Origin of the sequence: Pseudomonas sp. IAC-BECa141 (assembly GCF_020544405.1) — a bacterium.
Taxonomy (GTDB): Bacteria; Pseudomonadota; Gammaproteobacteria; order Pseudomonadales; family Pseudomonadaceae; genus Aquipseudomonas.
In genome coordinates, this window is record NZ_CP065410.1 from 2,635,674 (window position 1) to 2,862,764 (window position 227,091).

Below are 227,091 nucleotides of genomic sequence, written 5' to 3' on the forward strand. Positions count from 1 at the left end.
GAACGGGCTGCCCAGGAGTGCCTGTAACGCCTGTCGGTTAACGCTTTTGAAGATGCTCCTTTGGTTGGCCGCAACCAACCAATTCTTTGCCCCGCACCTTGCGGGGCATTTTTTTTGCCCAAAAAAAATCGCCGCTTTCATCAGCTCTGCAAACGAAACGCGAGGGCTGATGAAAGCGGCGATTTATTGATTGTTCGGGCGTGAAGAAATACGCCAGGTGCACATGCAAACAGGAAAGGATCGATAACGAAAAAACGAGAGGGAACTGGAGAGGGTGAAACGAGGAAAAAATGGCAGGGGCGGCTGGATTCGAACCAACGCATGGCAGGATCAAAACCTGCTGCCTTACCGCTTGGCGACGCCCCTGTAGCTATTGGTTTCAGTCCCGGGAGGACCTCTGCAACAGTGGGCGGCACTTTACCAGCGCTCTTTCGATCTGTGAACCCCTGAAACAGATAAATTTCATGGAAAACAGCTACTTATTTCCCGGACGGCATCGCCGGTCAGGTTTTTCGGGCTTTTCAGCGAGCGCCATCAAAACTGGCGCGAGCGCTGTAGCCCGAAAACCTGGCGAAAACCTGCCTCGACGAACCGATCAGTTGCCGTCCGCAACCTTGCGTTCGATTTCGTCGACCTTGCGTTGCAACTCCTCCGCGTCCTGCTCCTTGGTGCGGGTCGATGAGGGCGTGATGACCTCATCCACGCCGCGGGTGGCGTCGTCCCGATCCTCAAGATCGCGTTTCACCACATTGACCGGTTTGCCGGACGTATCAGTAGGTGGGGCTTTGCTGTCGTTGTTCATGGTGCTGACCTCCGTTGGCTTAAACGTTGGATACAGCGCCACCGGGCGAGTTCGAGATTTTTAGCGGCAACCGGGCGAACGGCAGCCGCTGCCGTCTCAGCTCACCGAACTCGGCATTCCCGCCAGCAAACCGGTCAGCGTCTTCATGATCGCCTGCTGACGCGCCCGGTCGGTCAGGTGCCGGGCCTCGGCGGCGGCGACATCGGCGTGGCAGTGCGGGCAGATCGATTCGTGCGGGTGGATGTATTGCAGGCAGTCGCGGCACAGGGCCAGTTGCGTCGGCAGGCGTCCTTCCTCGGGGGAGGACTGGCCCTGATTGATCCAGGCGAGCTTGATCACTTGCCCGCTGTCGCTGACGCTGCTGACTTTTTCGCCGGTGTCGATGCGTTCGGTGATCAGGTCAAAACGTCCGACCGCAAACGAGCGCTGGGCGGCGTCTTCGACTTTGACGATGCGCTCGCGCAAACCCTGTTTTTGCAGTTCCAGGGTTCGGTAATGGCAGTAAGGATTGTTGCCGGGTTTGCCCAGCAGCGAATGCGACGTCCAGGTGCAGCCGCCCCGGCAGACGTCGTTGTAATAGCAGCTTCGGCAGTAACCCCACAGGTCATCGACCGAACGCAGGCGGCCGAAGTGCATGCCTTCGCTGTAGTGCCAGATGTCGTGCAGGCTCATGTTGCGCACGTTGCCGCCGGAAAACCCGACGGTCGCCAGTGACGGGCAACCTTTAACCGTGCCGTCCGCTTCCAGCGCCAGCACGGTCTGGCCGGCCGCGCAGCCGCTCCAGTGCACGCGTTCGTCGCCGAAGCCGCGCCACAGATGTTCGTAAGGGCCGTAATAACCGATGTTGTTGCCGACGTTCATCAGCAGGCCGCGATCCAGTCCTTCGCGGTACAACCGGGCGAGTAGCGGCATCACTTCCAGCAGCTTGTACGGCTGGAGCAACAGCTCAGGATGGTCGACGGCGTTGCCCATGGCCACCGTGATCTGGATCTGCCAATGGGTGGCGCCGAGCTCGATGATGGTGTCCATCAGTTCTGGCAGATCCGGCAACGTGGCCGCGCCGATCTGGGTGTTGACGCTGACGGCCAGCCCTGACGCCTTGGCCCGGCGCAGGGTATCGACAGCCTTGTCGAACGAGCCGGGTACGTTGCGCACCTTGTCGTGCAGCGGCGCGAGTCCGTCCAGGGAAATGCCGACCCCGTTGAGCCCCGCTTCGACTGCTGCCTGCATCTTCGCTGGCGTCAGATTGCGCCCGCCGGTCTGGATCGCACAGTACATGCCGTGGTCGTGGATGGCGCGGATCAGTTGCGTCCAGTCCTTGCGCAGATAGGCTTCGCCGCCGATCAGGGTGATCTCGCGGGTGCCCAGGGCGGCGAGGGAATCGATCACGTCGAGGCATTCGCGGGTGTTGAGTTCATCGGGGCGCCGATGCCCCGCGCGGGAGCCGCAATGCAGACACTTGAGGTCGCAGGCGAGGGTGATTTCCCAGACCACGTGCACCGGCACGTAGCGTTTGAGATCGGTGTCGCTGAGGTAGCGGGCAGGGCGGTTGTCTGTCATGGGAGATCCTTGCGCACGGGCCTGTGCGCGGCACGATTGGACTGACCTCGATTGGCTGGAAGACCGGGGGCGGTCACCCGTGACCGCCCCCGGGCCGTACGACTTAGCGCGCTTCCAGTCGCGCGATTTCCGCATTCAGCTGTTCAAGGGCACTGCGCAAGGCACCCTCGTGGGCCAGCTGTTGTTCGCCTTGCTGCACCGCGACTTTCAACTGCGCCAGATCACCGCTTTCCTTCGCCGTTTGCACGGCCACGGCGTACAGCGGCTGGACATGATGCTCGGGCGGAAGAGGCTCGACGCTCGGTGCCTGATGCACGGCGACGTGCCGCACGTCCTGCCACTGGCCGCCGTCGTTGTAGCGGTAATCGATAAAACCGCTGGTCCAGTCGTTCAGGATGCCCTTGAGGTGGAAGGTCTGGGCAATCTGACTCAGCGGGCCGCTCGGGCTGCCATCAAGTGTGAGAATGATGTAGGTCTCGGTGGATGGCGTCAGCCTGGCCTCGGAGTAGTCGCCCCAGACCCGGGCATGGAAATTCACCGGTGGCCAGGTGCTCTGGAACACGCTCGCGGTTCCGCTGACTTTTTGCGGACGGTATCGACCACGATATCGAGGGTCAGAACCGGTGCGCCCAGCAGTGAGTTACTGGCGATGAGGCGGGTGTGAAAAAGTCCGATCGACATGATGCTGCTCCTTGTGAAAGTAATGGTTCCATTAGCCGATCAGCGACTTTGCACGCGGCTGATTTCTTTGTTGGCGTCGTCCACCGCTTTGCGCAACAGCGGCAGTTGCTCCAGCTGCTGCCTGGCCTGCGCGGACAGGCTTTTCATCTGCGCCAGGTCTCCGCTGGCGATGGCGCCCTGAATCGGCGCGGCATACAGCGGCAGAACCGGTTTGTGCGGCTCGATCACCGGGCCGGGATTGAACGGCTGAAGCACTTTCGAAGGCACCTCCACCAGATGCGCCGGCACGTTGTTCAGTTCGTGCCAGCGCTGGCCGTCGAAGTACTCATAGTTGGCCACGCCTTCGCGCCAGTCGGTGCCAACCACCAGGTGGATCTTGAAGTTGATGATCGAGTTGGAGCCAGGTCCGCCATGGTTGCCCTGGGCGGTGATCAGGATCTTGCTGACACCGGGCTTCATCACCGTCATGTAGGTGTATTCGCCCCAGACGTCCGAGTCGATGTCGAGCGGCGGATTGGTCGCCTGAGTCACGGCGGCGTTGCCGGTGACATGCTGCTGCGGCGTGGACACCAGCAGGTTCAGCGCAAGGCTCTGCGCCCCTGGCTGACCCGTACCGATCCGGTAGCTCACCGGGAACAAGCCGACATTTTGCTGAGTAGCTGACATGTTGATTGCCTCCATTGCAATGTGGGAAATGGCCTCAGGGTTTTTCCAGTCTGGAAACTTCTTTGGCCAGGTTTTCGTACGCGGTTTGTAGCTCCTTCGCTTCCGGCTTCGTTGAATCGCGCTGCTTCAACAAAGTCTTCATCTTCTGCAGATCGCCGCCGGTGATCGCGTTCTGGATGGCGACGCCGTAGGGCGGGATGTTGTGATTTGAACCAGTCATATCGAGGCCTTCCTCGTGGGTGTTTGCCGCTCGACCCCTTGCGCAGAAGGGGCGCCTTTCCTGACAGGCAGGCGAACGACATCGGCCGCAATCACCGGCAACCGGGATTCTCGGGGACGTGACAGCCTGATCCGTCGGGATCTGATCAATCCGTAAACAGGGTTCGCGCAGGGACGGCGCCGCAACGCCGGCTCAGATCGTCAGCCAAAACCGTCAGGCCTGGCTTCGGGCGTCAATGAAGGGGGTTGCCGGTGGGGCAATCGGGGGAATCTCGCCTGTACGTTGGTCATCTTTCTGTCCTTGATAGAAAGCAACGAAACACAGGGATAGGTCGTTCACTCTTCAAGAGTGCAATACCCGCGCAAGCACAAAAACCATCCCTGATTTTTCTTCCAGTGCTGCTGATGGCACTCGTCGAGCGACGTTTGCCAAATGGCCAGCATTTTGCCAGCCACGCAACCCTAGACCCGTTTTTGCAGGGCTGCCAGAAAAAGCGCCGAACGGTCATTTCTGTTCAACGCAGGAATTCTGGCGCAGGCTCGGTCGGCCTTTCGGCGGCGCTTTCAAGCGATTGAAACAAGATCGACATGGGCGCTGAAGCGCGTTCGGAAATGAAAAATGTACGCCGATGTACATTGCGTGTACGGCGCGTGTAAAGTCCGGTCAAAGTCTCAAAGACAGGTGCATTGCAATGACGCAGGCAGGACGGACAAAAAACAAGGCTCAGGATTCAGGATGGCGCGGTTCCGTGGACGTCTGGCTGGACGCCGCGTATGAGGCTTTGAAGGAATCCGGAGTCGACGCAGTCAGGGTGATGCCGCTGGCCAAGCGCCTGAACCTGTCGCGCACCAGCTTCTACTGGTTCTACGAAGATCGAGAGCAACTGCTCGCGGCGCTGCTGGCCCGTTGGCGGGACAAGAACACGGGTGGGCTGGTGGGGCAGTGCGAGCGTTATGCCGAAAGCGTGTCCGAGGCGATCCTCAATGTTTTCGAGTGCTGGCTGAACCCCGCGTTGTTCGATTCGCAGTTTGAATTCGCAGTGCGCAGCTGGGCGTTGCAATCGGATGAAGTCGCCGCGCAAATCGCGCTGGCCGACGACGCACGAATCAATGCGCTGGCCGCGATGTTTCGCCGTTTCGGTTACGAGCCGGGGGCGGCCGATGCCCGCGCCCGGACGATCTATCTGACGCAGATCGGCTACATCTCGATGAAAACCACCGAAGACGTGATCGTGCGATTCCGGCGAATCCCGCAGTACGTCACCGTGTTCACCGGAAAGTCCCCAAAACGACGCGAACTGGATCGGTTTTTCGGTCAGTTCGGCTATGCCGAGACGGAGCCGGGGGTGTTTGTCCCTCTGGTGGAAACCTTCGAAGAGGCGCTGCCCGATGACCAATAGAACGCTGGGAATCATCGGCGGCACGGGCTGGCTGGGAAAGGCGATTGCCGAGTCGTTGCTGGCTCCGGGGTTCATCAGGCCGAGCGAGCTGCTGATCTCGAACCGCTCGGGCAGTGCTGATGTTGCACCGGGAGTGCGGGTGTTGAGTGACAACCAGTCACTGGTCGACCGCAGCGATATCGTCATGCTGTCTGTGCGGCCCGAGCAGTTTCGCGAGTTGCAGATCGATGCGCGGGGCAAACCGATGGTATCGCTGATGGCTGGCATTTCAGCGTCCGCCCTCAGCGCCGCGACAGGCGCGCGAGTGGTGGTGCGGGCCATGCCGAACGCGGCGGTGGATATCCGCCAATCCTATACACCGTGGTTCGTGGCCGGCTCCCTGGCCGATGAGGAGCGCGACTGGCTGCAGCGATTGTTCGAGTGCGTGGGCACGGCGGACGAGGTACCCGATGAAGACTGCATCGATTATCTGAGCGCGTTGTCCGGCACCGGGCCGGCGTTTCCGGCGCTGCTGTGCGCTGCACTCGCCAGTCAGGCCGAAGCGGCCGGCATTCCCGCACGGATTGCGCAGCGGGCGGCACGGGCGGTGGTGGTGGGCGGCGGTCAACTGCTGGCCGAGCGGGAGCCGCAAGCTCTGCTGGATGCCTTGATGGCTTATCGCGGCGTCACGGCGGCAGCGTTGCAGTCGATGACCGGTCAGAACATCGAAGACATTGTGGGACGAGCCATACAGGCCGGCGCCCAGGTTGCCCGGCGCGGCCTGTAGTTGGTCGATACGGCAATTTCCCTCCCGCAACAGGAGGGAAGGCCGGTTTCAGAGGTCTTTCATCAGCCGTAACGCGTCGTAAATTGCCGCATGGGTGTTGCGGGCGGCCACGGCGTCGCCAATCCTGAACAGCTGAAAACGTCCCTGCGGGTGAGTGACGATGTCCTGAGCCTTGCCGGCAATCAGGTTGTGTTGTTCCACCGCGCCGCCGTTGCTCGAATGCGCGCGCAGGTCGAAATACAGATCATCCAGCGGAATCGTGCCGTGATTGACCACTACCTGATCCACCACCCGCTGCTTGTGCACCGTACCGTAATCACTGCCGAGCGTTGCCACCAGGCGCCCGTCGCGGCGCTCGACCGAATCGACGCGATAAGTGACGGTAAAGGTGACATCCAGATCCTGCAGGCTGCGCATGTAAGGCACCAGATTCATCGCCATGACTTCCGGAGCAAAACTGCGATCGGGGGTGACGATTTCGACACTCGCACCGCTGGCGGCGATGACTTCGGCAGCCTGTAGCGCAGCGTGGTCGCCGGCATCGTCATAGATCAAGACATGCCGGCCCGGTTTGATGTCACCGGCGATGATGTCCCAGGTTGAAACCACCAGGTCGTTGCCGGCACTCAGCACGTCCGTGTGGGGCAGGCCGCCGGTGGCGACAATCACCAGATCCGGTTCATGCTGCAGCACCGTGTCGGCTTCGGCCCAGGTGTTGAAGTGAAACTTCACGCCCAGACGTTCGCACTGCGCCATGCGCCAGTCGATGATGCTGATCATCTCCCGCCGCCGTTCGCTGAGGGCGGACAGACGGATCTGCCCGCCGGGGCGATCCGCCGCTTCCAGCACCGTAACGTCATGACCGCGTTCACCCGCGACCCGCGCGGCTTCAAGTCCCGCAGGGCCGGTGCCGATCACCAGCACTTTGCGTTTGCGTGCGGCCTTGGGAATTTCGTGGGGCATGGTGGTTTCCCGGCCGGTCGCCGGGTTGTGGATGCAGTAAGCGGCGCCGCCCTGGTAGATGCGGTCCAGGCAATAGTTGGCGCCGACGCAGGGACGGATATCGTCCTCACGTTTTTCGATGATCTTGCGCACGATATGCGGATCGGTCATGTGCGCCCGGGTCATGCCGACCATATCGACCTTGCCTGAGGCGATGGCATGGCGAGCGGTGGCGACGTCAGGGATTTTCGCCGCATGGAAGGTCGGGAAACCGGTGGCCGCGCGGATTTCACCGGCAAAATCCAGGTGCGGCGAATTGCGCATGCCCTGGATCGGAATGACATCGGTCAGGCCCGCATCGGTGTCGATGTGGCCGCGTACGACATTGAGAAAATCCACGAGTCCGCTGTCTTTCAGCAGGTGGGAAATCTGCAAGCCTTCGCGGGCATCGAAGCCACCGGGCAAGCCTTCATCGCCGGTGTAGCGCACGCCCAGCAGGAAGTCCTCGCCGACCCGCTGACGAATCCCGCGCAGAATATCGAAGGTGAAGCGCATGCGGTTTTCCAGCGAGCCGCCGTACGGCCCGTCGAGTTCGTTGGTCAAGGGTGACCAGAACTGGTCCATCAGATGCCCGTAGGCTTGCAACTCCAGACCGTCCATGCCGGCAGCATGCATCCGCTCGGCGGCGTCCACATAGTCCTTGATGATGCGTTGGATATCCCAGTCTTCCATTTTCTTCGGGAAGGAACGGTGCGCCGCTTCGCGATGGTGCGACGGCGAAACCACTGGCAACCAGTCGGCCTTGTCCCAGCGGGTGCGGCGGCCCAGATGCGTCAACTGGATCATCACCGCCGCGCCATGCTCGTGGCATTCGTCGGTCAGGTCTTTGAGCCACTTCACCACCTCATCCTGGTAGGCGAGCACGTTATTGAACACCGGCGGGCTGTCCCTGGAAACGGCGGCGGAACCGGCCGTCATGGTCAGCGCGACACCAGCCTTGGCACGTTCGACGTGGTAGGCGCGATACAAATCCTTGGGCATGCCGTCTACCGGGTAGGCCGGTTCGTGAGCGGTGGTAATGATCCGGTTTCTGAGCGTCAGGTTCTTGATTTTGTAAGGCTGCAACAGGGGATCGCTGGACATGGTAATGCGCTCCGGGGTGGGCTTGATCAGGCTCGGCGACTTGAAATTAGGTCAACTGTACAGGCGTGTCAATCATGGTTGACACATGTGTACATTTTGCTTGCGCGGTGCTTCGGCCAGGCATAGGATTGCGCCAGACGCCTCAACCGCAAGGCCGTCCAGATTGAGACATACCTGCCGATCCCACCTCCAAAGGAAGACGCTTGATGAACGCTCATTCGCCTTATCGAAATACGCTTTTCGCCCTGATTCTGGCCACGTTCGCTGCACAGGCCCAGGCCGCCGAACCTGCACCCGTGCGCATTGGCTGGGTCAACTGGTCGGACACCGAAATCACCGTCAAACTCGCCAGCGCCGCGCTTCAGGATCACCTCAAACAACCGGTGAAACTGGTGATGGCCGATATCGGTATTCAGTTTCAGGCCCTGGCCAACGGCAATATCGACCTGATCCCGATGGTCTGGTTGCCAAGTACCCACAAGGCGTTCTACGACAAATACAAAGATCGCCTCGAAGACCTCGGCGTGCTGTATGAAGGGCGGATCGGCATGGCCGTCCCGACCTCGGTGCCGATCAGTGAAGTGGCCAGTGTCGAGGATCTGAACAAGCCGCAAGTAAAGGAAAAACTCGAAGGCAAGATCCTCACCTCGGAGGTGGGCAACGGCCAGTACAAGCTCACGGTCAAGGCGATCGAGGAGTACAAGCTTGATGGCTACAAACTGGTGGCGTCTTCGGAAAGCGGCATGCTCAATGAGCTGGATCGCAACCTGAAGCGGGACAAATGGTCACTGGTCAATGCCTGGAGCCCGCACTGGATGTTCTCCAAATGGTCGTTGCGCTACCTGGATGATCCGAAGCAGATTTTCGGTGGTGCCGAGCAGATCCATGCGATGGCGCGCAAGGGGTTCAGCCAGGAATATCCGCAGGTGGCGTACTTTTTCGCTCACTACTCGATCCCGCAGGCAGATCTGGAAACCTTGATGATGCAGGCACGCCAGACCTCATCGGACCAGGCGGTCGCGGCCTATTACGCGGCCAACAAATCGCGGTTCGAAGCAATGTTCGAGCCGGGCACGCAAACCGCCAGTACTCGACAACCCTGATCACGGCGCCGGGGCTCAGCCCACGCCGGGCCCCGGCTGGCGAGGCGTTGATTCGATGTTATCCTTCGCAAAATGTGTGACAAACAGCGAGGGCGACCGGCCTGTGAACACGAATCGTGACCAGTTTCCCCTGCCCGAAGACCTCAGGGTCTTCCTTACCGTCATCCGCAAGAACGGCTTTGCCAGCGCCGCCGATGAGTTGGGCTTCTCACCGGCCTATGTCAGCAAACGCATCTCGGTGCTGGAAACCACGCTGGCGAGCAAACTGCTGCACCGCACCACCCGGCGCATCGCGCTGACCGACGACGGTGAGCGGGTGCGGATTTGGGCCGAGAAACTGCTGGGAGATTTCGATCAGTTCCTCGGCGAGATTTCCCAGGCCCGGCATCAACCGGCGGGGTCACTGCACATTTGCAGCAGCTTCGGTTTCGGCCGTAATCATGTGGCGCCCGCGATCAGCCAGTTGTCTCGAACGTGCCCGAAACTCGATATCCGGCTGGACGTATTCGACCGCGTGGTCGATCTGGTGGGCGAGGGCTTTGATCTGGAAATCCTCGTCGGGGACGACGTGCCGGGTCAGCACATCGCACGCAAACTGGTCAGTAACCGGCGCGTGCTGTGCGCCACGCCCGAATACCTTGAACGCCGGGGCACGCCGCAATCCCTTGAAGACCTGAAAGACCACGATTGTCTGGTACTCAAGGAACGCAACAACGCGTTCGGTATCTGGGCCCTGAGCAAGGACGGGCAAGAGGAGACGGTGCGCGTCAATGGCCCGCTGTCCTCCAACAGTGGCGAAATCGTGCTGGAGTGGGCTTTGAGCGGCGGCGGGATTCTGTTGCGCTCGATGTGGGACGTCAAACCGATGCTCGAGCAAGGGCGGCTGGTGCAGGTGCTGGAGGAGTACACCCAAAGCGCCAACGTCTGGGCGGTCTATCCGGTGCGGCTCAGTGAGTCGGCGAAATTGCGGGTGTGCGTGGAATTTCTGGAAGAGTACTTCCGCGATTTGTCTGTGGAATGAAAACGGGCGACTCAAGTGAGTCGCCCGTTTTTTGTGTTCAGCGCAGCCAGGGACTGTTCGCCAGATGCCGCGCTTCAAAGGCGCGGATCTGCTCGGTGCGTTGCAGCGTGGTGCCAATGGCATCCAGTCCCAGCAGCAGCGATTGTTTGCGCAACTGATCGATCTCGAATTCGATCAGCGTGCCGCCAGCCAGCTCGATGGTCTGCTGCGCCAGGTTCACGCTGATCCGCGCGGTCTCCGGGACGGTGATCGCCTCGGCTACGCGCCTGAACGGCGCGTCGTCAAGCTGAATCGCCAACACGCCATTACGCTGGCAGTTGTCATAGAAAATCCCGGCAAACGTGGTGCCGATCAAGGCCCGGATGCCGACTTGCTTCAAGCCCCACACCGCGTGTTCGCGGCTGGAGCCGCAGCCGAAGTTGGGGCCGGTCACAAGAAACGCCGCGTCCTGCCAGGCCGGCTGGTTGAGCACGAATTCAGGGTTGGGTTCGCCGGAGGCGAGAAAGCGCTGATCGAAGAACAACCCGCGATCCAGCCCCCGACGATCGATGCCCTTGAGAAACTGCTTGGGCATGATCACGTCGGTGTCGATGTTGGACGCAAGAAACGGCGCGGCGCTGCCGCTGACAGTGTCGAAAGGTTGCATGGTTCAAGCCTCCAGCGCGACGCTGCGTACGTCAGTCAAATGACCGGTGATGGCCGCCGCTGCGACCATTGCCGGGCTCATCAGGTGGGTGCGCGCACCGGCGCCCTGACGGCCTTCGAAGTTGCGATTGGTGCTCGACGCACAGCGATCACCCGGCGCGAGCACGTCATCGTTCATCGCCAGGCACATCGAGCAGCCTGATTGCCGCCATTCGAAACCGGCGTCGAGAAAGATCTGCGCCAGGCCTTCGTCCTCGGCCTGATTGCGCACCAGCGTCGAGCCGGGAACGATCATCGCCCGCACGTGGGACGCCACACGCTTGCCGCGCACCACGCGGGCAACGTCACGCAAGTCTTCGATCCGCGCATTGGTGCAGGAGCCGATGAAGGCATGGCTGATCGTCACTTCGTTCAACGGCATGCCGGGTTTCAGTCCCATGTAGTCGAGGGCGCGCTGCAGGCCCTGACGCAGGATCGGATCGGGCTGCGAGGCCGGGTCCGGCACGTGTCCGCTGACCGGTGAGGCCTGATCGGGGCTGGTGCCCCAGGTCACCATCGGCTCCAGCGCGGCGACGTCGAGGCTGACTTCACGATCAAACACCGCGCCATGATCGCTGTGCAGGGTTTTCCAGCGCTCGACGGCCTGTTCCCAGATCTTGCCCTTGGGCGCACGCGGCTTCAGTTGCAGATACGCGAACACCTTGTCGTCGGGCGCCATGAACGCACCACGGGCGCCGGCTTCGACGGCCATGTTGCAGATGGTCATGCGCGCCTCGACGCTGAGGGCGCTGATGGTCGGGCCGGCGAATTCGATGGCGTAACCGGTGGCGCCGGACGCGCCGATCTTTTCGATCAGCGCCATGATGATGTCCTTGGACGTGACGCCTTCGGCCAGCTCACCGTTGACCATCACCCGCAGGGTTTTCAGGCGTTTGTAAACCAGAGTCTGTGTCGCCAGCAGGTGCTCGATTTCCGAAGTACCGATACCAAAACCGAACGCGCCCAGTGCGCCGTAAGTGGTGGTGTGGCTGTCACCGGCCGCGACCACCATGCCCGGCAAAATGAAGCCTTGTTCCGGCGCCACCACGTGTTCGATGCCCTGGCGTTTGTCCAGTACATCGAACAGTTCGATGCCGAAGTCGCGGCAGTTTTCTTCGAAGTACGACACCTGCCGCGCGCCCCCGGCGTCAGGCATGGTCGCGATGCGTTTCGGTGCGGTGGGATTCACATGATCGACCACCGCCAGTGTCGCAGCAGGTCGCCAGACATCGCGCCCGGACTCGCGCAATCCGCTGAAGGCTTGCGGGCTGGTGTATTCGTTGGCGACCTGGCGGTCGATGTAAAGCAGCACGTGGCCCTGATCGTCGAGGGTGCAGACGGTGTGACTGTCGATGTGCTTCTGATACAGGGTTCTGGGGCTGGGCATGGCGTTGGCTCTTTTCTGTCAGTGCAAAAACAACGTACGGACAGAGTCATTGATCGCCGAAACGGCATCAAGAGCGCTTTGGTGAAGCCATAGACCACGAAATGTGAGCAATAAAAAGCAATGGGGCGCTACTCGGTAGCCTCGAACGCCTCGTGATATTTCACCACGCCCACCGGCAACTCCCCGCCAAACGCCAACGCCTGAAAGTACTCCGGCGGAATCCCCGGCAACTCCAGACCGGCATGGGCCTTGAAGCCAAAACGTCCGTAATAGCCCGGATCACCCAGTACCACGCAGCCAACGCCGCCAATACGCTGCAACTCCGCCAGCGAAGCTTTCATCAGCGCCGAACCGATGCCTTGCTGCTGGCGGGTCGGGCACACGGAGATTGGGCCCAGGCCATACCAGCCTTGAGTGCCGGAGGAAATCGTCACCGGTGAAATGGCCACATGGCCGACCACCGTGTCGTTCTCCACTGCCACCAGCGAAACGCTGAGCTGGCCGGCGTGGCGCAAGGCGTTGACGATGAATTGTTCGGTGTGGCTGGAGTGTTCTTCGTGCTGGAACGCGGCCTCGGTGATTCGGGCGATGGCGTCGATGTCTTCGGGGCGTTCGTTGCGGATTGTGATGTTTGTGTTCATGCGCTCTCGGGTATCGCGGTCGATCAGGGTTCGAAGGGTTTCGAACAGCGGATCGGCATTGGTGTATTGCTTGCCGTAGGCCAGGTTGAAGCCATAGTCGAAGTCTGGCGGATTCTTCCCTTGCGTGTGTTGTAAAAGTGTTTCCAGCTTGTCGAGGGCCTTCACGGCTTTGGCTTCGGGAGAACGGGCGTTTTCGTAGTCGTCCCAGAGCGCGAGGATTTCGTTTCTCAACGCGTCGTCCAGGGAGCGGGTGAGCAGCAGCAAGTCGTTGCGCTCCTGTTCGCCCTTGTCGGGAAAACCGGCTTGATCGACCGCCGGAATGTCACCGTTGATGGCTTCGCCGAGGTCGTGGATGACGCACATTTTCAGGACTTTCAGCACATCGAGCCCGGCCAGGTCGTCGGCGAACACGATCGCCATCAGGCACAGGCGCCAGCTGTGTTCGGCGGTGCTTTCGCTGCGCCCGGAGGAAGTGTGCGCGCTTCTGAGGACGTCCTTGAGCCGTTCTGCTTCGCGCAGGAAGTCGAGGCGTCCCTTGATTTTTTCGAGGTTCATACGGTGGCCGGGATAAAGAGAGCAGGGCTCAAAGCCTAGGCCCGGCCTCGATCATCGTCCACGCATAAAATATGCGGCGGATGGCCTACAGCGTTTCCACCAGCCGTGCGGCGGTGCCGTCGGAGAGGGCGATCCGCGTCCAGCGGCAGAGGCCCGGCTGGATCGGCACGAGGGCGGAGTCATTGCTGCCCGTCAGAAATTCCAGAGCCGGCGGCGCCTGGACTTCTCGCCAACCGGCGTCATCCAGCAAGGATTTCTTGTGCCGGATTTCCACTGTCGCAAAACGCCACAGCGACTGCCCCAGCAGATCGCTCAGCGGGCTGGCGAACTGTGCGGCGCGAGCCGGCGAACAGGCCAGCAGGCGATGGGTCAGGTCGCAGACGAGGTGAACCGGGCGCGCGCTGTCCGTGACCAGTCGCGCGAGGGCCTGATCGGCGGCGCTGTCGAGTCGCGCCGCGAGCAGCCTTTCGAGCTGAAGATGGGCGTCCGGGTCCATCGCCTGCACGCCGCTTTCCCAGCGGGAAATGGTCGACTGAGTGACCTTGAACAACTCGGCGGCATGGCCCTGCTTGACGCGGTGCAGCACGCGCCAGCGGCGTAGGGCAATGCCGGGCAGACTGGGCTTCAACAAGATGTCGGGCATGGCGATGGATCGCAGAAGGAATGCGGGCCGACAGTCTGAAGACTGTCGGCCCGTGCTGCAAATCGATGCGATGTCAGGTCATTCCGGCAGTTTGGCAATCACCTTGATCTCGAATTGAAACCCGTATAGCCACGTCACGCCGACCGCTGTGATGGTCGGATGCGGCGCTTCACCCCAGAACTCCGGCACCACCTCCCAGATGGTTTCAAACGTGGATTGCGGGTCGACCATGAACACCGTCACGTCCACCACGTCGTCGAAACTGCCGCCAGCCGCGCCCAGAATGGCGTTGAGGTTGGTGAAGGCCAGTCGCACCTGTTGCTTGAGATCAGGTTCCGGCGAACCGTCCTCAAGGCTGCCGACCTGGCCGGAAACGAACAGAAATCCGTTGGAACGAACCGCCGGCGAATAGCGATTGCGTTCGTACAGGGCATGGCGTCCAGGTGGGAAAACCACGTCGCGTTTTGGTTGGGCACGGGTCATGAGGTGTCTCCTTCAATGGTTTGAAAACCTGCGATGGAGAAACTTTAGGGGCTTGCGCTGACACGATAAACGCGCAACCTTGGCGTTCACTGTTTGGGATAGCCAAACAATCGAGCCGCCATTAGAGGTTGGATATGGACCGTTTTGACGCGATGCAGGCCTTCGCCCGGGTGGTGGAGGCGGGCAGCTTCACCAAGGCCGCCGAAACCCTGCACATGAGCAAGACCACCGTGACCCATCTGGTGCAGCAACTGGAGGCGCGCCTGCGGGTCAAGTTGCTCAACCGCACCACGCGCAAGGTCAACGCCACGGCGGACGGCGCGGCCTATTACGAGCGTGTGATCAAGTTGCTGGCGGACATGGACGATGCCGAAACCAGCCTGCCTGGCGCGGCAGCGCAGCCCAAGGGGCGCTTGCGGGTCGATGTGCCAAGCCCTCTGGCCAATCTGATTCTGGTGCCGGCGCTGCCCGAGTTTTATGAGCGCTATCCGGAGATCCAGATCGACATGGGTGTCAGCGACCGGATCGTTGACATCATCGATGAAAACGTCGATTGCGTGGTGCGCGGGGGCGAGTTGCGGGATCAGTCGCTCATGGCCCGGCGGGTCGCCGATCTGCAACTGGGCGTGTATGCCGCGCCGAGTTATCTGGCCCGTGTCGGCACCCCGACGCATCCCCGAGAACTGGAAGACTCTCATCACCGGGTGGTCGGTTTCCTCTGGGCACGCACCGGCAAACCCGTGCCTTACGCCCTGCACAACGAACACGAAAACTTGCAGATCAAGGGGCGCCACGTGCTGGCGGTCGATGACGGCAATGCTTATTTGTCGGCGGGGCTCGCGGGGCTGGGTGTGTTGTGGTTGCCCAAGTACATGTCCAAGGCACATGAGGCAAGCGGCGCGCTGATCCCACTGTTCGAAGACTGGCAGCTCGATCCGATGCCGCTTTACGTCGCGTATCCGCCGAACCGCCACATCAGCCGTAAGTTGCGGGTGTTCATCGACTGGATCGCCGAGGTGATGGCCCGCCATGCACCGGTCATGGATCGCTGAGGTTCGCCAGCAACCACTCGGTGAAACATCGCGCCATCGGGTCATTCTCGCTGTCGCGATGGGTCAGCATCGCCCAGTTCGGGCCGCGAATGGTGTCGTCCACCAAGGGCTGCAACAGCCCGTCGGCCCGGGCCTTACGGCTGAGTAACTGACTGACCAGCGCAATCCCCAGACCTGAGCAAGCCGCATCCAGCAACAGGCCCGGATCAGAGAAATTCAAACCCTGATCCTGCTGGCCGACATCGATTCCCGATTCCACCGCCCAATGGCTCCAGTCCATTTCCCGCTCGCCGTGCAGCGTTGTCCGCTGCGCGCCCGGTACGCCCAGCAGGCTCGGATGACACGCCGGATAGAGCCGATCAGCGTGCAGCACCTTGAAGCTGCATTCAGCCTGGGAACTGATGTCGTCGCGCACGGCGATGTCGATGGTTTGTGTCGCCATGTCCGGCACTTCGTCGGTGCTGAAGATCCATAGATCGACCTGCGGGTGCTGTTGTCGGAAATCCGCCAGACGCGGCAGCAACCAGTGCCGGGCAAACGCCGGCGTGGTGTTGAGCACCAGTTGATTGGGCTTCTGGTATTGCCCCAGTCGCCGAATGCCCACCGACAGCTGCTGCAGCATGGCCTGAGTCGTGCTGAGCAGGTCGTGGCCGGCGTCGGTCAGGGCGACGCTGCGCCCGCGGCGGAAAAACAGTGGCTGTTCCAGATACGCCTCAAGGCTGCGGATCTGCTGGCTGATGGCCGACTGCGTGAGGCTCAGTTCCTCGGCGGCCTTGTGAAAGCTGCCCAATCTTGCAGCGGCTTCGAAGCCGCGCAATGAACTGAGGGGTGGCCAGTGTTTCAGCATGATCGATAAGTTCCTCTAATCAGTTTTCCGCTAAATCCATCGTTTGTTTGCCCTTCAGGCCGCCATTAGCATGCACGTCAACGCCGCCAAGGCTGTTTTCATTGAACACAATGGCTTAACTCAAAGGGCTTTTTACCATGCAGCAGACCAAAAACAACAATAGCGGTTGGATGATGCCGGCAGAGTGGGTGACGCACGCCGCGACCTGGATGGTCTGGCCCCACAACAAGGCCCTGTGGGAGTCGGGCTGGCGCGTGACCCTGCCGTTGGTGCAGGAAGATTTCGCCCGCGTTGCCAATGCCATCGCCCGGTTCGAACCGGTAAAAATGGTCGTCGATCCGTCGGCCATCGCCAGCGCCAGAGCCTTGTGCGGGCCGAACATCGAACTGATCCCGCTGGCGGTCAACGACAGCTGGTGCCGCGACTCCGGTCCGAGCTTCGTCGTTCATCCTGAGCAAGGTCTGGCCGGGGTGAGCTGGCGCTTCAACGCCTGGGGTGGCAAGTCGGCCCACGAGCTGGACGAAAGTCTGGCCCGTCGCGTGCTCAATCACCTGGGCGGCGAGTGCTTCGGTACGGCGCTGAGCAACGAGGGCGGCGCGATCCACGTGGACGGCGAGGGCACCTTGATCACCACCGAATCGGTGCTGCTCAATCCCAACCGCAACCCCGGCGTGAGCAAGGCCGAGATGGAGGAAATCTTCAGCCGCCTGCTTGGTGTGAAGAAAACCATCTGGCTGCCGGGCGATCCGGATTACGTCACCGGCGACATGACCGACGGCCACGTCGATGGCGTCTGCGCCTTCGCCCGTCCCGGTGTGTTGCTGGTGGACGCGACTCACGATCGCAGCTCGGTGTATGCCGAAGTCGTGCGGGAAAACCGCCGTGCACTGGAACTGGCGACCGACGCTCAGGGCCGCCAATTCGAGTTGATCGAGCTGTACGAAGCCACCGACGCGGTGGATACCGAAGCCGAAGTGTTCTGCGCCTCGTACACCAATTTCTACATTGCCAACGGCGCGATCATCATGCCGGCGTACGGCATCGAGGCCGACCATGTCGCGGCAGAAACCCTGGCCAAGGCGTTCCCTGGCCGCGAAGTGGTGCCGGTGCAGATCAATCACCTGGCCCATGGCGGCGGCGGTGTGCACTGCATCACCCAGCAACAGCCAGCCTGGCCGGTGGAGGGGTGATCGATGACGATGCTCAAAGTCGCCACCACCCAGATGCCGTGCACCTGGGATCTGAAGAGCAACCTCGACCGCGCCGAGCAGTGGGTGCGTGAAGCGGCCGCGCAGGGCGCGCAAGTGATCCTGTTGCAGGAGCTGTTCGCCACGCCGTATTTCTGCATCGAACAGAGCCACCACCATATGGCGCTGGCCGAGGAGTACCGCGACAGTCAGGTGCTGTCGCGTTTCGCCGCGCTGGCCCGTGAACTGGGCGTGGTGCTGCCGCTGAGCTGGTACGAGAAGGCCGGCAATGCCTACTTCAATTCCCTGAGCGTGGCCGATGCCGACGGGCGCCTGTTGGGCGTGTACCGCAAGACCCACATCCCCAACGCCATCGGCTATCAGGAGAAGGAATATTTCAGCCCCGGCGACACCGGTTTCAAAGTCTGGGACACCGCGTTCGGCCGTCTCGGCGTGGGCATCTGCTGGGACCAGTGGTTCCCCGAAACCGCCCGCTGCCTGGCATTGATGGGCGCAGAAGTATTGCTGTTCCCGACCGCCATTGGCTCGGAACCGGGCTGTGCGGATCTGGATTCGCGCGACCACTGGCAGATGACCATGCGCGGCCACGCGGCTGCGAATCTGTTGCCGGTGATCGCCTCCAACCGTGTTGGCCGCGAAGTGGCGGGTACCGATGCGACGCTGCAAATGAATTTCTACGGCTCGTCGTTCATCTGCAACCACAAGGGAAAAATGCTCGCCGAAGCCGACCGCGCCAGCACCGGCGTGCTGGTGCAAAGCCTGGATCTGTCGGCCATGCGCGAAGAGCGCCTGAGCTGGGGCATCTATCGCGACCGTCGCCCGGACATGTACGGCGCCTTGTTGAGCCAGGACGGCCGTCACCTTCACGCTCGCTGGAATGCTCAAGGAGTCTGATATGCACACCTCACACAAGTGGTTGCTGGGCGCACTGGGCCTCGCGCTGGCCGGTTTGATGCCGGCCGTGCACGCCGAAGACAAGACATTGCGCCTGTACAACTGGGCGGATTATTTCGCCGAAGACACGCTGACAAAGTTCACCGCCGAAACCGGGATCAAGGTGATCTACGACGTGATGGACGGCAGCGAAACCCTGGAAGCCAAGATGCTCTCCGGTGGCAGCGGCTACGACCTGATCTTCCCCGGTGACACCGTGGCTGAACGCCTGATGCGCGCCGGCAGCCTGTTACCGCTGGATCCTTCGAAAGTCGCGGCGATCAACGACATCGAACCGGGCCTGCAAAAACTGCGCAGCCATTACGAGCATTCGAACAAGGCTACGGTGCCCTACACCTGGGGCACCATCGGCCTGACCTACAACGCCGAGCAGATCAAGCAGCGCATGGCCGATGCGCCGGTCAACAGCCTCGACATGCTGTTCAAACCGGAGTTGGCGGCCAGGTTCGCCGATTGCGGAATCTCGATGATCGACTCGCCGGACGAAGTGCTGGCCGTGGTGCTCAATTATCTGGGGCGCGATCCGCGCAGCGCCAAGCCGGCGGATCTGGCAGCGGCCAGTGACTTGCTGATGAAGCTAAGGCCGTACATTCGCAAGTTCCAGTCGCAACCGGTGACCGATCTGGTCAACGGCAACCTGTGCCTGTCCCTCGGCTACAGCGGCGACATGACCCAGGCCCAGCGTACCTCGGACAGCGCCGGCAAGCAGACCCGCTTCCAGTACCGCGTTCCCCGCGAAGGCACCACGGTGTGGATGGACACCATGGCCATTCCGGTCGATGCCAGACATCCGGAATACGCCTACGCGTTCATCAACTTCGTGATGCGCCCGGAGAACATGGCTGCGATCAGCAATTCCACCGGTTACCCGACCTCCAACGCCAAGGCCCGGCCAAGCGTGGATGAGGCGATGCGCAACAACCCGGACATCTACCTCGACGATGCGACCTATGCTCGTCTGATACCGGGCAAGGATATTCCCCAGGCTGACATGCGCGCCCGCATGCGCACCTGGACCAAGTTCAAGACCGCCACTGCCAAGTGATTTTTCCGGGCCGCTTCGGTGGCCCCCTTACACATCAGGAACGTACACATGCCGACTCGTCGCGAGTTCATCAAACAGGTTTCAGTCGCCGCCGGCGTAGGCGCTGCCGTCATGGGCCTCGGCCTGTCACCGGCACGCGTGCTGGCGGCCAGCGAAGGTCGCTGGTTCATGCCCGACGAGGGCGACAAGCACGAACGCGCCTACATGGCCTTCGGCGCGCAGTACGCAATCTGGGAAGACTTCACCGAAGACGTCCAGGAAGCGCTGGGCCGGATCGCCCGTGCCATCGCTCGTTACGAACCGCTGACCATCTACTGCCGCAGCAGCGAACGCAGCCTGGCGGAAGAGATTTGCGGCACGTCCAACATCACCTACCAGTTCGCCAACCTCGACGACATCTGGATGCGCGACATCAGCGCCAATTTTGTCATCGACGACAAGAACGGCCTGGGCGCAGTGGACTTCAACTTCAGCGGCTGGGGCAACAAGCAGCAGCACTCGAAGGACGCGAAGATCGCCAAACGTGTAGCGCAAGACGCGCAAGCAACCTACATCCGCAGCGAACTGGTGGGCGAGGGCGGCGGCATTGAAGTCGACGGCCACGGCACCGCGATCATGACCGAAAGCTGCTGGGTCAACGAAAACCGCAACCCCGGCTGGAGCAAGGCTGATGTCGAGGCGGAACTGAAAGCGCGCCTCGGTTTGCGCAAGATCATCTGGCTGCCGGGCATCAAGGGCAAGGACATCACCGATGCCCACGTCGATTTCTACGCGCGCTTCGTCACGCCCGGCGTGGTGATCGCCAACCTCGACACTGACCCGCGTTCCTACGACAACAAGGTCACGCTGGCTCACCTGGAAATCCTGAAAAAGGCCACCGACGCTGACGGTCGCCCGTTGCAGATCCACACCGTATCGCCACCGCTGAAACCGCGCAGCACCAAATTCAACAAGGACAACGACGACTTCGCGGCCGGTTACATCAACTACTTCGTGATCAACGGCGCGGTGATCGCCCCGGAGTTTGGCGACAAGGACGCCGACAAGAAAGCCTTCGACCTGCTGAAAAAACTCTACCCGAACCGCGACGTGGTGCTGATCAACATCGACGCGATCGCGGCCGGCGGTGGCGGGATTCACTGCGTGACCAGTCACCAGCCGGCGTGAGGCCGTTCCTCAGCGAAACCGTTGGGGAAGCGCTTCAGCAAAGGGATAGAAGTCAAACCAGGGTCTGGCTTCGTCGATCACCTGGCTGAAAGACGGGCGCTGTACCAGTCGCTCGAAATAGGCGCCGAGGCGAGGGCGGTCGGCGCCAAACGGCACCAGCGTAATGGCGTAGAACAGCGCCGGGCTGGCCGAGCAATCGGCCATGCTGTAGTCCGGGCTGGCGATCCATTGATGGGTCGCCAACTGGTTTTCCAGCATGTCGTAGGCGGTGTTCAGCAAGGTGCGCTGGCTGCTCAGGTCGGCGTTTCTGCTGTGGATGCGGTCGGCGACGATCTGCGACATCGGCGTCATCACGTAGTTGTCGAAGAAACGGTCCCAGAGTCGAACCTGCAGCGCGGTGTCCCAAACGTCGGGGATCAAGCGGCCTGCTCCGGCGTGATAGCGGTCCACGTATTCGATGATCACGCTCGACTCCGGCACGTTGCGCTGGCGGGCGCGGTCCTGCAGCACCGGGAACTTGACCAATGGCCACAGCGCCCGCAACTCGGCCCGCTCGGCTTCGCTGGACAGGTCGATCAGGCGTTTTTCGAAGGCGATGCCGTGTTCGTACAGGGCAATCAGGGCTTTGTGGCAGTAGGACGACAACGGATGGTAGTAGAGGGTCAAGTCCATGGTTCAACGCCTCGCGGAGATAGTGAAAAACACTACACAGGTATAGCCCGCCTGCGCACTGCCACACATTTGATTTCCACCAGCAGCCCCGGATGGGCCAGTTCGCTGACGCCGATGCAGGTCCAGGCGCAGAAGCCTTTGGGGAACACGCGGTTCTTCACTTCACGAAACACCGGCATGTGCAGGCCCATATCCACGTGATAAGTGGTCATCTCCACCACGTCTTCGAAGGTGCAACCGCCGGCCTTCAACACTTCATCGAGGTTTTCCCAGGCGCGAACGAATTGCTGCTCGGGGTCTTCGATGACTTTCAGATCTGCCGTGCGGCCTACCTGACCGGCGCAGTAAAGCGTATCGCCGACCAGCACCGCCGGGGCGTAACCGGCGCGTTCGACGATGGGTTTCATGGATTCGGGGATGATGATTTTGCGATCGGGCATGCTGTTCTCCTTCAGTGACAGATCTCAGCGACCATGGGCGGCCGCTGCCAACTGCTCGGTATCGACCCGAACAAACACCGAATCACCCACCGCCGTCAGCACATCCCCGGCGTAGACCTCGCAGATCACCCGGCTCTTGCGCCCGACTTCACCGTCGACTCGGGCTTTCAGCGTCAGCGGTACGCCCATGGGCGTCGGCTTGATGAATTTGATGCCAAGGTTGCCGGTGACGCAGTTGATGCGCGGCAGGCTTTCGGCTTCACGGCCTTCGGCGCGGTAGTGGTAAGCCATCGCGGTCCAGTTGGAATGGCAGTCCACCAGCATCGCGATCAAACCGCCGTAGACCAGCTCCGGCCAGCCGCAGTATTTGGCCTCGGGCACGTGCTCGGCCATGACGTGCACGCCATCCTCGTGCCAGAAACTCTTGATGTGCAAGCCGTGCGGGTTGCTGCTGCCGCAGCCGAAACAGACGCCGTCGGGGGCGGCGGTGTCTTGCAGGGAGGTGTCGATGGAGGACATGCCGGGATCATCCTTAAACTGGTTAGCCGAACCCGGGGGATTCTAAACCTGAATCAAGAACAAGGCGTTGTCTCAAATGACGCCTTCTGCTGTTGGCGTCGATCCTCGCACGATGCTAATTGCGCTGCGCCAGGTTGCGTTGAAATTCTTCGAAGCTGCAAGGCAGGCTCGTGGCTTTGCGTTTTTTCGACTTGTCGTGCTCGTCTGGCAATTGATCGCTCAACTCCCAGACCTCAAGCATTTTCGCGTACTCGAGGGCGTGGCGCGGACTGCTCTGAATCCAGTGCTGGAAGGCCTGGCGTTCGTCAGGTGTGCAGGTTTCGTCTTGCAGACGCAGGCACCAGTGCGCTGCCTGATTGAGGATTTCATCGTCGGCGTCTTGAGGGCTTTGGAGGTTCATTGACTGCTTCCAGGATGGCCGGAGAGGGCACTTTACCCTGCCTCTTGCAAAAAAAACGTCAAAGTTCGACAGGGATTTAGCCTGCCTGACGGACAAAATGCGCGTCCGCCGGACAGATCGCGCCGGCATTTACGCTTTTCGAGGTTTTGCCATATTCAGTCACATCTCATTGTAGATAGTGGGCAGCCCAACCGGTTTCCAATGAGGCTGCATCGTGTTTCCACGTCTTCTGTGTTCGCTGTCCGTGTTGAGTCTGTCCATTGCCGCCGCCCACGCGGCCACCCTTGATACCCCGCGCCTGCAGGGCATCGACAACTTCCGCGATGTCGCCGGTATCACCACGGCCTACTCCACGACCCATGACGGCACGATGCGCGCCGGTGTGTTCTACCGCTCCAACGCGCTGACGCCGACGGCCTCGGATCTGACAGCCCTCAACGGTCTGGGGATCAAGGCCGTTTATGACCTGCGTACGCCCAGCGAAATCGCCGGTACGCCGGACACCGTGATCAGCGGCGCGACTTACCAGAACATCGACATCATCGGCGCCACCACCTCGGGCGCGAACATCACCACGGTCTCGTTCAAGAGCGCAGCCGATGCGATAGCGATGATGCAGGAGACCAACCGCGCCTTTGTCAGCGACGCCGGCATGCGCGGTCAGTTGGGCGTGCTGTTCAACGAACTGGCCAGCGCCGACGGTGCCGCGCTGTTCCATTGCACCGCCGGCAAGGACCGCACCGGCTGGACGGCCGCCGTGTTGCAAAGCATCGCCGGAGTGGACAACGCGACGATCATGAGCAACTACCTGGCGACCAACGACTACACCGCCGCCCGCGTGGCCAAGACCCTGGCGATGATGCCGCCGAGCATGGCCGCGATCTACGCGCCGCTGCTGGGCGTGGAAGCCAGTTATCTGCAAGCGGGCCTGGATCAGGTGGCCGCGCAATACGGCAGCATGGACAACTACCTCAAGCAGGGCCTGGGTCTGTCCCAGGAAACCATTTACGTGCTGCGCGGCAAAATGGTCGAGTACAACAGCCTGCCGGGTCAGGCCGGCCTGATCGGCAACGCCGCTGCCGGCGCGCAACTGTTGCAGGAGTTGCAGAACAGCAAACTGTCGGGCACCTACAGCGCCTACAACTACTACCTGCAATCGGCTATCGACGCAGGCACGCTTGGCGGTGTCGAGTCCACGGTCGGCGGTCAGGTACACGCCGATGCGGCGAGTTACCTGTTGCGTCAGAACGCGATGATCGAGCAGGCCGCCGCGCCATTCGCCAGCGGTACCGACCTCAAGACCGGCCAATACCGTTTGTGGAGCACCGCGCTCGCCGGTTATCTGGGCACCGACGGCTCGGCCCATGCGCAAAGCAGCAACGAACACAGTCAGGGCCTGATGGTTGGCGTTACTCAGCGCTTCTCCGAACAGCTCAGCGCGCGCGGCGGGATCGGTTACAGCAAAGGTTCGGTGGGTGGCGCAGGTGGCGAGGCCGATACCGATTTCACTTTCCTCGACATCGGTGCGCGTTATGGCTTCACCAGCCTTGAACGTGGCCTGTTTGCCGATGCCAACCTCAGCGCCGGTTACATCGATTACGACAGCAAGCGCGACCTCGGCGGCGGTCTCGGCTCGGCGAAGGGCGACACTCACGGCAACCTCAGCGGCGCCACGCTGGCGCTGGGTTATCGCCTGCCGATGAACGATGTGGTTCTGGAGCCGAGCCTCGGCGTGCGGGTCAGCCGTCTGGACCTGTCGGGCTTCCGGGAGACGGGCAGCGAACTGGTCCTCGACGTTGACAGTCTCCAGCAAACCCGCCGCAGCGCAATGGCCAATCTCGACGTCTCGTTCGCCCCGATGCCGATGGGCGCGTGGCAACTGGTGCCGGGCATGCGGGTCGGTTACGAGCATGTGCTGGGCGATCATCAGGTCGGCAGCGAAGGCCATTTGTTGGGGCTGGATATCGAACAGCGCGCGGCGTTCGAAAACCGCGATCAGTTCAGCGGCGGCGTCAACCTGATGGCCAACCTCGGAGCCCTGAGCCTGGGTGCCGAAATCGGCGCCAGTGGTGGAGGCGACAGCCACGGTTTCAGCGGCGGGCTCAAGGCCAGCTATCAGTTCTGATCAACCACAGGTGAAGAAAAGGACTGCCTCAGCGCAGTCCTTTTCGCATTTCTACGGGGCTCACACCGTAGGCATCCTGAAAGTACTGGCAGAACCGGCCGACGTTGCTGAATCCGTATTGCAGGGCCACGTCGGTTACGGATGACGATTGGTCTTGCTTCAACATTTCGCAGGCACGCTCCAGCCTGACCTGGCGCTGGTAAGCGACAATCGAGGTGCCGACAAAACGCCGGAAACCTTCCTGCAACGCCCGCAGGCTGACGTTCACCAGCCCCGCCAGATCCGTCCCGCTGAGCAATTGTTCGGGATGCGCCTGAATGTACTCGATGGCTTGCTTCACATGCCGTGGCGCAATCGATGCTTCGGGGCGGCGCAAGGCTTCGCTGAAATTGTGCGGCCAGGCTTCCAGCACGGCGTCCACCAGCATTTCCCGCAGGCGCGACGGCATCAGCGAACCGGCGTTCAACAACAGGTCGAATTCAGTGCCGGTGGCCAGGTCGATCAATGCGCGAATGCCCTGAAACGCCGGGCTGTTCAGATCCACCCTCGGCTCGAAATGCAGCTTGTGCACGATCGGCCGTCCTAGCAGCGACGACAGGCGTCCGGTGAGCGCGGCGCGGCTGATCGACATGCCGTGCTGGGCATGATTGTCGACGAAGCGCATCGAGCGCAGATCCGCCTTGTCGATGGCCAGCCCGATGTGCGGCAGGCCCAGGGATTCGGCGGAGTCGTTGAAGATGATCCGGCCGGCGGTGGGAATCACGAAGGTGATTTCGTCGTAGGGCTCGGGGAACGCCACCGTGAAATCGCCCCGGTAATGCATGCGCCGGAAACTGACCCCGTCGTGCCGCCCGTACACGCCACCGATGATGATGTCCTTGGGCGGTGGCGGTGTGTCGCCGTAACGATTGCCGAACATACGGGAGAACAACGTGCCGAAGTCGTCGCAGGACATATCGGCGGATCTGAGGATGATGGTCTGGCGCGTCGGGCTTGAGGACACCGGGAAGGTCACCTTGGCAGTCGGAGCAAAGAGGCGCGAGGACGTTAGCAACCAACAATGACGCCGATGTGACAACGCTCGATGCTGTGCGTGGCGCTATGCACAGCATCGAGCGGAGTCGGGTCAGGTGTGATGAATCTCCCGATCCTTGGTCTCCGGCAAGAAGAAGATGCCGAGAATCGCCGTCATCACCGCGATGACAATCGGGTACCACAAGCCGTAGTAGATATCCCCGGTGGCCGCGACCATCGCGAACGCCACGGTCGGCAGGAACCCGCCAAACCAGCCGTTGCCGATGTGGTAGGGCAGCGACATCGAGGTGTAGCGGATGCGCGCCGGGAACAGCTCGACCAGCCAGGCCGCAATCGGGCCGTAGACCATGGTCACGTAGATCACGAGGATGGTCAGCAGGAGCAAGACCATCGGGTAATTGGTCTTGGCCGGATCAGCCTTTTCCGGATACCCGGCTTCTTTCAGCGCGGTGCCGAGGCTGGCGGTGAAGGCATCGTTGCGGGTCTTGAAGTCGGCGGCCGGCAGGGCCGTGCCTTCGAAACTTTCGATGACTTTATCGCCGATGCGCACCTGAGCCACGGTACCCGGTTCCGCCACTACGTTTTCGTAAGGGATCGCCCGTTTGGCCAGGATGGTCTTGGCCAGATCGCAGGAACTGGTGAATTTGGCCTTGCCCACCGGATCGAACTGGAACGAGCACTGGTCAGGGTTGGCGATCACTTTGACCGGGTTCTTCTCCTGGGCGACGAACACGTCGGGGTTACCGTACTGGGTCAGCGCGTGGAAGATCGGGAAGTAGGTCACCGCCGCCAGAATGCACCCGGCCATGATGATGCCCTTGCGCCCGATGCGGTCGGACAGGCTGCCGAAAATCACGAAGAACGGCGTGCCGATTAACAGCGAGCCGGCAATCAGCAGGTTGGCGGTCTGCGGGTCGATCTTCAGGGTTTGCAGCAGGAAAAACAGCGCGTAGAACTGCCCGGTGTACCAGACGACCGCTTGGCCGGCGGTACCGCCGAGCAGGGCCATGATCACGATTTTCAGGTTGTCCCAACGGGCGAAAGATTCGGTCAGCGGCGCCTTGGAGTGTTTACCTTCTTCCTTCATTTTCTTGAACACCGGTGATTCGTTCAGCTGCAAACGGATGTACACCGACACTGCCAGCAGCAGGATCGACAGCAGGAACGGAATCCGCCAGCCCCAAGCCTCGAATGCCTCGGTGCCCAGCGCAGTGCGGCAGGCCAGAATCACCAGCAGCGAGAGAAACAGCCCCAGCGTCGCGGTGGTCTGAATCCACGACGTGAAATACCCGCGTTTGCCCTTCGGTGCATGCTCGGCCACATAAGTCGCCGCACCGCCGTATTCACCGCCCAGCGCCAGACCTTGCAGCAGCCGCAGGGTAATCAGAATGATCGGCGCCGCGACCCCGATGGTCGCGTAACCCGGCAGGAAACCCACAATCGCCGTCGACACGCCCATGATCACAATCGTGATCAGAAACGTGTGCTTGCGCCCGATCATGTCCCCCAATCGCCCGAACACCACCGCACCAAACGGCCGCACTGCAAAACCGGCGGCGAAGGCGAGCAGGGCGAAGATGAACGCCGTGGTCTCGTTGACCCCGGCGAAGAAGTGCTTGGCGATGATCGCGGCGAGCGAGCCGTAGAGATAGAAGTCGTACCACTCGAATACGGTGCCTAAGGATGAAGCGAAGATGACCTTGCGTTCCTCTCGGCTGACGCTGTGGTGCGGGGCACTGCCGGTGGACATGCTGTCGAGTACGGCCATGGGGGTTCTCCGTCGTGCTTGTTTTTGTAGGCCGGAGCACTTCATCAACGTCGCGTACCCGAGGCCTGTGGCGGATGCCGGATCAGGTGTTTCGTGGAGCGTGCACAGAATCACCACCCCGCGGGAGGGCGGGGTTTCTTTGAGCATAATTGGGATTGTGGGGATATCCAGTGGGGGCGGTGGATGGAGAGGGGGGACGGTTTAGTGGCGGAATGAGCTTGATGAATTTGCATTCTTGTTTTCTTATGTTTTTTCATGACTTCGATTGTTCCGAATTGGTATTAAAAACTGTTATTTCTGTCAGGTGTTGTGGCGGCTATTGTTGGAGATACTTTGTTTGCCGGGGGGCAGAAAATTGTCCCTTTTGTTTCTGTTAAAAATGGAGGTGCAAAATTTTGCAAAAAACTAATATAGATTCGTCTCCCGATATACCGGGAAAATTGCAGGATTTAGGAGGTAAAAAATATCTAACTGTATATGGTGTGGATGGACAGGTTTATGAAGGTAATAGTCCATCACTGGATTGGCGGTCTAATCACATGACAGGGAGTTTCGTTCTTACAATTAACCTGTTGTCTGGAGGTGTTAAGGTTTTTAATGATGCAGTAGCTGAGGTTCAAGCTATTACCAGGCATACTTGATTCAATTTTAATCAAAGGGGACAAATCAAAGGGGACAGATTTATTTTAGGTCAAATCAAAGGGGACCAATCAAAGGGGACAGATTTATTTTAGGTTATTTCTATCAGGTGAGATTGCGGCTATTTGTGTTGATGCTTTGCTTGTGGGGGCGCAGAAATAAATCTGTCCCCTTTGATTTTCGTCCCCTTTGATTTTCAGGCAGTAGGCATAAACTTTTATACCCAAGGCTTCCTTGAGCTCACGCAGGTCAGAAAGATAGCGTTCGTAATCGGCCGGTTCGGCGAACACAACCTGCCTGTTGTGGCCGCGCTGCACGATGTGGTGTGGGTAGTGGGGTAGCACGATGCGTCCCGTTCTGGGCATGAGTCTTCCTACGTCCTTGTTTTGACGGATGAAGTTTAGAAGGTGGCGAGGCTGAGGCAGGTTGGATGTGTCAGAGAATGTATCTGCCGAAGCTAAGCGAATGAATTAAATAAGCCAGAATTCGCGGCCTCTTATAATCGCTCAGGGTTTTGGTTGTTCTGAATCAGTATTAAAAACTGTTATTTCTATCAGGTGTGTTTGTGGGTTTTCGTGTTGATACTTTGATTGTGGGTGCGCAGAAAATAAATCTGTCCCCTTTAATGCATTAATGGATGACTTGATGGAGCAAGATAATGGGACAACAACAAGGAATCACCAGTCCAGGCACTCTGGATCCAGCTTTCAATAAAACCGGCATTCTTGAATTTCCTATTCCTGAAATTTCTGGTATCGAACCGAGCGCTGTATTGGCTCTGCCTCAAGGGAAACTGCTCACTGTCATCCCGTTGAGTGGAATCAATGCTGGCTACGCGGTGGCGCGTCTGAACGCGGACGGATCGCTGGATAAGGAGTTTGGTGCAAATAAACACGGTTTTGTGCTTGTGCCGCTCGATACCGTTCAGGATCTGAGCGTTTTCGGTATCAGCCCGGCGGTCAATGGCGGATGCCTGATTGTTGGTCAAGCTATCACAGACACCTCAGGCGGCCTGTTGATCATGCGCCATCTCCCGGATGGTCGATTGGACACGTCCTTGAATGAAACCGGCATTCTCTACATTCCCTACGAGGATTTCGGCAGCTCCGGGTACAAAGGAGTAATGGCGAAGGGGACTCCTCGCGATAATAAAGAGGCAGATGATGCCGAGCAGTCTTCTTTTGCCAGTTCAACTTCAGCGAGCGTACAGGCTGATGGCAAGATCCTGCTGCTCGGCAATGCCATAGATGAATTCGGAATACCGAAAGGCATCGTTCTGCGGCGTCACCCGGACGGCTCTCCCGATGAGACGTTCAACGGCACAGGCGCTGCGCTCATTGAACTTGAAGGCTTTGCATTCGAGTATAGTTCTAGCGATGGCATCGAATTACAGGCGGACGGGCGGATACTGGTTTGTGGGAGTTTCTATTCCAATGACGGTCAAACTGCCTATGTGACCCGTCTCACTGCCACTGGCAGGGTCGATCCCGACTTTAATGGGGGGCTTGCTGTCACCGTTTTCAGTCCGTCTTTGATTAGGTTGAGGGCTATGACGGTCCGGGAAAGTGATGGCAGAGTTATTGCGGTAGGCTCAGCAAAAATGGCGAGAGGTGAGCCTTGGAAAGGCCTGATAGTCGCTCTGAACTCTACGGGGTCCTACAACCTCCCATTTAATAACGGAAAGCCGCTATTTGCCGATTTTGTATCGGCGGGGCTCAGTTGGGAGCATTGCGTGACACAGGCCAATGGATCAATCGTCGTCTCCGGCTTTACCGGCAACGGTTTTGTCACAAAAGAGTTAAGTATCCTAACCGCGCGTTATCTTTCTGACGGTTCTCCGGATACTACGTTCAACGGTACAGGTTTTGCCGTGTTTGATGACGATTTGTTCATAGAATCTATCAGCGGCATGTCGATGAAAGGAACAGATCGTATTTTTGTGTGCGGTGCATTGTGGACGGACGCCGAATCTTGGCCATACATCAGTGGTGGTGTGCTGTTGTGTTACCGCGCCTGACGCCTTGAAGTGAATCCCGCCGTCGTTTTGCCTGAAGGCTGAAGTTGAATCAAAAGGGGACAGATTTATTTAATCGTCCCCTTTTGATGTTGTGTGATAGCAAAGAGCATCTTCGCCGCTGCGACTTACTCCGTTGGCACAACGTTATCCAACACCTGATTCACCGCCAGTTCCGCAAGCATCACGATCTGCGCGATGCCCTGTGCGGTCTTGCGGTGGGGGCCTTCGAGGAGGTCGACGAAGTTGTTGAGCATGACGTTGGCCGAACCCAGCGTTTCGACGGCGTCGGCGAGCAGGGATTCGTTGTTGCTGGCCGGGTTGGCCTGGTAGAGGCGGTTGGGGTAGTAGGGCGCGGCCATCATTTGGGCTGATATCGGGCCTAGGTGATAGTCGAGGGCGCGGTTGGCGGCTTCGTTGAATTTCTTGGAGTCAGGGCATTCGTAGGGGGAAGTCGGGTCGGTGATGCTGGCCGGTTCGGTGACCGGAGGATTTGGCGTTACTTTAAACATGGTGATGTGCCTCATTGAGGATGCAACCGTCTCGCTGCTAAACGGAAGGTGGCAGCTGTGCGCAAGTTAGCAGACCGGTCATCACCAAACCCGGCGCACCCGAAGGTGCCATGCGCACAGCCACCGCAAAATGCAGGCGAAAACCTGACAAGGTGAGATGTGCAACCGTGGTAGATGAGCCGGGCTGCTAAACCCGATCACTGCGAATCAGTGACCCGATCCAAGTTACCGGCCGACCCCAAGGCGCACAAGCCGGCGGATTCTGGCGTAGCCGTAGGCTCTGGCGCAAGGATTTGTGGGCAATTGCGCGTAACTCCAGGTGTCTTTAAACACACGCATCGAAACGTGTTTGGCGGCCCACAAAACACACTGAAACATCCGTCAGAACCCACCCCGAAAACCGCCATGGCTTCAAACCCGCCGCCGTGTCTGTAAACTGGCCGCCCGAAACGGCGCGCGATGGCGCCGCCCTCACTGCCAGCGAAGGACTTTCCCATGGCCAACCAAGACATCACCTACACCCCGGACCCGGATGCAGACTCGATCTCTTCGGACGTGACCGAATTCAACGGCATCCTGATGTCGACCCAGATTCCGACCCGCGCCGACGGCAGCCTGGAACTGGGCGACGTCACCGCGCAGAGCGAATGCACGTTGCAGGCGCTGAAAGTCGCACTGGAAAAGGCCGGGAGTTCGATGGACCGCGTGCTGCACCTGACCATTTACCTGACCGACATGGCCGATCGCGCTGCGTTCAACGAGGTGTACAAGCGCTACTTCGCCAAGCCTTGGCCGGTGCGAGCGGCGGTTGGCGTGGCGGCGCTGGCGGTTGAAGGGATGAAGGTGGAAGTGACTGCGACGGCTGCGAAGGCTTGACCCCGTAATGATCGTTCCCACGCTCCGCGTGGGAATGCCTCAAGGGACGCTCCGCGTTCCAGCTCTGGAAGGGACGCGGAGCGTCCCGGGCTGCATTCCCACGCAGAGCGTGGGAACGATCTGTGACGCCGGGCGTGGGAATGCCTCAACGGACGCTCCGCGTTCGGCTCTGGAAGGGACGCGGAGCGTCCCGGGCTGCATTCCCACGCGGAGCGTGGGAACGATCGGTGACAGTCCGCGTGGGAGCGATCTGATCGTGACGGGTTGAAAACAGCCACCCGGCAGCACAGGCGTGCCGGCCACGCGTTTCGCGGCTACAATGCGCGCCTCGACCGTGACAGCCTGACTAAAAACTATATGTCCTTGCCCAAACATCACCTGGAACTGCTCAGCCCCGCCCGTGACGTGGCCATCGCCCGCGAGGCCATTCTGCATGGCGCCGATGCGGTGTACATCGGCGGCCCGAGCTTCGGGGCGCGCCACAACGCGTGCAACGAGGTGAGCGAAATCGCCGAACTGGTGGAATTTGCCCGTCGCTATCACGCGCGCATCTTCACCACCCTCAACACCATCCTGCACGACAACGAACTGGAGCCGGCGCGCAAGCTGATCCATCAGTTGTACGACGCCGGCGTCGATGCGCTGATCGTCCAGGATCTGGGCGTGATGGAACTGGACATTCCACCCATCGAGCTGCACGCCAGCACCCAGACCGACATCCGCACCCTTGAGCGGGCGAAGTTCCTCGATCAGGCCGGTTTCTCGCAACTGGTACTGGCCCGTGAACTGAACCTCAAGGAAATCCGCGCGATCGCCGACGAAACCGAGGCCGCCATCGAGTTCTTCATTCACGGCGCGTTGTGCGTGGCGTTCTCCGGTCAGTGCAACATTTCCCACGCGCAGACCGGGCGCAGTGCCAACCGGGGCGACTGCTCCCAGGCCTGCCGTCTGCCGTACACCCTGAAAGACGAAAAGGGTGGCGTGATCGCCTACGAAAAACATCTGCTGTCGATGAAGGACAACAACCAGAGCGCCAACATCCGCGCGCTGGTCGAGGCCGGTGTGCGTTCGTTCAAGATCGAAGGTCGCTACAAGGACATGGGCTATGTGAAGAACATCACCGCCTATTACCGCCAGCGCCTCGACGACGTGCTCAACGACCGTCCGGACCTGGCCCGTGCTTCCAGCGGCCGCACCGCGCATTTCTTCCTGCCGGATCCGGAAAAGACCTTCCACCGTGGCAGCACCGACTACTTTGTCAGCGAGCGCAAGATCGACATCGGCGCGTTCGATTCGCCGACCTTCACCGGTCTGGCGGTGGGCACGGTCGAGAAAGTCGGCAAGCGTGACATGCAGGTCATCACCCACGAGCCGCTGTCCAACGGCGACGGTCTCAATGTGCTGGTCAAGCGCGAAGTGGTGGGTTTCCGCGCCAACATCGCCGAAGCCAAGGGCGAGTTCGAGGAAGAAGGCGAGAAGCGCTACCGCTACCGCGTCGAGCCGAACGAAATGCCGGAAGGCCTGTACAAGCTGCGCCCGAACCACCCGCTGAACCGCAACCTCGATCACAACTGGCAGCAGGCCTTGCTCAAGACCTCGGCCGAGCGTCGTATCGGCGTGAGCTGGCTGGCGAAGCTGCGTGAAGAGCGTCTGGAACTGACCGTGACCAGCGAAGAGGGCATCAGCGCCAGCGTCGCGCTGGACGGCCCGTTCGGCGTCGCCAACAAACCGGAACAGGCGCTGGAGACCTTGCACGATCTGCTCGGCCAGCTCGGCACCACCGAGTACCACGCGACCTCGATCAAACTGGATGCGCCGCAAGCGTTCTTCATTCCGAACTCGCAGCTCAAGTCGTTGCGCCGCGAAGTGATCGAAGCGCTGACCGCCGCCCGCGTTGCCGCCCATCCGCGCGGTTCGCGCAAGGCCGAGACCACGCCACCGCCGGTGTACCCGGAGGCGCATCTGTCGTTCCTGGCCAACGTCTACAACCAGAAGGCCCGCGACTTCTACCACCGTCACGGGGTGAAGCTGATCGACGCGGCGTACGAGGCCCACGAAGAGGCGGGCGAAGTGCCGGTGATGATCACCAAGCACTGCCTGCGATTCTCCTTCAACCTGTGCCCGAAACAGGCCAAAGGCGTGACCGGCGTGAAAACCAAAGTCGCGCCAATGCAGCTGATTCACGGTGATGAAGTGCTGACCCTCAAGTTCGACTGCAAGCCGTGCGAGATGCACGTGATCGGCAAGATGAAGGGCCACATCCTGAACATGCCGCAGCCGGGCAGTGTGGTGGGACATATCAGCCCTGAAGACCTGATGAAGACCATTCCTCGGGCTCCGCACTGATTCAGAGGCTGCTGTGCGATAAATAAAAAAACCGGTGACAAAAATCACCGGTTTTTTTATGCCTGCCAGAAACTCAACTGGCTTCGTAGCGCGATGCCGTTGGCGGCGCCGCTTCGCCACTCAACGCATCGACCATCGGCGGATGGTCCTGCGCCGCTTGACGCAAGTCTTCGGTCACCCGCAGCTCGGCGCCAGTTGGCGAGAACGTCGCTGCCGCCGCAAATGGCGCCGGGTTGGCCGGCACCGGACGCTTGCCACGGCGCCAGAAGAAGAACGTCACCATGGCCAGGTTGACCAGCGCAAAGGCCCAGAACAGCCCGGTTTCGCCGTGGGCGTTCATCGCTGGCGAGATCAGCAGCGGGCTCATCGCCGAGCCCAGCGAGTTGATCAGCAGCATGCCCTGAATCATCGGCACCAACGTTTCGACCGGCGCGCGGTCGGCCGCGTGACTGACCGCAACCGGGTACAACGCGAACACGCCGCCACCCAGCAGAAACAACATTGCCGCAAGCAGGGCCGAGGACAGCGGTACCAGCACGAACACCAGCGACAGCACGGTGCACGCGGCGCACAGCACGGTCAGCACTTGCAGGCGATCCTTGCGGTCGGACCAGCGTCCGACCGGGTATTGCAGCAGCATCGCGCCGAGGATCGTCCAGGCCATCATGCTGCCGACTTCGCCGACGTTCAGGCCGATGCGTTGCAGGTACAGCGGCAGCAGAGTGTAGATAGCCGCGATGGTCACACCGGAGCCGAAGCAGCCGACCAGACCGGTGGGCGATACGCCCAGCAGCGCCCGTGGTTTGAGCGGTTCGACCTGTTCCAGCAACGGAGAAACACGCGGCAGGATCACGATCGGCAATACCGACAGGGTCGCGAGCATGCCGGCGACCATGAATGGCGCGGTATCGCCCAGCCCGGTGATTTTTCCCAAAAACGCCTGACCCAGCACGCCGGCGCCGTAGAGGACGATCATGTACAGCGCCAGCAGACGCCCGCGAATCTTCGCGTCACCGGCCAGCAGCAGCCAGCTCTCGATCACCAGAAACACGCCGACCGTGGCCCAGCCGTTGATCAGACGCAGGACGACCCAGCCCCAGGTGTCATAAAACAGCCCTTGCAGCAGGATGGTCGCGGCGATCAGCGAGGCGAAGCTGCTGTAGGCGCGGATGTGGCCGATGCGCAGGATCAGGCGATCGTTGAAGATCGCGCCGAGGGTCAGGCCGATGAAATAGGCCGAGGACACGATGCCGATCATCGTCGCCGATTCGCCGGCCGCGCCCAGGCGCAGAGTGGTCAAGGAAGACAGAAAGCCGTTGCCCAGGGCAACAATGAATAGCCCGAGCAGGGGCGCCAGCGCCATGGCCAGCAAACGCGGTGTCATAAAAACCTCAAGTGATCGAACAGCGGAACGTGCGCCTCTGCGCATGCGAGTGCCAAGCCGAAGTGTGTTGAAGACAAACGACCGCCGAACGGGCAGGACGATTGAGCCTGGCGCACTTCGTGAAAGTGGCCGGCTGTTCAAACCTGAGGGTTGTCATGGCTGCGGGCAGGCGCCGGTCGGGCGACTGCAAGAGGAGGCGCGATTTTAAGCGTTGTCTGGCGTTTGCCAAGATGCTGGCCCTGCGACGTTGGGACGCAGCCCGGCAGGGCTGGGTGATGATCGTTCCCACGCTCCGCGTGGGAATGCAGCCCGGGACGCTCCGCGTCCCTTCCAACGGCGGACGCAGAGCGTCCATGGAGGCATTCCCACGCGGAGCGTGGGAACGATCTACCTTGTGGTGCTTGCGTCGTTTGCGAGTAATTTGCTGCGGCGCCAGTTAGCATGGCGCTACAACAATGAAACCGATGGGCCACACCTTGATCGAACGACGCCAATTCAGCGGTGGCATGAAGGGCAAGAACCTTCGCTACCTGAACGAGCCCGCCAGCGGGCCGGGACACATGACCCGCACCGGGTTCGTGTTGCTGGAGCATTTTTCCCTGCCGGCCTTCACCCAGGCGCTGGACACCCTTGTCACCGCCAATCTGCTGCGCCCCGGTCTGTTTTCCACGCGCACCTTCGGCCTGAACGACGGCGAAGTGATCAGTGATCTGGGGCTGGTGATCCGCCCTGACTCGCGTCTGGAAACCTGCGTGTTGCAGGAACTGGATCTGCTGGTGATCTGCGGCGGTTACCGCACGGAATTGAAGGCGAGCGACGAGTTCATCAACCTGCTGAAAATGGCCGCCGAGGCCGGTGTGATGCTGGCCGGGCTGTGGAACGGCGCGTGGTTCCTGGGCCGGGCAGGGGTGCTGGAAGGCTATCGCTGTGCGATTCACCCGGAGCATCGGCCGGCATTGGCGGAGATTTCCAAGGCGACCCAGGTCAGCAGCGAACCCTATGTGATCGACCGCGACCGGCTGACTGCGTCCAGTCCGTCCGGCGCGTTCCACATGGCCCTGGACTGGATCAAGGGCCTGCACGACAAGGCGCTGGTCGAAGGCATCGAAGACATTCTGGCGTTCGAGGAGTCGCGTTACCGGCGGATCAAACCGACCGAAAACATCAGTGTCAGCGCGCCGCTGCGTGAAGTGGTGAAGCTGATGGATGCCAATCTCGAAGAACCGCTGGAGCTGGAGCAACTGGCGGTGTACGCCGGGCGCTCCCGGCGTCAGTTGGAGCGCTTGTTCAAGGAACAACTGGGCACCACGCCGCAGCGTTATTACATGGAACTGCGCATCACCGAGGCCCGCCGTCTGCTGCAACACACCGAGCTGTCCCAGGTGGACGTGCTGGTGGCCTGCGGATTCGTGTCACCGAGTCATTTCAGCAAGTGCTACAGCGCTTACTTCGGTTATCGCCCGTCCAAAGAAAAACGGCTCGTCAAATGACGAGCCGTCTGGCGTGCCGCTTCAGAGGTGATCGGCGTCGATGATCGCCTGAGCGAAGGCTTTCGGGTCTTCCTGCGGCAGGTTGTGACCGATGCCGCCGTTGATCAGGCGGAACTGATATTTGCCGGTGAAGCGTTTGGCATAGTCCTCGGGGGCCGGGTGCGGCGCGCCGTTGGCATCGCCTTCCAGGGCGATGGTCGGCACGCTGATCGATGGTGCGGTGGCGAGTTTCTGTTCCAGCGCATCGTACTGGCTTTCACCCTGCACCAGGCCCAGGCGCCAACGGTAGTTGAACACGGTGATCGCGACGTGATCCGGGTTCTGCAAGGCCTTGGCGCTGCGGTCGAAGGTGGCGTCGTCGAACGTCCATTTCGGTGACGCCAGTTGCCAGATCAGCTTGGCGAAATCATGGGTGTTCCTGGTGTAGCCCGCCTCACCACGGTCGGTGGCGAAGTAGAACTGATACCACCATTGCAGTTCGGCCTTGGGCGGCAGCGGGTTCTTGCCGGCGGCCTGATTGCCGATCAGGTAACCGCTGACCGAGACCAGCGCTTTCACCCGCTCAGGCCACAGCGCCGAAACGATGTCCGCCGAACGCGCGCCCCAGTCGTAGCCGCCGAGCACGGCTTGTTTGATTTTCAGGGCATCCATGAAATCGATTACGTCACTGGCCAGCGCCGCCGGCTGACCGTTGCGCACGGTCTTGTCGGACAGGAAATGCGTGTCGCCATAACCCCGGGCGTACGGCATCAACACCCGATAACCCTTGGCCGCCAGCAGCGGCGCCACGTCATCGTAGCTGTGGATGTCGTAGGGCCAGCCGTGCAGCAGAATCACCACCGGGCCGTTGGCCGGGCCGGTTTCGGCGTAGGCCACGTCCAGCAGGCCGGCCTTCACATGTTTCAGCGGGCCGAAGGGCAGGTCGGCCTTGACGCTGGCGGCTTCGGTCTTGACCGGCTCGGGCGCTGCGGTTTGTGCCTGGGCGATCGCGCCGAACTGCAGCAGCGCGGTGGCGAGCATCGACAGGCCCAGCAGGCGGCGACGGTTTTTCCCGGTGGTGACGGTGGCGAGTGGTGCGTGCTTCATGGCAAGTCTCCTTATGATCGGCGAGGGCCGGGTTCTGGCTGAACCCTTCGAATCTGGAGTCCATTAAAGGCTGGTCGCGTATCCGGGCTGTTTCCGTTTTTGTTGGCTGATGCGCGGGCATGTATCCGGGAGGCGTTCGTACACACTGCGATACAAACCCGTGGCCAACAAAAAGCCCCGAATGTTCGGGGCTCTTGCTTGCCTTGGGCTTCAGGCCTGAGTGACGTGCTTGGGTCCGGCCAGCGCCCAGGCGATCAGCCCGAACAGTGGCACAAACACGATCAATACGATCCAGACACCTTTGTTGCTGGCTTTCCCCTCACTCTTGCGCACCCTGTTGATCGCCCACAATTCGATGAGCAAAAGAACGACGGCCAGTACGATCCACGTGGTTTCAAGTTGCATGGGCTACCTCCTGATGGTCATTGGCTTAGGCGGGGCATACCACTCAGGGTTCATTAAATTTGCTTGATGGTTTGCCTGGCGCACGTGCACAAATGTTCTAAACCCACCGGCAAAGTCGCGGTAACGTAGACGCCTTTGACGAACAACCACTGCTTTCGGAGCCTGGCGTGGACAAACGCAACTGGATCGAGCTGTCTCAGGATGCCGACACCGGTATCGAGTCGATTCGTGCCCATTTCCAGGGCCATGCCTACGATCCGCACTGGCATGACAGCTTTCTGGTGGGCGTCACCGAGCAGGGCGTGCAGCAGTTTCATTGCCGGCGCGTGCGGCATCTGAGTACGCCGGGCAAGATTTTCATGCTGGAGCCGGGGGAGATCCACGACGGGCACGCGCCGACGGAGGAGGGTTTCACCTATTCCATGCTCTACCTCGATCCACATTGGCTGGAGCGCGAATTGCGCGTGCTGTTCGAGCATGCGCCGGACAACAGCCAGCTCGGGTTCACCGATACTCTGAGCCAGGATCCGCGCCTGTCCACCGCCATCAACCAGGCCTTCAACGCCCTGCATCAGGGCGATTTGCGCATCGTGCGCCAGACCGCCATCGACACCTTGCTCGGTTCGCTGACGTCCCACCTCGACTGGCGAAAGCACCAGCCTTTCGATCCGCGCCTGCCACGAGTGGCCCAAGTGGCGCGGGACTATCTGCATGCGCACGCCTTTGAGGACATCGGGCTGGACGACGTGGCCCAGGCCTGCGGGATTGATCGCTTTCGACTGACCCGTGCGTTCAAGGCTGCTTTCGGGTTGGCGCCACATGCCTATCTGATTCAGTTGCGCCTGGCCCGCGCCCGGCAGTTGCTGGCGCGCGGCGAAACACCCGCCACCGTCGCCAGCGCCCTCGGTTTCGCCGATCAGAGCCATCTGGGGCGCTGGTTTCGCCGTGCCTATCACCTGACGCCGGCGGATTACCGCAAGCGCTGCTCAAACCTTCCAGACTGAACCCCGCGCAACCGCGACCATGACTTCCTGTTCTGATTCGGGAGTCCTGTCATGGAATCGTTGTTGCCTTTTCTGATGTTTTCCTTCGTCGCTTCAATCACCCCGGGGCCGACCAATATTCTGGTGATGAGCCACAGCTCGCGGCGCGGTCTGACGGCCACCGTGCCGATCATCTTCGGCGCATGTGTGTCGGCGGCGCTGGTGGTGTTGGTGGTCGGCCTCGGCGTGGGGGAAACCTTGCTGCGCTATCCCCGTGTGCAGCAGGCGATGGCCTGGGCCGGCGTGTTGTGGTTGAGCTGGCTGGCGTGGCAGATCTTTCGCAGCACGCCGCCGTCGCTGGACTCGGCGCCAACGGGTGATGACGGCTTCAGCGTGTTCGGCGCCGCCGGCCTGCAACTGATCAACCCCAAGGTGTGGATGATGGCGGTGGCGGTGGTGAGCGTGTTTGCCGGTGGCAGCGAGGACAGCGCCCGGATGGTGCTGTTGTCAATGGCGTTTCTGCTGGTCAGTCTGCCGTGCATGACGGCGTGGGCGCTGCTGGGCGTGGGCAGCGCACGGTTATTTGGCTCGCCACGGGCATTCAGGCGCATGAACGCCGGGCTGGCGTTTTTGTTGTTGCTGTCGGCTTGGTTGGCGGTGTTGGTGTAGCCGTCGCGATTGGTCACATAAATTTGAATTGCCAGCCGTTGCCCCCCAGAATCGCGCCCCGATCCGGCCACCAGTGCCGGGCGTTCAGAGTGAAAGGGGTTGCGGTTGAACGAACAGACATTGTCCATGCGCCTGGAGCAGGTGGCGGCACACGTGCCCGCTGGTGCGCGGCTGGCCGATATCGGCTCGGATCACGGTTACTTGCCGGTGGCCCTGATGCGCCGTGGTGCGATCGCGGCGGCGGTGGCGGGCGAGATGGCCGAGACGCCGTTCCGTTCGGCGCAACGCACCGTGCGCGAAAACGACCTTGAGCAGCAGATCACCGTTCGCCTGGCCAATGGCTTGATGGCTGTCGAGCCGGTCGACGGGATCACGGCAATCACCGTGTGCGGCATGGGTGGCGAGACCATCCGCGACATTCTCGAAGCCGGCAAGGCGCGCCTGAGCGGCCGCGAGCGCCTGATCCTGCAACCCAACGGCGGCGAACAACCGCTGCGACAATGGCTGATGGACAACGGCTACCGAATCCTCTTCGAGGAAATCCTGCGGGAGAACCGCTTCGACTACGAAATCATCGTGGCCGAGCGGGGCGGGCCGGTGAGCTACACCGCCGAGGAGTTGTTCTTCGGGCCATTGCAATTGCAGGCGCGCAGTCCGGCGTTTGTCAGCAAATGGCAGCAACGGCTGCGGCACAAGCAGCAGACGCTGGCTCATTTCGGGCGGGCACGGCATGGGGTGTGCGAGCGCAAGGTGCAGGATCTGAAGCAGCAAGTGCGCTGGATTACTGGCGTGCTGGCGTGAAGGGGTGATCAGTGCTGCGCGCTGCTTCGGGTCTCTGCGAGAATCCGCGTCGCATCCCGCGAGGGCGGCACGCCGAACACCCGTGCGTAATCGCGGCTGAATTGCGTAGCGCTTTCATAACCGACTTCGAACGCTGCGCGGGTGACGCTGCTGGCATTGGCCACCATCAGCGTCCGGGCCTGAAGCAGGCGAACACGCTTCTGATACTGCAACGGGCTCAGCGCCGTAACGGCTTTGAAATGTCGATGAAAGGCTGACACGCTCATCGACGCAAGCTGCGCCAATGCGTCCACGCGAATCGGTTCGGCAAAGTCCTGACGAATGTGCTGAATGGCCAGGTTGACGCGGGCCATGGCGCTGTCGGGGGCCGCAATGTCGCGCAGCATCCAGCCGTGGGGGCCTTGCAGGACGCGATACAGAATTTCCCGTTCGTAGACCGGCGCGAGGGCCGCGATCTCCTCCGGCCTCCCCATAAGGCGCAACATGCGCACCCACGCATCCATCAACTCAGGCGTGACAGCAGCGACCGAAAACCCGCTGTCCTGTTCATGTTGCCCGAGCGGTTTGGGCAAGTCGGCCAGCAGGGTCGTCAGCACCACCGGATCCAGCGTCAGGCTGACCGCCAGGTAAGGCTCGCCGCTCGCTGAGGGGTGAACCTGTCCCACTGCCGGCAGATCGATGGACATCACGAAGTAGGTCGCCGGGTCGTAGTGAAGCGTGCGGTCGGCGATGGTCATGGATTTGCTGCCCTGCAGAATCAGGTTGATCATCGGTTCGTAAACGGCGGCCAGCATGTGCTCGGGGATTTCACCCTGAACCATGGCGACGCGCGGGATACCCGTCTCCGTGCGGCGGTTTTCGGCGTGTTGCGCCAGGGCGCAAAGTTCTGTCAGTTGATTATTCATGCCCGGCATCTGAACCTACGCGATCACTCCCGCGCAAGCAAAAAGCAGAAACAGGCAGGTTTCGAAGAGGAACGGCTGCGCTCACCTCGAAGCCGATGGCTACTGTGGTCACTCACCACAGAGACATTGGAGCAACGCATGAGCGTTATCGTGATTACCGGTGGCAGTCGTGGCATTGGCGCAAGTACCGCCGAACACTGTGCCCGCATCGGGATGGGCGTCATCCTGACCTACAAGAGCAATGCCGATGCGGCCGCTGCTGTTGTGCAACGGATTCAGACGTCGGGCGGCACAGCCGTGGCGCTTGAGCTGGACGTTGCGGATGTCAGTCAATTCGACCGTTTCCGTGAGGCCGTGCGACATAACCTCGACAGCCTCTGGGGCGTGGCTACGCTGGCTGGACTGGTCAACAACGCGGGCCATGGCTTGTTCAATCCGCTGGCAGCCGTCACCGAGGCGCAGTTCGACGGTTTGTTGAACGTTCATCTCAAAGGCCCGTTTTTCCTCACGCAAACCTTGTTGCCGCTGATGGGCGAGGGCGCCAGCATCGTCAACCTGACCAGCGCCACCACCCGGGTCGCTACCGCCGGGGTTGCGCCGTATGCAGCGTTCAAGGGCGGGCTGGAGGTGTTGACCCGCTACATGGCCAAGGAGTTCGCGGACCGGCGCATACGGGCCAACGCTGTTTCGCCGGGAGCGATCCGAACCGAGCTGGGCGGTGGTTTGAACGACGAATTCGAGGCATTGCTCGCCTCGCAAACGGCTCTGGGCCGGGTTGGCGAACCGCAGGATGTTGCGCGCGTCATCGCCATGTTGCTGTCCGAGGAGGGCGGCTGGATCAACGCCCAATCCATTGAAGTCGCGGGCGGCTATTTCATTTGAAGGCGAGGTAACTCCATGCTTGATCACATCTTTCTGTCAGTCAGCGACATTGAGCGCTCCATTGATTTCTACACCGCCGCGCTGACCCCGCTGGGCATTACCGCCAGGCTTGATTACGACGGCAAGGACGGCCCACCCGGCCATCCGGATCTGAAAGGTTTCGGTGCCCATGGCCGGATGTTTTTCTGGTTGCGCGAAGGCGTGGTGGAAGGGCGGGCGGTGCACGTCGGGTTTGTCGCCAACAGCAAGGCCGAAGTTGACGCAGCTTACGCGGCGGCGATCAACAGTGGTGCTGTCGATAACGGCGCTCCAGGCGCACGTCTGCATTACGACCCCGATTACTACGCTGCCAATGTCCTCGATCCGGACGGTTACAGCCTCGAATTTGTCTTCAAAAAATGGCAGCACGGCCAATGAGCACACTGATGATCTACGGCGCGACCGGGTACACCGGGCGCATGGCAGCCGAACATGCCAAGGCACTGGGGCTGGACCTGGTCATCGCTGGGCGCACGGCCGAAACGCTCGAGTTGCTCGCTGCGCAACTGGATGTTCCTTTTCGGGTGTTCAAGCCCAATGAACTGACAGCTCAATCATTGGAGGGTATCGCGGTACTGCTGAATTTCGCGGGTCCGTTCGCCCAGACGGCAGACGCCTTGATGCAGGCATGCATCCAGGCCGGTGTCGACTATCTGGACATCACGGCGGAAATCAATGTCTATCGGCGTGCCGAGCAGTTGGGTGCTCAAGCAGCCAGTGCGAACGTGATGTTGTTGCCCGGCGTCGGCTGGGATGTGGTGCCGACCGATTGTCTGGCGATGCGTGTTGCTCAACGGGTGCCACAACCGCGTTCATTGAAAATCGCCTTGCAGGTCGCGGGCTCGATGTCGCGCGGCTCGGCCCTGAGTGTCGGCGAAATCATTGGTGCAGGCCTGTTGGCTCGGGTCGATGGACAACTGGTCGCAGCGCCTGACGCGCAGCCCCGTCACTTCGATTTTGGTGACGGGCCGGTGCTCTGTGCGCCCCTGTCATTCGGTGATCTGGTGACCGGCTGGCATTCCACCGGTATTCCCGATATCGCCATGTTCGTGCACATCAGCGGTGACGCGTTTCCGGAAGGCGATCTGGCGCAACTGCCAGACGGCCCAAGCGTCGAACAGCGCGAGGCACATCGCGCCCGAGCGGTGGCTGAAGTCAGCGGCGCCAACGGCAGCGTTGCATGCTCGGTGATCGAGACCGTCAACGGCTACACCTACACGCCGCTCGCAGCTGTCGAAGCCGCGCGTCGTGTGTTGAGCGGGGAGCGACGGCCGGGTTTTGAAACGCCGGCCCGGGTGTTCGGCATCGGGTTTGCCGAAAGTATCGCAGGCACAACCGTTACTGATTTCTGAAACGCGAGTCCGCTTCGGCCTAGCGCCTGGCGAAATCCTCAAGCTCACTTCACCTAAGGCTTCAAGTATGTCATCCACACAGTTGCAGGACACCGCAGACAAACTTGCGGTGGTTGAAACGCTGTACCGGTTTGCCGCTGGAATCGATCTGCGCGACGAAGCATTACTGGCGTCGGCGTTTACCGAGGATGCGATTTCCGACTTCCGGCCCGCCGCTGCAAAGGCCGGGTTCGAATACCCTGTTCTGGAGGGGCGTCAGACCATCTTGGCGTCGCTTTCAGGTTCACTTGCCGGTATCGATACAACGCACTCTGTCAGCAATCCGCGAGTCAGCGTCGTTGGCGATCGGGCGCAGGTTGATGCACTCGTGGAAGCCCAGCACGTGCCGCAAAGTGATCACTCACGGCACTACCTCATGAAAAACCGTTACGACGTAAAACTGGTGCGGGCAGGCGACGCCTGGCTGATTCAAAGCGTCACGGTTGACAATGTGTGGCGCACGGGCGACCCCGGGGTGCTCTCCGGCGTTTAACCGGATTTGCGAGCCGGTTAGCGTGAAGGCTTGATTGAGCGTGAGGTTTCGCCTGCCTCTGCGCCGGCTGATTCAGCTGTTATCATTCAAGCCTTTACAGCCGGGTAGATGACCATGAATCGCCAGAAAAAACTGCAGCAACTTTTCAAGGAAAAATCCAGAAAGGCCAACGCCAAACTGGCACCCAAGAGCAACAAGCCGAAGTACATCAGCAAGGCTGATCGGTTGAAAATGGCGGCCGAGGCCACTCCCGAAGCAGTCGACACACCTGAGTCCTGATCAGGCAGTCACAGCGCAGCGCTCCCCCTCAGCCAGCCGGCTGTGCAGGTTTGGCCAACTCAATCCCCGCCGCCCCCAGCCGCTTGAGAGTCTCGAACAACAGATCACTCTTGGTCTTGCCGACAATCCTCGGACTGTCGACGTAGCCGGTCACGGTCAACGTGATGCCATCGGGCGATAGCTTGCTGAAGCGCACGAACGGTGCCGGTTTATCGAGGATGGTTTCGTGTTCGGTGTAGGTGTCGAGCAGCAGGCTCTTGACCTGTTCGGGGTCGATGTCCAGCGGGAACATCAGCTCCAGCGTCGCCACGCCCTGGGCGCTGCCGCCGAGGGTGACGTTGCGCAGGTTCTGCGAGATCAGCTGCGAGTTGGGCACGATCACGATCGAACGGTCGCTGAGCTGGATTTCGGTGGCGCGCACGTTGATCCGGCGGATGTCGCCTTCGACGCCGCTGATGCTGATCAGGTCGCCGACCTTGACCGGGCGTTCGGTGAGCAGGATCAGCCCGGAGACAAAGTTCTTCACGATCTCCTGCAAGCCGAAGCCGATGCCCACCGACAGGGCGCTGACGATCCACGCCAGATTGGTCCATTGCACGCCCAGCGATGACAGGGTCAGCAGGATCACCACCGCATAACCGATGTTGGAAAACAGCGTGCTGAGCGAGGCGCACATGCCCGGGTCCATGTCGGTCTTGGGCAGAAACTCGTTGTCGAGCCAGCGGCGCAGGGCGCGGATCAGGTAGATGCCGATCAGCAGCGCCAGCACGGCGTTGAGCAAGTGGCCGGGGACGATGTTCAGCTTGCGCAGGCCGGCGCCGCCGAGGATCGTGCCGATGTTGTTGGCCAGTTGGCCCAGGGTGGTGCCGATCCCGCCGACAAACAGCGTGATCACCGCCAACAGCAACAGCGCAGCCCGACCAAAACCGGCCAGCAGGGTCGAGGCCTGTTCGAGACGCCGATCACCGACACCCAGCAGCTGTTTCAGCGCCTTGCCGCTGGAATGGCGGGGAGAAAAGAAGTACTCGCAGCTGTCCTTGAGCAACTGCATCAGCAGGTAAAACCCGGAAAACACGATAAACGCCCACACCAGTTCGTAGGTGATGAACCGCGCGAGCGACACATACCCGGTCAGCAGGGTGCCGAACGACAGCACCATTGCCAGGGTGGCCACGGTGTAAATCACCCCGGCAAACGTGTTGCCCGTTACCTGCGTATCGCCAGCCGCCGCCAACACTTTGCGCACCCTGCCGACGCGCATCAGCAACGTCGTGACGATGCCCAGCACCATGAGCGCAATGATGCCCCGGCCGGCAATCACGATCTGGCTGCTCATGCCAGAGGCGTTACTGACCTGCACCGACGTCACCAGCACCAGCAGCGTCGCGGCGAGGATCGGCGCGAATGGCTGCAGCGTGTCTGCGACCTCGTCGGCCACCGCCGGCAACCGCCATGACGGGTGCTCGGTGGACAGCAAGGCGCGGCTGAGCCCTGTGATCAACACGCAGGCGTAAACGACTTTCTCGAACTCATCGGAAAACGTCGCCAGCATCGGCGGCAACGGCACGTGACGGGTGCACGCGTAGTACAACAACTCCAGGGCGATGGCGGTGGTCGCAAGTGTTGCCAGTGCCGAGGCAAACGCCAGCGAACTGCGACGCAGCCGACCCTCCGGCATGCGGTGAATGCACACCCAGGCCATCCAGCGGTCAGCGAGCCGCCGTCCAAACGTCCAGACGATAAACGCCAATATCACCAGCAATGCGGTGTAAAAGCGCTGGCCTGGTCGCCACGCCTCGGCGCCGGTCTGTTGTACCTGTTCGACGAAAACCCGCAGGCGCTGGCGGTCATCTGGCGAAGGATTGAAAAGGGGCGTCCAGAAACCGGGATTCAGAATGCTGTGGGTGCTCAGCATCAGTTCGCTTTCGAGCAGCGTGCGGCGGATGCCGGCGATCTGCGTGATCAGATCCGTGGCGCTTTGCTTGAGGGTGGCGAGGTTTTTCAGCGCCGTATCGACTTTGGTTTTCTGCTCGATCAACGTTGCCCGTTGCGCGGCGATATCAGCTTGTTCGGCGGCCACCGCTTCGGTCGGCGCTGCTCCCAGCACGCCCAATTGCACGGCCAGTTGCGCCTGCTGCGGCAACAGCGACGCCGACAGTCGATCAATGTCCAGAATGAACGTCTGCACCCGATCCTGCGGGCCTTCGAGCTGGTTGTAATTGTTGGCGGACGAGATCTGCTGCTTGAGGCCGTCGAGGCGCAGTTGAAGGGCTTGCAGATCGCTTTGCGAGAAGCCGGGGAGCGGGGCGCCAGTGGTGACATCCGGTGTGCCAGGCAAGTCGGCGGCCGCCACCGCCCCCAAGCCGAACAGGATCAAGGCGATTAACATCAATGACTTCAATGCATTGCGCATGGGAACCGGTTCCGGTTGATCACACAAACATTGAGGTTAGGTGATCGGATCGGAGGGCGCGCAAAAGTTTCGGTGACCCGGGCGATGGGCCACCGTTCGCGGTGTTGCGGTTGTTCAGATCGACCGCTGATTGACCCGCTGCATCAACTCTTCTGCCGATTCCTTGCGCTCCGAGTAGCGATCCACCAGATCCGGGCGATCTCGCAGCAACAGCGTGAATTTCACCAACTCTTCCATCACGTCCACCACCCGGTCGTACAGCGCCGAAGGCTTCATGCGGTTGCTTTCATCGAATTCCAGATAAGCCTTGGGCACCGACGATTGATTGGGGATGGTGAACATGCGCATCCAGCGGCCCAGCACGCGCAGTTGATTGACCACGTTGAAGGATTGCGAACCGCCGCAGACCTGCATCACCGCCAGGGTCTTTCCTTGGGTCGGACGCACCGCGCCAAGTGCCAGCGGCACCCAGTCGATCTGCGCCTTGAACACCGCCGACATGGCGCCGTGACGTTCCGGCGAGCACCAGACCTGGCCTTCCGACCATTGCATCAGTTCGAGCAGTTCCTGGACTTTCGGGTGATCGCCCGGCGCATCGTCCGGCAGCGGCAGGCCCGAAGGGTTGAAGATTCGCGTCTCGGCACCGAAGTGCTCCAGCAGGCGGGCGGCTTCTTCGACCAGCAAACGGCTGAAGGAGCGCGGGCGAGTCGAGCCGTACAGCAACAGGATGCGCGGCTTGTGGGCGCCTTCGTCACGAGTGGTTTTCTGAACCAGTGAGGGATCGAGGTTGGGCAGGTCGGTCATGTCGGCTCCGGTTACAGCGTGCTGATGCGGTCGAGCTCGCGCTTGAGGGCATCACGGTCAAGTTGGGCGAAGGGCAGGGCGAGGAAGGCCCGGCAGCGGGTTTCGATTCGGGCGAGGGTGGCGCGGAAAGCAGCGTCGATGGTGCGCTCATCACCGCGCACGTCCGACGGATCTTCCAGCCCCCAATGGGCTTTCAGGGCCGGGCCGAAGTACACCGGACAGGCTTCACCGGCGGCCTTGTCGCAGACGGTGATGACGATGTCCGGCGGATTGTCTTCGAAGGCCTCGTTGCCCTTGCTGCTCAGCCCGGCGATGGAAATGCCGGCTGCCTGCAACGTAGTCAGACTGCGCGGCAGCACCTGGCCCTTGGGGAAACTGCCGGCGCTGACGGCTTCGAAACCGGCCGGCGCCAGGTGGTTGAACATTGCCTCCGACAGAATGCTGCGGCAGCTGTTGGCGGTGCACATGAATAGAACGCGCATGATTGATCCTCAGCAGCAGGCGGATGTATTGAGCGGGCGATCGCCCATGGCAGCCAGCCGCGCACTGTTTTCTTCCAGCCAGGCGGTGTTGGCGGCGAGCGTGGTTTCAAGCAGCGTGCGAATCCATGTCGGCAGGTCGGGGTTGAGCCGGTAGTAAACCCACTGGCCCTGACGGCGATCCAGCAACAAACCGCAGGTGCGCAGTTGTGCGAGATGGCGGGAGATTTTCGGCTGACTGTCGTCCAGCGCGCAGACCAGTTCGCAGACACACAACTCACCTTCTCGGGTGATCAGCAGCGTGGCCCGGGCGCGGGTTTCGTCGGCGAGGCATTTGAAAACGGAGGCGGGGTTGAGCATGGCGACGCCTTGAGTACATATGGTTGGCCGAATATACGGATATCCATATGTGATGGGCAAGCCTTGATTTTGGTGTAGTGGCAGGTCTCGACCGAAGGTTTGTTTAGCGTGGGCACTTCAACGCTTGCTGAACGCCAACCGCGCGGCAAACAACACGAAAATCACCCCGGTGGTGCGATCCATCCAGCGAATCACTTTCTCACGGCGCAGAAACCCGGACAGCGGCTGCGTCGCGCCAATCAACACCAGCGACCAGATCAGCCCGAGCACCACATGAATGCTCACCAGCCCGAACGTCCACGGTACCAGCGGCTGACCTTGCGCAATGAACTGTGGCAGAAACGACACGTAGAAAATCCCGATCTTCGGATTCAGCACATTCCCCAGCATGCCCTTGAAAAACCAGTTCGCCCCCGGCTTGCCGTCGGCCTCGGCCGGTGCCAGCGAACGGCGAGGGCGCAGCAGCATGTTCAACCCCAGCCACGCCAGATACGCTGCGCCGCAATACTTCAACAGGTTGTAGGCCAGCTCCGACACCGCAATCAACGCCCCCAACCCAAACGCCACCGCCGCGCCCCACAACAGGCAACCGGCGTTGATACCCAACGCTGCGCGCAAGGCCTGTTGCTTGCCTTCGACGGTGGCGGTGCGCAGCACCAGCGCGGTGTCGAGGCCGGGTGTCAGCGTCAGCAGCGTGGCGGCGAGGGTGAAGGCGAGGAGGTTGTCGGCGATGGACATTGCGCTTGGGTTCCTTGTTCCGGATGGGGAACGGTAACGGTTTCAGGCGGGGGATCCAGCCGAAAAGTCAGGCGCGGATGGATGCGGCCGGTTGCATCTTAGCAATATGAACGGTGCGCATGGCTTACCTCAATGCCGGGCTTTTGCTTTGGAAACGCCTGGCACATCCATATTTATCTTGCGCCAACACGCTTCAGAGAAACTGTAAACCGAGAAGGCAATCAGCCCCAGGGCCATCACCATCAAGACGAGCCATCCGGCGGGTAGGTTCTGGAGTGCGTCCAGCGCTTCCTTCATGCCTGGTGGGTCCATGGCTTGATAAGCGGAACCGCTCACTGCCAGCAGCAAAGCAATTTCCATAAACACGACTCCACGGGCGATCAGGCCGAATTGTGACACCGGACGGACATAGCGCATGACCTCTTCGTCGGCCTCAAAATACTTCTCGAACGAGGCCTTCCATCCCTTGATGATGTGAGCAACGCCAACGCCCAGTGGTAGGAGAGCGATCAGATACAACAATAAATTCGAGTGTTCCCACGACAGAAGGTGCGCCAGCCAATCTTTGGTCTGCTCGCCTGAATGGCTCGAATTTCGGGTGCCGCTCACGAGCAGGCCCAACGCAAAAAACGCTAGAGCACCGTTGACCAAACCTCCTGCAAACAGGCCTGCACGAATCACCAGACCCTTGAATTGCGTGCCGTGATGATCGACATCGCGTACGGCTTGCAGGACACGCCAGGCCGAAAATGCAAGCAGACCTGCTACCACAACGCCCACCAGAAAATAGCCGAACGGTTGGCTCAGCAAGGCCTCAAGGCTCTTGTGACTGTCTTTCGGTTTTGTTGAGTCATGGGCTGCCATTAACGCGAATATACCGATGATCAAATAGAGCACTCCGCGGGAGGCGTATCCACCCCGGGCGAGTATTACCAGATTGCGCTGCGCGGACATTGGAGTTCCTTGCGAGAGGTCATGAAAGAGCAGACCGTCCTTTCTGGAGGGGGTTCTATTACACGTCGTAGATCAACGGGCAACCTGTGGTCCCAAGGGCGATGTGTGCTGTTGTTGCGGGTTGAGCGATCCTGACCCATCATTTGGGTTTCATCGGTTATCGGCGTCGTTTATTGGATGTCGAATTAAAGGTATTTGGGTGGGGATGTGGAAGGCGTAGTGTTGGGCGAGAAAATTCAGCGTGAAGCGGATCGACTGCTGGCGCAGATTGTCCGGGCAGATTCGATGATCATTGCTGTCAAGGCTGGGGCGCGGGCGGATGGATTCGTGCTGGGACTGGAAACCGGCGGAGCTTTGCGTGTCGGCGATGCCGAGAGGTTGTACATCATTTTCGAGGCCGCGCTGGTGGAACGTCTGAAGGCCTTGTCGCGAGGCTGATCAGAACAGGTGACTGGATCGAAATTCATGAACCGCATTTACTTGAACTATAAGCTGACCACTCAGTCAGGATAGGTGCCGATTACTATTCTGAGGGAGTCATCCATGCGCAATTACACGATCACGTACCTGTTCAACGACCAGCCCCGTACCCATCAGCTTGAACTGAAGCAGCCTGAATTACCCATTCAGGACGCGGCCATGCACTTGTTGCAGTTACATTTCGGGGATGGCGAGAACAGCCTGATCATGCCTGATGCAGACTCCACACCCGACGAGATAATCGAGCAGGCGGGTCTGGTCGGAATCACTCGAATCGACGTGGTGGGTGCCCAAGGCGAGTAGGGCGATCTGCGCCGGCTGAGCCGATGTTCATACCGACGCCGAACACAGCGTCCTGCCATCGAGCGTCTGGAAATTGGATCTGGCCACCATCGGCGACGTGTACTCTGGCCGATCGCTGCCACAGCAGCTTCGGTCAACGTTGACTACGTCAACTCACTGCGGGCCCAAGCTTCACAACTCAATCGCCCACGTCTGACTCACCAAATCCTTGCCGAAGCTGTGAATCGGCTCTTCCTCGACCAGCTCAAACCCCGCCCGCTGATACAACCGGCGGGCATCCACCAGATTGCTGGTGGTCCACAGAATCATCTTTTTGTAGCCGACATCCCGGGCGAACCGCAGGCATTCCTCGACCAGCCGATTGCCGATCCCCAAACCCCGCGCACTGGCATCCACGTAGAGCATGCGCAGCTTCGCGGTGGTTTGGTCGTGGCGGATGACGAATACCGAACCCACCACCTTGCCGTCCTTCTCCGCGATCCAGCAGCGCTCGACCGTGGGGTCGAATTCGCGCAGGTATTTGGCGACGACCTCTGACACCAGCGCTTCGAACTCCGAATTCCAGCCGTATTCACGGCTGTAGATCGCGGTTTGCTGATGCACCACCAGTCCCATGTCACCGGGTTGCGGATCGCGCAGCAGGTAGGTCGTTGACTGGCCGCCCTCGAGTAGCGTCTGGATCTGCTTCATCGATGCGATCAGTTGCAGTTGCTGCGGTTCGGACAGGCGTTCGAGCAGAGTAATGACTTCTTGCCGCGAGGCTTGCTCCAGCGGCGCGAGGATCTCGCGGCCGAGGTCGGTGATGTGTAACTGACTGGCGCGGGCGTCGGTGGCGGAGGGGACCTTCTGGATCAGGCCTTTTTTGTCGAAACCGCTGATGAGCCGGCTCATGTAGCCCGCGTCGAGGCCGAGCATCTGGCGCAGGTCGGTGCTGGTCAGATCGCCCTGGGACGCGAGTTCGTAGAGGATGCGCAACTCGGTGAGCGAGTACTCGCTCTGCAGCAAGTGTTCCTGCAACACGCCGATCTGATGGGTGTAGAAGCGGTTGAACTGCCGGACGATGTCGGCGCGGTCGGTGATCGTGGACATGGTGGACGCTCATTTGTTTGCCTGAGGCAACTATATAGTTGCCTCAGGCAATCAAGTCAAATGAATGATCCCGCAATCGCGAACGCAAAGTCCGTCGGATCGAGCCGCTCAGACGTGTCCATTCGTATGTTTCTGAGGTTCACCGTTTCCAGGTGTGTGGCGTAGAGCGATTCGGAAAAAAAGGTGATCAACAGGGTGCGACGGCGTGCGCCAGTGGAGTTCAGGCTGCCGGCGTGGATCAGGTCGGCATCGAAGATCAGGATATCGCCCGCGCTGCCCGTCAGTTGTACGGATCGGGATTCGTCCGTGAAGTTGAACGGAAGGTCGCTGAGGGCAGGGCGGTGGCTACCGGGAACGATGCGGGTTGCACCGTTTTCCGGGCCGTAAGCGTCGAGGTACACCAGCGCATTGACGGTGTCGCCGGGGCGTTGCGCCGACAAGTCGCGGTGCAATTGCTGTTGGCCGCCATGGATAAGCGGTTCGCGGCCCTCGACCTGAGAGAGGAAGAAGCGCTCGCCGATCAACTCGCCGACCACCGCCAGCAAGGGTGGCAATCGGCACACGGCCTGAACGGTGGCGTCAGTGTCCAGTTGCGAATGGCGCCAGTCGATGCCACGGGGCACGGGCCATTCACCGGAAGGTTTCACGCCTGCATCGAAGACTGCACGCAGAGTGTCCAGCCATGTTGGCGCAATTGCCTGGCGCAGCAGCACGTAACCGTTTCGATGGAGTTGCTCGCGGTCAGCCACAGATGTCCTCGGTTTGGTTGGCTAACGCAGAGCGTAGACAAAAGCCTCAATCAATGAAGGCTATTCGATGGCTAATTTTCTCCCGGCAGTGCCACGCTGCCGGATTTGCCCAAGGATATGAAGCTGAAATCTGCCCCCCTTCGGCTGAAAATCGTCCCAGAACCCCGATGACAGGGCCGTCTCAGCATGCCTGTAAAAAAACTGACTAGAATCCACAGACACCCATCCATTCAAGGAACGACCGATGTCCGGTTTACGCACATTGATTGCGACCACGACCTGTATTGCAGTGCTGAGCAGTTCGCTGACAGCGCTGGCCGATCCTGGCAACGGAAAGGGACAGGGCAAAGGCAATCCGCATAACAGCCAGGATCATGGCAATCAGGGGAAAAAAGGCGGGGGCGGCTATCAGGGGCATGGACCGAGTATCGACCACGCCGGGGTGATCGGCATCGTGGATGGCTATCGCGGCTACTGGACTCCGGGCCCGGCGTTGCCGCCCGGCATCCAGAAAAACCTGGCCCGCGGCAAACCGCTGCCGCCCGGTATTGCGAAGAAGCTCGATGGTCGACTGGTCGGCAGACTGCCGCATTACGACGGCTACGAATGGCAGCAGGTCGGCACCGATCTGATCCTGGTCGCACTGGCCACCGGGCTGATTTATGAGGTGCTCAATGGCGCCTTTGATTGAAAAATAAATCTCTCTACATATGAAAAAGCCCGGCGGATAAGACCGGGCTTTTGTCGAGTACTGCGGTAAAACCCCGCATTCAGACGTTACGACGTTCGATCAGACGGTCAGAACCACCTTCGGCAACCGCATCACTGAACAGCGGATCTGTTTCAGTCGCGGCAACGGCGTCACTAAACAGCGGATCGGTCTGAGTCGCAGAGGCAACCGCATCGCTGAACAGCGGGTCGGTTTCAGTCGCTGCAAAAGCATTCAGGGCGAAGAGCGAGAAGGCGATACCAAAGAGGGTCTGGCGTTTCATAGTTCTGTACTCCGTGTGCAGTGGGTTCGTGTGGAGCAGATCCTACGCTTTGGACTCGATATGAGAACTTCATTGAATTAATGGTTGTTATTGATGCCGTCAATGATCGGTCTCGGTCGCCCGAATTGCTTTGAACTGCTGCGCCAAATCCAGGGCCACACGACCGCTGTCCACCGTGGGCAGCAGATGAGTGAAGGGAATGTCGATCATCCTTTTCTCGCGTACCGCCCGCAGGGTCGACAACACCGGATCCTGCCCGAGTAAGTGACGCTTGCGACTGGCCGGCGACCATTGCGCGTCGGCCAGCAGGATCACGTCCGGATCGCTGGCGAGCAGGGTTTCGCGGCTCACGGTTACCCGGTACTGGTTGATATCGGCGAACAGATTTCGCGCGCCGGCAGCAGCCAGCAGCGGGGTGACGAAACCCCGTCGACCCTCGCTGTCGAGGCCGTTGACCTCACTGTCCAGATAGAACACCGAGAGCGGTTCGTCCGAGCCGGCCAGTGCTTTCGCACGGTTCAGATCGGCGTCCAGCTTATCGCTCAGCTCGCGCGCACGCGGCTGCTTGTGCAGCAGCGCGCCAAGGGTCGAGAGGTCGTTGCGGATGTGTTCGAAGTAGTCCAGCGAATACCCGTTGCACGCTGACTCCAGCAGATAGGACGCCACACCGTTGCGCCCCAGCCCGCTGCGTGACGTCACGCCGTTGCCGAAGGCCGAGGCGAACCCGCCGATCACCAGATCCGGCTTCTGCGCGTACAACACTTCGCTCGAGGGGTAGCGGGGCGCAATGACCGGCACGCCGAAATATTCGGACTGCGGTGCGCCGGTGTCGTCCAGATAGGCGACGCCCGCCAGGGCGGGGCCTGCACCCAATGCCAGCACCAGATCGGCGGCGTGCTGATTGAGGGCGACGATCCGCGACGGTGGCGTGGCCGGCGCGTTCCAGGTCTCGCCGCAGTTGCGGTAACTGTCGCCCCAGACGGGGCACGCGCAGAGCAGGGCGCCCAAAAAAACGAGTCTTCTCATGAGCGTGCCCTGATCAACAAATCCTCGACCACTTCACCGCCCACCAGATGCCCCTCGACCAGTCGTTGGACATCCGCGTAACTGCGCACGCCGTACCAGCACATCTCCGGATACACCGTCACAATCGGCCCCAGATTGCACGGGAACTGACAATGGGTGCGGGTCAGCAGAACGCCGCCCGGCGTTTCTATGCGGTCATGCACCAGCAAGTGCCGGCGCAGGGTTTTCCATAACTGCAAGGCGCCGCGCTGGGTGCAGCGCGGGCCGGTGCAAAGGAACACATGGCGCGCATGCTCGGGCACCTGCGACCAGTCCGGATGCGAATCAATGCCGTCGGTAGTGATGATGTCAGTCATCAGAAGCGGTACGTGTAGCGGACTTCGGAGGTGAACGGCCGCCCGAGGTTGTCGACGTTGTTCGAGCGACTGGTGACGTAGTCGCGGTCGAACAGGTTCTCCACCAACAGACTCAGGCGATGCTGATGGGCGCCGTCGAGATAGCGATAAGCATCGGCGTCCACCACCGAATAATGGCCGTATTCGATCTGTTTCGAGCTGATCACGTCGCGGATATAGCGGATCGCACCGCCGGCGCCCCACATCCGGTCGACCGACTCGTAGCCAATGCGTGAGCGGGCGAAAAAGCTTGGCACATCGTTCAGCGTTACTCCCGAGCGCGACTCGGTGAGGTTGCGGGTCATGTCGGCCTGCAGGCTCCATTGCTCGTTGAGCGCCAGTCTGGCGTCCGCCTCGAAACCGCGCATCTGCACCCGGCCCTGGCCGTTGACCCACTGGATGTCGTCGAGGGTGATCAGGTCGTCGATCTTGCGTTTGAACAGGGTGACGCTGGCGCTGAACTCGCGGTCGAGCAGCAGGCCTTTGTAATCCAGACCGAGTTCGGCGTTGCGGCTTTTCTCCGGTTTCAGATTACGGTTGCCCAACTCATCACCGGGCTCGTTGACGAACAATTGCTCGGCGTTCGGCAGTTTGTAGGCCGTGCCGTACTGCCCGCGCAGGGCCCAGTTTTCGTTCAGGTCATACAGCGAAGTGAGCATGCCGACCGTGGCGCTGTCGCCACCGCCCATGGCTTCGTGACGAATGCCGATGCTCGGGTGCCAGTCGGGCAGGGCGTCAATCTGCGGGCGCAATTGGGTATACAGCGCATGGGCTTCGGCCTTGTCGTTGTCGATGATCAGCACATCGTCCTGACCTTTGAACCACTGGTTGTCCGTGCCGAACACCAGTACGTGCCCGCCGGGCAATTGCGCCTTGCCTTCGGCCTGCACGCCCCAGTCGGTGAAGCCCCAGTAGTCGTTGTGATTGATGGTTCGGGTGCCGCCATTGGCGGTGTTGTTGATGCGCGTGTAGCGGGTGTCCCAGTCGTTGATATGACCTTTGATGAAGTAGCTCAGGCGCTCGTTGAGAGTCTGTTCGAAGGTCGCCGTGGCGATCTGCTGGACGCGGTCGTTGGTGGTCTTGTGGTTGTCCACCGGGCGGGCGAAATCGACGTTGGCGTCGGCGTATTGGTAGAACAGCTCCAGTCGTTTGTCATCGCCGAAGGACTGAATCGCCTTGCCGCCGAACGTTGTGACTTCATAGGCGCGTTTCTTTTCGGAGACGTTTTTCAGGTCGCGATTACGAAACGGCTGATAGCCGTCCGAGACGTTATGGCTGATATAGGCCAGCAAGCCCAGATCGCCAAAACCGTTGCTGAAAATGTTCTCGGCCCGCGCATCACCGGTGGTGCCGCCGAAGGTGTCCAGGCCCATGTTCACTTCACCGGAGGCTTTGCGGCTGTGCGGGCTGCGGGTGACGATGTTGATCACGCCCGACACCGCTTGCGTACCGAACAACAGGCTTTGCCCACCCTTCAGCACTTCGATGCGTTCGATGGCATTGGCCGGCAAAGTGTCGAGGTACAAACCGCCGTACAGACGATTGTTCAGACGCACACCGTCGAGCAGGATCAGCGTGTCGTCGTTGCGCCCGCCCAGCAGGGAATAAGTGCCGTAGTCGAACGGGCCGTTTTTCGGCGCGACGTACAGACCGGGAATGAACATCTGCATCACGCGGCTGACATCGGCGCTGGGGCCCGCGCGCTCGATCTGCTCACGGGTGACGATCTCGACCTTGCTGCCGAACTGCGCCATGTCGGCCACCGTGGTGGACTCCACGGACGGAGCGGAAACGATTTGCTGATGGAGTTCGAGCGGCGTGTCATCCGCCAGCAACAGGGGGCTGAACAGACAGCCGAACAACAGGGATGGAGCCGGAGTGTTGAAAGGTTTGATCATCGTCTTCTCGAAAGGATCTTCGCAGAAGAGCATGCAGGAGAAGGCATCGCGCACACGCCGACACCGGCCCATGCCCGCCCACCGCAGGAGTTTGCCAAAAGCATTTCAGGCCGGTCTCCGGGCTCGCGCGTCTGGACGCTTTCACCTTCCCATGGCCGTCTGGCCACAGTGGTGTGTCGAAAGCATCACGCGCCTACCGTTGCGGGGGCAGCACCGGACTTGTTCGAAAAGAACGTACCGGTTTCCCGTTTCACCCCATGCACGGCGGCATGGGACACCTGAAACAGGGCGGCATCTGAACATTCGGGTGGGCGTGCGTCAACCTGGACGGTCGATGGATGACGTTGAAGGCGGTTTTGCAGGCTTGATCCGATTCATACGAAATCCAGCAACAGTGTTTGTCCAACCCGCCGATATTTCCTCGCCACCCCAACCCTTAGCATCGTCTCCAACCCGTGAACAAACACGGTCCTCAACGAGACGGTGAACATCATGAGCTTCAAGAAAATCGCTCTGGTTTTAATGCTTGGCAGTTTCGGTGCACACGCTTACGCCGATAACACGGACGCGGCGAATATCCCGGTCGAGACCTACAGTTCTTCGACAAATCTGGATATCGAGCACGTCATCTCCATTACCGAACCGGCCAACGAATGCGCCCCGGTGCCGGTGCAGATGACCTACGAAGATTCCCATGGCGAGCGCCACGTTCTGCAATATCAGGTGATGGGCACTGGCTGTTCCAGTTGAGTCAGGTGCAGAGGATGGAGGGTCGACACTCCATACTTGCCACGCTCAAACCGCTTTCGCTCCAACCACGTCTTCATCCGATGCCAGTAACTGCGGGATCGACTGCTTCAGAAACTCAACCCAGGTCTTGATCTTCGCATCGACGAACTTGCGCGACGGATAGATCGCAAACAGGTTCAACTCCTCCAGCCGGTATTCCGGTAGCACCCGCACCAGTGTTCCCGCCCTCAGGCCATCCACGGCCGATGCGATCGGCTGAATGCCGATGCCCATGCCTTTTCCGATCGCGATGGTCATGCCGTCGGCGGTGTTGATGTGAAAGGGCGACACGGGAATGGTGATGGTTTCCATGCCTTCGGGCCCTTCGAAAGTCCAGTTCTCCACCGGCATTACCGTGTTGACGATGCGCAGACACTCGTGCTCGCAAAGCTCACCCGGTGTTTGCGGCAATCCGCGTTTTGCCACGTAGGCGGGCGAGGCGCAGAGGATGCTGTAGGTGATGCCCAGACGTTGCGCGACGAAGCCGGAATCCGGCAGGTCGCGGGCCAGCACGATGGACATGTCGAAGCCTTCTTCGAGCAGGTCCGGGACGCGGTTGGTCAGGGTCAGGTCGAACATCACCGTGGGGTGAATTTCCCGATAGCGGGCGATGGCGTCGATCACGTAGTGGTTGCCGATGGCCGACATGGTGTGAATTTTCAAGCGGCCAACGGGCAAGGTCTGGGCGGTGCCGGCTTCTTCGTCGGCTTCGCGCACGTCATCGAGGATTTTTTCGCAGCGCTCCAGATAACGCATGCCGGCCTCGGTCAGGGCCAGACGCCGGGTGGTGCGGTTGATAAGCCGGGTGTGCAGACGCGCTTCGAGGGCGGAGATGGCTTTGGAGACGTTGGTGGTGTTGGTGTCCAGCAGCTCGGCCGCGGCAGTGAAGCTGCCGCTTTGGGCGACGGCGATGAAGAAACGCATGCTCTGGAAAACGTCCATCGGTGTCGTCTCAACAGGCAGGTGGAAAGAATATAGGGGCGACCTCACAGTAGACCGCCCCTTCGCCATGGTCACTTTTTGCGGGGAATGAAACCGGGTACGCCCGTCTCGACCACCGAGTTGAAGCGGATTCGCGTCGTGATCTCTTCCCTGATCTCGCGCATCGCCCGGTGCGGCAACGTCGCGATATCGAAGTTTTCCTGAATCCGGCTCGGGTTCGCCGAGGTCGTCAGGAACGCCGTTCCCCGCTGCACCGCCCAGGCCAGGGCCACTTGCGCCGGGGTTTTCTGTACGTGCCGGGCGATCCCGGTGAGCACCGAATCCTCAAGCACATTCGGCTCCATGCCATGGCCCAGCGGGGCGAAGGCGAGCAGGATGATGCCGTGTTCCTTGCAGAACTCCAGCATCTCCCACTCGGGCAGGTACGGATGGGATTCGATCTGCACCACCGCCGGTTTGATTCGCGCGGCGGCGACGATGTCCTTCAGCGCGTCGAGGGTGATGTCGGAAAGCCCGATGGACTTGCAGCGACCGTCATCCACCAGCGCTTCGAGGGCACGCCAGGTGTCGATCAAACGGGTCTCGCCATCGTAGATCACGTGCCCGAACACATCCCGTGGGTCCTGATCGTCGCCGGGCTGGAAGGCGAACGGCGTGTGGATCAGGTAGCAGTCGAGATAGTTGACCTGCAGCCGCTGGCAACTGGCTTCGAACGCCGGTTTGACCCGCTCGGGGCGGTGGTTGGTGTTCCACAGTTTGGTGGTGACAAACACGTCTTCGCGACGGATCTGGCCCGCCGCAAACACCTGCGCAAAGGCTTCGCCAATCTGCGTCTCGTTGCGATAGCGCTCGGCGCAGTCGAAGTGGCGAAAGCCCACTTCCAGCGCGCATTTCACTGCTTCGGTGGTGGTGCTCAAGTCGCGAAACAGCGTGCCAAACCCCACGGCCGGCATCGAACCAGCACCGTTGTTCAACGCTATGCGGGTGTCGCGAAGTTCATCGTGAAAGGCTTCGTAAGTCATGTCGTGTCTCCGGTATCTGTCGTTATAGAAGGGATGAGGTCTTGCGGGCGGCGAGTTTCTGATCAAGCACACCCACCGAGTTGCCACCCAGCGCCACGAACAGGCGCACCGAGTCGAGATAACGCGCGGTCTTCACTTGAATCTGTCCGAGCAAGGCTTGCTGATAGGCGCGTTCGGCTTCCAGCACCTGCAGCAGGCTGTTTTCGCCTTGGGCGTAGGCCTGGCGATTGAGGCGCAGGCTGGCGTCGGCGGCGCGCAGGGCATCGTCCTGCGCCAGGTTTTGCTCGGCGCCGTGGTTGAGCGCCTGCAAGGTGTCCGCAACCTGGCCGAAGGACTGAATCACCGTTTGTTGATAGCGGGCGAGCGACGCGTTGTAGCCTTCGACGGCGCCTTCGCGCTCAGCCTTGAGCGTGCCGCCGTTGAAGACCGGCGCCGTGAGCCCGGCGGCAAATCCCCAGAGCGCGGCGCCGCCATTGCCTGAGGCGGCTTGCATCAGCGAGGCCGACAGCTCGACATGCGGGTACAGATTGGCCGTCGCGACACCCACCGCCGCGCTGGCGAAGTGCAGTTCGGATTCGGCTTGCAGGATGTCCGGCCGGGTGTGGGCCATGGTCGACGGCAGGCTGACCGGAATGTTCGACGGCAGGGCGAACTCGTCGAGACTGAAGTCCGGCGCAATCCAGTCCGCCGGACCTTTGCCGGCCAGAATCGACAATGCATGACGCGCTGCATCGCGCTGCTGGGCGAGGGGCGGCAGCAACGTGCAATCCTGAGCAAGGCGGGTTTCGGCCAGCGACACGTCGATTTGCGTGGTGCTGCCGCTTGCCTGGGCTCGGCGCACCAGATCGAGGTTTTTCGCGTCGTTGGCCAGCAGGGTTTCCACGGCGTTGATCTGCGCGTTGGCCGAGGCCAGCAGCAAAGCCTGGCTGGCGACATCACCGGTCAACGTCAGCCAGGCTGCTTCGTAGCGATGCTTTTGCAGATCGGTCAGCGCTTGCTGCTGTTCGATCGTGCGTTTGTTGCCGCCAAAAACGTCCAGATCGAACACGACCCGTGGCCCGATCCCGTAGAAATTGGAAACCACCGGTTGCGGCCCGTTGTGCGTACGCTGGCGACCGGCAGAGGCGCCGAAATCGACCTGCGGATAAAGCACACCTTCCGCCGCCGCGACCGAAGCAGCGGCCTGGCGAATAGTCGCGTCAGCGGCGGCCAGTTCGAGATTGCCGTCGATGGCGCGACGCACAACCTGATCGAGTTTTGGTGAACGAAACGCCGACCACCAATCGCCGTCGAGTCGCTGGCCCATCGCGAAATGCTGTTCGGCAGCTTGATCGTAATGCAGCGACGGGCTCTCGGCAGGCCGTTGAAAATCTGGGCCGACGGTGCAAGCGGACAACATCACCAGCATCGCCAGCGGGGTGAGGCGCATAGAAGCTTTCATGGTTCAGACTCCACGTCATCAGTTGGCCGCAACGGGCTTGCGCAGGAACATCACCAGCGGACTCACCACGAGCATCGCCAGCATCAGAATCTTGAATTGGCCCATCACCGCGACGAACGCCGCCTGATGGGTGACCAGATGGTTGAGGCCTTCGAGCGCCGGCAACGACGTCGGCATGGCCACCCGATAAGGCGTGAGCTGACTGACCAGCGCCGAGTGCATCGCCTGGGTGTTGTTGAAGAAAAAGATCTGCACCACGGCCACGCCGAGGGTGCTGCCGTAGACCCGCATCAGGTTGAAGAAACCGGTGGCTTCCGGGCGCAGCTTGGGGTCAATGGTGCTGAACGCGGTCTTGCTAAGCGCCGGCATCAGAATGCCCAGCCCCACGCCCTGGATGAACCCGGTGACGGCCACCGGCGTCCAGTCCATCAGCGGCGAATAACCGAGCATCAGCCAGTTGGCGTACACCACAAGCGCGATGCCGGCGGCGACAAACAGTCGCGCGTCAATCCATGCCGGCGCTCGCATCATCAACAGAAACGCACCCACCAGCCCGATGCCACGGGGAACGGTCAGCAACCCGGTGGTGTCCGGCGGATAGCCGAGGACTTCATCGAGCATCGGCGAGGTCAGCGCCATGGTCGACAGCAACACGAAACCCAGGGCGAAGAACATCACGGTCGACAACATGAAGTTGCGGTCGCCGAACAAACCCTTGCTGAGAAAGTGGGTCTTGCGGGTCAGCGCATGGACGACGAACAGGTACAGGCCGAGGGCGCTGGCGAGCGCTTCGATCCAGATTTCCGGCGAGTCGAACCAGTCCAGCCGTTCGCCGCGATCGAGCAGCATCTGCAGGCCGATCATGCCGACCGTGAAGCTGGCGAAACCGAAGAAATCAAACGCTGGGCGCGAGTCTGCTTTCTTCTCGGCGAGCAGCAACGACACCACAATCAGGATGTAAGCGGTCAGCGGCAGGCTGAGGTAGAACATCGGGCGCCAGTCGAAATACTCGCAGATTACGCCGCCGATGCTCGGGCCGCTGACGATGCCGAACAGCACCAGCGCGGTCCATTTCGGGCCGAACGCCGGGCGGTGTTCACCAGGCAATGACTCCATAGCGATAGCCATCGACAACGGCGCAATCACGCCGCTGGCCAGGCCTTGCAGAATGCGTGCGGCGATGAACTCCAGCGGCGCGCCGGCCAGCGTGCCGAGCCACAGACCGAGGGCGAACAGCACCAGCGCTGTCTGATAAACCCGCTTCAACCCAAAGCGTCCGGCGAGCCATTGCGCGACCGGCATCGTGATCGCGCTCGCGGCCAGATAAGCGGTGAAAATCCATCCGGCCTGATCGTCGGTCATCGACAGACTGCCCTGAATCAACCGCAGCGCGGCGTTCGGCAACGGCAGGTTGGCTGACTGCATATAGGTGGCGAGCAGGGCGACAAACCGCAGTGCCCGCGCATCGGCTGTTGAGCTGTTCATCACGAATTACCCGCAGACAACAACGACTTGAGCGGATGCCACCATGGCGTGCGGTGCCCGGTATCAACCTTGACCGTGGCGCTGGTGCCGGAGAACAGCGGCAAGGCAGGATCGGCCTCGTCCAGTTCCAGACGAACCGGTACCCGCTGCACGACCTTGACCCAGTTGCCGGTGGCGTTCTCCGGCGGCAATAGCGCGAAGTCGGCACCGGCACCGGGGCTCATGCTGATCACGTGTGCCTTGAACGGGCGATCCGGGTAGGTATCGAGGGTGATGGTCGCGGTCTGGCCGGGGCGCATGTGCGTCACCTGGGTCTCGCGGAAATTCGCCTCGATCCAGATTTCCCGGTCGGAAATCAGCGCGAACGCCGGTGCGCCGTTGTTGACGTAATTGCCCACCTGCAAATCATCGACCTTGGCGACGATGCCGTCGTCCGGCGCGGTGACCGTGGCGTAGGACAGATACAACTGCGCTTCGTCGAGTTGCGCCCTGGCCTCGCGCACGGTGGGGTGATCGTCGAGGGCAATGTCCGGGTTGCCGTTCAACGCGACGACGGTGCTGGCGATCTGTTGCTCGATGGACGCGATGCGCTGGCGCGAGACTTTTAGGTCGGTTTCGGCGCGCTCGTAAAGGGCCTTCGACACGAACTCGGTGGCGATCAAGGCTTTCTTGCGGGCGAACTCCTTCTGGTCGTAATCCGTCGAAGCTTTCGCCGATTGCAGCTCGGCCTGTTGCTGGCGATAGCTGGCCTTGAGGCCGTCGATGCGCAAGCGAGCATTGGCCAGTTGCGCTTCGGCCCGGTCGACGGCGATCTGCAACGGCTTGGGATCGATGCGAAACAGCACCTGGCCTTTGCGCACGGGCTGGTTGTCGTCGACCGCGATCTCGACTACTTGCCCGGAAATCCGCGCATTTATCGAGGCCTTGGCCACGCGGGCATAGGCGTTGTCGGTGGAAACGAAGGGCTCGTTGGCAACGTACTGGCCGTAGCCAATCGCGGCGAAAAGCGCCGGAACGCCGAACATCAATACGGGGCGCAGATGCTGCTTGAGCGGCTTCTTCGGCGGCGCGTCGACGGGGTGAGCGCGGGCTTGTTCTGCGGTGAGATCTAATGGCTGATTCATGAACGGCTCTCTCCAAAGTGCTGGGCGGCGTTGAATGCGGTGCGTCATCAAGTCAGTGCGCGGTGCAGGAGGGGTTCTCTGTTGCCGCTGTTTCGTCGTCGCCAGCCTCGGTTCGAGCGCTGTTACAACAAACCTGCCGATCAAGGAATTTCTGATTCCTTAATTTTGTGCGATGGTGTAAGAATATGAGCGACTTCATTTCCCTGCAAGGAATTTGTACGACATGGCACAAAATAAACCGACAGAAGGAAAAGGCCGTGGCCGTCCACGGGCCTATGACCCGCAAACCGCTCTGCAACAGGCACTTGGCGTGTTCTGGAACACAGGCTATTCCGGCGCGTCACTGGACAGCATCGCCAGCGCCGCCGGCATGAACCGCCCCAGCCTGTACGCCGCGTTCGGTGACAAACACGCGCTTTACATCAAGGCCCTCGATCAGTATTGGGACACCGCCCACGCCGCCATGCAGGCCGCGCTGAACGACAGCAGCCTGACCCTGGAACAGGCCCTGACCGGTTTTTACGAAGGGCAACTGGCGATCTATTTTTCCGGCGACGGCCAGCCACGCGGCTGTTTCGCCATCGGCACCGCGACCACCGAAGCGGTCGAGGACCCGGAAATCCGCAACGTGCTGTCGCAGCGCTTGAGCCAGCTCGATGCCGATCTTGAAGCCCGCCTGCAACGGGCGATCGAATCCGGCGAACTGACCGGCGATGTGGATGCCGCCGCACGAGCCATGCTCGCGTCATCGCTGCTGCACAGCATCTCGATCCGCGCCCGCGCCGGTAAATCCCGCGAAGAACTGGCGGGGCAGGCGCGCGATGCGGTGAAGGTGATCTGCGGTTGAACGGGCTTGAGGACATCCTCACTCAAGGTTTGTCCGTGGTGTTCTGCGGAATCAATCCGGGGTTATTGGCCGCAGAGCAGGGCCATCACTTCGCCGGCCGCAGCAACCGCTTCTGGCGCACGTTGCACCTGGCCGGTTTCACACCCCATGAAGTGCGTTCGGAAGACGACCGCTCGATTCTGCACTTTGACTGCGGCCTGACCGCCGTGGTCGATCGGCCGACAGCGAGTGCGGATCAACTGTCTGCCGAGGAATTCACCGCAGCCGCTGCCAGCTTCGAACGCAAGATCGCCCGCTACGCGCCACGCTTCGTGGCGTTTCTCGGCAAGGCGGCGTACGCCGGTTTATCCGGCAGGAAGTCGATTGAATGGGGGCTGCAAGAGGACATGTTCGGCGGCGCTAGAGTCTGGATTCTGCCCAATCCCAGCGGCCGCAACCTGGCGTTCAATCAAGCGCAACTGGTGGCGGCGTATCAGCAGCTTCGACGGGCTTCGAGTGTCAGCACATAAGCACTGAACATGTCCGCCATACCCTCGGCGCGGGCGGTGATTTCTTCGTCGGTGCGCGGGCTGAGTGAAAAATCCTTTCCCACCGAACTGAGCGTGGCCAGGATCAGATCGCAGGCTTGCGAGCGAATGGCTTCGCTGGCCCCGGGCAGCAACTCGACCATGAATGTCGCAAAGATCCGCTTGCCCGCCGCCCGCACTTCATGGGCCTGCGGCGCATCGCGATAAAGCGGCGCCGCATCACTCAACGCGCCACGCATCTGCGCTTCCTCGCACTCCGAACGAATGAACGCATGCACCAGCGTGCGCAGGCGTTCCAGCGGCGGCGGTGTGCTGATCGGCAGCGAGTTTGAACCGTCGAAGATCGAACTGGCTCGGCATCATTTTGTTGAAGGCGGGGTGAGTGATCTGATTGAAATTCGGAGAAAAGGGGACGCGGAGAAAAGGGGACAGATTTATTTTCTGAAAAAATAAATCTGTCCCCATTTTCAGTCCATTTTCACTGAGTCCCCGTTTTTTCCTAGATTCGAGGTCGTTGCAGCTTGACCCACTCTTGCACCGTCGGGCGTTGCCATTGGCGCTGCGCGTAATCCTCCAGCTGAGCCGGCACCTTGTCCCCGTTGAGTATCAACCGGTTCAGCATCAATGCCAGATCAACATCGGCGATCGACCACTCACCAAAAAGGTAATCCGGATTGTCGGTCAGCAGCCATTGAGCGACATCAACCAACTTTTGCCTGGCAGCCTCAGCCGACGCTGACAACGGGCCGTATTTGACGCCGTAGAACACGACAAGCGTAGAGCGCTCCTGTCGGATCGGTAGAAGATCACTACGAAGCCACGCTTGAACTTGTCTCGCCGCTGCGCGTTTCTGTGGGGCCTGAGGGTAAACAGGTATTTGGGGAAACACGTCTTCCAGGTATTCCGTGATCGCCGATGACTCCGACAACGCAAAGTCGCCCCGCACGAGGGTGGGCACCCGTTGAGTCAGCGAAAGACGGGCGTAATCGCTGGCCTGGTTCTCCAGTTTGTCCAGATCCAGGGTGCTCATTTCGAACTCGATTCCCTTTTCTCGAAGGGCCACAAAGCACGACATTGCGTAGGGACTGGTGAATTGAGCATCGACGTAAAGGCGCAGGCTTGAATCATTCATAGCGTCATCTCCATATGCGGAGTGGCCACGCTAAAAGATTGGGCGCCCTAAATAAAATTCATGTTTTTTATGGGGGCATTCCTGTCAGGAATGCAGTTCCGGCACAACCCGACGAGCATCGCGCCGCACCGCTTGCGGAGGCACGCCGAAGCCTCGGATGAAGGCTTCACGCATATGCCGGCGATCACGAAACCCCGATTCGCTGGCGATGACATCGAGGGAATGCCGGCTCTGTTCAATCATCAAACGAGCGGCCTCCAATCGCAGGCCTTCGATGGCCTTGGCGGGCGACTGGCCGGTTTCCGCGCTGAAAATGCGGGTGAATTGGCGCGGGCTCAGGTGTGCTACGCCGGCCAGTTCTTCGACACTGAGCGCGCGATTCAAATGCTTTCGCGCATAGTTCAGAGCGCTCTGGATACGGTCGGACTTGGGCGCGAGGTCGAGCATTTCCGAGTGCTGCGACTGCCCGCCGGACCGGTGCTGGTGCATCACCAGTTTGTGTGCCACCGAGCGGGCGACCTCGGCCCCCAGATCCTTTTCCACCATGCCGACCGCAAGGTCCAGGCCTGCGGTCATGCCCGCTGACGTCCAGAAAGGGCCGTCGACGATATAGATGCGATCGACTTCGACGCTGATTTCGGGATGGCGCTTTTGCAGAGTCTGGGCGTAGGCCCAGTGGGTTGTCGCACGTCGGCTGCTCAACAAACCTGCCTCGGCGAGGATGAAACCGTCCGTGCAGATACCGACGGTGCGCCTGGCTTGCGTGCCAGCCTTGCGTACGAAATCGAGCACTGCCGTGGGCGTTTCGTTTTTCACGGGGTCGTTGACCCCGACAACGATCCACGTATCGGCCAGCCCGGGCGCCTGAAGCGGACGCGTTTCCAGGGCCAGCCCCAGCGAGGATCGCACCATGCCGCCGTCCGGCGAGAAATTCTCGACGGTGTAGAAGGGCTCCTCGGCGACCTGATTGGCGAACTCGAAAACTGCCTGGGTTGCCAGCGAGAGCACCTGAAAGCCGTCAGTGAGCAAATAGCCGATGCGATGCATGGTTTTATCTCGAATGTCCTGAATCACTACCTTATACGTCATTTGAGATATCGCCTAGCCGTCGCATGCTGTCGTCCAGTGCTTCCCACCACCCTGGAGACTCGACATGACTCAATCCCGCCTCGGTACTGCCCTCATCACCGGCGCCTCGTCCGGCATCGGTGCCGTTTATGCCGAACGCCTGGCCCGACGTGGCCACGACCTGATCCTGGTCGCGCGAAATCGCGAACGCCTCAATGCCCTCGCCAAACGACTGAGTGACGAAACCGGTCGCAACATAGAAGTCTTGGCCGCTGACCTGTCCGACCGTGCCGATCTGGCACGGGTCGAGGAGCGGCTGAAGACCGATGCCAGCATTTCTCTGCTGGTAAACAACGCCGGGATTGGCGCGACTCAGCCACTGCTGGAATCGAACGTCGACACACTCGAAGACTTGCTCACGCTCAACGTGAACGTGCTGATGCGACTGACCTACGCGGCTGTTCCGGGGTTTGTCACCCGTGGCGGCGGCACACTGATCAACATCGCCTCGATCGTGGGCATTGCTCCGGAGTTGTTGAACGGCGTTTACGGCGGCTCCAAGGCCTTCGTTCTGGCGTTCAGCCAATCCTTGCGTCATGAACTGGCGGACAAGAATGTGCGCGTTCAGGCAGTCCTGCCCGGCGCGACGGCCACCGAGTTCTGGGGCGCGGCCGGCACATCCCTGGAGCATCTGCCGGAAGCCATCGTGATGCGCGCGGAAGACATGGTGGACGCGGCACTGTCCGGCCTCGATCAGGGCGAGTTCGTCACCATTCCGGCGCTTCCGGACATTGCCGATCTGGATGCCTATGAGGCTGCGCGTCAGAAGCTCATGCCCAATTTGTCGTTGAGTAAGGCGGCTGCACGTTATCGCACTGAAGACTGAGGCAGGCATTAACGCAAAAAATGAGGCAGACCTTTTATCCCGCTACCGGATAACAGATCTGCCTCATTTCATTGGCGATTTTGAGGCTGGCACGATATCCCGTGCCGGCCTCAGTCGCACTTGTTCCAGTCACAATACGGACCGCGATGATTCGCTGTAGAAGTAGCCAAGGACTGCTCCTGCAGCCATCGTGAGATTACGCGGCCTCGACGTGATCCAGCGCCTGATTCACCGCCAGCTCGGCAATCATCACGACCTGCGCAATACCGATCGCCATCTTGCGATGGGACGGATCGAGCGTTGCCGCGAAATTGCTCAGCATCTCACTGGCCGCCCCAAGGTTTTCGCTGGCGTTGGCCAGCAAGCATTCGGTGTTGTACTTCGGATTGGCCAGGTACATCCGCTCGGGTTCGTTGCAGGACGACATGATCCCGGCGGCGGGGCAGAGGTAGTGATCCAGCGCGCGCTCTGCGGCGTCGTGGAGTTTTTTGGAGTTGGGGGATTCGTAGGGAGAGGTGGTGTCGGTTTCGGGTGGGTTGGGTGTTGGTTTAATCATGATGTATCTCCTGGAAAGCAATTTAGGAGCCATCACCCTTCGCTACCAAACGTGAGGTGGTGGCCATGCTCAGGTTGGTAGACCGGTCCAGGAACCCGGCGCTTCCGAAGAAGCCCTGCGCACGGCCACCATAAAAAAGCAGAGACGAGAACGATCCCTGCAAAGAGGTGGCGCTATGCGCCTGGAAATACCGGGCTACCAAACCCGATCACTGTTTTTCAGTGACCCCGGAACGATAAAAGCCGCACCCCAGACGCACAAGCCGGCGGATTCTGGCGTAGTCGTAGGCAATGACGCAAGGCGTTGTAGCCTCGAGGAAGTTACGGCGGGTTGCTTTAAACGAACCTGTTTAAGCGCTCAAAGGTGAGGGCTCATTTTCTGATAAACAGTCCGGTCACTTATTGGCTGAAAGGGAAAGGGCGAAGTTATTTGCAGGTCGGAGGAGGCGGGGGCGTGCGAGTAGTTCGCAGCAGAGAGAAACGCTTGGCACGGAACCAAGCGCTCAGGGTAGGGCGGGGCACTTACGGTCCCACCCTGACGTTTCAGCCTTTATTGGCTGCGTTCAGCTTGCGCAGTTCTTCGTAGGTCGCCGACTGGACGAACCAGAAGCCGGAAATGATGCACCAGCACAGGGTGCCGGCCACGAAGATACCCAGCGCCGGCAAGAACCCGCTGGTGAAAATCGCGACGATAGCGACCAGCCAGATGAATGCCAGGGAGAGATAGAGGACGGTGTTGTTGACGCTGATGACGAAGTCTTTCACGGGGCATATTCCTTGCGGGATGTGGAAAAATTCCCCCTCTCCGGGGGGCGGACGCATGCTATCACAGTGCCTTCACTGGCCAAGAAAATTGAGCTATTCATCCGAAAATAAATCCGTCCCCCTATCTTCCGGTCCCCTGTCTTCCGAGAAAATTCCACCTGTGGCGAACCAGACCTCCTACGTATGGTTTCTTTAATTTCGAGCTATAATTTTTTTCTATTAAATAATTTTATTATCGGGGTTGCTATGAACTATTTTGCTTACGGATCAAATATGTCACTTTCTCGGCTGAGGGTGCGGATTCCAAGCGCAATTGCTCTTGGATGTCATAGTCTTAGTTGTTACGATTTAAGGTTTCATAAGGCGAGTAAAGATGGCTCAGGAAAGTGTGATGCGTATTTCACTTCGAAAGCTGATGATGTTGTTTATGGGGTTCTCTTTGAGATTGATCAGATCGAAAAAGCAATTTTGGATAAGGTTGAAGGGCTTGGCTATGGGTACGATGAAAAAGAGATAGTTGTCACAACTCGAGATGGTGTCCTGATAAGTGCAATAACGTACGTTGCATCTAATATCGATGATGCTCGTAGGCCATACTCATGGTACGTAAATCATGTTGCTATTGGCGCGCGCGAAGCACTTTTGCCCGAAGATTATATTAGAGATAAAATTAGCAGTGTTGAGGCTGTTGAGGATGCTGATAAAGTGCGAGATGCTAAAGAGCGCGCCATTTACGATTGTTAGATAAGTGTGATGGGCCGTTTTTGTAATTTCCTTTTAGTGGCTTAATATAGAATAAATCCATGACGTTTTTTTTAAATAAGTTCAGAAATTGAATTTTCGTAGTTTATTTTTCCTCGCACTACGTATCTCGCTTCGGAGTTTAGTTTTGCGCCCCCATTGAATATGGCGTTAGTGATTAAGAAAACTCGTGGGGGGACGGATCCCATAAAAACTCTCGCTATAATGGATTCTCCGCTCTCGAAAAGCTGTTTTTCAATTTCAGCATTGAAGACTAGGCGTTCGAAGATGTTGCTGGGTCTTTGATATGCAGAATCGGTTGCCTTCAGTTCTACTTTTCTTGGTTTTTGGTTTGTTTCATTGAGCCAGATGTCGAAACCTTTGTCGCTTATGTCCTTGTCGTGAAAGCTGCACGATTCGTGTTTGAACTCGTATAGAAGATATATTTTTGCTTTGTCTTCAATTTTGCGAGTCATATCTTATTTCCTAGATTGCAAATGATGGTGGCTGATTTCATTATGTAAAAATAAAGTGATATATATTTTATTAAGATATTTGTCGTATCGTTTGGTCGTATTTGTCCTGTAGGTGTGATTCTTTGAAGGCTCCTTTAATCGCCTGTCGGAGAAATACCTCTAGGTCTTTTTGTGTGAGAACAACAATCATGCCTGATCTATTTCTATTTATAATGTTTGATATGTGGCGGTAGTAGTTTGCTCGCATGTCGTCGCCTCTGAATGCGATTATTCCGAATCTTCCAAATGTGTCGTTTAAGTAGTAGTTTATTTGATGAAAGTCATCGGCTTTGAGAACGTCGTAGTTTTTGCATTCCCATACTATTTGCGTAGAGCCATACTTCGTTCTAATGACCTCCCAAAACCCGTCAGGTGCTCTGTTGGAGACTACCCAATCTCGTATCACGGTGCCCTCGAGATCTCTCTCTCGTGGCTGTACATTCGTAAGTGATCGAAAAAAGCAGAGCTTAATGATATTGCCAACGATTTCTTCAAATTCCTTTGCTCCTGAAGGTCCTTTTGGAAGTGTTCTTAAGTTCTCAAGAGTTTCTTGAAGTGCTCCTTTGTATTCGTCGCGATTGAAAGCATCTGGTAAATCTTCAAGAATTCCCTCGCTTTTTAGTTGCGTTTCATCTCTAAGGTTTTTTAGTAGCAGTGGCTGAAGGTTCAGAGCTTCGTGATATGTAGGGTGGATATAAAAGGTGGAGCTATTGTCGAAGGACGGCTTTGCATTGGAGTCCTTGCCCGACTCCTTGTATTCAACCTCTTTCTTGCGCCGTATTCCAAGGAAGCCTATTCCGTATAGGACTTCGACGAATCTAAATGGAGTTGTGTGATCGTAAAACCAAGTATTGCAGTATTTGTTAATTGACTCTGTAACAAGTAATTTTTGTATAAAATCCTCGATTGCTACCAACGTGTACTCATTGCCTAGTCCGAAAAAATATTCCAATACTAAATTGATATTTGGGAAGTTCTCTGCATATTCGTCTCCCAAGTCCTTTAGTCTGCTGGTGCTGTATCGCTTAGAAGCTACATCCATGTCAGAGTCTTTAACTTTCTGGTTTCCATGATTAATGGCTGAGTCGATTGCATAACTTGTCAGCATCAAGATGTCTCGTGGTCGATTTTGACAGAGATTCATGACTGAGTAAGCACTTGTTTTTAGGCCGTCGGGGTCGAAGAAACATTCCCACGCTTCTCCTCCTAACTTTGGCTTGGTAGTGAAAGGTTTTACGAGTCTGCGTTCAACCAGTTCAGTTAACTTTTCGGGAGACCAATCCAGGAAAACCACAGATGTTTCTAGTCTTGAGAACTCATTGTCAAGTGAGCGAATCCGGTCATATATGTTTTCCCGAATGAATACATAAGGTTTTACATGCTTGGTTGCCGCAATCAATCTGACGGTGGCGTGCATTAGAGCCATCAAACAAATGATGGCGGAGTTTGAACCATCCCACGACTCGTCCAGGCGATCTATCAGGAGTACATAGTTTAGTGGTGCGGTTGCGGTTACCTGATTGATTTCGGTAAGTAAATTTTTGCTTCGGCTTATTTGCCTAAGCCATAACTTATCGTTGTCTTTTGTGTAGGCATCAAAGATTTCTTCGGTGACGTTAAGTACTCGTTGATCAAAGTCGCAGTCTTCGATTAAACCCCTTTCCCTTCGAATAGTGTCTGAAGCCTTATCGAAGCTAATTGCCCCCTGTGTCACCCATTCTTTAATGACTTCGTCAATCAATGCACGCTCCATTGAGTGCATCAATGATTTAAAAGGGCGCTGGCGCGTGTCTAGGAACTGTTCATGATCCAAAGGCAGTTTAAGAAGATCAAATATTTGAGGGACAATATTTAGCGTGCGAGAAAAGCGACGCTCAACCTCAAATGTTATTGCAGTTTTTCCAGCTCCTCTACGACCAACAAAAAAACAATTTGAACTATCTTGGTTAAGCGCCGAAAGGGTCGCTGGTGTTGTTACGAATAGTTCGTGATCATTTCTGATAATGTCGTACTCAGCAAACGCTTGTCCTAGTTTTATTCTCTGCAGAGCGTCCTTCGGCAGTTGAATCTTCGACATTGTCGCTATCCTTTCGGGCTGCACGCATTGGTGGCATGGGGCCATAAACAGGCTAGCTTCGATTCTGAAAGCGTCAATTTACGATATGGTGCGGGAGAAAGGTTTGGCGGTGAACCTCAATTTTTATGAGGGGTTTTCTTCACCTACTGGTTAGAACGTTCGATTCCGGTATTTTTCTGAAAGCTACCTAAGCCTTAACCCACCTCTGCCGACCCCAACCACTCAACCAATCCACCCCCCACACCAAAATCAGCATAGCCAAAATCACCGTCCCCGCCTGAGCCTCCTGAAACAAACTCAAGCTCACATACAACATCTGCCCCAACCCCCAGCCCCGACAAACCCCAGCACGCTGGCCATCCGAATATTGTTCTCCCACCGATACAAACAATACGCCAGCAACTGCGGCGCCAGGTTCGGCAGCGTGCCGTAGCAGAACGCCAAAACTGGATTCCCCCCTGCAACCGAATCGCATCCGCCGGTTCCGGCGGCGTGTTCTCCAGCGCTTCAGCAAACAGCCGCCCCAACACGCCCGTGGTGTGCAGGGCCAAGGCGAGTGTCCCGGCATTCGGCCCAAGCCCAGCCGCAAGCACCATCAACGCAGCCCACACCAGTTCCGGAATCGCGCGCAGGGCATTGAGCAACAGGCGCGCAGCACTCTGAAAAAACCAGCCAAACCGGCCAGCGGCAGGGAGCGCCAATAACAGGCCCAACACGGCAGCGAGGAGGGTGCCAAGCGCAGACATAGCCAGCGTCTCCATCGACCCGCGCAGAATGGCCGTCAGGTAGTCAGCGCTGAGGTCGGGGCTAAGGAAGCGCGCCACATACAAGCCCATCTGCTTCAGGCTGTTGGGGCTGCCAAGTTCTTCAAGGTCGAGGCCCAAATAGGCAAACGAGGCAATGACGGCCGCGACAATGGCGAGGATCAGTGCCGTGTTGATCAGGCGTTTCATGTCAGCCTCCAGCGCAGCAGGCGGCTGAGTTGGTCGGCGCCGAGGACGAGGAGGAGGAAGGTCAGGAGCATGCTGGCGACTTCGCCGCCGGCGAACATGCGGATCGACAGGTCGATCTGTTGGCCGAGGCCGCCGGCGCCGACGAAGCCCATGACCACCGAGGCGCGGATGGCGCATTCCCAGCGGTAGACGGTGTAGGAGAGCAGTTCCGCGGCGACGTTGGGCAGTACGCCGTAGGCGAAACTGGCGAGGCGGCCGCTGCCGGCCTGGAGCAGGGCGTGGGCCGGGCGTTGGTCGGTGGATTCGAAGATTTCAGCGTAGACCTTGCCGAGCATGCCGCTGTAGGTGATGGCGATGGCCAGCACGCCCGCCGCCGGGCCGAGGCCGACGGCGCGCACGAACAGCAGCGCCCAGACGATTTCCGGCACGCTGCGCAGGAAGATCAGCAGCCCGCGCACCGGCCAGCGCAGCAGTCGGCCCAACAGGCTCGGGCGGCCGCTGCGGGAGGCGGCGGTCAGTGACAAAGCGCGGCTGGCGAGCAGGCTGGCCGGCACTGCCAACAACAGAGCCAGGGCCATGCCGGCGGTGGCGATGGCCAGGGTTTGCAGGGTGGCTTTGAGCAGTATCTGCAGGAACGCTTCGTCGTGTGCCGGCGGCCAGAACATCGACACGAAGCGGCCCATTTCACTCTGGCTGTCAGCATGAAACAGCACGCCCAGATCCAGTTCGCTGAGCTGGATGCCGGGCCACAGCAAGGCAATCGCCAGCACGGTCAGCAGCAGCCGTGGCAGCGCGGCGGGGTCGCGGGTGTCGGCGCTCAGCATCGCGGAATCTGCACAATCAGTGGGGTGACGGCCGGCGCCGGGGATTGCAATTGTTCATTGGCGTAGAGGGTGTCGAGCATGTCGCGGCTGACCTGCGCGGACGGGCAGTCGAACAGGATCTGCCCCTCGCGCAGACCGACGACGCGCGGGAAGTGCGACAGCGCCAGCTCCACTGCGTGCAGGCTCGCCACCAGCGTCACGTTATGTTCCTGGGCATGGCGCGACAGAATCGACAGCGTGTGTCCGGCCAGCACCGGGTCCATCGCCGAGACCGGTTCGTCGGCCAGCAATACCTCCGGCGCCTGATACAAAACGCGAGCAATGCCGACCCGCTGCAATTGCCCGCCGGACAGTTGCTGGCACTGGCTGAAGAGTTTGTCGGCCAGATCCAGCCGCGCCAGTGCGGCGCGGGCGCCGGGCACGTCGAGCGGATGCAGCAGATTGATCAGGCTTTTGCCCAGGCTCCATTGCCCGAGTTTGCCGGCCAGCACCGCCGTGACCACCCGTTGCCGGGGCGGCAGGGGCGGCGCCTGATGCACCAGACCGATACGGGCGCGCAGGCGTTGCCGCCCACGGGCGGACAAACGCCAGGCGCGCTCGCCCAGCACTTCGATGTCGCCGCTGCTGGGCCGAATGGCGGTCGCCAGCAGATTCAGCAGGCTGGATTTGCCGGCGCCGGACGGGCCGATGATCGCCACCTGCTCGCCGGCATCAATTTGCAGATCCACACCGCGCAGCGCTGCGACGCCATTGGTGTGGTGCAAAAAAGCGTGTTTGAGACGCAGCGTCATTTCAGCAAGTCGGCGGCGCGGGCGGCTTCCTCGATGCCTTTGTAGTTGTCCGGGCTGGTTTCAATGAAACGGCTGGCGGCTTGCAGGTCGAGGATTTTCTTGTGCTCGGGGTTGGCCGGGTCGAGGTCGAGGAAGGCTTTTTTGATCTTCGCCGCCAACGCCGGGTCGAGGGTGCCGCGCACGGTCCAGTTGTAATCGAAGTAGGCCGGGGTGGTGGCGAAGACCTTGACCTTGTTGGTGTCGACCTTGCCGGCGTCCACCAGTTTTTGCCAGACGCTGGCGTTCAGCACACCGGCGTCGACCTTGCCGGCCTGCACCCAGGCGACGGTGGCGTCGTGGGCGCCGGAGTAGCCGACGCGGCTGAAATAGGTTTCCGGTTTGATGCCGTCCTTGAGCATGAAGTAGCGCGGCATCAGGCTGCCGGAGGTGGACGACACGGAGCCGAAGGCGAAGGTCTTGCCCTTGAGGTCGGCGAGGCTTTTGACGTTCGGGTCGGCGGTGATGAATTTGCTGGTGAACTGCGCGTCCTGTTCGCGCTGCACCAACGGAATCACTTTGGGATCACTTTTCAGTTGCGCCTGGACGAAGGTGAAACCGCCGAGCCACGCCATGTCGAGGCGGTTGGTGGCCAGGGCTTCAACCACTGCCGGGTAGTCGGCCACCGGCACAAACTCGACGTCCATCCCCAGCTTCTGCTTGAGATAAGCACCCAGCGGTTCGAACTTGCGCAGCAGTTCGGTCGGGGCTTCATCGGGGATTGCGCTGACCTTCAACACGTCGGCGGCTTGCGCCAGCACGGCGGTAAAGGACAGGGCCAGACCTGCGGTCAGTGCCAGGGTTCGCTTGAGCATGGAATTCTCCGTTTCGTGGGCTTCAGGAACGATGCGCCGACTGGGGCAAAGGTCATCGTGTGCACCGTCAGGTTAGCCGAAACGGGGGACTTGTTGGGGATGTCCATGAGTGTGCAGTGTTTGAACCATCGCCTTCGCGAGCAGGCTCGGTCCCACAGGAGTACGCGTTTAAGTGTAGGACCGAGCCTGCTCACGATGACGTCAGCCCGGGCAAACCCCGACCAGTGTCGGGCCCGGAACCGGCAATCACTTCAACCGTTCAACAAGCGTCTTGCCGACACCCAGTGCAGACGCCGGGTTTTGCCCGGTTATCAGTTCACGATCAACCACCACATGACTGGCCCACGCCGAAGTGTTGCTGCTGAATACACCGCCGGCTTTTTCCAGCGCGGTCTGCGGGTAGAACTTCATCGTGCCGCCGTTCAGCAGTCCTTTGGCGATCTCTTCTTCCTGATTGCTGATGACCGTGAACTTATAGCCGGCATACGTCCAGTCGTTCGCCGCTGTGGCTTTGCCGGTTTCCAGTTGCCGGGTGAATGCGGTCGGATTCGTCAGGGTCGACAGCAGCGCAATCGGGCCGTGGCAAACCAGCGCGGTGGTTTTGCCTTTTTGATGGAAGTCGTTCAGCAGTTTGCCCAGCGCCTGGCTGTGCAACAGATCCTGCATCGGTGCGTGGCCACCCGGAATGTAGACGGCATCGAAATGGTCGTATCCGACTTGCTCGACCCGCGAGAGGCTGATGACCGGCGACTCGCCGGGCGAGGTGATCTTCAGTTGGTCCAGTAGCGCTTTGTGGGTCTGCAGGGCCGCGACGTCATTGTTGAAATACATCTTGTCGTCGGAGGACCGGTCCAGCGTCGGCGCCTTGCCGGTCGGGGTGGCGAAGGTCACGGTGTGGCCCGCATCGAGCAACAGTTTGACCGGTTGCATCAGTTCGTTGAGGTAGAAACCGGTGCTGAATACCTTGCCGTCTTTCAGATCGAGATGGTCGGAATCCGACAGCACCACCAGCACATTGGCGGCTTGGGCGTTCAACGCGGCAACGGAGAGAGACAAGGCGAAAGCAAGACGAGTGAATGAGCGCATGGCGATTCCAGAACGTGAAGGAAAGTGCGGCTCACTGTATTGATGCTCATGGCGGCGATAAACTCTCGCCACAGCAAAGCATTTGTTCTCTGGAGATCAAGATGAGCCGCCGATTCGATTATCTGGCTGACGTCGAAGTGTTCGTTACGGTGGTGGAAAAGGGTTCGCTTAGCGCCGGTGCGGTGTTTCTCGCAACCACGCCGTCGGTGGTCAGCCGGGCGATTTCGCGACTTGAAGCGCGTCTGGGGGTGCAGTTGCTGCGGCGCACTACGCGGCGCTTGAGCCTGACCGATGCCGGTGTGTTGTATCTGGAACAATCGCGAGCCGCATTCGGCCTGATCGATGATGCGGAGCGCACGATCCAGGGACAGGACGGTGAACTCAGTGGCCGTGTGCGCCTGAGCGTGCCGACCACTTACGGTCACTATCGTTTGCCGGCCATGCTTGCCCGATTCACCCGGCAATATCCGCAAGTGCGCGTTGAGTTGAGTATCAGCAATCGCAACGTCGATCTGGTGGCCGAAGGGTACGACCTGGCTATTCGGTTGGGCGCGCTGCCGGACAGCGGATTGATCGGGCGCAAGCTGGAAGATGCGCGTTTGTGTGTGGTTGCCGCGCCGGATTATCTGCAACGGGCCGGGACGCCGCAAAGTGTCGACGATCTGCAGCGGCATGCGTGCCTGCCGTTCGTGATGCCCAGCACCGGCCGCGTCGGGCCGTGGCTGTTTCGTGAGCAGGACGCAGATCGCGAATGGCTGCCCAGCGCCAATATCCAGGTGTCCGACGATGTATTGGGGATTGTGTCGCTGGCGGAACAGGGGCTGGGCATCTGCCAGACCTACGACTTCATCGTCCGCGAGCGGATCGAAAGCGGGCGGCTGGTGCGATTGCTTGAACAGTCGGGCGGGCGCTCCCGACCGTTCTCGGTGATCTACCCGCCACATCGGCAGCTGTCGGCATCGGCGCGGGCGCTGATTGATTGTCTGACCCGGGAGGTCAGTCAAGGCGCAAGGGAAGGCCTCGACTGACGCGCCTCAAACGGCGGGCAGGCGCGCCACCCATTTCCCGCCACCGGCGCCGTCCTTCAAGGCGCGCAGAGCCTGGGGCAGTTCGCGGAAGTCGAACGTTTGCAGCGCCGGGCCGATCAGGCTGCCGTCGAGCAGGGCTTGCAGCAGCTGTTCGCCGTTGCGGCGCAGCGTCTGGCGATCCTGCAGGCTGGCGTGGGTGTGGTAGCTGTTCAACGCCACTTCGTGCAGCGAAATCGCAGAGCTGAACGCCGGAACCGGCGCGGTTTCCTGACGATCCTGGATGCACACCAGATGACCGTTGTAGCCCAGCATGCCGGCCATTTCCGCTGCGTGAGCGCCGCTGACCGTGTCGAACACGGCGTGCAAACGGCGTTCGCCGAGGCTGGCGGTGAGTGCGGTTTTCCAGTCCGGTTCGCGGTAATCGAATACGCCGACCGCCCCCAAGGATTTGAGTTTTGCATGATGCGCGCCGGACGCGGTCGCCCAGACCCGCCAGCCGCGTTGCACTGCCAGTTGCACCAGCAGCAGACCAACTGCGCCGCCGGCGCCGATCACCAGCACATCAGCGGCCTCGCCGGCAGGGACTTTTTCCACGGCTTGCCACGCGGTCAAACCGGGGCAGGGCAGTGATGCGGCAGCCGCATCATCGAGCGCAGCGGGCACCGACAGCACGGTGGCGGCGTCCAGCAGGCAGTACTCGCCGAAGCTGCCATCGCTCGCCAATGATTGGTGATACGCCACGCGACTGCCGGGTTGCAGCGTCACGCCGGCGCCGGCCGCGACCACTACGCCCATGCCGTCGACACCCGGCACACGCCCGGTGCTCCATGCGGGATGGCCCCACTCGATGATTTTCCAGTCCACCGGGTTCAGGGCGATGGCGCGATTGGCCACCAGCACCTGGCCGGGGCCGGGTTGCACGAGGGGTTTGCGGGTCAGTGTCAGGCCATCCAACCCTTGGCCGGACGTCCAGGCCCAGGCTGCGTAATCGGTTTGCATTGTGCGGTTCCCATGATTTCGATGGCCGTCAGTATCCCGGTCTGCGGACATGAGAAGAACCGGCCCTGGGTCAAAGGTGTTTTGCGTAAAAATCAGCAATGCGCCGCAACGCCTTAATCAACCTGCGCAAATCGCTCCACCAGCCAATCGATAAACACCCGCACCCGATTGCTCAAATGCCGGTTCGGCGGGTAGAGCACATGAAACGGATACGCCGACGGCCGCCAGTCCTCGAGGATCGGCACCAGTTCGCCACGCTCGATCGCCGTCCTCACCGTGTAGCTGAAGGTGTGGATGATCCCAAGTCCGGCGAGGCCGGCCGCCAGGTGCGCGTTGCTCTCGTTGACGCTGATCAGGCCTTTGCCTTCGATTTGATGGCGTTCGCCGTTGCGCTGGAAGTTCGACGGCAGGATGCGCCCGGTGGAGGCCGAGCGATAGGCGATCAATTGATGGCTGGCCAGTTCGAGCGGGTGGCTCGGGGTGCCGTGGCGTTGCAAATAATCGGGCGTGGCGCAGGTGGTCCAGGACACTTCGCCGAGGCGGCGCACGGCCAGGGTTTGTTCGGTCAGAGGGCCGCCGCGAATCACGCAGTCGACGCGTTCGCTGATCAGGTCCACCGGGCGATCGCTGACACCCAGATCAATCTGGATGTCCGGATAGCGTTCGAAGAATTTCGGCAGTTCGGGGATCACCAGCATCGTCGCGGTCGAGCCACCGATGTCCACGCGGATCTTGCCGCGCGGCAGGCCTTGCGCCTGGCTGAAACCCTGATCGATGTCGTCCAGTTGATGCAGCAGTTGTTGGGTCAGTTGGTAATAGGAAGCGCCGTCGGCCGTGACGGTGAGGCGGCGGGTGGTGCGTTGCAGCAGGCGCACGCCGAGGTGGTTTTCCAGTTGGCCGATCAGTTTGCTGACCGTGGTTTTCGGCAGGTTCAGCGAGTCGGCGGCTTTGGTGAACGAACCGCTTTCCACGACGCGGGCGAAGGTGCGGATCGCCATTAACTGATTCATCGGTTCGGGCTCAGTGGTGTAGATGCGCTGAGTATTGTGCATGTCTGTGTACAAACAAAACCGATTTGGCGGATTTTTCAATTCAATCGATCAGCCTAAAGTCGCTTCCAACGGCTCACCTAAGACCCGTCACCTACCTCGAAACGGTTACTGGAGATTCATCATGAGCAACAGACTTGAAGGCAAAATCGCACTGATCACTGGCGGCACCACCGGCATCGGCCTGGCGTCGGCGCAGGAATTCGTCGCCCAGGGCGCGACGGTATTCATCACCGGCCGTCGTCAGGCCGAGCTGGACAAAGCGGTCGCCGCCATCGGCCCACGGGCCATCGGCATTCAGGGCGATGTGGCAAAACTGGAGGATCTGGACCGCATCTACAGCGAGATCGCCGCGAAGGCCGGACACCTCGACATCCTGTTCGCCAACGCCGGCGGCGGAGACATGCTGCCGCTGGGCTCGATCACTGAAGAGCACTTCGACCGGATTTTCGGCGCCAATGTGAAGGGCACGCTGTTTACTGTGCAGAAAGCACTGCCGCTGCTGCGCGATGGCGCTTCGATTCTGCTGACCTCATCGACCACTTCGGTGCAGGGCACTGAGAATTTCAGCGTCTACAGCGCGAGCAAAGCGGCGGTGCGCAATTTCGCCCGGTCGTGGCTGCTGGACCTGAAACCACGGCGCATCCGCGTCAACGCCATCAGCCCTGGCCCGGTGCGCACCCCAGGTCTGGCAGGGCTGGTGCCGGCGGAACACACGCAAGGGTTGTTTGATCAACTGGCGTCGATCGTGCCGATCGGGCGTCTGGGCGAGCCGAGCGAGATTGCCAAGGCTGCGTTGTTCCTGGCTTCGGATGACAGCAGCTTCGTCAATGGCATCGAGTTATTTGTCGACGGCGGCACCGCGCAGATCTGATCAGATCTGAGTCAAGTCGCTTGATGCCCCGGCACTTGTTCAGTCGAGTGCCGGGGTTCTTCCGTTTCTTCGTCCGGCGCGTTGTCCCAGATCAAACGCGGATCGAAGCTCATCGCCGAGAGCATGGTGAACACCACCACCAGGCCGAAGAACAGAATCCCTACGCGCGGTTCGATATCCCCCAGTGCCTGGAATTTCACCAGCGCCGCCACCAGCGCAACCACCAGCACATCGAGCATCGACCAATAGCCGATCAGCTCGACGAAGCGGTACAGCTTCGAACGCTCCTTGCGCGCCCAATGGCTGTCCCGTTGCACGGTCACCAGCAGCAAAGTGAGCGCGACGAATTTCACTCCCGGCACCGCGATGCTGGCGATGAAGATAATCAGGGCGATGTCCCACGCGCCGTGATCCCAGAACTCCAGCACGCCGCTCATGATGGTGCTGTCGGCGCCGTTGCCGAGCAGGGTGGTGTTCATCACCGGCAGCAGATTGGCCGGCACGTAGAACGCCAGCGCGGCGAACATGTAGGCCCAGGTGCGCGCCAGCGAATTGCTCTTGCGCCGATGCAGCGGTGCGTCGCAACGCGGGCATTGGTGCGGTTCGCCGGCCATGTCGCAGGCCAGCCCGCAGCTGTGGCACAGGCACAGGTTGAGTTCGGTTGCCGTCGGTGGGCGTTTCACAGGATGTCCCACAGTTCACGTACGTCGCGCCCGGCGATGCGGATCAGCAACAGGCTGAGCACGGCCAGCGCAAACAGGCCGATGCCGGGAATCACGTCGAGCATCCCCGCCAGTTTGAACACCGCGACCATGGCGCCGAGCAGGCACACCTCGAGCATGCTCCATGGCCGCAGCGTTTCCAGCCAGCGCATGCACAGCTTGAACCCCGGCGAACGGCGCGAGGCGAGGGCGAAGCTCAAGACCCAAATCAACAGAACCAGCTGAAAGGCCGGGGCGATGATGATCGAGATCGCCGCAACCATCGCCATGAAGGTGATCGGCCCCTGACTCAGGGCCAACACTGAATCCCACAGAGTCGCGCTGTTTTTCAGGCCCTTCATGCTGATGCTCATTACCGGGTAGAAATTGGCGAACAGCCACAGCATCGCCGCCGTGAAACTCAGGGCCAGGCGTTGTTCCACGCTCAGGCCGTTGTAGCGCTGGAGCACGCCGCCGCAGCGCACGCAGAGAGTCTTCTGGTGCTTGGCCAGCGTGACTTTTTCGTACACGCAGTCGCAATGCTCACAGATGATCGGTAGATCGGTGCTGGCCATGGGGCGCTCGATGGAGGAGGGCTTGAACCTTTTCACTATAGAAGCGCCGGGGCATTCGGCAACCGGGGCACCACTCGTCCAAAACGGGGCACTAATCATCACGCGCTTGTTTCACACGTTCAGGTACGCATATCCCGTAGCAGAAAGGAGAGCCCCATGGAAATCGAGGAAGATGCACCCGGCAACCGCTCGCAACAGGCCGTGACCCGCACCACCGACAATGAAACCGGCCATGATCCCCGCAAGGATGAATCGCCAGTCCCATTGCCGCCGGACGATGAAGCGCCATTGGAGGAAGACATGAGCGATGTGGCCGCCACCGATTCAGTGGCGGTTGAACATCCACACGACGGCAACCGCTCAGCAAGCGCCAACGCCGACCCGCAGAGCCCCGCCAAGGATGATGAAGACAGAGAAGCGCGTGGCCTGCCGGCGAGCGACCCGGAGTCGGGCGCCTGACTGCGCGACGGAGGTCGGCAAGGTACTGCAGAATCTCCGGGCCAACGGTCAGCACCTCACCGTTGTCCAGCATCAGCGCGGCCAGATAGCCCTTCGGATTGACCTGGCGAAGATCGTGGCGTTCAGAAGCTGGCTTTCACAGGTGCTGGCCCAACCCTTTGTATGACCGTGTATCCATCTCGCCGCCATACACAATCGGGTAACAAATCCCGTCCTCAGGACACATCCCGCGTACATGCCTCGCCCAAAGTAGGTGCCAACACATCACTACTTCCAAGAGGGCAACACCATGCGCCGTACACTTCTGATGACCGCTGCCGCCGTACTTGTTTCGATGACCGGCCTTGTCCACGCGGCTGACACCCAATCCGCCGCCCCGGCGAAAAGCTGGCAGCAGGGCCTGAGCCGTACCGATCTGGTGCATCAGGACCTGGGCGCTGCGGATCGCGAGGTGATTCAGGCTCGCGTTGATTTCGAACCGGGCGTCACGTCGCCCAACCATGCGCATCCGGGTGTGGAAGTGGCTTACGTGATCAGCGGCACGTTCGAGTACCGGCTCGAAGGGCAGGCGCCGGTGACGCTCAAGGCGGGGGATTCGCTGTTCATCCCGGCGGGTGTGGCGCATATCGCCAGGAATGTCGGCAACGACAAAGGTTCGGAGCTGGCGACGTATATCGTCAAGAAGGGCGAGCCCTTGTTGATTCTCAAGCAGTAACGGTCGCCGAAACGAAAAGGCCTGCCGATCTGGCAGGCCTTTTTGCGTCCGCCGTTCAGCGTATCAGTGGGCGTGCACCGGGTAGTCGGTATAGCCACGCTGATCGCCGCCAAAGAACGTGCTCGGGTCCGGTGTGTTGAGCGCCAAGCCTTCGCGGATTCGCCGAGGCAGATCGGGGTTGGCCAGGAACGGTCGGCCGAACGCGATGATGTCGGCGCGACCGTCGGCCAGGGCCTGTTCCGCCGACTCGGGGTCGTAGCCGCCGGCGATCATCAACACGCCACCCCACGCATCACGCAACTGAGCGATGATCGCGTCCCAGCGCGGGTCGAAATTCTCGTCCTTGACGGTGCCGACCACGGCCGGCTCGACCAGATGCAGATAGGCCAGTTTCCAGCGGTTCAACGAGCGCACGATGTAGCCGAATGTGGCTTGCGGCGATTCATCGCCCATGCCCATGAAACGGCCCATGGGCGTCAGGCGCACGCCGACGCGGTCAGCGCCGACTTCGTCGACCACCGCCGCCACCACTTCCAGCAACAGACGCGCGCGGTTTTCCAGGGTGCCGCCATAACCGTCAGTGCGCTGGTTGCTGTTGCTGTTGATGAACTGGTCCAGCAGATAGCCGTTGCCGGCGTGAATTTCCACGCCATCCATCCCGGCGTTCAGCGCATTGCGTGCGGCGCGGCGGTAGTCGTTGATGATGTCGGCGATTTCCGAAACCTGCAGTGCGCGCGGCACTGGCACGTCACCCCAGACACCATTGCCCTCGGCATCGACGATGAAAGTCTTGCCCGGTACGGGCAATGCGCTGGGGCCACCGGCAGCGCGTTGTCCGGTTGAAAGCTTGGGTGCGATACCCGGCCCACATGCCACAGTTGCATGAAGATCAACCCGCCGGCCTCGTGTACCTGACGGCTGACTTCACGCCAGGCTTGCACCTGTTCATTGCTGTAGATGCCAGGCGTCCACGCATAACCCTGACCCTGACGGGAAATCTGCGTCGCCTCGGTAATGATCAGCGCGGCACTCGCTCGCTGGCGGTAGTACTCGGCGTTCATGGCTGTCGGAATATCGCCCGGCTGCCCGGCACGGGAGCGCGTCAACGGCGCCATCGCCACCCGGTGGGGAAGTGTGTAGGGGCCGAGGGCGATGGGGCGGAACAGATGCTGCGTCATGGGTGTTCTCCAGTCTTCGAAATGGGTCGGCAGGGCGGTGTCGGACATTGGCTCCGGCACCGGATGGCCCTACGTTAAGCGGCTGTCCGGCGCTTGATAATCCACCCGCGACGCCACGCTGCATTGCGTGAAATGCAACAGGGCGCGACTCAGGAAGGCTGTTGCGAGCGGGTCAGAGGGAGGTTCAACCAGCGCCGTCCGGTGGCGTTCGCCACGGCGTTGCCGATGGCTGCCGCCATGGGGCCCTGAACGATTTCGGCGGCCCCCAGAAACGGTTGTCCCGGCTGGTCGAGCAGGTGAACGTCGACCTTCCTGGGGACTTGCGAGAAGCGCAGGATCGGGTAGCCGCTCCAGTCGTAGCTGCGGATGCCGCCGGCGTCATAGGCGACCTTTTCATACAGCGTCCAACTGGTGGACTGAACGATCCCGCCCTCGACCTGGTTGCGCAGGCCATCGGGACTGACGATCTGCCCCACGTCCACCGCTGTGACGACGTGATCGATCTGCACTTCGCCGGTCTGCGGATGCACTTGCAGGCGCACGGCGATGGCGCAGTAGCCCATGATGTTTTTGTAGCGCGCGAACGCAAAGCCAATGCCCGCGCCGGGTTCGCTGCTTTTTTGTGGCCAGCCGACGGCATCGCGAACTTGCTCGACAACGGCCCTTGCCCGGGGATCGGTCAGGTGCGCCAGGCGCAGGGCAACCGGATCAACTCCTGCCTTGGCGGCCATCTCGTCGATACAGGCTTCGATGGCGAAGACGTTGATGTGCGCCCCCAGCGAGCGCATGGCAGAAGTGCGGAACGGCATCTCGGTAACGAAGTTCATGTCGATCCGCGAGGAGGCTACGGTGTACAGCGGCACGGCGTTGCGATCGCCATCGCCTTCGGGCTGAGCGATCGGCACCGAGGGTGCGGAGGTGAACGGACGGGCCAGCAGGCGTGCGGGCAGCAAGCGCCCGGCGTTGACGATGCGTTCGTTGTGCGGCGTGGTCCACAGCTCATAGTTCCAGTCTTGCAGACGGCCCTGGGCGTCGAGGCTGGCTTGCACTTCGGTGACCATCGCCGAGCTGTAGGGCTCCCAGAGGTTTTCCTGCTCGCGCATCCATTGCACCCGCACCGGCGTGCCCGGCACGCGCATGGCAATCAACGCGGCGTCAGCCGCTGCATCGTCTGCGCCGTTGTGGCCGTAACAGCCGGAACCTTCGGTGTGGATGCAGCGCACGCGCTCGGGTGGCAGCCGCAGCATTTCGGCGATCCCGGCACGCAGCGGATACACGCCCTGGGTGTGGGTCCAGACGGTGAGGGCACCGTCCTTGAACCAGGCCACGGCGCAGGACGGTCCGATGGAGCCATGCATCAGATATTGCTTGGTCACCCGGGCGCGATATTCGATGTCGGTCGCGCCCTGGGACGTACCTTCATGGCTGATCGGATAACGCCGTGATGGCAGGCGTTTGAGCAAGGTGTGGATGTCCCGCGATTCGGGAATCGCCTGTCCGCCGCTCCAGCGCGCTGAAGCGTATCCGTGGCGCATGGCTTTGATCGCTTGCCATTCGTCCCGCGCCACCACGGCCAGGTAATTGCCGTCGCGAATCACCTGCACCACGCCGGACAGCGCCTGGATCGATTCAATATCGATGGTTTCCAGCGTGCTGCCGGGACGCGGCGGGCGGATGACCCGGGCGTGGAGCATGCCCGGCAGGCGAATGTCCTGCACGAAGGCGGCGCCGCCGCTGACTTTACCCGGAATATCCAGGCGGGGCAGCGAATGGCCGATGAGCTTGAATGAGCTCGGCGGCATCGAGGGCGATTCGGATTTTGCATAGCGGTGCAGATCGACATGCTGGACCGCATCGGCGTAGGACATACGCTGCCCGGTCGGACCGAGAATGAAACCGTCCCGAGTCGTCAGCAGTGCCGGCGCAACGTTCCAGCTGCGCCCGGCCGATTCCAGCAGCATCTCGCGCACCTGTGCCGCCGCGTTGAACAACGCGGTGCCACTGTCGAAAATCGTGTGGCTGCCGGCGGTGTAGCCTTCGTTCGGTGTCAGTGCGGTGTCGGCGGTGAGCAGGTTGATTGCTGTCGGCGAGACCTCAAGGCGTTCAGCGGCAATTTGCAGCAACGCGGTTTTGACTCCGGTGCCCAGTTCGACCTTGCCGGTGTAGACGGTGATGCCGTCAGCGCCGACGCGAATCCAGGCATCGAGCCAAGGGTTGGTGCGCAGGCTGCCGGGCAGGTCCGGCGCCAGCACGACTGTGCCCAGGGTATCGACTTCGGTGTCGGCCAGGGCGCGGCGCGCGACCGGCACCAGAGCAAACGCCACCAGCAGGGCGCCCCCGCGCAGGAACGCACGGCGACTGTGATCGACCTCGTTGATTGTCGTCATAGCGCGCTCCCGTTCTGCCGGGCGACAAGGCTGATCGCCTCGATGATGCGCAAGTGTGTGCCGCAGCGGCACAGGTTGCCTGCCATGTGTTCGCGAATGGTCTGCTCGTCGGGATGCGGATTGCTTTCGAGCAGTGACTGCGCACGCATCAACATGCCGGCGATGCAGTAACCGCATTGAGCGGCCTGTTTATCGATGAACGCTTGTTGCAGAGAACCGGGGCGTTCGGCGGTTCCCAGGCTTTCGACCGTCCGAACCTTTTTGCCCTCGAGACCGGCGCAGGGTGTCAGGCAGGCAAACACCGGTTTGTCATCGACGATGACGGTGCAGGCGCCGCATTGGCCCAGGCCACACCCATACTTGGCGCCGTTCAGGCCCAGGTGATTGCGCAGCGCATAGAGCAGCGGCATGTCGGGTTCCAGCTCGAGAGCCTGGGAGGATCCGTTGACGTTGAGGGTGATCTGAGTCATTTCGTCTCCTGACGTAGCGCTTGGAGGGTGGCAGGAAGGTCGGTCCAGGGTTGCTCGGCGTTGGCTTGATGGCGCAGCCAGGTCGCCAGAACAGTGAGTTGGGCGTTGTCGAGACTGGCGGCGAACGAGGGCATCACCGGGCCCGGATGGCCGGGTTCTGCCGGGATGCCTTCGAGTACGGTTTTCAAAAAGTTGCGCGGGCTGGCGGCTTGCAACGCCGAGGTTCGATCCAGTGCCGGACGACCGTCGATTTCACGCATCGGCGCGCCTTGGGCATGGCAGCCGGCGCAGGCGCTGGCGAACAGCAGCGCGCCAGAGGAGCGATCCGCAGGTTCCGTGCTGGCGCTGACGTTCGGAATCTCGTTGATTGCAGTTTTCGCCGGCAGACTCAGCAAGTATTCGGCAATCGCCTGGGCATCTTCCGCGGGCAGGCGCGCCAGACCGAGGCTGACCGGGCGCATCGGGCCCGCCGCCGTGCCGTGTCCGTCGACCACGTCGCCCCGCAGGTAACTCACCAGTTGCTCGCTGCTCCACGGGTTTGCCCGGTGCGCCATGCCCAGCAGTGACGGCGCATCCCAGCCATCCACGCTGCCACCGGCCAGGCTTTCGCCGGACTTCTCGGCACCGATCATATTCAACGGCGAATGACAGCCCGCGCAGTGACCCGGACCTTCGACCAGGTAACGCCCGCGATTCCACGCCTGCGATTGCTGCGCTACCGGCGGCAATGGCTTCGCGTGCAGGAACAGCAGGTTCCAGAACGACACCAATGGCCGGATGTTCATCGGGAAGTTCATGCGGTTCTGTTGTGGCGGCGAGTCCACGGCGGGGCCGCTCATCAGGTACGCATAGGCGTCGGCGATGTCGTCCTGGCTCATGCGCCGGTAATGAACGTAAGGGAAGGCCGGGTACAGGAAGTGGCCGTCGCGCGAGATGCCTTCACGCATCGCCCGCTCAAAGGCCGGCAACGACCACTGGCCGATGCCGGTCTGTGGATCCGGGGTGATGTTGGTGCTGTAGAGGGTACCGAACGGTGTCACCAGCGGCAGTCCGCCGGCCAGGTATTGGCCGCCGGGCCGCGTATGACACACCGCGCAGTCGCCCGCCTCGACGACGCGCGCGCCGCGTTGCAGTTGGGCGGAGTCGAAGGTTTGCGGACGCTCGACCGGCGCGATTGCCGGACGCCACATCAGCGCCAGGGCCGCGATTGCACCGATCGACGCGAGGGCTGCCGCGCTGATCCACAGCGCTCTGGATCTCATGAAGTGGCCGTTCATGAGCATTTGCCCAAGAGGCACGCGGTGGGCGTGAAGGACGGATTCGGCATCTCGACAACTCCTTGAAAGAGCGGGAAAGGGCGCCGATGCAAAGCCCTGCGCCAAGTGCCCAAGGGTAGAGAAGGTGCATCCGTCCGAGTATTGCCAGACCGCGCAATAGCACGTTGCGCCAAGTGCAACGCCTGGGGACCGTTGCACTTGGCGCATCACTCAATTGCCCGGCAGATGGATACTCGAATGCCGGCGCAGCCCCTAGCCTTGGCGTCACTTTCCAAACTCATCGAGGTGTCATCATGCTTACGGGCAATCCGGCAGCGGCGGCCAAGGCCGAACAATCCGCTTCTCTTTCCGGCCTGATGGTCGCGTTCCTGGCATTCTGCTGCGGCGCGGTCGTGGCCAACCTTTATTACGCTCAGCCGATCGTCGAACTGATCGCGCCGCAAATCGGCCTGTCCAGTGCCCATGCCAGTCTGATCGTTTCACTCACGCAGTTCGGTTATGCATTGGGCCTGCTGTTGCTGGTGCCGCTGGCCGATCTGATGGAAAACCGTCGGTTGGTGGTGGGCTTCACCCTCGCGGCGAGTGTGACGCTGTTGTGCGCCGGTCTGACGCATTCGCCGTCGATGTTCCTTGTCCTGTCGTTGCTGATCGGCCTCACTTCGGTGGCGGTACAGATCCTGGTGCCGCTGGCCGCGCATCTGGCGCCCGAGGCGAGCCGCGGGCGGGTGGTGGGCAACATCATGAGCGGTCTGTTGCTGGGCATTCTGCTGTCGCGGCCACTGTCGAGTCTGTTGGTGGAAGTGTTCGGCTGGCGCGGGGTGTTTTTCAACGCAGCGGCGCTGATGGCCGTCATCGCCCTGGTCACGGCGATTGCCTTGCCGCGCCGCGTCCCGACTCATCAGGCGACGTATGTGGCGCTGATCGGTTCGGTGTTTGCACTGGCCCGTCGGCACGCTGTCCTGCGTCAGCGTTCGCTGTATCAGGGCTTGCTGTTCGCCAGCTTCAGCCTGTTCTGGACCCTCGCACCGATCGAGCTGATGCGGCACCACGGTTTCAGTCAGGCTCAGGTGGCGATTTTTGCACTGGTCGGCGCCGTCGGCGCGGTTGCAGCGCCGATTGCCGGGCGGTTGGCCGATGCCGGGCACGGTCGGCGCGGGACGCTCGTTGCACTGTTGTTGGCGCCAGCCTCCTTGCTGATCGCCGCGCTGCCGGGTAGCAGTTATGTCTGGCTGGTGGTTTGCGCGGTGCTGCTGGACTTCGCCGTGCAACTGAACATGGTTCTGGGTCAGCGCGAGGTGTACGCCATCGATCCGCACAGCCGGGCCCGCCTGAATGCCGTGTACATGACCAGCATCTTCGTCGGCGGCGCGCTGGGGTCGCTGGTCGCAAGTCCGCTCTACGAGCATTTCGGCTGGAACCTGTCCGCCGTGACCGTGGCGTTGCTCCCGGCGCTGGCCCTGGCGATGTTTCTGAGCCGCAAGACCGATGCCTGAGCCTCAGACACCGGTAAGTCCGATCAAGCACGGTCTTACAAGACGATTGGCGAACGGTGATGCACAATCATCACCGTTTCCTTTCGATCGGGCTCCACTTATGGACAAGTTGCTGGCACTGAAGATGTTCGTTGAAACCGTCCGTTGCGGTGGTTATTCCTCGGCGGCGCGCAAACTCGGCATCTCCACCTCTTCGGTGACACGCCAGGTGGCGGGGCTGGAAAACGAGCTGGGCGCCAGCCTGCTCAATCGCACGACACGCAATACCAGCGTGACGGTCGCCGGCCAAACCTATTTCGAGAAAGCGGTGGCCATTCTCGATGCCATCGACGAGGCCGACGCGGTTGTCGCCGACCGTGGCAGCGAGGCGCAGGGCCGGCTGCGCATCAGCGTGCCGGTCGAGTTCGGTCGCCAGATCATTGCACCGCAACTGGGGGTTTTGCTCGACCGCCATCCGGGGCTGGAAGTCAGTGTGTCGTTGAGCGATCAGGTCAGCGATCTGCTGAGCGAGCAGATCGATGTCTCGGTGCGACTGGGATCGTCGGTGGTCAGTGACGATATCGTCAGCAAGCGCGTGGGCGGCTTCCAGCGCTGGGTGGTGGCGAGTCCGGATTACCTGAATCATCACGCTGCGCCTTTGCATCCGCGCGACTTGCTCGAGCATCAATGCCTGCGCTTCGACTACGGTGGTTCGCACCAGCACTGGACATTCCAGGGCGACGAGGAAACCATCCAGCTCAATGTGCACGGCCGCCTGCAAAGCAACAACGCCGACATCCTGCGCGAAGCAGCGGTGGCGGGGCGCGGGGTGACCCTGCTGGCCGACTGGCTGGTGCGCGCCGATGTCGAGGCGGGTCGGTTGACGCGGCTGCTGGCAGGGTATGAAGTCAACCCCGGTAATGCGAGCTGCTGCATCAATGCGTTGTACCTGCCCAATCATCGGGGCTCCAGTCGTATCAATGTGTTCATCGACTTTCTGGAAGAGATTCTGGCGGCGCAGCCATCGAGTCAGCGCTAGATTGCCGTTTACTGTCGCTGCGTTGCCGGTGGGTCAGGTTTGTCGCGCCGGTCGTGGTCCATTCCCTTAACACCTTCGTTTGATTGCCGCGCGTCGGTTTTACTGCAAAGATTTTCGTTGGTTTTTCTCCCTGCCTTTCCCTCAGCTACGGTTAGCAAAGGGTGCCAAACGGCATACAGGTAACGGTGCCCCATGATCCAGCGATTACCAACGGCTGCGACGGCGATGAATGAAGGCATGCAGATGCTGTGGGACGACGCAGAACGCATTCTCCTGCGGGGCAGACGTGCTTCTGGCGGTCATGAGGTTGATGTCCTGATCGCCTCGCTCGCTACGGAGCAACCTTCGGGCGCTAGCGTCGAGCGGCTTGCCCATGAGTTTTCCCTGAAAGACCAGTTGGAGAGCGACTGGGCTGCCCGTCCCCTTGAGTTGTTGCATGACGAGGGCCGCCTGCAGCTGGTGCTCGAAGACCCGGGCGGCGTGCCGCTGGCCCGTTTGCTGACGGCACCCCTGGACGTTGCGACGTTTCTGCCGCTGGCCATCAGCGTGGCGGTTGCACTGGGCAAGTTGCATCGACGTGGCCTGATTCACAAAGACATCAAGCCCGCTCACCTTCTGGTGAACTGCCCCGATGGGCACGCCCGACTCACCGGCTTCGGCCTCGCATCGCGTCTGCCCCGGGAACGGCAGCCCGCGGAACCGCCAGAAACGTTGTCCGGGACTCTGGCCTATATGGCCCCGGAACAGACGGGCCGGATGAACCGCTTGGTGGATTCGCGCAGCGACCTCTATGCCTTCGGCGTCACGCTCTATCAAATGCTCACCGGGTCGCTGCCGTTCAGCGCTGCCGATCCGATGGAATGGCTGCATTGCCATATCGCGCGTACGCCGATGTCGCCGAATGCGCGCGTGGCGACGGTGCCCGAGATGCTGTCGCGAATCGTCATGAAGCTGCTGGCCAAGACCGCCGAGGAGCGCTATCAGTCTGCGCTTGGCGTCGAGCAGGATCTGCGCCGTTGTCTGGCAGGCTGGCACCTGCAGAATATGGACGAGTTTGCGCTGGACGAGCAGGGGACGTGCGACCGTTTGCTGATCCCCGAAAAGCTCTACGGCCGAGAGCCCGAAGTCCAGACGCTGATTGCCGCGTTCGAACGGATTGCCGTCAGCCACCGACCGGAGCTGGTGCTGGTTTGCGGCTATTCGGGCATCGGTAAATCCTCGGTGGTCCACGAGCTGCATCAAACCCTGGTGCCGGTGCGCGGGTTGTTTGCCAGCGGAAAGTTCGACCAGTACAAACGCGACGTACCTTATTCGACTCTGGCCCAAGCGTTCCAAGGGCTGGTGCGCACGCTTCTGGGCCAGAGCGATTCGCAAATGGCCGAGTGGCGCAACGCGCTGCGGCAAGCGCTGGGCGCCGAGGCGCGGCTGGTGAGCGACCTGATTCCGGAGCTGAAACTGATCATCGGCGATACGCCGCCGATAGCGGACCTGGAGCCGCCACAGGCGCAACGCCGGTTCTTGCAGGTATTGCGACGGTTTATCGGCGTGTTTGCCCGCGCCGAACATCCACTTGTGCTGTTTCTGGATGATTTGCAATGGCTGGATGTCGCGACACTCAATTGGCTGGAGGAACTGCTGACGCATTCCCACTTGCAGCACTTGATGCTGATCGGCGCTTACCGCAGCAATGAGGTGGATGCCTCGCATCCGTTGACCACCCGGTTGAGCGCCATCAAAGCGGCTGGGGGGCGGGTACATCAGATCACCCTGTTGCCGCTGGCCCGATCGCACATCGAGCAGTTGATCGCCGAGTCATCGCGCTCCGAGCCGTCGTACATCGCGCCGCTCGCGCAGCTGATTCTGGACAAGACGCAGGGCAATCCTTTCTTCGTCATTCAGTTCCTGCAAACCCTGGTCGAACAGGATCTGCTGACTTTCGATCATGACCGCCGGCAATGGGTCTGGGACGCACAGCGCATACACACCAGGGGCTACACCGACAATGTGGTCGACCTGATGCTCGACAAGATGGCACGGCTGCCCGCTGAAACGCAGCAGGCGTTGCAGCAACTGGCGTGCCTGGGCAACCTCGCCGATGTCGCCTCCCTGTCTACCGTTCTGGACTTGCCTGTCGCAGAGGTTCACGGGGTGTTGTGGCCGGCGGTTCGTCATGAATTGATCACGCGTCAGGACAGCACTTATGGGTTTGTTCACGATCGGGTCCAGGAAGCGGCGTATCTGCTGATTGATGAGGCTGCCCGTGCGCAGCATCACCTGCGGATCGGACGTTCGCTGGTGGAGAAGACGCCGGCAGACAAGCATGCAGAAAAGATTTTCGAGATGGTCGGCCAACTCAATCGAGGTGCCGCGCTGATGAATCGACAACAGGAGCGCGAACACCTGTCGCAATTGAACCTGCTGGCGGGCGAACGGGCCAGAGCGTCAACGGCCTATGCTTCGGCGCTGACGTACTTCGCCCAGGGCGCAGCGCTGCTGGGCGAGGGCGGCTGGGAACATCAGCGTGAGTTGATGTTTGCGCTGGAGTCCGGCCGGGCCTTTTGCGAATTCCTTACCCGCCAGTTGGGGAGCGCCGAAGCGCGTCTGCGGCAATTGTCACGCCGTGCGCTGACGCTGATCGAACGCACCCGGGTCGCCTGCCTGCAAGCGGATCTCTACCTGGTTCTGAATCAGAGCGACAACGCGGTGACGGTCTGCCTGGCTTTCCTGCGTTATCTGGGGATCGAGTGGTCGCCTCATCCCGATGACGACGAGGTGCGTGACGAATACCGGCAGATCGGGCAAAGGCTCGGCGAGCGTCCTATCGAAGCATTGATCGATCTGCCGCCCATGGTGGATGAAACCGCGCTTGCCACTCTTGAAGCCCTGACCAAGCTGATCGTTGCTGCGGTCCATATGGACGGCAATCTTCCGGGCCTGGCCATGTGCCGGGCGATCAATCTGAGCATTGAATACGGCAACAGCGATGCTTCGTGCGTGGCCTATGCCAACGTGTCGCGGATCGCCGGGCGGCGGTTCGCGGACTATCCGGCCGGCGTGGCGTTCGCCGAGCTGGGCTGTCGACTGGTCGAACGGCGCGATCTGGAACGCTATCAGGCACGTACGCAACTGGCGTTCTGGTTGTTTGCCAAACGCTGGGCTCAACCGATACGAACCTGCCTTGAGCCTTTGGCCCGTATATTTGAAGTGGCGAACCGCACTGGTGATCTGCCGATTGCCGCGTTCACCGGCAACAGCCGGGTCTCCAACCTGTTGGCCACCGGCGAACCCCTGGCCGAATTGCATGAGGAGGCCGAGCGCGGGTTGGCTTACGCCAGAAAAATCGGGTTCGGCGTGGTCATCGACTTCATCGAAACGCAGTTGGCGTTTATCCGGATGCTCCGGGGCCAGACGCCAACTTTCGGCAGCATCGGCCCGGGCGCATTTGCCGAGCGCCACTGCGAGGATCACCAGACCTCATTGGTTGCCATTTGCTGGCACTGGATTCGCACCTTGCAGGCCTGTTATTTCGCCGGCCACTACGAAGCAGCGGCAGAGGCCGGCGCCGCCGCTCGACAATTGCTCAGGTCATCGCACTCGTTTCTTGAGGAAGCCGAATATTGCTTCTACCAGGCCTTGACCCTCGCTGCCCTGTGCAGCACCAGGCCCGCCGGTGAACGGCAGGCGCAACTCGACGTCATCACCGCGCAACACCGGCAATTGCAGGTCTGGGCCGAACTCTGCCCGGACAATTTCGCCAGCCACGCCGCATTGCTGGCGGGTGAAATTGCCCGTCTGGAGGGCCGGCTGCCAGAGGCCGAGCATTGCTTCGAACACGCAATCGAATCAGCTCAGCGCAGCGGCTTCCTGCATATCGAAGCGCTGGCCAACGAGCTCGCCGCGCGTTTCTATGAAAACCGCGGGCTGCACAAGATTGCCCGGGTCTATCTTCAGGATGCGCGCTACGGCTATCAGCGCTGGGGCGCCGAGGGCAAAGTGCGACAACTGGAAGCCGAGCACACGTTCCTGCGGGTCGAAAAACCGCTGCCCGGTCCCACCAGTACCATCGCCACGCCGGTGGAGCACCTGGACCTTGCGACCGTGTTAAAGGTGTCGCAAGCGGCCTCCAGTGAAATCGTCCTCGAAAAGCTGATCGACATGATCATGCGCACCGCAATCGAACAGGCCGGCGCGCAGCGTGGCGTGCTGATCCTGACGGAGCAGGGCGAGCAGCGGATCGTCGCCGAGGCGATCACTCGTGACGACGCGACGCAACTGGATCTGCGCGATGCGCCGGTGGCTGCGAGGCTGTTGCCGGAGTCGGTCCTGAACCAGGTGCTGCGCACTCAGGAAAACCTGGTACTGGATGATGCCTTGGCCGAACCATCGTTCGCGGCCGACCCGTATGTTCGCCAGCATCGCGTGCGCTCGGTACTCTGCCTGCCGTTGCTCAATCAGGCGAAACTGATCGGCGTGCTGTATCTGGAAAACAACCTGACTTCGAGGGTGTTCAGCCCCTCACGGATCGCCTCGCTGAGGCTGATCGCCTCACAGGCGGCGATCTCGCTGGTCAATGCACGCCTGTACCGCGATGTCGCCGAGCGCGAGGTCAAAAGCCGCGAAAGCGAGCAGCGTTATCGCGAGATACAGGCTGAGCTGGCCCATGCCTGCCGCGTCGCGACCATGGGGCAACTCGCGGCCTCGATTGCCCATGAAGTCAGCCAGCCGCTGGCCTCGACACTCGCCAGCGCCCAGGCAGCGCTGCGCTGGTCGGGTGCGGCGCCACCGAACCTCGAAGAAACCCGCCTGTGCCTGGAGCGGATCGTCAGGGATGCCCATCGGGGCAGTGAGGTGCTGGATCGTATTCGCGGGCTGATTCGCAAGGCCCCTCAGCCAAAGGAGCCGGTCAACCTCAATGAGGTGATTGGCGAAGTCATCGAGATCACCCGGAGCCAGGCGCAGAAGGCCGGGGTTTCGGTCGAGGCGCAGATGGCGGCCAGTTTGCCACGGGTCGATGGCGACCGGGTCGAGCTGCAGCAAGTGGTGCTCAATCTGGTGATGAACGCACTGGAAGCCATGAGCGGTGCAGGTATCGTCAAAGGAGAGCTGCGCATCCGCACGCAAGCCAATGAAGCGGAGCAGGTGTGGGTGTGTGTCAGCGATTCGGGGCCGGGGTTCGGCGCGCATTCGATCGGGCAGCTGTTTACACCGTTTTACACCACCAAACCCACGGGGCTGGGCATGGGGCTGTCGATCTGCCGTTCGATCATCGAGACCCATGGCGGTCAATTGTGGATCGAGGCCAATCAGCCGTGCGGTGCCGTCGTGCAGTTTGTCTTGCCGGCCGATCCCGTTCTGCTTCCGTGAGCAGAAAAAAAGCGCCCGCCAAAAAAAACCGTGGCGGGCGCCTGGGAATGCGCGCAGCAGTAGAGAAGGGTCAAGCGTCGCGGGATCAGGCCACCGGAATCAACGGGTCGGCAGCGGCCAGTGCGGTTGCACGATCGGCGGCCGGCGGGTAGATCCAAACGGTATTGATCTGAGTCTTGAGGTCTTTGGCTTCTTGCCCGACCAGTTTCAATTGACGGTCCCAGCCCTCGGTGAACACGGCGCCCCAGGCGCCGAGGTCAAGGCAGGTCACGTACTTGGGCTGGCTGTAGGTCATCGGCGCGACACCGATCAGGTCAGCCGCCACATTGTTGCCGGCATAACGGCCCAGGCTGATCGCATGCTGGCAGGACATCGCGGCGTAGTTTCCGAGATCATCCGTGGCGGCATAAGCGACGTCGCCGGCAGCGAAGACATCCACATGCCCCAGCACTTTCAGGTTGCCGTCGACGTGCAGGCGCCCTTGCGGATCACGGCTGCCCGGCACCTGTTCGGTGAGCGGGCTGGCGCGGAAACCAACGGTCCAGACGACGGTGCTGGATTCGATACGTTGGCCGTCGGCCAGGGTCACGCCGCCGGCATCGACCGAGGCGACCGAGGCGTCGACTATCCATTCGATGCCCAGCTCCCTGGAAGCTTCCACGATGGAAGGGCGAATGCCTTCACCCAACGTCGCGGCGATTTGCGGCGAACGATCCACTACGATGACTCTGATCGGCGCATCGTCACCCAGAGCGGCACGCAGGCGGGCGGGCATTTCGGTGGCGGTTTCGATCCCGGTAAAACCACCACCGGCGACCACCACGGTATTTCGCGCAGCGCTCGACGGCTGGTTCTTCAAGGATTTGATATGGGCTTCGAGGCGGGCGGCTTCTTCTATCTGGTCGACATCGAAAGCGTGTTCGATCATGCCTTTGAGCGGTGGGCGAATCACGCGACTGCCGGCGGCCAATACCAGCCGGTCATAGCTCAGCTTGCCTTGCGCGCCGAAGGCATCGCTGTAGGTCACCTGCTTGCTTTGGGTGTCGATGTTGTCGGCGATGCCTTTGACGAATCTCACGCCGACCGCATCGAACAGCTCACCCAGCGGCGCCTTCATGTTGTGGACGTCCGGCTCGTAGAAGCGTGGGCGGATACGCAGTTCTGCCTGGGGCGCCAGGACGGTGATCTGCACGTCGTTACGATCATGCTGGTCCAGCAGTCGTGCGGCGCTCAAGGCGCTCCAGACTCCACCAAATCCTGCGCCTATCACTAAAATGTGCTGTTTCATCGGATGACTCCTGAGAAATTCTGATCGTTGAACGACTTGACTGTTCACGCGTGACCGTCTCCCGGTCTGCACGAAGCAGGTTGTTGTGAGCAACCGCAGAACCGGTTCGATTCGCTGGAGAAAATGCTATCGAGGAAGGCGCGGCGGAACACTTCTACATAGGGTCAGCGCCGACATGCTTAGGTGTGAGGCGGGTATACACAGGTATAGGAAGAGGGCATTCAAACGGTGCGATTGAACGCGCTTTCGATGCAGGTGATGAGTTCGCCGCAGGGAAAGGGTTTCGGGAAGTAGGCGAGCGGCTCGGGAAATGCTGCGTTGACCTTTGGCGGTGGGCCCTGGTAGCCAGTGATGAAAATGATCGGGATGCGCAGGCCTCGGGCGCACAGTGCGTCGTACATCTGGATGCCAGACAGTCCGGGCATCTGGATATCCGAGATGATGCAGCCGGGGCGGGGCGGTGCGGTCATCGCCAGAAAAGCCTCGGCGTTCGGGTACAGCCGCACGCTGTAGCCGTGAGAGCGCAAAAGGCTGTCCAGCGCCATGCGCACGGATTCATCATCATCGACAACCGAAACAACAGCGGTGTGGGACATTGCTTTACCAGGGCTGATCTCGGGTAGCCCGTCGAGGACGCCCGCCATTGCCGCACGATACGCCGCTCGATCCGGCGGCGTACTTATACGTGTGTATAGCGACAGTATTTGAACGCCTGCGAGCCCGATGCCCTTGCGGTGTGTGGCGTCAGCGCGAGAACCGGCTGCGGTATTCCCGAGGCGAGACCGAGAGATGACGGTAGAAGGTGTCGCGCATGCGTTCTTCGTCGCCGAACCCGCACAACTGCGCGATCTGGTCGATGTTGCGCTGGGAGTCTTCGAGCATCCGTCGCGCCGCTTCCAGGCGAAACAGCTCAAGCGCCTTCGCCGGTGTGCGACCGGTCTTGCGTTTGTAGACCCGAGCGAAATTGCGCGGGCTCATCTGTGCCTGTCGGGCCAGGGTTTCGACGTTCAGGCCCGTGTCGCCGAGGTTTTCGCTGATCCACAGGTGCAGTTCGTCGAAGCCGCCGCGGTCGTCGATCTGCGATTGCAGCAACTGGCTGAACTGCGCCTGACCGCCGGGCCGCTTGAGAAAAACCACCAGCTCCCGCGCGACCTGTAGAGCTATGGCCCTGCCGCAATCGGCTTCGACCAGTGCCAGCGCCATGTCGATTCCGGTGGTGACCCCGGCGGAAGTCCAGACCTTGCCTTGCTGGATGTAGATCGCATCAAGGTCGACATCGACACTGGGAAAACCACCCTTGAGCATGTCGCACATCCCCCAGTGGGTGGTCGCGCGCAACCCTTCCAGCAGCCCGGCCTGGGCCAGCAGAAAGGTGCCGCTGCACACCGAGGCGGTGCGTCCCGCCTTAACCGACGCCGCGCGCAACCAGTCCACCAGCGCAACGTTGTCGAGCATGGCCTGCCGGATGTTCGGTGCACCGGGCACGATCAGGGTATCTATCGCGGTTTCGTCAAAGGTGTTCAGTGGGACGGTGTTGACCGCCAGCCCTTCGGCGGTGGCGATCAATCCGCCGGCGAGGCTTGCGGTGTGCATCGCGTAGCCAGGCAGGCCGCGTTCGGCCCTGGCTTTGGACGCTGCCCAGAACACGGTCTGTGCGCCGGTCAGGTCCAGCAAGCCCATTTGCGGATAGGCCAGGAACACCAGCGTGCGCGGCTGCGCGAGCAGACAGGTGAGTGGGTCGGGGTGATGAAAAATTGAGTTCATGACGGCTTTGAGGGCTTGGTGACCGCCAGTTTTCGACGATCCGGTGTGCCCTAGTGTCCGCGTTTGCGGGCGCCAGCGCGAATATACATTGGTATGGGACGCAGCCACTTCAGCGCCGGCCGTACTCGCTCGATCCGGCGCAATCCCTATACCCGCGTATGGTATTGGTCGTCAGGGTCGCGATGCACACTCGCTTTTAAGGAGCTTTATGCCGCTCTTGCGGCATTGCTCCGAGCAATTTCGACTCAGCCAACAGGAAAGCGACCATGTCTACCTATCTGAATCACTCCCAACAAACCCACTCAGCCACCAGCCTGCCATTCACCTCGAATTTCGGCCAGGCTCAGGAGCTGGTGCCTTCGCGCTACGCACTGCAGGTCGGCGACATCGACGTGGTGGTGATCAGCGATGGCGTCCTGCCGCTGCCGACCTCGACCATGTCGACCAATGCTGACCCGCAGGCTCGCGCCGCCTGGTTCAAGGACATGTTTCTGGGGCCGGACGCGTTCGACTGGGCACTCAACGTGCTGGTGGTGCGCAGCGGCGAGCAGATCATCCTGGTCGACGCCGGACTGGGCGGGCAGTTTCCTGGCTTTCCCCGGGCCGGCCAGCTGCCGAAACGGCTGGAAGCGGCCGGCATTGATCTGGCAGCCGTGACCGACATCGTGATCACGCACATGCACATGGACCATGTCGGCGGCCTGCTGGTCGACGAAGTGAAGAGCCGGCTGCGTCCGGATGTGCGGATCCATGTTTCAGCGAAAGAAGTCGAGTTCTGGGAAACTCCGGACTTCACTCAGACCGAGATGCCGGCGCCGGTGCCTGACGTTCTGCGCGCGACAGCCAATCAGTTCATCAACGATTACCGGAGCCGGGTGCGCACTTTCGACGATGAATACGAGGTGGCGCCGGGCGTGGTGGTGAAGCTGACCGGTGGGCATACGCCGGGCCACAGCATTGTTTACGTCAACTCCGGCGGTGAACGCCTGACCTTTGCCGGCGATGCCTTGTTTCCGGTGGCCTTCGAACACCCGGAATGGCACAACGGCTTCGAGCATGACCCTGAAGAATCGGTGCGGGTGCGCGTGCGTCTGATGCGCGAGGCGGCGGCGAGCGGTGAGTGGTTTGTCGCCACGCACCTGCCGTTCCCTTCGGTGGGCCGAGTAGCGGTCGATGGTGACGCGTTCCGCTGGATTGCAGCGTTCTGGGATTACTGATCGGCTGTCGGCGGCCCGGCTGCATTCGGCCGGCCTCGCTAAAAATCAGGCCCCGCAAGTGATGAGCTTGCGGGGCCTTTTTTTGCTTTGAGGTTTATCGAACGGGCAGCGGCAGCTCTGCATCGCCTTGTTCGAGGGGGCCGCTCAACGTCGGCGCATCAGGGCCTGTTCGATGCAGGCCAGCAGTGCGTCGGTATGGAACGGTTTGGAGAAATAGCCCTCGGGCGTCTTCACACGGCTGCTGAACTCAGGGGGCAGGCCCGGCTTGCCGGTGATGAAGATAGTCGGAATGTGGATCTTCCTGGCCGCCAGCGCCTCGTACATTTCGACCCCGCACATGCCGGGCATCTGAATGTCGGAGATCAGGCACCCGGTCTGCTCTGGCGCGCTTGATTCAAGAAAAGCAAACGCGCTGGTGAACGTCTTGACTGTATAACCGCAAGACCGCAACAAGCTGTCCAGTGAAACCAGAACAAGTTCGTCATCATCGACAACTGAAATAATAGCTGAGTTGAACATGGGGAAACCTTGCGTCTTTGCGGGTGGCTGTAGCGCCCGCCATACTTGCAAGATACGCCTTCAAAAGTTGTGGAATAGTATACGTGGGTATGTTTGGTCGGTTTTTTTGTTAGTTGCGACAGTTAATTAATGTTCAGCAAACAAGTGGTTGTTGATTAACGAAAGAAAGTAACCGTTATGCCGAATGCAGGCTTCAAAAAGTTGTCGGCTGGCGTAGTCGTTATTGGCAATTGCACTGGCGCGACAGTCGCGGAACAAGGCGTCGGCGGCCCCGAGCCGGCGTATGGAGCGATCAATGCCTTTCAGGCAGTCGGCGAAACACAACGGTTCTGCCGCGTCATTGAGGCGGTATAGCGCGTCACGCTGGGCATGGCCACCCAGATCCGTGATGCCGGTGACGAGAAAGTCGGCGTATCGGGTATTGGCATTCAGCAACCTGCGCAACAGTGTCTGCACCGGTAAGAAACTGACGGTGCGCAATGTCTGCTGGCTGTGTTTGAGTCGCGCCAGAATATTCAGCGTAGCGCCAAGAGTCTGCGTCAACGCGTCGATGATCTCCACGCGCTCAGCGGTGCATAGCGATGTGTGCGTGCCGTAGCGGCTGACGCAGGGCGGGTGACTGACCAGGAGCAGTTTGTGCGGTGCGTTCATGACCACCGTCTCCAGCTAGCGCTCGAGCGCGATTGAATGTTGTGAGTGCAACAGCGGACTCCACTGTTCCTGGTTGTCCGGGCGCCGGTAGTAAACGACCATGCGCCGGGCGACCTGCATGGCCACATCACGGCCGTTGTCGGCCTCGACCAGTGCCAGTGCAAGATCGATTCCCGCGCTGACCCCGGCCGAAGTCCACACCGATGCCTGGCGAACGAAGATGGCTTCGCGATCCAGTTCGACCTTGGGAAACAGCCGCTCGAACGTGTCAGCCATCAGCCAGTGTGTCGCCACGCGCAGGCCGTCGAGCAGTCCCGCCTGAGCCAGGAAAAATGCGCCGCTGCATACCGACGTTGTACGGCTGGCCGTGGCTGACGTGACGCGCAACCAGTCCACCAGCGGCGCGTTGTCGAGCATGGCCTGGCGAATGGATGCCGAGCCCGGAACGATCAGCGTATTGATCGGCTCGCCGCTTAGCTCATCCAGCCGCCGGGTTTGCACCACCAGGCCTTCGCCGGTCTGCACCGGCCCGCCATGCAGGCTTGCGGTGTGCAAGGCGTAACCGGGCAAGCCGAGTTGCGCCAGTCTGCAGCTTGCCGCCCATAAGACGGTCTGGGCACCGGTCAGATCCAGCAGGCCCATTTGCGGATACGCCACGAAAACCACGGTTCGTTCTCGTACCGGATTTTCGGATTCAGGGTCGGGGGTTGTGCGTTGAGTAGACAATGCGAATCTCCATATCGCCTGCCGGCGACGTCAGGGGGATGACGGTCATTGATCGTGTTCGGGCGCCGCCAACGGAATTGCAAATACGAACTGCGTACCGACGCCCTCGGTACTGTTGACCCAGATGCGCCCGCCGTGGAATTCAATGATCGACCGGCAAATGGAGAGGCCCATTCCGAGGCCGGTCGGTTTGGTCGTGAAGAACGGGTCGAACAGCGAAGGCAGGATGTCTGCGGCAATGCCGACGCCGGAATCGGCGATTTCAAGCACAGCCTCGTTGTGCAAAATCGAGGTGTTGATCCGTAGCGTCCGGGCTCGTTCTTGCACGTTGGCCATGGCCTGGCAGGCGTTGATGATCAGATTGATGATGACTTGCTGCAGTTGCACACGATCGCCTTTGATCAGGGCGCCGCGAGTGCCCAGTTGTGCGTGCGGGCGAACCTCGTGAAAGCAGATGTCGTGTTGCATCAGCGTCAGCGAGTCACTGACGATCTCGTCAAACACTTCGACATTGCGCTGCACCTCGCTGTGGCGCGACAAGGCCCGGATACAGGCGATGACGTCGGAGACCCTGACCGAGTTTTGAATGATCCGGTCCAGCGAACGGCGTGCTTCTTCCAGATTGGGCTCGGGACGGTTGATCCAGCGTTTGCAGGATTCGCCGCTGGTAATGACCGCTGCCAGCGGCTGATTGATTTCGTGGGCGATGGAGGCTGCCAGTTCGCCCATGGAGGTCAGGCGTGTGACGTGGGCGAGGGTGGCTTGCGAGTGAAACAGCGCCTCTTCGGACTGTTTGCTGGCGGTGACTTCCATCAGCGCGCCGGCGTATTGCGTGCGCCCGCGATGCTTGGGCAAAGGGCTGGCGATCATCTGCACATGCTTGATCCGACCATCCGGCATGACCAGTCGATGCTCGGCTTCGATGAGCTCCTGGCGGCGCGCAAATTGGTCCAGCACCTGATCGATCACCGGTAGATCATCGGGATGGGTGCGTGACTTGACCAGGGCGAGAGTCGGAGTGACGTTCGGTGGGTACTCGAAAATGCGTGAGGATTCTTCCGACCAGGACAAGGACACGCTGACCTTTTTATCGATGATGAAACCGATGCTGCCGGTGTGGCTGAGTTTCTGTGCGCCGAGAAAGAAGGCTTCCTTGCGCCGCAACGTTTCAGTGGCGCGTTTACTGCGTAGCGCCAACAGGGAAATGGTCGTCAGCGCGATCACGCACCTGACGAATCCGGCGATGCTTCTGTGATCGCGATAGCCTTGGTCGATCAGGAAGTCGGCCGTCAGGAGCGTGAGGCAACCCAGCGCAACGGCCAGGAATACCGGAACCGGGAAGATGTTCGCGGACATGAACACCAGCGTGATATAGAACAACGTCGGCGCAACGTCCAGATCAAGGTAAGCGTTGGTGATATAGATCATGCTGCCGACTGCAATGGCGGCAAGCCAGGCGAAGGCGTCTGAGCAAAGAAGTTGTGCGCGACGTTTGATGATAGACATTTATTCTTCCAGATTTTTGCTATCGGACGGCAGGTCGTGTTCTCTCGATGAAACAGGCAAATGCTATGAAGGGCGTATTAATGAAGAGGTTGAAAAGTCTGAACTTGTTTTTCAGGCATGACCGTTGTTGGCGACTGTCTGTCATTCACCAATCGTTGTATTGATTAATATTGATTTGAATAAAGATGTTATTCGAAGAGTTATTCTCTGGCATCGCTGCATTGGGTCAATCGAAGTATGACTACGTATGAACGGGATATACCTAAGTGTTAGTTGTGCCGAGTCTTTCGATGCCTTGCCTGATGGCACAAACATGCGCCATCCCGGCCCCTTGAGCCGTCCCGTTCTGGTTCATGTGGTCACCGATTGACAGGCTGCGCCGCGATGACCTCGGCCATGCGCACCAGATCGGCAAATGAGCGCGCGCCCATCTTGCGCATGGCCTGGCCTCGGTGGATTTTCACGGTGATTTCGCTGAGGCCGATCTCCCCGGCGATCTGCTTGTTCATCAGGCCTGAGGCTGCCAGCGCCATGACCGTCTGCTCACGGGGTGTCAGCGTCCCGTGGCGCGCGCGCAGTTCATCGGCATGTCGCCCGGATTCGCGACGTTGCCTGTCTCGCGAATGTGCGGCGCAGACAGCATCGATCAGGTCCTGCTCGCGAAACGGTTTGGTCAGGAAGTCCACCGCGCCGGCTTTCATGGCGCGCACGGTCATGGCGATATCGCCGTGCCCGGTGATGAACACGATCGGCACGTTGATGCCGGTAGCGGCCAGTTCATTCTGGAAATCCAGCCCGCTGCTGCCTTGCAGGCGCACGTCGAGTACCAGACAACTGACGGTGTCGGGACGTTGATGTTTCATGAACTCGGCGACCGAACCGAACAGTTCGACTTTAAGGCCAATGGAGCGCAACAGGCTGCCGAGGGATTCACGCAGCGCTGCATCGTCGTCGACGATGAATACCACTGGCTCGCTGGGGTTATTGCTGATGGGATTGTTGTTCATTGCTTTTTTCCCAAGAGGTTGTGACGTTGTGGAGCTTGTCGTGGTATCGGCGAAGCCCCATCAAAAATATGCCTATCCCTCGGCCCGGGTACCTGTGTTTGCTCTTTCGAGTGTATGCCCGACCAAAGACACGGTCACGCCGCAGGTTTGGGCGGGGAGCAGATAAACGGTTCAGCATCGTAGAGGGGCAACACTCCGTCAGCTAGGACAAAAAACCCGAAAAAACGGCCATCGCAGCGGTCTATTCGCAGCCCGATGCAGCTATCAGGTTCAAACGGTTCATACGCAAGTATCAATTCACTCACCTAACGCATGATCTCGCTGTCCCCAAGTACCACAGACGCCCGGCAGGCACGCCCTTAACCTTTACCTGCTCTCCGTCGATCTCAATGGCCGCGTGCCGGGTGGTGAACTTCATGAACAGAAATGATCTCCGTCGTGTCGACATCCATCTGCTGGTGGTCTTCGAGACGCTGATGCATGAGCGCAATGTCAGCCGGGTCGGCGAGAAGCTGTTTCTCGGCCAACCGACCATCAGTGCGGCGCTTGGGCGTTTGCGCGTGCTTTTCGACGATCCCTTGTTCGTGCGCGCGGGAGGGTGATGGAGCCGACTGCACGGGCCGAGGAAATTTTCGCCAATCTGACGCCGGCGCTGGATGGCGTGGTCGCGGCGTTGAGCCGTTGCCAGCCGTTTGATCCGGGCACCAGCGAAGCGACCTTTCAGGTTGGCCTGTCCGACGATGTCGAATACGCGCTTCTTCCTCGACTGTTACGCCAGCTTCGTATCGAGGCGCCGAACATTGCATTGGTGGTGCTGCGGGTCAATGAGCAGCAGATGGCGCAGCGGCTGTTCAATGGCGAGATCGCTCTGGGGATCAGCCCTACGCTCGATCTGCCAGCCAACGCGCGACGCAAGAGTCTGCGATTGATCCGGCCGATGCTTTTGCGCTCGGACACTCGGCCGGGCATGCTGGCACTCGATGAATTCTGCGAGCGACCGCATGCCATCGTGTCGTCCATGGGCAAGGTCAAGGATGACACCGACCATGCCCTGGATCTGCTGGGGCGTCGGCGCAAAGTGGTGCTGGCGGTGCCGCAGTTCAGCGCCTTGCCAAGACTGTTGGCGCAAAGCGACATGCTGGTCATCGTGCCGGATTATGTGGCGAAGGCCATGGCCTCCGTGGAGGATATCAGGGCCGAACCGGCCCCTCTGTTACTGCCATCGCGGGAGCTTTCCATGGTCTGGCGCGCGGCTGCGCACAACGATTGTGCTCAACGTTGGCTGCGTTCGCGTTGCCAGGCGTTTTTTGGCACACCGCTTGAGTTGCAGGTAGTGCCCAGGTTGCGCCAGGCGTTGCCCCTCGATCAGACGTTGACGATCGCCCGGTAGGAAATGGCAATGGCTGTGTCAATCGCCCAATAAAAAAGCTCCGACTGGGTCGGAGCTTTTCTTTTTAGAGGGTCGTACGTGATTTGTCGTGAGGACGCGGCCCCGGAACATCACGCATTGATAAACGCCAGAAGGTCTGCGTTGATGGTGTCGCCGTTCGTGGTGCACATACCATGGGGCTGGCCGGGATAGGTTTTCAGCGTGCCGTGCTTGAGCAGTTTGATGGACAGATGGGCCGAATTCGCGATGGGCACGATCTGGTCATCTTCGCCGTGCAACACCAGAGTCGGCACCTCGATGTTTTTCAGGTCATCGGTGAAATCGGTTTCGGAGAACGCGCTGATGCAGTCGTACTGCGCCTTGATCCCGCCGTTCATGCCCTGACGCCACCAGTTTTCGACAATCGCTTCAGACACCTTGGCGCCGGGACGATTGAAACCGTAGAAAGGCCCGCTCGGGAAGTCACGATAAAACTGGCTGCGGTTCTGCGCGAGTGCTTTGCGCAATCCGTCAAACACATCCATCGCGAGGCCACCGGGATTTTTTGCGGTGCGCAGCATGATGGGGGGCACGGCACCGATCAGCACGGCCTTGGCCACCCGCCCGCGTCCATGACGCGCCACGTAGCGTGCCACTTCACCGCCGCCGGTGGAGTGGCCGATGTGGACGGCGTTGCGGATGTTCAGGTGCGCCATCAACTCGGCAACGTCGGCGGCGTAGGTGTCCATGTCGTTGCCACTGGCCGTCTGGGAAGATCGCCCATGGCCACGTCGGTCATGGGCGATGACGCGGAAGCCCTTGCCGAGGAAAAACAACATTTGCGCATCCCAGTCATCACTGGAAAGGGGCCAGCCGTGGTGGAACACGATCGGCTGCCCTTGACCCCAGTCCTTGTAGAAAATTTGCGTGCCATCCTTGACGGTGAACATTCCCGAGCCACTGCCGTTGCCGGCGCTTTTGCTGACCCCTGACGCGGAAGTCGGTGTCTGCTGTGTGGCCAGCGCCGGCAATGCCATCGCCAGGGTTGCGGCCATGGCCCCGGTCGTGATCAAGCCACGACGCGTGGTCCCGTTTTTCTCGTCAGTCATTTTGAACACCCATTGAGTTGTTTAAGTCGCACAGGCGGCAAGGGCTGCTGCCTTGGCCGAAGGCAATCTTTGGGCAAAGGAGAGCCGCTGAAAACCAGACATGGGTTTTCGAAATTAACGCTTTGGTATGTAGGGCGTGGCGGGAGGAATCCTGGCGGGGTTGGCGCGTCCCTGCGCCAGAACAAGTCAGAAGCTGTACTTGGCCGTCAACATCATGTTGCGCGGGGTGCCGTAGCTGTCGCCGCCGTAACTGACGGAATTGGCGATGGCGGAATAGTACTTGCGGTCGAAGATGTTGTTGGCGTTGAGTTGCAGATCGAGGTTCTCATTGACCCGGTAGCCGGCCATCAGGTCGGTCACGGCGTACGCACCTTGCTTGAGGCGGTAGTTGCCGCCATCGAGCAGTTCGATGTCGTTGTACATGCGGCTCTGCCAGGAAATGTTGCCGCCCACGCGCAGTTTTTCCAGCGGGCCCTGGAAGTCGTAGCGGGTGGTCAGTTTGAACAGGTGTTCCGGCGTGTCAGTGTCGAACTGCTTGTTCACGTTCTGCGGATTCGCTTCGTCCTTGATGGTATGCGTGCGGGCGTAGGTGTAGCCGCCGCCGATCTGCCAGTTGTCGGTAAGCGCGCCTTGCAGTTCCAGGTCGATACCCTGGCTGCGAATTTCGCCGGAGGCTTCATAGCAGGACGACTGCGGGCAGTTCGGCACGAACACCTGCACTGCGCGGTTTTCCTGATCGACCCGGAATACGGCGAGGCTGGCATTCAGCGCGCCGCCCAGGTATTCGCCCTTGATGCCGACCTCGTAGTTCTTGCCCACGATCGGTTTGACCGGGCTGCCGGAGGTGTCCTTGTTGCTTTGCGGCGTGAAGATGTCGCTGTAGCTGGCGTAGATCGAGTGATGGTCGTCCAGTTCGTAGATCAGGCCGGCATAACGGGTGACGTTGCGGGTGACCTTGTAGTCGCCGTCGCCATCACGGTTGTCGTAGTCGTACCAGTCCAGACGTCCGCCGAGGATCAGCTTCAGCGGGTCAGCCAGGCTCAGGCGGGTGGTCAGGTACACGCCGTCCTGAGTCGTGACTTCACGCGTGTTGTTGGTGTGGACGAAGTCCGGCTTGCCGGCGTTGATCGGCCAGTTGGTGTCGTACGGCGAATAGTTGTGGGTGGTCAGGTCGTAGATGCGTTTGCTGGCGCCGACCACCAATTCATGGCTACGTCCGAAGGCCTCGAACGGGCCGCTGAAGAAGGCGTCCAGACCGGCCTGGTTTTCATCGGCCCTTGACTGGTAAACCGTGCGGGCCAGGGTGTTGTTGACCCAGCGCGACTGGTACGAACCGGAGAACAGCGCGTCCTGTTCGGAGTAGTTGGCATTGACCTGCAGCTTCCAGTCATTGGCCAGTTGCTGCCGGATCTCGGCGAAGACGGTGTTGATCTCCTGATCCTTGTTCTCCCAATAGGTGCCGGGGTTGTAGGAGCGCGGCAGATCGAGGTGATGACCGTCGAGACCGATCATCGACGAGCCCCAGAAGTAGTTGGTTTTGTCTTTCTGGTTGGAGAAACCGAAGGTCAGCGTGGTGTCATCGCTCAGGTCGGCTTCGGTGACGGCGTAGAACAGGTTGTGTCGCTCGCCCACGTCATCGATAAAACTGTTGGCGTCGCAATAGGACGTGACCACCCGGCCGCGCAGGGTGCCGCTGTCATTGAGTGGGCTGGAAGCATCGAGTTCGCCGCGATAGTTGTCCCACGTCCCGGCAGCGCCGGTGAGGGTGACACGCTGCTCGGCCAATGGCCGTTTACGGACCAGGTTGATCGCTGCCGAAGGGTTGCCGGAACCGGTGACCAGACCGGTCGCGCCCCGAACGACCTCGACCCGATCAAACATCGCCAGATTCGGCTGGGAGCCGAGTTTCACGCCGTTGTAGCCGCTCGGAATGCCGTCGTACATCAGGTTGTCGATGTCGAAACCCCGGGCTTTGTAGGACTGCCGGCCGGGGCCGTCGGAGTAGTTGAGGAACAGCCCCGGCGTGGCGTTGACCACGTCATTGATGCTGGTCATCGCCTGATCGTCCATGCGCTGGCGGGTGATCACGGTGACGGCCTGCGGCGTTTCGCGCAGGGTCAACGGCAGTTTGGTGGCGGTGGCCATGGTGCCGGTGGTATAGGAGTCGGAGCCTTCGGTGGTGCTGCCCAGTTGGGTGGAAGTGATGGCGGTTGCGCCGAGTTCGAGGGTGGCGGGTGGAGCGGTGTCCTGCGTCTCGCGGGTTTCATCGGCCAGCGCCGGCGTCATGACGGCCATGCAGATGGCCATGGACAGAAGGTTGCGTGACGGGTTGAAACGATGTTGCGAGGTAGGACGCGACATGAAATTTCCCTGATTTTAAATAGCAAATAAAGAGCAGTTGAGAATCATTGCCAATAATTGTGTCAGGGTTTTTTACAGCGACAAAGCGATTCGTGAAAAAAATGTGAAATCGCGTTCGCGAAAAAACAAAACGCCCGAGGCACTGCCTCGGGCGTTTGAGGATGAAACCGGCGTGACCTGTTTCAGATCAGGCGCAGGGTGACATCGATATTGCCGTGAGTGGCCTTGGAGTAGGGGCAAGTCTGGTGCGCGGCTTCCATCAGCGCCTGGGCGACCGAAGGCTCCAGCCCCGGCAGGCTGACATTCAAACGGGCCCGCAGGAAAAACGCATCGCCGGTCTTGCCCAGATCGATTTCGGTTTCTACCGCCACATCAACCGGCAGTTTGAGCTTCAGCGAAGTGGCCGCTTTGCCCATGGCGCCGATGAAGCAGGCTGACCAACCTGCCGCCAGCAGTTGTTCCGGGTTGGTGCCGCTGCCGTGCGAACCGGGTGGTGACAGTTTGATGTCCAGATTGCCGTCCGAACTGCGCGAAGCGCCATCGCGGCCGCCGATTGTGCGGGTCTTGCCGGTGTACAGCACGGTGTCGATTTGATTGATCATGAATTGCTCTGCCTGAGTGAGTGAGGGAGTCGGAACGTCAGGTTCCGATGGCCCACACTTTTGCATCGGCATGTACCCGGGATGTGTCGTGCCAAGGGAGGTTATGTATCGTTGTGTAGCCCCAGGCCAGGCAGCCTGGGAAATGGATTTGCTGGAGTGGTTGCGGGCAGTGTTTCGAGTGCTCGCAGATCCTGGCCCTGAGCACCAGCAACTACTCGAAACCCCGGATAAAACTGCGCTCGTCGAAGCGGAGGTGTATCGATGGTACAACCTCTTTTTTCCGTGGTCGCGCGGCGTGGCTTCCCAATCGGAGGGCGCCATAAAACCTTTGTACGACGCATTGGCCATGCGCCTCGACCCGGCCTCGCCGTCGGGAATCTCGTGGATTTACGTGCATGAAAGCGAGCACGAGAGCTCCTTTGCCTAAGGTGCTCGATTACCCGGTCGCGGTGTTCAGCGCCGCGACCGGCTTGCTTGGCGTTCCCCTGCCGGGCAGCCCCGTCAACTGTCGTCGCGAACCGGGATAAGCGCGAACCCCAGCAGATTTCCTGGCTCGTCAGTTCGTGTCGTCATCACCTTGAAAAATCTCTGCGTAAAGTCGCGCGACTGTAGGGGTAAGGTTATGAGCGGAAGGAATCAGAAAGTCGGCGTGTGGGGCGAGGCGTTTTACGTAGATGACTTCGTAAATCCTGCGCACGATTCCGGGCGCTGTTTCTTCCTGATCGAGGCCAGGCATTATCCCAACGGCCTTGTAACCGGCTTGCTCCAGTGCTTGTTGCATATACGGCGTGCGGGTTGTTGCCATGCCATAGATCAGCCCCGCACCGATGAACCTGCCGATTTTTTCTCCCAGGTCCTGGGCCGCAACGGCCAGACTGGCTTGTCTATGCGGTTTGGCTACCGCGCCGACCCTCCCGAAAATAACGTCAGCACCGTCAATTTTTTCCCACGTGGCGATAGCGACAATCTCATCGTTCTGGCGGACGACTATGGCGATTATTCTTGGCTCCGGATCGTCTTCGAGCACCACGTTGTCTGCGTAGAACTGCGGATCCAGGAATGGGCTTCCCAACCCCACCGAAATGGAGGGAAACCATGCGCGGAAAAAATCTGTCGCGACATTGATCTCCTCACGTTTCAGGTAATCCCAACTGTAGCCGGAGGGTAAATCGGTGAAGCTGCGAATTTGCTCGATCGTTGGCCATTTCATGCGGTTCTGCTCGTCTGATTGCTTCGATAAGTGGCGCCGGGGTCAGGCCCACCTCATCGGTACAGCGAAACCGTTCCGCGAGCAGGTGGATGAGGGCGGCGTCGATATTGTCGATGGTTTTCCTGAATGTTGTGAGTTGACGCGCGATGTCGGAGTTTTCCATGAATGACCTCGTGGCAGGTGTTCGAAAGAGCTTCTCAATGATTCGTCTGCCGAGCGAAAACCGACCAGTCCTTGTCGCCATGCCCCCGGGCTACCGCCGACGTCATTTTCAATCGCACGGCATCCGCCGCTGGCAGTTCCAGCCCCTTTAGACGACCCGCATCGATCGCCAGATTTATATCCTTGAGGCCAAGCGACAGTTTGAAACCCGGTTCAAAATTGCTGGTGACGATGTTCCGCCCGTAGCGTTGATAACTGGGGCAGGCGAACAGGGTCTGGGTCATGAGATTGATGAAAATCGAAGGGCTCAGTCCGTGGCGTTGAACGAGTTGGCTGGCTTCGCCCAGCGACTGGATGGCTTGGGTGATCATCATGTTGCCGGCGATTTTCGCGATACAGGCCTGTTCAGGTTGGTCGCCCAGATACCAGGTGTTTTTCCCGAGCAGGTCGAACAGCGGTTGGACGGTCGAGGCCGCTGCCTGCGGTCCGGCCGCCAGGATATTCAGCTCGCCCTTGGCCGCCACGGCAGGCACCCCGAAGACCGGTGCCGCGATCAATGGCATGCCGACGGCGTCATGTTCGCGCTGCAACTCCAACATCAGCGAAGGCGACAAGGTCGACATCACGACATGCACGCAAGCTTTGTCTGCAGTTTCCAGAGCAGCGCTGGAGAGCAGCACTTGTCTGACGGCGGCATCATCGGCCAGAAGAGTGATGACCACCTCTTGCTGGAACGCCGAGGCCGGGGATTCGAGAGCGCTGATGCCTTCAAGATCCTTGATCGCCGCGTAATTGCGGTTCCATGCAGAGACGTGATGGCCAGCGCGGACGAGCAGTGGAATGATCGCTCTGCCCATGCTTCCCACTCCGATAAAACCAATCTTCATTTGCAGTCTCCGGTTGGTATTCGACGACGGTGAATGCAGACAAGTATGTCGGGCACGGGATTGCTACGGCACTGCCATTGCTGCACTCTCACTGTTCATTTTTGTACGGGGGCAGAGCATGGACTGGAGTGATGTGCGGGTCTTTCTCGCGATTGCCCGAAGCGGGTCATTGGGCGCCGCCGCCAAGCTGTTGGGGGTCAGCCATCCGACCGTGGGGCGGCGCTTGCAGGTGTTGGAACAGTCCAGTGGCCAGCCCGTTTTCCTGCGTACCAACCAGGGTCTGGTCCTGACCGAAAGCGGAGAAAAGCTGCTCAGCCTCGCGCAGGAAATGGAGCAAAGTGCGTTGGCCATCGAAAGACGCCTGGCGGGGGACAGCACGCAGCCCGAAGGTGTGTTGCGCATTTCCTGCGCGGACTGGTTCGCCTGTTATGTGCTGGCCCCGGTGCTGAGTGAACTGGTCCGGCGCTATCCGTTGATCGTGCCCGAGGTGATCGCCGGGCATCGATTGTTTGACCTGGCTCGCCGCGACGCCGACATCGCGTTTCGAATCGTTCCGTTCACCGAGCCCGATGTCGTGCATCGCAAGCTGATCTCCCTGAGCTACGGGTTATACGCAGCCGTTGGATCTGCTGACCCTGAGCCACAGGGCGACGGGCTGGGGCTGATCACCATGAGTGTTGCCCAGTCCCATTATCCCGATGTGCAGTGGCTGCAGCAGCGTTACCCTCTGGCGCGTACCGTGTTTACCAGTAGCAGCCGCACAGTCCAGGCGCAAATGTGCGCGCAGGGGCAGGGCGTCGCGGTATTGCCCCGCGCGTTGGGCGACAGGTTGACGGCGCTGCGACTGATCGATTCGGATGAACCACCCCCAGGCCGCGACATTTGGATGGGCTACCACCAGGACATGCGCCAGATGGACAGTCTGCGCGCGCTTGCCGACCTGGCCTCCGTCATGATCGGCACTCAGGCAGGCGGTTGATTCACGCTGCCGGCTGCATGACCACCGTTTGGGGCTATGCAGCAGGTTGACGTGCCAGGGTCAGGCTCAGTCCTGCGCCTGCCGCCAGACACGTAGCGATGCACAGTATGGCGACGGTGAAGGCGTGGGTGACGGCCACCGCATCCGTGTTCGTGCCCAGAAGCGTGTAAAAGATGCCACCGATGATCGCCACGCTCAGCGACGTGCTGATTTGCAAGGTGGAACTGGTGATGCCCGCAATCATGCCGGAATACGCCGGTGCCACGCGTCCCGTGATCATGCGCATTAATGTCGGAAGGGCCAGTCCTTGTCCGAAGCCGATCAGAAATAGAATCACGGCAAGGGACAGCGCAGAGGGCGTGACGGCCGCCGGTGTGCGCGCCACGAGCCAGGCCAACAGCACAAAACCCAGCACTTCGAGTGCCATTCCGAAGGGATTCACATAAGACCCCAGCAAACGCCGGAACTGATGGGTGGCGAGCGGACCCAGCAAGAAACCAGCGCCGAATGGCAGAAAGACCAGGCCTGCACTGAGTGGGCTCGTATGCAGGGCTCCCTGTAAATAAATGGAAAACAACAGGAAGAACACGCCGATCGCGTAGAAGGTCAGCGCGACCAGCAATGCGCGACCCAGCCCGGGCGCACGCAGTGCAGCAGGGCTCAGCAACGGCGCGCCTTGCGCCTGATACAACCGGGTTTCGTAGCGCCAGAACAGCCAGGCCAGCAGTGGCGCCGCTGCCAGCGACAGCCAGGCCCACAACGGCCAGCCTGCTTCACGTCCCTCGATCAGTGGAACGATCAGCGCCGCAAGCGTCACCATCGACAACAGCGTTCCTCCCAGATCCAGCTTGCTGGGCTGGAGGGCGCGGGTTTCCTTGACCACAGGGATGGCGATCAGGATGACCAGCAACGCAATCGGTAGATTCACCAGAAATATCGCCCGCCAGCCCAGGTTCATCAGATTGAGCGAAATCAGAATCCCGCCTAGCGCCTGGCCGATTACCGACGCCAAGCCAAACACCGCGCCATACAGGCTCAGCGCCAAGGCCTTTTCGGACTCCGGAAATATCGCCTGCACTGAGGCGAGTGCCTGAGGCGCCATGATGGCTGCCGTTACACCTTGCAGCGAGCGTCCGGCGATCAACACCCAGGGGGACTCGGCGACACCGCAGATCAGTGAGGCAACAGCAAAACCAATCAGGCCAACGAAGAACATTTTCATGCGACCAAAGATGTCCCCAAGGCGCCCACCGGTGATCAGTGTCACGGCATAAAGGGCTGCATACGAAGAGATGATCAACTGTTCAGCGGAGGAGGCTGTGCCCAGCGATTGCTGAATCGAGGGCAGCGCTACGTTGACGATAAAAAAATCCAGCGGCGGCAAGAATGCACCGACCAACAATATGGCGAACATCAGCCAGCGCCGCGGTTCCGCCAGAGCTACTTCTTTGTGAGGCATAAGGTCTCCTTTCTGGAACCCTTCGGTTCCGGAATATTCTCGATTGCGGGTCATGCTTTTAATCAGCTGACCTCAATCTAAACGATCATCCCTTCGCTGACGCCTCACATAAATGAACGGCCAATGTTCATTTATGGCAGTGCCGCTGCGCGCCTGACTCCTCGCAAAATGGCCGCACTTTGGTTCCAGTCGAGCCATACAACCGAGATTGAGGAGTCAGTTATGTCAGGTAAATTCGCTGATCAGGTTGCCGTCGTTACCGGCGCGTCCACCGGGATCGGGTTTGCGATTGCACTCGCACTCGGATGCTCTTTGATAATCTTGCCGCGTGTACCTTCAATGGCGAAAAAAGCGCTATCTGCTCTGATGTTATTGGCACAGGGGGACTGAATGCGTTCGCCATTGCAGTGGCTCTCTCGCCTATAACCACCACTTGGGCACCGACCGAGATTGTTCGAGCGCCACTGCGTTCGCCTGGAATAAGGGCTTTTCGCCGTCGCAATCCCTCTTCAGCCGATTAGGAGCGCACTGCTCAGAGGTGTTCCTCACATCCGTTGAAGGTGCCCATCAAGGGCACCGTTTTTCAGCTATATCCCCCCTGTGGTCATACTTGAATCAAGTCTTCAGGTCGCATCGTCAAAATGATTTTCCCGACGTTCTGTGAAGATTCCATCCGGCGGTGAGCATCGGCAGCCCTTGAGAGCGCAAACGTGCTATCGACAACCGGCTCAAGGCTTCCGGCACCCTCGAAGCGATCAAGCCAGTGCTCGCGGAAACGCTTGATCATGTCGTGCTTCTCCGGTTGCGTGCGCGACTTCATGACCGTACCGATGATTTGCAAGTGGCGGTAAAGGATGTCCTCCAGCGCCACCGTGACGTTCCCGCCACCGGCGAGAATCCCGACCTGAACCAAGCGACCGCCCCGTGCAAGGGATGCAATATTGCGGGCGAAGTAGGGTTCTCCGATAAAGTCGATGATCACATCGACGCCGCGATCCTGGGTTTTATCGGCGATCACTTCAGCGAAGTCCTGCGTCTTATAATCGATCGCCACGTCAGCGCCCAAATGCTCGACACGCGCCAACTTGCTGCCTTCGGTTGTCGCATACACCGTGGCGCCGGTGGCGTAAGCCAACTGCACAGCGGCAGAACCGACGCCGCCAGCCGCCGCGTGAATCAACACTGAATCGCCAGCCTTGAGCCGAGCCAGATGCATCATTGCTTCATGGGCCGTGACGAAGACCTCGGGAATGGCTGCCGCGTGTACATAATCAAGCTGCGCGGGGATGTGCATGGCCATGCGGTAATCGATGCGGGCCAACTCGGCGTAGGCACCGCCGCCGACCACGCCCATGACTCGATCTCCTACCTCGAACCCTGTAACCGCACTCCCTTTGCCGATCACTTCGCCGGCGATTTCCAGGCCGATGATCAGGGAGTCACCGAAGTTCGGATGGCCGTACCCACCGGTCCGGTGAGTCAGGTCCGCACGGTTCACCCCGGCGGCATAGACACGCACCAGCAGGTCGTCAGGACGGACTTCAGGATTGGCGACCTCTACTAATTCCAGGACGTCTGGCGCACCAAACTGCTTGATGTTGATGGCTTTCATTCAATTGTTCTCCGTTTCGCTGAACGTGGCGTTGGCGATCGCCGATGCGGTAATGGCGCCAGGCAAGCCCACATAGAAAGCCAGGTGCGTGATCGCTGCTTCCATTTCGTCGCGGGTCACTCCGTTGCCAGCCGCCCGGCGCAAGTGGGCAGGCAACTCTTCCGAGTGACCACCGGCTATCAAGGCCGCCACGGTGATCAGGCTACGGTCGCGCGGGGACAGCGCCGGGTCACTCCAGATCTGCGGATAAAGCGTCGAGTCGACGAATTGCGACAGCTTCGGCGTGAACGCGCGCGCTGCTTCGCGAGGGCTGCTGAAATCGAGCTTGGACATGGGCGAGTTCCTTAAACCTGGCTGATGAATTTGTGGGTGAGATAGTGCTCGATGCCTTCAATGCCGCCTTCGGAGCCGTGACCGCTTTCTTTCATGCCGCCGAACGGGAGCTCGGTTGCGACGATGCGATATTGGTTGATGCCGATCATCCCGGCCTCCAATCCGTCAGCGACATCAATGGCCGTGCGCGCGTTGGAGGTGAACGCGTAGGCCGAGAGTCCGTAGGGCAGGCGGTTGGCTTCCTGCAGCCCATCGGCCAGTTCATCGAACGGCATCAGTACGGCAATGGGGCCGAAGGGTTCTTCGTGCATGACGCGGGCGTTCATCGGCACATCTGCCAGAACCGTGGGTTGGAAGAAGTAGCCTTCGCCTGACAAGGCTTCACCACCGACCAATACCCGTGCACCTTTCTCGACGGCATCGGCGACCAGTTCTTCCATTTTTGCCAATTGCCTTGGGTTGGCCAGGGGGCCGACCTGAGTGTCCGGATGCAGGCCGTCACCGATCCTCAGGGCTTCGGTCGCCGCGACAAAATGATCGACGAAGGCTTGATAGGCGCCACGCTGGATCAGAAACCGAGTGGATGAAATGCACACCTGCCCGGTGCCGCGAAAGCGGTTGGCGACGCCTTCGATAGCGGCTTTTTCAATGTCGGCATCCTCGAACACCAGCACCGGTCCGTGCCCCCCCAGTTCAAGGGTGATGGGCTTGACGCCTTCAGCAGCTCGCGCAGACAGCAAACGACCGATGGGCACCGAACCGGTGAAGGTCACTTTGCGAATGACTGGCGAGGCGATCAGATGGCTGGACACTTGGTCCGGTACGCCAAAGACCACTTGCAACACACCCTTGGGCAATCCTGCATCGTCGAGTGCACGCGCCAGGGCCAACGCTGTGGAGGGACTTTCTTCACCAGGTTTGAGAATGACGCTGCAACCGGCGGCCAGCGCTGCCGAGAGCTTGCGTGCCGGGGTAATGGCCGGAAAATTCCACGGTGTAAATGCGGCCACTGGGCCGATAGCCTGGCGTTTGACCAGTTGCAATACGCCTGGCCGGTTGGCCGGGACCACACGGCCATCGATACGCCGTGCGCTTTCGGCGAACCATTCGAAATACTCTGCCGCGCGGGTCACTTCATCCAGGCTTTCACCCAGCGGTTTACCTTCCTCCAGGGTCATCTGCGCGGCAATCTGCGGTGCACGTTCGAGGATCAGGTCGGCGGCACGCTTGAGGATCCTGGCGCGTTGGTCAGGTACGGTCTGGCGCCACTGCTCGAAGCTCAGGCGAGTCACTTCCAAGGCGTGATCAAGATCGCCTGCGGTGGCAAGTGGGACGCGCCCGATTTCCCGGCCGGTAGCCGGGTTAACGACGGCGGCAGTATCGCGCCCGTCGGCACTGATCCATTCACCCCCGATGAAAAGATAAAGCGGATCGTAGGAAATCTTCATGATTGTGCCCTTCAGTTGGTTGTCGGAGATTCGTATCAAACCCGGCGCCTGTTCAGGCGGCCTGTGCAACCAAGTCTATGGAAGGAGCGCCCATCGATTTAGACGGGCCAGAGGGAATGATTGTTGTCGCCAGAGGTAATATCGAGCCTCAGGCCGAACGTGTAGCATCCGGAAAAAGTGCGCCTTATCACGGGTGAGCGTCAGATCTACAGGAAGGTCGCGATGGATAAGCTTTCGAACATGTCGGTGTACATAAAGGTTGTCGAGATGGGCAGTTTCACGGCCGTGGCCAATCATCTGGATTCAACGGTCGGTAACGTATCGCGTGCGGTCTCTGCGCTGGAAAACGTGCTCGATACGCGCCTGTTGCAGCGCTCGACCCGACGCCTCTCGGTCACCGATGCAGGGCGACGGTTCTACGAGCGCTGCACGAAAATTCTGGCTGACCTGGAGAGTGCCGAAGCCGAAGCCAGCAATGCCGCGCTGGAGCCTCGGGGAACACTGAGGGTACATTGCGTCCCTGGACTGGCTCGGCATCTGGTCACCGGGGCTGTACTGGAATACCGCCAGCAATTTCCTGAAGTGACAGTGGATTTATTGCTCTCGCAACGCATGCCTAACCTGTTGGAAGACCAACTGGATGTCTCGATTCTGATCGCCCGCGCGCTCCCCGATTCGGCGTATGTCAGCCAGAAGATCGGTGTCAGCCATTGTGTGCTGGTGGCGTCGCCAGATTACCTGGCACGGCATGCGGCCCCGCAGACGCCTGAAGATCTGCGCGATCACCAGTGTCTGTTGTTAAGTACCGTGGACTATGTGCGGGATGAGTGGCAGCTAAAGAGCAAAGCGGGGGACGCGACATTCGTCCCGACAGGGCCAAGTTTCAGCGTCAACGATATGGATGCGATGGCGCATGCCATTCGAGAGGGGGCGGGGATTGGCTTGCTGGCCGGGTTCACGGCCATCGACGATTTGCGTTCCGGCAAGCTCATGCGGGTTTTGCCTGACTACCATACCTATGAGCGCAACGTGTACGCCATCTATACCTCCCGGCAGTTTGTCGATGCGAAAATCACCCGGTTTATTGAAGCGCTGAAAGATCGTGTTGGCAGTCAGCTGGCAGCCACGGCCAAAGAACTTATCGATTGAAATGCCGCAGGGCAGAAAGTGATTTGCGCCTCGATGAACAACGCTTCGAGGCGCAATGATCGGCGAACAGGTTGCTTTCCTTGGCTGCGTGGCGGCACGACTGCGCATACATCTGGCACCGGGTCTTCAGAGATGACCTTACGGCCCTGTCCTCTACAGACCGCACTCTACAAGGGGCCTGCTTTGAGTTATGGAACGGACGTCGCTCACATCGCTGATCTCTGACGCGCATTTGGGCGAATGTCGCAAAACTGGAATTCCCCGATCCGGTCGGCGAGCGGCTCGTCACCTTTCTCAAGCGCTTCCAGTTTTGCTTTTTCCCGCGCCGCGTCCCGATGCTTCGAAGTCGGGCATGTCGAGCATGTCGGAGTGCTGGTACATCCCGTTTTCATCGCGCACAACCGGGGCCGGCTGAATCAGTTTTATCGTTTCCATGGGCGAGCTCGTCCTTGACGCTATAACGGCTGACTTTGAAGGAGAGGGGGATTTCTCTTTCGTATCTAACCTATAGGGTTAGTGCCATACTGATTTCATAGGAATAGCGGCTCGTAATTCCGAGCCAGCCCTAATCGGTTAGCGTGTCCTAATGAAGGCTTATGATGATTTTCGCTTCAAATCCCATCAACATCTGATCGATCTGGAAGCCACAACAAATCATCTGATGATGCTGGTCGTGTCAGATGAGATGACCGGCAAAATTTGGGAGGATGCGCTGAGCAGGCAAAAGTGTTCCTACGCAGCCTGGATCGCGTTTGCAGACAGCCTGACGTGTCCAGACGTGCCAGCCATCGACGAAGAACTTATCGATGAGTCTTCCAGCAATAATTTCTTAAACCCCACTCAGTAAGAGTTTTCGCGCTGATGAGTTCATCTTGTTCATAGGATGCGGAATGTAATGTGATGCATACTCGATCACCGAAATTGGAGATCAGAAATGCGCACACGTGGAAGCGTTTATTGGGGTTGGGCCAATCCCGAGATCCATTTTCGAAACAAGGATGAAATACTCCCGGACGGGAAGCTGGTAAACGTGCAAGTTCGCACGTCCAAAACTGGCGACGTTCAGCTGTTTCTGGGGGTATACGGGCAAGCCGGCACCATGCTCCTGGAGGAGGGTTTCGATTCCCGACCGGGCGAAACGATGACCGGTGCAATGGAGTGGGGGTTCGAGCGAGCTAAAGAGTTCATCGCAATGATGAGCCAAACCGCACCAGCACTTGGATCTGAAAGCCTTCCTCGCAGACGATCGCGTCAAGCCATTTGAACCTCTTACGTCACTGCTGCGGATGCGCCTGATTCAGGCGGCATCCCGCTGCGGTTGCTCTTGACGGAGCGCCTGCTGAAGCGCGAGGACGATTCGCCCAAGGTAGGCGTAGTCGTGGATTCGACGTCAACGTTGCCGGCAGCCTGACGCCTGAATGGCGGGTAATAGGGAAAACGTGCTGCGCTCAGGCTCGCGGCTGATGAACATCCCGAATAACAGCTTCAACCTTCGGAATATCGAAGTGAAAAACCTGTTCGACGCGTTTGGCAACATCTATGGCTGTCCGGGGGCGCCGCGAACCGTGCAAAGACGGTAATACCTACATCTTGTACCGTGCAGCGCTGGTAGACGCCTCACCTGCCGCGTTATTGCAGCAGGTGAGGCAATTTGCGCCGGCTGTAGCGGTCGCATACGCAGCACTGATTTGTGGGCGGATCTGATAAACCGCTGAGCAAGTTGCGGAAACTGGCGAAAAGATGTGGAAATGATCCTTAGACAGAGGAGAATTTTTCCTGAAAGCCAGAAACGACAAAGCCCTGAATAATCAGGGCTTTGTCGTATCAAATATGGCGGAGGCGATGGGATTCGAACTCATGGACCTGTTACAGTCGACGGTTTTCAAGACCGCTATGGAAAGCCGCTAAGTACGCGGCCTCAGACACTTTTTCGTTCCAATACTTTTGTTTTGCTGCACCTCTACAGACCGCATTCTACAAGGGGTGCCTTTCGAGTTATGGAACCCTTTTTTCGCCTATTTTGAAGGTTTCGCGATGGCGCCAACGCGCCGGTAAACCCGCTCTGTGATGTCGCCTTTCGTGTGCCCGAGAAGCAGGCTGGCATCACCCACATCGCTGATTTCAGACGCCGCCTTTGGCCGGATGTCCCGGAACTGGAATTCACCGATTCGCTTAGCCAGCAGTTCGTCTCCCTGTTCAAGCGCTTCCAGTTTTGCCTTCTCTCGCGCCATGTCCCATCGCTTCCTCAGCATTGTCGCTGTCATTCGCTTACCGCTCCGGTTGATGATCAGGTAGCTCGAAACGTGCGCAGCGTTTCGCTCTGTGATCGCAGCGATCAGAATGCCCAGACTGTTCGCTTCTCCGGCGGTCGTCATCTGAATGCGCAGCTTCTTGTGTGTCTTGTTCTGCTGAACAGTCAGATATCCGCCTTCAACATCATCCTTCCGCATTACCAGCACATCTGCCGGCCTTTGCCCGGTCAGGTAGGCCAGGTCCATCGCTTCCTTCAGCTCCTGAGCTGCCTTCATGTATACCGCCTCCCAAACCACATCATTTGCGTAGTAGTCCCTCGGCGTTTCCTTGTTCTTGCGCACGCCCTGGCAGGGGTTTTCCTTTGTTGTCAGGCCCCACTCCCGGGCAATGTTGAAAATATGGGAGAGGGTAGCGATCTCGCGGTTGGCCCGGACCTTTGCCGATCGGGCGTCACGATAGCCGGCAATTGTCGCCGGAGTGATCGAGTCAATCGGTGCGCGATCGAACATCGGCCGAAGCTGCTTGATTTCCGCCAAGTTGTCCTTCTGCGTGCGCGGCGCTTTCTTTGGCACCACATCACGAATGTACCGGTCGAAGATTCCCTTCATGGTGCGCAGGTCGAGCGGCTTTTCCTTGGTTTCCAGCTCGGCCCATTTCAACCGTGCTTTGTCGAGATCCTTGCCCAGAGGAATGTCATTGCCGCGCAGGTCGCGGTAGTAATACGCGGTCCAGGTACTACCGTTTTTGCGCTTTCGGGATCGCTTGTACATTCGAGGGGGCAGGTGCTGGTGCTCGGTCTTGCGGGGGCGCATATCAGTTCACCTGCGAATAGTCTGGCGTCCACACCGGCGCGGCCGGCGGCGGATTCGGATCGGCAATAGTGGGGCTGATCATGCCCAGCTTCATGCGGGCGTACATGCGGCCCACCAGCGGGCGCTTGCCCCGGCTTTCGACGAACACCCACTGACGATCAATCAGCCAGCGGCGCTGGTAGGCCCTGGCCTTGTAGCCTGTGAGTTCGGCCAGTTCCTCGTCGGAGAGGATTTCGTTTTCCACTTACGTGCTCCATTTCGCATATAGCGATAGACTTTGAATTGGGGTTATAGTTGAGATGGTAGGTTGTTAAGGTTGATTATAAATTTTGCAGTTTGGGTTTAGCTTTCTGCACTAATGTTTAGGTTTTGTTTGGTGGGCATTATGGAAGTCGTCGAAGGTGGGTTCTTACTAAAGTCTAGAGTTTTGTTTTTAGACTCGTGCATATATCATTCGAACAACTATCAGTTTCTATCGAAGGATTTAGAAAGCCTTGGGAGGCTTTTGAAAGCTGATCAGGTAACTCTTTTATTTACGACGATTACGGTTTTGGAAATAAAAAGACATCTAAGGGAGCAGGCAGGCCAAGCAGCTAGTGCAGTTCAGTCACTTCAACAAAAAGGCAAGGTTTTACGAAATCTACCACACTTTGCAAACTCGGTAATTTTTGATAGCGTTCAAGTCGCAGAGTTGACGAGTGAGTTGGTATTTAGGTTTGAAGAGTTTTTAGCAACGCCTAACGTCGAAGTTGTTTCTGTAGATACGGTTTCTGCGGACAAAATATTTAATAACTATTTTGAGATTCGTCCTCCGTTTTCGGTAAAAAAACCAGATGAATTTAGAGATGCATTTGTGTTGGAGGCGTTGAAGGATTATGCTCAAGAGAATAGTACTCGAATACATGTAGTAAGCGCTGATTTAGATATGAAGGAATTTTGTTCCGAAAATCCTCAACTCATTTGGTCCAGTAAGCTCGGCGAAGTGGTAAATGCTCTGATGCACTCAGCGCGCGCCGAACCCTCCGTCTTCGCGGATCAAGCCTATTCGGTGGTAGAAAATGAAGTCATTGCTATTGTCACAGAGTATTTGTCAGAGCAGGATTTCGGGGTTTTCGATGAAAGTGACAAAGGCATTCAGGGGTTTAATGCCGTAACTACTAATTTGCGTAGCGTCAACCAAAGGGTTTTCTTCGCGGATCGTACATCTGCAAGATATGGCGTTGATTTTGAATTCGATGTCGTCGCCAGTTATTTCCAGCGTGAGTCTTCTCGCCCTGCAGTAGAAACTGGGCGCGATGGTGTGGAGATTTACAGTTGTGAGAAGCGCTTCAAAAAAACTGTGGAGGTCGTTCTTGTGCTGGAGTATTACGAAGACGATATCTCAAGTGTCGAAATCAACGACTGGGATATAGATTTGCCTGGAGGGGATATACTTTGGGACGACGAGGGCGAAGAGGTGATTCGTCGAAAAGCGTTTGAGTTTTAGACTTTATAAGGTGTGCTAAGATTTGGATGGAACCATGAAAAAGACAGTTTTTTGGATTTGTTAGAAGCGGATGACGGTGTATTTATCTCAAAAAGAGAGCTTTTCGATTTGATTCGACTATCCAAGGTGGAAGGCTCGGATCATTGGCACGGAAAAGAACTTTTGATCGCTAATACTCCGCAGCAGGGAATAAATTGGGTTGGAGAATTTCCAGTTTTAGCAGGAGTAATACTGAAGGTGCGGCCTGGAAGCTATAGCGGTGACGGCTGGGTGGGGACTGATAAGGAGCGTTACAGGTATTCTCTCAAAGCTCGAAAAGGGATCGTCTCTTTGACTGAGAAAGCAAATAGGTCGCTTATTAATCAACCTCAGTATTCTTATCCTATCGTGTTGCTGTCCGATCGCAAAGCTTTTTGGAGATTTGAGGGAGTATTTGAGGTTTCAGAAATAGGTAGTGATAGTGTTGAGTTAAGAAGAAAGGCGATTGGTGGGGATACGGTTAATGAAAAGTTCGAGACTTACTTCGTTGAGGGAGGTAAGAGGTACGTTACGCACTTGATCTCAGAGCGCAGCAAAGAGGTTGTTTCGCTTTTGAAATCCAGTGAGAGATTTGAATGCGAAATTTGCAATTTGGATTTTCGAGAAAAATATAAGGTTGATTATATCGAAGCGCATCATAAAGTCCCGGTTTCGACTTTTGCTTCGGGAACTAAAGTGACTGTAGATGATTTTGCCTTGTTGTGCGCAAACTGCCATTCGGTCGTTCATGTTCATATGCGTAATAGCTCGGATGCCTATCCGGATATTAAAAGAAAAATACAAAAAGCTATAGGAAGTGACACGCCGAAATGATCCTTTCCCCTATCCACCGAATAACATGAACTGCTTTACTATTACCAATCACCTTGTACCGAGGCCCGTCGGGACAAGCACTTTCCAAGCTTCCACGCCAAGGAATCCGCGTGTAATTGTCTGGTAGGCCTTGGCAGCGCTCCCATTCAATCACGCTGGTTCGGCGTACTCCTTCGGGCTCCAGTACATATGCCTCTCGATCATCGAGAGAGCCTCCTCCTTGTGCCGTGAGAGTAGGATGAACTGCGAGCTTCTCCTTCCATCCCGGCGGCCGATCCCTGCGAGCGCCTTCTCGCTCAAAAAGTACCTCGATGGGATCGAATCCGTCTCGAGCACTTGCGACAACGAACACACGGCGGCGTCGTTGGGCCAAGCCGAAATATTGGGCGTCCAGGATCCGCCACGCGATTGTTCTTTTGGGTCCATACACACAACCAGCGTCCGGCCATTTCTTCCCTGAAGGCTGCAGCTCGCAGTCTTCCCCAGCAAGCGCGCCAAGAAAGCATCCGAAGGCGTTCCCTTTATCGCTGAGGACGCCGGGGACGTTTTCCCAGACGACAACGCAGGCGGGCTTTCGCTGGCCGGCGCGAACATAGTCAACTGCATCTGCAAGCTCCACGTATTTGATGGTGAGGGCTCCGCGTGGGTCGGTGAGTCCTTCGCGCATGCCAGCCACGCTGAACGCCTGGCACGGGGTTCCGCCGACGAGGACGTCCGGTGCGGCGATCTTGCCGGCCAGCACCAGGGCGCCGAGTTTGGTCATGTCGCCAAGGTTCGGCGTGTTCGGGTAGTGGTGGGCCAGCACCGCGCTGGGGAAGGCTTCGATCTCGGCGAACCAGGTGGAGCGCATACCGAGCGGCTGCCATGCAAGCGTTGCCGCCTCGATGCCGGAGCAGACCGAGCCGTAAGTGATTTCCATAGGAGGATCCTCGCGGTTATATTGGCGTGAATTTGCGAGCGGTTTCGGGGAATCAAGTGCAACAAAATCTATTTCATTACACTGATGCTTTGGCTATTAAATCAATCCTCGAAAATCGTGAGCTTTGGTTGAGCGATATCCGATTCTTGAATGACTCGCAGGAAATGAATGATGGCGTCAAATATATTGTTGAGGCACTAGGTTCTGATTTGCCGGATGTTGGGCTTGGTGTCGGTGGCACTCTGTACGCCAGAGATTATCTAATGGAGGCATTTGATGATCATATTTCGTACGGTATCGATAGTGAGCCGACATTTGTCTGTTCGTTTAGTGAGGCTGGAAATCAGCTAAGTCAATGGCGCGCATACGGTGGTTATGCCATTGAGTTTGATCGGGAATTGATTCAATCTGCACTAGATCTTTTTGTCTGCATTTATAATGACGAAGAAAAAAAGCATGCTGCGTCCTACATGGTGCGTGAAGCGATCCATGAGCTAGCTTCTGATATTGAGAAGCATGGCGAGGTAAGCCCAGAGGGCGTGATGTGCCTTTCTATGCTGGTGCGTACAGCATCAATATTCAAAGACCAAAGCTTTTATGAAGAAAAAGAAGTTAGATGCGCAGTTGATATTCCCTTGCCAGATTCCGAATTAAAGTTCAGATCGCGCGGTGGGCTTTTGATTCCGTATGTAACTTTGGCCTTTCCATTTGCAGCTATCAAAGCTATTCATGTTGGGCCAATGCGAGACCAAGAGCTTGCGTTCACGTCAATGAAGGCGCTTGTGTCTAATGTTACGCATGATTTCATATCTAATAGTAATGAGCCGATTTCGGAGATTAATGTTGTAATGTCAAAAATCCCATATCGAGCGCCATAATTCGGTAGACATGGACAGTTAAAATCGCAGAAGGTCTGGTTAGGCAGCGGCCAGAGCTTCCTGCTTTGGCGGCCACTCTGAGAAACCAACCTTCGGCGCCTTGGTTTTCGGATTGAGGATTGGCTTACCCTTGGCGTCAGTCAGTACCGCCTTTGCCCTGATCTTCAGATCACGACAGCGCAAAGTCTTGCGAGCCAACTCCATGAACTGCTCGGCGTACTGCGGCGCGTCGAACAATGGCGAGAGCTGACGCACTGTAGCTCCCCCATGATCTTCTCAGCACGCTTACGAACCATCTCAAGCCACTCATGCTCCGGTATTGGCTCGACGCCGCCTGGAGCCTTGAGGTTCTTGCGCGTGCCGCTCGTTTTCTTGCGCGCCTCGACGGTGGCGACATCAATGGTCATTCCAAATACAGCGAAAGTGCTCATAAGCATTCTCCAGGCATACGCCTGCCTCGCCGGCTGGCGTGATTCGTAGAAGTGGGGTATTTGTGTTCGGCCCGGCATGGAGCCGGAAAGGGGATAAAAATGGCAAAATTTCAGTATTGCTTTCCACAAACCATGCTGGCTCGATGGCGTGACGACCCGAACGAGAAGTATGAGACTCACTCTTCTGAATCGTTGTCTGGTCTTTATTTGGATTACGCAGTCGCTCAACTTGACAAGTTTTCGGCCAAGTCTTTTATTTTGAACTTTGGTCCCGATCTTAGCTTGCAGTCAGTCAGTATTAAGACAGAACAGGGCAGTGAAAATTGGACTCCGCGGAAAGACAGGGTGCAAGCCTCAAAAATTTTAGGGTATGAGCCTTCTGATGAAGAGATGGCATGTGTTTCCCAAACATATCGTGCTTTAGTAATGAATCAATACCCGAAAGGAATTTCTTTATTGACTCTTGAAGAGCCCGCAAATAGATAGGTTGCTTATCGCCTCGTCTGGCAGCGACCGCATCATGTCGATGCAGTCGCCGACCTGTTTCTGATGCTGCTGAGCCCTGATGCTCTCCAATGCAGGCACCGGCCCTCTGTGACCGGATGCGGCATGGTGGCAATTTGGTGTTGAATCGTGTCTCATAGCCTTTTACGAGCTTAAGGAGCGCTCACGTGGGTAAAAAAAGCAAAGCTAAGAGAGAGGCCAAGCAAGCACTGAAAGCTGAGCGCCAAGTGTCGCAGAGCTTCAAGTCACTAGGAGTACCTAGTTGGCTTGGGGATATGCTGGCAATGGAGAATATTTTTAACGACCTAGATACCCCGCGCGCAATAACTGAGCAAGTATCTAGGTTCTGTTCATCTATCAGCTCGGAAACGCCTTTTTACATTGATTCAGACCCCGAACCTTGGAGTCGGGACGGCTGCTGCGATTTGAACGTCATGGAATTCATGAAAGAAAATGGTGGGAGAGTTCTTTATGGCTTCCGCATTTGGTGCAATGACGTGTATATCGAGGCCGAACGGCACGCAATCTGGAATGATGGTGAATCGTTCAGAGATGTCTCGTTTGTTGCTGATGGAACTGTCAAGGTGCTTTTCCTGCCTGATGTGGCAGAGAAGCAGGTAGACCTGACGTCCAATAAGCTCAAAATTCGTAAGGCTCTCAATCCAAAGTACGAAGAATTTGTGGCCACCCGAAGCTTGATCGATGTTGATCTCCCCCCTTGTAGTCCAGAGGAAGCCTGGAATATTTCGCAGACGTATGAACAGTGGCAGGGGAGGAATCTACATAAGCACAGTGGTCGCGGGTCCGTTGTTTAATAACCGTCTTCGGCATCAACAGCCCGTTATCACTTCGTCGCCACGACCCTGCTGAATCATCAGCTGGCTATTCTGGTGAAAAGCCAGCGACACGTTTTGGGATATCTCAATAACGTGTCGCTGTAGCCTAAGCATGGGTAGGGCGCCGCCCGGACCAAGGCCGCGCAGGTGGTGAACCATCAGTGTGATCGCTTCGCTCTGTTCCTCGATGCCGCTCCAGGCCATCAGCTCAGCAAGTGCTTGGCGCGTGCCGGCCATCGCGTGGAATCTGAACTCTTCTTCGCGGCGCTCTTTCCTCGTCGACGCCGCTTTCTCTGAACCGTTCCGCATTGCTCTTGCCCTTGGCCTACCTCTTCAATTCCGCTGGCCGGCAAGTCACCGGATGTTGTATGTATTCTCCCAGCTCACACTGGCAGGAGGCCGACATGAGATTGCAAAGCGATGTAGATGCGCTAGCTGCTATTGAAGAAGACGCTAAAGCGATGCTGAAACGGATAGGACTGCCGGACGACGCAGTGAAACTGGAAGTGGTCGTGTTCATTCGGGAGGTGATCGACCTAGCCTGCTATATGGAGTCGGCGCATCGAATCGTTGAGCCGCCGAGCTTTGTCTGAGCTGGCGTATTCCCGACCGTTGCGGTATTTGTGTTCGGCCCGGCACGGAGCCGGAAGGAGAAAAGTGTGGGAAAAATTAAGATTGAGCGCCTGACAGTCAGCTCTGGCTCAAGTCTAGCAACGTACGACCGGGAGAAAAGCACTGAAGAACTTTTCTTGGAAGACACCGATGAACTCAATGTTTACAAAGTCACTCTTCGAGAAGGCACTTACGGCCACACTGGCGAAGTGCGCGCTCAGGGTGAGTTCGAGGTCGATCTGTCGATCGGCGGCAGCATGCATGGCCATGTGGTTGCACAGCTACTTGGCCGCACTCAAGATGGTGAGCCTGAAACAATCATCCTTACACTTGAGGCTGAGCGCTAGGGCTGGATAATTTCGTCCTCAGGCTCTGGCGGGTGGCCGGCGAGCGACTTCCTGCCGGCCGCCTCAATTAGTCGCGACACCTTTTCGGATATAACAAAAGGTGTCGTGACACAACGCAGCATCGTGGCCTGTGTTTCAAAATTGGCGGCGATCAGGTTGATCAGCAGCAGCTGGTAAACCTCCTGCTGGTTGTTAAAGCCGTGGGCAGCCATGACCCGCTTCAGATCAGGCTTGAACACTCCGGCCACTTCAACCGTAAACTTCTCGACGCCCAATGCAGCGTCTTTCGCTGCTGTCTTCTCGCGCTTCTTGCGCTTCTTGCGCTGCTTGATGGCTTCCGCTGTCAGCTGTGGCTCGACTGGCGCAAGTTCCTGTTCTTCGGCCATGGCCTACCTCTTCAATTCCGCTGGCCGGCAAGTCCAGCCAGGTCTGTCGGCGGCGCGTGGCCGCCCGGTTGGTGGTTCGTTTCACGCTGCAACCTTCACCTGATTCCAGGCGCCGGCGGCGTAGAACAGCTTCGCGGCTTGCGCCTCTTCCAGCGTGATCTCTGCCGGGATGGCGATCCACCCTGAAGCGAGTATGTGGTTCGGGTTGCAGCCGTTGCGCAGCTCCAGGTAGTAATGCTCGATCGCGTCAGTCAGGCGCTCGACCTTGTACATGCCCTGCGGCGAGATCTCCGTGGACTTCAGGTACTCGGTGCCCAACTCGTCGCGGCACATCGCGGCGATGTAGATCGTCCAGTGATAGGAGAAGTCGAACAGGGCGTTGGCGATCGCCAGACTCCGGATCTGCCGGCAGTTCTTCCAGTTCACCATGATCTGGCTGCCGCTCGGGTCGATGTTCACCACCGCGACGTGGTTGGTGCTGAGTAGCGCCCGGCAACTGCGTTCGGCCCGGGCGAAACCGTTTTTGGGTTTGCGTTTCGATTTCATAGTGCGTCCGCCATCTTACGCAGCGCCTTCCGGTCAGCAGCCGATATCGGCTTCGGGCGCCGCTTGAGGACCGTTTCAGGGTCTATTTTCTTTGAGCGTGGCGGTGGCAGCGGGTTGCGCGGCGGACTTTTCAATTGGTCGATCTGTCCGCCGGCGGCCAGGAACTGGGAGACCCGTTCAGAGATCGACTCAGCGTCTGGCCGGTGTTGCTCCACTAGGTTGAGGTGGTTGCTGATCATGCTGCCACCTTGACCAGCTTCACGCCGGCCATGCTGAACTTGGCGCCTTGAGCGGCCACCAGAGCATCAAGCTTTTCCCAATCCACGGTCAGCACCGAAATCGGGGCCTGGCCAACAGCGACGGCATGGATCAATGCTTCCAGATCGAACACTTCAGCCTGCAGATTCACCGGCGCCGCAGCTTTCATCGGTGTCGGGCTGGCAACTGGAGCCTGTTCGACCGGCGCCTTGGCCTTTGCCTCGTCCTCGATTCGCTTCAGCTCCTGCTGGCGGATCTGCTCCCGCTGGGCTTCGGCTCTCTGCTCCTCGGCCTTCTGATGCTCAGAGATACGCACCTTGATCAACGCGACCAGGTCGTCGTTCGCCTTCATCACCAGCTGCTGAATATCGTTGAACAGGAAAGCGTAATCGGCCGCCATCTCGGCCAAGCTGGCCAGGTTCAGGCGAATTGCGTCGGCGGCTTGGCTCGCGGCAATTTTCGCCCGTGCCAGCTCAGTATCGACAGCGTCCTGCAAGCTGGCGATCGTTCGCTTGTTCTTCATGACGCCGGCGAAGTCTGCGGCGACTGCTGGTAGGGTGACCCGGCCCAGTGTCTTGTTGATCGCCGCGACGTGATCTGCGAGCGACTGCTCTGCTTTCTGCTTGATGTTGGTCTTCACCAGCAGCTCTTGAGCTTTCACCAGCTTGTCGACCTTCAGTCGAGTCTCGCGAGCGTGAGCGCTGATCCTATCCAGCGAGGAGAACAGGTCGTCGATTGTCTGGGTTTGGGATAGTGCCTGTTTCTTCGCCGTCGCGACGGCTTCTTCAACATCGCCGCACCATTTCACGGCCTTCTTGGCATCGGCGAAGTCCTGATCTGTAGTCAGCTCGGTCTTCACCGAGTCGATGACCGCCAGTGCCGATTCCTCGAACACCTTGAGGTTGCTCGCGGTGACCATGCCGGTCAGCTCGATCCGCAGCGCTGGCAGCTCGTCCGGGGCCTTGCCGACGACAATCGACGGCGCCTCGGCCATTTCGAAGTTGGCCATATCGGCCTCGAACTGCTTCCAGCCTTCGACCAACAGCGCGGCGCGGCCGGCAACAGGTCGGTACTCCATGTGCACGAAGTTTTCGGCGGTGCCGTCGGAACAAACGAAAATCACGCGCTCGGCGCCGCTCACCAGCAGTTGCTGCTCAAGCTGCCAGTAGTAATGAGGATCAAGATCTTCGGCTCGCACCTGGGCAGCCAGCGATTCGTTCCAGAGCTTGTGTTCGAACAGAGTCTCGCCGAGCATCGTCGCGCCGTCCATGGAGGCCAGCAAGTTGCCGTCGGTACCGACCACGGGATAAAGCTCTTCGCCGATCATGACTTCAACCAGTGGCCGGGCGAGCGCTTCAGTAGCGTGACCTTTGTCGAAGATGTACTGCTGAGCCTGGGTGACTTCCGGCGCAATGCCGGTTTTCTTCAGCGTCAGCAGCTCGGAACGGGTTTGGTACTTCGAGGCGCCCATCATTGCTGGCGCCTCGGAGGCGGTGAAGTGCTGGGCGCGGAGTGCGTGCCACTCGGCGAAGCCTTGAGCTACGTTGTGAATTTTCATGCTGCGTCTCCGTCGAGGGCTTTCAGGTTCTGGATTTTTTCGATCTGCTCCGGGCTCAGCGTGTACTTGCTGCTGATGGTCGCGATCAGGTGTTCCGAGCTGGTGCGGTTGGCATCAACCAATGGCTGCCACTTGACGATGTTCTCTTTCAGAAGATCATCGGAGTAGGGCGGGAGGGCTTCAGGCTCGGGTTCTGGCTGCCTTTGCGGGCTTACATCACGCGGCGCCTCATCAAACGTCTTGCCCTCCATCTCGTCTGCTGTCGGAGCTGATCCGACCTCAGGGAAAGCCTTGCGCAGGGCCTGGGCCTCGGCGCATTTGGCGAGCTGCGCGAAGGCGCGGCGTTTCCACATGGAGTTCGGGGCAATGGTGTCCTTGCTGGCCGTGGCGTAGTTTTCAAGCCACCGCTCATTGGCAGTGAACTCGGCGACAAGGCCGTTCGACATCTGGCGTTTCACCGTCACCCGGCACCACTCCGGATAGGTGACGTCGACGCCGCCTAGCTTGGCGGTGATCGGTGGCCCGTATTCAGGGTCGCTGATTCCAGCGTATTGCCCGGTGCGCGCAGCCTGAATGCGGTACAGGCCAATGCCTGGCATCACGGTGTCCTGCATCTTTTTCGCTTTGGCGTTCCAGATCGGCACGATGTGCACGGGCTTCAGCATTGGGTCCAGGTGCGCGGCCTGGCAGTACGCCAGAACCATCACCACCGAGTTCTTTTCCGCGCCCGGGTAGAGGCTGCTGCTCAGCACTTCAACGAGTGCGGCCTCCGACATCACGGGAAGCTGGTCGTCCTGCTTCATTACTGCGCTCACGGGAGATCCTTGCCGCGCCCAGCGCAGCGATTGAATGCTTGGTTTATTGAGTGATGCGGTCGGCGAGGGCGCTGAGCAGCATCAGGAGGGTGAAGACGCCGATGGCAGAGAACGAGCCGCGCCGGATCAAAATGCGGCGGGCCAACTGCCGGGAGGTCACCGGAACACCCGGTAGGTGGTTGGCTGCGGTACTTGGCACACACCAGAGTCACTGGTGATGACTTTGTAAGCGCCTGCACTGGCAACAAGGATGACGACAAGCGCCCAGTAGAAGAGATTCATGGCCGGACCCTCGCGGCGATGCGGCCGCCTTTCATAGTCACCGACAAGCGCTGCGGCAGATCCTGCACCAGGTCCTCGCGCTTGCGGCCGATCACCTCGTTGAAGGGAAGCCCGAAACCGAGGATCGCGATACGGCGCTCGATGTCGTCGAGCTGTTCATCGATCAGCGTTTTTACCGGTGGCGTACTCATGCAGCCTCCTTGCGGCGTTGGCAGGTATCACGCAGCCGCTGGCAGTAGTGGTTGAATTCTTCGGCAGTGATGTCGCCGGCGGTGAAGTGGCGGACGATCAGGCCCTCTGTCAGGGTGTCGTCCAGATCGCGGTTGCCGGGATGCTCCAGGGCTTCCAGCGCCTGATCGATGGCAATGTGCGGGCTCACAGGTCACCGTCCACATCGTCTTCTGCTGCTTCGCGCTCGGCCTCCACAGCATCGGCGGCGTGCGGATGGAGGAAGTTGGCGGCGATCGCCTCAAGCTGTGTGACCGGGCTGTCAGTTCCCAGCAGGTGCTTGGCGTGCGTCAGCGCCTCGGACGGGCTGCCGACCACGACGGCCAGCACCAGGTTGGCGAACGAGTCGCGATCATCCAGCCCGTCGATCTGCCGCTGGTTCAGGTGATGCTGTTCGTGAAAATCGCCGATGACCCGGTTGAGGCAGCGAAGTCACTCAATGATCAGTACCACTTCCTAACAGCGTCCGTGTACTCGCAGATCGTGGCACTGAAGGAGCAGGGTGATGAGGTCGGCGCGGTAAAGCTCTTGACCGACACCTACGCAGAAGCTGTCAGGTCGCGAGCTGGCGAGATCACTCAGAACCTTGGACTGATTGAGAAGGGCTGGAAGGGTATTAAGTCTGCGGCCGCGGAAGCGCTGGATGCCACGCTTGATGTTGGTCGAACCCAGTCATTCGACGCCCAGATTGCTAACTATCAAAAGATCCTCGATGACCGAAAAACGGGCTTCTTGGCAAATCTATTCCCGGATGACCTCGGCAGCGGAAGCAGCTCCACCAAGTTCATCGAAGAACAGATTGCCGCGCTGAAAAGGCAGAAGGCAGAAGTCGAGGCGAACGCCAAAGCCGAAGGTGAGCGAAGAAAGGCTGAAGACGATGCAATAGAGGCGGGCAAGTCGCTGCACTCCAGCTACTTGGCAGGCCTCGACAAGGAGCAGAAGAAAAAGCTCGAAATAGCAGAGCTTGATCGCAATAGAGCCAAGGCATTAGGCGGCAACAACGTCGATGCTGACCGGATCAATCGCGAATATGCGGTATCCCTTCAGGCGATTAACGACAAGTTCAAGGAGCCCAAGAAGGCAGGCTCCGCTGTTGACCTAACCGGCTTCAACGATGCCAAAAACCAGATCACGGCAATTCTGGCCGAGTACAACAACGCCCAGAAGCAGCTGGATGCTGCGCAGAAGGCGGGGCTCATCTCCCAGGCTGAGTACGCTCAGAAGCAGGATGGCCTGATCGGCAATGAGCGAGATGAGATCACGGCAGCCTACGAGGCCGAGATTGCGGCGTTGGAGGCAGTGAAGAACAAGTCCAGCACCACGGGAGCTCAGCGCATCCAGCTGGACCAAAAGATTGCCGATGCTCGCACGGCGATGGTCAAGGCCCAGAAGGACGCCGACAGCCAGCTCGAAATTCTGGCCACGAACGAGACCGGCCGCCTTGATCGACAAGAGCGATCGATCACGACCTACGTTCAGGCCTTGGCTCAGCAGCAGCGGGCTTTGGAGCTGGCGGGGCAGCGCGCCGTTCTCGGCGTCGGCCAGGGCGATCGCCAGAACGCGCTCAACAACGAACTGAACAGCCAGCAAGACCGGTTCGCTCAGCAATCGCTGGAGCTCGCCAATCAGAAATCCGATCCCTCGCGGAACATGTCGGAGGAAGAGTTCGTCCGTAAGTCGCAGGCGCTCGCCGACGCGAACAAGGCGACCACCGACCAGATCCGGCAGAACTACGCGGACGTGGAGGCGGCGCAGGGGGATTGGACCAAAGGCGCAACCTCGGCCTGGGCCAATTATCTGGATTCAGCCAGCAACATTGCCGGCCAGACGAAAACCTTGTTCGGCAACGCCTTCAGTTCGATGGAAGACGCGGTCGTCAACTTCGCCATGACCGGGAAGCTGTCGTTTGCTGACTTCACCAAGTCGATTCTGGCGGACATGGCGCGGATCGCGACTCGGCAAGCCAGCTCGGCGTTGCTGAGCAGCTTGGTCGGTGCCGCAACCAGCTATTTCACTGGCAGTGGCGCAACCAATGGCTTGGCGGCGGGCTCTGCCGGTGCTGCTTCGTCGGCTGCCGGTGTATCGCAGGCCGGATATACCGGTGTCGACTTCTCTGGCTACAGAGCAACCGGCGGCTCGGTTGCACCGAACTCCTTGTACGAGGTGAACGAACTGGGACCGGAGCTCTACAACGAGGGTGGCCGGTCGTTTCTGATGACTGGTGCCAACGGCGGTAGCGTCACGCCGCTGACCACCGGTGGCGGGCCTGCACTGGCCGCGATGTCTGATGGTGGGGGTAACACGTACAACTTTCCGGTTGCGGTCTCGGTGCAGACGTCCGGGAGCGACGGAGCGGGTGTTTCGCAAGAGACAACCAACCAGCTCGGCAAGAGCATTCAACAGGCAGCAAAAACCGAGGCTGAAACTGCGATTGCCAGAGCGCTGCAGCCAGGCGGATCAATCTGGCGCCTGACAAATGGGAGGGCCTGATGGCCATCGAGAAATTCTCCTGGCCAACCGAGCGCGGGGAAACGCCCGATATCAACTATCGGGTGCGTTCCTCGAAGTTCGGCAATGGCTACGCGCAGAACGTCGGAGACGGGCCGAACAACAAAGAGGACTCCTACCCGATCACCTTTGCCGGCCAGAAGGCCAAGGTGCTGGAGATTATGGCGTTCCTCGACCGGCACGCCGGTGCGAAAGCGTTTCTCTGGACAACGCCGCTCGGGGAGCTAGGCCTGTTCACCTGCAAAAATCCCGCTCCCACACCAATGGGCGGCGGCGTCTTCAAACTCACCGCCACCTTCGAGCGTGCATTCCAACCATAAGGGGCAATCATGCCGCTGATCAGTGACATCCAGGTGCTTGAGCCTGGCAGTGAAGTGCTGCTCTTTGAATTGGACGGCACGGACTACGGGGCGGACGTGCTGCGCTTCCACGGGCACGCGATCCCGCACACGGCGGCCGAGCTGATCGCTGCCGGCGACAACGCGGACCAGATTCCGGCGAAGGCGATCTACTGGCAGGGCAACGAGTACAGCGCCTGGCCGATGCAGATTGACGGCATTGAAGCAAACGGCGACGGAACAGCTGTTCGGCCCACGCTGTCGGTCGGCAACGTCAACGGGCGCATCACGGCGCTCTGTCTGGCGTTCGAGGATCTGCTCGAGTTCAAGCTGACGATGCGTCACACGCTGGGCACGTACCTGGACGCGGTGAACTTCCCGGCCGGCAATCCAACGGCAGATCCGACCCAAGAGACGATCGAGGTCTGGTACATCGACCAGAAAACGAACGAGGACGGGGAAACGGTCAGTTGGGAGTTGGCCAGCCCGGGCGACGTCGGTAACGAGTCCATCGGCCGGCAGGCGACGACGCTGTGCCACTGGTGCCTCACCGGTGGATACCGAGGGCCGAACTGTGGCTACACAGGCCCGTACGTGACCAAGGACGGCGTCGTCACGGACAACCCTGAACTGGACGAGTGCGATGCCACGCTGGGCAAGGGATGCATCCCACGCTTCGGCGAGGGAAACCCGCTGTCATTCGGTGGGATGCCCGCTGTTTCACTGATCGCACGGAGCTGACATGCGCAAACACATTCTCAACGCGATCCAGGTGCACGCGGCGGCCGAGTACCCGAAGGAGTGCTGCGGGCTGCTGCTGGCTGTGGGCCGCAAACAGCAGTACTACCCGTGCCGCAATGTATCGACTGAGCCAAACGAAGAGTTCCGAATCGACCCAGTGGAATACGCGGCGGCCGAAGACGTAGGCGAGGTGATCGGCGTGGTGCACTCGCATCCGGACGCCACCAGCCGACCTTCTCCTCGCGACTTGGCCATGTGCGAGGCAACGGCCATGCCCTGGCACATCATCAGTTGGCCCGAGGGCGACCTGCGTACTGTCATGCCTACCGGTGAGGTGCCGCTGCTCAAGCGCCCATTCGTACACGGTGCCTGGGACTGCTGGCAAGTCTGTGCAGATTGGTACAAGCGCGAATGGGGTTTGGAGTTCGAAGTCTTCAAGCGCACCGAGGGCTGGTGGGAGAGCAAGGACAACACCAGCCTGTACGAGGCGAACTATGAGGCCGCCGGCTTCTACCGAGTCGATCAGCCTCAGCGCGGCGACATGATCGTAATGGAAGTGGGGCGGACGGCTTACCCGAACCACGCCGGGATCTTCCTCGGCGCCGATCCGGTACTGCCTGGGGAGGATGCCGCGACGTTCGGCCCTGGCCCGTTCCTGCTGCACCACCTGTACGGCAGGCCGTCCGAGGTCATCGTTTTCGGTGGGCCGTGGTTGGACAAAACACGCCTGATTCTCAGGCACAAAGACGCACAACCAATGACATGATGCGGTAGCACCGCTGGAGCAGGGAATGGAAAACGCTCAGAAATACATGCTGAACATTCGAAATTTATTTGGCACCTCCAGCGGCGTGGTATGCGGCGTGGAGGTTGTTGTCGCTCTTCTCGACGGGGGCACCGAGATCGATCGTTTGAACTTCAAGGGCAAAGTTGGTCCCGGTGGTGGCTTCAGTCTCAGCTATACCGGGAAGCCAGGGCTGAGTGCCGAAATCATCTCGGGCCCCGGATCCGTTATGCTGACGAATCTTGCTTAAGAGGACCAGACGAAGTCATCTGTACCTGGCCTGTGCGATCCGTGACGTACTAGATAGCCTTCACCAGCATCAGCTGCTACAGACTCAGCTTCCTCTTCGCTTGGGTATATGCCGAGGAAACTCCACGGCGAGTTTCTAACAACACCCCAGCCAAGCACCCACCCGGCGTTATCTGGGTCCTTCGGAAATTCTCTGCTCATTTCACTTTCCTTGCGTTATCCGCGCCGAAATTGGCGCAATCCCAGTCCTTGGGCTTGCAGGCAAAGGACTGGGAAATCCTTTGAAGAACCTTGCTATTCGTAATCAGAAAACGATCATGTCGTGCAATTCGCCGATTTGCTTTAGAAAGTCGTCACTTGATAGCTCTATCTGTTCGATGAAGTCATTAAGTTGCGCTTGCCTTGCCTCGTCGAACTTTGGGGAACCCTTTTTGAGAGGGTTCTCCAATGGCACGAAATTATCGCAGACGCTGGCGTCGTCAACATTAGTGCCGTCTAGAGCGGTTTTGACTGCTTTTCGAAGGACGGTAACCTTATCGAAGCTCGATCCTGGCGGACACATTGCGTCACGTATTACAACGGCTTTCTCCGCATTGGGGATGGGCATGATCTTCCTTGTCCGCTTCTGATAAAGGCAAGAGGCTACTATTGGCGAGAGGCGGGGCGTTACTGGGGATTCGTACAGGCGAGAAAAAGCCCGAACATAGCCGGGCTCATGAAGGAGTTACTCAGCGCGAGTCTGCATCCGTCGCGCGATCAGAGGAGGATCCTTGACTCCGTCTCCGAAGCCAACTGATGAGCGCATGTACTGGGTGAAGGATGGCTACCAGCACCCCAAGAAGCATGATGGTGAAGATGATGATCAGCGGGATGCTTTCGTGCGAGAACATGGTGGGTTACTCCTGTAGTCACTATGTCGGAACCCGCAGACTAGACGCATCGAGCGACATTTTGGATGAACGTATGTTCATCCTACAATGCCTCAGCTGTGCTACAACAAGGCCCACCATGCTTGTGCTGTCTTGAAATCGGTGAGCAACAAATCCAGCAAGATAGGCCTGTGACACCGGCCCCTCAGCTCAGCGCAAGTCTTCGCTGTCAGCATCAAAGTCTGGAGAGTCAAACAGCTTAAGAAGCATCTGGTTATGCGCCTTCTGAGTAACCGAGTAGTACATGCATCGGGCTAGAAGGATTGTCTTCATGCTGCGAGCTGAGGCCAAGTACCTGGGCTCGACGGAAATTGTCGCCGTCCTTCCGGTCCGTGTATCGGTCACTTCCAAGTGGTACCGGCCAATTAAGCCGTCGTTCCGTTTGGTGTGGCCCAGGCATTTGAGAGTGAGAGTCGATTCTGGCACGTGTCAACCAATGGCTATAGTTTGTTTAGAAGATCGGCAAAGGCCCAAAGCATGGTGCCTACCGACGCCACAGCAAACTCATGCTTTTGAATCTTTTTGGATATGACGCTACGAATAACTTCGTTAGCGAAAACTAGGCGACGGGCATGCTCTTTCTCTGAAATTTCGTTGATGTGTAGTTCGCTTGTTTCGCTGGTTACGCCATACAAATGCGCTCGCCTTTTTACCTGCATCAACACAATTTCAGCTGTGACACCTTCGGCAATGCCCATTACTTTTTTTACGTACTTTTCAAGAATGCCCGTTACCTCGAATATCATCGCCATACAAACGAGGAACGCTCCGAACCTCGCTAGCCACATCCAATCTCGCGTTGAGAAACTGAGTCCGATTCCAACAGCAAGGACGACTGTCACGAGCAGATATGCTGCCGCTAGGTAACGCTTTGGGATGTTGAATCCTTTCGCTACCACCTCATCAATGTCTCTCATGCCTCTCCTTCAAACCTCGCATCCGTTCTTGTGTGATGTGAGTCTAGCCAACCAGTTGGTTCGCTTCCTCAAGTCCGATGATATCTTGCACCCTTTCCCACAGGAGTGACCTGCATGAAATTGATCGTAGGAGCGCTGGCGGTAGCGCTATTGGCGGGGTGCTCCTCGCCCGGCGATGTGAAAAAGAACGATCCGACCATCAGTGCATCCACCAGTAAATCAGCCAAGAAGTACGCTCTGTGCGTTTTACCAAAGTGGCAGGAGCAGCGCTCGACTTCGACCATGTCTGAGAAAGAGAACGGCTATCGGCTGGTTGTTGCCACTGACATGATGACCGATGAGGTTCTCGAGATTACCAGCACCGGATCCGGGAGTAAGGTCGCCTTATACCAGCGGATGCCATGGTCCAAGATGTGGGGTCGGGGCGCGTTAGAAGCCGCCGTCCGCGAGTGTTTGTGACACGATCAAATTAATCAAACCGCCGATTGGCGGTTTTTTTTCGCCAGGAGAATAATCGTAATGCCTGCTATAGCTTCGAATTCATCGATGACTACCATCCTTTTGTCTGGCCCGCTGGCGAGATTGTTTGGTCGCGCTCATCTCCGTGAACTCAGCAGCAAATCTGTTGGTGAGGCCTTCAAGGCCTTGAAATGCACACTTGAAGGATTTGAGCAGGCGATCAAAGACCTAGACCGTCGCGGGATGCGATTCGCGATTTTTCGCAATCGGAAAAACGTCGGCGAAAAGGACTTCGGATTGGGTGGCGCTCAGGAAATCCGTATCGTTCCTGTAATTTCAGGCAGCAAACGCGCAGGCGTCCTTCAAACGATCATCGGCGTTGTTCTTATCGCGGCGTCGTTCTTTGCTGGCGGTGCTGGGCCGTCCCTGTTTTCTGCGGGCCTCGCCATGACAGCAGGCGGCGTAATCCAAATGCTCAGCCCCCAAGCCTCAGGCCTGAAGCAAAACGCATCCCCCGAAAACGCCCCGTCCTACGCCTTCGGCAGTGCCAAGAACACCACGGCCAGCGGCAACCCGGTGCCGATCTGCATCGGCGAACGCCGGTGGGGCGGAATGATCATCTCGGCGTCCATTTACGCAGAGGATAAAATGTAGCAACATTATTTTTTGAGGTTATTGGGGCAACAGTATGGATAGCGAAAATGGATTTTTAAAAAAACTCTTGAGTGCACCATATAAGTGGTTTGAATCGTTGGTGCTTCCGGGGAAGAGGATGGGGTTCGAAAGCTTTATCGTATTTTTGTTGCGGCTGTAGGTGTGATTTTTATTGTCTTTATTGCGGATGTTGTAATTGCGGTTCGGTCAAAGGATGAGTCTTTCTCATCAGGGGTTTTTGGGGATTTTTTCGGAGGAGTAACTAATCCGATACTGACATTTTTCGCTTTCATGGGACTCTTGATAACAATTACAATTCAAAGGGTGGAGTTAAAGGAGTCTCGTCTCGAGCTAGCTAAATCTGCAAATGCGCTAGATCAGCAGGTTGAGAATTTCAAAGTGCAAAATTCGGTCGCGACCTTTTATAAAATGATCGATACTCACATGGCAGCGTTGGCTGCAATAGACTTGGTTGATGATAATAATAAGGTAACAAAGGGGCGTGACTGTATAAAGATTTTCTGTAAGAGGCTTCACTCGTCTTTTGTGAAAAGTACTGCTGCGCCTGAAAATCCGTACGTTAAAGTGACCGGAACGTTGAATTTAAAACCACGTAGGGATGAGTTTAGGGGGGTTGTTGCCGCATTTGATCATTTTTGGGATAGTGATGGCGAGGAGCTTCAGCAATACTTGGCAGGTGTCGAAATAACTCTGTCATATGTTGATTCATTTTTGGAAGGTAATAAGCTGTATGTGGATATGTATAAGTCGCTTTTCTCAGATTCGGAAAAATTGTTAATTTTTTATTATGCGGTGGTTTGCGGTACTGATCATTTAAAAGAATTGTTGGTGAAGTATTCTTTCTGTGTAGGTGTGCCGCAAAATAGGCTGTTGGACAGAGCCCATGTGCTGGGATTGCCAATACTTTCACTTTGACTTTTGTCACTTTATTACCCGCTGCGGCGGGTTTTTTATTGCCTGGAGGAAAGCATGGGCGCAGCGGAACAGATCGAGATCTACGGCGAGAAGGGCGGCAGCAGCAAGCCGAAATCGCCGGTCGAAGCCAGCGACAGCCTGCGCTCGACCAACCTGGCAAAGCTGCTGATCGCCGTAGGCGAGGGTGAGTTCGACGCCGTACCGACTGAATACGACATATACCTGGACAACACGCCGATCCGCGATGCCAGCGGCAACTACAACTTCCCGAACGTGAAATGGGACTGGCGCCCGGGTTCCGTGGATCAGACCTACATTCCGGGCATTCCGTCAGTTGAGAACGAGACGTCGCTGAACATCGAGCTGCGCAGTGATGCGCCGTGGGTGCGCTCGATCACCAACACACAGTTGTCGGCCGTGCGCATGCGTCTGGCTTGGCCAGCGTTGCAGCGGGTTGATGATCAAGGCAACGTCGGCGGGTATCGCATCGAATACGCCATTGACGTGGCCACCGATGGCGGCGCGTATCAGCAGGTGCTGGTGGATGCTGTCGACGGAAAGACCACGACCCGTTATGAGCGCTCGCGCCGCATTGACTTACCGACCGCCACCACGGGCTGGCAGATCCGCGTGCGCCGCCTGACGCCGAACCAGAACAGCAACAAGATCGCCGACACCGTGCTGGTGGCCGGTTACACCGAGGTGATCGACGCCAAGTTGCGCTACCCGAATACCGCGCTGCTCTACATCGAATTCGACGCCGAGCAGTTCACCAACATCCCGGCCGTGACCGTGAAGTGCAAGGCCCGGCGCTGGATGGTGCCGAGCAACTACGACCCGATCCTGCGCACCTATACCGGTACGTGGGATGGCTCGATGAAGTCGGCCTGGACCAATAACCCGGCGTGGATCACCTACGGGATCTGCACTGAAGAACGTTTCGGCCTGGGCAAGCGAATCAAGCCGTTCATGGTCGACAAGTGGGAACTGTACCGGATTGCCCAGTACTGCGATCAGTTGGTGCCGAACGGGCTAGGCGGTCAGGAACCACGCTTTCTCTGCGACATGAACCTGCAGGGCAAGGCTGATGCCTGGTCGCTGCTGCGCGACATCTCGGCGATTTATCGTGGCATGACGTACTGGGCGCAGGGCCAGCTGGTGATGCAGGCCGACATGCCGCGCGCGCAGGACTTCGACTACGTGTTCACGCGGGCCAACGTCATCGACGGGAAATTCTCGTACGGCAGCGCCTCGGCGAAGACCCGGTACACCAGAGCCCTGGTCAGCTACGACAACCCGGCGAACAACTACGACACCGACGTCATTCCGTTCGCCGACCTGGACCTGCAACGTCGCTACGGCGACAGGCCAACCGAGCTGAGCGCGATTGGCTGCACCCGCGCCTCCGAGGCCCAGCGCCGTGGCAAGTGGGCGATCCTCAGCAACAACCAGGACCGCACCGTGTCGTTCAAGACCGGCATGGAAGGTGTGATCCCGTTGCCGGGCCACATCATCCCGGTCGCGGACTCGCTGCTGGCCGGGCGGGAGGTCGGCGGCCGGATCTCGTCGGCGGCAGGCCGTGTGTTGACGCTCGACCGGGACACTTTGGCCAAGGCTGGTGACCGGCTGATCATCAACCTGCCGGGCGGCCGCGCCGAAGGCCGTACTGTACAGAGCGTCAATGGGCGCGCCGTGACTGTCACGACCAACTATAGCGAGCCGCCGATCGCGCAACTGCAATGGGCGCTCGACGCTGATGATCTGGCAATTCCGCTTTACCGGGTGCTGCGCACCAAGCGCACCACCGAGGGTGACTTCGAGATCAGCGCGCTGCAGTTCAACCCGAGCAAGTTCGCGCACATCGACACCGGAGCGCGGCTGGAAGAACGGCCCATCAGCGTGATCCCCATTACCGTCGTGCCGGCGCCGGCGAGCGTGTCTCTGTCGTCGACTTCGTCGGTGGTGCAGGGCCTGGCCGTTGCCACCATGACCATCAGTTGGCCCGCCGTGGATGGCGCAGTTGGCTATGACGTGGAGTGGCGCAAGGACAGTGGAAACTGGATCAAGCTGCAGCGCACCGGTATGACCAACGTGGACGTGGTCGGCATTTACGCCGGCGCCTACGTGGCCCGGGTGCGTGCGGTGAGTGCGTTCGACATCACTTCGATCTGGCGCAACTCGATCCTGACCAACCTCAGCGGTAAGCAGGGACTGCCGCCGGCGCTGAGCTATCTGACGGCCACGCCGCTTCTGTTCGGCATCTACCTGAAGTGGGGTTTTCCGCCGGGCGCCGAGGACAGCCAGCGGACGGAGATCTGGTACGGCCCGACGACAGTATTGGAGGCCGCTACCAAGCTGACTGATCTGGCTTACCCGCAGAGCGATTTTTCCATGCTCGGCCTTCGCGCTGGTGTGACGTTCTACTTCTGGGGGCGAGTCGTCGACAAGATCGGCAACATCGGTCCGTGGTTTCCGATCGGCACCGGAGTGCAAGGGCAATCGAGCGCCGACGCTGCGGCAATTCTGGAAATGATCGCCGGTCAGATTACCGAGACGGAACTCGGGGAAGACTTGCTCAAGGAAATCGAGAAGATCCCAGGACTGCAGGCTCAGATCGATGCACTGGACGGCCTGAAGGGGTACGACCCGGAGGCCACCTACGTGGAATATGACTTGGTGGTGCAGGGCAAACGGATCTACCAGGCCACCGGCCCGGTGCCCGTCAATACGCCGCCGCCGAATCCCGCTTTTTGACTCGATGTGGGCCAGACCGTGGAAGCGGCAAATGGCCTGGCTCAACAGGTCGCTACCAATACCGTCGAGATTACCAAACTCGACGGCGTGGTCACCGCGCAGGCAACGGCCTTTCAGGCGTTGCGCGCGTCCTGGCGCGACGAAGATGGGCAAGGTGATCTGGATGGTGCGATCAAGGAGTGGGGCAGTGCGGCCGCCATTGCCAACGAAGACCGAGTCAGGTCATCCGAGAATTTGGCCAGCGCACAAAAGCTCACCACCCTTGATTCCAGGGTTGATGAAAACGAAGCGAATGTCACTGACCTGCGTAAGACAGTCGCCACGGACAAGGAAGCGACAGCCCAGGCGATCACCCAGGTGAACGTGAAAGTTGGCGAGAACACCGCAGCGATTCAGGAAACCTCGACAGCCTACGCGGACACGAGTGGGAAGCTGTCCACGATGTGGTCGGTGAAGATGCAGGTCGCCCAGAACGGGCAGTACGTGGCGGCGGGGATCGGACTCGGTATTGAAAACACGGGCGCCGGCTTGCAAAGCCAGTTTCTGGTTGCGGCTGACCGGTTCGCCATCGTCAACACTATCGCCGGCGGGGCAATCTCGGTTCCGTTTGCGGTGCAGGGTGGCCAGGTGTTCATGAACTCCGCGTTCATTGCCGACGGCACGATCACTAACGCCAAGATCGGCAGCTATATCAGCTCGACCAACTACATCGCCGGCCAGCAGGGCTGGATTCTCAATAAAGACGGAACGCTTGAGATCAACGGAATCGTGCCCGGCCAGGGCCGGTTGGTGATCAACTCGCTGAACGTCTCGGTCTACGACGCCAACAACGTGTTGCGCGTCCGGCTCGGTTACTTGGGGTGATTAATGGCACATGGAATGCGGATCTGGGGCGCCGACGGCGCCCTTCAGGTCGATGAGAACTCATTCACCATTCGGGTGGTGCTGTCGACGCTGGTGACTTTCAGTAACGCGGCGAAGACCAATCAGGACTTCTCTGTTCCCGGAGTAGGGCCTGCGAATGGTTGCGCGATTGTAGTGCCAATCGGGCCTTACACCGACCAGCAACAGCAGTTCGAAACCGAGCTCATCGACAACGTGGCAAGGGTCTACAACCACACGCGGGGGTACGCTAGCACGATCGCGTCAGGGACGATGCGACTGATCGTAATGAGGTTCAACTGATGGCGGGATACGGCCTTCAATTCACAAACAACAGCAATGTGGTCACTATCGACTCGGAGTTTGCTCGCTTGATGGTGATCTCCAGCGGAAGATATGCGCCGACTGAAGAAGCCGGCATGGGCTCAACAACCTACTTCGAGAGGCCAGTGACTTCCCTGGAGCCGCCGCTGGTGTTTGTACGTCCGGACAACAGCGCTTTGATCGCAGGCCTGAGCAATATGCGGTTAATCGGCTCGACCGGTAACTGGACCGGCTTCTACGTCAGGACATACAGCAATGCGACCGCTCAGCCAAATGGCCGCTACTTTGTTGCAGCTTTTGCAGCTCAAGCTGTAGCGCAGTACGGGATGCGGCTTTGGGACGGGGCCGGGAAGATGATTTTCGACTCGGGAACGCCAAACGCAACGTTCACGCGAGCTTTCCAGAACTGGACATACGTGAAGTCGGATCAGACCGATCAAGGCTTATACCGCAATTATTATTCGGTGCCTTTCAGTTTCCCGCAGAACGAATTCATGCTGATCAACAACTTCGGGATGACGATGGTTTCGGGAGGAACAATCCCCAGGCAGCTGTATTGCACCTGGGATTTTTCCACTGGCACGCTCTATGCCGTAACTGTTGCAGCAAACAACCCATTCGCCTTTTTCCTGCCTGTGCTCTTTGCGAAGCAGGCTGTCTAACTTCCCCATATAGGAACACGCCATGCCCTGGTACAAAACCGGGACGGTTTCTGTCGTCCAAAATTCCAATGCGGTGATCGGTACGGGAACTGCATTTATTGCCAATGCGCGGGTCGGCGATGCATTCCGCGGGCCCGACGGTGGCTGGTACGAAGTGACCAACATTGCCAGTGATACTGCGCTGTCGATCGCTCCGCCATATCTGGGGGGAACCAATGCTGCCGGCGCCTATGCTCTGGCCCCAATGCAGGGTTACGTCAAGGACTCCGCCGATGCGCTGCGAGCGCTGGTGAATCAGTTCGGCGGCGTCATGGCCGTTCTGGGACAGACCCCAACTCAGTCGGGGGTTCGCGCATCTCTCAACCTGACGAACACGGATGGTCTCCCGGAAGGGATGACCAATAAATACATGAGCGCCACCGGTGTCCGTGCAATTACCCTGACAGGCCTTGATCTCACGACCATCACATCGGTTGTTTCAACTGACTCGATTCTCAGCGCTGTCGGAAAACTTCAGGCGCAAGTGAATGCCGGTGTTAGTCCGGGTTACATCGACGGCCTGAATCCAATCTGGAATTCTGCGACCTCTATCACCGTCGACTCTGGAACCGCGTACATTCCGGGATCGACTAAAGCGCTGAGGGTTTCAGCGCCTTTGACGCTTTCCGGCCTCTCGCTAACAGCCAACACCTGGTACTACCTGTACCTGTTCGAAACTACTGGAGTCGCGACAATTGAGCTGGTGACAACTGCTCCATCTGCACCTTATTTCGGCACAGCCAGAACAAAGACCGGTGACTCCAGTAGGCGCTTCATTGCTGCCGTACGGTGCGGTGCGAGCGGCTTGCGGCCATTTCTGTTATCAGGTGGTGCGCTGATCTACACCGAGGACGCATCAACAACCCTGGCCTTGTCGGGCGGGACAGCTACCTCGGCCACATCTGTAAGCTGCTCATCCTTTATTCCACCGACAACACAAAGATGCATTTTGACGCTCTATGGTCCGCCGAGTGGTGGGACGCTGATCGTCGGTTATGCCAACACAATCGAAATACTTTCGTGTCCCGCCGGGACTCGATATCAGGCTGATACTTTGTGTAGCGTCGTTCAGACGGTTAACTACAGGCACGTTACTGCCGTTACGGGTGGTAGCTCGATTGGTGTGCGCGGTTACGGACTGGAGCGATAAATTATGCCTTATGCAATTACCAGTACGGGCTGGAGAAGCATCCAAGAGGACTGGCCTCTCGCTGAGGGAGAACGCTTTTCCGAAGAACTACCACAATGGCTGATCCAGCTGGCCGAGCAGCAGCGAATCGAATCGGCCGTAAAAACTGTTCTCGACTCCCTGCTCGATGAGGCCAGCAAGATTATTCAGCCGCTTCAGGATGACTATGACGTGGGTGAAATCACAGAAGACGGTTTGTCGAATTTGAAGGCTTGGAAAAAGTATCGGAGCGCTTTGAGCAAAACATCAGAGCGTTCGGACTGGCCAAGCACAACAGATTGGCCAGCGCCGCCACTAACTTAGGCGCTCAATAGTATAACTCTATAATTGAGGTGTTGTTGTTTGTTGGGTGGCCAAATTTATCTCTGGCCGTCTATTTGAAAGTTTTCTTTGAAATGGGAGCTCGATGAATTTGTAAGAGGCTTCAGACATGAATGCGATCAAGGCTGTTGCGATGACTATGCCAATAAAGAAATTAATATTTGAAGGGGCTGTCAAGCTTAAAGTGTTTAAAATTTCCCTACTAAAAAGTATCATAGGTAGATGGCACAGGTAAATTGAATACGACCGCTCTCCGATCCAAGAGAAGAATCCGCCAATGAGGGGTGGAATTGAAGAGCCACCTAGCGTGGAATACAAGCATAACCCGGCTCCAACTGAAATCGCTGGAACAGTAAAAGGTTGCGGTATGTTAATCGGAGAGAGCAAGCAGATTAATAATCCTGTGAAAAGAAGTGCAATGTTTGCTGAGGGATTTAATGCTTTTGATTTTTCAGTGCCGATTAAGAAAATCAACGCTCCGATCACAAAAGCCTGCGGTCTAAACACCCACGGGAACGAAAAGCTTGGGGATGGTAGGAAGGACATGATTATCGATATTGCCGCGAGTATGATAATGCCTTTTCTGAATCCGGTAGCCACAAATAACAATGTCGATAATGCGTATAGCTGCCATTCAAGGGACAGGGACCAAGTGACAGCGTTATAATCTGCGCTACCGCACTCGAGTGCAAATTGCACACAAGACGCCCAGTAGATATTCGATACGCCAAGTATTCCAGTCAACGCACTTTTTGCTACTAGGGACGGATTTGTATTAGGATAGCTAGAAGTATAAAAAGAAATTGCAATTGATGTCACTCCCCAAAAAACCACGGCAGGTAATAATCTAGCAACTCTTCGGATCCAAAATGACTTAATAGCAGAGGTTTTTGTTTGGGATGTCTGCATATCTCTGAAAAATGTTTTGCAAATAAGAAATCCAGATATCGCAAAAAAGATATCAACCCCCGGCCAAAACGTTACGTGATCAAATATTTCGTGATACGCTTGAGGTGTTGGTAGTCTTGATCTTATATGCTGAGCAATAACTAGTAGTATTGCAATAGCTCTCAATATCTGTATGTCAGCATTTTTTTCGCTGGTTGTTTTCAATTTATTAACTCTTTTTAATATCCAAGAGCAAAATTTAATTAATTAAGGTCTCAGGATAGTACCAAAATTTATTGAAATGCATTCTACCCAACGCCCGCTGCTCAGCGGGTATTTTTTTGCCTGGAGAAAAGTATGCCCATTACTCAGCAGCAGTTGCTGCAGATCCTCCCAAACGCCGGCGCCAAAGCCGGCGTTTTTGCACCCGTCCTCAACACTGCGATGCAGTGCTTCCAGATCGTCGGTGCCAAGCGTGTTGCCGCGTTCATTGCCCAGACCGGTCATGAATCCGGCCAGTTGCGCTGGGTGCGCGAAATCTGGGGGCCGACGGATGCCCAGCGTGGCTACGAGGGCCGCAAAGACCTGGGCAACACCGTGGCAGGTGATGGCAGGAAGTTCTGCGGCCGTGGCCTGATCCAGATCACCGGCCGGGCGAACTATGCCGCGTGCGGCGAGGCGCTGCGCCTGGACCTGATCAATCAGCCGGAGCTGCTGGAGCTGCCGCAGCACGCCACGATGTCGGCTGCATGGTGGTGGGCTACGCATGGGCTGAACACGCTGGCCGATGCCGGTGACAACGCCAACATCGGCAGCATCATCAACACCGGTCGGCGCGGGCGCAATCCGAATGGCGCCGCTGAGCGCCAAGCTTTCTATGAGAAGGCTTTGCAGGTGTTGGCGTGACCGCCGTTCCGTGGAAAGCGATAGGTGCCATCGTGCTGGTGCTTATCGGCGCCGCCATCGCCTGGCAAGTCCAGGACTGGCGCTTTGGTCGCCAACTGGCCGAGCAGGCCCGGCTGCACACCGAAATCCTGAATCAGCTGACCATGGCAGCGGCCACCGCGCAGCGGGCCGAGCAGGACAAGCGGCTGGCGCTCGAGCAGCGGCTGGCCGCCAGTGACAAAACCACTCCGAGAAAATGACCAATGTCCAAAAATACCAGGCTCTTCTGCGCGATCGCCTTGCCACTTCTGATTTGCGGCTGTCAGTCCTACTCGACGCGGGTTCAGCCGGTGGCTGTTCAGTGCCTGCCACCGCCGGCGCCGGCGGCGTGGTTCATGGCCCCGTACGAGCCGAACTTGACCCAGCGCATGCTCAACGAATTGTCGCCATCACCGACGAAGGCGACCGGGGATTGATTGCGCTTTAGGCTTGCCAGGACTACGTTCAGAAAATGCAGCATTGATGGCCCCCAAGCCATTCTTGCGAGACCTACAGTCGTGAACCATCCTTTAGATTCGTACCGGATGAAGCAGCAGATGGATAGGCAACTGGCAGGCTACTCAATTGTGATGACGATTGTCTGGGTTTCAGCGGTTCTCGCTGTCATGTATTGGATGTCGTAGTGAAATAGGTGATTGATTTGGAAGGCGTGGTGCTGGGCGAGAAGATGCAGCGAGAAGCGGATAGGCTGCTGGCGCAGATTGTCCGGGCAGACTCCATGATCATCGCTGTGAAGGCGGGCGCACGGGCGGATGGCTTCGTGCTGGGGCTGGAAACAGGCGGCGCTTTGCGCGCCGGCGATGCCGAGCGGCTGTACATCATTTTCGAAGCCGCTTTGGTGGAGCGTTTGAAGACGTTGTCGCGGAGCTGAATCACTCGACTGGCTCAATCAGTTGCGGACCCTGGTTTCGAACGTTTCCCACCGCCCGGTCAACTTTGAACCATTCAAATACTTCTGTCGGCTCGCCTTGATGCAGCACCAGTTGCTCGGCTCGCTCTTTCGGTGTGGCCGGATCCAACCATTCTCTGGTCAGCTCCGGCGATAGGGCGACAGGCCGCCGGTCGTGGGTGTCGACCATGCCACCAGCACTGTCAGCGGTGATGATGACAAAGCCGTCATGCTCGCCTGGATCATGCTCATCGTTCGGATACTGGCCGATCGCGGCGCAGAGGATCGGCGACTGGTCCCGGTGCCGGATCAGGTACGGCTGCTTCTTCGGGCCACCTTCGTCAACCCACTCGAACCAGTTGTTGATCGCGATGATTGCCCGGTGCGGCCAGATGGCGCGGAAGAATGGATCGTGGGCGACTTTCTCGACCCTGGCGTTGATCGGTGCGGCGCGATCCTTGGCCCAGTGCGGGCGCCATCCCCAACGAACCATGTCGGCGTGCAGGAACTGACCTTCCTGATGGAAGAGGGCAAGCTGGGCGGTCGGCGCGGCGTTGTACCGCTCGAGGGGCTGCTCGCCGGTTGAGTTGATCAGGGCGTTTGGCATGCTGAGCACTGCCACGAAGTCATGAATGCCGCTGTATTGGGAGAGTCGTCCGCACATTGCCAGATCCTCGCATGAGCTTTCAGCGTAGACCTGTTGGTGCTGGCTTTGTCACAAAACCTTTTCCGGCGCAGGTCTGGCAGTCATCGCGCGCGCCAAATCGGTCAAGGCACACAGGGCAGGTGCAGAACGCCGCTGATTCGATGTGTGGTCGAACCTTTTCAAAAGCGCGCAGATCGCGCTCTTCCTGTGCGACCTGGCCAGCGTCAACCAGCGCGCGATACGTATCAGGGTCGTCAATTGGTCGGTAGTCGAGGCCACCAATGACCCGCTCTGTTTCGACCAACTGGTATCGCTGCCCATACATGGCCAGGATCAGTCCTGAAATTTTGCCAATGTTTCTGGAGAGACCCAGGTTGAGATATATGCCTTCTGGACCAGAGTAAATCTTCCCGTCGTACGCGGATGACGCGCCTCGCGGCGTGGGAGATGCGAAGTTGAATATGGACCGGCTGATGGTGCCCAGCAGCTTTCCGTTGTCGATCTGCACGACTTTGTAAGTCGAGGCGCCGCGGTAATGGCCAAGCGAATTCTGCAGCTCCTCGGCGGCATGCCAGTAAGCAGCGTCTGCCATCTCGTTCATGTCGAACTGTTCAAACCGGTCGATAAGTCCCTCTGCTTGCAGCGCAGCTGACATCTCATGAAGGGTTTGGCGGTGCCCCTCTGGGTTTTGCATGCGAAAATCTTGATCATCGAGAGTTGAGCGCCATCGCTGGAGTCGGAGGGCTTTCGCCTGATCGAAATTCATGGGAACGGATTCACTGTACAAGTGCTGTATGTATGTACAGTAATTGAGGCGAGACTGTTGGGCGAGTCTGAAGCGACGAGCTGTCAGTCGGGTGTCATCAACACAGCGAGGGTCATCTTGATGAACTCCTCATTCCGATCGATTGCGGCCAGAGACTCGCGAACGTTGTTCGCGACGTCGGCAGATCCGCGCTGCTCAACCCAGAGGGTGAGTTCCATGATGGCTGCCTCGAGAGTGAGCTGGTTTTCGTTGATTTTGAAGAGCAGGGAGGGGAGTAGATCAGAGTTGGACATTGCGGTTTCCTCCGTGAAAGGACCCAGCGTAGCACCGTGTTGCATGAAGAGTGTTTTAAGTTCGGCAGGACGCCGGAGAGGGGAGTGAAAAGCTGTGAGTTATGGAACACGTCCAGAATAGTTATGGAACACATCCTGATGCCAGCAGAATTTCTGGAACACCAGAAACGACAAAGCCCTGAATAATCAGGGCTTTGTCGATACAAATATGGCGGAGGCGATGGGATTCGAACTCATGGACCTGTTACAGTCGACGGTTTTCAAGACCGTTGCCTTAAACCACTCGGCCACACCTCCGTTGCGTTGCGGGCGCCATAATACCTGAATGAAACACACTGTCAAACTCTGTGCATGGCTTGTTACAGAGCGTCTGTTATGATCTTTGCGACTGAACGTTTCAAACCAACAGGAGTGTCGCCATGCGCGAACAGGATTACGCAGTTCACAACAGCGTGCAGGCTGAGCAGCTAGAGGTTAGCCGCGTCCTGCGCAACACTTACGGTCTACTGGCGCTCACCCTCGCATTCAGCGGTGTGATGGCGTTCGTAGCCCAGCAGATGCGGGTCGGCTACCCGAACATTTTCGTGGTGCTGATCGGTTTCTACGGGCTGTTCTTCCTCACCAACAAGCTTCGTGATTCCGCCTGGGGCCTGGTGTCGGCGTTTGCCCTGACCGGCTTCATGGGTTTCCTGCTCGGCCCGATCCTCAACCGTTACCTGGGCATGCAGGGTGGCGCTGAAGTCGTAAGCTCCGCGTTCGCGATGACCGCACTGGTGTTTGGTGGTCTGTCGGCCTACGTGCTGATCACCCGCAAGGACATGAGCTTCCTCGGTGGTTTCATCACCGCCGGTTTCTTCGTCCTGCTGGGCGCGACGCTGGCGAGCATGTTCTTCCAGATCAGCGGTCTGCAACTGGCGATCAGCGCAGGTTTCGTACTGTTCTCGTCGGTCTGCATCCTGTTCCAGACCAGCGCCATCATCCATGGCGGCGAGCGCAACTACATCATGGCGACCATCAGCCTGTATGTATCGATCTACAACCTGTTCGTCAGCCTGTTGCAGATCTTCGGCATCATGAGCCGCGACGACTGATCGCTGCATCGCTATAAACAGAAAACCCGCGAGAGCGGGTTTTTTGTTGCCTGCGAAAAAGAGGCAGGCGATCAATTGATCACGATGCTGCCATCGGCCTGTTGCTTGTAGATCGTGTAGGGCAACAGCAATGTATCGAGCACTCCCGACACGGCCGCATCGACCAGCAGGCCCGGCGTCGCGTTCTTGTAGTTGAACGCATCGACGTCATCCGGCTTTTCGGCGTGCAGCAGGCAGAAGTCGTACGTCACGCCACTGTAGATGCGCGGTACGGCGCCGCAGTAGGATTTGTTAGCCTTCAACTGCTCGGTGGAATGCTTGTCACTGAATGCTACGGTCTGCACCGTCCCGCACCCAGCCAGCATCAACGCCGCCAGCATCATTGCCTGAATTTTCATGCCGCCAATCCTTCGCCGGAAAAACTCAATCTTCGCCGCTTATCCCATCGGCGGCAATCGACGTTTCACCGGGGTCTTCTTGACGATCGCGGTATTGGTTTCCGCCAGGGTATTCAGCCGATCGAGCAGGGTATCGAGCTGCTCCATCGAACGCACATGCAGACGAGCGATAAAACAATCCTCGCCAGTAACCTTGTCGCATTCGGTGAATTCGGGAATCGACAGGATCTGCCGCTCGACTTCCTGCAATTGCCCCGGCAATGGCCGTACCCGGACAATCGCCTGTAACTGATAACCGAAGCACTTCGGGTCGATCTCCACGGTGTAGCCCTTGAGCACACCGCGTTCTTCCAGGCGGCGCAAGCGCTCGGCCACGCTGGGCGAGGACAGCCCGCTGATCTGCGCCAGCGCCTTGAGCGAGCGCCGCGAATCCTCCATCAAGGCCCCGATCAGGATCTGGTCGATATCGTCGGTCATACAAAACTCCTGCATTAGGCGAATGGCTCAAACCACCCTTGATAAAAAAGGCAGAAATCGAGTTTAGCCTGCTTTTTGCGCTGGAGAAGCCTCGGTCTCGCTTGGCATACTTTTGCCACACATTAAGGAGATTGATGATGGACAAAACAATCCGTCGCGGCTCATTCGAAATGACCGCCGCCATGCTGATATCCGGGACGATCGGCTGGTTCGTGCTGGTGTCCGGGCAACCGGTGCTGGACGTGGTGTTCTGGCGCTGCGTGTTCGGCGCCGGGACTTTGTTGCTGATCTGCGCCGCTTTCGGCTTCCTGCGGTCAGGCATTCTGACCCGCGCCACATTCCTGCTTGCTGTGCTCAGTGGGGGGGCGATTGTCGGTAACTGGGTATTGCTGTTCGCTTCTTATTCACGGGCTTCGATTGCCATCGGTACGGCGGTGTACAACGTGCAGCCGTTCATGCTGGTGGGGCTGGCGGCGCTGTTTCTCGGCGAAAAGATCACCCTGCAGAAGCTGTTCTGGCTGGCGATTTCCTTCATGGGGATGCTGGCCATCGTCAGTGCCCACGGCGGGCAGGGCGAGGGCGGCAGTGATTACCTGACGGGGATCGCACTGGCGCTGGGGGCGGCGTTTCTGTACGCCATCGCTGCGTTGATCATCAAGCGCTTGAGCGGCACGCCGCCGCATCTGATTGCGCTGATCCAGGTCTGCACTGGTGTGTTGCTGCTCGCGCCGTTCGCCCATTTCTCGGCAATGCCCGAGGCACCAAGCGCTTGGGCCAGTCTGGTGACGCTGGGCATTGTCCATACCGGCCTGATGTACGTTCTGCTCTACGGTGCGATCCAGAAATTACCCACCGCATTGACCGGCGCGCTGTCGTTCATCTACCCGATCGCGGCGATTTTCGTCGACTGGTTTGCTTTCGGTCATCAACTGCAAACCCTGCAATGGATCGGCGTGGCGGCGATCCTGTTGGCCGCTGCCGGCATGCAACAGGGCTGGGGCCTGAAGGCGCGGCGCCTGGCCGCGCAGTAAACCTCAGATATTCCAACGCGGCGCAGTCTTCGCCAGACGCTGGCGCATCTCGCTGATGTTGGCTGCCAGTTGCCGGGTCAACAGACGGTAACCGTCCAGCGGGCTGTAGACCGGCGTGTCGAGGCTGGCGTCCGGCAATTCCACCGGGCGTCCCAACCGCCGGGATGCACCGGTTTTCAACGCCCGGGCCATGCCGATCAATTGCACGCGAATGTGCCGGTGCTCGGCCTTGAGCGCCGCTTGCAGGTGCGCCATGGCGTCGGGATCGTTGGCGTCCGGGCGGATGTTGCCAAGGATTTCCAGAGTGCTGATGCACATGCGCAGGTTACGCTGGATCGCGTCCAGTTCGGTCATCGAGACTTTGACTTCCTTGGACACCGACGGCATCAGCGAACGCAGTTGCACCATCACCGCGTTGAGCCGGCTCATCAGCTTCAAGTGTTCGTCGGCCGTCACCGGTTGGCCACCGATGATCCGCCCGTACACCGTGGCGCAATCACGCAACGCATCGGCCAGGTTGTAGCGCCACGAGTACACCGCGTACAGCGGCAGGGCGAAAGAAAAGGCCAGGGCCAGGGCGATACCGATCAGGATATCGACCCCGCGCCACAGCCCGTCGGTGATCGGGTTGTCGCCATGCCCGGCGACGATGAAAACGGTGATGGCCGAGAGCAGGGCGGTGTAACCGCCCTTGCCGATGGCGTGATACGAAAAGAATCCGCACACCACCGCCATTGCAAAATAGGTCAGCCACGGCATGCCCAGCCACGCATGCTGCGCCACCAATAACAGGCCGACGCCGGCGCCGATCAAGGTGCCGGTAGCGCGTTCGGCGGCTTTCTTGCCGATGTTGCCGTGGTGTTGCAAGCCGCCGATTACCACCAGCATGGTCACCGACGCCCATTCGCCGTGGGGCAGATTGATGCCGGTGGTCAGCAGGATCGTCGCCAACAACCCCAGTGCGACCCGCACCGCGTGAATGGTTCGTGCATGGCGATAGCGTCGATACGGATCAAGCAATGGCCGCAGGATCCGCCGCAACAGCGGCGGCCAGCGATGGGAGCTGATAGTACTCAGCGCTGATTCCTCCTCAGAAGATGTAGTCGGTGGCGATGAAGTTCGAATCGCGCCCGCGAATGATTTCGCTGATCAGATCCTTGTTGGGTTCCTGGAACTTGGTTGCCACCAGCGTACGGATCGAAAACACCCGCAGTGCATCGTGTACCGACAGCGTGCCCTCGGCGGAGTTCTTGCGCCCGTTGAACGGGTAAGTGTCCGGACCGCGCTGGCACTGGGCGTTGAGATTGATCCGGCCGACCTGGTTGGCAAAGGTGTCGACCAGTCGACCGACCGCCACCGGGTTGGTGCCGAAGATGCTCAGTTGCTGGCCGAAGTCCGACTCCAGGACGTAGTCGATGACGGTGTCGAGGTGACGGTACGGCACGATCGGCACCACCGGGCCGAATTGCTCTTCCTGATACACACGCATCTGCGGCGTCACCGGGTACAGCACCGCCGGATAGAAGAACGAGGCCCGCGCTTCGCCACCGTTCGGGTTGACCACCTGGGCGCCTTTGCTTTGCGCGTCAGCCATCAGCCCATGCAGATAATCGACCTTGCCCGACTCCGGCAGCGGCGTCAGCGAAACCCCGCTGTCCCACGGCATGCCCGGTTTGAGGCTGGCGAGTTTGGCGTTGAATTTCTCGATGAAGCTTTCGACCACGTCTTCGTGCACGAACAGGATTTTCAACGCGGTGCAGCGCTGGCCGTTGAACGACAGAGAGCCGGTAACCGCTTCGCTGACGGCATTGTCCAGATCCACCTCGGGCAGAACGATGCCGGGGTTCTTCGCATCCAGCCCCAGCGCGGCGCGCAAACGGTGTGGTTTCGGGTGCAGTTTTTTCAGGTCGCTGGCGGCCTTGTTGGTGCCGATGAAGGCGAAGATGTCGATCTTGCCGCTGGCCATCAGCGCACTGACGGTCTCACGGCCGCTGCCGTAAATCACGTTGATCACGCCGGTCGGGAAGCTGTCGCGGAAGGCTTCAAGCAATGGGCGGATCAGCAGCACGCCGAGCTTGGCCGGTTTGAACACCACGGTGTTGCCCATGATCAGCGCCGGAATCAGCGTGGTGAAGGTCTCGTTCAGCGGATAGTTGTAGGGGCCCATGCACAGCGCCACGCCAAGCGGGACGCGGCGGATCTGGCCGAGGGTGTCCTGTTCCAGCTCGAAGCGGCTGGAGCGGCGGTCGAGCTCTTTCAGTGCATTGATGGTGTCGACGATATAGTCGCAGGTGCGGTCGAACTCTTTTTCCGAGTCCTTGAGGTTTTTGCCGATTTCCCACATCAGCAGTTTCACCACGGCATCGCGCTGTTGGCGCATGCGCCCGAGGAAGGCCTCGACGTGCTGGATGCGTTCGGCCACGCGCAGGGTCGGCCACAGGCCCTGGCCCCGGTCGTAGGCGCGCACGGCGGCGTCGAGGGCGGTGAGGGCGGTGTCGGCGTCCAGCAGCGGCGTGCTGCCGAGGATCACTTGTTCGTCGCCGTTATCGCCGTGCAGATAGACCGGGCTGCGCACGGTGGCGAGTGGGCCGTCCCAGCGGCGCAACTGGCCATCGACCAGGTATTCGCGTTGTTCGACCTGACCGTCGAGGCGGTATTTTTCCGGGATGTCGCTGACAGAAGGGAACAGGTTGCCAAGGATGTTTGCTGTGGTCATGTCGCTACCCCGCGTCATTGAAAAAGTCTGTAACGGTTATACGCCTGAACGCGCCGAAATTTAAACCCGCAAATGTCACGCGAATGTCACGCGAAACCGCACAGCAGAGCGGGCATCCACACATGATCGTTCCCACGTCGAGGCGTCGAACCGTCTGCGTGGGAATGCCTCAAGGGATGCTCCGCGTTCCAAGCGGACGCAGAGCGTCCAGGGCTGCATTCCCACGCGGCGCGTGGGAACGATCGTCTTCGGTAATGGGCTGGCCCCGTTTGCCCCCCTCAATGTCCCGCAATGCCCTCAACCCGCCGACCTGCCTGCCTTAAGGTGTGACCACAACAATAAGCGAGGCCGTTATGCGGGCAATCCGACTCACATTATTACTGGCATTGGCCATGACGCTGCCTGGCTGTGGCGAAGACCCCAAGCCCCCGGCCAGCACCAACAACGCCATTCCCAAAGACCCGGCGCTGGCGCAGATCTACGCCAACAGCTGCCAGCTCTGCCACGCCAACCCTGCCGCGAATGCGCCGTTGACCGGTGACCGCCAGGCCTGGGAACCGCGCATCCAGCAGGGCGCCGATACGCTGCTCGACCACGCCATCAACGGCTACAACGGCATGCCGCCGATGGGCCAGTGCGTCGAGTGCTCGGAAGAACAATTCCTTCAGTTGATCGGCTTCATGGCCGATCAGCCGCTCCCACAATAAGGATCCTGGCATGCCGATAGATCTGACACGCCGGCAGTTGTTGCAACGGGCAAGCATCGTCGGAGCGTTCAGCGCGCTGGCTTCCAATCCGGCGCTGGGCCAGTTGATGCGCGCGCCACGGCTGATTCCCTGGCGCAACTGGTCGGGCGGCCAGAGCTGCCTGCCGGCGGCGCGGGTGGCGCCGAAGAATCTGGATGAACTGACGACGATCATTCAGCAGGCAACTGGCAAGATCCGCCCGGTCGGCTCGGCGCATTCCTTCAGCGCGCTGGTGCCAACCGACGGTACGCTGTTGTCGCTCAGCTACTTCAACGGCCTGCTCGATCACGACCCGAAAACCCTGCAAGCCGAATTCGCCGCCGGCACGCCGATGTCGCGCATGGGCGTACCGCTCAAGGACGTCGGTCAGGCCCTGCAAAACATGGCCGACATCGATTACCAGACCCTGGCCGGGGCCATTTCCACCTCGACTCACGGCACCGGCAAAACCTTCCAGTCCTATTCCGCACACGTCTGCGGGATGCAACTGGTAACCGCCAGCGGCGAGTTGCTGGATTGCGACCGCCAGCATCACCCCGAGGTATTCAACGCCGCCCGTGTATCCCTGGGCGCGCTGGGCGTAGCGACCAAAATCCGCCTGCAAAACCGCCCGGCCTATCGCCTGCGCGAGCGACAGTGGATCGCCAGGACCGAAGAGTTGCTGGAAGACATCGACAAGAACACCCGCGAAAACCAGCACTGGGAAATGCTCGTCGTCACCCATTCCGACTACGCCTTGTCGATCGCCCTCAACGAAACCACCGACCCGCCCACGCCGCCGATCCCGCCTGAAGAGGAGGGCGGCAACGAGTTCGTGACCCTGATCGAGAAGATCGACAAGTACGGCAGCGATTTCCCGGGCTTGCGCAGCTCGCTGCTCAACAGCCTGCGGCATCTGGCGAGCTTTGATGACCGGGTTGGTGACTCGTTCGACATCTACGCCAACGTGCGCACCGTGCGCTTCAATGAAATGGAATATTCGGTGCCCGCTGAACATGGCCCGGCGTGTCTGCGGGAGATTCTCAAGCTGATCCGCGACAAGGACCTGCGCACCTGGTTTCCCATCGAGTACCGCTACGTCAAGGCCGACGACATTCCGCTGAGCATGTTCGAGGGCCGCGACAGCTGCTCGATCTCGGTCCACCAGCATTACCAGATGGACCACCATAACTTCTTCGCCGCGATCGAGCCGATCTTCTGGAAGTACAACGGCCGGCCGCACTGGGGCAAATTGCACACGCTCAACGCCCGCACGTTGCAAACGCTCTATCCGCGCTGGCAGGAATTCATTCAGGTACGCCAGGCGCTGGACCCGAGCGGCAAGTTTCTCAACGGGCATCTGTCGTCGATTCTGGGGGTGAGCTGATGGCGGTCAATCGACGTAATTTCGTGCTCGGGACTTTGGGTGTCGGCGCTTTGCTGGCGGGGGTTGGCGCATGGCTGCGGCCGGGGGATCGCGGCGGGCCTTACAGCGACTATTTCCGGGCGCTGAACAATGAACTCAAGAGCAAAGGCCCGATGCGCCCGGTGTTGCTGATTGATCTGGATCGCCTCGACCACAACATCGACGTGGTGATGCGCTCGGTCAATCGTGCGGGCAAGCAGTTGAGGCTGGTGGAGAAATCCCTGCCGTCACCGGGCCTGCTCAGCTACATCGGCCAACGGGCAGGGACGCAACGACTGATGTCATTTCATCAGCCGTTTCTCAATCATGATGCGGTGATGTTTCCGCATTCGGACATCCTGCTCGGCAAGCCGCTACCGGTGCGTTCGGCGGAGATTTTCTACCAGACCCACAAAGGCCCGTTCGACCCGGCGAAACAACTGCAATGGCTGATCGACAACCCCGAACGCTTGCAGCAATACCTCGCGCTGGCCCAGGGCTTGGGCACTCGCATGCGGATCAACATCGAACTGGACGTCGGCCTGCACCGGGGCGGCGTCAGCAATCTGAACGTGCTCGGGCAAATGCTCGCGCTGATCGCCGCCAACCCGCAGCATCTGGAATTCGCCGGGTTCATGGGCTACGACCCGTTCGTGGGTATGGGTGTGCCGGGGATTCTCGGTTCGCCCGAGGAACTGTTCGCCAGGGTGATGGTGATTTATCAGCGCTGCGTCGACTTTACCCGGCAGCAATACCCGGCGCTGTGGCAAGACGGCTTGTGCCTGAATACTGCCGGCAGCCCGAGTTACCGCATGCATGAAAACGAGCACCTGAGCACTGAGGTATCGGTGGGCACGGCGATGCTCAAGCCGACTCATTACGACTTGCCTTCTCTGGTTGAACACGAACCCGCCGCGTACATCGCCACGCCGGTGTTGAAAAGCACCGGAGCAGTAAACATCCCGGCGCTGGATGACAAGTCGAAACTGTTTTCGTGGTGGGACACCAACCAGCGCCAGACTTTCTTCATCTACGGCGGTAACTGGATGGCCGAGTTCGAATCGCCGCCGGGGCTTCAAAGCAATGGCGTTTACGGCCGTAGCTCGAATCAGGAGATGGTCAATGGTTCGAATGCCGTGGGGCTGACGATGGAGGATCAAGTCTTTCTGCGACCGACCCAGACCGAAGCCGTCCTCCTGCAATTCGGTGATTTGCTGGCGGTACGTGGCGGCAAGATCGTCGATACCTGGCCGGTTTATTCCTGACCAATAAAACAAGCTCACTCCCACAGGTATTTATGGTGCCTGATCGATCTCATTCGATTTCTGTAATGAAGCTTTTATGACAAAAGTTCGGTAGCACATCGCCAGTCCGGTCATGCCTATGTAACGCGCTTGAGGGGCCCTTTGGGCGCTTTTCACAAGCCGAGGCGGGACGCCGGGAGTGAGGCAATGGGGACTATGGAACGCTACTCGAAAGTGGGCATGCAGGAACTCGATCAACGCCTGTCGAAGATCGTCGAAGCCGCGCGCAAGAAGCCGGTTTCGGTGTATCGCTACGGTGCGCCGTGGGTCTGGATCGTGTCGCAGGATGACTGGCAGGGCGCCTTGAAAGAGGTCTCCAGTTATATTCCGCCGGGTCATTCGCTGGTGCTGCTGCGCCCGCAGATCGACGACCTGCTCGATGCCCATCGCGACCTCCTGCACGACCTCGATGCCCAACCCGGCATGCTGATCGCCCCGCAGACGGTCATGCATATCCTGCTGCTGCAACTGCTGTATTCGGTGCCCAGCGAGCAGCAGCTCTATGAACAGCTCAATTACAACCTGCTGTTCCGCTGGTTTGTCGGCCTCGGCCTGAACCAGAAAGTCTGGAGCTTCAACGTCCTCAGTCGCGACATCGCCACGCTGCTCAACGAGCCGCGTGCGGTGCAGCTCATCCAGAAAATCATCGGTGAAGTGTTCTGCGGCGCGCTGCTGCAAATGCCCGAGTTCTCGCTGAACTTCGCGCTGCTGCACACCTGGCTGGGCAAACACACCGGGCCCCGCACGTCAGCAATTAACAACGCCAGTAATTGACGCACACGCAAGGCGCATGAGCGCCAACAGGTCATCGCGAATTTCAGGGGGTAGTGTGGAGCAGATTTTCACGTCACGGCTGGCGCTGTGGGGCTGGCTGCTGGTGACGGCCGGCGTGCAGCCGGCGTTCGCTGATGAGGCCGCAAACGCAGGTGCGCAACGTCTGGTGGACGTCAACGAATACTTCGTGCGCGGCAACACCGTGCTCGATGCCCGGGCCATCGAAGAAGCGGTGTACCCGTTCCTCGGCCCGCAAAAAGCCTTGAGCGAAATCGAAGGCGCGCGGGACGCCTTGCAGAAGGTCTATCAGGAACGCGGCTATCAATCGGTGTTCGTCGAACTGCCGGAGCAAGCCGTGGCCGACGGCATCGTGTATCTGCAAGTCAGCGAAACCAAGGTCGGCCGGGTGCGTGTGGTCGGCGCCAAACACTATTCGCCGCTGGACATCCGCGACAACGTCCCGGCCCTGAAGGAAGGCGAGGTGCCGGACTTCGCCAAGGTCCAGGGCGAACTGGCGCAACTCAACAAAACCCCGGGCCGGCAGGTAATGCCGCTGGTGCGCGAAGGGCAGCGCCCCGGCACCATGGACGTGGATTTGCAGGTCGAAGACCAGAACCCGTGGACCGCCAGCGTCGGCCTGAACAACGACTACAGCGCCGACACCGAAAAGCTGCGTACTGTCACCAGTCTCGGCTACAACAATCTTTGGCAGTTGGGGCACAGCGTCAACCTGACGTTCTTCACCGCGCCCCAGGAAACCGACAATGCCAAGGTCTGGTCGGGCTCCTACACCGCGCCGCTGACCGAGCGCTGGAGCGTGCAGTTCTCCGGCTACCAGTCCGACAGCAACGTCGCCACCCTCGGCGGCAGCAACGTGCTCGGCAAGGGCCATTCCTACGGGTTAGCGGCGATCTACACGATCCCGTCCAGCGGCAACTGGTCGAACTCGCTGTCGGCCGGCATCGACTTCAAGGACTTCGACGAGCGCCTGATCCTGTCCGGCGAAAGCGATAAGGTGCCGCTCAAATACGCGCCGTTCACCTTCGCCTACAACGGCTATCGCTACAGCGAAAAGAGCCAGCTCGGCCTCGGCCTGAGCCTGGTCGCGGCCACTCGAAGCTTCTTCGGTTACGGCAGCTCCGACGAAGACTTCGACTACAAACGCTACCGCGCCAACCCGAGTTTCGCCGTGCTCAAGGGCGATACCAACTTCACCTGGACCTTCGACAGCGACTGGCAGAGCGCAAGCAAAGCCGCGTTCCAACTGGCGTCGGGGCCACTGGTTTCCAACGAACAATTCTCCGCCGGCGGCGCGACTTCGGTGCGCGGCTATCTGGCCGCTGAACGTACCGCCGATGACGGCTTTCTGCTGAGCGAAGAACTGCGCACACCGTCGCTGGCCAAGTACGTCGGCGGCTGGATGCAGGACTGGCGCTTCTACGCCTTCGCCGAGGGCGCGCAACTCTACCTGCGCGACGAACTGCCGGACCAGGATGCCAATTACGCCCTGGCCAGTGTCGGCCTCGGCACCCGCGCCAGCCTCAGCAAGTGGCTGTCCGGCAGCCTCGACTGGGGCTACCCGCTACTCGAAGGGCCGAACACCTCGAAACAGGAATCGCGCCTGCACTTCAACCTTCAGGCCACTTTCTAACAAGGAGCACCTCCATGCAGCGCCTTTTCCTTTCGTTGTTGATCTGCCTGGGCTTTGTGCTCCCGGCCACGGCTCAGGCCTGGTGGCAGGACGACTGGCACTACCGCAAACAGATCGCCGTCGACACCACGCCGCAAGGCGCCGCGATCAATCAAACCCTTGGCCGCACCGCGCTGCTGGTGCGCCTGCACACCGGCAACTTCACGTTTGACGGCGTGAAAGAGGACGGCTCGGACCTGCGTTTCGTCGCCGCCGATGACAAGACTGTGCTCAACCACCAGATCGAAAGCTTCGACGCGCTGATGGGCATGGCGCTGATCTGGGTCGACGTGCCGAATGTCGAGGGCGGTCAGCGTCAGGACATCTGGATGTACTACGGCAACCAGAAAGCCCCGGCCACCGGCAACGGCCAACTCACGTTCGATCCGAATTACACCGCGCTCTATCACTTTGAGGGCGCCACCGGTACCCCGGCGAAAGACACCACCGCCTACGGCAACACCGCGCAGAGCGCCACTGGCAGCGCGATTGACGGTGTAGTAGGGCGGGCCTTGCAGTTCAGCGGCCAGCCGTTGCTGTTGCCGGCCAGTCCGTCGCTGCAGCACAACGCCGGCAGCGCGTTCACCTTCAGTGCCTGGTTGCGACTGGATCAGGCTAACGGCGAGCAACTGATTCTGGCCCGTCGCGAAGGCGCCCACAGCCTGCTGGTCGGTGTGAATCAGGGCGTACCGTTCGTGGAAATCGACGGCCAGCGCGCCGTCGCCACGCAACCGTTGAATCCGGGCCAATGGCAGCACGTCGCACTGACCGCCGAAGGCGCGAAAGTGACGCTGTACATCAACGGTCGCGAAGGTGCGACGCTGGCTCAAGCGATGCCGGCGTTCAACTCGGTCATGGCCATCGGCGCTGAACTGCATGAAGGTCCTTTCCAGCCGTTCGTGGGTGCCATCGATGAGCTGCGTCTGTCGAAAGTCGCCCGTCCGGCGCCGCTGTTGCTGGCTGACGCCACTTCCCAGGGCGCCGAGTCGAAACTGGTGGCTTACGGCGTCGATGAAGAACAGTCCGGCTTCGGCTTTGGCAGCCTCGGTTTCCTGCTCAACGCCGTGCCGGTCGATGCCTGGGTGATCATCGCGGTGCTGGTGCTGATGATGTTCCAGTCGTGGATCATCATGCTGCGCAAGAACCGCACCCTCAGCCGCGTCACCGCCGCCAACGAAGACTTCCGCGTGCAATTCGCCAAGGTCGGCACTCGCCTGGAAATGTTCGCCGACGACACCCAGCTCGCCCAGCGCTTGCAACATTCGCCGCTGTGGCGCCTGTATCAGGTGGCGGTGAAAGAGATCCGCACCCGCCGCGAGCAGGGCGCCGATACCTCGTCGGTTTCGGCGGCGACCATCGAAGCGATCCGCTGCTCCATGGACGGCGTGCGCACCCGGGAAAACCAGCAACTGAGTTCGAAACTCTCGACCCTGTCCAACGCCATCGCCGGCGGCCCGTACATCGGCCTGCTCGGCACCGTGCTGGGGATCATGGTGGTGTTCCTCGGCACGGCCATGGCCGGTGACGTAAACATCAACGCCATCGCGCCAGGCATGGCGGCAGCATTGCTCGCTACCGCCATGGGCCTGTTCGTCGCGATCCCGGCGCTGTTTGGCTACAACCGCCTGATCACTCGCAACAAGGAAGTCAGCGCCGACATGCGTGTGTTTGTCGACGAGTTCATCACCCGTCTGGCGGAGATGCACGGCGAAGGCCAGTCCAGTGAGGCGGCGCATCAGCGCGGTCATCACGCCAATCACTCCGTACCGGCCTGAGGAGCACTGACATGGCGTCCGTAAATGCCTCCCACGACGATGACGAAGATGCAGCGGTGGACAGCATCAACATCACGCCACTGGTGGACGTGCTGATGGTGGTGCTGGTGATGTTCATCCTCACCGCCACCGCGCAGGTCTCCGGGATCCAGATCAACCTGCCCAAGGCCAGCGCCGCCGTGTCGCTGTCCGAGGCCAAGACCAAGGCGATTTCGGTCAACGACGGCGGCCAGGTGTTCCTCGACGCCTACCCGGTGACGCTGCCGGAGCTGGAAGAGCGCCTGCGCATCGAGAAGGCGCAGAACCCGGACTTCCCGGTGATCGTGCGCGGCGATGCCACGGTGCAATACCAAAAGGTCATCGAAGTGCTGGATCTGTTGCGCCGGCTCGAACTGTCCCAGGTCGGTCTCGTTACCGGCAAACCGACGCAGGGCTGAGTGATGACTGCACAACTGCCAATCGAGCCTCTACCGGTGAAGAAGTCGCCACTGCGCTACGTGAAGTGGGGCGCCGGGCTGATCCTCGGTGCGCTCGCCGCGTGGTTCCTGTGGCAGTGGGCCAACGACATGAGCGGTATCCGTCGGGAAGCGCCGAAGGTGCCGACGATCATTCCCTTGCCGCCACCGCCACCTCCGCCGCCGGAAAAACCGCCGGAGCCGGAAACCCCGGTCGAGGAAAAAGTCGTCGAGCCCGAGCCAACGCCGGAGCCGCAAGAGGTCAAGCCTGAAGAGGAAGCACCGCCATCGCCGGCCGACGACCTGGCCAACCCGATGCAGATCGACGGCGACGCCCAGAGCGGCAGCGACGCGTTCAACATCGGCGCGGGCAAGGGCGGCGGCATGGCCGGCGCCGGCGGTGGGCGACTGGGCAACGGCACCTACAGCCAGTTCCTAGCGTTCACCTTCCAGAAGCTGCTGCGCGAAAACCCCGACCTGCGCAACCTGGCGTTTTCGCTGCAGGCCGATGTGTGGCTGAGCAGTGTCGGCGAGATCACCCGGGTCGAGCTGATCAAGTCCAGCGGCAACCCCGAGATCGATACGCAAGTGCTCGCCGCGCTGCGCAACGCGCCCGCTTTAAGCGAACGGCCACCGGCCTCCATCACCTTGCCTGTGCGCATGTCCCTGCAAGGGCGGCGTCCGGGTTAACCGAATTCATAAAGCTGTATGAAAAGGAGTTGTGTGCAGATGATTTCCAACGTGAATCGATTGTCCCTGGCGGTCGGCATGGTCATCGCGACCCTGGTCGGTCAGGCCGCGGCAGCGCCAGCGCCCTCGGAGAACGCCACGATCAATCTGATCCGCTTGCTGGTCGAGCAGGGCATTCTGAAACAGGACAAGGCCGACGCGCTGATCGCCCAGGCCCAGAACGAAGCGGCCCAGGCCAAACAGGCTGCGGCGTCCACCGCTGTGGCAGCCGGGCCGGTCGCGGCGCCGGGCGATGTGCGGGTGCAATACGTGCCGGCTGCGGTGCGCGACCAGATCCGTGATCAGGTCAAGGCCGAAGTCATGGCCACCGCCAAACAGGAAAACTGGGCCGCGCCCAACACTTTCCCGGACTGGGCGTCACGCATCAGCTTTGACGGTGACATTCGTCTGCGTGACGAATCGCGCTACTACTCGGGCAGCAACAGCAACGAAATCGTCGACTTTGCCAAGCTCAACAACAACGGCCCTTACGACGTGAATCCCAACAGCAGCACCGCGTTGCCGCCGTTGCTCAACACCCGCGAAGACCGCGAAAACCTGTTTCGCCTGCGCGCCCGGCTGGGCATGAAAGCGGAGATTTCACCGCAATGGACCGCCGGCATCCGCATCGGCACCGGCTCGGACAACAACCCGGTGTCGACCACCCAGAACCTCGGCGGTGGCTTCTCGAAAAAGGACATCTGGCTCGATCAGGGTTACCTGACCTGGAAGCCGTCGGATGAGCTGACCCTGACCGGTGGCCGCTTCGCCAACCCGTTCCTGTCCACCGACATGCTGTATTCCAACGACCTGAACTTCGACGGCGTGGCGGCCATCTTCGACCACAAGCTCAACCGCGACTGGGGCGTGTTCGGCACCCTCGGCGCGTTCCCGGTGGACTACACCAACGACACCACCACCAGCAACGGCTTCGACAAGGAAGAAAGCGATAACAAATGGCTGTACGGCGCGCAAATCGGCGCCAAATGGGCGATCAACAGCAACAACCGCTTGAAAGGCGCGCTGGCCTACTACCGCTTCGACGACATCGAAGGCCAGCGCTCCAGTCCTTGCGAACCGTGGGCCGGCGCACCGGGCTGCGACAGCGACGGCACCCGCGCAGCGTTCATGCAAAAGGGCAACAGCGTGTTCCTGCTGCGTGACATCACGCCGAACCCGCTCAACCCGAGCACCACGCCGCAGCCGCAATTCGTGGGCCTGGCGTCCGAGTTCAACCTGCTGGACCTCAACGTGGTGTGGGACGCCGACCTGCCGGAAGACTTCAAACTGCGCGGCCAGGGCAACTACATCCACAATCTCGGCTACGACGAAGGCGACATGCGCAAGCGTTCGGCCGGGCAACTGGTCAACAACCTCGGCAGCAACGGCAACATCGAAAGCGGCGCCAATGCGTGGATGGTCCAGTTCACCCTCGGCAACGCGCTGGAGCTGAAGAAGCAGGGCGACTGGAACCTGTTCGCCGGCTACAAGTACATCCAGCCGGACGCCTTGCCGGACGGCTTCAACGACTCGTCGTTCCACCTGGGCGGCACCAACGCCAAGGGCTATATCCTCGGCGGCAACTACGGCCTGGCAAAGAACGTTTACGCCACCGGCCGCTGGATGAGCACCGAGGCGGTGTACGGTGCGCCGTTCGACATCGACGTCATGCAGCTTGAGATCAACACGCGCTTCTAAGCGCCGGGAGAGGATTATGAAAATCCGCTTTTTATGGCTTGGGCTCGGGATGTTGATCGCCACCGGGGCGAGCGCCGAAGGCATGGAGGAACGCCTGCGCACCCAGTTGCGCAGCACAACCCAGCAGCTGCAAACCCTGCAAAGCCAGCAGGCCCAGGCCAGCGCCGCGCAACTGGCGGCGCAGAACGAAGCCAAGGCTGCCCAGGCGCAAATCAAGCAATTGACCGCCGAACTGGCCAAGGCCAAAGGCCTTGCCGAGCAACTGGCCGGGCAGCAGCAAACCTTGCACAGCCAGGCCCAGGCGCAAGTCGCGGCCAGCAACGAGCAGACCGGCAAGTTCAAGAAGGCCTACGAAGAGCTGTTGGTCCTGGCCCGTGCCAAAGAGGCAGAACGGTCTAAGCTTCAAGCGCAATTGACTGAGCGTGACACACAAGTGCAGCAATGTTCGGTCAAGAATCAGCAGATGTACGGCGTGGCCAAGCAGATTCTCAGCGCCTACGAAAACATCGATGTGGCCGAGGTGATGAAGATCCGCCAGCCCTTCGCCGGCAGCGCCCGGGTCAAGTTCGATGAACTGGCTCAGGGTTTTGGCGATGAACTGTACAAGACTCAATTCGATGCGCCGCAAGCCGCGATTGCGCACTGATTAAAAGACTCATGGACAAGGAAGACGTAATGACTCAATTGATCTCCCACGTATCCCCGCAATCCCTGACCGACGTGCTGCAAGCCGCCGGTTATCGTGTCAACCAGACCGAACAGAACGGCATCGTCCAGTTGCTCAGCGCCAGCCAGGGCATCGGTTACGCCTTGCGTTTCGGCAACCCGGCGGTGGCGGAACAGGGCAGCTACGTCGACTTCACCTTCAGCTGCGCCTTGCGCGTGCAGGGTGAGCTGCCGGCCGGTGTGGCGGAGCAGTGGAACGCGACCCGCCGCTTTGCCCGGTTGTCGTTGCAGGGCGAGTTCCTGGTGATGGAAATGGACGTGGTGGTGGCCGCTGGCGTCAGCAACGATCACCTGCGCGGCAACCTGGAATTGTGGGATCGCCTGTTGCAGGAATTCATCGTTTACCTGCGTGATTTCACCCAGAACGCCGCTGCCGCTCAGGCTCCAAAGGTTGAGCAAGAGGAAGTTGCGCTGTGACGAAACCTGCCATGGTAATCAGCGCCGCTGCGGTGGCGCTGTTGGTGGTGGCCGTGGCGCTGGTGGTGCGGCCGGGCAATGACCCGGTCGCCGCCCAGCAACAGGCGCCGGTGATTGCGGCGAACAATGGACCGGCAGTGGCCAGATTAGGCAATCAGCAGGTTTCGCCGGAAGAATTGCAGGCGCTGCTGGCCGCCGTACCGCCCCAGACCCGCGAACAACTGCGCGGCAATCGTGAGGCGCTGGAGCGCTGGATACGTTCACGCCTGGCCGAAAAAGCCGTGCTGGAACAGGCCGACGCCCAAGGCTGGGCGCAACGTCCGGACGTGGTTCGGCAAACCCGTGCCGCCACTGAGCAGATCGTGTTCCGCGACTATTTGCAGTCGGTGAGCCAGGTGCCGGCGGATTACCCGAGCGACGCCGAGTTGCAGCAGGCGTATGACGCGGGCAAGGCCAACTGGCAGACGCCGGCGCTGTATCGGGTCAGCCAGATTTTCCTCGGGGTGAACGAGCCGCAGAATCTTGAAACCGTGCGCAAGCAGGCTACGGAATTGAGCAAGAAAGCCCAGGCAACCCCGGCGGAGTTTGCAGCGCTGGCCAAGGAATTTTCCCAGGACCGCCTGACCGCTGACCGTGGCGGTGACACCGGCCTGCAACCGTTGCAGCAACTGGTGCCGCAAGTGCGTGGTGCCGTGGCGCGACTCAAGGTTGGCGCGGTGTCCGATCCCGTTCAAAGCAGCGCCGGTTTCCACGTGATCAAACTCACCGAACAGCAACCGGCCCGTACCGCGACCCTCGACGAACTGCGCGATCAACTGACCCAGGCCTTGCGGGCTCAACGTCAGGAGCAGATCGCCCAGGCGTATCTGGACGGCATGCTCAACACCGCGACGCTGAGCATCGACGGGGCCGAGCTCAATAAAGTGCTGGAGGAAAAACTGTAATTCAGATCCACCTCTGAACTCTGTGGGAGCGAGCTTGCTCCGGGCGGCGTTCCGACGAAAGCGGTGTATCTGGCAATGAGATGTTGCGTGTGCCGATGCCTTCGCGAGCAAGCTCGCTCCCACAATGGATTTATGCAAAGGCAAACAACAAAGATCGACAGGGAGTCATCGATGTCATTCACCGAACCCGCAGCACGACAAAGCAGCGCCGAATTTCGCTGGCCCAAGGACAAGGATGAACCCTGGCTGGCGCAAGCCGCGACGCTCGACAGTGACGTCGCGCAATACTTTCTGGTCAGCGCACGTTGCGGCTGCTTCATGCAGGCCGCCCGCAGCCTCAACGTGCGCTCGACCCTGCTGCGCAAACAACTGGCGCAACTGGAACAACAACTGCAATGTGCGCTGTTCAGCTTCCAGGGCAGCGCTCTCAGCCTGACCCGCGAAGGCCAGCAATTGCAGGCGCAACTGGTGGCCCTGGCCCACGAACGCAAACTCCCGGTGATCGAGCAGCCCCTGATCAGGCTGGCGGTCGCCGAATCGATCCTGCACGACATCCTCGGACGCGACCTCATCGCACTGCTGCGCCGCAACGCCAGCGTGCGCCTGGAGATCATCGCCCTCGACAGCGAACTGGCCCTGCGCGCCGTCAGCGCCGACATCGTGCTGTGGCTCGCCCACGGCGAAACCCCGCACCCCGGCCCGACCTTCGCCACCAGCGAACCGCAACGCCTGGCGCAACTGGAATACCAGCCGCACATCGCCAAACGCTACTCCCGCGTGACCGCACGACCAGAAAGCCCGGATGATCTTGCCGATTTCATGCTGGTGCAATGGCAGCATGACCGGCAGATCGACAGCTTCCGGCCCTGGAACAATCTGGTCGAACAGCGCCTGGCCGGAGTGGTGCAGATGCAGTCCTACGAGCTGATGCTGGAGATGATCCGGTGCAGCGCATGCATTGGTTTGTTGCCGATGTACATGAGCCGGTTTGATCGCGGGCTGGTGGCGTTGCCGGGGGTATTTGAGGAGGCGATGCGGTTGCAGGCGTGGTTGGCGGTGAACAGTGAATCGCAGGAGGTCGGGGAGGTGCAGGTTTTGGTGGAGTTGATTCAACGCACGTTCAATGAGCGACAGGAGTGGTTTGAGTAGTTTTTCTCAGATCGTAGATCGTTCCCACGTCGAGGCGTCGAACCGTCCGCGTGGGAATGCCTCAAGGGACGCTCCGCGTTCCAGCTCCGGAAGGGACGCGGAGCGTCCCGGGCTGCATTCCCACGCGGAGCGTGGGAACGATCAGGCGATCAGGTTACAGAGGCGCCTCAGTCTTCAACTCCAGATTATCCAGCGCCCGGTTCACCGCCAGTTCCCCCAGCATGATCAATTGCGCAATCCCCAGCAGCACATGCCGATGCGAGCCGTCCACCAGCCCGGCGAAATCGCTGGCCATGGTTTTGGCCGAGGTCAGGGTTTCGCAGGCGTCGGCCAGCAGTTCTTCGCTGTCGACGCCGGGGGCGATGAGGTAGCGGGTGTTGGGTTTGAGCAGCGGTTTTCTGGGGTGGAACGGATTGAGGTAGTGATCGAGGGCGCGTTCGGCGGCTTCGTGGAATTTCTTGGAATCGAGGGTTTCGTAGGGCGAGGTCGGGTCGGTTTCGGGTGGATTGGGTGTTGGTTTGATCATGATTGAATCTCCAGAGTCATGGAGACGCCACGATTCGCTGCGATACGAAGGGGTGGCAGCTATACGCGGGTCGCAGACCGGGACTCTAGAACCGGCAGACCCGAGGGTCTCCCACGTACAGCCGCCATAAAACTGGAGGGTGTTGTGCGTCTAGAGATCGCGGGCTGCGAGACCCGATCGCTGATTCATCAGCGACCCGGAAACGATAGGGCCGGCCCCCAAGGCACACAAGCCGGCGGATTCTGGCGGAAGCGTAGGCAATGGCGCAAGGCGTTGTGGCTTGCTGGAAGTTTTGGTCAACGGCTTTAAACAGGCATGGCGAATCCGTGAGGAAGCGGTTTACATTGACCGGCCACGCACTGATCCAGGAGGGATCGTTCATGCTTGAGCACAACCCCGCGATTGATCTCGAACGCTTCAACGAATGCCATCTTGAAGGCGTCACCGCGCTCTACAACGACCCGGCGTTAGCGCGGCAAGTGTTGCAGATGCCGTTTCAATCCTCCGAGATCTGGCGCCAGCGCCTGATGCCGGACAGCGAGCGGGTGTTGAAACTGGTGGCACTGCACCAAGGGGTGGTGATCGGTTATCTGGGGCTGGAGGCTTTTTCCCGGATTCGTCGCAGTCATGCCGGCAGCATCGGGCTGAGTGTTGCGGTGGCCTGGCAAGGCAAGGGGGTGGGGACGAAACTGATGGCGGCGGCGCTGGATGTTGCCGACAACTGGATGAACCTGCACCGGGTCGAGCTTTCGGTGTACGCCGACAACGAAGCAGCCATCGGGCTCTATCGCAAGTTCGGCTTTGAGACCGAAGGCTTGTTTCGCGATTACGCCGTGCGTGACGGGCAATGGGTCGACACTCTGAGCATGGCGCGCCTGCGCCAGACGCCAACGGTTTGAAAGATCGTTCCCACGCTCCGCGTGGGAATGCAGCCCGGGACGCTCCGCGTCCCTTCCGGAGCTGGAACGCGGAGCGTCCCTTGAGGCATTCCCACGCAGACGGTTCGACGCCTCGACGTGGGAACGATCAACGAGCAACGGCAGTTGCTCACATTTCGAGGTTGACCCACCCCGGCTTCGCCACCTCCGGCGCTACCGCTTTCACGGTCTTGCCGGTGGCCAGCTCAACCCGCCGCGCCACCTCCGGATCATCCGCAAACGGCGTCAGACTTGCCTCATCCAGGCTTTCAGCCGTTTCATGGCGCAAGCAATACTCCACCGACAACCACAAAAACAGCACGCCCAACACATTCAAGAAAACATCGAACATGACCGGCTCCCTTTATCAGGCGATCTGCGCTTCACGGTGGGCAATTGCAACATCCGCCACCCGCACCGTGCGCCACACGTTGTAGGCCATCAGCAGCATGCCGCTGAGGAAGAACACCCCGCCTGCAAATCGCACCACAAACCCGGGATGGCTGGCCTGCAGCGCCTCGACGAACGAATAAGTCAGCGTGCCGTCCTCGTTGATCGCCCGCCACATCAGGCCCTGGGTAATCCCGTTGACCCACATCGAAGCGATGTACAAAACGGTACCGATGGTCGCCAGCCAGAAGTGCAGGTTGATCAGCGGCGTGCTGTGCATCCGCTCGCGGCCAAAGACTTTCGGCACCATGTGATAGGTCGCCCCGAAGGTGATCATCGCCACCCAGCCAAGGGCGCCGGCGTGGACGTGGCCGATGGTCCAGTCGGTGTAGTGGGAGAGGGCGTTGACGGTCTTGATCGCCATCATCGGGCCTTCGAAGGTCGACATGCCGTAGAACGCCAGCGACAGGACGAGGAAACGCAGGATCGGGTCGGTGCGCAACTGATGCCAGGCGCCGGACAGCGTCATCATCCCGTTGATCATGCCGCCCCAGCTCGGCGCGAGCAGGATCAGCGACATCGCCATCCCCAACGACTGCGCCCAGTCCGGCAGCGCGGTGTAGTGCAAATGGTGCGGGCCGGCCCAGATGTACAGGGTGATCAACGCCCAGAAATGCACGATTGACAGGCGGTACGAATACACCGGCCGATTGACCTGTTTCGGCACGAAGTAATACATCATCCCGAGGAACCCGGTGGTCAGAAAGAAGCCCACCGCGTTGTGCCCGTACCACCACTGCACCATGGCGTCGGTGGCGCCGGAATACACCGGATAGGACTTGAACCAGTCCACCGGGATCGACAGGTGATTGACCACGTGCAGCATGGCGATCACCAAAATGAATGCGCCGAAGAACCAGTTGCCGACGTAGATGTGTTTGGTCTTGCGCTGCACCACGGTGGTGAAAAACACGATGGCGTATGCAACCCAGACCACGGCCATCCAGACCGCGCCGGAGAATTCGATTTCGGCGTATTCCTTGGTGGTGGTGTAGCCCATCGGCAGGCTGACCAGCATGATCACGATCACTGACTGCCAGCCCCAGAAAGTGAACGCGGCGAGTTTGTCTGAGTACAGCCGCACCTGGCAGGTCCGCTGCACCGCGTAATAACTGGCGGCAAATTGCGCGCTGCCGGCGAAACCGAAAATCACCAGGCTGGTGTGCAACGGTCGCAAGCGGCCGAAGGTGGTCCACGGCAAGTCCAGATTCATGTCCGGCCATACCAGTTGCGAGGCGATCCATACCCCCATCGCCATGCCCACGACACCCCAGAAAACAGTGGCGATGACGAATTGGCGGACGACCTTGTAGTTATAAGCCTGTCCGATTGTTGCTGTGCTCATGGTCAATTCTTCCACGGTTGCAAAGTCTTGCCAGGCCACCCGGTCTGGCACGAGCTGCACTGTAGAAACCCCACCGGAAACAAAACAGGCTCAGGAATTGTTCATTTATGCGGATCAGATCCAGGCGCTGCCTGCGGCCATCTGACGCGCCCTGATACGGTTTTTATGCGTTCAGCTGAATCTGTAACGGGCTGCGCTGCAACGTCATAGTGCTTTCAGGAATCTGTGGGAACGAGGCATCTAGAGATTGCGCCAGATCGCGCAATCTCTAGATGCCTCGTTCCCACAGGAGTTGTGCTGAGTGCTGATGAGGTAGCCGATGTATCAATACGACGATTACGACCGGGCGCTGGTGTTCGAGCGCGTTGCGCAGTTTCGCGATCAGGTCGAGCGCTTCATGGCCGGGGAGTTGAGCGAAGAAGAATTCCTGCCGCTGCGCCTGCAGAACGGCCTGTACATGCAAAAGCACGCTTACATGCTGCGGGTGGCGATTCCCTACGGCACGCTGAGCGCCGTGCAGATGCGCACATTGGCGAGCATCGCCAGTGACTATGACCGAGGTTACGGCCACTTCACCACGCGGCAGAACATGCAGTTCAACTGGATCGAGCTGCACCAGGTGCCGGACATCCTTCAACGTCTGGCGCAGGTCAACATGCATGCGATCCAGACCTCGGGCAACTGCGTACGCAACATCACCACCGAAGCTTTCGCCGGCGTCGCGGCGGACGAGTTGATCGACCCGCGCCCGCTGGCGGAGATCCTGCGGCAATGGTCGACGATCAACCCGGAGTTCCTGTTCCTGCCACGCAAATTCAAGATCGCCATCTGCTCGGCGAAGCACGACCGCGCGGCGATCATGATGCATGACATCGGCCTCTACCTTTACCCCGGCCATGACGGGCAGATGCTCTTGCGAGTGATCGTCGGCGGCGGTCTGGGGCGCACGCCGATCCTCGGTTTGCAGATTCGCGACGGCTTGCCGTGGCAGCATTTGCTGTCCTATGTCGAGGCGGTGCTGCGGGTCTACAACCCCCACGGCCGTCGCGACAACAAGTACAAGGCGCGGATCAAGATTCTGGTCAAGGCGCTGGGCATCGGGGCGTTCGCCAAAGAGGTCGAGGAAGAGTGGCAACACCTCAAGGACGGCCCGGCGCAACTGACGGAGGATGAATACCAGCGAGTCGCCAGTGCTTTCGTGCCGCCGAGCTATCGCACGCTGGCGGATACGGATCTGGATTTCGGCACGCACCTGGCCGAGAACGCGGCGTTCGCCCGCTGGGTCGCGCGCAACGTGCAGCCGCACAAGGTGCCGGGCTACACCAGCGTGGTGCTGTCGACCAAACCGGGCCTGGCTTCGCCACCGGGGGATGTGACCGGTTTGCAGATGCTGGCCGTGGCCGACTGGTCCGAGCGCTTCGGTTTTGGCGAAATACGCATCGCCCACGAGCAGAACATCGTCCTGCCGGACGTGCCCAAATCCGAGCTTTTTGCGTTGTGGCAACTGGCGAAAGAGCAGGGCCTGGGCGCGGCCAACGTCGGTCTGCTGACCGACATCATTGCCTGCCCCGGCGGGGATTTCTGTGCGCTGGCCAACGCCAAATCGATCCCGATTGCCCAGGCGATTCAGGCACGCTTTGACAACCTCGACTACCTGCACGATCTGGGCGACATCAGCCTGAACATTTCCGGCTGCATGAACGCCTGCGGCCATCATCACATCGGCAACATCGGGATCCTCGGCGTCGATAAAAACGGCAGCGAGTGGTACCAGATCACCCTCGGCGGTGCTCAGGGCAAGAACAGCGCACTGGGCAAAGTCATCGGTCCGTCGTTCAGCGCCGCTGAAGTGCCGCAGGTGATCGAGCGGATCATCGGCACGTTCGTCCGTTATCGCGAGGCCGAAGAGTTGTTCGTCGATACCGTGGCGCGCATCGGACTGGAGCCGTTCAAGGAACGGATCTACCCGAAAGCGCTGGAGGTGCCGGCATGAACAATCTGCTGCGCATGGAGGCGGGCGGGGCGCGGATCGTGCTCGACGATCCATGGACGCTGGTCCGCTCGCCTGAAACGGAGCCCGGCGCCGGAATGTTGATTCTGCCGCTGGCCCACTGGCTTGAATCGCCCTCGACCCATGCGGTCTGGCTCGGCCCGGACGATGGCGTCGAAAGCCTGCTGCCATTTCTGACCTCGCTGCCGTTGATCGCCCTCGACTTCCCGAGCTTTCGCGATGGCCGCGCCTACAGTCAGGCCTATCTGCTGCGCAGCCGTTTCGGCTGGAAAGGCGAGTTGCGCGCCATTGGCGATGTGCTGCGCGACCAGCTCAGCCATATGCGCCAGTGCGGTTTCGACAGCTTCGCGGTGCGCGAGGACAAATCCGCCGAGGATGCGCTCAAGGGCCTGGCCGGGATGAGCGTGTTGTATGGGCGCTCGGTGATTGAACCGCGACCGCTGTTCCGGCGCAGGTGATGCAGGGGAAACCCCTAGAACCCTGATGAATCGGGGATTTTCCCTTGGGTCGATGGTGGCCTTTTGGTAGAGTCCCCGTCGCCAGCGGGTTTTCGGCTGGACGACGGAACGAAGAAGGGAGTCTGATCAGTGAGTCCGGGCAAAAAAATTCTGGGCATCTCCGCGTTGCTGCTGATGGTGACGCTGTGGGCCGGTTACATCTATGTGTTCAACGAAAACCGTGGCGGTCAGCTCGGTGGCGTCGGCGAAAGCACCGCCTGGTGCGGCACGCCGCCGAACACACAAGCGGCGCTGCAGGGCAAGGATCAATTGACCTTGCGCATCACCAACAACCTGCGCGGCGAGTTCATGCTCAGCGGCGCGGTGGTGGTCTCCGAACGTACTTTCAACCGCTATGACCTGGGCCGCAACGAACTGCGTCTGCGCCTGGAACCGTTGCAATGGTCCTACGGCGTCACGCCGATCTTCCTTGAGCAAGTAAAAGTCCTGCCCCTGAGCCGCAACCTCGCCTCGACCGACAAGAGCGCCTTCGCCGAACTCGAATCGCGCCCGATCAGCGTTCAGGGCCGGGTCACCGAGTTTCCCTTCGACACCTATCGCTACGGCTACAAACCGGTGCTGTATTACCTCAAGGGCAGCGAGCGTATCGACCTGCGCTTCAAGAACATCACCACGCTGATGGAGGTGTCCAACACCTTCACGCCGATCCAGAAGTACAACCGCGCTGACTACATCAACGAGAAAAACTCGATGATCCGCGACGAAGACTACAAGGCCTACGGCCCCCACGAATGCGCGTTCAGCGTCGAGCGCAAAGGCTCGTTCAAGGTCGTGGTGCTGTTGATGCTGCTGGTGCTGTGCCTGCCGTTGCTGCTGGTGTTCTACCGCGATGAACCGGGGATCGACTTCCTCGCCACGCTGGTGGGAATCGGCGTGGTACGCACTGTGCTGGTGGGGCCGGTGCAGGATTTCCAGCTGTACGACATCGATTTTCTGTTCGGAGCGGCAATTTTGCTGGTGGGCACGGTGTCGCTGATCAAGGCGATGCGGGCAAACAGCCGGCGGGAGATGGCGTTGAGGAGCGGGGAGACTTCGAGCTGGTAGCAGAAAGCTTCAAGTACCGGTGATGGCCCGGACCTTTCAAAGGTCCGGGCCCGGCATTGCCCAGTGTCGGCGTTTCTGATCGCAAACGACGCGGATTCAGCTATACCTGTAACTCCCCCGACGCAATAAATTCGGCCTTCCGACAGGAGTTACAGCATGAAGCTAGCCGTAATGATGAGCACCCTGTGCATTGCCACGCTGGGCGTAGTGGGCTGCTCCAGCAAAACCGTCGCACCCGACGAATACTCAGGCTTCCTCAAGGACTACAGTCAGCTCAGGGAGGCCAAATCTCCGTCGGGGGCCGAAGTGATGCGCTGGATCGACCCGAAAATCGACATCGGCAAATTCACCAGCGTCTACGTCGAACCGACCCAGCTCTATCCCAAACCGCAACCCACCGTGAAGATTCCGCAGCAGACCCTCAACGGCATCACCAGCTATTACGATCAGGCACTCAAGCGTGAATTGGGCAAATCCCTGCCGCTGGCCTCAGGCCCCGGACCGGGTGTGATCGTGGTGCGCGCGGCCATCACCGCCGTCAGCAGCAAGACCGAAGGCCTGCATGCCTATGAAGTGATTCCGATTGCTCTGGTCGCCGCAGCGGTCAGTACCGCCAGCGGGATTCGTGATCAGGAAACCACCCTGGCGACCGAAGCGGTGTTCCTCGACGGCGGCACCAACAAGGTGGCGGCGCAAGTGGTGCGCAAGGGCACCGGCAAACCACTGGAAAACGATTCGCAGGTGATGAAGGCCGATGATGTGAAAAGCGTGATCGACGGCTGGGCGGCGGATCTGCATCAGTCCTACCTCAAGCTCAAGGCCAGGTAAGACCGGCGCGCCGGGTTGCCCCAACGGACGACCCGGCGGGTTCACTGCGTCAGAAGTTGGCGCGTGCCAGCCGGTTGTAATGGCTGAGCAAGCCGTCGTAACTGCGGGTCACGGCGTAATAGTCCTCGCTCAGGCGCTGAGGCTGTGCATGGTTCTGCCAGTCTGCCTGCAGGGTGTTCAACGCCTCGAGATAGTTTTGCCCCGGCTCGCCAATGCGCAGCCACAGATCACGCGCGGCATCGGTCTTGTTCTGGAACCCACCGGTGCGCGGCGCGAGCCAGGGTTCGCGACGGTTCCAGGCCTGTTGCAGCTTTGCGGTGGTCTCGGCAAGCAATTTCGGGGTCAGGGTGCGTTTTTTCATCGCTTCGTCGAGCACATCGACGGTCTCCCGCGCCTGAATCATGTACGCCAGCAAATCCCAGTGAATGTCCCTGCCCAGACGCGCTTCGAGCAGCTTGAGCTGTTCGGGACGCTGCGCGGCGTCGAGCGGCAGCAGGCTTTGCCGCAGAGCCGTCGAAGCGCCGATGTACTCCTGTGACACGCGCTCGATCGCCGCGAGTTCGCCAGGTGAGGGCTGTTGCGATCCGGAGATGAAACTCGCCTCTCGGTAAAAGCGCGCTGGAGCAATGGTCGTCGTGACGTGATTCAGCGTCCGGACATACTCGTTGGCCTGTCGCGCCAGCTCTGGTTGCCAGGTCAGCAATTCGAGTTTTTCCGTGAGGCCCTGACCGCAGACATCACGCTGTATGTCGCGCACGTTGAACGCGTCACTGTCGTCGAAATCCTTGAGGCTCTTCAACCAGCGCTGGTCGCGAGGCAAGGGCGGTTGAGGGTTCTTGTAGCGATCGTAGGCCGCTCGCCATTGCACGTCGATCCGGTTGACGCACGCGATCAGCGGGCTCAGGGCATTGGCCTGAGCGGTGACCGGCGCATCGCGTCCATCCAGCCAGAGATCGAGCTGGAGGAAAGGTCGGGTCGCACTGGTCAGCGCCATCACCACCAGCGCGAAGAAAATACCGACGCAAAACATCACTCTGCTGCTCATGGTCGCGCCTCCTTGCCGTACCACTGTTCAACGGTGGCCGGTGCGCTGCATTCGGCGGTGGTGGCCGGCAAGCGGCTGCACAGGCGTTCGGTCCAGGGTTGCAGGCCCTGATTGCGATTGACTGTGCCTTGGCTGGCGACCACCTTGAACACGCCGAGCACAAGGGCCAGCACCACAATCCCGAGGATCGTCACGCCGACTTTCACGGCAGGTCGGCTCTCTGCCCAGGACACCCGTGGCCGGGACTGCCAGCGCCGCACCAGTCCGAACGTTGCAAGGGTTGCGGCATACACCACGCCGGCAATCGGGCCGAAAAACCAGCCAAGCCCGGCCACCATCAGCGCGCCGGGCACGAAGTCGCGCAGCACGCCGAACGGCGGCGAGTCTTTGAGGGATCCGGGGCAAAGACTTGCGCTGAGCCGGTCATCCAGCCGCCATACGCGATGTGCAACGTTGTGCACCAGCCAATTGAGCCCCGCCACGATCACGCTAAACACCACGGTCGAGATCATGACGATATTGATCAGTCCACTGAGGCGCGCGCCCAACGGAATGTAATGGGTGAACGCGCCGATCAGGCAGGCCAACACCACGCCCACGTAGGTTGGCCAGTCGTTGAAACTCAGTTCCCAGTCGCGCCAGAAAAACGCCGTGCCGCCGGGCATCTGCGCGCAGACATTGGGGTGATTGGCGTACAGCTCGGAACTCAATTTGCGGCACTGCGCCCAGTCTTCTTCGCGCAAGCGTCGGGCCAGCGCACGGCGGGCGCTGAACGAGCCGGTACCCAGCAGCAGGCGGGCGGCGCGGTGTTCGGGGGTGGCGGGTGGTTCCAGGGCGAGCTGTTGCTGGCGTGCCACAAAAAACGGCGCATTTTGTCGAGCCAGCAGACGTTGCCATTCGCCGTCAGGGCAGGGATTTCCTGTGCCGCCGTGCCAACCCTGACCGGTGCGCACCCGTTCGAATACCTCGGGAGACCAGAAAGACGAATCCAGCAGCATCTGGCTCAGGGCACGGTTGAACCATTGCTGATGTTGTTCAATCGCCAGCCAGTTGAAATCCGCACGGCGGGCGTAGGCCTGGAGGAATTCGTCAACGTCTTCGCGTTCGAGGGCATCACGCATCGGTTGCGTGATACGCGTGCGCTGCCGGGCCAGCAACAGCTCGATCGATTCCTCATCCAGCTCCAGCCGTTGCCAGGCGCTGAACCAGAAAAAGGTCGGCACTGCCCAGTCCACCAGAGTGTCGGAGGATTGCGGGTGTTCGATGCAGTGATGCAGCAGCGTGTCCTCGAAGATGTGCGCACAGCCTTGTTCGAGGGCGACGGTGTGGCGATGTTCGAGCTCTTCAACGCTGAGCCCGTCCAGCGAGCGGGTTGCCAGTTGCAGGGCGTCGACCTCGACCACGGTCAGGCCGCTCAAGTCCCAGGATTCCTCAATGCGCTGGTCCTGCGCTTGTTCCTGCACTTCGTCCTGATCCTGCGCGTGATACTGCTGCCATTCCTTGTAGGCCAGCGCCTGCTCATAGGCATCGCGCAGTCGCTGGAAACCCTCGGGGTCGTCGTCGGGGCGGGTCTGTTTGAGCAGGACGGCATATTGGCGTTTGATAGTGCGCACATCGGCGTCGGCCGACAGGCCAAGGACGGTCCAGCAACTCATTGCGATGACAACTCCATAAAAACCGCGACGCGATCCAGTGGTGGCATTGTGATGTTGCGCACCCTACCTGTTTCGCGTCGAAAAGTCCTCGTGTCTCGTTCAGTCGCCACCGGCCTTACAGAAAATGCTGATGTTCTCCATTCGGGGCTTCAGTGTTTTTTGGCTTGTTCGCGTATGCGTTCTTCCTGCTCGCGCAGTTCCGGGGTGAACTCGGCACCGAAATCTTCCGCGCTGAACACCTGGCGAATCTCGATTTCCGATTCAGTGCCCGGCATGGGGTTCGGGCAGCGCTTGACCCATTCGATGGCTTCTTCTTTGGACTTCACGTCCCAGATCCAGTAGCCGGCGATCAGCTCCTTGGTTTCAGCGAACGGGCCGTCGATCACGCTACGGTTTTCGCCGCTGAAGCACACACGGGCGCCTTTGCTGCTGGGGTGCAGGCCGTCGGCGGAAACCAGAATGCCGGCCTTGGCCAGTTCCTCGTTGTAGTTACCCATGTCGGTCAGCAGTTGCTCGCTGGGCATCACGCCGGCTTCGGAGTCGTGGCTGGCTTTGACAATGATCATGAAGCGCATGGTGTTTCTCCACAGTCAGGTAAGGGATTCATGGCTTAGTCGAACGGATCGGGTCGGAATCGACAGGTCGTTAAAGAAAAGATGCAGACTTGCGTTTTAACAAGCAGCACCTTCTTTGAGAGCAGGGATATGGGAAGCCTGGAGAATGTGTATCCAGTTTTGGGCGCCAGCACATGACAATTTCAGTTCAGGCATAGGTCGTCGGACAATTTCGTGGTTAACTTCCGCCTCTTGCATGCTTTCCCAACAACGTTAAGAAGGACTCCGTTCATGGCTCAAGTCACGCTCAAAGGCAACCCGGTTCAAGTCAACGGCCAACTGCCACAAGCCGGTTCCAAGGCGCCAGCCTTTTCCCTGGTAGCCGGCAATCTGTCCGACGTCACCCTGAAAGACTTCGCCGGCAAGCGCAAAGTGCTGAACATCTTCCCAAGCGTCGACACCCCGACCTGCGCCACTTCCGTGCGCAAGTTCAACGCTCAGGCCAACGACATCAGCAACACCGTGGTGCTGTGCATCTCGGCTGACCTGCCGTTCGCCCAGGCTCGCTTCTGCGGCGCCGAAGGCCTGGAAAACGTACAAAACCTGTCGACCCTGCGCGGCGCCGAGTTCATCGAGAACTACGGTGTGGCCATCGCTGACGGCCCGCTGAAAGGTCTGACCGCCCGTGCGGTGGTTGTTCTGGACGAAAACGACAACGTCCTGTACAGCGAGCTGGTCAAGGAAATTGCAGAAGAGCCTAACTACGACGCGGCACTCTCGGTTTTGAAATAAGTGTTCTGAACAGCGCTTTTACAATTGTTAACGGCCTGGCCCTGTCCAGGCCGTTTTCATTTGTGTATCAGTGTTTTGCCTCACACCTTGAAACGTAAGTGGAAGGTAAATTGCCGGTAAAGCTGCTTTGCTAAATCCCGGCCAGTGCTTATCGTTCAGCCTCCCGTAAAAGAAGCCCACGCGCCCAATGGTTAATCACTCCATGCAATCGTCTTCCCGAAACGCCCGTCGCTGGCTGTTGAGCCTGCTTGTCTTGCTGGTCATTGCCGGTCTGTGCTGGAAATTCTGGCCCGCCGGTTCGACCCACAAGGAGGGCGGCGAGAAGGCGCAGGCCGGTCACACGGGGCGTTCGGGGATGATGCGGCCGGGCTTCGGCGGCGCGGCGGGGCCGATTCCGGTGCGCGTGGCGCCGGCGGTCACCGGGGACTTCCCGCTGTATTACAAGGCACTGGGCACGGTCACGGCGCTTAACACCATCAATGTGCGCAGCCGGGTCGGTGGCGAGCTGGTGAAGATCTATTTCGAGGAAGGGCAGATGGTCAAGGCCGGCGACCTGCTGGCGGAGATCGACCCGCGTCCGTACCAGAACGCCTTGCTCCAGGCTGAAGGCACCTTGCTGCAGAATCAGGCGCAGTTGAAGAACGCCCAGGTCGATGTCGAGCGTTATCGCGGTCTTTACAAGGAAGACAGCATCGCCAAGCAGACCCTGGATACCGCCGAAGCGCTGGTCGGCCAGTACCTCGGGACCGTGAAAACCAATCAGGCGGCGGTCAACGACGCCAAGCTCAATCTTGAATTCACCAAAATCCGCGCACCGATTGCCGGTCGCGTCGGCCTGCGTCAGCTCGACGTCGGCAACCTGGTGGCGGCGAACGACACGACTTCCCTGGCGGTGATCACCCAGACCCAGCCGATCAGCGTCGCCTTCACCCTGCCGGAAAACAGCCTGGAAACCGTGCTTGCCCGCTACCGCAGCGGCGCCAAGCTGCCCGCCGAAGCCTGGGATCGTGGCGACACCAAACTGCAAGCCACCGGTGTGCTGCAAAGCCTCGACAACCAGATCGACGTGACCACCGGCACCCTGAAATTCAAGGCTCGCTACGAGAACCGCGATCAGTCGCTGTTCCCCAACCAGTTCGTCAACATCCACCTGCTGGCAGACACCTTGAAAGGTGTGGTGCTGGCGCCCTCGGCGGCCATTCAGTTCGGCACCAATGGCACCTTCGTCTACGCGCTGGACGGCGACAAGAAAGTCACTATCCGCCAGTTGAAGATCGGTGCCAGCGACGGCGAAAACACCGTGATCACCGAAGGCCTCGCCGCTGGCGATCGCGTGGTGCTGGAAGGCACTGACCGCCTGAAGGAAGGCAGCGAAGTGGAAGTGGTCAACGACAGCAAGGACGTACCGACCACTCCGACCGAGCATCTGCAAGGCAAGTCGGCCGCGACCGCGCCTGACGCCACCGTCACCGACAAGGCCAAGAAGGGCGCATGAACATTTCGCGCCTGTTCATCCTCCGCCCGGTCGCCACCACGCTGAGCATGCTGGCCATCGTGCTGGCCGGTCTGATTGCCTATCGCCTGCTGCCGGTGTCGGCGTTGCCGCAGGTCGATTACCCGACTATCCGGGTCATGACTCTTTATCCCGGCGCCAGTCCGGACGTAATGACCAGTGCCGTCACCGCGCCGCTGGAACGTCAGTTCGGGCAGATGCCGGGTCTCACGCAAATGGCTTCGACCAGCTCCGGCGGTGCCTCGGTGCTGACCCTGCGTTTCAGCCTCGACATCAACATGGACGTCGCCGAACAGCAGGTGCAGGCCGCGATCAACGCTGCGACCAACCTGCTGCCGACCGACTTGCCGGCGCCGCCGGTTTACAACAAGGTCAACCCGGCGGACACCCCGGTGCTGACCCTGGCCATCACTTCGAAAACCATGTTGCTGCCCAAACTCAATGATCTGGTCGATACGCGCATGGCGCAGAAGATCGCCCAGATCAGCGGCGTCGGCATGGTCAGCATTGCCGGCGGTCAGCGTCAGGCGGTACGGATCAAGGTCAACCCCGAGGCGCTCGCCGCCAACGGCCTGAACCTGTCGGACGTGCGCACGCTGATCGGCGCGTCCAACGTCAACCAGCCCAAGGGCAACTTCGACGGCCCGACCCGGGTGTCGATGCTCGATGCCAACGACCAACTGACCTCGCCCAAGGATTACGCCAACCTGATCCTGGCCTACGCTAACGGCGCGCCATTGCGGCTCAAGGATGTCGCGCAGATCGTCGACGGCGCCGAAAACGAGCGTCTGGCGGCGTGGGCCAACCAGAATCAGGCTGTTCTGCTGAACATCCAGCGTCAGCCGGGCGCCAACGTGATCGAGGTGGTCGACCGGATCAAGGCGCTGCTGCCAAGCATCACCGACAACCTGCCGGCCGGTCTCGACGTTGTCGTGCTGACCGACCGCACCCAGACCATCCGCGCCTCCGTGACCGACGTGCAGCACGAATTGCTGATCGCCATCGCGCTGGTGGTGATGGTGACGTTCCTGTTCCTGCGACGGGCCAGCGCCACGATCATTCCGTCAGTGGCCGTGCCGTTGTCGCTGATCGGTACGTTCGGCGTGATGTATTTGGCCGGGTTCTCGGTCAATAACCTGACCTTGATGGCGCTGACCATCGCCACCGGTTTTGTGGTCGACGATGCGATCGTGATGCTGGAAAACATCGCGCGCTTCATCGAGGAGGGCGACAGCCCGATGCAGGCCGCGCTCAAGGGCGCGAAGCAGATCGGCTTCACCCTGATTTCCCTGACTCTGTCGCTGATCGCGGTACTGATTCCGCTGCTGTTCATGGCCGACGTAGTGGGGCGGTTGTTCCGCGAATTCGCCATCACCCTGGCGGTGGCGATCCTGATTTCCCTCGTGGTTTCGCTGACCCTGACGCCGATGATGTGTGCGCGTCTGCTCAAGCGTGAGCCGGAAGAACATGAACAGGGCCGCTTCTACCGTGCCAGCGGTGCGTTTATCGACTGGATGATTGCCGCTTACGGGCGCAAGTTGCAGTGGGTGCTCAAGCACCAGCCGCTGACCCTGCTGGTGGCCATCGGTACGCTGGCGCTGACCGTGTTCCTTTATATGGTGGTGCCCAAGGGCTTCTTCCCGGTGCAGGACACCGGGGTGATCCAGGGGATTTCCGAAGCGCCACAGTCGATTTCCTTTGCCGCCATGGGCGAGCGTCAGCAGGCGCTGGCCAAGGTGATTCTGGAAGATCCGGCGGTGGAAAGCCTGTCGTCCTACATCGGTGTCGACGGTGACAATGCCACGCTCAACAGCGGTCGGCTGCTGATCAACCTCAAGCCTCATGGCCAGCGTGATCTGACCGCCACCGAAGTGATTGCCCGCCTGCAACCGCAACTGGACAAACTGGTGGGCATCCGCCTGTTCATGCAGCCGGTGCAGGACCTGACCATTGAAGACCGCGTCAGCCGCACCCAGTACCAGTTCAGCATGTCGTCGCCGGATTCCGAACTGCTCAGCCTGTGGAGCGGGCGCCTGGTCGAGGCGCTGGCCCAGCGCCCGGAACTCACCGACGTCGCCAGTGACTTGCAGGATAAGGGCTTGCAGGTGTTCCTGGTGATCGACCGCGATGCCGCTTCACGGCTGGGCGTGTCGGTGTCGAACATCACTGATGCACTGTACGACGCGTTTGGCCAGCGGCAGATCTCGACCATCTACACCCAGGCCAGCCAGTACCGCGTGGTGCTGCAGGCTCAGGCCGGAGAGAAAATCGGCCCGCAGGCGCTGGATCAGATTCACGTCAAGACCACCGATGGCGGGCAGGTGCGCTTGTCGAGTCTGGCCCACGTCGAGGAACGGCAGGCGCAACTGGCGATCACCCACATCGGCCAGTTCCCGGCGGTGATGATGTCGTTCAACCTCGCGCCGGGCGTGGCGCTGGGGCATGCGGTGGACATCATCGAGCAGGTGCAAAAGGACATCGGCATGCCGCTCGGCGTGCAGACCCAGTTCCAGGGCGCAGCCGAAGCGTTCCAGGCCTCGTTGTCGAGCACCTTGCTGCTGATTCTGGCGGCGGTGGTGACCATGTACATCGTGCTCGGGGTGCTTTACGAGAGCTACATTCACCCGATCACCATCCTGTCGACCTTGCCGTCGGCAGCGGTGGGGGCCTTGCTGGCGTTGCTGCTCAGTGGCAACGATCTGGGCATGATCGCGATCATCGGCATCATCCTGCTGATCGGTATCGTGAAGAAGAACGCGATCATGATGATCGACTTCGCCCTCGACGCCGAACGCACCCAGGGCATGGCGCCGGAGCAGGCGATCTATCAGGCGGCGCTGTTGCGCTTCCGGCCGATTCTGATGACTACGCTGGCGGCGCTGTTCGGTGCAGTGCCGTTGATGCTGGCCACCGGTTCCGGCGCTGAATTGCGTCAACCGCTGGGTCTGGTGATGGTCGGCGGGTTGCTGGTGAGTCAGGTACTGACGCTGTTCACCACCCCGGTGATCTACCTGTACTTCGATCGTCTCGGTCGGCGCTGGGGCCGTGCACCGTCGGCCGTGGAGCCGGTGGAACAGCCATGAACCTGTCCGGCCCTTTCATCAAGCGTCCGGTGGCGACCATGCTCCTGAGCCTGGCGATCATGCTGCTGGGCGGTGTGAGCTTCGGCCTGCTGCCGGTGTCGCCGCTGCCGCAAATGGACTTCCCGGTGATCGTCGTGCAGGCGAGCCTGCCCGGCGCCAGTCCGGAAGTCATGGCCTCCACGGTGGCCACGCCGCTGGAGCGCTCGTTCGGCGCCATCGCTGGCGTCAACACCATGAGCAGTCGCTCCAGCCAGGGCTCGACCCGGGTGATTCTGCAATTCGACCTCGACCGCGACATCAACGGCGCGGCGCGGGAAGTGCAGGCGGCGATCAACGCTTCGCGCAACCTGCTGCCGAGCGGGATGCGCAGCATGCCGACCTACAAGAAGGTCAACCCGTCGCAGGCACCGATCATGGTGTTGTCGCTGACCTCGGACGTGCTGGAAAAGGGTCAGCTCTACGACCTGGCCTCGACCATCCTGTCCCAGAGCCTGTCCCAGGTACAGGGCGTCGGTGAAGTGCAGATCGGCGGCAGCTCGCTGCCGGCGGTGCGCATCGAACTCGAACCCCAGGCGCTGAACCAGTACGGCGTAGCGCTCGACGATGTGCGCAAGACCATCGCCGAATCCAACGTGCGCCGGCCCAAGGGCTCGGTCGAGGATGACCAGCGCCTGTGGCAGATTCAGGCCAACGACCAGTTGGAGAAAGCCAAGGATTACGAATCGCTAATCATCCACTACAACGGCGGCGCGGCCCTGCGTCTGAAAGACGTGGCCAAGGTCAGCGACGGCGTGGAAGACCGCTACAACAGCGGTTTCTTCAACGATGACGCGGCGGTGCTGCTGGTGATCAACCGCCAGGCCGGTGCCAACATCATCGAGACGGTCAACGAGATCAAGGCGCAGTTGCCGGCGTTGCAAGCGGTCTTGCCGGCCAGCGTCAAACTGAACCTGGCGATGGACCGTTCGCCGGTGATCAAGGCTACCCTGCATGAAGCGGAGATGACCCTGCTGATCGCCGTGGCACTGGTGATTCTGGTGGTGTTCCTGTTTCTCGGTAACTTCCGCGCGTCCCTGATTCCGACCTTGGCGGTGCCGGTGTCGCTGGTCGGCACCTTTGCAGTGATGTACCTCTACGGATTCTCGCTCAACAACCTGTCGCTGATGGCGCTGATTCTCGCCACCGGGCTGGTGGTGGACGACGCCATCGTGGTGCTGGAGAACATTTCCCGGCACATCGACGAAGGCGTAAAACCGATGAAGGCCGCCTACCTCGGAGCCAGGGAAGTCGGTTTCACCTTGCTGTCGATGAACGTCTCGCTGGTGGCGGTGTTCCTGTCGATCCTGTTCATGGGCGGGATCATCGAAAGCCTGTTCCGCGAATTCTCCATCACCCTGGCGGCGGCCATCGTGGTGTCGCTGGTGGTTTCCCTGACGCTGACCCCGATGCTCTGCGCCCGCTGGCTCAAACCCCACAAGCCGGGCGAGGAAAACCGCCTGCAACGCTGGAGCCGGCGCACCAACGACTGGATGGTCGGCAAATACGCCACCAGCCTCGACTGGGTGTTGCGTCACCGTCGCCTGACGTTGCTGAGCCTGATCATCACGGTCGGGGTGAACGTCGCCCTCTATGTCGTCGTGCCGAAAACCTTCATGCCGCAGCAGGACACCGGCCAGTTGATCGGTTTCGTGCGCGGTGACGATGGTCTGTCGTTCAGCGTGATGCAGCCGAAAATGGAGACCTTCCGCCGAGCGGTGCTCAAGGACGACGCGGTCGAGAGTGTTGCCGGGTTCATTGGTGGTACCAACGGCACCAACAACGCGTTCATGCTGGTACGCCTGAAGCCGATCAAGGAACGCAATATCTCGGCGCAAAAGGTCATCGAGCGCCTGCGCAAGGAAATGCCCAAAGTGCCCGGCGCACAACTGATGCTGATGGCCGACCAGGATCTGCAATTCGGCGGCGGCCGCGAGCAGACCACGTCGCAGTACAGCTACATCTTGCAAAGTGGTGATCTGGGCGCCTTGCGCGAGTGGTACCCGAAAGTGGTCACCGCGCTGCGAGCCTTGCCGGAACTGACGGCCATCGACGCCCGTGAAGGGCGCGGTGCGCAGCAGGTGACGTTGATCGTCGACCGCGATCAGGCCAAGCGCCTGGGCGTGGACATGAACATGGTCACCGCCGTGCTCAACAACGCCTACAGTCAGCGGCAGATTTCCACAATCTACGACAGCCTCAACCAGTATCAGGTGGTGATGGAGGTCAATCCGAAATATGCCCAGGATCCGGTGACGCTCAAGCAGGTTCAGGTGATCACTGCCGACGGTGCGCGGATTCCGTTGTCGACGTTCGCCCATTATGAAAACAGCCTGGAAGACGACCGGGTCAGCCACGAAGGCCAGTTCGCCTCCGAGAGCATTGCCTTCGACATGGCCGAAGGCGTGACGGTGGAGCAGGGCAGCGCCGCCATCGAGCGGGCGATTGCCAAGGTCGGCCTGCCGGAAGACGTGATCGCGAAAATGGCCGGCACCGCTGACGCTTTCGCCGCGACTCAGAAGAGTCAGCCGTTCATGATCCTCGGTGCGTTGCTGGCTGTATACCTGGTGCTGGGCGTTTTGTATGAAAGCTACATTCACCCGCTGACAATCCTCTCGACATTGCCGTCGGCCGGAGTCGGTGCCTTGCTGTCGATCTATGCGCTGGGCGGCGAGTTCAGCCTGATCTCGCTGCTCGGGCTGTTCCTGCTGATCGGCGTGGTGAAGAAGAATGCGATCCTGATGATCGACCTGGCGTTGGAACTGGAGCGTCATCAAGGCATGGCGCCGCTGGAATCGATCCGCAGCGCCTGTCTGCAACGTTTGCGGCCGATCCTGATGACCACGCTGGCGGCGATCCTCGGCGCCTTGCCGTTGTTGCTCGGCCGGGCTGAAGGCGCCGAAATGCGCCAGCCGCTGGGCCTGACCATCATCGGCGGGCTGGTCTTCAGCCAGGTGCTGACCCTTTACACCACGCCTGTGGTTTACCTCTATCTCGACAAGCTGCGCCATCGTTTCAACAAATGGCGTGGCGTGCGCACCGATGCCGCTCTGGAAACTCCGCTATGACTGACCGTTCGCTTATCAATCTGGCTACCGTTCGCGGCTCGCGCCTGCTGAGCTTGTCTCTGTGCGTGGCGATGCTCAGTGCCTGCGCCGTCGGCCCGGACTACCAGCGCCCGCAGACCGCCGAAATCGCCCAGTACAAGGAAGCCGAAGGCTGGCGTCAGGCCAACCCGAGCGATTCCCTGGCGCGCGGTGCCTGGTGGGAGCTGTATGGCGACCGTCAGCTCAACGAGCTGATCGAGAAACTCAACAGCTCCAACCAGACCGTCGCCCAGTCCGAAGCCCAGTACCGTCAGGCCCAGGCCCTGGTGCGCAGCGCGCGGGGGGCGTTTTACCCGAGCGTCGATCTGAGCGCCGGCAAGACACGCTCCAGTCAAGGCACCGGCAGCAGCAGTTCGAGCCTTAGCAGTTCCGCCAGCGGGATTCGTGACACCTACAACGCGCAACTGGGCGTGAGTTGGGAAGCGGATGTCTGGGGCAAATTGCGTCGTGGCCTCGAAGCCAATGAAGCCAGTGCCCAGGCGAGCTACGCCGATCTGGCGGCGATGCGTTTGAGCCAGCAGTCGGAACTGGTGCAGAACTACCTGCAATTGCGGGTGATCGATCAGCAGAAACGCCTGCTCGAATCGACAGTCGCGGCTTACGAGCGCTCGCTGAAAATGACCATGAACCAGTACAACGCCGGGGTTTCCGGGCGCGATGCGGTGGCGCAGGCGCAGACCCAGTTGAAAACGGCCCAGGGCGATCTGGTGGACCTGGTCTGGCAACGGGCGCAGTTCGAAAACGCCATCGCGGTACTGACCGGCCAGCCGCCCGCCGAATTCAACATTGCCGAAACCCAGGACATTCCCAAGCTGCCGCAGATCCCGCTGAGCCTGCCGTCGCAGTTGCTTGAGCGCCGCCCGGACATTGCTTCGGCCGAGCGTTCAGTGATCGCCGCCAATGCCAACATCGGTGTGGCCAAGGCTGCGTACTACCCGGATTTCAGCCTGAGCTTGAGCGGCGGCTACAGCAGCAGTACCTCGCAGAACCTGATCAGCCTGCCGAACCGCTTCTGGTCGGTGGGGCCGAAAATGACCCTGCCGCTGTTCGACGGCGGCATCCGTTCGGCCGAAGTCGACCGCACCGAAGCGGTGTACGACCAGACCGTGGCCAAATACCGCCAGACCGTGCTCGACGGCTTCCGTGAAGTGGAAAACTACCTGGTGCAGTTGAAGGTGTACGAGGACGAAGCGGCGGTGCGCCAGGAAGCCCTTGATGCGGCACGGGATTCGTTGCGTCTGACCGAAAACCAGTACAAGGCTGGCGTAATCGCTTATCTGGATGTGGTGGTGGTGCAGGCGACTGCCCTGAGTAATGAGCGCACTGTCCTGAATATTCTGCAGAACCGCTTGATCGCCAGCGTGCAGTTGATCGCGGCGCTGGGCGGTGGTTGGGACGGCCAGTTGGAAACCACTGATAACCGCTGACGTGAAGCAATGATCATTGATCGTTCCCACGCTCTGCGTGGGAATGCCTCCACGGACGCTCTGCGTCCTGCCTTGGAAGGGACGCGGAGCGTCCCGGGCTGCATTCCCACGCAAAGCGTTGGAACGATCAGAACCCTGAATCAGAGGCTTGTCAGACGATCAAACAAGCGTTTCATCGGGTTGATGGCTATTTGATAACTTTGTCAGTGAATTCTTTTACGCAATCAGTACAATCGGCGCATTTGGCCCCGCCGAGAACGGACGCAGTACAGCGGGGTGGTCACGAGAATTTTCATGCTCATCGGTAGCTATTCCTTCACGCTGGTTTTCATTTCGCTGTGTGTGGCGATCCTTGCTTCCTATACCGCGCTCGATCTCACCGGGCGCATTGCCACTGCCAAGGGCCGCGCCGTGCATTTATGGACGGCCGGCGGGGCGTTTGCCATGGGCATCGGCGTCTGGTCGATGCACTTCATCGGCATGCTGGCGTTCAAGCTGCCGATCAGTCTCGGTTACGACATTTCGATCACGGCGCTTTCATTGCTGATCGCCGTGCTGTCCTGCGGATTCGCCCTGTGGCTGGTCAGCCAGCCGAAACTGCCGGCCTGGCAACTGGCCTTTGGTGCGCTGATCATGGGCGCCGGCATCAGCGCCATGCATTACACCGGTATGGCCGCGATGTGCATGCAACCGGGCATCGACTACGATCCGACGCTGTTCGGCGCCTCGTTGCTGATCGCGGTCGGTGCGTCGGCCGCAGCGCTGTGGATCGCCTTTCGTCTGCGTCAGCATTCGCCTTACGTGCGACTGTTCCGTGCCGGGGCGGCGATTGTCATGGGCGTGGCGATTGTCGGCATGCATTACACCGGCATGGCAGCGGCGCGGTTTCCTGACGGCAGTTTCTGCGGTGCGGCACTCAGCGGCCTGAACGGCAACGGCCTCGACAATCTGGTGTTGATCACCACGCTGGCGGTGCTGGCCATCGCGCTGCTGACTTCGATTCTCGACGCCCGCCTTGAAGCCCGCACCGCCGATCTGGCCCATTCGTTGACCGTGGCCAACCGCGAACTCACCCAGCTGGCGCTGCACGACACCCTGACCGGCCTGCCCAACCGCATGCTGCTGGACGACCGGATCAATCAGGCGATGAAAAAGGTCAACGAGCAGGGCGGTTGCTTTGCTTTGATGTTCATCGATCTGGACGGCTTCAAACCGGTCAACGACGCTTTTGGCCACCACATGGGCGACCAACTGCTGCGCGAAGTGGCGGTGCGTCTGCGTGAAGACTTGCGCAGCCTGGATACCCTGGCGCGGATCGGCGGCGATGAATTTGTCCTGCTGGTGCGCCTGACCGAACCCAACGATGCGCTGGGGCTGGCGGCCCGTCAGGTCGGCCTGATCGCGCAATCGTTCCGGGTCGCCGAACATGACCTGCAGATTTCCGCCAGCGTCGGCATCGCGCTGTACCCGGGCAACGGCCAGAACGCCCAGGAACTGCTGATGAACGCCGACGCCGCGATGTACCACGCCAAGGGCGGCGGCAAGAACGGTTACAGCTTCTTCGACGCCTCGATGAACAGCAACGCGCGCAAGCAACTGCAACTGCTGCAGGATCTGCGCGCTGCACTGGAACACGGCGAGTTCAGCCTGCATTACCAACCCAAATTCCATGCGGCAGACGGTCGTCCGGTCGGTGCCGAGGCGCTGTTGCGCTGGGAACATCCGACCCACGGCATGCTGATGCCGGACAAGTTCATCGATCTGGCAGAGAAGACCGGGCTGATCATTCCGATTGGCGAATGGGTGCTCAACGAAGCCTGCCGGCAGATGCGCGAGTGGTACGTGCTGGGCTACACCGACTGGCGGATCGCGGTGAACCTGTCGGCTTTGCAGTTCTGCCACTCGGGGCTGGTGCGCAGCGTGGCCAAAGCCTTGGCCACTCATCATTTGCCGGCCAACAGCCTGACCCTGGAAATCACCGAAACCACTGCCATGAGCGACGCCGACGCGAGCATGACGGTGTTGCAGGAGCTGGCCGATATGGGCGTCGACCTGTCCATCGACGACTTTGGCACCGGTTATTCAAGCCTGATGTACCTCAAGCGTTTGCCGGCCAATGAGCTGAAGATTGATCGCGGTTTCGTCCGCGATCTGGAGCACGACAGTGATGACGCGGCCATCGTTTCGGCGATCGTCGCCCTCGGTCAGGCGCTGGGCCTGCGCATCGTTGCTGAAGGTGTAGAAACCGATTCGCAACAGGACTTCCTGACGCAACTGGGCTGCGATTCGCTGCAAGGTTATCTGCTCGGTCACCCGATGCCGGCGGATCGCTTCCTGCAGGACATCGTGCGCGGCAAACAATTGGCGGTGAGTTGAGCCGCTAATCGCAGGTCATGCAAAAGCCGGCAATGGCGGTTATTCTTGCCCCGACTGTTACGTGTGCATCGGGGGAAAGGCCAGCATGGATAAAGTCATTGTGATCACTGGCGGCGGTCGTGGAATCGGCGCCGCCACTGCTTTGTTGGCTGCCGAGCAAGGCTATCGGATCTGCATCAATTACCAGACTGACGAACAGGCGGCCCACCAGGTGCTCGACCAGGTGCGCGAGCGCGGCGCCACGGCCATCGCCGTGCGCGCCGATGTCAGTATCGAAGACGAAGTGGTCGCACTGTTCAACCGGGTCGACAGCGAACTGGGCCGCGTCACCGCCCTGGTGAACAATGCCGGCACCGTGGGACACAAGTCCCGGGTCGACGAAATGTCCGAATTCCGCATCCTCAAAATCATGAAAACCAATGTGCTGGCGCCGATCCTCTGCGCCAAGCACGCAATCCTGCGCATGTCGCCCAAACACGGCGGGCAGGGCGGCAGCATCGTCAACGTCTCCTCGGTCGCCGCCCGGCTGGGTTCGCCTAACGAATACGTCGATTACGCAGCGTCCAAGGGTGCGCTGGATACGTTCACCATCGGCCTGTCCAAGGAAGTGGCGGGCGAGGGGATTCGGGTGAATGCGGTGCGTCCGGGCTACATCTATACCGATTTCCACGCCTTGAGCGGCGACCCGGATCGGGTCAGCAAGCTGGAGTCGGCGATTCCGATGGCGCGGGGCGGGCGGCCGGATGAAGTGGCGGAAGCGATTGTGTGGTTGCTGTCGGACAAGGCTTCGTATGCCACCGGGACCTTTGTCGACCTCGGCGGCGGGCGCTAAAACCCTACCGATCGTTCCCACGCTCTGCGTGGGAATGTAGCCCGGGACGCTCCGCGTCCCTTCCAGAGCTGGAACGCGGAGCGTCCCTTGAGGCATTCCCACGCAGAGCGTGGGAACGATCACCGGTAACTCAAAACGACCGCACAATCCGCCCCAGTGTTTCCATCGCCTTCTCCGCATCCTCGGTCCACGGGCTGCCGTAGTTCAATCGAATGCAATTGCGAAAGCGCTGAGTCGGCGAAAATATCGGCCCCGGCGCGATGCTGATCCCCTGCGCCAACGCCATCTGAAACAACTTCAACGAATCCATCTGCGGTGGCAGTTCCAGCCACAGGAAGTAGCCGCCAGCCGGTTGGCTCACGCGCGTCTGCGCCGGGAAGTAGCGGGCAATGGCCGCGAGCATCGCGCTTTGCTGCTCTTCCAGGGCGTAGCGCAGTTTGCGCAGGTGGCGGTCGTAGCCGCCGTGTTGCAGGTAGTCGGCGATAGCCGCTTGCGCGGGCATCGAGGCGCATAGCGAGGTCATCAGTTTCAGTCGTTCGATTTTCTGTGCGTAGCGCCCGGCGGCGACCCAGCCGATGCGGTAGCCGGGAGCCAGGCTCTTGGCGAACGAGCCGCAATGCATCACCAGACCTTCGGTGTCGAAGGCCTTGGCCGGTTTCGGCGCCTGCTGGCCGTAATAGAGTTCGGCGTAGACGTCGTCTTCGATCAGTGGCACCTGATGCTGCTTCAACAGCTCCACCAGTTCCTGTTTCTTGGCCTCGGGCATGGTTGCGCCCATCGGGTTCTGGAAACTGGTCATGCACCAGCAGGCCTTGATCGGGTGCCGCTCCAGCGTTTGGGCGAGCACGCCGAGGTCGATGCCGTCGCGCGGGTGCACGGGGATTTCCACGGCTTTGAGTTTCAGCCGCTCCAGCACTTGCAGGCTGGCGTAAAACGCGGGGGCTTCGATGGCCACCAGATCGCCGGGTTCGGTGACCGCTTGCAGGCACAGGTTCAGCGCTTCGAGGGCGCCGTTGGTGATCAGCAGTTCTTCCATCGGCAGCATCAGGCCGCCGACCATGTAGCGCAGGGCAATCTGCCGACGCAATTGCGGATTACCCGGCGACATGTCGGTGACCACCATGCGCGGGTCCATTTCCCGCGCAGCACTGGCCAGTGAACGGGACAGGCGCTGCAGCGGGAACAGGGTCGGGCTGGGGAACGCCGAGCCGAACGGCACGGTGCTGGGGTCCTTGATCGACTCAAGCACCGAGAACACCAGTTCGCTCACGTCGACCTTGGTGGATTCGTTGACCTGGCTGCTGATCACCGGCTCCGAGAACGGGCTCGGGGCGTGGGTGTTGACGAAGTAGCCGGAACGCGGGCGGGCACGGATCAGGCCGCGGCGTTCCAGCAGGTAATAGGCCTGGAACACGGTGGACGGACTGACGCCGTAGGTCTGACTTGCGTAGCGCACCGACGGCACCCGCTGGCCGGGGCCGAGGACGCCGGAGCGGATCAGTTCAGCGATGTCGTCGGCGAATTTTTCGTAGCGTTTCATCTTGGGTCCGGATTGATTTCTTTCTGGAAGACCGTGTCGCCTTCATTCGCGAGCAAGCTCGCTCCCACAGTTGACCGTATTCCTCTGTGGGAGCGAGCTTGCTCGCGAATGGCCGCGCCGCAGTCTAAGGGATCATCGATTCATCGGCGCAACAAACCGGCTCTTCGCCACGCTATAAATCTCGGGTTCATCACTGTCGGCAATCCTGAAGCTCAAGGTCTGCGAGCTGCTGGCCGCACGTTCGGCAGTCATCGCCACCGACACCGGCACATCGACAATCTCGCCCGGCGCCAGGCTCAGTTGGGTCTTGCCTTGCAGCTGGAAGCCATCACCGTCCACCAGGCTCAGGTTGTAGTCCTGGCGCTGCTGGGTCTTGTTGATGACCTTTAGTGTGTAGATGTTTTCGATCTGCCCCTGACCATTCTCGCGGAACAGGCCACGGTCCTTGGTCACGTCCAGCGACACCATTGGCCGTTCGACCAATGCCAGGGCGAGTGCGCCGATCATCACGACCAGTACTGCAACGTAGCCGATCAGTCGCGGACGCAGCAGATGCGTCTTGCCACCCTGCAATTCGCGTTCGGAGGTATAGCGGATCAAGCCACGGGCGTAATTCATCTTGTCCATGATCGAATCGCAGGCGTCGATGCACGCCGCGCAGCCGATGCATTCCATTTGCAGGCCGTCGCGGATGTCGATGCCGGTCGGGCAGACCTGTACGCACAGCTGGCAATCGATGCAATCGCCGAGCCCGGCTTCGGCGGGTTTCACGTCGCGTTTGCGCGGGCCGCGGTTTTCGCCTCGGGCGGCGTCGTAGGAAATCGCCAGAGTGTCCTTGTCGAACATCACGCTCTGAAACCGCGCATACGGGCACATGTGCATGCATACCGCTTCGCGCAGCCAGCCGGCATTGATGTAGGTGGCGGCGGTGAAGAACAGCACCCAGAACAGGCTGACACCGCCGATCCGCAGGGTCAGCAATTCTTCGGCCAGTGGCCGGATCGGGGTGAAATAGCCGACAAAGGTCAGGCCGGTCAGCACACTGATCGCCAGCCACAACGTGTGCTTGGCCGCGCGCCGGGCGAGTTTGTTCAGGCTCCAGGGCGCTGCTTGCAGCTTGATGCGCTGGTTGCGTTCGCCTTCGGTGATTTTTTCGCACCACATGAAGATCCATGTCCACGAACTCTGCGGGCAGGTGTAACCACACCAGACCCGGCCGGCGAACACAGTAATGGCGAACAGGCCGAACGCGGCGATGATCAGCAGCGCCGACAGCAGAATGAAATCCTGTGGCCAGAAGGTTGCGCCAAAGATGTGGAATTTGCTTTCGGAAAGGTCCCAGAGCACTGCCTGACGACCGCCCCAGTTCAGCCATACGGTGCCGAAGAACAGCAGGAACAGAAATCCCGCACCGCTCATGCGCAAGGTGCGGAACAGGCCGGTGAAGCTGCGGGTGAAAATCTGGTTATCGCTGGTGGCGTGCTTCGCCTTCATTGGGCGCGCCGGTACTGTTTTTATCTGGGGAGATGCTTCTACGGTTCGGACGGGGATTCGTTCGCTCATGGTCGTTCGCTCATCAGCCTCCATCAGGCCGGGGAACTATGAGCGCCGATCTGTTTGCATAACAGACTCAGGTATTTCAATAAAAAGCGTATCAGATGGCTTTTTCAGGCATGCCTGCGACAACTTGAAGCAGCACGCCGGCCAGGGCGCAGATGCCTATCCCAGACGTCTGCGCCGGACGTTGATCGAGGTCAGTCAAATCACCGAATCACTGTCGTCGGCCTTCAGGTGTTTGCGTCCATCGCTGGCACCTGCAACGGTCAATGCATCCGCTTCGGCTTCGGTGACGTAGATACGCCGGCCGTCCACTTCGACGAACGACATGGATTTTTCGCTATCTGTCCTGACTTCCAGGGTGTCGCAGATCCGGATTTCCTCACCATTTTCAACGGTGAAAAAACACACTTTTGATTCCGGATTGCTGTCATCGATACGCAGGGGCATGGGCCAGTCCTTTTTCACAGGGGATCTGAAGGGTTAGGGCCTACGCTGCGCCGATCGTTCTACGCAACCGATTAATGGTCGCCGCTGTCCACCTTTTATCGCCTCTTTACAAGGACTGCAGGATGAACGCCTGGTGGCATGAAGTGTGGGAAACCCTGCAAGCGGAATTCGCCGACATCGGCGATGCATCGCAGCTGACGCGGATCACCGTGCGCCTGCTCATGGCGGCGCTATTGGGCGGGATTCTCGGGTTCGAGCGCGAGCACAAAGGCAAGGCCGCCGGGGTGCGAACGCACATGCTGGTGGCCCTCGGCGCGGCGTTGTTTGTGCTGGTGCCGCAATTGTCCGGGTCTCAGGCCGATGCCATGAGCCGGGTGGTGCAAGGGGTAATCGCCGGCATCGGCTTTCTCGGCGCCGGGACCATCCTGAAGAATCACGAAGGCGACGAAGGCCACGTCAAGGGTCTGACCACCGCCGCGGGTTTGTGGATGACCGCCGCCATCGGCGTCGCGGCCGGGTTGGGCCGCGAGGCGACGGCGGTGTTCAGTACGTTGCTGGCGCTGGGGATCTTCAGTGTCATGCCGCGGATCGTCAGCGTGTTCGAGAAGGATCAGCCGGATAAGGACCGCATCGAGAAGGATCACAGCGATCCTCGCTGATCAGACAATCACCGGCGGCATGGTCGTCGGCGGTTCCTCCTTGGGCGGTGGCGTGGTGCCAGGGGGTTCCTGTTCGGGGATTGGTTGCGGTTCGGTCTCGGGCAGGACCGGTTTGTCGATGTTCGGGTCAGGTGTTTCGGCCGGAATCGGAATAGTCATCGGGTAAACCTCCGTGTGGCACTTGGCGTAGGAAGTGCTTAAGTGGATTGACCACTGCACTGCGAAATCGATCCGATTTTGTGGCGGGGCAAATCCCTGTGAACTTTTCCCGGCGATGGCCGCTCGGAACCTGAGAGATTTCATCACCGGGCGCAGGCCCGGCCGTGACCGCCAAACAGGCAAACGAGCGTCCTTGGGGCGTTAAGGAGAGATGCTCAATGACTGCTGAAAAACCCTCCGAACTGAGCTACAACCCGCACATCCCGCTGTCGCAGGCGCTGTTGCTGCCGCGCATCGTCATTGAAAACACCGCACCGACCCTCGACGGTGGACAGTTTGCCGTCAAGGCGATCGCCGGTCGCGAGATCGTGGTCACCAGCAAGGTGTTCGCCGACGGTCACGACAAACTCGCAGTGCGCATCCGTTGGCGCGAAGAGGGCGATGAGACCTGGCAGACCGAAGTCATGAGCGATCAGGGCAATAACGGCTGGCGCGGTGTGTTTCAGCCGCAGCGCATGGGCCGTTATCTGTTCCTGATCGAAGCGTGGATCGACCAGTTCGCCAGTTTTCAGTACGAACTGGAGAAAAAACACACCGCCGCCGTCCCGGTCAGTCTCGAGTTGCAAGAGGGGCGGAACATGGTGCAGCAGGCCGCCGAGCGCAGCGAAGGGCAGCTCAGCGAACAGCTGGCCGGCCTGCACCACGAATTGTCCGGCCTGCTCGAAACCGAGCAGGTCGCGTTGTTTCTGCACTCGCGCAGTGCGCAACTGATGGCCGAGGCCGATCATCGCGCCTACTTGAGCCTCAGCCCGGAATTTCCGGTGGACGTCGAGCGCGAACTGGCGGAATTCGCCAGTTGGTATGAACTGTTTCCCCGCTCGATCACCGACGATCCCGCTCGCCACGGCACTTTCAATGACGTGCATTCGCGGTTGCCGATGATTCAGGACATGGGCTTCGACGTGCTGTACTTCACGCCGATTCACCCGATTGGCCGCAGTCATCGCAAGGGCCGCAACAATTCCCTGACCGCCGGCCCGGATGATCCCGGCAGCCCGTATGCGATCGGCAGCGAGGAGGGCGGCCACGAAGCGATTCACTCGCAACTCGGTACCCGCGAAGACTTCCGTCGGCTGGTGGCTGCTGCCGCTGACCATGGTCTGGAGATCGCCCTGGATTTCGCCATCCAGTGTTCCCAGGATCACCCGTGGCTCAAACAGCATCCGGGCTGGTTCAACTGGCGGCCGGACGGCACGATCAAATACGCGGAGAACCCGCCAAAGAAATATCAGGACATCGTCAACGTCGACTTTTATGCGCCGGAAGCGATTCCCAGCCTGTGGGTCGAGTTGCGCGACATCGTGGTCGGCTGGGTGCAGGAGGGCGTGAAGATCTTTCGCGTGGACAACCCGCACACCAAGCCGCTGCCGTTCTGGCAATGGTTGATCGCCGATGTGCGCACGCTGTACCCGGAAGTGATCTTCCTCGCTGAAGCCTTCACCACCCCGGCGATGATGGCGCGGCTGGGCAAGGTCGGTTACACCCAGAGCTACACCTATTTCACCTGGCGCAACACCAAGACCGAACTGGCGACCTACTTCAGCGAACTCAATGAATCGCCGTGGCGCGAGTGCTACCGGCCGAACTTCTTCGTCAATACTCCGGACATCAACCCGGCGTTCCTGCATGAATCGGGGCGCCCCGGATTTTTGATTCGCGCGGCGCTGGCGACCATGGGCTCAGGTCTGTGGGGCATGTATTCGGGGTTTGAGCTGTGTGAATCGGCGCCGGTGCCCGGCAAAGAGGAATATCTCGATTCCGAGAAGTACGAGATCCGCGTCCGCGACTTCAACCAGCCCGGCAACATCATTGCCGAGATCGCCCAGCTCAACCGCATCCGCCGCCAGAACCCGGCGTTGCACAGCCATCTGGGCCTGAAGATCTACAACGCCTGGAACGACAACATTCTGTATTTCGGCAAGCGCAGCGCGGACGGCAGCAACTTCATTCTGGTGGCCGTCAGCCTCGATCCGCATAACGTTCAGGAAGCGAATTTCGAGTTGCCGCTGTGGGAAATGGGCCTGCCGGACGATGCCATCACCCACGGCGAAGACCTGATGAACGGCCATCGCTGGGACTGGTACGGCAAATACCAGTTCATGCGGATCGACCCGGCTTATCAACCGTTCGGAATCTGGCGCATTACTTCTTCCTGATGATGATCGTTCCCACGTCGAGGCGTCGAACCGTCCGCGTGGGAATGCATCCCGGGACGCTCCGCGTCCCAGCGGTGGACGCAGAGCGTCCAAGGCGGCATTCCCACGCAGAGCGTGGGAACGATCAGTAGCAGCTTCGGCTTCAATGAATTCAACAGGAGTTTCACATGGCGAAGAAACCCAAGGCAGCCACCTTCATCAAGGACCCGCTCTGGTACAAGGACGCGGTGATTTATCAAGTTCACGTCAAATCCTTTTTCGATTCGAATAACGACGGAATCGGCGACTTTCCCGGCCTGATCGCCAAACTCGATTACATCGCCGAACTCGGCGTCAACACCATCTGGCTATTGCCGTTCTATCCCTCGCCACGCCGTGACGACGGTTACGACATTGCCGAATACCGTGGCGTGCACAGCGATTACGGGACGATGGCCGATGCCAAACGGTTCATTGCCGAGGCACACAAGCGTGGCTTGCGGGTGATTACCGAGCTGGTCATCAACCACACCTCCGATCAGCACCCGTGGTTCCAGCGGGCGCGCAAGGCCAAGCCCGGTTCGGCGGCGCGGGATTTCTATGTGTGGTCGGATGACGACCAGAAATACGACGGCACGCGGATCATTTTTCTCGACACCGAAAAGTCCAACTGGACCTGGGACCCGGTCGCCGGCCAGTACTTCTGGCACCGTTTCTATTCGCACCAGCCGGACCTGAACTTCGACAACCCGCAAGTCATGAAAGCCGTGCTCTCGGTGATGCGTTACTGGCTGGACATGGGCATCGACGGCCTGCGCCTGGACGCGATTCCGTACCTGATCGAACGCGACGGCACCAACAACGAAAACCTCCCGGAAACCCACGACGTCCTCAAGCAGATCCGCGCCGAAATCGACGCCAATTATCCGGATCGCATGCTGCTGGCCGAGGCCAATCAATGGCCGGAAGATACCCAGCTGTACTTCGGTGATACCGACGCCGAGGGCGTGAATGGCGATGAATGCCACATGGCGTTTCACTTCCCGCTGATGCCGCGCATGTACATGGCGCTGGCCCAGGAAGATCGCTTTCCGATCACCGACATCCTGCGCCAGACTCCGGAAATCCCGGCCAACTGCCAATGGGCGATCTTCCTGCGCAACCACGATGAACTGACGCTGGAGATGGTCACCGACAAGGAACGCGACTACCTCTGGAACTACTACGCCGCCGACCGCCGTGCGCGGATCAACCTCGGCATTCGCCGGCGCCTGGCGCCGCTGATGGAGCGCGACCGTCGTCGCATCGAGCTGCTCAACAGCCTGCTGCTGTCGATGCCCGGCACGCCGACCCTGTATTACGGCGATGAAATCGGCATGGGCGACAACATCTATCTGGGCGATCGCGACGGCGTGCGCACGCCGATGCAATGGTCGATCGACCGCAATGGCGGCTTCTCCCGCGCCGATCCGGCCAGCCTGGTGCTGCCGCCGATCATGGACCCGCAATACGGTTACCAGTCGGTCAACGTCGAAACCCAGGCCGGCGATCCGCACTCGTTGCTGAACTGGACCCGGCGTCTGCTGGCCGTTCGCAAGCAGTCGAAGGCGTTCGGTCGCGGCACGCTGAAAATGCTCTCGCCGGCCAATCGTCGCGTCCTGGCCTACACCCGCGAATACACCGGGCCGGACGGCAAGCATGAAATCATCCTGTGCGTGGCCAACGTGTCGCGCAGCGCGCAAGCGGTGGAGCTGGACTTGTCGGCCTACGTCGGCATGGTGCCGGTGGAAATGCTGGGTGGTAACGCATTTCCGCCCATCGGCCAGCTCAACTTTCTGCTGACCCTGGCGCCTTACGGCTTCTACTGGTTTGGCCTGGCGGCGGAAAACCAGATGCCGAGCTGGCACGTTGAGCCCGCGCAGAGCCTGCCGGACTTCACCACGCTGGTGCTGAAAAAACGCATGGAGGAACTGCTGGAGGCGCCGTCCCGCGCCACCCTCGAACAGGGCATCCTGCCAAACTGGCTGCAAAACCGCCGCTGGTTCGCCGGCAAGGACGCCGCCATCGACCAGGTGAAACTGGCCTACGGCGTGCGTTTCGGCGACGCACAGCATCCGGTGTTGCTCAGCGAAATCGAAGTGCACAGTGACGGGCAGACCAGCCGTTATCAGCTGCCTTTCGGGTTCATTTCGGAAGATCAGGTCGGGCCGGCGTTGCCCCAGCAACTGGCCTTGGCGCGAGTGCGCCGGGTGCGTCAGGTCGGGTTGATCACTGACGCCTTCAGCCTTGAAGCGTTTATTCGCGCGGTTCTGCAAGGCATGCAGAGCGGCACGGTGCTGGAATCCAGCGATGGCGAGATCCGTTTCGAAGCAACGCCGCAACTGGAAAAACTCGGCCTGGGCGCGGAATCCGAAGTGCGCTATCTGTCCGCCGAGCAATCCAACAGTTCGGTGGTGATCGGCGGCAGTCTGGTACTGAAGCTGATCCGCAAAGTCGCTTCCGGCGTACACCCGGAACTGGAGATGAGCGCTTACCTGACCGATGCCGGATTTGCCAATATCTCCCCGCTGCTCGGTTCGGTGATTCGCCGCGGCGCCGGTGGTGAAGACAACCTGCTGATGATTGCGCAAGGCTATTTGAGCAATCAGGGCGATGCCTGGGAATGGACGCAGAACAACCTCGAACGGGCGCTGCGCGATGAGCTGGCGGATGCCGTGTCCGAGCAGGCGCAGCATTACAACGCCTTGGGTGAACTGAAGGATTTCGCCGGCATGCTCGGCCAGCGTCTGGGGGAAATGCATCAGGTGCTGGCGGCGCCGAGCGACAATCAGGACTTCGCACCGCAACTCAGTTCGGCCAAGGATGCACAGGCGACCGGCAAGGATGTCGGAGCTCAGGTCGAGCGCGCGTTGCAGCTGCTCAAACAGCATCAGGGCGAACTCGACGGGGCGGATCAGAAGCTTGTTGCCCGGTTGCTCGACAACAAGAAAACCATTCTTGCCCACGTGCAGGAACTGGCGAAGCAATCTGCCGGCGGCTTGCGCATTCGTGTGCACGGCGACCTGCATTTGGGGCAAGTGCTGGTGATCAAGGGCGACGCGTACCTGATCGATTTCGAAGGCGAACCGGCGCGACCACTGGCCGAACGCCGAGGCAAGCACAGTCCGTACAAGGACGTCAGTGGTGTGCTGCGCTCCTTCGATTACGCCGCCGCCATGGCGTTGAATGTGCACAACGTCGACAACAGCCCCGAGGCCGAAGCCGCGCGTCGGCGGGTCACGGAGCGTTACCTGCGTGAAGCCCGGGAAGCATTTCTCCAGGCATATCGCCAAGCGGCAGCTAGTCTTGATCATGCCTGGCAAGATCCTGAAGGTGCCAACGCCGCACTGGCGTTGTTCGGTCTGGAGAAAGCGGCCTACGAAGTGGCCTATGAAGCCGAAAATCGCCCCACCTGGCTGCCCGTGCCGCTGCACGGTCTGTATGGGTTATTGACGGGGCTCAAACCCTTTTCCGATCTTGGTGGAGAGTAGTCATGAGTTTCTCGAACAAGGAACAGGGTCACGTTAACGAACGATTGCTGCCCAGGGCGAAGGACATCGATGCCCTGGTGCGTGCAGAACATCACGACCCGTTTTCCATTCTTGGCCCCCACGGCGATGGTGCCGGCGGGCAATTCATCCGGGCGTATCTGCCCGGCGCGTTAAGCGTTTCGGTACTGGACAAACACAGTGGCGAAGAGCGTGGCCCGCTGGAGGCTACCGAAACACCGGGGCTGTTCGTCGGCCATTTCGAGGACGCGCGGCCCTACCTGTTGCGTACCCGTTGGGCCGGCGGTGAGCAGGTCGCGGAAGATCCCTACAGCTTTGGCCAGTTGCTCGGTGAAATGGACTTGTATCTGTTCGCCGAAGGCAACCATCGCGACCTCAGCAGTTGCCTCGGTGCGCAGCTGAAAACCGTCGATGGCGTCGACGGTGTGCGCTTTGCCGTGTGGGCACCGAATGCCCGACGGGTATCGGTGGTCGGCGACTTCAACGTCTGGGACGGGCGCCGGCACCCGATGCGCTTGCGGCATCCGTCCGGCGTGTGGGAGTTGTTCATTCCGCGCCTGCAAGCGGGGGAGCTGTACAAGTACGAAATCCTCGGGCCCCACGGCATCCTGCCGCTCAAGGCCGACCCGATGGCGCTGGCCACCAGTCTGCCGCCGGACACTGCGTCGAAAGTCGCCTCGCCGCTGCAGATCGACTGGCAGGATCAGGACTGGATGACTGGCCGTCGCGAGCGCCAGCAGCACAATGCGCCGCTGTCGATCTATGAGCTGCATGCCGGATCCTGGCAATGCGAACTCGACGATCTCGGCGAAGTGGCGCGTCAGTACACTTGGCCGGAGCTGGCCGAGCGACTGATTCCCTACGTGAGGGAACTGGGTTTCACCCACATTGAACTGATGCCGATCATGGAGCACCCGTTCGGCGGTTCCTGGGGTTATCAGTTGCTGTCGCAGTTCGCCCCGAGCGCCCGTTACGGCACGCCGGACGAGTTCGCGGCGTTCGTCAACGCCTGCCATCAGGCCGGTATCGGGGTGATTCTCGACTGGGTGCCGGCACATTTCCCGACCGATGCTCACGGTCTGGCGCAGTTCGACGGCACCGCGCTGTACGAATATGGCAACCCGCTGGAAGGCTTCCACCAGGACTGGGACACGCTGATCTATAACCTCGGTCGCACCGAAGTGCACGGTTACATGCTGGCCTCGGCGCTGCACTGGTTGAAGCATTTCCACATTGACGGCCTGCGGGTCGATGCGGTGGCGTCGATGCTCTATCGCGACTACTCGCGCAAGGCGGGGGAGTGGGTGCCCAATCGCCATGGCGGTCGCGAGAATCTGGAAGCCATCGATTTCCTTCGCCACCTGAACGACGTGGTGGCGCTGGAAGCTCCGGGCGCGCTGGTGATCGCCGAGGAATCCACGGCGTGGCCGGGTGTCAGCCAGAGTACCCAGCAGGGCGGGCTCGGTTTCGCCTACAAATGGAACATGGGCTGGATGCACGATTCGCTGCACTACATTCAGCAGGACCCGGTTTACCGCGCCCATCACCACAACGAGCTGAGCTTTGGCCTGGTGTACGCCTGGTCCGAGCGTTTCATCCTGCCGATTTCCCACGACGAAGTGGTACACGGCAAGCATTCGCTGATCGACAAGATGCCCGGCGACCGCTGGCAGAAATTCGCCAACCTGCGCGCTTACCTGAGCTTCATGTGGACCCATCCGGGCAAGAAACTGCTGTTCATGGGTTGCGAGTTCGGCCAGTGGCGCGAGTGGAATCACGACCAGCAGCTGGACTGGTATCTGCTGCAATATTCGGAGCACAAAGGAGTGCAGAAACTGGTCGGCGACCTCAACCGGCTCTACCGCGAAGAGCCGGCGCTGCACGAGCAGGACGATGCGCCGCAAGGCTTTCAGTGGTTGATCGGTGACGATGCGATCAACAGCGTTTACGCGTGGTTGCGCTGGAGCAAGGACGGCACGCCGGTGCTGGTGGTAGCCAACTTCACCCCGGTGCCGCGCCAGTCGTACCGCGTGGGCGTGCCGTTTGCCGGACGCTGGAAGGAATTGCTCAACAGTGACGCCGACACCTACGCCGGTTCCAATTATGGCAACGGCGGCGGTGCGTTCACCGATGAGGTCGCGAGCCATGGGCAGGCGTTGTCGCTGGAACTGAACCTGCCGCCATTGGCGGTGTTGATCCTTAAGCCCGAGGGCCCAAGCGAGTAACGGGACGCCTCCACGCGAGATCGCTCCCTCGCGGATTACTGATCGTTCCCACGCGGACGGTTCGACGCCTCGACGTGGGAACGATTAATAGAAGAGCTCACCAGCGCATCCGGACTCCCAGGCTGCCAATCAACCCGTTCAAGTCATTGTCGTCGACATCGCTGCTGTAATCGGCGCTGACGTACAGGCTCACCGTCGGCGTCATTTTCGCCACCAGCCCCAGGCCGAGTTCCACGGTCGAGGATTTTCGGCTGCTGCTGATCTTGTCCACCTGATCCAGCGTCACCGTATTGCCGGTGTACACCGTGTGCCACAAGTTCGTGCGCACGTAGGGTTCGACCGGCAGACCGTTCAGGTCGTAGCTACCTTTCAAACGCGCACCGACCCGGCCGCTCCACGACGAAATATCACTGGAAGATGCTTTGCCCGAACCGGCATAGGGCGTGTCCAGGGTGATGCGCTGGTTGATCAATTGCGCCTGCGGTTCAACCACCCAGTTTTCACTGAGGCCGATCGGGAATCCGCCTTCCACCGACAAGGTCATCGCGCTGCCTTCGGTGGCCAGGCGTGCGCCTTGCTCGTTTCGGCTGAACCCGCTGACCCGGCCGCCACTGGCTGACAGATCGACGTGCCAGCCCTGGGGACCGATCAAACTGTAGTAAGCGCCCAGGCTCTGGCCTTGCAGGTTGAGGGTGTCGGTGGTCGGGTCGGCGAGGGCGCGGCTGGTGATCAGGCCGTTGCCATTGGCCTGGATCCGGTTGATCCCGCCGATCAGGCCGACCTGCTGGGTATGGCCGCTGCTGCTTTTCAGGGTCAGTACGGCCGGGCCTTTGAAGTCACCGGTGCCGGGCGTGGCGAAGCCCGGGCTGAGGACGTCGGTTTGTGCCTGGCGGGACGTCTGGCCGTAGAGTTGATCCCAGGCGGAGGGCGCAAGGTCTTCGGTGATCAGGTCGGCGCCGCGCAGATCCGGTTGCGGGCTCAGGCGTTGCGGGCCCGGGGTCACGATCGTGGCGGGGAGGGTCATGACGGAGATGTTCTGGCGATACCAGGGCGTGGCCTCGTCCGTCGCAGGTCCCGCCTGCGCCTCCATGGACGAGCACAGCAAGATAGAACTTGAAACAGTGCAGAACGTGACTTTGATCTCTTGTGAGGTGAGTGAGGTTTTCATGGAGTTCTACCTTGCTAGCGCATGTGGTATCTCGCCTTGGCGTCTCTCCTACCCCGAACGAGGGGCGACCGAATGGAGCGTGGCGAACCCGTGGCCGCCCGTTTTGACGAATGACCTGAGGTTCGCCCCGAGTAGTACTTCCGGGGGTAGTAAGGTACAGCTAAGAAGACCGGAGCCCATGCGTCAAGAAAATGGACGATGAGCGGTATGGCTGAATCAGAGATTGCAAGCGTTTGTTTTTATGCACATATCTAAGTTGTTGTTTGCTGGGGAAAACACGCTTCGAGCCGCGAAACAGAGCGCTTGCTTAGCCTGCTATCGACTTACCAACTGATGCGAATACCCATATTTGCCGCCAGGCCACGCAGGTCGTTACTGTCAATATTGCTGCTGTAGTCGGTGCTGGCGTAGATACTCACGGCGCGGTCGAGGGTCAGTACGACGCCGAGACCGACATCCGCCGTCGACGATTTCTGATCACTGTCGATGGTCGTGGTGCCGTCGAACGTCACCGAATCGGTGCCGGAAAACGTGTGCCACAGATTGGCCCGAAGGTACGGCTCCAATGGTAGTCCGTTGAGCTGATAACGCCCTTTGAGCCGGGCACCGAGGCGACCGGTCCATGCACTGTCGGAATCGAACGATACCCGCGAGATGCCATCGTTTTGACTGTCGAGCGAGATCTTTTGGTGGATCACCTGCGCTTGCGGCTCGATCACCCAAGTGTCGTTCAGGGCGAACGGGTAACCGGTTTCTGCCGAGAGCGTCAGGGCGTGGCCGCGATTATCCAGTTTCACCCCACGGTCGGAGCGGCTGTCGCCGTCGAAACGCGTGCCCATCACGACCGTGTCGATGTACCCGCCGTGCGGATCGGTCAGCGTCCAGTACAGGCCATAGCTGTCGCCCTCCAGTTTGATCTTGCCCGCGCTGTTGTGTTCGAAGCCTTCGTTGAAGCCGTCCACATCGCCTCTGATCCGGCTATGGCCGACGAACAGGCCGAGGCGTTGGGTTCGCCCGCCCGAGGTCTGTGAGCTGTACAAATCGTTGCCGACCTGAAACCCATTGAGTGAACCGTCCAGTCGTGGCGTGACGGTGCCGGCCCAGGTCTGGTCGAGGTTCTTGCCGTAGACCCGGCCCCAACCGGCGCTGAAAGCTCCCGTTTCGCTTAACAGACGTTGCTCGCCCTGACGGTCGTGGAAAGTGCCAAGTGCGCTGAGGGTCAATTGGGCGGCCGCGGGTGGCAGGACCGACCAAGTGGGGACTTCCGGACGATAGATCGGAATCGGCGCCTTACCCGCCACGGCGACGGGAAGCACTGGCTGAACGGCCAATGACAGATCCGGTTGCCCGGATGCCGGAATGATCGCGGCCGCCACCGGCACAGGCACTACCGGCACCAGAATCGGCGGCAGTGTCGGGTCGGGATTGGGCACGCTTAGCACTTGAGGGGCGACCACAGCGGAGCGCAAATACCAGCTGTTTTCGGTGCCGGCGGTGACACCACCCTTGAACAGATAGTAGTCATAGGCCCCCGCCGAAATCGGGCCGTTGAGGACGAAGGCGGAATTGTTGCTCACGGCAGTGCCTTGGGCCTGCACCAGTTGAATGCCGTTTTCCAGCGTCAGTCCGCCCGGCCCGCCGAGGTTGCTCACCGTGATGGCGGTTGCGCCGCTCAAGCTGCCGTTGTTGACCACCAGTCTGTCACTGGGTGCGCCGTCGCCGTCGAGTACGCTTTGCAATAACAGTTGCCCGCTATTGCCGACGTAGTTGCCGTTGATCGTCAGCGTGTCATTGGTGCGGCTGTTGTTGTGGGTCAGGTCGATGATGCCGGCGTTGTTGAAAGTCACCGCTTGTCCGGCCACGGCGGGCGACACCGCGCCCTGGGTGGAAAACACGCTGCTGCCGGCGTCCACGTTCAGCGCACCGGTGCCGCTGACAGTGTCGCCGAGCAGCAAGGCGCCCGAGCCCAGGTCCAGCTGCGAGGCGTTGTTCAGGTTCACCGTTTCCCAATTGCTGAAACGCGCCGGCAGCGCAGTGCGAGTATTGTCGAACGTCAGCACATCGTTGCCTGCACCGCCATCAAGGTTCGGCGTCAGTGCCAGCACGCTGTCATCAAGGTTGCGCAGCGTGGCGTTGTCATTGCCGCCACCCATAAGAATCGCCGATCGGACAATGCCGCCGCCGTCCCACAGCAAACGGTCTTCACCGGTACTGGCGCGAATTTCACCGACAATTTCTCCGCCAGTGATCGTGATGGCGTCATTGCCGCCACTGACACTCAGATTGCCGCCTATCAGCCCGCCGGAGATCCGAATCGTGTCATCGTCGAAACCTGTCACCAGATTATTGATGATCCGCCCACCGGATAATTCGAAGACGTTTTCATCGAGCTTCATGTCGACGCGTCCGATCGTGCCCCCGCTCATTTGCGCAAAGTCGCCGTCCTCAAAGGCCCCGGTGATAGTGCCACCGGTCATCTGGAAACTGTCGAAGCCATCGCCTTGTGCCAGCGAGCCGATAGTGCCCGCGTGCATGATGAACGTGTCGACAGCGTTGCGCTGATGAACCTCACCTGCGATAACGCCGCCGTCGATCTGCAACACATTGGCGCCGTTGCCCATATCGAGATCGCCGGTGATTGTCCCGGACTGCATGAGCACGCGATCAGCCCCGGCGCCGAACGTGACGTTGCCGGGAATATTGCCGGTGCCATTGGCGGGAAAACTCAAGCTGTTGTTGCCCGACAGATCGGAAAGAGGCGCGCTGCCAGGACTGTCACAGGTGTATTGATCGTCACCCGCTGTCGGGCTGAAGGCGCACTGGGCCAGCGCCGATTCCGGGGAGTCCAGTAGCAGCCAGATTGAAAAGGCCAGCAAATGATGGCGGGCAAGGAAAGTGCCGCAGGCGTTCATAAGGTCACCACGCATTGGCGCCGGTGTTCGGCGCAACGGTTTCAACCTAACAAGGGCATGATGAGCTGCCTACTGTCAGAACTGACAGGGGAAGCGGGCGAATCGGCAGACAAATGGCGTCTACGCCCTAAATGTGCACTTCTACTGCCAGCGGTAAATGATCCGACAGATGCGTCCACGGTTTGTTGCCAAGGATCTGCGGGTCGTGGCTGCTGGCATTGCGCAGGTAGACCCGGTCCAGTCGCAGCAACGGGAAACGCGCAGGGTAAGTCTTGGCCGGACGGCCGTGATGACGTTCGAAGGCTTCGTGCAGGTAGTCGCGGCGGGCGAGGGCGACGTTGCCCTGCAACTGCCAGTCGTTGAAGTCGCCGGCGATGATCACCGGGGCATAGTCAGGCAGGGATTCGAGCAACTGGCAGAGCAGCTGCAACTGCAATTGCCGATGGCTTTCGAGCAAGCTCAGGTGCACGCAGATGGCATGCACTTCGGCATGCCCCGGCACATCCAGGACGCAATGCAGCAGCCCGCGCCGTTCCGGGCCGGTGATCGAGACGTCAAGGTTGCGGTATTCGCGGATCGGGTATTTCGACAACAGAGCATTGCCGTGATGGCCATCGGGATACACCGCATTGCGGCCGTAGGCAAAGTCGCTCCACATGCTGTCGGCGAGAAATTCGTACTGCGAGGTCTGCGGCCACTCGTTGTAGCGGCTGGAATGCCGCTCGTGTTCACCCACCACTTCCTGCAGAAACACCAGATCGGCCGAGGTGCTGCGTACCGCTTCACGCAGTTCCGGAAGGATGAAACGTCGATTGAGCGCGGTGAAACCCTTGTGCGTATTGACCGTCAGCACCCGCAGGCGATGGATGGCGGACGGGGTCGAGGTCTGTGCGTCGACGGCATGACGCTTCGGATCACTGGACACGTTCACTCCTCTGAATCATGACTGCCTGTTCATGCGACTGATCCGGACGCGGGCAGTTCACTTTGAGTGGCTGACCGCGCCCGACGGATCATCAGTCGACGAAGACGATTTCGTAAGGCAGGCGCATGCGTTCCAGAATCGACTTGGGCAGCAGCGGTGCGATACCGATCGCCGGTTCGCCAATGAGCTGGCTGGCGTAGGCATGGGTGGCGTGGCTCTTGCGCGCGACGGTCCAGGTATCGAGTCGCAGTTTGCGTGCGCGATGCCACGGTATCTGAGCCTGGTCCCGCTCCGGCCAGTGCCAGGCCCAGACCGGCACGTCGTGAAAAGTGGCGCCGACCTGTCTTGCGGCTTTGGCGCTGGCCCGGCCGACCGCTTCATGATCGGCGGTGCCGTCCTGGCACCAGGTGCTGAAGACCACGTCGCCGGGGCGCAGGTAGCGGGCGATGAACTCGGTCAGTTGGGTTTCCTGGTCGAGCAGGGCGTTGTCGGTGAAACCGCCGCGTACCCATTTCAGGCTGTGCATCGGCATGCCCAGACGGCGCAGGGCTTCGACGCTTTCCTGCGGGCGGAACACGCTCAGGCGTTTTTCCGACCACTGACGCGAGCCCGGATGACTGGCGCTGCCATCGGTGATCGACAGCAGTTGCAAGGGATGCCCGAGGCTGGAAAGCAGTTGCAGCAGGCCGCCGCAGGTCACCACTTCATCGCCGGGGTGCGGGGCGATGACCACGGCGCGAACGCCGGGTGGCACCAAAGTGTGAGTATTGATGACGGGAATGTTGTCGAGCTGCGGGGCGCTGTTCCAGATCTGCGCCGGCAGGCCGCTCTCGCTGAGGGATAACGATTTCATCAGTGATACGTCCTTGTTGAGTCTCGCCCTCAGTCGTACAAGCGCTGGTCATTCCAGGCGTGTTCGACCCGTGAAGGCTGGTGGAAAGCCCTGCAGCGCTCCGAACCCTGGATTGCTGCGCAGCAGAGTATTGCTCAAGACGGGCGGTTCGTCGCGTCACAGATCAACCTGATCCGCTTTTTTTTATTCAGTCTGTGCCAACTGTCGCAGATAGTCGCCAAAACCGCCCCGTGCGCGACTGTCCAGACGGGCGCTGGTGATGACTTGCGGACGATGGCTCCAGGCGATGCTGGCTCCTGAACGCTCGAGTTGACGCACCAGCTGCACGTCCTCATCTCGGGGCAACGGCTCGAAGCCGCCGGCGCGGACATAGGCTTGCGCGCTGACACCCAGATTGGCGCCATGGATGTGCCGGTGGCCATCGCAGGCCCGGTAATCACGGTGATAGCGAATCTGTGCCGCCTCATCGAACCCGTCTTGCCAGCGGTCAACGGTCACCGTGCCGCAGACCGCATCGGTGCCCAGCCCCAGCTGTGCCACCAACCAATCCTCGGCGACGCGGCTGTCGGCGTCCGAGCAGGAAATCCAGCGCGCACCGCGCTCAAGCAGGTGTTGTGCGCCAACGGCACGGGCCTGACCGACATTGCGCGCTTCGATGCTCAATGCTTGCACCGGATATTGGCTGACGATGTGTGCCGAGCGATCGGTACAACTGTCGAGCACTACGAGGATTTCCACCGGTTCACCGGCCAGCAGGGAGTTTTCGGCGGCCCGCAAGGCCGCGCGCAGGCATTCATCGAGCCATTGCTCTTCGTTGTGCGCAGGAATCAGGATGCCGATCATCGCAACCCCTCCAGCGCGGCCACCGAACGGGGTTCGCGGCTCCAGACTTCCAGCAGAAAGTCCGCTTCCTGATGCAGAACCAGTCGCGGCAGGTGCAACTGTTCGTGAATCAGGTCGTGGACCTGTCGCGCATTGAGCGGGCAACCTTCGATGGGCGGGCGCCAGTGACAGGCCAGCAGTTGCCCGTCCGCCGTCAATGAATCGCTGATGCGCCGGATGACTTCCGTCAGATCCTGCCGGTCGAGGTAGTAGCCGATTTCGCTAAATACAATCAGGTCGAATTTTTCCTCAGGCCAGTCGCTCGGCAAGCGTCCGTGCCGTACCTCGGCGTGGTCAAACAGGCTCAGCCGAGTACGCGCCAGATCGGCAGCGGCGGCGCTGGTGTCGCAGCACAACAGCCGATCGCAGCGCCCGGCCAGCGCCGCACTCAGTTCACCATTGGCGCACCCCGGTTCGAAGATGGCCCGATAGTGCGGACGGGGCAGGGCTGCCAGCGTCACGAGGCGTTTGCGTTGTTCGTACCAGCGCTGGCGAAATCCCCAGGGGTCGTTGTTGCCCGTGAACAGGCCTTCGAAGTAGCGGTCCTCGACACTCATAGAAAGACCACCTCGAACGGTTGCAGCAATCGATCGATGACATAGGGCGCGAGCACCGGAGCGAGTCCGGCTTGCGGATCGCCTTCCAGCTGGCTGGCGAACGCATGCACCGCGTGGCGTTTGCGCGCGACCTGTGCGGGGCTGAGCAAAATCTTGCGTGCCCGCTCCCACGGCACGACGGCGTCTTCGGGGGTTGCCCAGTGCCAGGTCCAGACCGGCAGTTCGTGGCAGATCGCGCCCACGCGCCGGGCCGCCTCGACACTGGCGCGGCCGACAGCTTCGTGGTCGCTGTGGCCGTCTTCGCGCCAGGTGGTGAAGATCACATCGTCGGGATGCAGGTAGCGGGTCAGGTATTCGCACAGCATCGACTCGCTCGCGGCGACCTGGGTGTCGGGGAAGCCGCCGCGCAGCCATTGCAACTGGTGCATGGGCAGGCCGAGGCGGCGCAGGGCTTCGGCGGACTCCTGCGGGCGCACCACGCTCAGGCGCTCCACCGGCCAGCGATCCGATCCCGGATGACTGGCGCTGCCATCGGTGACCGAGATCAATTGCAGGGTTCGGCCCGCCGCCGCGAGCCGTTGCAGCAGTCCGCCGCAACCGAGCACTTCATCATCCGGATGCGGCGCGATCACCACCGCCCGCGATCCCGGCGGTACCAGTTCGAGAATGTCGATGCTGTCCACCGCCGCCAGATGACGTGAGCCCTGCCATTCGTGCAGTGAGGTTCCCTCGCCGACGATCGGATTGCGCTTCATAAGGCCCAACCCTCGCGCGGTTGCTGAGCGATCAGTTGGCCCAATGCCGCCAGATCACGTTCGGCGTGGCTCTGGCGCAGATACACCGGCAAGTCCGCCGCCAGACGGGCAAAGTGTGGATCCTTGCAGAACGGCCCGGCGCCGAGTGCCCGACCGGTCTCGCGAATGACCTGTTCGGCGGCATCCTCGACCACGGCGCGCACGCGACGGGCCAGCAACTCGGCGTTGCGGTGAGGATTGCTGTCGATGTTCAGGGCACTGACCCGCAGCACCTCAGCGGCCCCGTGCAAGGCGCTGTCGACGGCGCCGAGACTGGCCAGCGCGTGGGGCTCTTCACGTCGCGCACATTGCTGGCGCAAGCGCTCGCCGATCTCCCTCGCGGCGCCGTACCAGCACGCGGCGATCCCGATCCCGCCGTGCCAGAAACCCGGACGTTGCAGATAGTCGCCAGGGTCGCCGATCGCCTGGGCCTCGACATCGTCGAATAGCACTTCGACGCTGCCGGTGGCCGCCATACCGACCGCTTGCCAGCCCTGATCGGTCACGGTCACACCCGGTTGATCGAGGGCCACGGCCACCAGTTGCTGACGATCGTCCTCATCCCATGCGGTGAGCAGGGTGTGACTGAGCACCGCCGCCCCGGAGCACCAGGCCTTGCGCCCGTTCAACCGCACCATTTGCCCCGACCGGCTGACCCGAACCCGCGCCTGCGGTGGTTCGGCCGCCCACATACCCCATGTGCTGCCGGGCGTCGGCGAGCCACCCAGTTGCTCGATGATCGCCAACGCGTCGGTATGGCCTTCGTAGAGTTTGCACAGCCCCAGATCATGCCCGCCGACCTCGGACAGCCGTTGCCAGCGCTCCAGCGTGCGGCCGCTGCCGGGCAGTGGCAGACGGTCGAGACCGGCCTCGACCATTTCCCGCAGACACAGCCCGAGAGCGGTGGTATCGCGGTAATCCGGCGCGTGCCGTGAGAGATAGCCGGGCAAGTCCATGTCAGTCCTCTTCTTCGCGTTGCAGTTCAAACAGCAGCAGCGAACGCCCGGTGACCGAATACTCGTGACCGAACGTGAAGCGCTCCTGACCCCGGATCGATGGTTGGTTGGTGTCGATCATGCAGGTCCAGAAGCTGCCTTCAGGCACTTCCGGCAAGGTGAAGTTGACGATGTCGTGATGGGCGTTGAACACCAGCAGCAACGTGGCGTCGGCGCCCTTGCGGCGGATCCCGGTTTCCTGCGCGCGACCGTCGAGCAACATACCCATGCAGCGGTTATGCGCGTCATGCCAGTGTTCGGTGGTCATCTCCGTGGCATCCGGCGCGAGCCAGGTCACGTCCTTGACGCCGATGTCCTCGTTGTATTCGCCCACCAGAAAACGCCCGCGTCGCAGGATCGGGTAGGCCAGGCGCAACTTGATCAGGCGTTTGACGAATTTCAGCAGCGCCTTCCCGTCTTCGCTCAGGTCCCAGTTGACCCAGCCGATTTCGCTGTCCTGGCAATAGGCATTGTTGTTGCCGTCCTGGGTGCGGGCGAATTCGTCGCCGGCCACCAGCATCGGCGTGCCCTGGGACAGCAGCAAGGTGGCGAAGAAGTTGCGCATCTGCCGGTGGCGCAGCGCGTTGATTTCCGGATCGTCGGTGGGGCCTTCGACGCCGTGGTTCCAAGACAGGTTGTTGTTACTGCCGTCCTGATTGTTTTCGTCGTTGGCCTCATTGTGCTTGTCGTTGTAGGAGACCAGATCGTTGAGGGTAAAACCGTCGTGGGCAGTGACGAAATTCACCGACGAATAAGGCCGGCGGCCGCGCTGGTTGAACATTTCCCCGGAGGCGGTCATGCGACTGGCGAAGTCGGCGAGCTGGCCGTCGTCGCCTTTCCAGAACGCGCGTACGGTGTCGCGGAACTTGTCGTTCCACTCGACCCAGCCCGGCGGGAAGTTGCCGACCTGATAACCGCCGGGGCCACAGTCCCAAGGCTCGGCGATCATTTTCACCTGGCGCAGTACCGGGTCCTGGCGGCAAGCGACAAGGAAGCTGTGGCGCTCGTCGAAACCGTCGTGATAACGGCCGAGGATGGTCGCCAGGTCGAAACGGAAGCCGTCGACGTGCATTTCGCTGGCCCAATAGCGCAGCGAGTCGGTGACCATTTGCAGCACGCACGGGTGGCTCAGATCGAGGGTGTTGCCGGTGCCGGAATCGTTGATGTAGAAGCGCTTGTCGTCCGGCATCAAGCGGTAGTACGAGGCATTGTCGATCCCGCGCATCGACAGGGTCGGGCCTTGCTCGTTGCCCTCGGCGGTGTGGTTGTAGACCACGTCGAGAATCACTTCGAGATTGGCATCGTGCAGGTGCGCGACCATTTCCTTGAACTCGGCAATCTTGCCGCTGGCCAAGTAGCGCGGGTCCGGAGCGAAGAACGCGATGCTGTTGTAGCCCCAGTAATTGGTCATGCCTTTGTGCAACAGATGCTGATCGTTAACGAAGGCGTGGATCGGTAGCAGCTCGACGGTCGACACACCCAGTTTGCGGATGTGTTCAAGCACATCTTCAACCATCAGCCCGGCAAACGTCCCGCGTACGTTTTCCGGCACGGACGGGTGGCGCATGCTGATGCCGCGCACGTGGGTCTCATAAATGATGGTCTTGTCCCACGGCACGCTGACGCGATGGTCGTGTCCCCAGGTGTGTGCCGGGTCGATGACTTTGCACTTGGGGACGAAGGGCGCGCTGTCGCGCTCGTCGAAACTGAGGTCGGCGTCCGGGTGACCGATGGTGTAGCCGAACAGCGCCTCTGACCATTTCAACTCGCCGACCAGTTGTTTGGCGTACGGATCGATCAGCAATTTGTTGTGGTTGAAGCGGTGGCCGTTGGCCGGGTCGTACGGGCCGTAAACCCGGTAACCGTAAATCAGCCCGGGATGCGCATCGGGCAGATAGCCGTGGTAGATCTCGTCGGTGTATTCCGGGAGTTCGATGCGTTCGAGTTCGACTTCGCCGGCATCGTCGAAAATGCACAGCTCAACCTTGGTGGCGTTGGCGGAAAACAGCGCGAAGTTGACCCCCAGACCATCCCAGGTCGCACCGAGCGGGAAGGGCAAGCCTTCACGGATGCGCGAGGGTTCGGCGTGCGCGGCGGGCTCGGCTTTCTTTGGACGGGTCATAGGTGCTCCTGCAAAAAATCGGGGGTGGGTATTTTTTCGAGGACGAGTGCGCCCTCGGTGGCGAGCGAACCCGCCACACGGTCATTCAATTCAATGGTTGGGGACGCGTCAGACCGCTGGCGGCTTGCGCGGTGCGCGAGGTTTTTTCTCTGAGGCTTTTTCGCCCGGGGGAATAACTTTGGCGGCACTGGCTGGCTTGGCCTTGGCCGCGGTCGCTTTGGGTTTGGCTACGGGCGCCTTGCCGTCGGCGGCTTTGCTGGTGGCGGTCTTGCCGGCAGTTTTACTGCCGGCGGCCTTGGGCGATTTCTTCGGTGCCAGCGCTTCGGCTTCGGCCAGTTTGCGCGCCATCTCCCAGTGGCGAGCTTCCTGGCCTTCGGGTTTTCCTTCTGATTCCCAGATCTGATAGGCGAATTCGCGGATGCGTTTATCGTCGGTACTCATCGCAATGCTCCTGAACTGAACTCATGCTGCTAGACGTGTTGAATAAGCAGATTGACCGGGAAATCCCCCAGCGCGGCGCTGACGTGCAGCTCCCTGTTTTTTGTGACTGCGCTGCTTGAAAAAAGTCCCTTCAGATTTTCGTCAGAGGCGTCGAACGGTAAAACCACCCGCGTATCGCCCCAGCGCAGCGCATCGACCTTCGGTATGGCACTGTTTTCCAGCAGTGTTGCGCAACGGATCGGCACGACTACGATGACCCGTTGCCCCCCATGCTCGCGGGCAAACGCGAGCACGTTGTGCGCCTGGCTGCCCAGCACCTCGAGGGCCTGGTACGAACCGCGGCGGAACAATTCGCTGTGTTCGGTGCGCAACTGCAGCACCTGAGCGATCAAGGCCTGCTTGATGCGCCCGTCACGCCAACCCGATAACAGCTCCTGGGCGGGCGTCGCCTTCAGGGTCTGTTCGCGCAGGCCGTAGTCCACCGGCCGGCGGTTGTCGGGATCGACCAGACTGAAATCCCAATACTCGTTGCCCTGATACAGATCCGGCACCCCCGGCACCGTCATGCGCAGCAAGGTTTGCGCCAGCCCGTTAAGGGCGCCGGCCGCGGCGATGCTGTTGACGGTCTTGGCCAGCGCCCCGCGCAGCAGTTCGCCTTCGGGGGCCAGCAGCAATTGTTCGGTGAACGCTTGGGCTGCGTTTTCGTAAGCCTCGTTCGGCGCACTCCAGCTGCTTTGCAGCTTGGCTTCGCGCAGGGCTTTCTGCTGCCACTGCCAGACACGCTTGGCGTAGTCGGCGAAACCGGCCTGATCGTCGTCGCGCAGGTCCAGCGGCCAACTGCCGAGCAGCGCCTGATAGAGGATCAATTCGTCTGCCGACGACGGCAGTTGATCGTCATGGCGCAGCGGCCGGGCGAGGGCGCGCCACAACTCGACCTGTTCGGCGTACCAGTGGCTGCGTTCGCTGAGCACGGCCAGCCGCGCGCGGGTGTCTTCGCCGCGCTTGTGATCATGGGTGGCGGTGGCCAGCAGGTTGTCCGGGAAGCTCGCCAGCCGTTGCTGGTTCACCGCGTGAAAGTCGCTGACCGGCGCGCTGAACTGTTCGGTGTTGTAGCCGACGTCATTGCGCGACAGCAGCACCGCCGAGCGATACAGCGCGGTGTCTTCCACCGCTTTGGCGGCGGCTGGCGAGGTGAGTTGCTGAAAGCGCACGCAGGCGTGTTTCAGAATCTTGCGCGAACGGCCACGGGGCTTGCGTCGCCACGGCTGGCCGCCGAGCCAGCCGGCTACGGAGTCCAGCACTGGCCAATCGGCTTCGCTCAATGCCTGCCGCGCCCCGTCCATGGCCTGTTGGAAAAACACCTCGTCCCGCGCGGAGCGGCCCATCGGAGTGATGTAAGTGCGATAGACCGGGAAGTGCACGATCAGCGCCTGCAACACCCGGCGGATCGAGCCGAGCGTGAGGTCGCGGGTCATCAGGTCATCGCGCGCCACTTGCAGCAGGGCCTGGGCGACGCTTTCGCAATCGCTGGCCAGCGAACCGTTGAGGATCTGCTGGCGCGCCAGTTGCGCCTCTTCGATAAACGCAGAGGGACGTTCGGTGCGACGTTTCCACAAATCGCCCAGCACATGTTCGCCGTCCGGGTCGTGTTGCAGCAGCGACAACTGATTCATGAATTCGTAACCGGTGCTGCCGTCCACGGACCAGTCGGTGGGCAGGGTTTCACCGTCGCCAAGAATCTTCTCGACGTAGATCGGCAAGTGTCGGCCCGGTGCCAGGTGGTCGAGGCGCCGGCGCAGTTTGCGGCAGTAACTGCGCGGATCGGCGAGGCCGTCGATGTGGTCGATGCGCAGGCCGTCGATCAGGCCTTCGCCGATCAACTGGAAAATCTTGCCGTGGGTGGCCTCGAACACCGCCGGACGCTCGACGCGCAAACCGCCAAGTTCGTTGATGTCGAAGAAGCGCCGCCAGTTGATGTCATCCGCCGCCGTGCGCCAGCTCGCCAGACGATAGCTTTGCCGCTCGAGCAGTTGGTGCAGACGCTGAAACCCGTCTTCGGTCTTCGAATCGTAGCGGGTCAGGTTGCGCTGGATGGCCTGCAGAACGTCGGGGTCGCTGGCCAGTTGCTGAAGTTCTTCCTTGAGCGGGAGGGCCAGCGAGCGGGCGTCGGTCTGATAACTGAGCGCGCTGAAGCGGTCGGCGAGGGCTTTGAGCGCTTCGTTCGAGGTGTCATCGGCTTTGAGCAGTTCGCCGTAATCGCCGGGGCAGATCGGGAAGTGGTGTTCGTAGTGCTCGACATGGAAGGTACCGCTCTCGGCGTTGAACACCAGCGGCAGGGTCGCGTCCTGTAGCGCGACGCCGTAATCGCTGCCAAGAAACGGCAGCAGCAACTGGCCTTCCATCAAGGGGTCCGGCGAGTGCCACTGAATGTCGAAGAACTCGCCGTAGGGGCTGAGCCGTCCCCATTCCAGCAGATCGAGCCACCACGGGTTGTCACCGCCACCTACCGCCATGTGATTGGAGACGATGTCGAGGATCAGCCCCATGCCATGCTCGCGCAGGCTGGCGACCAGGCGACGCAAGGCCGGCTCGCCGCCGAGTTCCGGATTGACGCGGGTCGGGTCGACCACATCGTAGCCGTGCATCGAGCCCGCGCGGGCGGCGAGCAACGGCGAGGCATAAATGTGGCTGATGCCGAGCCGGGCGAAGTACGGCACCAGCGGCACTGCTTGATCAAGGGTAAAGCCGCGATGAAACTGCAGGCGGACCGTGGCCCGCGGTGTCTGGATAGGCAATGTACTCATCGGTCACGCTCGGCTGCCTGAAGACGCGCGCAAGCCAACAGTTCCAGGCGTCTCGCGGCGTCGACGCCGTCAAGCAGCGCTTCACTGGTGCCGGGCAGGCGGCGCGACCAGTTGGGGTGGGTGTCGATGGTGCCGGGCAGGTTGGCCTGTTCGTCGAGGCCCAATGCATCTTCCAGTGGCAGCAGCACCAATGGCGCTCGGGTGTGGCCGAGGAAACGTACAGCGGCGTCGACCACCTGATCGGCCTCGTGGGATTCCTCGCGAAAGTTTTGCGGATCCTGGCTCAGTGCACCGCGCAGGCCCTCGCGCTCGCGTTCGCGATAACGGCGCCAATCGATTTCGCCATTGGCATCGATGAGCCCGAGCCGCGCGTTCCAGTCGATGTCGCGACCATGCCACCAGCCATTGAGTGTCGGTAGATCGTGGGTGCTGGTGGTCGCGAGAGCGTTGTCCGGCCAGTCGAGTATCGGCTTGAAAAAAGTGTTGTCCTGTTCGAACAACAGCACGCGCATGCCGAGCATGGCGCGGGCGATGAGTTTTTCCCGCAGGCCATCGGGCACGGTGCCGAGGTCTTCACCGAGCACGATCGCTTGATGGCGATGGGACTCGAGGGTCAGCAGACGCAGCAGGTCGTCCACCGGGTAATACAGGTAGGCGCCGTCCGCCGGGGCTGCACCGTTGGGGATCACCCATAACCGTTGCAGACCCATGACATGGTCGATGCGCAGCCCGCCGGCATGGGCGAAGTTGGCGCGCAGCATGTCGATGAACGCACGAAAACCATTGCGCACCAGACCTTCCGGGGAAAACGCGGAAATGCCCCAGCCCTGTCCGGATCGATTGAGAATGTCCGGTGGCGCGCCGACGGTCAGCGAGGCCAGCAGTTCATCCTGAAAACTCCAGGCCTGGCTGCCGGCACCGTCGGCACCCACCGCCAGGTCGGCGATCAGGCCGATGCCCATGCCGGCGCTGCGGGCGGCGGTCTGGGCGCGTTCCAGGCAGCGGTGGATCAGCCATTGGCAGAATGCGAAGTAGCTGATGCGCTCGGCGTATTCCTCGGCAAATGCGCCGAGGGCAGCGCCGCGCGGGTCCTGCCAGTGTTCCGGCCATTGGCGCCAGTCGAGGTTTTCGCCTCGGGCGGCGCGCATTTCCTGGATGGCTTCGAAGCGGCAATGGTTTTCCAACGCTTCGCCACCGGCATCGCGGAAGCTGGAGAAGTCTGCATGTAACGGATGTTCGCCACTGATGAAACCGTCGTACAAGGCTTGCAGCAGTTTCAGTTTGGCCTCGGCGGCTTTTGGCCAGTCGATCAGTTTCAGGTTTTCCAGTTGTTCGAACTGATCGGTCAGGCCGGCTGCGGCAATCGCATCGCGCAGCGCGCGCTCGCCAAGAATTGCGCCGGGCGCGGCGTACAGCGCATTGAGAAACAGCCGACTGGACGGCGAGTAGGGGCTATAGCGCCCGGTGTCGGCGCTGAACATCGCATGCAGCGGGCTGATCGCCAGCGCATCGGCACCACGCTCACCGGCCACCCGGGCCAGTTCTTCCAGTGCCTGGGTGTCACCGAAGCCGCCATCGCCGGGGCGGCGCAAGCCATAAAGCTGCACGCTCAGGCCCCACACGCGGGGGATCGGACTGTCCACCGCGTCTCCGACGCTGAAGCAGCGTTCCGGTGCCACGGCGAGAGTGAATTGTTGATCGGCGATGTGCACTTGCTGGTAGCCGACCGGAATCTCGCCCGGCAACACGGCCTTGGCGTCCAGCTTGAGGCTCAGGCGCGAGCCGTCTTCAAGGTGAATCTCGCAAGGGGTTTCGGGTTGGAAATAGCGGGCCAGGTCCAGGCCCACGCCAACGTCTGCGGTGAGCAGTGGAGGCAGCTGGCGGTTTTCCTGTACTTGTTGCAGTTCGAGCAGGCTGGCGTCGATTTCCTGGGCCGTTCCGGCCGGGTGACCGAGGCCGGTCAAAACATTGCGCAGCACCGCCGGGGCGACTTTTTGCTGGCGGCCATTGGCGTCGATCCAGTCGACGGCAAGGCCGGCCCGGCTGGCGAGAATTTCCAGTTGCGCATCGCTCATAGGCGCTCTCCATCCAAGGGTGGCAAAGGGGTTGCGGCCGTGAGGCTGACGAGCGCGCAATATGGGGGCAGTTGCCCCTCATCCGTCAGACCTGCGGTAGCGGGCTGGCGGAACAGCCACACCGGTTCGGTCTGTGGAAGGTTGACCACTGGCGTGTCGCCGAGGTTCAGGTCGATTCGCAGCTCGCTGCCATCGCCCAGCCGCCAGCGTGCGCTGACGGCGCCGCGGCCCAGTACGTGGGCGCCGAGCGCCTGCGTACCGGGCAAATGCGCAATGATGTGCTGGTGGCGCAACTGCAACAGTTGCCGATACAGCGCCAGTGTCGCCTGCTGTGCCGGCGTACCGCTGCCGGTCAGGCGCGGTTGCGAGGCATGGAAAGTCTG

Annotated in this window: 217 protein-coding genes, 2 tRNA genes, 14 pseudogenes and 1 riboswitch (2 of these 234 running past the window's edge); of the genes and pseudogenes, 103 read left to right on the top strand and 130 right to left on the bottom strand. The window is 60.1% G+C overall.

The annotated features are described in order from the left end of the window. Positions 1-27 carry the end of a hypothetical protein gene (locus I5961_RS11945; protein WP_085700338.1) on the top strand. It extends 315 nt beyond the left edge of the window, so the window shows 27 of its 342 coding nt (coding positions 316-342); its start codon lies off the left edge, out of view; it ends in the stop codon at positions 25-27. Between the two features lie 264 nt (positions 28-291). Here I5961_RS11945 and I5961_RS11950 read toward each other — a convergent pair. The 6 genes and pseudogenes from I5961_RS11950 to I5961_RS11980 all read right to left on the bottom strand — a co-directional run bounded on the left by I5961_RS11950 (position 292) and on the right by I5961_RS11980 (position 3,929). Next, positions 292-366: transfer RNA gene (locus I5961_RS11950), tRNA-Gln, on the bottom strand. Between the two features lie 229 nt (positions 367-595). Further along, entirely contained in the window at positions 596-802 is a 207-nt protein-coding gene (locus I5961_RS11955) for a hypothetical protein (protein WP_085700337.1), read from the bottom strand. A gap of 96 nt (positions 803-898) precedes the next feature. Then, on the bottom strand, positions 899-2,362 hold the full coding sequence (locus I5961_RS11960) for a GDL motif peptide-associated radical SAM/SPASM maturase (protein WP_085703723.1): 1,464 nt from the start codon (positions 2,360-2,362) through the stop codon (positions 899-901). A 103-nt stretch (positions 2,363-2,465) separates the two neighbouring features. Next, positions 2,466-3,043: pseudogene (locus I5961_RS28630) on the bottom strand (DUF1842 domain-containing protein). A gap of 39 nt (positions 3,044-3,082) precedes the next feature. Further along, the gene (locus I5961_RS11975; RefSeq protein WP_085703724.1) at positions 3,083-3,709 is read right to left on the bottom strand and encodes a DUF1842 domain-containing protein; all 627 of its coding nucleotides are present in this window, start codon (positions 3,707-3,709) and stop codon (positions 3,083-3,085) included. Positions 3,710-3,743: 34 nt separating this feature from the next. Then, positions 3,744-3,929 (bottom strand): DUF1843 domain-containing protein, encoded by a 186-nt coding sequence (locus I5961_RS11980; RefSeq protein WP_227235334.1) that lies wholly within the window; start codon positions 3,927-3,929, stop codon positions 3,744-3,746. A gap of 691 nt (positions 3,930-4,620) precedes the next feature. Between I5961_RS11980 and I5961_RS11985 the strand changes: the two genes are divergently transcribed. Together I5961_RS11985 and I5961_RS11990 are read left to right on the top strand one after the other, a co-directional pair. Beyond that, positions 4,621-5,328, top strand: coding sequence for a TetR/AcrR family transcriptional regulator (locus I5961_RS11985; protein WP_085700333.1), 708 nt, complete (start codon positions 4,621-4,623; stop codon positions 5,326-5,328). Next, positions 5,318-6,094, top strand: a complete 777-nt coding sequence (locus tag I5961_RS11990; RefSeq protein WP_227235335.1) for a pyrroline-5-carboxylate reductase family protein — start codon at positions 5,318-5,320, stop codon at positions 6,092-6,094. The genes I5961_RS11985 and I5961_RS11990 overlap by 11 nt, the downstream gene beginning before the upstream one ends. Before the next feature lie 48 nt (positions 6,095-6,142). On the opposite strand, the gene I5961_RS11995 is transcribed toward I5961_RS11990, so the two are convergent. After that, positions 6,143-8,179 (bottom strand): NADH:flavin oxidoreductase, encoded by a 2,037-nt coding sequence (locus I5961_RS11995; protein WP_227235336.1) that lies wholly within the window; start codon positions 8,177-8,179, stop codon positions 6,143-6,145. Positions 8,180-8,385: 206 nt separating this feature from the next. Between I5961_RS11995 and I5961_RS12000 the strand changes: the two genes are divergently transcribed. After that, positions 8,386-9,282, top strand: coding sequence for a glycine betaine ABC transporter substrate-binding protein (locus I5961_RS12000; RefSeq protein ID WP_085703726.1), 897 nt, complete (start codon positions 8,386-8,388; stop codon positions 9,280-9,282). A gap of 103 nt (positions 9,283-9,385) precedes the next feature. Continuing rightward, positions 9,386-10,303, top strand: coding sequence for a LysR substrate-binding domain-containing protein (locus I5961_RS12005; RefSeq protein WP_085703727.1), 918 nt, complete (start codon positions 9,386-9,388; stop codon positions 10,301-10,303). A 37-nt stretch (positions 10,304-10,340) separates the two neighbouring features. On the opposite strand, the gene leuD is transcribed toward I5961_RS12005, so the two are convergent. From leuD to I5961_RS12030, 6 genes and pseudogenes are all read right to left on the bottom strand, one after another. Beyond that, the gene (gene leuD / locus I5961_RS12010) at positions 10,341-10,949 is read right to left on the bottom strand and encodes a 3-isopropylmalate dehydratase small subunit (RefSeq protein WP_227235337.1); all 609 of its coding nucleotides are present in this window, start codon (positions 10,947-10,949) and stop codon (positions 10,341-10,343) included. 3 nt (positions 10,950-10,952) lie between these two features. Further along, on the bottom strand, positions 10,953-12,374 hold the full coding sequence (gene leuC / locus I5961_RS12015) for a 3-isopropylmalate dehydratase large subunit (protein ID WP_227235338.1): 1,422 nt from the start codon (positions 12,372-12,374) through the stop codon (positions 10,953-10,955). 128 nt (positions 12,375-12,502) lie between these two features. Beyond that, positions 12,503-13,015 carry a GNAT family N-acetyltransferase gene (locus I5961_RS28640; RefSeq protein WP_264373532.1) on the bottom strand — a complete coding sequence of 171 codons (513 nt, stop codon included), beginning with the start codon at positions 13,013-13,015 and terminating at the stop codon, positions 12,503-12,505. Beyond that, a pseudogene (locus tag I5961_RS28645) lies at positions 13,013-13,570 on the bottom strand (HD domain-containing protein); the annotation flags it as partial. The gene I5961_RS28640 and the pseudogene I5961_RS28645, both read right to left, overlap by 3 nt. Before the next feature lie 85 nt (positions 13,571-13,655). After that, positions 13,656-14,213, bottom strand: coding sequence for a helix-turn-helix domain-containing protein (locus tag I5961_RS12025; protein ID WP_227235340.1), 558 nt, complete (start codon positions 14,211-14,213; stop codon positions 13,656-13,658). A 78-nt stretch (positions 14,214-14,291) separates the two neighbouring features. Next, on the bottom strand, positions 14,292-14,696 hold the full coding sequence (locus tag I5961_RS12030; RefSeq protein WP_085700324.1) for a RidA family protein: 405 nt from the start codon (positions 14,694-14,696) through the stop codon (positions 14,292-14,294). Between the two features lie 134 nt (positions 14,697-14,830). Here I5961_RS12030 and I5961_RS12035 point away from each other — a divergent pair, with 134 nt between their 5' ends. Continuing rightward, a complete protein-coding gene (locus tag I5961_RS12035) occupies positions 14,831-15,748 on the top strand; it encodes a LysR family transcriptional regulator (RefSeq protein WP_227235341.1) in 918 nt (305 codons plus the stop codon). Here I5961_RS12035 and I5961_RS12040 read toward each other — a convergent pair. Further along, the gene (locus I5961_RS12040; RefSeq protein ID WP_227235342.1) at positions 15,735-16,595 is read right to left on the bottom strand and encodes a LysR substrate-binding domain-containing protein; all 861 of its coding nucleotides are present in this window, start codon (positions 16,593-16,595) and stop codon (positions 15,735-15,737) included. The genes I5961_RS12035 and I5961_RS12040 overlap by 14 nt on opposite strands. A 137-nt stretch (positions 16,596-16,732) precedes the next feature. Here I5961_RS12040 and I5961_RS12045 point away from each other — a divergent pair, with 137 nt between their 5' ends. From I5961_RS12045 to I5961_RS12060, 4 genes are read left to right on the top strand one after another with little or no spacing between them, the layout of a single operon-like run. Continuing rightward, positions 16,733-17,785, top strand: coding sequence for an agmatine/peptidylarginine deiminase (locus I5961_RS12045; protein ID WP_227235343.1), 1,053 nt, complete (start codon positions 16,733-16,735; stop codon positions 17,783-17,785). A 3-nt stretch (positions 17,786-17,788) separates the two neighbouring features. Continuing rightward, positions 17,789-18,697, top strand: a complete 909-nt coding sequence (aguB, locus tag I5961_RS12050) for an N-carbamoylputrescine amidase (RefSeq protein WP_227235344.1) — start codon at positions 17,789-17,791, stop codon at positions 18,695-18,697. A gap of 1 nt (position 18,698) precedes the next feature. Next, positions 18,699-19,802 carry an extracellular solute-binding protein gene (locus I5961_RS12055; RefSeq protein ID WP_227235345.1) on the top strand — a complete coding sequence of 368 codons (1,104 nt, stop codon included), beginning with the start codon at positions 18,699-18,701 and terminating at the stop codon, positions 19,800-19,802. A gap of 48 nt (positions 19,803-19,850) precedes the next feature. Then, complete coding sequence (locus tag I5961_RS12060) at positions 19,851-20,969, top strand: agmatine/peptidylarginine deiminase (RefSeq protein ID WP_227235346.1); 1,119 nt, start codon at positions 19,851-19,853, stop codon at positions 20,967-20,969. A gap of 9 nt (positions 20,970-20,978) precedes the next feature. On the opposite strand, the gene I5961_RS12065 is transcribed toward I5961_RS12060, so the two are convergent. From I5961_RS12065 to I5961_RS12080, 4 genes are all read right to left on the bottom strand, one after another. Further along, the gene (locus tag I5961_RS12065) at positions 20,979-21,641 is read right to left on the bottom strand and encodes a glutathione S-transferase family protein (protein WP_227235347.1); all 663 of its coding nucleotides are present in this window, start codon (positions 21,639-21,641) and stop codon (positions 20,979-20,981) included. 32 nt (positions 21,642-21,673) lie between these two features. Beyond that, a complete protein-coding gene (locus tag I5961_RS12070; RefSeq protein WP_227235348.1) occupies positions 21,674-22,081 on the bottom strand; it encodes a RidA family protein in 408 nt (135 codons plus the stop codon). A 24-nt stretch (positions 22,082-22,105) separates the two neighbouring features. Beyond that, the gene (locus I5961_RS12075) at positions 22,106-22,600 is read right to left on the bottom strand and encodes a PaaI family thioesterase (protein WP_227235349.1); all 495 of its coding nucleotides are present in this window, start codon (positions 22,598-22,600) and stop codon (positions 22,106-22,108) included. A gap of 115 nt (positions 22,601-22,715) precedes the next feature. After that, a complete protein-coding gene (locus I5961_RS12080) occupies positions 22,716-23,000 on the bottom strand; it encodes a FecR/PupR family sigma factor regulator (protein ID WP_227235350.1) in 285 nt (94 codons plus the stop codon). A gap of 214 nt (positions 23,001-23,214) precedes the next feature. Between I5961_RS12080 and I5961_RS12085 the strand changes: the two genes are divergently transcribed. Beyond that, positions 23,215-25,125 carry a tyrosine-protein phosphatase gene (locus I5961_RS12085; protein ID WP_227235351.1) on the top strand — a complete coding sequence of 637 codons (1,911 nt, stop codon included), beginning with the start codon at positions 23,215-23,217 and terminating at the stop codon, positions 25,123-25,125. A gap of 28 nt (positions 25,126-25,153) precedes the next feature. Here the strand turns inward: I5961_RS12085 and I5961_RS12090 are convergent, their stop codons facing one another. Both I5961_RS12090 and I5961_RS12095 read right to left on the bottom strand, forming a co-directional pair. Beyond that, positions 25,154-26,080, bottom strand: a complete 927-nt coding sequence (locus I5961_RS12090; protein ID WP_227235584.1) for a helix-turn-helix transcriptional regulator — start codon at positions 26,078-26,080, stop codon at positions 25,154-25,156. Positions 26,081-26,251: 171 nt separating this feature from the next. Next, positions 26,252-27,928, bottom strand: a complete 1,677-nt coding sequence (locus tag I5961_RS12095) for an MFS transporter (protein WP_085703740.1) — start codon at positions 27,926-27,928, stop codon at positions 26,252-26,254. A gap of 395 nt (positions 27,929-28,323) precedes the next feature. On the opposite strand from I5961_RS12095, the gene I5961_RS12100 reads away from it, so the two are divergent. Continuing rightward, on the top strand, positions 28,324-28,569 hold the full coding sequence (locus tag I5961_RS12100) for a hypothetical protein (protein ID WP_139834859.1): 246 nt from the start codon (positions 28,324-28,326) through the stop codon (positions 28,567-28,569). A gap of 195 nt (positions 28,570-28,764) precedes the next feature. On the opposite strand, the pseudogene I5961_RS12105 reads toward I5961_RS12100, so the two are convergent. Continuing rightward, a pseudogene (locus I5961_RS12105) lies at positions 28,765-28,932 on the bottom strand (transposase); the annotation flags it as partial. 293 nt (positions 28,933-29,225) lie between these two features. On the opposite strand from I5961_RS12105, the gene I5961_RS12110 reads away from it, so the two are divergent. Further along, entirely contained in the window at positions 29,226-30,584 is a 1,359-nt protein-coding gene (locus I5961_RS12110; protein WP_085700308.1) for a hypothetical protein, read from the top strand. A gap of 125 nt (positions 30,585-30,709) precedes the next feature. Here the strand turns inward: I5961_RS12110 and I5961_RS12115 are convergent, their stop codons facing one another. Beyond that, positions 30,710-31,093, bottom strand: coding sequence for a DUF6124 family protein (locus tag I5961_RS12115; RefSeq protein ID WP_227235352.1), 384 nt, complete (start codon positions 31,091-31,093; stop codon positions 30,710-30,712). A gap of 495 nt (positions 31,094-31,588) precedes the next feature. Here I5961_RS12115 and I5961_RS12120 point away from each other — a divergent pair, with 495 nt between their 5' ends. After that, the gene (locus I5961_RS12120; RefSeq protein ID WP_085700306.1) at positions 31,589-31,969 is read left to right on the top strand and encodes a RidA family protein; all 381 of its coding nucleotides are present in this window, start codon (positions 31,589-31,591) and stop codon (positions 31,967-31,969) included. Between the two features lie 357 nt (positions 31,970-32,326). Then, the gene (locus I5961_RS12125; RefSeq protein WP_227235353.1) at positions 32,327-34,315 is read left to right on the top strand and encodes a peptidase U32 family protein; all 1,989 of its coding nucleotides are present in this window, start codon (positions 32,327-32,329) and stop codon (positions 34,313-34,315) included. 73 nt (positions 34,316-34,388) lie between these two features. On the opposite strand, the gene I5961_RS12130 is transcribed toward I5961_RS12125, so the two are convergent. Continuing rightward, entirely contained in the window at positions 34,389-35,699 is a 1,311-nt protein-coding gene (locus I5961_RS12130; protein ID WP_227235354.1) for an MFS transporter, read from the bottom strand. A gap of 464 nt (positions 35,700-36,163) precedes the next feature. Between I5961_RS12130 and I5961_RS12135 the strand changes: the two genes are divergently transcribed. After that, on the top strand, positions 36,164-37,189 hold the full coding sequence (locus I5961_RS12135) for a GlxA family transcriptional regulator (protein WP_227235585.1): 1,026 nt from the start codon (positions 36,164-36,166) through the stop codon (positions 37,187-37,189). A 21-nt stretch (positions 37,190-37,210) separates the two neighbouring features. On the opposite strand, the gene I5961_RS12140 is transcribed toward I5961_RS12135, so the two are convergent. Continuing rightward, entirely contained in the window at positions 37,211-38,275 is a 1,065-nt protein-coding gene (locus I5961_RS12140) for an alpha/beta fold hydrolase (protein ID WP_227235355.1), read from the bottom strand. 210 nt (positions 38,276-38,485) lie between these two features. Next, complete coding sequence (locus I5961_RS12145) at positions 38,486-38,680, bottom strand: PLDc N-terminal domain-containing protein (RefSeq protein ID WP_007955366.1); 195 nt, start codon at positions 38,678-38,680, stop codon at positions 38,486-38,488. Positions 38,681-38,847: 167 nt separating this feature from the next. On the opposite strand from I5961_RS12145, the gene I5961_RS12150 reads away from it, so the two are divergent. From I5961_RS12150 to I5961_RS12160, 3 genes are all read left to right on the top strand, one after another. Next, positions 38,848-39,684: an AraC family transcriptional regulator gene (locus I5961_RS12150; RefSeq protein ID WP_227235356.1), complete on the top strand. Its 837-nt coding sequence runs from the start codon at positions 38,848-38,850 to the stop codon at positions 39,682-39,684. A gap of 51 nt (positions 39,685-39,735) precedes the next feature. Next, positions 39,736-40,332 carry a LysE family translocator gene (locus I5961_RS12155; RefSeq protein ID WP_227235357.1) on the top strand — a complete coding sequence of 199 codons (597 nt, stop codon included), beginning with the start codon at positions 39,736-39,738 and terminating at the stop codon, positions 40,330-40,332. A gap of 105 nt (positions 40,333-40,437) precedes the next feature. Beyond that, complete coding sequence (locus I5961_RS12160) at positions 40,438-41,133, top strand: tRNA (adenine(22)-N(1))-methyltransferase (RefSeq protein WP_319633928.1); 696 nt, start codon at positions 40,438-40,440, stop codon at positions 41,131-41,133. An 8-nt stretch (positions 41,134-41,141) separates the two neighbouring features. On the opposite strand, the gene I5961_RS12165 is transcribed toward I5961_RS12160, so the two are convergent. Further along, entirely contained in the window at positions 41,142-42,038 is an 897-nt protein-coding gene (locus I5961_RS12165; RefSeq protein ID WP_227235358.1) for an AraC family transcriptional regulator, read from the bottom strand. A 138-nt stretch (positions 42,039-42,176) separates the two neighbouring features. Here I5961_RS12165 and I5961_RS12170 point away from each other — a divergent pair, with 138 nt between their 5' ends. The 5 genes from I5961_RS12170 to I5961_RS12190 all read left to right on the top strand — a co-directional run bounded on the left by I5961_RS12170 (position 42,177) and on the right by I5961_RS12190 (position 45,122). Beyond that, positions 42,177-42,920, top strand: coding sequence for an SDR family NAD(P)-dependent oxidoreductase (locus tag I5961_RS12170; RefSeq protein ID WP_085700300.1), 744 nt, complete (start codon positions 42,177-42,179; stop codon positions 42,918-42,920). Positions 42,921-42,935: 15 nt separating this feature from the next. Beyond that, positions 42,936-43,337, top strand: coding sequence for a VOC family protein (locus I5961_RS12175; RefSeq protein WP_085700299.1), 402 nt, complete (start codon positions 42,936-42,938; stop codon positions 43,335-43,337). Next, a complete protein-coding gene (locus I5961_RS12180; protein WP_085700298.1) occupies positions 43,334-44,311 on the top strand; it encodes a saccharopine dehydrogenase family protein in 978 nt (325 codons plus the stop codon). The genes I5961_RS12175 and I5961_RS12180 overlap by 4 nt, the downstream gene beginning before the upstream one ends. 67 nt (positions 44,312-44,378) lie before the next feature. Continuing rightward, positions 44,379-44,843, top strand: a complete 465-nt coding sequence (locus I5961_RS12185; RefSeq protein WP_085700297.1) for a nuclear transport factor 2 family protein — start codon at positions 44,379-44,381, stop codon at positions 44,841-44,843. Between the two features lie 114 nt (positions 44,844-44,957). Further along, positions 44,958-45,122, top strand: a complete 165-nt coding sequence (locus I5961_RS12190) for a DUF2986 domain-containing protein (protein WP_085700296.1) — start codon at positions 44,958-44,960, stop codon at positions 45,120-45,122. Between the two features lie 28 nt (positions 45,123-45,150). On the opposite strand, the gene I5961_RS12195 is transcribed toward I5961_RS12190, so the two are convergent. The 6 genes from I5961_RS12195 to I5961_RS12220 form a co-directional block, all read right to left on the bottom strand. After that, a complete protein-coding gene (locus tag I5961_RS12195; protein ID WP_227235359.1) occupies positions 45,151-47,535 on the bottom strand; it encodes a DUF3772 domain-containing protein in 2,385 nt (794 codons plus the stop codon). Positions 47,536-47,649: 114 nt separating this feature from the next. After that, positions 47,650-48,339 (bottom strand): arsenical resistance protein ArsH, encoded by a 690-nt coding sequence (gene arsH, locus I5961_RS12200; RefSeq protein WP_227235360.1) that lies wholly within the window; start codon positions 48,337-48,339, stop codon positions 47,650-47,652. Positions 48,340-48,350: 11 nt separating this feature from the next. After that, positions 48,351-48,821 carry an arsenate reductase ArsC gene (locus I5961_RS12205; RefSeq protein ID WP_085700293.1) on the bottom strand — a complete coding sequence of 157 codons (471 nt, stop codon included), beginning with the start codon at positions 48,819-48,821 and terminating at the stop codon, positions 48,351-48,353. A 9-nt stretch (positions 48,822-48,830) separates the two neighbouring features. Then, entirely contained in the window at positions 48,831-49,178 is a 348-nt protein-coding gene (locus I5961_RS12210) for a metalloregulator ArsR/SmtB family transcription factor (RefSeq protein WP_227235361.1), read from the bottom strand. Positions 49,179-49,295: 117 nt separating this feature from the next. Continuing rightward, on the bottom strand, positions 49,296-49,916 hold the full coding sequence (locus I5961_RS12215; RefSeq protein WP_085700291.1) for a LysE family translocator: 621 nt from the start codon (positions 49,914-49,916) through the stop codon (positions 49,296-49,298). A gap of 129 nt (positions 49,917-50,045) precedes the next feature. Then, positions 50,046-50,870, bottom strand: a complete 825-nt coding sequence (locus I5961_RS12220; protein ID WP_227235362.1) for a DUF1206 domain-containing protein — start codon at positions 50,868-50,870, stop codon at positions 50,046-50,048. A gap of 207 nt (positions 50,871-51,077) precedes the next feature. On the opposite strand from I5961_RS12220, the gene I5961_RS12225 reads away from it, so the two are divergent. Continuing rightward, positions 51,078-51,308, top strand: a complete 231-nt coding sequence (locus I5961_RS12225; protein WP_227235363.1) for a hypothetical protein — start codon at positions 51,078-51,080, stop codon at positions 51,306-51,308. A gap of 105 nt (positions 51,309-51,413) precedes the next feature. Continuing rightward, positions 51,414-51,653, top strand: a complete 240-nt coding sequence (locus I5961_RS12230) for a hypothetical protein (RefSeq protein WP_085700288.1) — start codon at positions 51,414-51,416, stop codon at positions 51,651-51,653. A gap of 171 nt (positions 51,654-51,824) precedes the next feature. Here I5961_RS12230 and I5961_RS12235 read toward each other — a convergent pair whose 3' ends face one another. Next, complete coding sequence (locus I5961_RS12235) at positions 51,825-52,742, bottom strand: helix-turn-helix domain-containing GNAT family N-acetyltransferase (protein ID WP_227235364.1); 918 nt, start codon at positions 52,740-52,742, stop codon at positions 51,825-51,827. 56 nt (positions 52,743-52,798) lie between these two features. Continuing rightward, positions 52,799-53,491: a phytanoyl-CoA dioxygenase family protein gene (locus I5961_RS12240; protein ID WP_227235365.1), complete on the bottom strand. Its 693-nt coding sequence runs from the start codon at positions 53,489-53,491 to the stop codon at positions 52,799-52,801. 244 nt (positions 53,492-53,735) lie between these two features. Between I5961_RS12240 and I5961_RS12245 the strand changes: the two genes are divergently transcribed. Next, complete coding sequence (locus tag I5961_RS12245; RefSeq protein WP_227235366.1) at positions 53,736-54,182, top strand: anti-virulence regulator CigR family protein; 447 nt, start codon at positions 53,736-53,738, stop codon at positions 54,180-54,182. 79 nt (positions 54,183-54,261) lie between these two features. On the opposite strand, the gene I5961_RS12250 is transcribed toward I5961_RS12245, so the two are convergent. From I5961_RS12250 to I5961_RS12265, 4 genes are all read right to left on the bottom strand, one after another. After that, positions 54,262-54,483 (bottom strand): hypothetical protein, encoded by a 222-nt coding sequence (locus I5961_RS12250; RefSeq protein ID WP_085703760.1) that lies wholly within the window; start codon positions 54,481-54,483, stop codon positions 54,262-54,264. A 99-nt stretch (positions 54,484-54,582) separates the two neighbouring features. Then, positions 54,583-55,509, bottom strand: a complete 927-nt coding sequence (locus I5961_RS12255) for an ABC transporter substrate-binding protein (protein WP_227235367.1) — start codon at positions 55,507-55,509, stop codon at positions 54,583-54,585. Next, a complete protein-coding gene (locus tag I5961_RS12260) occupies positions 55,506-55,865 on the bottom strand; it encodes a (2Fe-2S) ferredoxin domain-containing protein (RefSeq protein ID WP_227235368.1) in 360 nt (119 codons plus the stop codon). Before I5961_RS12260 ends, I5961_RS12255 begins: the two co-directional genes overlap by 4 nt. Continuing rightward, on the bottom strand, positions 55,865-57,802 hold the full coding sequence (locus I5961_RS12265; protein WP_227235369.1) for a TonB-dependent receptor plug domain-containing protein: 1,938 nt from the start codon (positions 57,800-57,802) through the stop codon (positions 55,865-55,867). Before I5961_RS12265 ends, I5961_RS12260 begins: the two co-directional genes overlap by 1 nt. A 90-nt stretch (positions 57,803-57,892) precedes the next feature. Then, a riboswitch (cobalamin riboswitch) is annotated at positions 57,893-58,099 on the bottom strand. A 195-nt stretch (positions 58,100-58,294) separates the two neighbouring features. Here I5961_RS12265 and I5961_RS12270 point away from each other — a divergent pair. After that, positions 58,295-58,552, top strand: a complete 258-nt coding sequence (locus I5961_RS12270) for a DUF2790 domain-containing protein (protein WP_085700278.1) — start codon at positions 58,295-58,297, stop codon at positions 58,550-58,552. Positions 58,553-58,597: 45 nt separating this feature from the next. Here I5961_RS12270 and I5961_RS12275 read toward each other — a convergent pair whose 3' ends face one another. The 5 genes from I5961_RS12275 to I5961_RS12295 form a co-directional block, all read right to left on the bottom strand. Next, positions 58,598-59,533: a LysR family transcriptional regulator gene (locus I5961_RS12275; RefSeq protein ID WP_085703764.1), complete on the bottom strand. Its 936-nt coding sequence runs from the start codon at positions 59,531-59,533 to the stop codon at positions 58,598-58,600. Between the two features lie 71 nt (positions 59,534-59,604). Continuing rightward, the gene (locus tag I5961_RS12280; RefSeq protein WP_227235370.1) at positions 59,605-60,555 is read right to left on the bottom strand and encodes an aldo/keto reductase; all 951 of its coding nucleotides are present in this window, start codon (positions 60,553-60,555) and stop codon (positions 59,605-59,607) included. Positions 60,556-60,577: 22 nt separating this feature from the next. After that, complete coding sequence (locus I5961_RS12285) at positions 60,578-61,996, bottom strand: efflux transporter outer membrane subunit (protein WP_227235371.1); 1,419 nt, start codon at positions 61,994-61,996, stop codon at positions 60,578-60,580. An 18-nt stretch (positions 61,997-62,014) separates the two neighbouring features. Continuing rightward, positions 62,015-63,481: a DHA2 family efflux MFS transporter permease subunit gene (locus I5961_RS12290; RefSeq protein ID WP_227235372.1), complete on the bottom strand. Its 1,467-nt coding sequence runs from the start codon at positions 63,479-63,481 to the stop codon at positions 62,015-62,017. Beyond that, a complete protein-coding gene (locus I5961_RS12295) occupies positions 63,481-64,605 on the bottom strand; it encodes an HlyD family secretion protein (protein ID WP_085703767.1) in 1,125 nt (374 codons plus the stop codon). Before I5961_RS12295 ends, I5961_RS12290 begins: the two co-directional genes overlap by 1 nt. Before the next feature lie 223 nt (positions 64,606-64,828). Here I5961_RS12295 and I5961_RS12300 point away from each other — a divergent pair, with 223 nt between their 5' ends. Together I5961_RS12300 and mug are read left to right on the top strand one after the other, a co-directional pair. Beyond that, positions 64,829-65,452, top strand: coding sequence for a TetR/AcrR family transcriptional regulator (locus tag I5961_RS12300; RefSeq protein ID WP_085700272.1), 624 nt, complete (start codon positions 64,829-64,831; stop codon positions 65,450-65,452). Continuing rightward, entirely contained in the window at positions 65,449-65,961 is a 513-nt protein-coding gene (gene mug, locus I5961_RS12305; protein ID WP_227235373.1) for a G/U mismatch-specific DNA glycosylase, read from the top strand. Before I5961_RS12300 ends, mug begins: the two co-directional genes overlap by 4 nt. On the opposite strand, the pseudogene I5961_RS12310 reads toward mug, so the two are convergent. After that, positions 65,925-66,284: pseudogene (locus tag I5961_RS12310) on the bottom strand (TetR/AcrR family transcriptional regulator); the annotation flags it as partial. The gene mug and the pseudogene I5961_RS12310 sit on opposite strands and share 37 nt — an antisense overlap. On the opposite strand from I5961_RS12310, the pseudogene I5961_RS12315 reads away from it, so the two are divergent. Beyond that, positions 66,271-66,396: pseudogene (locus I5961_RS12315) on the top strand (O-methyltransferase); the annotation flags it as partial. The pseudogenes I5961_RS12310 and I5961_RS12315 overlap by 14 nt on opposite strands. 82 nt (positions 66,397-66,478) lie before the next feature. Here I5961_RS12315 and yfcF read toward each other — a convergent pair. Both yfcF and I5961_RS12325 read right to left on the bottom strand, forming a co-directional pair. Beyond that, the gene (gene yfcF / locus I5961_RS12320) at positions 66,479-67,111 is read right to left on the bottom strand and encodes a glutathione transferase (protein WP_227235374.1); all 633 of its coding nucleotides are present in this window, start codon (positions 67,109-67,111) and stop codon (positions 66,479-66,481) included. A gap of 84 nt (positions 67,112-67,195) precedes the next feature. Then, entirely contained in the window at positions 67,196-68,158 is a 963-nt protein-coding gene (locus I5961_RS12325) for a GlxA family transcriptional regulator (protein ID WP_227235587.1), read from the bottom strand. 106 nt (positions 68,159-68,264) lie between these two features. On the opposite strand from I5961_RS12325, the gene I5961_RS12330 reads away from it, so the two are divergent. Then, positions 68,265-69,065 carry an SDR family NAD(P)-dependent oxidoreductase gene (locus I5961_RS12330; protein ID WP_227235375.1) on the top strand — a complete coding sequence of 267 codons (801 nt, stop codon included), beginning with the start codon at positions 68,265-68,267 and terminating at the stop codon, positions 69,063-69,065. A gap of 196 nt (positions 69,066-69,261) precedes the next feature. Here the strand turns inward: I5961_RS12330 and I5961_RS12335 are convergent, their stop codons facing one another. Next, entirely contained in the window at positions 69,262-69,621 is a 360-nt protein-coding gene (locus tag I5961_RS12335) for a DUF6124 family protein (RefSeq protein ID WP_085700267.1), read from the bottom strand. 542 nt (positions 69,622-70,163) lie between these two features. Continuing rightward, on the bottom strand, positions 70,164-70,385 hold the full coding sequence (locus I5961_RS12340; protein WP_085690574.1) for a hypothetical protein: 222 nt from the start codon (positions 70,383-70,385) through the stop codon (positions 70,164-70,166). Between the two features lie 183 nt (positions 70,386-70,568). Here I5961_RS12340 and I5961_RS12345 point away from each other — a divergent pair, with 183 nt between their 5' ends. Continuing rightward, positions 70,569-71,129, top strand: coding sequence for a gamma-glutamylcyclotransferase family protein (locus I5961_RS12345; protein ID WP_227235376.1), 561 nt, complete (start codon positions 70,569-70,571; stop codon positions 71,127-71,129). A 71-nt stretch (positions 71,130-71,200) separates the two neighbouring features. Here the strand turns inward: I5961_RS12345 and I5961_RS12350 are convergent, their stop codons facing one another. The 7 genes and pseudogenes from I5961_RS12350 to I5961_RS12380 form a co-directional block, all read right to left on the bottom strand. Beyond that, entirely contained in the window at positions 71,201-71,602 is a 402-nt protein-coding gene (locus I5961_RS12350) for a hypothetical protein (protein WP_227235377.1), read from the bottom strand. Positions 71,603-71,672: 70 nt separating this feature from the next. After that, on the bottom strand, positions 71,673-73,718 hold the full coding sequence (locus I5961_RS12355) for a P-loop ATPase, Sll1717 family (protein ID WP_227235378.1): 2,046 nt from the start codon (positions 73,716-73,718) through the stop codon (positions 71,673-71,675). Positions 73,719-73,905: 187 nt separating this feature from the next. After that, positions 73,906-74,671 (bottom strand): annotated as a pseudogene (gene phnE / locus I5961_RS12360) (phosphonate ABC transporter, permease protein PhnE). Continuing rightward, entirely contained in the window at positions 74,668-75,495 is an 828-nt protein-coding gene (locus I5961_RS12365; RefSeq protein ID WP_227235379.1) for a PhnE/PtxC family ABC transporter permease, read from the bottom strand. The pseudogene phnE and the gene I5961_RS12365 overlap by 4 nt, the downstream one beginning before the upstream one ends. Next, positions 75,489-76,286 carry a phosphonate ABC transporter ATP-binding protein gene (locus I5961_RS12370; protein WP_227235380.1) on the bottom strand — a complete coding sequence of 266 codons (798 nt, stop codon included), beginning with the start codon at positions 76,284-76,286 and terminating at the stop codon, positions 75,489-75,491. Before I5961_RS12370 ends, I5961_RS12365 begins: the two co-directional genes overlap by 7 nt. Then, on the bottom strand, positions 76,283-77,137 hold the full coding sequence (locus I5961_RS12375) for a putative selenate ABC transporter substrate-binding protein (RefSeq protein WP_085700801.1): 855 nt from the start codon (positions 77,135-77,137) through the stop codon (positions 76,283-76,285). The genes I5961_RS12370 and I5961_RS12375 overlap by 4 nt, the downstream gene beginning before the upstream one ends. A 246-nt stretch (positions 77,138-77,383) precedes the next feature. Then, on the bottom strand, positions 77,384-78,223 hold the full coding sequence (locus I5961_RS12380; protein ID WP_227235381.1) for a type 1 glutamine amidotransferase domain-containing protein: 840 nt from the start codon (positions 78,221-78,223) through the stop codon (positions 77,384-77,386). 101 nt (positions 78,224-78,324) lie between these two features. Here I5961_RS12380 and I5961_RS12385 point away from each other — a divergent pair, with 101 nt between their 5' ends. Further along, entirely contained in the window at positions 78,325-79,251 is a 927-nt protein-coding gene (locus I5961_RS12385; RefSeq protein ID WP_227235382.1) for a LysR family transcriptional regulator, read from the top strand. A 6-nt stretch (positions 79,252-79,257) separates the two neighbouring features. On the opposite strand, the gene I5961_RS12390 is transcribed toward I5961_RS12385, so the two are convergent. Both I5961_RS12390 and I5961_RS12395 read right to left on the bottom strand, forming a co-directional pair. Beyond that, complete coding sequence (locus I5961_RS12390) at positions 79,258-80,250, bottom strand: zinc-binding dehydrogenase (protein WP_227235383.1); 993 nt, start codon at positions 80,248-80,250, stop codon at positions 79,258-79,260. Between the two features lie 113 nt (positions 80,251-80,363). Next, positions 80,364-81,260 (bottom strand): LysR family transcriptional regulator, encoded by an 897-nt coding sequence (locus I5961_RS12395; protein ID WP_085700813.1) that lies wholly within the window; start codon positions 81,258-81,260, stop codon positions 80,364-80,366. 163 nt (positions 81,261-81,423) lie between these two features. Between I5961_RS12395 and I5961_RS12400 the strand changes: the two genes are divergently transcribed. Continuing rightward, entirely contained in the window at positions 81,424-82,173 is a 750-nt protein-coding gene (locus I5961_RS12400) for an SDR family NAD(P)-dependent oxidoreductase (RefSeq protein WP_085700797.1), read from the top strand. An 11-nt stretch (positions 82,174-82,184) separates the two neighbouring features. Here I5961_RS12400 and I5961_RS12405 read toward each other — a convergent pair whose 3' ends face one another. Then, positions 82,185-82,856, bottom strand: coding sequence for a paraquat-inducible protein A (locus I5961_RS12405; protein WP_085700796.1), 672 nt, complete (start codon positions 82,854-82,856; stop codon positions 82,185-82,187). After that, positions 82,853-83,449 carry a paraquat-inducible protein A gene (locus I5961_RS12410; RefSeq protein WP_085703858.1) on the bottom strand — a complete coding sequence of 199 codons (597 nt, stop codon included), beginning with the start codon at positions 83,447-83,449 and terminating at the stop codon, positions 82,853-82,855. The genes I5961_RS12405 and I5961_RS12410 overlap by 4 nt, the downstream gene beginning before the upstream one ends. A gap of 156 nt (positions 83,450-83,605) precedes the next feature. On the opposite strand from I5961_RS12410, the pseudogene I5961_RS28695 reads away from it, so the two are divergent. After that, positions 83,606-83,794, top strand: a pseudogene (locus I5961_RS28695) (hypothetical protein); the annotation flags it as partial. Between the two features lie 82 nt (positions 83,795-83,876). Here I5961_RS28695 and I5961_RS28810 read toward each other — a convergent pair. Then, positions 83,877-84,023 (bottom strand): annotated as a pseudogene (locus I5961_RS28810) (glutathione transferase GstA); the annotation flags it as partial. Between the two features lie 174 nt (positions 84,024-84,197). Between I5961_RS28810 and I5961_RS12425 the strand changes: the two are divergent. Next, on the top strand, positions 84,198-84,623 hold the full coding sequence (locus I5961_RS12425) for a cupin domain-containing protein (protein ID WP_227235385.1): 426 nt from the start codon (positions 84,198-84,200) through the stop codon (positions 84,621-84,623). A gap of 63 nt (positions 84,624-84,686) precedes the next feature. Here the strand turns inward: I5961_RS12425 and I5961_RS12430 are convergent. The 4 genes and pseudogenes from I5961_RS12430 to I5961_RS12445 form a co-directional block, all read right to left on the bottom strand. Next, positions 84,687-85,801, bottom strand: a pseudogene (locus I5961_RS12430) (alkene reductase). A gap of 149 nt (positions 85,802-85,950) precedes the next feature. After that, entirely contained in the window at positions 85,951-88,188 is a 2,238-nt protein-coding gene (locus I5961_RS12435) for a xanthine dehydrogenase family protein molybdopterin-binding subunit (protein ID WP_227235386.1), read from the bottom strand. Continuing rightward, positions 88,185-88,658, bottom strand: coding sequence for a (2Fe-2S)-binding protein (locus I5961_RS12440; protein WP_227235387.1), 474 nt, complete (start codon positions 88,656-88,658; stop codon positions 88,185-88,187). Before I5961_RS12440 ends, I5961_RS12435 begins: the two co-directional genes overlap by 4 nt. Next, on the bottom strand, positions 88,655-89,920 hold the full coding sequence (locus I5961_RS12445) for a c-type cytochrome (protein WP_227235388.1): 1,266 nt from the start codon (positions 89,918-89,920) through the stop codon (positions 88,655-88,657). The genes I5961_RS12440 and I5961_RS12445 overlap by 4 nt, the downstream gene beginning before the upstream one ends. A 308-nt stretch (positions 89,921-90,228) precedes the next feature. Here I5961_RS12445 and I5961_RS12450 point away from each other — a divergent pair, with 308 nt between their 5' ends. From I5961_RS12450 to I5961_RS12460, 3 genes are all read left to right on the top strand, one after another. Then, complete coding sequence (locus tag I5961_RS12450; protein WP_227235389.1) at positions 90,229-91,428, top strand: MFS transporter; 1,200 nt, start codon at positions 90,229-90,231, stop codon at positions 91,426-91,428. Positions 91,429-91,528: 100 nt separating this feature from the next. After that, positions 91,529-92,446, top strand: a complete 918-nt coding sequence (locus I5961_RS12455) for a LysR family transcriptional regulator (protein WP_227235390.1) — start codon at positions 91,529-91,531, stop codon at positions 92,444-92,446. A 237-nt stretch (positions 92,447-92,683) separates the two neighbouring features. Beyond that, entirely contained in the window at positions 92,684-97,810 is a 5,127-nt protein-coding gene (locus tag I5961_RS12460) for a trifunctional serine/threonine-protein kinase/ATP-binding protein/sensor histidine kinase (protein WP_227235588.1), read from the top strand. 85 nt (positions 97,811-97,895) lie between these two features. Here the strand turns inward: I5961_RS12460 and I5961_RS12465 are convergent, their stop codons facing one another. The 3 genes from I5961_RS12465 to I5961_RS12475 all read right to left on the bottom strand — a co-directional run bounded on the left by I5961_RS12465 (position 97,896) and on the right by I5961_RS12475 (position 100,862). Then, a complete protein-coding gene (locus I5961_RS12465; protein WP_227235391.1) occupies positions 97,896-99,098 on the bottom strand; it encodes an NAD(P)/FAD-dependent oxidoreductase in 1,203 nt (400 codons plus the stop codon). A gap of 221 nt (positions 99,099-99,319) precedes the next feature. Beyond that, positions 99,320-99,694, bottom strand: coding sequence for a response regulator transcription factor (locus I5961_RS12470; protein WP_170929793.1), 375 nt, complete (start codon positions 99,692-99,694; stop codon positions 99,320-99,322). A 148-nt stretch (positions 99,695-99,842) separates the two neighbouring features. Beyond that, positions 99,843-100,862 (bottom strand): GlxA family transcriptional regulator, encoded by a 1,020-nt coding sequence (locus tag I5961_RS12475; RefSeq protein ID WP_227235392.1) that lies wholly within the window; start codon positions 100,860-100,862, stop codon positions 99,843-99,845. A 266-nt stretch (positions 100,863-101,128) separates the two neighbouring features. On the opposite strand from I5961_RS12475, the gene I5961_RS12480 reads away from it, so the two are divergent. Next, positions 101,129-102,079, top strand: coding sequence for an MBL fold metallo-hydrolase (locus I5961_RS12480; protein ID WP_085703866.1), 951 nt, complete (start codon positions 101,129-101,131; stop codon positions 102,077-102,079). Between the two features lie 144 nt (positions 102,080-102,223). On the opposite strand, the gene I5961_RS12485 is transcribed toward I5961_RS12480, so the two are convergent. The 5 genes from I5961_RS12485 to I5961_RS12505 form a co-directional block, all read right to left on the bottom strand. Next, positions 102,224-102,598 (bottom strand): response regulator, encoded by a 375-nt coding sequence (locus I5961_RS12485; RefSeq protein WP_227235393.1) that lies wholly within the window; start codon positions 102,596-102,598, stop codon positions 102,224-102,226. 126 nt (positions 102,599-102,724) lie between these two features. After that, positions 102,725-103,249, bottom strand: coding sequence for a hypothetical protein (locus tag I5961_RS12490; RefSeq protein WP_227235394.1), 525 nt, complete (start codon positions 103,247-103,249; stop codon positions 102,725-102,727). A gap of 15 nt (positions 103,250-103,264) precedes the next feature. Then, entirely contained in the window at positions 103,265-103,975 is a 711-nt protein-coding gene (locus I5961_RS12495; protein ID WP_319633929.1) for an AraC family transcriptional regulator, read from the bottom strand. A 45-nt stretch (positions 103,976-104,020) separates the two neighbouring features. Further along, positions 104,021-105,481, bottom strand: coding sequence for an ATP-binding protein (locus tag I5961_RS12500; protein WP_085700779.1), 1,461 nt, complete (start codon positions 105,479-105,481; stop codon positions 104,021-104,023). Positions 105,482-105,840: 359 nt separating this feature from the next. Then, a complete protein-coding gene (locus I5961_RS12505; protein WP_227235395.1) occupies positions 105,841-106,488 on the bottom strand; it encodes a response regulator transcription factor in 648 nt (215 codons plus the stop codon). A gap of 416 nt (positions 106,489-106,904) precedes the next feature. Between I5961_RS12505 and I5961_RS12510 the strand changes: the two are divergent. Then, positions 106,905-107,878, top strand: a pseudogene (locus tag I5961_RS12510) (LysR family transcriptional regulator). Positions 107,879-107,988: 110 nt separating this feature from the next. Here I5961_RS12510 and I5961_RS12515 read toward each other — a convergent pair. The 3 genes from I5961_RS12515 to I5961_RS12525 form a co-directional block, all read right to left on the bottom strand. Next, positions 107,989-108,807 (bottom strand): alpha/beta fold hydrolase, encoded by an 819-nt coding sequence (locus I5961_RS12515; RefSeq protein WP_218191833.1) that lies wholly within the window; start codon positions 108,805-108,807, stop codon positions 107,989-107,991. Positions 108,808-109,152: 345 nt separating this feature from the next. Next, positions 109,153-111,327 carry a TonB-dependent siderophore receptor gene (locus I5961_RS12520; RefSeq protein WP_227235396.1) on the bottom strand — a complete coding sequence of 725 codons (2,175 nt, stop codon included), beginning with the start codon at positions 111,325-111,327 and terminating at the stop codon, positions 109,153-109,155. Positions 111,328-111,509: 182 nt separating this feature from the next. Further along, a complete protein-coding gene (locus I5961_RS12525; protein ID WP_227235397.1) occupies positions 111,510-111,929 on the bottom strand; it encodes an organic hydroperoxide resistance protein in 420 nt (139 codons plus the stop codon). Between the two features lie 142 nt (positions 111,930-112,071). Here I5961_RS12525 and I5961_RS12530 point away from each other — a divergent pair, with 142 nt between their 5' ends. Continuing rightward, positions 112,072-112,356 carry a hypothetical protein gene (locus tag I5961_RS12530; protein ID WP_227235398.1) on the top strand — a complete coding sequence of 95 codons (285 nt, stop codon included), beginning with the start codon at positions 112,072-112,074 and terminating at the stop codon, positions 112,354-112,356. A 129-nt stretch (positions 112,357-112,485) separates the two neighbouring features. Here I5961_RS12530 and I5961_RS12535 read toward each other — a convergent pair whose 3' ends face one another. Genes I5961_RS12535 through I5961_RS12545 form a run of 3 tightly spaced genes read right to left on the bottom strand, consistent with a single transcriptional unit; the run spans position 112,486 to position 114,158 of the window. Further along, positions 112,486-113,139, bottom strand: coding sequence for a hypothetical protein (locus I5961_RS12535; RefSeq protein WP_139832629.1), 654 nt, complete (start codon positions 113,137-113,139; stop codon positions 112,486-112,488). Next, on the bottom strand, positions 113,060-113,302 hold the full coding sequence (locus tag I5961_RS12540) for a chorismate mutase (RefSeq protein ID WP_227235399.1): 243 nt from the start codon (positions 113,300-113,302) through the stop codon (positions 113,060-113,062). Before I5961_RS12540 ends, I5961_RS12535 begins: the two co-directional genes overlap by 80 nt. 34 nt (positions 113,303-113,336) lie before the next feature. Continuing rightward, positions 113,337-114,158 carry an NAD(P)-dependent oxidoreductase gene (locus I5961_RS12545; RefSeq protein ID WP_264373529.1) on the bottom strand — a complete coding sequence of 274 codons (822 nt, stop codon included), beginning with the start codon at positions 114,156-114,158 and terminating at the stop codon, positions 113,337-113,339. Positions 114,159-114,306: 148 nt separating this feature from the next. Between I5961_RS12545 and I5961_RS12550 the strand changes: the two genes are divergently transcribed. Next, positions 114,307-115,167, top strand: a complete 861-nt coding sequence (locus tag I5961_RS12550; protein WP_227235401.1) for a LysR family transcriptional regulator — start codon at positions 114,307-114,309, stop codon at positions 115,165-115,167. A 34-nt stretch (positions 115,168-115,201) separates the two neighbouring features. Here the strand turns inward: I5961_RS12550 and I5961_RS12555 are convergent, their stop codons facing one another. Further along, complete coding sequence (locus I5961_RS12555; RefSeq protein WP_227235402.1) at positions 115,202-116,626, bottom strand: MFS transporter; 1,425 nt, start codon at positions 116,624-116,626, stop codon at positions 115,202-115,204. A gap of 123 nt (positions 116,627-116,749) precedes the next feature. Between I5961_RS12555 and I5961_RS12560 the strand changes: the two genes are divergently transcribed. Beyond that, positions 116,750-117,016, top strand: a complete 267-nt coding sequence (locus I5961_RS12560; RefSeq protein ID WP_085703873.1) for a hypothetical protein — start codon at positions 116,750-116,752, stop codon at positions 117,014-117,016. 214 nt (positions 117,017-117,230) lie between these two features. Here I5961_RS12560 and I5961_RS12565 read toward each other — a convergent pair whose 3' ends face one another. The 3 genes from I5961_RS12565 to I5961_RS12575 are packed head-to-tail and all read right to left on the bottom strand — an operon-like array spanning position 117,231 to position 120,019. Next, positions 117,231-118,238, bottom strand: coding sequence for an NAD(P)H-quinone oxidoreductase (locus I5961_RS12565; RefSeq protein ID WP_227235403.1), 1,008 nt, complete (start codon positions 118,236-118,238; stop codon positions 117,231-117,233). Beyond that, positions 118,239-118,571: a carboxymuconolactone decarboxylase family protein gene (locus I5961_RS12570; protein WP_085700766.1), complete on the bottom strand. Its 333-nt coding sequence runs from the start codon at positions 118,569-118,571 to the stop codon at positions 118,239-118,241. It lies immediately after the preceding gene. Between the two features lie 11 nt (positions 118,572-118,582). Continuing rightward, positions 118,583-120,019, bottom strand: a complete 1,437-nt coding sequence (locus I5961_RS12575) for an NAD-dependent succinate-semialdehyde dehydrogenase (protein WP_085700765.1) — start codon at positions 120,017-120,019, stop codon at positions 118,583-118,585. Positions 120,020-120,241: 222 nt separating this feature from the next. Here I5961_RS12575 and I5961_RS12580 point away from each other — a divergent pair, with 222 nt between their 5' ends. Further along, entirely contained in the window at positions 120,242-121,168 is a 927-nt protein-coding gene (locus I5961_RS12580; protein WP_227235404.1) for a LysR family transcriptional regulator, read from the top strand. 294 nt (positions 121,169-121,462) lie between these two features. Here I5961_RS12580 and I5961_RS12585 read toward each other — a convergent pair whose 3' ends face one another. Then, the gene (locus I5961_RS12585; RefSeq protein WP_170929783.1) at positions 121,463-121,603 is read right to left on the bottom strand and encodes a hypothetical protein; all 141 of its coding nucleotides are present in this window, start codon (positions 121,601-121,603) and stop codon (positions 121,463-121,465) included. A 151-nt stretch (positions 121,604-121,754) separates the two neighbouring features. On the opposite strand from I5961_RS12585, the gene I5961_RS12590 reads away from it, so the two are divergent. The 3 genes and pseudogenes from I5961_RS12590 to I5961_RS12600 form a co-directional block, all read left to right on the top strand. Next, positions 121,755-122,015: a hypothetical protein gene (locus I5961_RS12590; protein ID WP_227235405.1), complete on the top strand. Its 261-nt coding sequence runs from the start codon at positions 121,755-121,757 to the stop codon at positions 122,013-122,015. Positions 122,016-122,102: 87 nt separating this feature from the next. After that, entirely contained in the window at positions 122,103-122,432 is a 330-nt protein-coding gene (locus tag I5961_RS12595; RefSeq protein ID WP_085700762.1) for a hypothetical protein, read from the top strand. A 71-nt stretch (positions 122,433-122,503) separates the two neighbouring features. Next, positions 122,504-122,748 (top strand): annotated as a pseudogene (locus I5961_RS12600) (hypothetical protein); the annotation flags it as partial. 435 nt (positions 122,749-123,183) lie between these two features. Here the strand turns inward: I5961_RS12600 and I5961_RS12605 are convergent. Then, positions 123,184-124,233 (bottom strand): tyrosine-type recombinase/integrase, encoded by a 1,050-nt coding sequence (locus tag I5961_RS12605; protein ID WP_227235406.1) that lies wholly within the window; start codon positions 124,231-124,233, stop codon positions 123,184-123,186. A gap of 1 nt (position 124,234) precedes the next feature. Next, complete coding sequence (locus I5961_RS12610) at positions 124,235-124,477, bottom strand: DUF4224 domain-containing protein (protein ID WP_227235407.1); 243 nt, start codon at positions 124,475-124,477, stop codon at positions 124,235-124,237. Between the two features lie 141 nt (positions 124,478-124,618). Between I5961_RS12610 and I5961_RS12615 the strand changes: the two genes are divergently transcribed. After that, positions 124,619-125,719, top strand: a complete 1,101-nt coding sequence (locus I5961_RS12615) for a PIN domain-containing protein (RefSeq protein WP_227235408.1) — start codon at positions 124,619-124,621, stop codon at positions 125,717-125,719. Positions 125,720-125,770: 51 nt separating this feature from the next. Then, positions 125,771-126,571, top strand: a complete 801-nt coding sequence (locus I5961_RS12620) for an HNH endonuclease (protein ID WP_227235409.1) — start codon at positions 125,771-125,773, stop codon at positions 126,569-126,571. On the opposite strand, the gene I5961_RS12625 is transcribed toward I5961_RS12620, so the two are convergent. After that, a complete protein-coding gene (locus tag I5961_RS12625; RefSeq protein ID WP_227235410.1) occupies positions 126,546-127,490 on the bottom strand; it encodes a DNA cytosine methyltransferase in 945 nt (314 codons plus the stop codon). The two genes, I5961_RS12620 and I5961_RS12625, sit on opposite strands and share 26 nt — an antisense overlap. Positions 127,491-127,516: 26 nt before the next feature. Between I5961_RS12625 and I5961_RS12630 the strand changes: the two genes are divergently transcribed. Further along, a complete protein-coding gene (locus I5961_RS12630; RefSeq protein WP_227235411.1) occupies positions 127,517-128,368 on the top strand; it encodes a DUF2971 domain-containing protein in 852 nt (283 codons plus the stop codon). A gap of 164 nt (positions 128,369-128,532) precedes the next feature. Here I5961_RS12630 and I5961_RS12635 read toward each other — a convergent pair whose 3' ends face one another. Then, positions 128,533-128,799 carry a hypothetical protein gene (locus I5961_RS12635; protein WP_227235412.1) on the bottom strand — a complete coding sequence of 89 codons (267 nt, stop codon included), beginning with the start codon at positions 128,797-128,799 and terminating at the stop codon, positions 128,533-128,535. 99 nt (positions 128,800-128,898) lie between these two features. Here I5961_RS12635 and I5961_RS12640 point away from each other — a divergent pair, with 99 nt between their 5' ends. Then, entirely contained in the window at positions 128,899-129,285 is a 387-nt protein-coding gene (locus I5961_RS12640; protein WP_227235413.1) for a hypothetical protein, read from the top strand. Between the two features lie 185 nt (positions 129,286-129,470). Further along, a complete protein-coding gene (locus tag I5961_RS12645; protein ID WP_227235414.1) occupies positions 129,471-130,118 on the top strand; it encodes a hypothetical protein in 648 nt (215 codons plus the stop codon). Between the two features lie 15 nt (positions 130,119-130,133). Here I5961_RS12645 and I5961_RS12650 read toward each other — a convergent pair whose 3' ends face one another. Beyond that, positions 130,134-130,448 (bottom strand): hypothetical protein, encoded by a 315-nt coding sequence (locus I5961_RS12650; protein WP_227235415.1) that lies wholly within the window; start codon positions 130,446-130,448, stop codon positions 130,134-130,136. A 95-nt stretch (positions 130,449-130,543) separates the two neighbouring features. Between I5961_RS12650 and I5961_RS12655 the strand changes: the two genes are divergently transcribed. Continuing rightward, positions 130,544-130,732 carry a hypothetical protein gene (locus I5961_RS12655; protein WP_227235416.1) on the top strand — a complete coding sequence of 63 codons (189 nt, stop codon included), beginning with the start codon at positions 130,544-130,546 and terminating at the stop codon, positions 130,730-130,732. Between the two features lie 66 nt (positions 130,733-130,798). Next, entirely contained in the window at positions 130,799-131,098 is a 300-nt protein-coding gene (locus I5961_RS12660) for a hypothetical protein (protein WP_227235417.1), read from the top strand. Here I5961_RS12660 and I5961_RS12665 read toward each other — a convergent pair. The 8 genes from I5961_RS12665 to I5961_RS12700 all read right to left on the bottom strand — a co-directional run bounded on the left by I5961_RS12665 (position 131,095) and on the right by I5961_RS12700 (position 135,489). Then, a complete protein-coding gene (locus I5961_RS12665; protein WP_227235418.1) occupies positions 131,095-131,484 on the bottom strand; it encodes a hypothetical protein in 390 nt (129 codons plus the stop codon). The two genes, I5961_RS12660 and I5961_RS12665, sit on opposite strands and share 4 nt — an antisense overlap. Positions 131,485-131,565: 81 nt before the next feature. After that, positions 131,566-132,030 carry a hypothetical protein gene (locus I5961_RS12670; protein WP_227235419.1) on the bottom strand — a complete coding sequence of 155 codons (465 nt, stop codon included), beginning with the start codon at positions 132,028-132,030 and terminating at the stop codon, positions 131,566-131,568. Continuing rightward, positions 132,027-132,269 (bottom strand): hypothetical protein, encoded by a 243-nt coding sequence (locus I5961_RS12675; RefSeq protein WP_227235420.1) that lies wholly within the window; start codon positions 132,267-132,269, stop codon positions 132,027-132,029. Before I5961_RS12675 ends, I5961_RS12670 begins: the two co-directional genes overlap by 4 nt. Further along, positions 132,266-133,846, bottom strand: coding sequence for a YqaJ viral recombinase family protein (locus I5961_RS12680; RefSeq protein WP_227235421.1), 1,581 nt, complete (start codon positions 133,844-133,846; stop codon positions 132,266-132,268). The genes I5961_RS12675 and I5961_RS12680 overlap by 4 nt, the downstream gene beginning before the upstream one ends. Then, entirely contained in the window at positions 133,843-134,649 is an 807-nt protein-coding gene (gene bet / locus I5961_RS12685; RefSeq protein ID WP_227235422.1) for a phage recombination protein Bet, read from the bottom strand. The genes I5961_RS12680 and bet overlap by 4 nt, the downstream gene beginning before the upstream one ends. A 290-nt stretch (positions 134,650-134,939) precedes the next feature. Next, positions 134,940-135,134, bottom strand: a complete 195-nt coding sequence (locus I5961_RS12690) for a hypothetical protein (protein ID WP_227235423.1) — start codon at positions 135,132-135,134, stop codon at positions 134,940-134,942. After that, positions 135,131-135,322 (bottom strand): hypothetical protein, encoded by a 192-nt coding sequence (locus I5961_RS12695; RefSeq protein WP_227235424.1) that lies wholly within the window; start codon positions 135,320-135,322, stop codon positions 135,131-135,133. The genes I5961_RS12690 and I5961_RS12695 overlap by 4 nt, the downstream gene beginning before the upstream one ends. After that, entirely contained in the window at positions 135,319-135,489 is a 171-nt protein-coding gene (locus I5961_RS12700; RefSeq protein WP_227235425.1) for a hypothetical protein, read from the bottom strand. Before I5961_RS12700 ends, I5961_RS12695 begins: the two co-directional genes overlap by 4 nt. Positions 135,490-135,564: 75 nt before the next feature. On the opposite strand from I5961_RS12700, the pseudogene I5961_RS12705 reads away from it, so the two are divergent. The 5 genes and pseudogenes from I5961_RS12705 to I5961_RS12725 all read left to right on the top strand — a co-directional run. Then, positions 135,565-137,661, top strand: a pseudogene (locus tag I5961_RS12705) (phage tail tape measure protein); the annotation flags it as partial. Continuing rightward, complete coding sequence (locus I5961_RS12710) at positions 137,661-137,999, top strand: phage tail protein (protein WP_227235426.1); 339 nt, start codon at positions 137,661-137,663, stop codon at positions 137,997-137,999. The pseudogene I5961_RS12705 and the gene I5961_RS12710, both read left to right, overlap by 1 nt. Positions 138,000-138,008: 9 nt before the next feature. Next, entirely contained in the window at positions 138,009-138,758 is a 750-nt protein-coding gene (locus I5961_RS12715) for a phage minor tail protein L (RefSeq protein ID WP_227235427.1), read from the top strand. A gap of 1 nt (position 138,759) precedes the next feature. Beyond that, positions 138,760-139,524 carry a C40 family peptidase gene (locus I5961_RS12720; protein ID WP_227235428.1) on the top strand — a complete coding sequence of 255 codons (765 nt, stop codon included), beginning with the start codon at positions 138,760-138,762 and terminating at the stop codon, positions 139,522-139,524. Between the two features lie 25 nt (positions 139,525-139,549). Further along, positions 139,550-139,792 carry a hypothetical protein gene (locus tag I5961_RS12725; protein ID WP_227235429.1) on the top strand — a complete coding sequence of 81 codons (243 nt, stop codon included), beginning with the start codon at positions 139,550-139,552 and terminating at the stop codon, positions 139,790-139,792. 303 nt (positions 139,793-140,095) lie between these two features. Here the strand turns inward: I5961_RS12725 and I5961_RS12730 are convergent, their stop codons facing one another. Both I5961_RS12730 and I5961_RS12735 read right to left on the bottom strand, forming a co-directional pair. Then, complete coding sequence (locus I5961_RS12730) at positions 140,096-140,398, bottom strand: hypothetical protein (RefSeq protein ID WP_227235430.1); 303 nt, start codon at positions 140,396-140,398, stop codon at positions 140,096-140,098. Positions 140,399-141,160: 762 nt separating this feature from the next. Next, positions 141,161-141,637, bottom strand: a complete 477-nt coding sequence (locus I5961_RS12735) for a hypothetical protein (protein ID WP_227235431.1) — start codon at positions 141,635-141,637, stop codon at positions 141,161-141,163. Between the two features lie 114 nt (positions 141,638-141,751). Here I5961_RS12735 and I5961_RS12740 point away from each other — a divergent pair, with 114 nt between their 5' ends. The 8 genes and pseudogenes from I5961_RS12740 (at position 141,752) to I5961_RS12775 (ending at position 149,839) form a co-directional block, all read left to right on the top strand. Further along, positions 141,752-142,096, top strand: a complete 345-nt coding sequence (locus I5961_RS12740; protein WP_227235432.1) for a hypothetical protein — start codon at positions 141,752-141,754, stop codon at positions 142,094-142,096. Between the two features lie 60 nt (positions 142,097-142,156). Beyond that, positions 142,157-142,750 carry a tail assembly protein gene (locus tag I5961_RS12745; RefSeq protein WP_227235433.1) on the top strand — a complete coding sequence of 198 codons (594 nt, stop codon included), beginning with the start codon at positions 142,157-142,159 and terminating at the stop codon, positions 142,748-142,750. Positions 142,751-142,912: 162 nt separating this feature from the next. Beyond that, positions 142,913-143,686: a hypothetical protein gene (locus I5961_RS12750; RefSeq protein WP_227235434.1), complete on the top strand. Its 774-nt coding sequence runs from the start codon at positions 142,913-142,915 to the stop codon at positions 143,684-143,686. Positions 143,687-143,740: 54 nt separating this feature from the next. Next, a pseudogene (locus tag I5961_RS12755) lies at positions 143,741-147,304 on the top strand (host specificity protein J). A gap of 15 nt (positions 147,305-147,319) precedes the next feature. Then, the gene (locus tag I5961_RS12760; RefSeq protein WP_227235435.1) at positions 147,320-147,625 is read left to right on the top strand and encodes a hypothetical protein; all 306 of its coding nucleotides are present in this window, start codon (positions 147,320-147,322) and stop codon (positions 147,623-147,625) included. Further along, the gene (locus tag I5961_RS12765) at positions 147,622-148,308 is read left to right on the top strand and encodes a hypothetical protein (protein WP_227235589.1); all 687 of its coding nucleotides are present in this window, start codon (positions 147,622-147,624) and stop codon (positions 148,306-148,308) included. The genes I5961_RS12760 and I5961_RS12765 overlap by 4 nt, the downstream gene beginning before the upstream one ends. 22 nt (positions 148,309-148,330) lie before the next feature. Next, positions 148,331-149,497 carry a phage tail protein gene (locus tag I5961_RS12770; RefSeq protein WP_227235436.1) on the top strand — a complete coding sequence of 389 codons (1,167 nt, stop codon included), beginning with the start codon at positions 148,331-148,333 and terminating at the stop codon, positions 149,495-149,497. Positions 149,498-149,500: 3 nt separating this feature from the next. Beyond that, a complete protein-coding gene (locus I5961_RS12775; protein ID WP_085703946.1) occupies positions 149,501-149,839 on the top strand; it encodes a tail fiber assembly protein in 339 nt (112 codons plus the stop codon). 18 nt (positions 149,840-149,857) lie between these two features. Here the strand turns inward: I5961_RS12775 and I5961_RS12780 are convergent, their stop codons facing one another. After that, complete coding sequence (locus I5961_RS12780; RefSeq protein ID WP_227235437.1) at positions 149,858-150,970, bottom strand: acyltransferase family protein; 1,113 nt, start codon at positions 150,968-150,970, stop codon at positions 149,858-149,860. 132 nt (positions 150,971-151,102) lie between these two features. Here I5961_RS12780 and I5961_RS12785 point away from each other — a divergent pair, with 132 nt between their 5' ends. The 3 genes and pseudogenes from I5961_RS12785 (at position 151,103) to I5961_RS12795 (ending at position 152,561) form a co-directional block, all read left to right on the top strand. Next, entirely contained in the window at positions 151,103-151,651 is a 549-nt protein-coding gene (locus tag I5961_RS12785; protein WP_227235438.1) for a glycoside hydrolase family 19 protein, read from the top strand. Then, positions 151,648-152,117: pseudogene (locus I5961_RS12790) on the top strand (lysis protein). The gene I5961_RS12785 and the pseudogene I5961_RS12790 overlap by 4 nt, the downstream one beginning before the upstream one ends. Positions 152,118-152,330: 213 nt before the next feature. After that, the gene (locus I5961_RS12795) at positions 152,331-152,561 is read left to right on the top strand and encodes a hypothetical protein (protein WP_227235590.1); all 231 of its coding nucleotides are present in this window, start codon (positions 152,331-152,333) and stop codon (positions 152,559-152,561) included. 1 nt (position 152,562) lies between these two features. On the opposite strand, the gene I5961_RS12800 is transcribed toward I5961_RS12795, so the two are convergent. The 4 genes from I5961_RS12800 to I5961_RS12815 form a co-directional block, all read right to left on the bottom strand. After that, positions 152,563-153,243, bottom strand: coding sequence for an SOS response-associated peptidase family protein (locus I5961_RS12800; RefSeq protein WP_227235439.1), 681 nt, complete (start codon positions 153,241-153,243; stop codon positions 152,563-152,565). Positions 153,244-153,265: 22 nt separating this feature from the next. Beyond that, a complete protein-coding gene (locus I5961_RS12805; RefSeq protein WP_227235440.1) occupies positions 153,266-153,991 on the bottom strand; it encodes a hypothetical protein in 726 nt (241 codons plus the stop codon). A gap of 83 nt (positions 153,992-154,074) precedes the next feature. Next, entirely contained in the window at positions 154,075-154,284 is a 210-nt protein-coding gene (locus I5961_RS12810) for a hypothetical protein (RefSeq protein ID WP_227235441.1), read from the bottom strand. Between the two features lie 209 nt (positions 154,285-154,493). Next, a tRNA-Ser gene (locus I5961_RS12815) sits at positions 154,494-154,581 on the bottom strand. Between the two features lie 122 nt (positions 154,582-154,703). On the opposite strand from I5961_RS12815, the gene I5961_RS12820 reads away from it, so the two are divergent. Continuing rightward, entirely contained in the window at positions 154,704-155,375 is a 672-nt protein-coding gene (locus I5961_RS12820; RefSeq protein ID WP_007955123.1) for a Bax inhibitor-1/YccA family protein, read from the top strand. Between the two features lie 71 nt (positions 155,376-155,446). Here the strand turns inward: I5961_RS12820 and I5961_RS12825 are convergent, their stop codons facing one another. Together I5961_RS12825 and I5961_RS12830 are read right to left on the bottom strand one after the other, a co-directional pair. Next, the gene (locus tag I5961_RS12825) at positions 155,447-155,773 is read right to left on the bottom strand and encodes a YceK/YidQ family lipoprotein (protein ID WP_085703955.1); all 327 of its coding nucleotides are present in this window, start codon (positions 155,771-155,773) and stop codon (positions 155,447-155,449) included. A 39-nt stretch (positions 155,774-155,812) separates the two neighbouring features. Further along, positions 155,813-156,250, bottom strand: a complete 438-nt coding sequence (locus I5961_RS12830) for an Lrp/AsnC family transcriptional regulator (protein WP_085700731.1) — start codon at positions 156,248-156,250, stop codon at positions 155,813-155,815. Between the two features lie 137 nt (positions 156,251-156,387). Between I5961_RS12830 and I5961_RS12835 the strand changes: the two genes are divergently transcribed. Beyond that, positions 156,388-157,281: a DMT family transporter gene (locus tag I5961_RS12835; protein ID WP_085703957.1), complete on the top strand. Its 894-nt coding sequence runs from the start codon at positions 156,388-156,390 to the stop codon at positions 157,279-157,281. Between the two features lie 3 nt (positions 157,282-157,284). On the opposite strand, the gene I5961_RS12840 is transcribed toward I5961_RS12835, so the two are convergent. Together I5961_RS12840 and I5961_RS12845 are read right to left on the bottom strand one after the other, a co-directional pair. After that, on the bottom strand, positions 157,285-158,325 hold the full coding sequence (locus I5961_RS12840; protein WP_227235591.1) for an FUSC family protein: 1,041 nt from the start codon (positions 158,323-158,325) through the stop codon (positions 157,285-157,287). A gap of 46 nt (positions 158,326-158,371) precedes the next feature. Beyond that, positions 158,372-159,997 carry an NADP-dependent glyceraldehyde-3-phosphate dehydrogenase gene (locus I5961_RS12845; protein WP_227235442.1) on the bottom strand — a complete coding sequence of 542 codons (1,626 nt, stop codon included), beginning with the start codon at positions 159,995-159,997 and terminating at the stop codon, positions 158,372-158,374. Positions 159,998-160,350: 353 nt separating this feature from the next. On the opposite strand from I5961_RS12845, the gene I5961_RS12850 reads away from it, so the two are divergent. From I5961_RS12850 to I5961_RS12910, 13 genes are all read left to right on the top strand, one after another. After that, on the top strand, positions 160,351-160,704 hold the full coding sequence (locus I5961_RS12850) for a c-type cytochrome (RefSeq protein WP_227235443.1): 354 nt from the start codon (positions 160,351-160,353) through the stop codon (positions 160,702-160,704). 76 nt (positions 160,705-160,780) lie between these two features. Then, positions 160,781-162,109 carry a D-arabinono-1,4-lactone oxidase gene (locus tag I5961_RS12855; protein ID WP_227235592.1) on the top strand — a complete coding sequence of 443 codons (1,329 nt, stop codon included), beginning with the start codon at positions 160,781-160,783 and terminating at the stop codon, positions 162,107-162,109. Positions 162,110-162,183: 74 nt separating this feature from the next. Further along, positions 162,184-163,392, top strand: a complete 1,209-nt coding sequence (locus I5961_RS12860) for a DSD1 family PLP-dependent enzyme (RefSeq protein ID WP_227235593.1) — start codon at positions 162,184-162,186, stop codon at positions 163,390-163,392. 186 nt (positions 163,393-163,578) lie between these two features. Further along, on the top strand, positions 163,579-164,205 hold the full coding sequence (locus I5961_RS12865) for a transposase (RefSeq protein WP_085703965.1): 627 nt from the start codon (positions 163,579-163,581) through the stop codon (positions 164,203-164,205). 55 nt (positions 164,206-164,260) lie between these two features. Then, on the top strand, positions 164,261-165,856 hold the full coding sequence (locus tag I5961_RS12870; protein WP_227235444.1) for a ShlB/FhaC/HecB family hemolysin secretion/activation protein: 1,596 nt from the start codon (positions 164,261-164,263) through the stop codon (positions 165,854-165,856). A gap of 14 nt (positions 165,857-165,870) precedes the next feature. Then, a complete protein-coding gene (locus I5961_RS12875; protein WP_227235445.1) occupies positions 165,871-167,670 on the top strand; it encodes a DUF2341 domain-containing protein in 1,800 nt (599 codons plus the stop codon). An 11-nt stretch (positions 167,671-167,681) separates the two neighbouring features. Then, positions 167,682-168,107: an ExbD/TolR family protein gene (locus tag I5961_RS12880; protein ID WP_007955109.1), complete on the top strand. Its 426-nt coding sequence runs from the start codon at positions 167,682-167,684 to the stop codon at positions 168,105-168,107. A gap of 3 nt (positions 168,108-168,110) precedes the next feature. Next, positions 168,111-168,815 (top strand): energy transducer TonB, encoded by a 705-nt coding sequence (locus I5961_RS12885; RefSeq protein WP_085700721.1) that lies wholly within the window; start codon positions 168,111-168,113, stop codon positions 168,813-168,815. 39 nt (positions 168,816-168,854) lie between these two features. Next, positions 168,855-170,552 carry a putative porin gene (locus I5961_RS12890; RefSeq protein ID WP_227235446.1) on the top strand — a complete coding sequence of 566 codons (1,698 nt, stop codon included), beginning with the start codon at positions 168,855-168,857 and terminating at the stop codon, positions 170,550-170,552. A gap of 16 nt (positions 170,553-170,568) precedes the next feature. Beyond that, positions 170,569-171,198: a DNA repair protein gene (locus I5961_RS12895; protein ID WP_085700719.1), complete on the top strand. Its 630-nt coding sequence runs from the start codon at positions 170,569-170,571 to the stop codon at positions 171,196-171,198. A gap of 29 nt (positions 171,199-171,227) precedes the next feature. Beyond that, positions 171,228-171,695, top strand: a complete 468-nt coding sequence (locus tag I5961_RS12900) for a YbjN domain-containing protein (RefSeq protein ID WP_085703970.1) — start codon at positions 171,228-171,230, stop codon at positions 171,693-171,695. Continuing rightward, on the top strand, positions 171,692-172,639 hold the full coding sequence (locus I5961_RS12905) for a peptidylprolyl isomerase (protein WP_227235447.1): 948 nt from the start codon (positions 171,692-171,694) through the stop codon (positions 172,637-172,639). Before I5961_RS12900 ends, I5961_RS12905 begins: the two co-directional genes overlap by 4 nt. Positions 172,640-172,810: 171 nt before the next feature. Continuing rightward, positions 172,811-173,788: a LysR family transcriptional regulator gene (locus tag I5961_RS12910; RefSeq protein ID WP_227235448.1), complete on the top strand. Its 978-nt coding sequence runs from the start codon at positions 172,811-172,813 to the stop codon at positions 173,786-173,788. A 154-nt stretch (positions 173,789-173,942) separates the two neighbouring features. On the opposite strand, the gene I5961_RS12915 is transcribed toward I5961_RS12910, so the two are convergent. Then, positions 173,943-174,314 carry a DUF6124 family protein gene (locus tag I5961_RS12915; RefSeq protein WP_085703976.1) on the bottom strand — a complete coding sequence of 124 codons (372 nt, stop codon included), beginning with the start codon at positions 174,312-174,314 and terminating at the stop codon, positions 173,943-173,945. Positions 174,315-174,694: 380 nt separating this feature from the next. On the opposite strand from I5961_RS12915, the gene I5961_RS12920 reads away from it, so the two are divergent. Continuing rightward, entirely contained in the window at positions 174,695-175,213 is a 519-nt protein-coding gene (locus I5961_RS12920; RefSeq protein WP_227235449.1) for a GNAT family N-acetyltransferase, read from the top strand. A 148-nt stretch (positions 175,214-175,361) separates the two neighbouring features. Here I5961_RS12920 and I5961_RS12925 read toward each other — a convergent pair whose 3' ends face one another. Further along, a complete protein-coding gene (locus I5961_RS12925) occupies positions 175,362-175,583 on the bottom strand; it encodes a cbb3-type cytochrome c oxidase subunit 3 (protein ID WP_227235450.1) in 222 nt (73 codons plus the stop codon). A 15-nt stretch (positions 175,584-175,598) separates the two neighbouring features. Further along, positions 175,599-177,026, bottom strand: coding sequence for a cytochrome-c oxidase, cbb3-type subunit I (gene ccoN / locus I5961_RS12930; protein ID WP_227235451.1), 1,428 nt, complete (start codon positions 177,024-177,026; stop codon positions 175,599-175,601). A gap of 319 nt (positions 177,027-177,345) precedes the next feature. Here ccoN and I5961_RS12935 point away from each other — a divergent pair, with 319 nt between their 5' ends. The 4 genes from I5961_RS12935 to I5961_RS12950 all read left to right on the top strand — a co-directional run bounded on the left by I5961_RS12935 (position 177,346) and on the right by I5961_RS12950 (position 181,427). Further along, positions 177,346-179,019, top strand: coding sequence for a nitrite/sulfite reductase (locus I5961_RS12935; protein WP_227235452.1), 1,674 nt, complete (start codon positions 177,346-177,348; stop codon positions 179,017-179,019). Next, complete coding sequence (locus I5961_RS12940) at positions 179,016-179,495, top strand: DUF934 domain-containing protein (RefSeq protein WP_227235453.1); 480 nt, start codon at positions 179,016-179,018, stop codon at positions 179,493-179,495. Before I5961_RS12935 ends, I5961_RS12940 begins: the two co-directional genes overlap by 4 nt. A 129-nt stretch (positions 179,496-179,624) precedes the next feature. Continuing rightward, entirely contained in the window at positions 179,625-180,599 is a 975-nt protein-coding gene (locus tag I5961_RS12945) for a hypothetical protein (protein ID WP_227235454.1), read from the top strand. 156 nt (positions 180,600-180,755) lie between these two features. Continuing rightward, a complete protein-coding gene (locus tag I5961_RS12950) occupies positions 180,756-181,427 on the top strand; it encodes a DUF3313 domain-containing protein (protein WP_085703984.1) in 672 nt (223 codons plus the stop codon). A gap of 49 nt (positions 181,428-181,476) precedes the next feature. On the opposite strand, the gene I5961_RS12955 is transcribed toward I5961_RS12950, so the two are convergent. The 3 genes from I5961_RS12955 to I5961_RS12965 form a co-directional block, all read right to left on the bottom strand. Next, positions 181,477-182,472, bottom strand: a complete 996-nt coding sequence (locus I5961_RS12955) for a DUF3829 domain-containing protein (protein ID WP_227235455.1) — start codon at positions 182,470-182,472, stop codon at positions 181,477-181,479. After that, positions 182,469-184,127 carry a J domain-containing protein gene (locus I5961_RS12960; protein WP_227235456.1) on the bottom strand — a complete coding sequence of 553 codons (1,659 nt, stop codon included), beginning with the start codon at positions 184,125-184,127 and terminating at the stop codon, positions 182,469-182,471. The genes I5961_RS12955 and I5961_RS12960 overlap by 4 nt, the downstream gene beginning before the upstream one ends. A gap of 149 nt (positions 184,128-184,276) precedes the next feature. Further along, positions 184,277-184,702, bottom strand: a complete 426-nt coding sequence (locus I5961_RS12965; RefSeq protein ID WP_227235457.1) for a YciI family protein — start codon at positions 184,700-184,702, stop codon at positions 184,277-184,279. 270 nt (positions 184,703-184,972) lie between these two features. Here I5961_RS12965 and tpx point away from each other — a divergent pair, with 270 nt between their 5' ends. The 7 genes from tpx (at position 184,973) to I5961_RS13000 (ending at position 197,847) form a co-directional block, all read left to right on the top strand. Then, complete coding sequence (tpx, locus tag I5961_RS12970) at positions 184,973-185,473, top strand: thiol peroxidase (protein ID WP_085700705.1); 501 nt, start codon at positions 184,973-184,975, stop codon at positions 185,471-185,473. Between the two features lie 187 nt (positions 185,474-185,660). Beyond that, complete coding sequence (locus tag I5961_RS12975) at positions 185,661-186,968, top strand: MdtA/MuxA family multidrug efflux RND transporter periplasmic adaptor subunit (protein WP_227235458.1); 1,308 nt, start codon at positions 185,661-185,663, stop codon at positions 186,966-186,968. Next, a complete protein-coding gene (locus I5961_RS12980; RefSeq protein ID WP_085700703.1) occupies positions 186,965-190,069 on the top strand; it encodes an MdtB/MuxB family multidrug efflux RND transporter permease subunit in 3,105 nt (1,034 codons plus the stop codon). Before I5961_RS12975 ends, I5961_RS12980 begins: the two co-directional genes overlap by 4 nt. After that, the gene (locus tag I5961_RS12985; RefSeq protein WP_227235459.1) at positions 190,066-193,173 is read left to right on the top strand and encodes an efflux RND transporter permease subunit; all 3,108 of its coding nucleotides are present in this window, start codon (positions 190,066-190,068) and stop codon (positions 193,171-193,173) included. The genes I5961_RS12980 and I5961_RS12985 overlap by 4 nt, the downstream gene beginning before the upstream one ends. Next, a complete protein-coding gene (locus I5961_RS12990) occupies positions 193,170-194,639 on the top strand; it encodes an efflux transporter outer membrane subunit (RefSeq protein WP_085700701.1) in 1,470 nt (489 codons plus the stop codon). The genes I5961_RS12985 and I5961_RS12990 overlap by 4 nt, the downstream gene beginning before the upstream one ends. Positions 194,640-194,933: 294 nt before the next feature. After that, positions 194,934-197,015: an EAL domain-containing protein gene (locus I5961_RS12995; RefSeq protein WP_227235460.1), complete on the top strand. Its 2,082-nt coding sequence runs from the start codon at positions 194,934-194,936 to the stop codon at positions 197,013-197,015. 85 nt (positions 197,016-197,100) lie between these two features. Beyond that, positions 197,101-197,847, top strand: coding sequence for an SDR family oxidoreductase (locus I5961_RS13000; RefSeq protein ID WP_085700699.1), 747 nt, complete (start codon positions 197,101-197,103; stop codon positions 197,845-197,847). A gap of 130 nt (positions 197,848-197,977) precedes the next feature. On the opposite strand, the gene mapR is transcribed toward I5961_RS13000, so the two are convergent. From mapR to I5961_RS13015, 3 genes are all read right to left on the bottom strand, one after another. Next, positions 197,978-199,387, bottom strand: a complete 1,410-nt coding sequence (gene mapR, locus I5961_RS13005) for a GntR family transcriptional regulator MpaR (protein WP_039772397.1) — start codon at positions 199,385-199,387, stop codon at positions 197,978-197,980. Between the two features lie 132 nt (positions 199,388-199,519). Then, complete coding sequence (ccoG, locus tag I5961_RS13010; RefSeq protein WP_227235461.1) at positions 199,520-200,950, bottom strand: cytochrome c oxidase accessory protein CcoG; 1,431 nt, start codon at positions 200,948-200,950, stop codon at positions 199,520-199,522. 195 nt (positions 200,951-201,145) lie between these two features. Then, positions 201,146-201,394 (bottom strand): DUF3203 family protein, encoded by a 249-nt coding sequence (locus I5961_RS13015; RefSeq protein WP_085700697.1) that lies wholly within the window; start codon positions 201,392-201,394, stop codon positions 201,146-201,148. Positions 201,395-201,516: 122 nt separating this feature from the next. On the opposite strand from I5961_RS13015, the gene I5961_RS13020 reads away from it, so the two are divergent. Then, the gene (locus I5961_RS13020) at positions 201,517-202,053 is read left to right on the top strand and encodes an MgtC/SapB family protein (RefSeq protein ID WP_085700696.1); all 537 of its coding nucleotides are present in this window, start codon (positions 201,517-201,519) and stop codon (positions 202,051-202,053) included. On the opposite strand, the gene I5961_RS13025 is transcribed toward I5961_RS13020, so the two are convergent. After that, positions 202,054-202,212 carry a hypothetical protein gene (locus tag I5961_RS13025; protein WP_007952133.1) on the bottom strand — a complete coding sequence of 53 codons (159 nt, stop codon included), beginning with the start codon at positions 202,210-202,212 and terminating at the stop codon, positions 202,054-202,056. Positions 202,213-202,430: 218 nt separating this feature from the next. Between I5961_RS13025 and I5961_RS13030 the strand changes: the two genes are divergently transcribed. From I5961_RS13030 to glgB, 3 genes are all read left to right on the top strand, one after another. Next, entirely contained in the window at positions 202,431-204,428 is a 1,998-nt protein-coding gene (locus I5961_RS13030) for an alpha-1,4-glucan--maltose-1-phosphate maltosyltransferase (RefSeq protein ID WP_085700695.1), read from the top strand. 167 nt (positions 204,429-204,595) lie between these two features. Continuing rightward, on the top strand, positions 204,596-207,937 hold the full coding sequence (gene treS / locus I5961_RS13035) for a maltose alpha-D-glucosyltransferase (RefSeq protein ID WP_085704004.1): 3,342 nt from the start codon (positions 204,596-204,598) through the stop codon (positions 207,935-207,937). A gap of 2 nt (positions 207,938-207,939) precedes the next feature. Next, complete coding sequence (glgB, locus tag I5961_RS13040) at positions 207,940-210,180, top strand: 1,4-alpha-glucan branching protein GlgB (RefSeq protein ID WP_085704006.1); 2,241 nt, start codon at positions 207,940-207,942, stop codon at positions 210,178-210,180. 97 nt (positions 210,181-210,277) lie between these two features. On the opposite strand, the gene I5961_RS13045 is transcribed toward glgB, so the two are convergent. From I5961_RS13045 to treZ, 13 genes are all read right to left on the bottom strand, one after another. Next, entirely contained in the window at positions 210,278-211,348 is a 1,071-nt protein-coding gene (locus I5961_RS13045) for an autotransporter outer membrane beta-barrel domain-containing protein (RefSeq protein ID WP_227235462.1), read from the bottom strand. A gap of 323 nt (positions 211,349-211,671) precedes the next feature. Next, complete coding sequence (locus I5961_RS13050) at positions 211,672-214,260, bottom strand: autotransporter outer membrane beta-barrel domain-containing protein (RefSeq protein ID WP_227235463.1); 2,589 nt, start codon at positions 214,258-214,260, stop codon at positions 211,672-211,674. A gap of 127 nt (positions 214,261-214,387) precedes the next feature. Further along, positions 214,388-215,185, bottom strand: coding sequence for an endonuclease/exonuclease/phosphatase family protein (locus tag I5961_RS13055; protein WP_227235464.1), 798 nt, complete (start codon positions 215,183-215,185; stop codon positions 214,388-214,390). A gap of 91 nt (positions 215,186-215,276) precedes the next feature. After that, a complete protein-coding gene (locus tag I5961_RS13060; RefSeq protein WP_085700689.1) occupies positions 215,277-216,038 on the bottom strand; it encodes a PIG-L deacetylase family protein in 762 nt (253 codons plus the stop codon). A 183-nt stretch (positions 216,039-216,221) separates the two neighbouring features. Then, positions 216,222-216,881, bottom strand: coding sequence for a glycosyltransferase (locus I5961_RS13065; protein ID WP_085700688.1), 660 nt, complete (start codon positions 216,879-216,881; stop codon positions 216,222-216,224). Next, on the bottom strand, positions 216,878-217,477 hold the full coding sequence (locus tag I5961_RS13070) for an SAM-dependent methyltransferase (protein WP_085704014.1): 600 nt from the start codon (positions 217,475-217,477) through the stop codon (positions 216,878-216,880). Before I5961_RS13070 ends, I5961_RS13065 begins: the two co-directional genes overlap by 4 nt. Beyond that, positions 217,474-218,232, bottom strand: coding sequence for a PIG-L deacetylase family protein (locus I5961_RS13075; RefSeq protein ID WP_085700686.1), 759 nt, complete (start codon positions 218,230-218,232; stop codon positions 217,474-217,476). The genes I5961_RS13070 and I5961_RS13075 overlap by 4 nt, the downstream gene beginning before the upstream one ends. Next, positions 218,229-219,227, bottom strand: coding sequence for an acyl-CoA dehydrogenase family protein (locus tag I5961_RS13080; RefSeq protein ID WP_085704017.1), 999 nt, complete (start codon positions 219,225-219,227; stop codon positions 218,229-218,231). The genes I5961_RS13075 and I5961_RS13080 overlap by 4 nt, the downstream gene beginning before the upstream one ends. 1 nt (position 219,228) lies before the next feature. After that, on the bottom strand, positions 219,229-221,388 hold the full coding sequence (gene glgX, locus I5961_RS13085) for a glycogen debranching protein GlgX (RefSeq protein ID WP_085700684.1): 2,160 nt from the start codon (positions 221,386-221,388) through the stop codon (positions 219,229-219,231). 108 nt (positions 221,389-221,496) lie between these two features. After that, the gene (locus tag I5961_RS13090) at positions 221,497-221,829 is read right to left on the bottom strand and encodes a DUF2934 domain-containing protein (RefSeq protein ID WP_085700683.1); all 333 of its coding nucleotides are present in this window, start codon (positions 221,827-221,829) and stop codon (positions 221,497-221,499) included. A 29-nt stretch (positions 221,830-221,858) separates the two neighbouring features. Further along, on the bottom strand, positions 221,859-224,633 hold the full coding sequence (locus I5961_RS13095) for a malto-oligosyltrehalose synthase (protein WP_227235465.1): 2,775 nt from the start codon (positions 224,631-224,633) through the stop codon (positions 221,859-221,861). After that, the gene (malQ, locus tag I5961_RS13100; protein WP_227235466.1) at positions 224,630-226,708 is read right to left on the bottom strand and encodes a 4-alpha-glucanotransferase; all 2,079 of its coding nucleotides are present in this window, start codon (positions 226,706-226,708) and stop codon (positions 224,630-224,632) included. Before malQ ends, I5961_RS13095 begins: the two co-directional genes overlap by 4 nt. Continuing rightward, on the bottom strand, positions 226,705-227,091 hold the end of the coding sequence (treZ, locus tag I5961_RS13105; protein ID WP_227235467.1) for a malto-oligosyltrehalose trehalohydrolase. The gene runs 1,416 nt beyond the window's last position; the window shows 387 of its 1,803 coding nt (coding positions 1,417-1,803); its start codon lies off the right edge, out of view; it ends in the stop codon at positions 226,705-226,707. The genes malQ and treZ overlap by 4 nt, the downstream gene beginning before the upstream one ends.

Coding starts and splice junctions, on each gene's coding strand:
- I5961_RS11955 (WP_085700337.1), bottom strand. CDS start 802: ATGAACAACGACAGCAAAGCCCCACCTACTGATACGTCCGGCAAACCG.
- I5961_RS11960 (WP_085703723.1), bottom strand. CDS start 2,362: ATGACAGACAACCGCCCTGCCCGCTACCTCAGCGACACCGATCTCAAA.
- I5961_RS11975 (WP_085703724.1), bottom strand. CDS start 3,709: ATGTCAGCTACTCAGCAAAATGTCGGCTTGTTCCCGGTGAGCTACCGG.
- I5961_RS11980 (WP_227235334.1), bottom strand. CDS start 3,929: ATGACTGGTTCAAATCACAACATCCCGCCCTACGGCGTCGCCATCCAG.
- I5961_RS11985 (WP_085700333.1), top strand. CDS start 4,621: ATGACGCAGGCAGGACGGACAAAAAACAAGGCTCAGGATTCAGGATGG.
- I5961_RS11990 (WP_227235335.1), top strand. CDS start 5,318: ATGACCAATAGAACGCTGGGAATCATCGGCGGCACGGGCTGGCTGGGA.
- I5961_RS11995 (WP_227235336.1), bottom strand. CDS start 8,179: ATGTCCAGCGATCCCCTGTTGCAGCCTTACAAAATCAAGAACCTGACG.
- I5961_RS12000 (WP_085703726.1), top strand. CDS start 8,386: ATGAACGCTCATTCGCCTTATCGAAATACGCTTTTCGCCCTGATTCTG.
- leuD (WP_227235337.1), bottom strand. CDS start 10,949: ATGCAACCTTTCGACACTGTCAGCGGCAGCGCCGCGCCGTTTCTTGCG.
- leuC (WP_227235338.1), bottom strand. CDS start 12,374: ATGCCCAGCCCCAGAACCCTGTATCAGAAGCACATCGACAGTCACACC.
- I5961_RS28640 (WP_264373532.1), bottom strand. CDS start 13,015: ATGAACACAAACATCACAATCCGCAACGAACGCCCCGAAGACATCGAC.
- I5961_RS12025 (WP_227235340.1), bottom strand. CDS start 14,213: ATGCCCGACATCTTGTTGAAGCCCAGTCTGCCCGGCATTGCCCTACGC.
- I5961_RS12030 (WP_085700324.1), bottom strand. CDS start 14,696: ATGACCCGTGCCCAACCAAAACGCGACGTGGTTTTCCCACCTGGACGC.
- I5961_RS12035 (WP_227235341.1), top strand. CDS start 14,831: ATGGACCGTTTTGACGCGATGCAGGCCTTCGCCCGGGTGGTGGAGGCG.
- I5961_RS12040 (WP_227235342.1), bottom strand. CDS start 16,595: ATGCTGAAACACTGGCCACCCCTCAGTTCATTGCGCGGCTTCGAAGCC.
- I5961_RS12045 (WP_227235343.1), top strand. CDS start 16,733: ATGCAGCAGACCAAAAACAACAATAGCGGTTGGATGATGCCGGCAGAG.
- aguB (WP_227235344.1), top strand. CDS start 17,789: ATGACGATGCTCAAAGTCGCCACCACCCAGATGCCGTGCACCTGGGAT.
- I5961_RS12055 (WP_227235345.1), top strand. CDS start 18,699: ATGCACACCTCACACAAGTGGTTGCTGGGCGCACTGGGCCTCGCGCTG.
- I5961_RS12060 (WP_227235346.1), top strand. CDS start 19,851: ATGCCGACTCGTCGCGAGTTCATCAAACAGGTTTCAGTCGCCGCCGGC.
- I5961_RS12065 (WP_227235347.1), bottom strand. CDS start 21,641: ATGGACTTGACCCTCTACTACCATCCGTTGTCGTCCTACTGCCACAAA.
- I5961_RS12070 (WP_227235348.1), bottom strand. CDS start 22,081: ATGCCCGATCGCAAAATCATCATCCCCGAATCCATGAAACCCATCGTC.
- I5961_RS12075 (WP_227235349.1), bottom strand. CDS start 22,600: ATGTCCTCCATCGACACCTCCCTGCAAGACACCGCCGCCCCCGACGGC.
- I5961_RS12080 (WP_227235350.1), bottom strand. CDS start 23,000: ATGAACCTCCAAAGCCCTCAAGACGCCGACGATGAAATCCTCAATCAG.
- I5961_RS12090 (WP_227235584.1), bottom strand. CDS start 26,080: ATGTCCTGCGACGACTTCGGCACGTTGTTCTCCCGTATGTTCGGCAAT.
- I5961_RS12095 (WP_085703740.1), bottom strand. CDS start 27,928: ATGGCCGTACTCGACAGCATGTCCACCGGCAGTGCCCCGCACCACAGC.
- I5961_RS12110 (WP_085700308.1), top strand. CDS start 29,226: ATGGGACAACAACAAGGAATCACCAGTCCAGGCACTCTGGATCCAGCT.
- I5961_RS12115 (WP_227235352.1), bottom strand. CDS start 31,093: ATGTTTAAAGTAACGCCAAATCCTCCGGTCACCGAACCGGCCAGCATC.
- I5961_RS12120 (WP_085700306.1), top strand. CDS start 31,589: ATGGCCAACCAAGACATCACCTACACCCCGGACCCGGATGCAGACTCG.
- I5961_RS12125 (WP_227235353.1), top strand. CDS start 32,327: ATGTCCTTGCCCAAACATCACCTGGAACTGCTCAGCCCCGCCCGTGAC.
- I5961_RS12130 (WP_227235354.1), bottom strand. CDS start 35,699: ATGACACCGCGTTTGCTGGCCATGGCGCTGGCGCCCCTGCTCGGGCTA.
- I5961_RS12135 (WP_227235585.1), top strand. CDS start 36,164: ATGGGCCACACCTTGATCGAACGACGCCAATTCAGCGGTGGCATGAAG.
- I5961_RS12140 (WP_227235355.1), bottom strand. CDS start 38,275: ATGAAGCACGCACCACTCGCCACCGTCACCACCGGGAAAAACCGTCGC.
- I5961_RS12145 (WP_007955366.1), bottom strand. CDS start 38,680: ATGCAACTTGAAACCACGTGGATCGTACTGGCCGTCGTTCTTTTGCTC.
- I5961_RS12155 (WP_227235357.1), top strand. CDS start 39,736: ATGGAATCGTTGTTGCCTTTTCTGATGTTTTCCTTCGTCGCTTCAATC.
- I5961_RS12165 (WP_227235358.1), bottom strand. CDS start 42,038: ATGAATAATCAACTGACAGAACTTTGCGCCCTGGCGCAACACGCCGAA.
- I5961_RS12170 (WP_085700300.1), top strand. CDS start 42,177: ATGAGCGTTATCGTGATTACCGGTGGCAGTCGTGGCATTGGCGCAAGT.
- I5961_RS12175 (WP_085700299.1), top strand. CDS start 42,936: ATGCTTGATCACATCTTTCTGTCAGTCAGCGACATTGAGCGCTCCATT.
- I5961_RS12180 (WP_085700298.1), top strand. CDS start 43,334: ATGAGCACACTGATGATCTACGGCGCGACCGGGTACACCGGGCGCATG.
- I5961_RS12185 (WP_085700297.1), top strand. CDS start 44,379: ATGTCATCCACACAGTTGCAGGACACCGCAGACAAACTTGCGGTGGTT.
- I5961_RS12190 (WP_085700296.1), top strand. CDS start 44,958: ATGAATCGCCAGAAAAAACTGCAGCAACTTTTCAAGGAAAAATCCAGA.
- I5961_RS12195 (WP_227235359.1), bottom strand. CDS start 47,535: ATGCGCAATGCATTGAAGTCATTGATGTTAATCGCCTTGATCCTGTTC.
- arsH (WP_227235360.1), bottom strand. CDS start 48,339: ATGACCGACCTGCCCAACCTCGATCCCTCACTGGTTCAGAAAACCACT.
- I5961_RS12205 (WP_085700293.1), bottom strand. CDS start 48,821: ATGCGCGTTCTATTCATGTGCACCGCCAACAGCTGCCGCAGCATTCTG.
- I5961_RS12210 (WP_227235361.1), bottom strand. CDS start 49,178: ATGCTCAACCCCGCCTCCGTTTTCAAATGCCTCGCCGACGAAACCCGC.
- I5961_RS12215 (WP_085700291.1), bottom strand. CDS start 49,916: ATGTCCATCGCCGACAACCTCCTCGCCTTCACCCTCGCCGCCACGCTG.
- I5961_RS12220 (WP_227235362.1), bottom strand. CDS start 50,870: ATGTCCGCGCAGCGCAATCTGGTAATACTCGCCCGGGGTGGATACGCC.
- I5961_RS12230 (WP_085700288.1), top strand. CDS start 51,414: ATGCGCAATTACACGATCACGTACCTGTTCAACGACCAGCCCCGTACC.
- I5961_RS12235 (WP_227235364.1), bottom strand. CDS start 52,742: ATGTCCACGATCACCGACCGCGCCGACATCGTCCGGCAGTTCAACCGC.
- I5961_RS12245 (WP_227235366.1), top strand. CDS start 53,736: ATGTCCGGTTTACGCACATTGATTGCGACCACGACCTGTATTGCAGTG.
- I5961_RS12250 (WP_085703760.1), bottom strand. CDS start 54,483: ATGAAACGCCAGACCCTCTTTGGTATCGCCTTCTCGCTCTTCGCCCTG.
- I5961_RS12255 (WP_227235367.1), bottom strand. CDS start 55,509: ATGAGAAGACTCGTTTTTTTGGGCGCCCTGCTCTGCGCGTGCCCCGTC.
- I5961_RS12260 (WP_227235368.1), bottom strand. CDS start 55,865: ATGACTGACATCATCACTACCGACGGCATTGATTCGCATCCGGACTGG.
- I5961_RS12265 (WP_227235369.1), bottom strand. CDS start 57,802: ATGATCAAACCTTTCAACACTCCGGCTCCATCCCTGTTGTTCGGCTGT.
- I5961_RS12270 (WP_085700278.1), top strand. CDS start 58,295: ATGAGCTTCAAGAAAATCGCTCTGGTTTTAATGCTTGGCAGTTTCGGT.
- I5961_RS12275 (WP_085703764.1), bottom strand. CDS start 59,533: ATGGACGTTTTCCAGAGCATGCGTTTCTTCATCGCCGTCGCCCAAAGC.
- I5961_RS12280 (WP_227235370.1), bottom strand. CDS start 60,555: ATGACTTACGAAGCCTTTCACGATGAACTTCGCGACACCCGCATAGCG.
- I5961_RS12285 (WP_227235371.1), bottom strand. CDS start 61,996: ATGAAAGCTTCTATGCGCCTCACCCCGCTGGCGATGCTGGTGATGTTG.
- I5961_RS12290 (WP_227235372.1), bottom strand. CDS start 63,481: ATGAACAGCTCAACAGCCGATGCGCGGGCACTGCGGTTTGTCGCCCTG.
- I5961_RS12295 (WP_085703767.1), bottom strand. CDS start 64,605: ATGAATCAGCCATTAGATCTCACCGCAGAACAAGCCCGCGCTCACCCC.
- I5961_RS12300 (WP_085700272.1), top strand. CDS start 64,829: ATGGCACAAAATAAACCGACAGAAGGAAAAGGCCGTGGCCGTCCACGG.
- yfcF (WP_227235374.1), bottom strand. CDS start 67,111: ATGAATGATTCAAGCCTGCGCCTTTACGTCGATGCTCAATTCACCAGT.
- I5961_RS12325 (WP_227235587.1), bottom strand. CDS start 68,158: ATGCATCGCATCGGCTATTTGCTCACTGACGGCTTTCAGGTGCTCTCG.
- I5961_RS12330 (WP_227235375.1), top strand. CDS start 68,265: ATGACTCAATCCCGCCTCGGTACTGCCCTCATCACCGGCGCCTCGTCC.
- I5961_RS12335 (WP_085700267.1), bottom strand. CDS start 69,621: ATGATTAAACCAACACCCAACCCACCCGAAACCGACACCACCTCTCCC.
- I5961_RS12345 (WP_227235376.1), top strand. CDS start 70,569: ATGGTTTCTTTAATTTCGAGCTATAATTTTTTTCTATTAAATAATTTT.
- I5961_RS12350 (WP_227235377.1), bottom strand. CDS start 71,602: ATGACTCGCAAAATTGAAGACAAAGCAAAAATATATCTTCTATACGAG.
- I5961_RS12355 (WP_227235378.1), bottom strand. CDS start 73,718: ATGTCGAAGATTCAACTGCCGAAGGACGCTCTGCAGAGAATAAAACTA.
- I5961_RS12365 (WP_227235379.1), bottom strand. CDS start 75,495: ATGCTGAGCGCCGACACCCGCGACCCCGCCGCGCTGCCACGGCTGCTG.
- I5961_RS12370 (WP_227235380.1), bottom strand. CDS start 76,286: ATGACGCTGCGTCTCAAACACGCTTTTTTGCACCACACCAATGGCGTC.
- I5961_RS12375 (WP_085700801.1), bottom strand. CDS start 77,137: ATGCTCAAGCGAACCCTGGCACTGACCGCAGGTCTGGCCCTGTCCTTT.
- I5961_RS12380 (WP_227235381.1), bottom strand. CDS start 78,223: ATGCGCTCATTCACTCGTCTTGCTTTCGCCTTGTCTCTCTCCGTTGCC.
- I5961_RS12385 (WP_227235382.1), top strand. CDS start 78,325: ATGAGCCGCCGATTCGATTATCTGGCTGACGTCGAAGTGTTCGTTACG.
- I5961_RS12390 (WP_227235383.1), bottom strand. CDS start 80,250: ATGCAAACCGATTACGCAGCCTGGGCCTGGACGTCCGGCCAAGGGTTG.
- I5961_RS12395 (WP_085700813.1), bottom strand. CDS start 81,260: ATGAATCAGTTAATGGCGATCCGCACCTTCGCCCGCGTCGTGGAAAGC.
- I5961_RS12400 (WP_085700797.1), top strand. CDS start 81,424: ATGAGCAACAGACTTGAAGGCAAAATCGCACTGATCACTGGCGGCACC.
- I5961_RS12410 (WP_085703858.1), bottom strand. CDS start 83,449: ATGGCCAGCACCGATCTACCGATCATCTGTGAGCATTGCGACTGCGTG.
- I5961_RS12425 (WP_227235385.1), top strand. CDS start 84,198: ATGCGCCGTACACTTCTGATGACCGCTGCCGCCGTACTTGTTTCGATG.
- I5961_RS12435 (WP_227235386.1), bottom strand. CDS start 88,188: ATGACGACAATCAACGAGGTCGATCACAGTCGCCGTGCGTTCCTGCGC.
- I5961_RS12440 (WP_227235387.1), bottom strand. CDS start 88,658: ATGACTCAGATCACCCTCAACGTCAACGGATCCTCCCAGGCTCTCGAG.
- I5961_RS12445 (WP_227235388.1), bottom strand. CDS start 89,920: ATGAGATCCAGAGCGCTGTGGATCAGCGCGGCAGCCCTCGCGTCGATC.
- I5961_RS12450 (WP_227235389.1), top strand. CDS start 90,229: ATGCTTACGGGCAATCCGGCAGCGGCGGCCAAGGCCGAACAATCCGCT.
- I5961_RS12455 (WP_227235390.1), top strand. CDS start 91,529: ATGGACAAGTTGCTGGCACTGAAGATGTTCGTTGAAACCGTCCGTTGC.
- I5961_RS12460 (WP_227235588.1), top strand. CDS start 92,684: ATGCAGATGCTGTGGGACGACGCAGAACGCATTCTCCTGCGGGGCAGA.
- I5961_RS12465 (WP_227235391.1), bottom strand. CDS start 99,098: ATGAAACAGCACATTTTAGTGATAGGCGCAGGATTTGGTGGAGTCTGG.
- I5961_RS12470 (WP_170929793.1), bottom strand. CDS start 99,694: ATGTCCCACACCGCTGTTGTTTCGGTTGTCGATGATGATGAATCCGTG.
- I5961_RS12475 (WP_227235392.1), bottom strand. CDS start 100,862: ATGAACTCAATTTTTCATCACCCCGACCCACTCACCTGTCTGCTCGCG.
- I5961_RS12480 (WP_085703866.1), top strand. CDS start 101,129: ATGTCTACCTATCTGAATCACTCCCAACAAACCCACTCAGCCACCAGC.
- I5961_RS12485 (WP_227235393.1), bottom strand. CDS start 102,598: ATGTTCAACTCAGCTATTATTTCAGTTGTCGATGATGACGAACTTGTT.
- I5961_RS12490 (WP_227235394.1), bottom strand. CDS start 103,249: ATGAACGCACCGCACAAACTGCTCCTGGTCAGTCACCCGCCCTGCGTC.
- I5961_RS12500 (WP_085700779.1), bottom strand. CDS start 105,481: ATGTCTATCATCAAACGTCGCGCACAACTTCTTTGCTCAGACGCCTTC.
- I5961_RS12505 (WP_227235395.1), bottom strand. CDS start 106,488: ATGAACAACAATCCCATCAGCAATAACCCCAGCGAGCCAGTGGTATTC.
- I5961_RS12515 (WP_218191833.1), bottom strand. CDS start 108,807: ATGTTCACCGTCAAGGATGGCACGCAAATTTTCTACAAGGACTGGGGT.
- I5961_RS12520 (WP_227235396.1), bottom strand. CDS start 111,327: ATGTCGCGTCCTACCTCGCAACATCGTTTCAACCCGTCACGCAACCTT.
- I5961_RS12525 (WP_227235397.1), bottom strand. CDS start 111,929: ATGATCAATCAAATCGACACCGTGCTGTACACCGGCAAGACCCGCACA.
- I5961_RS12530 (WP_227235398.1), top strand. CDS start 112,072: ATGGATTTGCTGGAGTGGTTGCGGGCAGTGTTTCGAGTGCTCGCAGAT.
- I5961_RS12535 (WP_139832629.1), bottom strand. CDS start 113,139: ATGAAATGGCCAACGATCGAGCAAATTCGCAGCTTCACCGATTTACCC.
- I5961_RS12540 (WP_227235399.1), bottom strand. CDS start 113,302: ATGGAAAACTCCGACATCGCGCGTCAACTCACAACATTCAGGAAAACC.
- I5961_RS12545 (WP_264373529.1), bottom strand. CDS start 114,158: ATGGGCAGAGCGATCATTCCACTGCTCGTCCGCGCTGGCCATCACGTC.
- I5961_RS12550 (WP_227235401.1), top strand. CDS start 114,307: ATGGACTGGAGTGATGTGCGGGTCTTTCTCGCGATTGCCCGAAGCGGG.
- I5961_RS12555 (WP_227235402.1), bottom strand. CDS start 116,626: ATGCCTCACAAAGAAGTAGCTCTGGCGGAACCGCGGCGCTGGCTGATG.
- I5961_RS12560 (WP_085703873.1), top strand. CDS start 116,750: ATGTTCATTTATGGCAGTGCCGCTGCGCGCCTGACTCCTCGCAAAATG.
- I5961_RS12565 (WP_227235403.1), bottom strand. CDS start 118,238: ATGAAAGCCATCAACATCAAGCAGTTTGGTGCGCCAGACGTCCTGGAA.
- I5961_RS12570 (WP_085700766.1), bottom strand. CDS start 118,571: ATGTCCAAGCTCGATTTCAGCAGCCCTCGCGAAGCAGCGCGCGCGTTC.
- I5961_RS12575 (WP_085700765.1), bottom strand. CDS start 120,019: ATGAAGATTTCCTACGATCCGCTTTATCTTTTCATCGGGGGTGAATGG.
- I5961_RS12580 (WP_227235404.1), top strand. CDS start 120,242: ATGGATAAGCTTTCGAACATGTCGGTGTACATAAAGGTTGTCGAGATG.
- I5961_RS12585 (WP_170929783.1), bottom strand. CDS start 121,603: ATGGAAACGATAAAACTGATTCAGCCGGCCCCGGTTGTGCGCGATGAA.
- I5961_RS12590 (WP_227235405.1), top strand. CDS start 121,755: ATGAAGGCTTATGATGATTTTCGCTTCAAATCCCATCAACATCTGATC.
- I5961_RS12595 (WP_085700762.1), top strand. CDS start 122,103: ATGCGCACACGTGGAAGCGTTTATTGGGGTTGGGCCAATCCCGAGATC.
- I5961_RS12605 (WP_227235406.1), bottom strand. CDS start 124,233: ATGCGCCCCCGCAAGACCGAGCACCAGCACCTGCCCCCTCGAATGTAC.
- I5961_RS12615 (WP_227235408.1), top strand. CDS start 124,619: ATGGAAGTCGTCGAAGGTGGGTTCTTACTAAAGTCTAGAGTTTTGTTT.
- I5961_RS12625 (WP_227235410.1), bottom strand. CDS start 127,490: ATGGAAATCACTTACGGCTCGGTCTGCTCCGGCATCGAGGCGGCAACG.
- I5961_RS12635 (WP_227235412.1), bottom strand. CDS start 128,799: ATGAGCACTTTCGCTGTATTTGGAATGACCATTGATGTCGCCACCGTC.
- I5961_RS12640 (WP_227235413.1), top strand. CDS start 128,899: ATGGCAAAATTTCAGTATTGCTTTCCACAAACCATGCTGGCTCGATGG.
- I5961_RS12650 (WP_227235415.1), bottom strand. CDS start 130,448: ATGCGGAACGGTTCAGAGAAAGCGGCGTCGACGAGGAAAGAGCGCCGC.
- I5961_RS12655 (WP_227235416.1), top strand. CDS start 130,544: ATGAGATTGCAAAGCGATGTAGATGCGCTAGCTGCTATTGAAGAAGAC.
- I5961_RS12665 (WP_227235418.1), bottom strand. CDS start 131,484: ATGGCCGAAGAACAGGAACTTGCGCCAGTCGAGCCACAGCTGACAGCG.
- I5961_RS12670 (WP_227235419.1), bottom strand. CDS start 132,030: ATGAAATCGAAACGCAAACCCAAAAACGGTTTCGCCCGGGCCGAACGC.
- I5961_RS12675 (WP_227235420.1), bottom strand. CDS start 132,269: ATGATCAGCAACCACCTCAACCTAGTGGAGCAACACCGGCCAGACGCT.
- I5961_RS12680 (WP_227235421.1), bottom strand. CDS start 133,846: ATGAAAATTCACAACGTAGCTCAAGGCTTCGCCGAGTGGCACGCACTC.
- bet (WP_227235422.1), bottom strand. CDS start 134,649: ATGAAGCAGGACGACCAGCTTCCCGTGATGTCGGAGGCCGCACTCGTT.
- I5961_RS12690 (WP_227235423.1), bottom strand. CDS start 135,134: ATGAGTACGCCACCGGTAAAAACGCTGATCGATGAACAGCTCGACGAC.
- I5961_RS12710 (WP_227235426.1), top strand. CDS start 137,661: ATGGCCATCGAGAAATTCTCCTGGCCAACCGAGCGCGGGGAAACGCCC.
- I5961_RS12715 (WP_227235427.1), top strand. CDS start 138,009: ATGCCGCTGATCAGTGACATCCAGGTGCTTGAGCCTGGCAGTGAAGTG.
- I5961_RS12720 (WP_227235428.1), top strand. CDS start 138,760: ATGCGCAAACACATTCTCAACGCGATCCAGGTGCACGCGGCGGCCGAG.
- I5961_RS12725 (WP_227235429.1), top strand. CDS start 139,550: ATGGAAAACGCTCAGAAATACATGCTGAACATTCGAAATTTATTTGGC.
- I5961_RS12730 (WP_227235430.1), bottom strand. CDS start 140,398: ATGCCCATCCCCAATGCGGAGAAAGCCGTTGTAATACGTGACGCAATG.
- I5961_RS12735 (WP_227235431.1), bottom strand. CDS start 141,637: ATGAGAGACATTGATGAGGTGGTAGCGAAAGGATTCAACATCCCAAAG.
- I5961_RS12740 (WP_227235432.1), top strand. CDS start 141,752: ATGAAATTGATCGTAGGAGCGCTGGCGGTAGCGCTATTGGCGGGGTGC.
- I5961_RS12745 (WP_227235433.1), top strand. CDS start 142,157: ATGCCTGCTATAGCTTCGAATTCATCGATGACTACCATCCTTTTGTCT.
- I5961_RS12760 (WP_227235435.1), top strand. CDS start 147,320: ATGCGGATCTGGGGCGCCGACGGCGCCCTTCAGGTCGATGAGAACTCA.
- I5961_RS12770 (WP_227235436.1), top strand. CDS start 148,331: ATGCCCTGGTACAAAACCGGGACGGTTTCTGTCGTCCAAAATTCCAAT.
- I5961_RS12775 (WP_085703946.1), top strand. CDS start 149,501: ATGCCTTATGCAATTACCAGTACGGGCTGGAGAAGCATCCAAGAGGAC.
- I5961_RS12785 (WP_227235438.1), top strand. CDS start 151,103: ATGCCCATTACTCAGCAGCAGTTGCTGCAGATCCTCCCAAACGCCGGC.
- I5961_RS12800 (WP_227235439.1), bottom strand. CDS start 153,243: ATGTGCGGACGACTCTCCCAATACAGCGGCATTCATGACTTCGTGGCA.
- I5961_RS12805 (WP_227235440.1), bottom strand. CDS start 153,991: ATGAATTTCGATCAGGCGAAAGCCCTCCGACTCCAGCGATGGCGCTCA.
- I5961_RS12810 (WP_227235441.1), bottom strand. CDS start 154,284: ATGTCCAACTCTGATCTACTCCCCTCCCTGCTCTTCAAAATCAACGAA.
- I5961_RS12820 (WP_007955123.1), top strand. CDS start 154,704: ATGCGCGAACAGGATTACGCAGTTCACAACAGCGTGCAGGCTGAGCAG.
- I5961_RS12825 (WP_085703955.1), bottom strand. CDS start 155,773: ATGAAAATTCAGGCAATGATGCTGGCGGCGTTGATGCTGGCTGGGTGC.
- I5961_RS12830 (WP_085700731.1), bottom strand. CDS start 156,250: ATGACCGACGATATCGACCAGATCCTGATCGGGGCCTTGATGGAGGAT.
- I5961_RS12835 (WP_085703957.1), top strand. CDS start 156,388: ATGGACAAAACAATCCGTCGCGGCTCATTCGAAATGACCGCCGCCATG.
- I5961_RS12845 (WP_227235442.1), bottom strand. CDS start 159,997: ATGACCACAGCAAACATCCTTGGCAACCTGTTCCCTTCTGTCAGCGAC.
- I5961_RS12850 (WP_227235443.1), top strand. CDS start 160,351: ATGCGGGCAATCCGACTCACATTATTACTGGCATTGGCCATGACGCTG.
- I5961_RS12865 (WP_085703965.1), top strand. CDS start 163,579: ATGGGGACTATGGAACGCTACTCGAAAGTGGGCATGCAGGAACTCGAT.
- I5961_RS12875 (WP_227235445.1), top strand. CDS start 165,871: ATGCAGCGCCTTTTCCTTTCGTTGTTGATCTGCCTGGGCTTTGTGCTC.
- I5961_RS12880 (WP_007955109.1), top strand. CDS start 167,682: ATGGCGTCCGTAAATGCCTCCCACGACGATGACGAAGATGCAGCGGTG.
- I5961_RS12885 (WP_085700721.1), top strand. CDS start 168,111: ATGACTGCACAACTGCCAATCGAGCCTCTACCGGTGAAGAAGTCGCCA.
- I5961_RS12890 (WP_227235446.1), top strand. CDS start 168,855: ATGATTTCCAACGTGAATCGATTGTCCCTGGCGGTCGGCATGGTCATC.
- I5961_RS12895 (WP_085700719.1), top strand. CDS start 170,569: ATGAAAATCCGCTTTTTATGGCTTGGGCTCGGGATGTTGATCGCCACC.
- I5961_RS12900 (WP_085703970.1), top strand. CDS start 171,228: ATGACTCAATTGATCTCCCACGTATCCCCGCAATCCCTGACCGACGTG.
- I5961_RS12910 (WP_227235448.1), top strand. CDS start 172,811: ATGTCATTCACCGAACCCGCAGCACGACAAAGCAGCGCCGAATTTCGC.
- I5961_RS12915 (WP_085703976.1), bottom strand. CDS start 174,314: ATGATCAAACCAACACCCAATCCACCCGAAACCGACCCGACCTCGCCC.
- I5961_RS12920 (WP_227235449.1), top strand. CDS start 174,695: ATGCTTGAGCACAACCCCGCGATTGATCTCGAACGCTTCAACGAATGC.
- I5961_RS12925 (WP_227235450.1), bottom strand. CDS start 175,583: ATGTTCGATGTTTTCTTGAATGTGTTGGGCGTGCTGTTTTTGTGGTTG.
- ccoN (WP_227235451.1), bottom strand. CDS start 177,026: ATGAGCACAGCAACAATCGGACAGGCTTATAACTACAAGGTCGTCCGC.
- I5961_RS12935 (WP_227235452.1), top strand. CDS start 177,346: ATGTATCAATACGACGATTACGACCGGGCGCTGGTGTTCGAGCGCGTT.
- I5961_RS12940 (WP_227235453.1), top strand. CDS start 179,016: ATGAACAATCTGCTGCGCATGGAGGCGGGCGGGGCGCGGATCGTGCTC.
- I5961_RS12950 (WP_085703984.1), top strand. CDS start 180,756: ATGAAGCTAGCCGTAATGATGAGCACCCTGTGCATTGCCACGCTGGGC.
- I5961_RS12955 (WP_227235455.1), bottom strand. CDS start 182,472: ATGAGCAGCAGAGTGATGTTTTGCGTCGGTATTTTCTTCGCGCTGGTG.
- I5961_RS12960 (WP_227235456.1), bottom strand. CDS start 184,127: ATGAGTTGCTGGACCGTCCTTGGCCTGTCGGCCGACGCCGATGTGCGC.
- I5961_RS12965 (WP_227235457.1), bottom strand. CDS start 184,702: ATGCGCTTCATGATCATTGTCAAAGCCAGCCACGACTCCGAAGCCGGC.
- tpx (WP_085700705.1), top strand. CDS start 184,973: ATGGCTCAAGTCACGCTCAAAGGCAACCCGGTTCAAGTCAACGGCCAA.
- I5961_RS12975 (WP_227235458.1), top strand. CDS start 185,661: ATGGTTAATCACTCCATGCAATCGTCTTCCCGAAACGCCCGTCGCTGG.
- I5961_RS12980 (WP_085700703.1), top strand. CDS start 186,965: ATGAACATTTCGCGCCTGTTCATCCTCCGCCCGGTCGCCACCACGCTG.
- I5961_RS12985 (WP_227235459.1), top strand. CDS start 190,066: ATGAACCTGTCCGGCCCTTTCATCAAGCGTCCGGTGGCGACCATGCTC.
- I5961_RS12990 (WP_085700701.1), top strand. CDS start 193,170: ATGACTGACCGTTCGCTTATCAATCTGGCTACCGTTCGCGGCTCGCGC.
- I5961_RS12995 (WP_227235460.1), top strand. CDS start 194,934: ATGCTCATCGGTAGCTATTCCTTCACGCTGGTTTTCATTTCGCTGTGT.
- I5961_RS13000 (WP_085700699.1), top strand. CDS start 197,101: ATGGATAAAGTCATTGTGATCACTGGCGGCGGTCGTGGAATCGGCGCC.
- mapR (WP_039772397.1), bottom strand. CDS start 199,387: ATGAAACGCTACGAAAAATTCGCCGACGACATCGCTGAACTGATCCGC.
- ccoG (WP_227235461.1), bottom strand. CDS start 200,950: ATGAGCGAACGAATCCCCGTCCGAACCGTAGAAGCATCTCCCCAGATA.
- I5961_RS13015 (WP_085700697.1), bottom strand. CDS start 201,394: ATGCCCCTGCGTATCGATGACAGCAATCCGGAATCAAAAGTGTGTTTT.
- I5961_RS13020 (WP_085700696.1), top strand. CDS start 201,517: ATGAACGCCTGGTGGCATGAAGTGTGGGAAACCCTGCAAGCGGAATTC.
- I5961_RS13025 (WP_007952133.1), bottom strand. CDS start 202,212: ATGACTATTCCGATTCCGGCCGAAACACCTGACCCGAACATCGACAAA.
- I5961_RS13030 (WP_085700695.1), top strand. CDS start 202,431: ATGACTGCTGAAAAACCCTCCGAACTGAGCTACAACCCGCACATCCCG.
- treS (WP_085704004.1), top strand. CDS start 204,596: ATGGCGAAGAAACCCAAGGCAGCCACCTTCATCAAGGACCCGCTCTGG.
- glgB (WP_085704006.1), top strand. CDS start 207,940: ATGAGTTTCTCGAACAAGGAACAGGGTCACGTTAACGAACGATTGCTG.
- I5961_RS13045 (WP_227235462.1), bottom strand. CDS start 211,348: ATGAAAACCTCACTCACCTCACAAGAGATCAAAGTCACGTTCTGCACT.
- I5961_RS13050 (WP_227235463.1), bottom strand. CDS start 214,260: ATGAACGCCTGCGGCACTTTCCTTGCCCGCCATCATTTGCTGGCCTTT.
- I5961_RS13060 (WP_085700689.1), bottom strand. CDS start 216,038: ATGAAATCGTTATCCCTCAGCGAGAGCGGCCTGCCGGCGCAGATCTGG.
- I5961_RS13065 (WP_085700688.1), bottom strand. CDS start 216,881: ATGATCGGCATCCTGATTCCTGCGCACAACGAAGAGCAATGGCTCGAT.
- I5961_RS13070 (WP_085704014.1), bottom strand. CDS start 217,477: ATGAGTGTCGAGGACCGCTACTTCGAAGGCCTGTTCACGGGCAACAAC.
- I5961_RS13075 (WP_085700686.1), bottom strand. CDS start 218,232: ATGAAGCGCAATCCGATCGTCGGCGAGGGAACCTCACTGCACGAATGG.
- I5961_RS13080 (WP_085704017.1), bottom strand. CDS start 219,227: ATGGACTTGCCCGGCTATCTCTCACGGCACGCGCCGGATTACCGCGAT.
- glgX (WP_085700684.1), bottom strand. CDS start 221,388: ATGACCCGTCCAAAGAAAGCCGAGCCCGCCGCGCACGCCGAACCCTCG.
- I5961_RS13090 (WP_085700683.1), bottom strand. CDS start 221,829: ATGAGTACCGACGATAAACGCATCCGCGAATTCGCCTATCAGATCTGG.
- I5961_RS13095 (WP_227235465.1), bottom strand. CDS start 224,633: ATGAGTACATTGCCTATCCAGACACCGCGGGCCACGGTCCGCCTGCAG.
- malQ (WP_227235466.1), bottom strand. CDS start 226,708: ATGAGCGATGCGCAACTGGAAATTCTCGCCAGCCGGGCCGGCCTTGCC.